This is a genomic window from Pseudomonas putida (assembly GCF_028682395.1).
GTDB lineage: Bacteria > Pseudomonadota > Gammaproteobacteria > Pseudomonadales > Pseudomonadaceae > Aquipseudomonas > Aquipseudomonas putida_AB.
In genome coordinates this window covers 675,551-901,709 of the sequence record NZ_JANHLC010000001.1, presented here as the reverse complement: position 1 = coordinate 901,709, position 226,159 = coordinate 675,551, and the positions used below count along the sequence as shown (strand labels likewise).

Annotated in this window: 216 protein-coding genes, 2 tRNA genes and 1 pseudogene (1 of these 219 only partly in view); 103 read left to right on the top strand and 116 right to left on the bottom strand. The window is 60.9% G+C overall.

Going from position 1 to position 226,159, the window contains the following annotated elements:
* Positions 1-193: 193 nt before the first annotated feature.
* Complete coding sequence (mobC, locus tag NPS46_RS04295; RefSeq protein ID WP_274105165.1) at positions 194-283, top strand: plasmid mobilization relaxosome protein MobC; 90 nt, start codon at positions 194-196, stop codon at positions 281-283.
* Positions 284-521: 238 nt separating this feature from the next.
* On the opposite strand, the pseudogene NPS46_RS04290 reads toward mobC, so the two are convergent.
* Both NPS46_RS04290 and NPS46_RS04280 read right to left on the bottom strand, forming a co-directional pair.
* Positions 522-1,800 (bottom strand): annotated as a pseudogene (locus tag NPS46_RS04290) (tyrosine-type recombinase/integrase).
* 158 nt (positions 1,801-1,958) lie between these two features.
* Positions 1,959-2,043 (bottom strand) — tRNA-Leu (locus tag NPS46_RS04280).
* Between the two features lie 109 nt (positions 2,044-2,152).
* On the opposite strand from NPS46_RS04280, the gene queA reads away from it, so the two are divergent.
* The 6 genes from queA (at position 2,153) to NPS46_RS04250 (ending at position 8,228) form a co-directional block, all read left to right on the top strand.
* Complete coding sequence (gene queA / locus NPS46_RS04275) at positions 2,153-3,217, top strand: tRNA preQ1(34) S-adenosylmethionine ribosyltransferase-isomerase QueA (protein WP_274105160.1); 1,065 nt, start codon at positions 2,153-2,155, stop codon at positions 3,215-3,217.
* Between the two features lie 14 nt (positions 3,218-3,231).
* On the top strand, positions 3,232-4,347 hold the full coding sequence (gene tgt, locus NPS46_RS04270; RefSeq protein WP_274105389.1) for a tRNA guanosine(34) transglycosylase Tgt: 1,116 nt from the start codon (positions 3,232-3,234) through the stop codon (positions 4,345-4,347).
* Positions 4,348-4,391: 44 nt separating this feature from the next.
* Positions 4,392-4,727 (top strand): preprotein translocase subunit YajC, encoded by a 336-nt coding sequence (gene yajC, locus NPS46_RS04265; RefSeq protein ID WP_274105159.1) that lies wholly within the window; start codon positions 4,392-4,394, stop codon positions 4,725-4,727.
* A 60-nt stretch (positions 4,728-4,787) separates the two neighbouring features.
* Complete coding sequence (secD, locus tag NPS46_RS04260; RefSeq protein ID WP_274105157.1) at positions 4,788-6,656, top strand: protein translocase subunit SecD; 1,869 nt, start codon at positions 4,788-4,790, stop codon at positions 6,654-6,656.
* Between the two features lie 9 nt (positions 6,657-6,665).
* A complete protein-coding gene (gene secF / locus NPS46_RS04255; protein ID WP_274105156.1) occupies positions 6,666-7,580 on the top strand; it encodes a protein translocase subunit SecF in 915 nt (304 codons plus the stop codon).
* Positions 7,581-7,700: 120 nt separating this feature from the next.
* On the top strand, positions 7,701-8,228 hold the full coding sequence (locus NPS46_RS04250) for a glycine zipper 2TM domain-containing protein (protein ID WP_274105154.1): 528 nt from the start codon (positions 7,701-7,703) through the stop codon (positions 8,226-8,228).
* Between the two features lie 77 nt (positions 8,229-8,305).
* Here the strand turns inward: NPS46_RS04250 and suhB are convergent, their stop codons facing one another.
* On the bottom strand, positions 8,306-9,121 hold the full coding sequence (gene suhB / locus NPS46_RS04245; protein WP_274105152.1) for an inositol-phosphate phosphatase: 816 nt from the start codon (positions 9,119-9,121) through the stop codon (positions 8,306-8,308).
* Positions 9,122-9,266: 145 nt separating this feature from the next.
* Between suhB and trmJ the strand changes: the two genes are divergently transcribed.
* From trmJ to NPS46_RS04140, 21 genes are all read left to right on the top strand, one after another.
* On the top strand, positions 9,267-10,040 hold the full coding sequence (gene trmJ, locus NPS46_RS04240) for a tRNA (cytosine(32)/uridine(32)-2'-O)-methyltransferase TrmJ (protein WP_274105151.1): 774 nt from the start codon (positions 9,267-9,269) through the stop codon (positions 10,038-10,040).
* Entirely contained in the window at positions 10,040-10,816 is a 777-nt protein-coding gene (gene cysE, locus NPS46_RS04235) for a serine O-acetyltransferase (protein WP_274105149.1), read from the top strand. Before trmJ ends, cysE begins: the two co-directional genes overlap by 1 nt.
* 223 nt (positions 10,817-11,039) lie before the next feature.
* Positions 11,040-11,531, top strand: coding sequence for a Fe-S cluster assembly transcriptional regulator IscR (iscR, locus tag NPS46_RS04230; RefSeq protein ID WP_274105148.1), 492 nt, complete (start codon positions 11,040-11,042; stop codon positions 11,529-11,531).
* A gap of 50 nt (positions 11,532-11,581) precedes the next feature.
* Complete coding sequence (locus NPS46_RS04225; RefSeq protein WP_274105146.1) at positions 11,582-12,796, top strand: IscS subfamily cysteine desulfurase; 1,215 nt, start codon at positions 11,582-11,584, stop codon at positions 12,794-12,796.
* 46 nt (positions 12,797-12,842) lie between these two features.
* Positions 12,843-13,229: a Fe-S cluster assembly scaffold IscU gene (gene iscU, locus NPS46_RS04220; RefSeq protein ID WP_007929523.1), complete on the top strand. Its 387-nt coding sequence runs from the start codon at positions 12,843-12,845 to the stop codon at positions 13,227-13,229.
* A 19-nt stretch (positions 13,230-13,248) separates the two neighbouring features.
* Positions 13,249-13,572, top strand: a complete 324-nt coding sequence (gene iscA, locus NPS46_RS04215) for an iron-sulfur cluster assembly protein IscA (protein WP_274105144.1) — start codon at positions 13,249-13,251, stop codon at positions 13,570-13,572.
* Between the two features lie 8 nt (positions 13,573-13,580).
* The gene (gene hscB, locus NPS46_RS04210; protein WP_274105143.1) at positions 13,581-14,102 is read left to right on the top strand and encodes a co-chaperone HscB; all 522 of its coding nucleotides are present in this window, start codon (positions 13,581-13,583) and stop codon (positions 14,100-14,102) included.
* 51 nt (positions 14,103-14,153) lie between these two features.
* Positions 14,154-16,016 (top strand): Fe-S protein assembly chaperone HscA, encoded by a 1,863-nt coding sequence (gene hscA / locus NPS46_RS04205; RefSeq protein ID WP_274105142.1) that lies wholly within the window; start codon positions 14,154-14,156, stop codon positions 16,014-16,016.
* Positions 16,017-16,019: 3 nt separating this feature from the next.
* Positions 16,020-16,361: an ISC system 2Fe-2S type ferredoxin gene (gene fdx / locus NPS46_RS04200; RefSeq protein ID WP_274105141.1), complete on the top strand. Its 342-nt coding sequence runs from the start codon at positions 16,020-16,022 to the stop codon at positions 16,359-16,361.
* Positions 16,362-16,375: 14 nt separating this feature from the next.
* The gene (gene iscX, locus NPS46_RS04195) at positions 16,376-16,576 is read left to right on the top strand and encodes a Fe-S cluster assembly protein IscX (RefSeq protein ID WP_274105140.1); all 201 of its coding nucleotides are present in this window, start codon (positions 16,376-16,378) and stop codon (positions 16,574-16,576) included.
* A 95-nt stretch (positions 16,577-16,671) separates the two neighbouring features.
* A complete protein-coding gene (ndk, locus tag NPS46_RS04190) occupies positions 16,672-17,097 on the top strand; it encodes a nucleoside-diphosphate kinase (RefSeq protein ID WP_274105139.1) in 426 nt (141 codons plus the stop codon).
* A 28-nt stretch (positions 17,098-17,125) separates the two neighbouring features.
* The gene (gene rlmN, locus NPS46_RS04185; RefSeq protein WP_274105138.1) at positions 17,126-18,274 is read left to right on the top strand and encodes a 23S rRNA (adenine(2503)-C(2))-methyltransferase RlmN; all 1,149 of its coding nucleotides are present in this window, start codon (positions 17,126-17,128) and stop codon (positions 18,272-18,274) included.
* 12 nt (positions 18,275-18,286) lie between these two features.
* The gene (gene pilW, locus NPS46_RS04180; RefSeq protein ID WP_274105137.1) at positions 18,287-19,045 is read left to right on the top strand and encodes a type IV pilus biogenesis/stability protein PilW; all 759 of its coding nucleotides are present in this window, start codon (positions 18,287-18,289) and stop codon (positions 19,043-19,045) included.
* Entirely contained in the window at positions 19,045-20,052 is a 1,008-nt protein-coding gene (locus tag NPS46_RS04175) for a RodZ domain-containing protein (RefSeq protein ID WP_274105136.1), read from the top strand. The genes pilW and NPS46_RS04175 overlap by 1 nt, the downstream gene beginning before the upstream one ends.
* A gap of 2 nt (positions 20,053-20,054) precedes the next feature.
* Positions 20,055-21,164 (top strand): flavodoxin-dependent (E)-4-hydroxy-3-methylbut-2-enyl-diphosphate synthase, encoded by a 1,110-nt coding sequence (gene ispG, locus NPS46_RS04170; RefSeq protein WP_274105134.1) that lies wholly within the window; start codon positions 20,055-20,057, stop codon positions 21,162-21,164.
* Between the two features lie 28 nt (positions 21,165-21,192).
* On the top strand, positions 21,193-22,482 hold the full coding sequence (gene hisS, locus NPS46_RS04165) for a histidine--tRNA ligase (RefSeq protein ID WP_274105133.1): 1,290 nt from the start codon (positions 21,193-21,195) through the stop codon (positions 22,480-22,482).
* 43 nt (positions 22,483-22,525) lie between these two features.
* Positions 22,526-23,167, top strand: coding sequence for a tetratricopeptide repeat protein (locus NPS46_RS04160; RefSeq protein WP_274105131.1), 642 nt, complete (start codon positions 22,526-22,528; stop codon positions 23,165-23,167).
* Complete coding sequence (gene bamB / locus NPS46_RS04155; RefSeq protein WP_274105130.1) at positions 23,160-24,311, top strand: outer membrane protein assembly factor BamB; 1,152 nt, start codon at positions 23,160-23,162, stop codon at positions 24,309-24,311. Before NPS46_RS04160 ends, bamB begins: the two co-directional genes overlap by 8 nt.
* 138 nt (positions 24,312-24,449) lie before the next feature.
* Positions 24,450-25,922, top strand: coding sequence for a ribosome biogenesis GTPase Der (der, locus tag NPS46_RS04150; protein ID WP_274105128.1), 1,473 nt, complete (start codon positions 24,450-24,452; stop codon positions 25,920-25,922).
* A 111-nt stretch (positions 25,923-26,033) separates the two neighbouring features.
* The gene (locus tag NPS46_RS04145) at positions 26,034-27,182 is read left to right on the top strand and encodes a pyridoxal phosphate-dependent aminotransferase (RefSeq protein WP_274105127.1); all 1,149 of its coding nucleotides are present in this window, start codon (positions 26,034-26,036) and stop codon (positions 27,180-27,182) included.
* Positions 27,170-27,961 carry an amidohydrolase gene (locus NPS46_RS04140; RefSeq protein WP_274105126.1) on the top strand — a complete coding sequence of 264 codons (792 nt, stop codon included), beginning with the start codon at positions 27,170-27,172 and terminating at the stop codon, positions 27,959-27,961. Before NPS46_RS04145 ends, NPS46_RS04140 begins: the two co-directional genes overlap by 13 nt.
* A 109-nt stretch (positions 27,962-28,070) precedes the next feature.
* Here the strand turns inward: NPS46_RS04140 and leuA are convergent, their stop codons facing one another.
* The 4 genes from leuA to NPS46_RS04120 form a co-directional block, all read right to left on the bottom strand.
* Positions 28,071-29,753 (bottom strand): 2-isopropylmalate synthase, encoded by a 1,683-nt coding sequence (gene leuA, locus NPS46_RS04135; protein WP_274105125.1) that lies wholly within the window; start codon positions 29,751-29,753, stop codon positions 28,071-28,073.
* 331 nt (positions 29,754-30,084) lie between these two features.
* On the bottom strand, positions 30,085-30,906 hold the full coding sequence (locus NPS46_RS04130) for a peptidoglycan DD-metalloendopeptidase family protein (protein ID WP_274105124.1): 822 nt from the start codon (positions 30,904-30,906) through the stop codon (positions 30,085-30,087).
* 3 nt (positions 30,907-30,909) lie between these two features.
* Positions 30,910-32,289: an exodeoxyribonuclease VII large subunit gene (gene xseA, locus NPS46_RS04125; RefSeq protein WP_274105388.1), complete on the bottom strand. Its 1,380-nt coding sequence runs from the start codon at positions 32,287-32,289 to the stop codon at positions 30,910-30,912.
* A 72-nt stretch (positions 32,290-32,361) separates the two neighbouring features.
* Positions 32,362-33,267, bottom strand: a complete 906-nt coding sequence (locus tag NPS46_RS04120; RefSeq protein WP_274105123.1) for a LysR family transcriptional regulator — start codon at positions 33,265-33,267, stop codon at positions 32,362-32,364.
* 100 nt (positions 33,268-33,367) lie between these two features.
* Between NPS46_RS04120 and NPS46_RS04115 the strand changes: the two genes are divergently transcribed.
* The 4 genes from NPS46_RS04115 to guaA all read left to right on the top strand — a co-directional run bounded on the left by NPS46_RS04115 (position 33,368) and on the right by guaA (position 38,098).
* On the top strand, positions 33,368-34,135 hold the full coding sequence (locus NPS46_RS04115) for a sulfite exporter TauE/SafE family protein (protein WP_274105122.1): 768 nt from the start codon (positions 33,368-33,370) through the stop codon (positions 34,133-34,135).
* Between the two features lie 123 nt (positions 34,136-34,258).
* Complete coding sequence (locus NPS46_RS04110; protein WP_274105121.1) at positions 34,259-34,807, top strand: sugar ABC transporter ATPase; 549 nt, start codon at positions 34,259-34,261, stop codon at positions 34,805-34,807.
* A gap of 138 nt (positions 34,808-34,945) precedes the next feature.
* Entirely contained in the window at positions 34,946-36,415 is a 1,470-nt protein-coding gene (gene guaB, locus NPS46_RS04105; protein WP_274105119.1) for an IMP dehydrogenase, read from the top strand.
* Positions 36,416-36,520: 105 nt separating this feature from the next.
* Positions 36,521-38,098: a glutamine-hydrolyzing GMP synthase gene (gene guaA / locus NPS46_RS04100; protein WP_274105118.1), complete on the top strand. Its 1,578-nt coding sequence runs from the start codon at positions 36,521-36,523 to the stop codon at positions 38,096-38,098.
* Positions 38,099-38,693: 595 nt separating this feature from the next.
* Here the strand turns inward: guaA and NPS46_RS04095 are convergent.
* The gene (locus NPS46_RS04095) at positions 38,694-39,065 is read right to left on the bottom strand and encodes a PH domain-containing protein (protein ID WP_274105117.1); all 372 of its coding nucleotides are present in this window, start codon (positions 39,063-39,065) and stop codon (positions 38,694-38,696) included.
* 494 nt (positions 39,066-39,559) lie between these two features.
* Between NPS46_RS04095 and NPS46_RS04090 the strand changes: the two genes are divergently transcribed.
* From NPS46_RS04090 to tadA, 4 genes are all read left to right on the top strand, one after another.
* Positions 39,560-39,835: a hypothetical protein gene (locus NPS46_RS04090; RefSeq protein ID WP_274105115.1), complete on the top strand. Its 276-nt coding sequence runs from the start codon at positions 39,560-39,562 to the stop codon at positions 39,833-39,835.
* Between the two features lie 4 nt (positions 39,836-39,839).
* Entirely contained in the window at positions 39,840-40,361 is a 522-nt protein-coding gene (locus tag NPS46_RS04085; RefSeq protein ID WP_274105114.1) for a helix-turn-helix transcriptional regulator, read from the top strand.
* A gap of 161 nt (positions 40,362-40,522) precedes the next feature.
* The gene (locus tag NPS46_RS04080) at positions 40,523-41,899 is read left to right on the top strand and encodes a multicopper oxidase family protein (protein ID WP_274105113.1); all 1,377 of its coding nucleotides are present in this window, start codon (positions 40,523-40,525) and stop codon (positions 41,897-41,899) included.
* On the top strand, positions 41,899-42,387 hold the full coding sequence (gene tadA, locus NPS46_RS04075) for a tRNA adenosine(34) deaminase TadA (protein ID WP_274105112.1): 489 nt from the start codon (positions 41,899-41,901) through the stop codon (positions 42,385-42,387). Before NPS46_RS04080 ends, tadA begins: the two co-directional genes overlap by 1 nt.
* Positions 42,388-42,425: 38 nt before the next feature.
* On the opposite strand, the gene cmoB is transcribed toward tadA, so the two are convergent.
* From cmoB to lon, 5 genes are all read right to left on the bottom strand, one after another.
* Positions 42,426-43,382: a tRNA 5-methoxyuridine(34)/uridine 5-oxyacetic acid(34) synthase CmoB gene (gene cmoB / locus NPS46_RS04070; RefSeq protein WP_274105111.1), complete on the bottom strand. Its 957-nt coding sequence runs from the start codon at positions 43,380-43,382 to the stop codon at positions 42,426-42,428.
* A complete protein-coding gene (cmoA, locus tag NPS46_RS04065) occupies positions 43,379-44,158 on the bottom strand; it encodes a carboxy-S-adenosyl-L-methionine synthase CmoA (RefSeq protein ID WP_274105110.1) in 780 nt (259 codons plus the stop codon). The genes cmoB and cmoA overlap by 4 nt, the downstream gene beginning before the upstream one ends.
* Before the next feature lie 55 nt (positions 44,159-44,213).
* The gene (locus NPS46_RS04060; protein ID WP_274105109.1) at positions 44,214-44,867 is read right to left on the bottom strand and encodes a lysoplasmalogenase; all 654 of its coding nucleotides are present in this window, start codon (positions 44,865-44,867) and stop codon (positions 44,214-44,216) included.
* A gap of 1 nt (position 44,868) precedes the next feature.
* Positions 44,869-45,264: a protease inhibitor I42 family protein gene (locus NPS46_RS04055; protein WP_274105107.1), complete on the bottom strand. Its 396-nt coding sequence runs from the start codon at positions 45,262-45,264 to the stop codon at positions 44,869-44,871.
* Positions 45,265-45,367: 103 nt separating this feature from the next.
* Positions 45,368-47,788, bottom strand: coding sequence for an endopeptidase La (lon, locus tag NPS46_RS04050; protein ID WP_274105106.1), 2,421 nt, complete (start codon positions 47,786-47,788; stop codon positions 45,368-45,370).
* A 522-nt stretch (positions 47,789-48,310) separates the two neighbouring features.
* On the opposite strand from lon, the gene NPS46_RS04045 reads away from it, so the two are divergent.
* Positions 48,311-50,671 carry a putative bifunctional diguanylate cyclase/phosphodiesterase gene (locus tag NPS46_RS04045; protein WP_274105104.1) on the top strand — a complete coding sequence of 787 codons (2,361 nt, stop codon included), beginning with the start codon at positions 48,311-48,313 and terminating at the stop codon, positions 50,669-50,671.
* Between the two features lie 179 nt (positions 50,672-50,850).
* Here the strand turns inward: NPS46_RS04045 and NPS46_RS04040 are convergent, their stop codons facing one another.
* Together NPS46_RS04040 and NPS46_RS04035 are read right to left on the bottom strand one after the other, a co-directional pair.
* Positions 50,851-53,262: a glucose/quinate/shikimate family membrane-bound PQQ-dependent dehydrogenase gene (locus NPS46_RS04040; RefSeq protein WP_274105103.1), complete on the bottom strand. Its 2,412-nt coding sequence runs from the start codon at positions 53,260-53,262 to the stop codon at positions 50,851-50,853.
* A gap of 102 nt (positions 53,263-53,364) precedes the next feature.
* Positions 53,365-54,747, bottom strand: coding sequence for a carbohydrate porin (locus tag NPS46_RS04035; protein ID WP_274105102.1), 1,383 nt, complete (start codon positions 54,745-54,747; stop codon positions 53,365-53,367).
* Positions 54,748-54,829: 82 nt separating this feature from the next.
* Here NPS46_RS04035 and NPS46_RS04030 point away from each other — a divergent pair, with 82 nt between their 5' ends.
* On the top strand, positions 54,830-55,033 hold the full coding sequence (locus NPS46_RS04030) for a hypothetical protein (RefSeq protein ID WP_274105101.1): 204 nt from the start codon (positions 54,830-54,832) through the stop codon (positions 55,031-55,033).
* Here NPS46_RS04030 and NPS46_RS04025 read toward each other — a convergent pair.
* Positions 55,030-57,069, bottom strand: coding sequence for a TonB-dependent receptor (locus NPS46_RS04025; RefSeq protein ID WP_274105100.1), 2,040 nt, complete (start codon positions 57,067-57,069; stop codon positions 55,030-55,032). The two genes, NPS46_RS04030 and NPS46_RS04025, sit on opposite strands and share 4 nt — an antisense overlap.
* A 265-nt stretch (positions 57,070-57,334) precedes the next feature.
* On the opposite strand from NPS46_RS04025, the gene NPS46_RS04020 reads away from it, so the two are divergent.
* Both NPS46_RS04020 and NPS46_RS04015 read left to right on the top strand, forming a co-directional pair.
* On the top strand, positions 57,335-57,559 hold the full coding sequence (locus NPS46_RS04020; protein ID WP_274105098.1) for a VF530 family protein: 225 nt from the start codon (positions 57,335-57,337) through the stop codon (positions 57,557-57,559).
* A gap of 14 nt (positions 57,560-57,573) precedes the next feature.
* Entirely contained in the window at positions 57,574-58,212 is a 639-nt protein-coding gene (locus NPS46_RS04015; RefSeq protein ID WP_274105097.1) for a Pr6Pr family membrane protein, read from the top strand.
* Between the two features lie 21 nt (positions 58,213-58,233).
* Here the strand turns inward: NPS46_RS04015 and NPS46_RS04010 are convergent, their stop codons facing one another.
* The 3 genes from NPS46_RS04010 to NPS46_RS04000 form a co-directional block, all read right to left on the bottom strand.
* Complete coding sequence (locus NPS46_RS04010; protein WP_274105096.1) at positions 58,234-59,016, bottom strand: siderophore-interacting protein; 783 nt, start codon at positions 59,014-59,016, stop codon at positions 58,234-58,236.
* Positions 59,013-59,576 carry a PadR family transcriptional regulator gene (locus NPS46_RS04005; protein WP_274105095.1) on the bottom strand — a complete coding sequence of 188 codons (564 nt, stop codon included), beginning with the start codon at positions 59,574-59,576 and terminating at the stop codon, positions 59,013-59,015. The genes NPS46_RS04010 and NPS46_RS04005 overlap by 4 nt, the downstream gene beginning before the upstream one ends.
* A gap of 138 nt (positions 59,577-59,714) precedes the next feature.
* Entirely contained in the window at positions 59,715-62,807 is a 3,093-nt protein-coding gene (locus tag NPS46_RS04000; RefSeq protein ID WP_274105094.1) for a transglycosylase domain-containing protein, read from the bottom strand.
* Between the two features lie 358 nt (positions 62,808-63,165).
* On the opposite strand from NPS46_RS04000, the gene NPS46_RS03995 reads away from it, so the two are divergent.
* A complete protein-coding gene (locus tag NPS46_RS03995; RefSeq protein ID WP_274105093.1) occupies positions 63,166-64,587 on the top strand; it encodes an amino acid permease in 1,422 nt (473 codons plus the stop codon).
* Positions 64,588-64,677: 90 nt separating this feature from the next.
* Here NPS46_RS03995 and NPS46_RS03990 read toward each other — a convergent pair whose 3' ends face one another.
* On the bottom strand, positions 64,678-65,808 hold the full coding sequence (locus NPS46_RS03990) for an OpgC domain-containing protein (protein ID WP_274105092.1): 1,131 nt from the start codon (positions 65,806-65,808) through the stop codon (positions 64,678-64,680).
* A 401-nt stretch (positions 65,809-66,209) separates the two neighbouring features.
* Between NPS46_RS03990 and NPS46_RS03985 the strand changes: the two genes are divergently transcribed.
* Positions 66,210-66,629 (top strand): Lrp/AsnC family transcriptional regulator, encoded by a 420-nt coding sequence (locus NPS46_RS03985; RefSeq protein WP_274105091.1) that lies wholly within the window; start codon positions 66,210-66,212, stop codon positions 66,627-66,629.
* Positions 66,630-66,664: 35 nt separating this feature from the next.
* Here NPS46_RS03985 and NPS46_RS03980 read toward each other — a convergent pair whose 3' ends face one another.
* The 6 genes from NPS46_RS03980 to NPS46_RS03955 form a co-directional block, all read right to left on the bottom strand.
* Entirely contained in the window at positions 66,665-67,357 is a 693-nt protein-coding gene (locus NPS46_RS03980) for a phenylalanine--tRNA ligase beta subunit-related protein (RefSeq protein WP_274105090.1), read from the bottom strand.
* A gap of 8 nt (positions 67,358-67,365) precedes the next feature.
* Positions 67,366-68,589, bottom strand: a complete 1,224-nt coding sequence (locus NPS46_RS03975) for an ATP-grasp domain-containing protein (protein WP_274105089.1) — start codon at positions 68,587-68,589, stop codon at positions 67,366-67,368.
* 10 nt (positions 68,590-68,599) lie between these two features.
* Positions 68,600-69,787 (bottom strand): hypothetical protein, encoded by a 1,188-nt coding sequence (locus tag NPS46_RS03970; protein ID WP_274105088.1) that lies wholly within the window; start codon positions 69,785-69,787, stop codon positions 68,600-68,602.
* Between the two features lie 6 nt (positions 69,788-69,793).
* Complete coding sequence (locus tag NPS46_RS03965; protein WP_274105087.1) at positions 69,794-70,123, bottom strand: Rieske 2Fe-2S domain-containing protein; 330 nt, start codon at positions 70,121-70,123, stop codon at positions 69,794-69,796.
* On the bottom strand, positions 70,120-71,283 hold the full coding sequence (locus tag NPS46_RS03960; RefSeq protein ID WP_274105086.1) for an iron-containing redox enzyme family protein: 1,164 nt from the start codon (positions 71,281-71,283) through the stop codon (positions 70,120-70,122). Before NPS46_RS03960 ends, NPS46_RS03965 begins: the two co-directional genes overlap by 4 nt.
* A 484-nt stretch (positions 71,284-71,767) precedes the next feature.
* Positions 71,768-73,387, bottom strand: coding sequence for an FMN-binding glutamate synthase family protein (locus tag NPS46_RS03955; RefSeq protein WP_274105085.1), 1,620 nt, complete (start codon positions 73,385-73,387; stop codon positions 71,768-71,770).
* 620 nt (positions 73,388-74,007) lie between these two features.
* Between NPS46_RS03955 and NPS46_RS03950 the strand changes: the two genes are divergently transcribed.
* Positions 74,008-74,277 (top strand): type B 50S ribosomal protein L31, encoded by a 270-nt coding sequence (locus NPS46_RS03950; protein WP_274105084.1) that lies wholly within the window; start codon positions 74,008-74,010, stop codon positions 74,275-74,277.
* Here the strand turns inward: NPS46_RS03950 and NPS46_RS03945 are convergent.
* Positions 74,274-76,139, bottom strand: a complete 1,866-nt coding sequence (locus tag NPS46_RS03945; RefSeq protein ID WP_274105083.1) for a GGDEF/EAL domain-containing response regulator — start codon at positions 76,137-76,139, stop codon at positions 74,274-74,276. The two genes, NPS46_RS03950 and NPS46_RS03945, sit on opposite strands and share 4 nt — an antisense overlap.
* Before the next feature lie 316 nt (positions 76,140-76,455).
* Here NPS46_RS03945 and NPS46_RS03940 point away from each other — a divergent pair, with 316 nt between their 5' ends.
* On the top strand, positions 76,456-76,911 hold the full coding sequence (locus NPS46_RS03940) for an NUDIX hydrolase (protein ID WP_274105082.1): 456 nt from the start codon (positions 76,456-76,458) through the stop codon (positions 76,909-76,911).
* Complete coding sequence (locus NPS46_RS03935; RefSeq protein ID WP_274105081.1) at positions 76,908-77,546, top strand: LysE family translocator; 639 nt, start codon at positions 76,908-76,910, stop codon at positions 77,544-77,546. Before NPS46_RS03940 ends, NPS46_RS03935 begins: the two co-directional genes overlap by 4 nt.
* Positions 77,547-77,603: 57 nt before the next feature.
* On the opposite strand, the gene metR is transcribed toward NPS46_RS03935, so the two are convergent.
* Positions 77,604-78,521 carry a transcriptional regulator MetR gene (gene metR / locus NPS46_RS03930; protein WP_274105080.1) on the bottom strand — a complete coding sequence of 306 codons (918 nt, stop codon included), beginning with the start codon at positions 78,519-78,521 and terminating at the stop codon, positions 77,604-77,606.
* A 259-nt stretch (positions 78,522-78,780) separates the two neighbouring features.
* On the opposite strand from metR, the gene NPS46_RS03925 reads away from it, so the two are divergent.
* Positions 78,781-79,773 (top strand): alpha/beta fold hydrolase, encoded by a 993-nt coding sequence (locus NPS46_RS03925; RefSeq protein WP_274105079.1) that lies wholly within the window; start codon positions 78,781-78,783, stop codon positions 79,771-79,773.
* A gap of 207 nt (positions 79,774-79,980) precedes the next feature.
* Here the strand turns inward: NPS46_RS03925 and NPS46_RS03920 are convergent, their stop codons facing one another.
* The 11 genes from NPS46_RS03920 to NPS46_RS03870 form a co-directional block, all read right to left on the bottom strand.
* Positions 79,981-80,319 (bottom strand): GlpM family protein, encoded by a 339-nt coding sequence (locus tag NPS46_RS03920; RefSeq protein WP_274105077.1) that lies wholly within the window; start codon positions 80,317-80,319, stop codon positions 79,981-79,983.
* Positions 80,320-80,333: 14 nt separating this feature from the next.
* A complete protein-coding gene (locus NPS46_RS03915) occupies positions 80,334-81,659 on the bottom strand; it encodes a sigma-54-dependent transcriptional regulator (protein ID WP_274105076.1) in 1,326 nt (441 codons plus the stop codon).
* Entirely contained in the window at positions 81,656-83,557 is a 1,902-nt protein-coding gene (locus NPS46_RS03910) for a sensor histidine kinase (RefSeq protein WP_274105075.1), read from the bottom strand. Before NPS46_RS03910 ends, NPS46_RS03915 begins: the two co-directional genes overlap by 4 nt.
* A 73-nt stretch (positions 83,558-83,630) precedes the next feature.
* Complete coding sequence (locus tag NPS46_RS03905; protein WP_274105074.1) at positions 83,631-84,365, bottom strand: amino acid ABC transporter ATP-binding protein; 735 nt, start codon at positions 84,363-84,365, stop codon at positions 83,631-83,633.
* Entirely contained in the window at positions 84,362-85,033 is a 672-nt protein-coding gene (locus tag NPS46_RS03900) for an amino acid ABC transporter permease (protein ID WP_274105073.1), read from the bottom strand. The genes NPS46_RS03905 and NPS46_RS03900 overlap by 4 nt, the downstream gene beginning before the upstream one ends.
* On the bottom strand, positions 85,033-85,779 hold the full coding sequence (locus NPS46_RS03895; protein ID WP_274105072.1) for an amino acid ABC transporter permease: 747 nt from the start codon (positions 85,777-85,779) through the stop codon (positions 85,033-85,035). The genes NPS46_RS03900 and NPS46_RS03895 overlap by 1 nt, the downstream gene beginning before the upstream one ends.
* Positions 85,780-85,972: 193 nt before the next feature.
* Entirely contained in the window at positions 85,973-86,887 is a 915-nt protein-coding gene (locus tag NPS46_RS03890; RefSeq protein ID WP_274105071.1) for a glutamate/aspartate ABC transporter substrate-binding protein, read from the bottom strand.
* Between the two features lie 346 nt (positions 86,888-87,233).
* Complete coding sequence (gene glpD / locus NPS46_RS03885; RefSeq protein ID WP_274105070.1) at positions 87,234-88,784, bottom strand: glycerol-3-phosphate dehydrogenase; 1,551 nt, start codon at positions 88,782-88,784, stop codon at positions 87,234-87,236.
* Positions 88,785-89,027: 243 nt separating this feature from the next.
* On the bottom strand, positions 89,028-89,783 hold the full coding sequence (locus NPS46_RS03880) for a DeoR/GlpR family transcriptional regulator (RefSeq protein ID WP_274105069.1): 756 nt from the start codon (positions 89,781-89,783) through the stop codon (positions 89,028-89,030).
* 121 nt (positions 89,784-89,904) lie between these two features.
* Positions 89,905-91,407, bottom strand: coding sequence for a glycerol kinase GlpK (gene glpK / locus NPS46_RS03875; protein ID WP_274105068.1), 1,503 nt, complete (start codon positions 91,405-91,407; stop codon positions 89,905-89,907).
* Positions 91,408-91,489: 82 nt separating this feature from the next.
* A complete protein-coding gene (locus tag NPS46_RS03870; protein ID WP_274105067.1) occupies positions 91,490-92,341 on the bottom strand; it encodes an MIP/aquaporin family protein in 852 nt (283 codons plus the stop codon).
* A gap of 350 nt (positions 92,342-92,691) precedes the next feature.
* On the opposite strand from NPS46_RS03870, the gene ybaK reads away from it, so the two are divergent.
* Positions 92,692-93,162 carry a Cys-tRNA(Pro) deacylase gene (gene ybaK, locus NPS46_RS03865; RefSeq protein ID WP_274105066.1) on the top strand — a complete coding sequence of 157 codons (471 nt, stop codon included), beginning with the start codon at positions 92,692-92,694 and terminating at the stop codon, positions 93,160-93,162.
* Positions 93,163-93,258: 96 nt separating this feature from the next.
* Positions 93,259-94,041 carry a PhzF family phenazine biosynthesis protein gene (locus NPS46_RS03860; protein WP_274105065.1) on the top strand — a complete coding sequence of 261 codons (783 nt, stop codon included), beginning with the start codon at positions 93,259-93,261 and terminating at the stop codon, positions 94,039-94,041.
* 59 nt (positions 94,042-94,100) lie between these two features.
* Here NPS46_RS03860 and NPS46_RS03855 read toward each other — a convergent pair whose 3' ends face one another.
* Together NPS46_RS03855 and argF are read right to left on the bottom strand one after the other, a co-directional pair.
* Positions 94,101-95,210 (bottom strand): ABC transporter ATP-binding protein, encoded by a 1,110-nt coding sequence (locus NPS46_RS03855; RefSeq protein ID WP_274105064.1) that lies wholly within the window; start codon positions 95,208-95,210, stop codon positions 94,101-94,103.
* Entirely contained in the window at positions 95,207-96,127 is a 921-nt protein-coding gene (argF, locus tag NPS46_RS03850) for an ornithine carbamoyltransferase (protein WP_274105063.1), read from the bottom strand. Before argF ends, NPS46_RS03855 begins: the two co-directional genes overlap by 4 nt.
* 394 nt (positions 96,128-96,521) lie before the next feature.
* Between argF and NPS46_RS03845 the strand changes: the two genes are divergently transcribed.
* The 3 genes from NPS46_RS03845 (at position 96,522) to grxD (ending at position 99,509) form a co-directional block, all read left to right on the top strand.
* A complete protein-coding gene (locus NPS46_RS03845; RefSeq protein WP_274105062.1) occupies positions 96,522-96,812 on the top strand; it encodes a hypothetical protein in 291 nt (96 codons plus the stop codon).
* Between the two features lie 126 nt (positions 96,813-96,938).
* The gene (locus tag NPS46_RS03840; RefSeq protein ID WP_274105061.1) at positions 96,939-99,047 is read left to right on the top strand and encodes a molybdopterin oxidoreductase family protein; all 2,109 of its coding nucleotides are present in this window, start codon (positions 96,939-96,941) and stop codon (positions 99,045-99,047) included.
* Positions 99,048-99,170: 123 nt separating this feature from the next.
* Positions 99,171-99,509 (top strand): Grx4 family monothiol glutaredoxin, encoded by a 339-nt coding sequence (grxD, locus tag NPS46_RS03835; protein WP_274105060.1) that lies wholly within the window; start codon positions 99,171-99,173, stop codon positions 99,507-99,509.
* 94 nt (positions 99,510-99,603) lie between these two features.
* On the opposite strand, the gene bfr is transcribed toward grxD, so the two are convergent.
* From bfr to pyrC, 4 genes are all read right to left on the bottom strand, one after another.
* Positions 99,604-100,074: a bacterioferritin gene (gene bfr / locus NPS46_RS03830; RefSeq protein WP_274105059.1), complete on the bottom strand. Its 471-nt coding sequence runs from the start codon at positions 100,072-100,074 to the stop codon at positions 99,604-99,606.
* A 200-nt stretch (positions 100,075-100,274) separates the two neighbouring features.
* Positions 100,275-100,493: a bacterioferritin-associated ferredoxin gene (locus NPS46_RS03825; protein WP_274105058.1), complete on the bottom strand. Its 219-nt coding sequence runs from the start codon at positions 100,491-100,493 to the stop codon at positions 100,275-100,277.
* Between the two features lie 178 nt (positions 100,494-100,671).
* The gene (rnt, locus tag NPS46_RS03820) at positions 100,672-101,349 is read right to left on the bottom strand and encodes a ribonuclease T (RefSeq protein WP_274105057.1); all 678 of its coding nucleotides are present in this window, start codon (positions 101,347-101,349) and stop codon (positions 100,672-100,674) included.
* Entirely contained in the window at positions 101,346-102,392 is a 1,047-nt protein-coding gene (pyrC, locus tag NPS46_RS03815; protein ID WP_274105055.1) for a dihydroorotase, read from the bottom strand. Before pyrC ends, rnt begins: the two co-directional genes overlap by 4 nt.
* Positions 102,393-102,535: 143 nt before the next feature.
* On the opposite strand from pyrC, the gene NPS46_RS03810 reads away from it, so the two are divergent.
* From NPS46_RS03810 to NPS46_RS03800, 3 genes are all read left to right on the top strand, one after another.
* The gene (locus NPS46_RS03810; protein ID WP_274105054.1) at positions 102,536-103,468 is read left to right on the top strand and encodes a flagellar protein MotY; all 933 of its coding nucleotides are present in this window, start codon (positions 102,536-102,538) and stop codon (positions 103,466-103,468) included.
* Positions 103,469-103,597: 129 nt separating this feature from the next.
* Complete coding sequence (locus tag NPS46_RS03805; protein WP_274105053.1) at positions 103,598-104,815, top strand: argininosuccinate synthase; 1,218 nt, start codon at positions 103,598-103,600, stop codon at positions 104,813-104,815.
* A 508-nt stretch (positions 104,816-105,323) separates the two neighbouring features.
* Entirely contained in the window at positions 105,324-105,950 is a 627-nt protein-coding gene (locus tag NPS46_RS03800) for a response regulator transcription factor (RefSeq protein WP_274105052.1), read from the top strand.
* Between the two features lie 125 nt (positions 105,951-106,075).
* Here the strand turns inward: NPS46_RS03800 and NPS46_RS03795 are convergent, their stop codons facing one another.
* The 8 genes from NPS46_RS03795 to metG all read right to left on the bottom strand — a co-directional run bounded on the left by NPS46_RS03795 (position 106,076) and on the right by metG (position 113,131).
* Positions 106,076-106,258 (bottom strand): PA3496 family putative envelope integrity protein, encoded by a 183-nt coding sequence (locus NPS46_RS03795; protein ID WP_274105051.1) that lies wholly within the window; start codon positions 106,256-106,258, stop codon positions 106,076-106,078.
* Between the two features lie 107 nt (positions 106,259-106,365).
* Positions 106,366-107,004 (bottom strand): endonuclease III, encoded by a 639-nt coding sequence (nth, locus tag NPS46_RS03790; protein WP_274105050.1) that lies wholly within the window; start codon positions 107,002-107,004, stop codon positions 106,366-106,368.
* 25 nt (positions 107,005-107,029) lie between these two features.
* Complete coding sequence (locus NPS46_RS03785; RefSeq protein WP_274105049.1) at positions 107,030-107,617, bottom strand: Rnf-Nqr domain containing protein; 588 nt, start codon at positions 107,615-107,617, stop codon at positions 107,030-107,032.
* On the bottom strand, positions 107,610-108,221 hold the full coding sequence (locus NPS46_RS03780; RefSeq protein WP_274105048.1) for an RnfABCDGE type electron transport complex subunit G: 612 nt from the start codon (positions 108,219-108,221) through the stop codon (positions 107,610-107,612). The genes NPS46_RS03785 and NPS46_RS03780 overlap by 8 nt, the downstream gene beginning before the upstream one ends.
* Positions 108,218-109,198, bottom strand: coding sequence for an RnfABCDGE type electron transport complex subunit D (locus NPS46_RS03775; RefSeq protein WP_425312677.1), 981 nt, complete (start codon positions 109,196-109,198; stop codon positions 108,218-108,220). The genes NPS46_RS03780 and NPS46_RS03775 overlap by 4 nt, the downstream gene beginning before the upstream one ends.
* Positions 109,185-110,378, bottom strand: coding sequence for an electron transport complex subunit RsxB (gene rsxB, locus NPS46_RS03770; protein WP_274105047.1), 1,194 nt, complete (start codon positions 110,376-110,378; stop codon positions 109,185-109,187). The genes NPS46_RS03775 and rsxB overlap by 14 nt, the downstream gene beginning before the upstream one ends.
* Positions 110,375-110,953, bottom strand: a complete 579-nt coding sequence (locus NPS46_RS03765) for an Rnf-Nqr domain containing protein (protein ID WP_274105046.1) — start codon at positions 110,951-110,953, stop codon at positions 110,375-110,377. Before NPS46_RS03765 ends, rsxB begins: the two co-directional genes overlap by 4 nt.
* Positions 110,954-111,085: 132 nt before the next feature.
* Positions 111,086-113,131, bottom strand: a complete 2,046-nt coding sequence (gene metG / locus NPS46_RS03760; RefSeq protein ID WP_274105045.1) for a methionine--tRNA ligase — start codon at positions 113,129-113,131, stop codon at positions 111,086-111,088.
* Positions 113,132-113,316: 185 nt separating this feature from the next.
* Between metG and apbC the strand changes: the two genes are divergently transcribed.
* A complete protein-coding gene (gene apbC, locus NPS46_RS03755; RefSeq protein ID WP_274105044.1) occupies positions 113,317-114,411 on the top strand; it encodes an iron-sulfur cluster carrier protein ApbC in 1,095 nt (364 codons plus the stop codon).
* Positions 114,412-114,531: 120 nt separating this feature from the next.
* Here apbC and NPS46_RS03750 read toward each other — a convergent pair whose 3' ends face one another.
* A complete protein-coding gene (locus NPS46_RS03750; protein ID WP_002554837.1) occupies positions 114,532-114,741 on the bottom strand; it encodes a cold-shock protein in 210 nt (69 codons plus the stop codon).
* 364 nt (positions 114,742-115,105) lie between these two features.
* On the opposite strand from NPS46_RS03750, the gene dcd reads away from it, so the two are divergent.
* Together dcd and NPS46_RS03740 are read left to right on the top strand one after the other, a co-directional pair.
* Positions 115,106-115,672 carry a dCTP deaminase gene (dcd, locus tag NPS46_RS03745; protein ID WP_274105043.1) on the top strand — a complete coding sequence of 189 codons (567 nt, stop codon included), beginning with the start codon at positions 115,106-115,108 and terminating at the stop codon, positions 115,670-115,672.
* 93 nt (positions 115,673-115,765) lie between these two features.
* A complete protein-coding gene (locus tag NPS46_RS03740; protein WP_274105042.1) occupies positions 115,766-115,978 on the top strand; it encodes a hypothetical protein in 213 nt (70 codons plus the stop codon).
* A gap of 24 nt (positions 115,979-116,002) precedes the next feature.
* Here NPS46_RS03740 and NPS46_RS03735 read toward each other — a convergent pair whose 3' ends face one another.
* From NPS46_RS03735 to NPS46_RS03695, 9 genes are all read right to left on the bottom strand, one after another.
* A complete protein-coding gene (locus NPS46_RS03735) occupies positions 116,003-116,767 on the bottom strand; it encodes an ABC transporter ATP-binding protein (protein WP_274105041.1) in 765 nt (254 codons plus the stop codon).
* Positions 116,768-116,774: 7 nt separating this feature from the next.
* Positions 116,775-117,893: a succinylglutamate desuccinylase/aspartoacylase family protein gene (locus NPS46_RS03730; protein WP_274105040.1), complete on the bottom strand. Its 1,119-nt coding sequence runs from the start codon at positions 117,891-117,893 to the stop codon at positions 116,775-116,777.
* 9 nt (positions 117,894-117,902) lie between these two features.
* Positions 117,903-118,613: an ABC transporter permease gene (locus tag NPS46_RS03725; protein WP_274105039.1), complete on the bottom strand. Its 711-nt coding sequence runs from the start codon at positions 118,611-118,613 to the stop codon at positions 117,903-117,905.
* Positions 118,610-119,338 carry an ABC transporter permease gene (locus NPS46_RS03720; RefSeq protein WP_274105038.1) on the bottom strand — a complete coding sequence of 243 codons (729 nt, stop codon included), beginning with the start codon at positions 119,336-119,338 and terminating at the stop codon, positions 118,610-118,612. Before NPS46_RS03720 ends, NPS46_RS03725 begins: the two co-directional genes overlap by 4 nt.
* Before the next feature lie 53 nt (positions 119,339-119,391).
* The gene (locus NPS46_RS03715) at positions 119,392-120,174 is read right to left on the bottom strand and encodes a transporter substrate-binding domain-containing protein (RefSeq protein ID WP_274105037.1); all 783 of its coding nucleotides are present in this window, start codon (positions 120,172-120,174) and stop codon (positions 119,392-119,394) included.
* A 377-nt stretch (positions 120,175-120,551) separates the two neighbouring features.
* A complete protein-coding gene (locus NPS46_RS03710; protein ID WP_274105036.1) occupies positions 120,552-123,011 on the bottom strand; it encodes a penicillin acylase family protein in 2,460 nt (819 codons plus the stop codon).
* A gap of 129 nt (positions 123,012-123,140) precedes the next feature.
* Entirely contained in the window at positions 123,141-123,785 is a 645-nt protein-coding gene (locus NPS46_RS03705; protein WP_274105035.1) for a glutathione binding-like protein, read from the bottom strand.
* A gap of 152 nt (positions 123,786-123,937) precedes the next feature.
* Positions 123,938-124,144, bottom strand: a complete 207-nt coding sequence (locus tag NPS46_RS03700) for an SEC-C metal-binding domain-containing protein (protein WP_274105034.1) — start codon at positions 124,142-124,144, stop codon at positions 123,938-123,940.
* Between the two features lie 7 nt (positions 124,145-124,151).
* Positions 124,152-124,637 carry an LEA type 2 family protein gene (locus tag NPS46_RS03695; protein ID WP_274105033.1) on the bottom strand — a complete coding sequence of 162 codons (486 nt, stop codon included), beginning with the start codon at positions 124,635-124,637 and terminating at the stop codon, positions 124,152-124,154.
* Positions 124,638-124,746: 109 nt separating this feature from the next.
* On the opposite strand from NPS46_RS03695, the gene NPS46_RS03690 reads away from it, so the two are divergent.
* Positions 124,747-125,268 carry a hypothetical protein gene (locus tag NPS46_RS03690; RefSeq protein WP_274105032.1) on the top strand — a complete coding sequence of 174 codons (522 nt, stop codon included), beginning with the start codon at positions 124,747-124,749 and terminating at the stop codon, positions 125,266-125,268.
* A gap of 7 nt (positions 125,269-125,275) precedes the next feature.
* Here the strand turns inward: NPS46_RS03690 and NPS46_RS03685 are convergent, their stop codons facing one another.
* The 3 genes from NPS46_RS03685 to NPS46_RS03675 all read right to left on the bottom strand — a co-directional run bounded on the left by NPS46_RS03685 (position 125,276) and on the right by NPS46_RS03675 (position 126,908).
* Positions 125,276-125,767, bottom strand: a complete 492-nt coding sequence (locus NPS46_RS03685) for a GNAT family N-acetyltransferase (RefSeq protein ID WP_274105031.1) — start codon at positions 125,765-125,767, stop codon at positions 125,276-125,278.
* Between the two features lie 140 nt (positions 125,768-125,907).
* Entirely contained in the window at positions 125,908-126,405 is a 498-nt protein-coding gene (locus tag NPS46_RS03680) for a YchJ family protein (RefSeq protein WP_274105030.1), read from the bottom strand.
* A 5-nt stretch (positions 126,406-126,410) separates the two neighbouring features.
* Positions 126,411-126,908, bottom strand: a complete 498-nt coding sequence (locus NPS46_RS03675) for a DUF6231 family protein (protein ID WP_274105029.1) — start codon at positions 126,906-126,908, stop codon at positions 126,411-126,413.
* Positions 126,909-127,104: 196 nt separating this feature from the next.
* Here NPS46_RS03675 and NPS46_RS03670 point away from each other — a divergent pair, with 196 nt between their 5' ends.
* The 4 genes from NPS46_RS03670 (at position 127,105) to NPS46_RS03655 (ending at position 129,781) form a co-directional block, all read left to right on the top strand.
* The gene (locus tag NPS46_RS03670; protein ID WP_274105028.1) at positions 127,105-127,800 is read left to right on the top strand and encodes an OmpA family protein; all 696 of its coding nucleotides are present in this window, start codon (positions 127,105-127,107) and stop codon (positions 127,798-127,800) included.
* A 91-nt stretch (positions 127,801-127,891) separates the two neighbouring features.
* Positions 127,892-128,614, top strand: a complete 723-nt coding sequence (locus tag NPS46_RS03665) for an OmpA family protein (protein WP_274105027.1) — start codon at positions 127,892-127,894, stop codon at positions 128,612-128,614.
* A gap of 137 nt (positions 128,615-128,751) precedes the next feature.
* Positions 128,752-129,030, top strand: a complete 279-nt coding sequence (locus NPS46_RS03660) for a DUF1145 domain-containing protein (protein ID WP_274105026.1) — start codon at positions 128,752-128,754, stop codon at positions 129,028-129,030.
* Positions 129,023-129,781 carry a collagen-like protein gene (locus NPS46_RS03655; RefSeq protein WP_274105025.1) on the top strand — a complete coding sequence of 253 codons (759 nt, stop codon included), beginning with the start codon at positions 129,023-129,025 and terminating at the stop codon, positions 129,779-129,781. Before NPS46_RS03660 ends, NPS46_RS03655 begins: the two co-directional genes overlap by 8 nt.
* A gap of 59 nt (positions 129,782-129,840) precedes the next feature.
* Here the strand turns inward: NPS46_RS03655 and NPS46_RS03650 are convergent, their stop codons facing one another.
* Entirely contained in the window at positions 129,841-130,305 is a 465-nt protein-coding gene (locus NPS46_RS03650) for a CopD family protein (RefSeq protein WP_274105024.1), read from the bottom strand.
* A 99-nt stretch (positions 130,306-130,404) separates the two neighbouring features.
* Here NPS46_RS03650 and dinG point away from each other — a divergent pair, with 99 nt between their 5' ends.
* From dinG to pdxH, 5 genes are all read left to right on the top strand, one after another.
* Positions 130,405-132,549: an ATP-dependent DNA helicase DinG gene (gene dinG / locus NPS46_RS03645; RefSeq protein ID WP_274105023.1), complete on the top strand. Its 2,145-nt coding sequence runs from the start codon at positions 130,405-130,407 to the stop codon at positions 132,547-132,549.
* Between the two features lie 97 nt (positions 132,550-132,646).
* Positions 132,647-134,986, top strand: a complete 2,340-nt coding sequence (locus NPS46_RS03640; RefSeq protein WP_274105022.1) for a beta-galactosidase — start codon at positions 132,647-132,649, stop codon at positions 134,984-134,986.
* 149 nt (positions 134,987-135,135) lie between these two features.
* Positions 135,136-136,281 (top strand): serine hydrolase domain-containing protein, encoded by a 1,146-nt coding sequence (locus NPS46_RS03635; protein WP_274105021.1) that lies wholly within the window; start codon positions 135,136-135,138, stop codon positions 136,279-136,281.
* A gap of 177 nt (positions 136,282-136,458) precedes the next feature.
* Positions 136,459-137,430: an OmpA family protein gene (locus tag NPS46_RS03630; RefSeq protein WP_274105020.1), complete on the top strand. Its 972-nt coding sequence runs from the start codon at positions 136,459-136,461 to the stop codon at positions 137,428-137,430.
* A 22-nt stretch (positions 137,431-137,452) separates the two neighbouring features.
* Positions 137,453-138,100: a pyridoxamine 5'-phosphate oxidase gene (gene pdxH / locus NPS46_RS03625; RefSeq protein WP_274105019.1), complete on the top strand. Its 648-nt coding sequence runs from the start codon at positions 137,453-137,455 to the stop codon at positions 138,098-138,100.
* On the opposite strand, the gene NPS46_RS03620 is transcribed toward pdxH, so the two are convergent.
* Positions 138,048-138,329 (bottom strand): hypothetical protein, encoded by a 282-nt coding sequence (locus tag NPS46_RS03620; protein WP_274105018.1) that lies wholly within the window; start codon positions 138,327-138,329, stop codon positions 138,048-138,050. The genes pdxH and NPS46_RS03620 overlap by 53 nt on opposite strands.
* Before the next feature lie 174 nt (positions 138,330-138,503).
* Here NPS46_RS03620 and NPS46_RS03615 point away from each other — a divergent pair, with 174 nt between their 5' ends.
* Positions 138,504-138,968, top strand: a complete 465-nt coding sequence (locus NPS46_RS03615; RefSeq protein ID WP_274105017.1) for a glycine zipper 2TM domain-containing protein — start codon at positions 138,504-138,506, stop codon at positions 138,966-138,968.
* Positions 138,969-139,057: 89 nt separating this feature from the next.
* Here the strand turns inward: NPS46_RS03615 and nhaA are convergent, their stop codons facing one another.
* From nhaA to NPS46_RS03595, 4 genes are all read right to left on the bottom strand, one after another.
* Positions 139,058-140,242: a Na+/H+ antiporter NhaA gene (gene nhaA, locus NPS46_RS03610; protein ID WP_274105016.1), complete on the bottom strand. Its 1,185-nt coding sequence runs from the start codon at positions 140,240-140,242 to the stop codon at positions 139,058-139,060.
* Between the two features lie 249 nt (positions 140,243-140,491).
* Entirely contained in the window at positions 140,492-142,105 is a 1,614-nt protein-coding gene (locus tag NPS46_RS03605; RefSeq protein ID WP_274105015.1) for an NAD(P)/FAD-dependent oxidoreductase, read from the bottom strand.
* A gap of 107 nt (positions 142,106-142,212) precedes the next feature.
* On the bottom strand, positions 142,213-142,884 hold the full coding sequence (locus NPS46_RS03600; RefSeq protein WP_274105014.1) for a COG3650 family protein: 672 nt from the start codon (positions 142,882-142,884) through the stop codon (positions 142,213-142,215).
* Between the two features lie 103 nt (positions 142,885-142,987).
* Positions 142,988-143,587 (bottom strand): short chain dehydrogenase, encoded by a 600-nt coding sequence (locus tag NPS46_RS03595; protein WP_274105013.1) that lies wholly within the window; start codon positions 143,585-143,587, stop codon positions 142,988-142,990.
* Between the two features lie 103 nt (positions 143,588-143,690).
* Between NPS46_RS03595 and NPS46_RS03590 the strand changes: the two genes are divergently transcribed.
* A complete protein-coding gene (locus NPS46_RS03590; RefSeq protein WP_274105012.1) occupies positions 143,691-144,605 on the top strand; it encodes a LysR family transcriptional regulator in 915 nt (304 codons plus the stop codon).
* 3 nt (positions 144,606-144,608) lie between these two features.
* Here the strand turns inward: NPS46_RS03590 and NPS46_RS03585 are convergent, their stop codons facing one another.
* From NPS46_RS03585 to NPS46_RS03545, 9 genes are all read right to left on the bottom strand, one after another.
* Positions 144,609-145,112 (bottom strand): DoxX family protein, encoded by a 504-nt coding sequence (locus tag NPS46_RS03585; protein WP_274105011.1) that lies wholly within the window; start codon positions 145,110-145,112, stop codon positions 144,609-144,611.
* 2 nt (positions 145,113-145,114) lie between these two features.
* A complete protein-coding gene (locus NPS46_RS03580) occupies positions 145,115-145,885 on the bottom strand; it encodes a DNA-binding domain-containing protein (RefSeq protein WP_274105010.1) in 771 nt (256 codons plus the stop codon).
* Entirely contained in the window at positions 145,882-146,751 is an 870-nt protein-coding gene (locus tag NPS46_RS03575; RefSeq protein WP_274105009.1) for a DUF692 domain-containing protein, read from the bottom strand. Before NPS46_RS03575 ends, NPS46_RS03580 begins: the two co-directional genes overlap by 4 nt.
* 51 nt (positions 146,752-146,802) lie before the next feature.
* Positions 146,803-147,108, bottom strand: coding sequence for a DUF2282 domain-containing protein (locus NPS46_RS03570; RefSeq protein WP_274105008.1), 306 nt, complete (start codon positions 147,106-147,108; stop codon positions 146,803-146,805).
* A gap of 206 nt (positions 147,109-147,314) precedes the next feature.
* On the bottom strand, positions 147,315-148,016 hold the full coding sequence (locus NPS46_RS03565; protein ID WP_274105007.1) for an ABC transporter ATP-binding protein: 702 nt from the start codon (positions 148,014-148,016) through the stop codon (positions 147,315-147,317).
* Between the two features lies 1 nt (position 148,017).
* A complete protein-coding gene (livG, locus tag NPS46_RS03560; RefSeq protein WP_274105006.1) occupies positions 148,018-148,785 on the bottom strand; it encodes a high-affinity branched-chain amino acid ABC transporter ATP-binding protein LivG in 768 nt (255 codons plus the stop codon).
* Positions 148,782-150,038 (bottom strand): high-affinity branched-chain amino acid ABC transporter permease LivM, encoded by a 1,257-nt coding sequence (locus NPS46_RS03555; RefSeq protein WP_274105005.1) that lies wholly within the window; start codon positions 150,036-150,038, stop codon positions 148,782-148,784. Before NPS46_RS03555 ends, livG begins: the two co-directional genes overlap by 4 nt.
* Positions 150,035-150,958 carry a high-affinity branched-chain amino acid ABC transporter permease LivH gene (livH, locus tag NPS46_RS03550; protein ID WP_274105004.1) on the bottom strand — a complete coding sequence of 308 codons (924 nt, stop codon included), beginning with the start codon at positions 150,956-150,958 and terminating at the stop codon, positions 150,035-150,037. Before livH ends, NPS46_RS03555 begins: the two co-directional genes overlap by 4 nt.
* Before the next feature lie 233 nt (positions 150,959-151,191).
* Entirely contained in the window at positions 151,192-152,310 is a 1,119-nt protein-coding gene (locus NPS46_RS03545; protein WP_274105003.1) for a branched-chain amino acid ABC transporter substrate-binding protein, read from the bottom strand.
* A 380-nt stretch (positions 152,311-152,690) separates the two neighbouring features.
* On the opposite strand from NPS46_RS03545, the gene NPS46_RS03540 reads away from it, so the two are divergent.
* Positions 152,691-152,996, top strand: a complete 306-nt coding sequence (locus NPS46_RS03540) for a DUF2288 domain-containing protein (protein ID WP_274105002.1) — start codon at positions 152,691-152,693, stop codon at positions 152,994-152,996.
* Positions 152,997-153,382: 386 nt separating this feature from the next.
* Here the strand turns inward: NPS46_RS03540 and NPS46_RS03535 are convergent, their stop codons facing one another.
* A complete protein-coding gene (locus tag NPS46_RS03535; protein ID WP_274105001.1) occupies positions 153,383-155,587 on the bottom strand; it encodes a hypothetical protein in 2,205 nt (734 codons plus the stop codon).
* A 196-nt stretch (positions 155,588-155,783) separates the two neighbouring features.
* On the opposite strand from NPS46_RS03535, the gene NPS46_RS03530 reads away from it, so the two are divergent.
* Positions 155,784-156,680 carry an NAD(P)-dependent oxidoreductase gene (locus NPS46_RS03530; RefSeq protein WP_274105000.1) on the top strand — a complete coding sequence of 299 codons (897 nt, stop codon included), beginning with the start codon at positions 155,784-155,786 and terminating at the stop codon, positions 156,678-156,680.
* On the opposite strand, the gene NPS46_RS03525 is transcribed toward NPS46_RS03530, so the two are convergent.
* Positions 156,571-158,844, bottom strand: a complete 2,274-nt coding sequence (locus tag NPS46_RS03525) for a putative bifunctional diguanylate cyclase/phosphodiesterase (RefSeq protein ID WP_274104999.1) — start codon at positions 158,842-158,844, stop codon at positions 156,571-156,573. The two genes, NPS46_RS03530 and NPS46_RS03525, sit on opposite strands and share 110 nt — an antisense overlap.
* Before the next feature lie 287 nt (positions 158,845-159,131).
* On the opposite strand from NPS46_RS03525, the gene NPS46_RS03520 reads away from it, so the two are divergent.
* Positions 159,132-160,478 carry a spinster family MFS transporter gene (locus tag NPS46_RS03520; RefSeq protein WP_274104998.1) on the top strand — a complete coding sequence of 449 codons (1,347 nt, stop codon included), beginning with the start codon at positions 159,132-159,134 and terminating at the stop codon, positions 160,476-160,478.
* 74 nt (positions 160,479-160,552) lie between these two features.
* Here NPS46_RS03520 and rapA read toward each other — a convergent pair whose 3' ends face one another.
* Positions 160,553-163,402: an RNA polymerase-associated protein RapA gene (gene rapA, locus NPS46_RS03515; RefSeq protein ID WP_274104997.1), complete on the bottom strand. Its 2,850-nt coding sequence runs from the start codon at positions 163,400-163,402 to the stop codon at positions 160,553-160,555.
* 240 nt (positions 163,403-163,642) lie between these two features.
* Here rapA and NPS46_RS03510 point away from each other — a divergent pair, with 240 nt between their 5' ends.
* The 3 genes from NPS46_RS03510 to ccoM all read left to right on the top strand — a co-directional run bounded on the left by NPS46_RS03510 (position 163,643) and on the right by ccoM (position 164,480).
* Positions 163,643-163,984 carry an aspartate-semialdehyde dehydrogenase gene (locus NPS46_RS03510; protein ID WP_274104996.1) on the top strand — a complete coding sequence of 114 codons (342 nt, stop codon included), beginning with the start codon at positions 163,643-163,645 and terminating at the stop codon, positions 163,982-163,984.
* A gap of 80 nt (positions 163,985-164,064) precedes the next feature.
* The gene (locus NPS46_RS03505; RefSeq protein WP_092267318.1) at positions 164,065-164,226 is read left to right on the top strand and encodes a hypothetical protein; all 162 of its coding nucleotides are present in this window, start codon (positions 164,065-164,067) and stop codon (positions 164,224-164,226) included.
* A 143-nt stretch (positions 164,227-164,369) separates the two neighbouring features.
* Positions 164,370-164,480: a cytochrome c oxidase subunit CcoM gene (gene ccoM, locus NPS46_RS25185; protein WP_337994231.1), complete on the top strand. Its 111-nt coding sequence runs from the start codon at positions 164,370-164,372 to the stop codon at positions 164,478-164,480.
* 185 nt (positions 164,481-164,665) lie between these two features.
* Here ccoM and NPS46_RS03500 read toward each other — a convergent pair whose 3' ends face one another.
* Positions 164,666-166,141 carry an inorganic phosphate transporter gene (locus NPS46_RS03500; protein ID WP_274104995.1) on the bottom strand — a complete coding sequence of 492 codons (1,476 nt, stop codon included), beginning with the start codon at positions 166,139-166,141 and terminating at the stop codon, positions 164,666-164,668.
* Positions 166,142-166,472: 331 nt separating this feature from the next.
* A complete protein-coding gene (locus tag NPS46_RS03495) occupies positions 166,473-166,673 on the bottom strand; it encodes a hypothetical protein (protein ID WP_274104994.1) in 201 nt (66 codons plus the stop codon).
* 724 nt (positions 166,674-167,397) lie between these two features.
* Between NPS46_RS03495 and pcaR the strand changes: the two genes are divergently transcribed.
* The 8 genes from pcaR (at position 167,398) to pcaC (ending at position 175,594) form a co-directional block, all read left to right on the top strand.
* Positions 167,398-168,240: a pca regulon transcriptional regulator PcaR gene (gene pcaR / locus NPS46_RS03490; protein WP_274104993.1), complete on the top strand. Its 843-nt coding sequence runs from the start codon at positions 167,398-167,400 to the stop codon at positions 168,238-168,240.
* 459 nt (positions 168,241-168,699) lie between these two features.
* On the top strand, positions 168,700-169,557 hold the full coding sequence (locus NPS46_RS03485) for a CoA transferase subunit A (RefSeq protein WP_274104992.1): 858 nt from the start codon (positions 168,700-168,702) through the stop codon (positions 169,555-169,557).
* Positions 169,554-170,336 carry a CoA-transferase subunit beta gene (locus tag NPS46_RS03480; RefSeq protein ID WP_274105386.1) on the top strand — a complete coding sequence of 261 codons (783 nt, stop codon included), beginning with the start codon at positions 169,554-169,556 and terminating at the stop codon, positions 170,334-170,336. The genes NPS46_RS03485 and NPS46_RS03480 overlap by 4 nt, the downstream gene beginning before the upstream one ends.
* Positions 170,333-171,538 (top strand): 3-oxoadipyl-CoA thiolase, encoded by a 1,206-nt coding sequence (gene pcaF, locus NPS46_RS03475; RefSeq protein ID WP_274105385.1) that lies wholly within the window; start codon positions 170,333-170,335, stop codon positions 171,536-171,538. Before NPS46_RS03480 ends, pcaF begins: the two co-directional genes overlap by 4 nt.
* Before the next feature lie 128 nt (positions 171,539-171,666).
* Positions 171,667-172,968 (top strand): MFS family transporter, encoded by a 1,302-nt coding sequence (locus NPS46_RS03470; protein WP_274104991.1) that lies wholly within the window; start codon positions 171,667-171,669, stop codon positions 172,966-172,968.
* Positions 172,969-173,012: 44 nt separating this feature from the next.
* Positions 173,013-174,374 (top strand): 3-carboxy-cis,cis-muconate cycloisomerase, encoded by a 1,362-nt coding sequence (locus NPS46_RS03465; RefSeq protein WP_274104990.1) that lies wholly within the window; start codon positions 173,013-173,015, stop codon positions 174,372-174,374.
* Between the two features lie 11 nt (positions 174,375-174,385).
* Positions 174,386-175,177 carry a 3-oxoadipate enol-lactonase gene (gene pcaD, locus NPS46_RS03460; RefSeq protein ID WP_274104989.1) on the top strand — a complete coding sequence of 264 codons (792 nt, stop codon included), beginning with the start codon at positions 174,386-174,388 and terminating at the stop codon, positions 175,175-175,177.
* A 21-nt stretch (positions 175,178-175,198) separates the two neighbouring features.
* Positions 175,199-175,594 carry a 4-carboxymuconolactone decarboxylase gene (gene pcaC / locus NPS46_RS03455; protein WP_274104988.1) on the top strand — a complete coding sequence of 132 codons (396 nt, stop codon included), beginning with the start codon at positions 175,199-175,201 and terminating at the stop codon, positions 175,592-175,594.
* A gap of 88 nt (positions 175,595-175,682) precedes the next feature.
* On the opposite strand, the gene NPS46_RS03450 is transcribed toward pcaC, so the two are convergent.
* The 4 genes from NPS46_RS03450 to NPS46_RS03435 all read right to left on the bottom strand — a co-directional run bounded on the left by NPS46_RS03450 (position 175,683) and on the right by NPS46_RS03435 (position 182,992).
* A complete protein-coding gene (locus NPS46_RS03450; RefSeq protein ID WP_274104987.1) occupies positions 175,683-176,957 on the bottom strand; it encodes an OprD family porin in 1,275 nt (424 codons plus the stop codon).
* A gap of 315 nt (positions 176,958-177,272) precedes the next feature.
* Positions 177,273-178,667, bottom strand: coding sequence for an efflux transporter outer membrane subunit (locus tag NPS46_RS03445; protein ID WP_274104986.1), 1,395 nt, complete (start codon positions 178,665-178,667; stop codon positions 177,273-177,275).
* Positions 178,664-181,831, bottom strand: coding sequence for an efflux RND transporter permease subunit EmhB (emhB, locus tag NPS46_RS03440; protein ID WP_274104985.1), 3,168 nt, complete (start codon positions 181,829-181,831; stop codon positions 178,664-178,666). The genes NPS46_RS03445 and emhB overlap by 4 nt, the downstream gene beginning before the upstream one ends.
* 3 nt (positions 181,832-181,834) lie before the next feature.
* Positions 181,835-182,992 (bottom strand): efflux RND transporter periplasmic adaptor subunit, encoded by a 1,158-nt coding sequence (locus tag NPS46_RS03435; protein ID WP_274104984.1) that lies wholly within the window; start codon positions 182,990-182,992, stop codon positions 181,835-181,837.
* 261 nt (positions 182,993-183,253) lie between these two features.
* Here NPS46_RS03435 and NPS46_RS03430 point away from each other — a divergent pair, with 261 nt between their 5' ends.
* Positions 183,254-183,886 carry a TetR family transcriptional regulator gene (locus NPS46_RS03430; RefSeq protein WP_274104983.1) on the top strand — a complete coding sequence of 211 codons (633 nt, stop codon included), beginning with the start codon at positions 183,254-183,256 and terminating at the stop codon, positions 183,884-183,886.
* 315 nt (positions 183,887-184,201) lie between these two features.
* Here NPS46_RS03430 and NPS46_RS03425 read toward each other — a convergent pair whose 3' ends face one another.
* The 3 genes from NPS46_RS03425 to NPS46_RS03415 are packed head-to-tail and all read right to left on the bottom strand — an operon-like array spanning position 184,202 to position 186,771.
* Entirely contained in the window at positions 184,202-185,251 is a 1,050-nt protein-coding gene (locus NPS46_RS03425) for an alkene reductase (protein WP_274104982.1), read from the bottom strand.
* 20 nt (positions 185,252-185,271) lie between these two features.
* Entirely contained in the window at positions 185,272-186,438 is a 1,167-nt protein-coding gene (locus tag NPS46_RS03420; RefSeq protein WP_274104981.1) for an MFS transporter, read from the bottom strand.
* Between the two features lie 30 nt (positions 186,439-186,468).
* Complete coding sequence (locus NPS46_RS03415; RefSeq protein ID WP_274104980.1) at positions 186,469-186,771, bottom strand: ArsR/SmtB family transcription factor; 303 nt, start codon at positions 186,769-186,771, stop codon at positions 186,469-186,471.
* A 164-nt stretch (positions 186,772-186,935) separates the two neighbouring features.
* Between NPS46_RS03415 and NPS46_RS03410 the strand changes: the two genes are divergently transcribed.
* Positions 186,936-187,535, top strand: a complete 600-nt coding sequence (locus NPS46_RS03410; RefSeq protein ID WP_274104979.1) for an ACP phosphodiesterase — start codon at positions 186,936-186,938, stop codon at positions 187,533-187,535.
* 27 nt (positions 187,536-187,562) lie between these two features.
* Here the strand turns inward: NPS46_RS03410 and NPS46_RS03405 are convergent, their stop codons facing one another.
* The gene (locus NPS46_RS03405) at positions 187,563-188,339 is read right to left on the bottom strand and encodes a lysophospholipid acyltransferase family protein (protein ID WP_274104978.1); all 777 of its coding nucleotides are present in this window, start codon (positions 188,337-188,339) and stop codon (positions 187,563-187,565) included.
* The gene (gene olsB / locus NPS46_RS03400; RefSeq protein WP_274104977.1) at positions 188,339-189,094 is read right to left on the bottom strand and encodes an L-ornithine N(alpha)-acyltransferase; all 756 of its coding nucleotides are present in this window, start codon (positions 189,092-189,094) and stop codon (positions 188,339-188,341) included. The genes NPS46_RS03405 and olsB overlap by 1 nt, the downstream gene beginning before the upstream one ends.
* A gap of 142 nt (positions 189,095-189,236) precedes the next feature.
* Here olsB and NPS46_RS03395 point away from each other — a divergent pair, with 142 nt between their 5' ends.
* The 9 genes from NPS46_RS03395 to NPS46_RS03355 all read left to right on the top strand — a co-directional run bounded on the left by NPS46_RS03395 (position 189,237) and on the right by NPS46_RS03355 (position 196,767).
* A complete protein-coding gene (locus tag NPS46_RS03395; RefSeq protein ID WP_274104976.1) occupies positions 189,237-190,115 on the top strand; it encodes an acyl-CoA dehydrogenase family protein in 879 nt (292 codons plus the stop codon).
* Positions 190,116-190,175: 60 nt separating this feature from the next.
* Positions 190,176-191,273, top strand: a complete 1,098-nt coding sequence (locus tag NPS46_RS03390) for a serine hydrolase domain-containing protein (protein ID WP_274104975.1) — start codon at positions 190,176-190,178, stop codon at positions 191,271-191,273.
* Positions 191,270-191,599, top strand: coding sequence for an amidase (locus NPS46_RS03385; protein WP_274104974.1), 330 nt, complete (start codon positions 191,270-191,272; stop codon positions 191,597-191,599). The genes NPS46_RS03390 and NPS46_RS03385 overlap by 4 nt, the downstream gene beginning before the upstream one ends.
* 294 nt (positions 191,600-191,893) lie before the next feature.
* A complete protein-coding gene (locus tag NPS46_RS03380) occupies positions 191,894-192,475 on the top strand; it encodes a YceI family protein (RefSeq protein WP_274104973.1) in 582 nt (193 codons plus the stop codon).
* Positions 192,476-192,477: 2 nt separating this feature from the next.
* On the top strand, positions 192,478-193,635 hold the full coding sequence (locus NPS46_RS03375; protein ID WP_274104972.1) for a phospholipase D-like domain-containing protein: 1,158 nt from the start codon (positions 192,478-192,480) through the stop codon (positions 193,633-193,635).
* 104 nt (positions 193,636-193,739) lie between these two features.
* Positions 193,740-194,321, top strand: coding sequence for a DJ-1/PfpI family protein (locus NPS46_RS03370; protein ID WP_274104971.1), 582 nt, complete (start codon positions 193,740-193,742; stop codon positions 194,319-194,321).
* Positions 194,322-194,333: 12 nt separating this feature from the next.
* Positions 194,334-194,639, top strand: a complete 306-nt coding sequence (locus NPS46_RS03365; RefSeq protein WP_274104970.1) for a ribbon-helix-helix domain-containing protein — start codon at positions 194,334-194,336, stop codon at positions 194,637-194,639.
* 89 nt (positions 194,640-194,728) lie between these two features.
* Positions 194,729-195,373 carry a LysE family translocator gene (locus NPS46_RS03360; RefSeq protein ID WP_274104969.1) on the top strand — a complete coding sequence of 215 codons (645 nt, stop codon included), beginning with the start codon at positions 194,729-194,731 and terminating at the stop codon, positions 195,371-195,373.
* Between the two features lie 77 nt (positions 195,374-195,450).
* Positions 195,451-196,767, top strand: coding sequence for a GGDEF domain-containing protein (locus tag NPS46_RS03355; protein ID WP_274104968.1), 1,317 nt, complete (start codon positions 195,451-195,453; stop codon positions 196,765-196,767).
* A 12-nt stretch (positions 196,768-196,779) separates the two neighbouring features.
* On the opposite strand, the gene NPS46_RS03350 is transcribed toward NPS46_RS03355, so the two are convergent.
* From NPS46_RS03350 to NPS46_RS03305, 10 genes are all read right to left on the bottom strand, one after another.
* Positions 196,780-198,924, bottom strand: coding sequence for a hypothetical protein (locus NPS46_RS03350; RefSeq protein ID WP_274104967.1), 2,145 nt, complete (start codon positions 198,922-198,924; stop codon positions 196,780-196,782).
* Positions 198,925-198,947: 23 nt separating this feature from the next.
* The gene (locus NPS46_RS03345) at positions 198,948-199,694 is read right to left on the bottom strand and encodes a PilW family protein (protein WP_274104966.1); all 747 of its coding nucleotides are present in this window, start codon (positions 199,692-199,694) and stop codon (positions 198,948-198,950) included.
* Positions 199,691-200,125, bottom strand: coding sequence for a hypothetical protein (locus tag NPS46_RS03340; protein WP_274104965.1), 435 nt, complete (start codon positions 200,123-200,125; stop codon positions 199,691-199,693). Before NPS46_RS03340 ends, NPS46_RS03345 begins: the two co-directional genes overlap by 4 nt.
* A complete protein-coding gene (locus NPS46_RS03335; RefSeq protein WP_274104964.1) occupies positions 200,109-200,576 on the bottom strand; it encodes a pilus assembly FimT family protein in 468 nt (155 codons plus the stop codon). The genes NPS46_RS03340 and NPS46_RS03335 overlap by 17 nt, the downstream gene beginning before the upstream one ends.
* Positions 200,573-201,034: a type IV pilin protein gene (locus NPS46_RS03330; RefSeq protein WP_274104963.1), complete on the bottom strand. Its 462-nt coding sequence runs from the start codon at positions 201,032-201,034 to the stop codon at positions 200,573-200,575. Before NPS46_RS03330 ends, NPS46_RS03335 begins: the two co-directional genes overlap by 4 nt.
* Positions 201,035-201,286: 252 nt before the next feature.
* Entirely contained in the window at positions 201,287-202,015 is a 729-nt protein-coding gene (locus NPS46_RS03325) for an amino acid ABC transporter ATP-binding protein (protein ID WP_274104962.1), read from the bottom strand.
* A complete protein-coding gene (locus tag NPS46_RS03320) occupies positions 202,012-202,698 on the bottom strand; it encodes an amino acid ABC transporter permease (RefSeq protein WP_274104961.1) in 687 nt (228 codons plus the stop codon). The genes NPS46_RS03325 and NPS46_RS03320 overlap by 4 nt, the downstream gene beginning before the upstream one ends.
* A gap of 3 nt (positions 202,699-202,701) precedes the next feature.
* Positions 202,702-203,430 (bottom strand): amino acid ABC transporter permease, encoded by a 729-nt coding sequence (locus NPS46_RS03315; protein WP_274104960.1) that lies wholly within the window; start codon positions 203,428-203,430, stop codon positions 202,702-202,704.
* A 66-nt stretch (positions 203,431-203,496) separates the two neighbouring features.
* Entirely contained in the window at positions 203,497-204,396 is a 900-nt protein-coding gene (locus NPS46_RS03310) for a transporter substrate-binding domain-containing protein (RefSeq protein ID WP_274104959.1), read from the bottom strand.
* A 60-nt stretch (positions 204,397-204,456) separates the two neighbouring features.
* Positions 204,457-205,659, bottom strand: coding sequence for a pyridoxal phosphate-dependent aminotransferase (locus NPS46_RS03305; RefSeq protein WP_274104958.1), 1,203 nt, complete (start codon positions 205,657-205,659; stop codon positions 204,457-204,459).
* 383 nt (positions 205,660-206,042) lie between these two features.
* On the opposite strand from NPS46_RS03305, the gene NPS46_RS03300 reads away from it, so the two are divergent.
* The 7 genes from NPS46_RS03300 to NPS46_RS03270 all read left to right on the top strand — a co-directional run bounded on the left by NPS46_RS03300 (position 206,043) and on the right by NPS46_RS03270 (position 213,697).
* The gene (locus tag NPS46_RS03300) at positions 206,043-207,473 is read left to right on the top strand and encodes a UbiA family prenyltransferase (RefSeq protein WP_274104957.1); all 1,431 of its coding nucleotides are present in this window, start codon (positions 206,043-206,045) and stop codon (positions 207,471-207,473) included.
* Positions 207,470-208,783 (top strand): FAD-binding oxidoreductase, encoded by a 1,314-nt coding sequence (locus NPS46_RS03295; protein WP_274104956.1) that lies wholly within the window; start codon positions 207,470-207,472, stop codon positions 208,781-208,783. The genes NPS46_RS03300 and NPS46_RS03295 overlap by 4 nt, the downstream gene beginning before the upstream one ends.
* Positions 208,780-209,520: an SDR family oxidoreductase gene (locus tag NPS46_RS03290; protein ID WP_274104955.1), complete on the top strand. Its 741-nt coding sequence runs from the start codon at positions 208,780-208,782 to the stop codon at positions 209,518-209,520. Before NPS46_RS03295 ends, NPS46_RS03290 begins: the two co-directional genes overlap by 4 nt.
* Before the next feature lie 117 nt (positions 209,521-209,637).
* Positions 209,638-211,065, top strand: coding sequence for a hypothetical protein (locus NPS46_RS03285; protein WP_274104954.1), 1,428 nt, complete (start codon positions 209,638-209,640; stop codon positions 211,063-211,065).
* A gap of 15 nt (positions 211,066-211,080) precedes the next feature.
* Positions 211,081-212,010, top strand: coding sequence for an NAD-dependent epimerase/dehydratase family protein (locus NPS46_RS03280; protein ID WP_274104953.1), 930 nt, complete (start codon positions 211,081-211,083; stop codon positions 212,008-212,010).
* 2 nt (positions 212,011-212,012) lie between these two features.
* Complete coding sequence (locus NPS46_RS03275) at positions 212,013-213,299, top strand: NAD(P)/FAD-dependent oxidoreductase (RefSeq protein ID WP_274104952.1); 1,287 nt, start codon at positions 212,013-212,015, stop codon at positions 213,297-213,299.
* Entirely contained in the window at positions 213,296-213,697 is a 402-nt protein-coding gene (locus NPS46_RS03270; protein ID WP_274104951.1) for a GtrA family protein, read from the top strand. The genes NPS46_RS03275 and NPS46_RS03270 overlap by 4 nt, the downstream gene beginning before the upstream one ends.
* A 177-nt stretch (positions 213,698-213,874) precedes the next feature.
* On the opposite strand, the gene NPS46_RS03265 is transcribed toward NPS46_RS03270, so the two are convergent.
* From NPS46_RS03265 to NPS46_RS03235, 6 genes are all read right to left on the bottom strand, one after another.
* Positions 213,875-213,948 (bottom strand) — tRNA-Gly (locus tag NPS46_RS03265).
* Between the two features lie 160 nt (positions 213,949-214,108).
* On the bottom strand, positions 214,109-214,996 hold the full coding sequence (locus NPS46_RS03260; protein WP_274104950.1) for an alpha/beta fold hydrolase: 888 nt from the start codon (positions 214,994-214,996) through the stop codon (positions 214,109-214,111).
* A gap of 311 nt (positions 214,997-215,307) precedes the next feature.
* Positions 215,308-216,000, bottom strand: coding sequence for a pseudouridine synthase (locus NPS46_RS03255; RefSeq protein WP_274104949.1), 693 nt, complete (start codon positions 215,998-216,000; stop codon positions 215,308-215,310).
* A gap of 9 nt (positions 216,001-216,009) precedes the next feature.
* The gene (locus NPS46_RS03250) at positions 216,010-216,243 is read right to left on the bottom strand and encodes a cysteine-rich CWC family protein (RefSeq protein ID WP_274104948.1); all 234 of its coding nucleotides are present in this window, start codon (positions 216,241-216,243) and stop codon (positions 216,010-216,012) included.
* Complete coding sequence (locus tag NPS46_RS03245) at positions 216,236-217,726, bottom strand: sensor domain-containing diguanylate cyclase (RefSeq protein WP_274104947.1); 1,491 nt, start codon at positions 217,724-217,726, stop codon at positions 216,236-216,238. Before NPS46_RS03245 ends, NPS46_RS03250 begins: the two co-directional genes overlap by 8 nt.
* A gap of 797 nt (positions 217,727-218,523) precedes the next feature.
* Entirely contained in the window at positions 218,524-219,642 is a 1,119-nt protein-coding gene (locus NPS46_RS03235; protein ID WP_274104945.1) for an enoyl-CoA hydratase/isomerase family protein, read from the bottom strand.
* Between the two features lie 130 nt (positions 219,643-219,772).
* Between NPS46_RS03235 and ung the strand changes: the two genes are divergently transcribed.
* Positions 219,773-220,471, top strand: coding sequence for a uracil-DNA glycosylase (gene ung, locus NPS46_RS03230; RefSeq protein ID WP_274105384.1), 699 nt, complete (start codon positions 219,773-219,775; stop codon positions 220,469-220,471).
* A gap of 50 nt (positions 220,472-220,521) precedes the next feature.
* On the opposite strand, the gene NPS46_RS03225 is transcribed toward ung, so the two are convergent.
* The 5 genes from NPS46_RS03225 to NPS46_RS03205 all read right to left on the bottom strand — a co-directional run bounded on the left by NPS46_RS03225 (position 220,522) and on the right by NPS46_RS03205 (position 225,887).
* Positions 220,522-221,544, bottom strand: coding sequence for an AbrB family transcriptional regulator (locus tag NPS46_RS03225; RefSeq protein WP_274104944.1), 1,023 nt, complete (start codon positions 221,542-221,544; stop codon positions 220,522-220,524).
* Positions 221,537-223,051 carry a tripartite tricarboxylate transporter permease gene (locus NPS46_RS03220; RefSeq protein WP_274104943.1) on the bottom strand — a complete coding sequence of 505 codons (1,515 nt, stop codon included), beginning with the start codon at positions 223,049-223,051 and terminating at the stop codon, positions 221,537-221,539. Before NPS46_RS03220 ends, NPS46_RS03225 begins: the two co-directional genes overlap by 8 nt.
* Position 223,052: 1 nt before the next feature.
* Entirely contained in the window at positions 223,053-223,511 is a 459-nt protein-coding gene (locus NPS46_RS03215; protein WP_274104942.1) for a tripartite tricarboxylate transporter TctB family protein, read from the bottom strand.
* Positions 223,512-223,575: 64 nt separating this feature from the next.
* Entirely contained in the window at positions 223,576-224,556 is a 981-nt protein-coding gene (locus tag NPS46_RS03210; RefSeq protein ID WP_274104941.1) for a Bug family tripartite tricarboxylate transporter substrate binding protein, read from the bottom strand.
* A 38-nt stretch (positions 224,557-224,594) separates the two neighbouring features.
* Positions 224,595-225,887 (bottom strand): OprD family porin, encoded by a 1,293-nt coding sequence (locus NPS46_RS03205; RefSeq protein WP_274104940.1) that lies wholly within the window; start codon positions 225,885-225,887, stop codon positions 224,595-224,597.
* Between the two features lie 234 nt (positions 225,888-226,121).
* Between NPS46_RS03205 and NPS46_RS03200 the strand changes: the two genes are divergently transcribed.
* Positions 226,122-226,159, top strand: the start of a protein-coding gene (locus NPS46_RS03200) for a response regulator (protein WP_274104939.1). 634 nt of this gene lie beyond the right edge of the window; the window shows 38 of its 672 coding nt (coding positions 1-38); the start codon lies at positions 226,122-226,124; its stop codon lies beyond the right edge, outside the window.

Sequence of the window (226,159 nt, the reverse complement as noted above, 5' to 3'; positions counted from 1 at the left end):
TGAATGGCAATAAAAACCAAGACAACTAAATGTAAGAATATCCGAAAGTGATTACATCAAAATTGAACATCAACGAGATTTGATAGGTAAGAGCCAGTCCGGGTTTATTTTCCTCATCGTTAACAATGGCATCAGTGAAATTATTGAAGTCACCCATCCTGAGCTTAGATAGGATATTGATAAGATTGAAAAGTTGCTAAGCGGATATGGAAACAACCTCAATCAAATCGCCAAAAGTCTAAACGCAAAAGAAGAACCATCCCTTGATATTTGCATCAAATAAGTGCTCTCGATAGAAACATAACCATACTTACTAAAAAGTTGGACAAGCTAAAAAAGGAGAAGTTAATCATCGTAGGTAAGTCATGATACGTGAAAAGCTAAGCTCTCAAAAATCCAAATCAGCGATTTACAAAACAGCCAAATATTTTAACAAAGAAGAAGGCTGCGTTTTATTCGAGTCAAATATTTACACGCCTTTGAATGCGTCAAAAAAAGACATTGCGAAGGCAATATCACAATCAATTGAATGAATCGCCCCGGGTTTCGTAGGCACCTCTTTGCCTTAAACTGGACTGTCCCCTGATCACCATCTCGCTCGCCAGTGCATCAAGGTGATCTGCATACCACTGCATCATCTTCACCCTGTGCTCAAGGTATTGAGCCTTGTTGTATACCCCGGATATTCCCTCTTCTTTGTGAGCAAGCTGCGCTTCGACATGCTCTTTTGGCCAGCCGTGTTCCCTGAGTAGAGTGCTGGCGGTGTGACGAGTCCCATGATCAACCAGGCGGCCTTTATAACCAACCGTCGCGAAGATTTTGTTGATGGTGTTTTCACTTATCGTCGGATTCTTAGCGCCGACTCCGGGGAAAAGCCAGCGACTACGACCGGTGAGACAATGGAGTTCTTTGAGTGCGATAAGAGCTTGCTTAGGGAGTGGGCACACAAAGTCCCTGCGCATCTTCATCTTTGCGGCAGGCGTCGTCCATGTTGCTCCATCAAGGTCGAACTCTTTCCATTTAGCTAACCGAACCATGCCCGGTCTAGATGCGGTCCAGATACAGAGCCATGCAGCAGTTCGGGCCGTCAGCCTGCTGGGAGTGTTTTTGAGTGCTTGGAGGAATTCTGCCAACTCAGGCTCAAGCAAATGAGGATGCTGCTGAGTCTTCGGGGCTTGAGCGGCAATATCTCGTAGTCGACTGCCCGGATCGTTTTCCGTGAGGCCCAAACCGATGGCTCGCCCGAATATCTGATTGATCCAAGTGCGACATTTTTCCGCCACGTTGTGTGCATTCCGGGCTTCGATGGATGCTTGGAGTTCCGCGCAGTCGGTACGGGTGATTTCGTCTAGAGGCTTATCGCCCAGTGCCGGGAGTATGTCTTTGTCGAGGTAGGTGCGGATTTTGTTGAGAGTGGAGGGTGCGAGACCCTTTTCCTCTTTTGCCTTCAGCCAGGCATCAGCGGCAGCTCGAAAGGTTCGGGTCTTGGCCGCATCGATAGCAGCTTTCGCGGATCGCTTTTGTTCTAGGGGGATTGGCACCGCTACTCACTACCTTGCGTAGACCGGCAGCTTTGTCCCTTGCCAGCGCACCACTTACTTCCGGGTAACCCCCGAGCCCCATCCAAGCCCAATTGCCCGCCGGACGTTTGTAGCGGAGTTGCCAGGATTTACCACCATCAGGTTTAGCCCTGAAGTAGAGGCCGTTTCCGTCCAGCTCCCTGTATTCCTTTGATTCCGGCTCCAATCCCGCAAGTGTCGTGTCAGCGAGAGGGCGGCGCTTGATGTCTGCGCGCTTCATCCTTGTATCCCAGAGTTCGGCATTTTTCTCAGGATACAAGCAGGGATACAGCGGATAAGGGGAGGCAGAGGGTAAATAGCCAGGCACAAAAAAACCGGCTCAAGTGGCCGGTTTCTCTGGTGCTGAGAGTCTGGTAGAGACTTTCAGATACTGCTATGTGGTGCCCCGAGGGAGACTCGAACTCCCACTCCTCTCGAAAACGGATTTTGAATCCGCCGCGTCTACCAATTCCGCCATCAGGGCTCAATGGCGGCGAAGTATAGAGAGGTGATTACCGTTGGTCAATCGGGTTTCATGGTCAATTTTCAGCAAATCCGCTAAACTTTCCGGCCCTGCTTAACGACCTCCCATCATGCGTGTCTCTGACTTTACTTTCGAACTGCCGGATTCCCTGATCGCTCGCCATCCTTTGGCCGAGCGGCGCAGCAGCCGTCTGTTGACCCTCGACGGGCCCAGCGGTGCGCTGGCCCACCGTCAATTCACCGATTTGCTCGAGCATCTGCGCCCGGGCGACTTGATGGTGTTCAACAATACCCGGGTTATCCCGGCGCGGTTGTTCGGCCAGAAGGCGTCGGGTGGCAAGCTGGAAATCCTGGTGGAGCGGGTGCTGGATAGTCACCGCGTGCTGGCCCATGTCCGTTCCAGCAAATCGCCCAAGCCCGGTTCGACGATCCTGATCGAGGGCGGTGGCGAGGCGCAGATGCTGGCCCGCCATGACGCGCTGTTCGAGCTGGGATTTGCCGAGGAGGTCTTGCCGCTGCTGGAGCGCGTCGGCCATATGCCGCTGCCTCCTTATATAGACCGTCCTGATGAAGACGCCGATCGCGAGCGCTATCAGACGGTCTATTCCGAGCGCCTGGGCGCCGTGGCGGCGCCGACCGCGGGGCTGCATTTCGATCAGCCGCTGCTGGACGCTATTGCTGCCAAGGGCGTGGAAACCGCCTTCGTCACGCTGCATGTTGGCGCCGGGACCTTCCAGCCGGTGCGCGTCGAGCGGCTGGAAGACCACCATATGCACAGCGAATGGTTGGAGGTCGGCCAGGATGTGGTCGATGCCGTGGCGGCCTGTCGGGCACGGGGCGGTCGAGTGATCGCCGTGGGCACCACCAGTGTCCGCTCCCTGGAGAGTGCGGCGCGCGATGGCGTGCTCAAGCCATTTAGTGGCGACACCGATATCTTTATTTACCCAGGCCGGCCGTTCCATGTGGTCGATGCCCTGGTCACCAATTTTCATTTGCCCGAATCCACATTGCTGATGCTGGTTTCGGCCTTTGCCGGTTACCCGCAAACCATGGCGGCCTACGCGGCGGCGGTGGAGCAGGGTTATCGCTTCTTTAGTTACGGTGATGCAATGTTCATCACCCGCAACCCGGCGCCAACCGCCCCCCAGGAATCGGCCCCCGAGGATCAAGCATGAGTCGCACCTGTCGTATGTCTTTCGAGCTGCTCGCCACTGATGGCAAGGCGCGTCGCGGTCGCCTGACCTTCCCCCGTGGCACCGTCGAGACCCCGGCCTTTATGCCAGTGGGCACCTACGGCACGGTCAAGGGCATGCTGCCGCGGGATGTCGTCGCCACCGGCGCCGAAATTATCCTGGGCAACACCTTTCACCTGTGGCTGCGCCCGGGGACCGAGGTCATCAAGGCGCACGGCGACCTGCATGACTTTATGCAATGGAAAGGCCCGATCCTGACCGACTCCGGTGGCTTCCAGGTGTTCAGCCTGGGCGCGATGCGCAAGATCAAGGAGGAGGGCGTGACCTTCGCCTCGCCGGTTGACGGCGCCAAGGTGTTCATGGGCCCCGAAGAGTCGATGCAGGTCCAGCGCGACCTGGGTTCGGACATCGTGATGATCTTCGACGAATGTACGCCGTACCCCGCTGATGAGGATGTGGCGCGGGTCTCCATGGAGCTGTCGTTGCGTTGGGCCCAGCGTTCGAAAAATGCCCATGGCGAGAACACCGCGGCCTTGTTCGGTATCGTCCAGGGCGGCATGCACCAGGACCTGCGCATGCGCTCGCTCGAAGGCCTGGACAAGATCGGTTTCGATGGCCTGGCCATCGGCGGTCTGTCGGTGGGCGAGCCCAAGCATGAAATGATCAAGGTGCTGGACTATCTGCCGGGCCAGATGCCCGCTGACAAACCTCGTTACCTTATGGGCGTTGGCAAGCCGGAAGATCTCGTAGAGGGTGTTCGCCGCGGTGTGGACATGTTCGATTGCGTGATGCCAACCCGTAACGCCCGCAATGGGCACCTGTTTATCGATACTGGTGTGCTGAAGATCCGCAACGCGTTCCATCGCCATGATGATTCGCCGCTGGATCCGACCTGCGATTGCTATACCTGCCAGAACTTCTCCCGCGCTTATCTGCACCATCTGGATAAATGCGGCGAAATGCTGGGGAGCATGCTCAATACCATCCACAATTTGCGCCATTACCAGGTGCTTATGGCTGGTTTGCGCGAGGCTATTCAACAGGGTACATTGGCCGCCTTTGTCGATGCCTTCTATGCCAAACGCGGGTTGCCCGTACCGCCTTTGGACTGAGTTTCCTGGACCTTAAGATCCAATTTCTGCAACTGGAGTGCTAAATGAGCTTTTTGATCCCTGCCGCGTTCGCGGACGCCGCTGCACCTGCTGCCGGTCCTGCTGGTACTGGCTTTGAGTGGATTTTCCTGGTTGGCTTTCTGGTCATCTTCTACCTGATGATCTGGCGCCCACAGGCCAAGCGTGCCAAAGAGCAGAAAAACCTGCTGGGCAGCCTGGCCAAGGGTGACGAAGTCGTGACCACTGGTGGTATCGCCGGCAAGATCACCAAGGTTGCCGACGATTTCGTCGTACTGGAAGTCTCTGACTCGGTGGAGCTGAAGTTCCAGAAAGGCGCCATCGCCGCCACGCTGCCAAAAGGCACGCTGAAAGCGATCTGATCCAACATTCAACAATCGACGGGGCGCGCAAGGCGCCCCGCGTCATAAGCGGGCGGCGTGATGCTGAACAAATACCCTCTGTGGAAATACGTACTGATCCTGGCGGTGCTGGCGATCGGTCTGATTTATTCCGCTCCCAATCTTTATCCAGACGATCCGGCGATTCAGATCAGCGGTGCCAGCACGGCGCTGCAGGTCAACCAGGCCGATCTGGACCGCGTGAGCAAGGCGCTCACCGACGCCGGCATTGCCGTCAAGGGCGCAACCCTGGCGGCGAACGGCAAGGGCGGGCTGCTGCGTCTGACCAAGCAGGAAGACCAGCTCCCAGCCAAGGACGTAGTGCGCAAGGCCCTGGGTGACGACTATGTCGTTGCGCTCAACCTGGCCCAGACGACCCCGCAATGGCTGCGCAACCTCGGGGCGCACCCGATGAAGCTGGGTCTGGACTTGTCCGGTGGTGTGCACTTCCTGTTGGAAGTGGACATGGACAAAGCGCTCGATGCCCGCCTTAAAGTCTACGAAGGCGACGTCAAGAGCCTGTTGCGCAAGGAGCGTCTGCGCTATCGCAGCCTGCCGCAACTCAATGGCGCCATCCAACTTGGCTTTAGTGACGCGGACGCCCGCGAACAGGCCCGCGCGCTGATTCGCAAGAACTTCAATGATTTCGAGATCACGCCTGCCGACTTGAACGGTCAGCCTGTGCTGCGTCTGGCGATGACCCCGGCCAAGCTGGCGGAAATCCGCGAATACTCGATCAAGCAGAACTTGACCACGGTACGTAACCGCGTCAATGAGCTGGGCGTTGCCGAGCCACTGGTTCAGCGTCAGGGTGCCAACCGTATCGTGGTTGAGCTGCCGGGCGTGCAGGACACCGCTGAAGCCAAGCGGATCCTGGGTAAGACTGCCAACCTGGAATTCCGTCTGGCGGCTGAGCCGGGGGCTTCCAAGGCCACTTCCGAGACCTTCGAGTTCCGTGAGGGCAATCGCCCTTCCGCGCAGATCGAGCGTGGCTTGATCATCACCGGTGACCAGGTGACCGATGCCCAGGCGGGCTTCGACGAGCACGGTCGTCCGCAGGTGAACATCAAGCTCGACGGCCACGGCGGCGAGCTGATGAGCCGTTCGACCCGCAGCAACGTCGGGCGCAGCATGGCGGTGATTTTCATCGAGCAGAAGCCGACGACCCGCTACGAGAAGAAGATGGTTAACGGCGTCGAGAAGGACGTGCCGGTACAGACCTTCAAGGAAGAGAAGAAAATCATCAGCCTGGCGACCATCCAGTCGCCACTGGGCAGTCAGTTCCGGATTACCGGTCTGAATGGCCAGGGCGAGTCGTCCGAGCTGGCGCTGCTGTTGCGTGCCGGTGGTCTGGCTGCACCGATGTACTTTGCTGAAGAGCGCACCATTGGCCCGAGCCTGGGTGCCGACAACATCACCAAGGGTATCGATGCCTCGCTGTGGGGCATGCTGTTCGTTTCGCTGTTCATCATCGCCATCTACCGCTTCTTTGGCGTGATCGCTACGGTCGCACTGGCGGTGAACATGGTGTTGCTGCTGGCTCTGATGTCTCTGCTCGGCGCAACGCTGACCCTGCCGGGTATCGCCGGTATCGTGTTGACCATGGGCATGGCGGTCGACGCCAACGTACTGATCTTCTCGCGGATTCGTGAAGAGATCGCAGCGGGCATGACAGTCCAGCGGGCAATCAATGAAGGCTTCAGTCGCGCATTCACGGCGATTGTCGACTCCAACCTGACTACCTTGCTGGTTGGCGGGATTCTCTTCGCCATGGGCACCGGCCCGGTCAAGGGGTTTGCGGTGACCATGTCCCTCGGGATCTTTACCTCGATGTTCACGGCCATCATGGTGACCCGCGCGATGGTCAACCTGATCTTCGGCGGTCGTGACTTCAAGAAGTTGTGGATTTAAGGGGCTGCCATGTTACGTACTATCAACTTCATGGGCGTTCGCAACGTTGCGTTCGGCATCACATTGCTCCTTACCGTACTGGCGCTGTTCAGCTGGTTCCATAAAGGGCTCAACTACGGCCTGGATTTCACCGGCGGTACGCTGATCGAGCTGACCTACGAGCGTCCGGCGGACGTGATGAAGGTTCGCGCGCAACTGGCCGAAGCCGGTTATCACGATGCGGTCGTGCAGAGCTTTGGTGCGACTACCGACTTGCTGGTGCGGATGCCGGGTGAGGATCCGCAGTTGGGTCATCAGGTGGCCGAAGCGCTGCAGAAGGTCGGTGGCGACAACCCGGCGCAGGTCAAGCGGGTCGAGTTCGTCGGTCCGCAGGTCGGTGAAGAGCTGCGCGACCAGGGCGGCCTCGGCATGCTGATGGCGCTGGGTGGTATCTTGATCTACCTGGCGTTCCGCTTTCAGTGGAAGTTTGCGGTCGGCGCCATTGTGTCGCTGGTCCACGACGTGGTCGTGACCGTGGGGATCCTCTCGTTCTTCCAGATCACCTTCGACCTGACGGTGCTGGCCGCGGTGCTGGCGATCATCGGTTACTCGCTGAATGACACCATCGTGGTATTTGACCGGGTTCGTGAGAACTTTCGGGTACTGCGCAAAGCGAGCCTGATCGAAAACATCAATATTTCGACCACGCAGACGCTGCTGCGGACCATGGCCACCTCGATCTCGACCTTGCTGGCGATCGTGGCGTTGCTGGTGTTCGGCGGTGACAACCTGTTTGGTTTCTCCATTGCGTTGTTCGTCGGCGTTTTGGCGGGCACCTATTCGTCGATCTACATCGCCAACGTGGTGTTGATCTGGCTGAATCTGAACTCCGAAGATCTGATTGCTCCAGTGGCTACCGACAAGGAAGTCGACGACCGCCCATAACCGGCGAGCGTTCTTCCCGCTGCACCCAAAAGGCGCGAGTTTGAACTCGCGCCTTTTTTTATGCTCCAAGGCTGGGTGTTGTGTGGGAAAAGTCCCACGTGAGAAGGACTGGAGGTTCAAGTGAACAAATCATTGTTGGTGGGTGCGGTATTGGGTGCTGTCGCTGTGACTGCTGGGGGCGCTGTCGCTACCTACAGCCTGGTCAAGGGGCCTGAGGCTGCGCAGGTGCTGGCGGTGCAGCCGGTCAAGCAGCAGATCAAGACTCCGCGCGAAGTCTGCAAGGATGTGGCGGTGACACGGCAGAAGCCGGTCAAGGATCAGCATCAGATCGTAGGTAGTGTGATCGGTGCGGTGGCGGGTGGTTTGCTGGGTAACCAGGTCGGCGGCGGCAACGGCAAGAAGATTGCGACCGTGGCGGGCGCCGTAGGTGGTGGCTATGCCGGTAACAAGGTGCAGGAGAACATGCAGGAAAACGATACTTACACCACGACCCAGACGCGCTGCAATACGGTTAACGATATCAGCGAGAAGGTGGTTGGGTATGACGTGAAGTACCAGCTGGATGGCAAGGTCAGCCAGGTGCGTATGGAGCGTGATCCGGGGAATCAGATCCCGGTCGACAAGGATGGCCGCCTGATCTTGCAGTAAGGCGCGGGCCAGCTCGCTTCTGCAAAATTGAGGTATAAAAAAAGCACCCCGAAGGGTGCTTTTTTGTGGCCGGGCGCTTAGCGTTTCAGCGAAGCCGGCAGGTGCGGCTGGATAGCGGTCAGGACCGCTTTGAAGCACTTGGTGTTACCGGCAACGATATGGCCTTTTTCAAGGAAGTCGTGGCCGCCGGTGAAGTCACTGACCAGGCCGCCTGCTTCCTGGATCAGCAGGGCGCCTGCGGCCATGTCCCACTCGGACAGGCCCGATTCCCAGAACGCATCGAAACGACCGGCGGCCACGTAGGCCAGGTCCAGGCTGGCGGCGCCGGCGCGGCGGATGCCGGCGGTCTGGCCGACCAGGCTGCGGAACATGCCCAGGTAGTTTTCCAGGTTGTCCATTTGGTCGTCGCGGAACGGGAAGCCGGTACCCAGCAGGGCGCCTTCAAGGCTGGTGCGGCCGCTGACGCGCAGGCGACGACCGTTGAGTTGGGCGCCGCGACCGCGGCTGGCGGTGAATTCTTCCTGGCGAACCGGATCCAGTACGACGGCGTGCTCAAGGCGACCGCGGTATTTGCAGGCGATGCTGACCGCGAAGTGGGGAACGCCACGCAGGAAGTTGGTGGTGCCATCCAGTGGGTCGATGATCCAGAGGTACTCTTCGCCTTCACCGCTGCCGGGATGCATGCCGGTTTCTTCGCCGAGGATGGCGTGGGTCGGATAGGCCTTGCGCAGGGCGTTGATGATGCTGGTTTCGGCAGCACGATCAACTTCGGATACGTAATCCTTGGCGTCTTTTTCGTCGACCTTGATGGTATCCAGGCGCTCGATGGAGCGGAAAATCAATTCACTGGCGCTGCGGGCGGCGCGCAGCGCGATATTCAGCATTGGCTGCATGGACGTTTCACCTAGAGTGTTAAAGAAAGCCGAACATTCTAACAGAAAAGTTCTGCAGTTGAAGGACGGTGTTTGCGTTCATAGCGTAACGCACAGTGTTTCTGTAGGATTTACGCCCCCTATGCCTTGTCCGAGAGCGCCTGCCTTGCTGCAAAATATTCGTATCGTGCTGGTCAATACCAGCCATCCGGGCAATATCGGTGGCGCGGCGCGCGCCATGAAAAACATGGGGCTGTCGCGGCTGGTGCTGGTCGATCCCCAGGGTTTCCCGTCCCATGAGGCCGATGCGCGCGCTTCGGGCGCCAACGACATCCTTGAAAATGCACAAATCGTCTCCACTCTTGAGGAGGCGCTGGTCGGCTGCAATCTGGTCTTCGGTACCAGTGCGCGCGAGCGGCGCATTCCCTGGCCGTTGCTGGACCCGCGTGAATCCGGGGCAATGGCGGCGGAGCAGGCCAATCAGGGGGCCGAGGTCGCATTGGTGTTTGGCCGTGAGTACGCCGGCCTGACCAATGAGGAATTGCAGCGATGTCACTATCACGTGCATATCCCGTCCGATCCGGACTTCAGTTCGTTGAACCTGGCAGCTGCGGTGCAGGTGCTCACGTATGAAGTGCGGATGTCCTGGCTGGCGTCCCAGGGGCAGCCCAGCAAGGTCGAGAAGATTGAAGTGGCATCGGCACGTAGCGAAGAGCTGGCGACCATGGACGAGATGGAGCGCTTTTATGGCCATCTCGAGCAGACCCTGGTGGCTATCGATTTCCTCGATCCGGAAAAACCGCGTCATTTGATGGCGCGCCTGCGTCGTCTGTATGGGCGCAGTTCGGTCAGTCGTGCCGAGATGAATATTTTGCGTGGCATCCTCACGGAGACCGAAAAAGCGGCCCGTGGCGAGCCCCATAAGCGTAAGGATCAATGATGTTCGAGCGTCTGCGGGAAGATATCCAGAGTGTGTTTCATCGTGATCCTGCGGCGCGCAACGCCTTTGAAGTGCTGACCTGCTATCCGGGGCTGCATGCCATCTGGTTGCATCGGCTGGGTCATGCCCTGTGGGGTATGGGCTGGAAGTGGCTGGCTCGGGTGGTGTCGAATTTCGGGCGTTGGCTGACCGGTATCGAGATTCATCCGGGAGCGAAGGTTGGGCGGCGGTTCTTTATCGACCACGGCATGGGCATTGTGATCGGTGAAACCGCGGAAATTGGCGACGATGTGACGCTCTATCAGGGCGTGACCCTGGGCGGCACCAGTTGGAACAAGGGCAAGCGCCATCCCACCCTGGAAGATGGTGTGGTGGTCGGTGCCGGGGCCAAGGTGCTGGGGCCGTTTACCGTGGGAGCTGGGGCCAAGGTCGGCTCCAATGCGGTGGTGACCAAGGCGGTCCCGGCCGGTGCGACCGTGGTCGGCATTCCGGGGCGGATCATTGCCAAGCCTGATGACGAGCAGGAAGCCCGGCGCAAGGCGATGGCGGAAAAGCTTGGGTTTGATGCCTACGGCGTCAGCGAGGACATGCCAGACCCGGTGGCTCGAGCCATTGGCCAGCTGCTTGATCATCTGCAGGCCGTGGATGGCAAGCTGGATGGGATGTGTGGCGCCTTGAAAGACCTGGGGAGCACGTATTGCGCCAAGGATCTGCCTGAGTTGCGCAATGAAGACTTCGCCGAAGTAAAGGGTGACACGCAAGACAAGGCGCATTGAGGGCGAAGCGAGCCGGTTTTCTCCTGGAAAAGGCCTCGCAAGGGGATGCCGGAGGGCCGGCTCGCGTTGCTCGTTTCAAGATGTGCCATTACGTCGCAGGGTTTGTTATAGTGCGCGCGCTCTTTTGCGGGTAAACCCGACTAACGTACTAGGTCTAATAGTTGACTTAAATACTCGGGAATAGCATACTCGCCTCCATTCCGAAACTCCGTGGTACTTGTCCATGCGACTGACTACAAAAGGCCGATACGCTGTGACTGCCATGCTTGACTTGGCGTTGCATGCGCAACACGGGCCGGTGTCCCTGGCCGATATCTCCGAGCGCCAAGGCATCTCCCTGTCCTACCTTGAACAATTGTTCGCCAAGCTGCGTCGCAGCAATCTGGTGTCCAGTGTTCGCGGCCCTGGCGGCGGCTATCAGCTGTCGCGCGACATGCAGGGAATCCAGGTTGCCCAGGTGATCGACGCAGTGAACGAATCGGTCGACGCGACCCGTTGCCAGGGGCTTGGCGATTGCCACGCCGGCGACACGTGCCTGACCCATCACTTGTGGTGCGACCTCAGCCTGCAAATCCACGAATTTCTCAGCGGTATCAGCTTGGCTGATCTTGTGACTCGCCGTGAGGTGCAAGAAGTAGCCCTGCGTCAGGACCAGCGCCGCTGTAATGGCAAGGCGTCACGCCTGGATAAGATCGAAGCGTCCGCCGTCGAGTGACAGCCGTAGAGCAAGCGGTGCGCCAGCCAGCCTGATTTAGGAGATAGTCCATGAAATTGCCGATTTACCTTGATTACTCAGCGACCACGCCGGTCGACCCGCGCGTTGCGCAGAAAATGAGTGAATGCCTGCTGGTCGACGGAAACTTCGGTAACCCGGCTTCGCGTTCCCACGTGTTTGGCTGGAAAGCCGAAGAGTCCGTGGAAAATGCTCGCCGTCAGGTCGCCGACCTGGTGAATGCCGACCCGCGTGAAATCGTCTGGACCTCCGGTGCCACCGAGTCCGACAACCTGGCGATTAAGGGTGTTGCGCATTTCTATGCGACCAAGGGCAAGCACCTGATCACCAGCAAGATCGAACACAAGGCAGTTCTCGACACCACGCGCCAACTGGAGCGTGAAGGTTTCGAAGTGACCTACATCGAGCCGGGCGAAGACGGTTTGATCACGCCGGCCATGGTCGAAGCGGCATTGCGCGAGGACACCATCCTCGTGTCGATCATGCATGTGAACAACGAAATCGGCACCATCAACGACATCGCTGCCATCGGTGAACTGACCCGTTCGCGCGGCGTGTTGTTCCATGTCGACGGCGCCCAGTCCACCGGCAAGGTCGAAATCGACCTGTCGACGCTGAAAGTTGACTTGATGTCGTTCTCTGCCCACAAGACCTACGGTCCGAAAGGCATCGGCGCGCTGTATGTAAGCCGCAAGCCGCGCGTGCGTCTGGAAGCGACCATGCACGGTGGCGGTCATGAGCGCGGTATGCGTTCTGGCACCCTGGCGACTCACCAGATCGTTGGCATGGGCGAGGCCTTTGCCATCGCCAAGCAGGAGATGGCTGCGGAAAACCTGCGGATCAAAGCCCTGAGTGATCGCTTCTTCAAACAGGTCGAAGGCCTGGAAGAGCTTTACGTCAATGGCAGCCTGACCGCTCGCGTACCGCACAACCTGAATCTGAGCTTCAACTACGTTGAAGGCGAGTCGCTGATCATGGCGCTCAAGGATCTGGCGGTGTCGTCTGGCTCGGCCTGTACTTCGGCTTCCCTGGAGCCTTCCTACGTGCTGCGTGCCCTGGGCCGCAACGACGAACTGGCACACAGTTCGATCCGTTTCACGTTCGGTCGGTTTACCACTGAAGAAGAAATCGATTACGCCGCGCAGAAAGTCTGCGAGGCCGTGACCAAGCTGCGCGCTCTGTCGCCGCTGTGGGACATGTACAAAGATGGTGTCGACATCTCGAAGATCGAGTGGGCGGCGCACTGATAAGTCGCCGCAAGAGCGACTTTCTGATGAGTGAGGATTAAGCATCATGGCTTACAGTGAAAAGGTCATCGACCACTACGAGAACCCGCGCAACGTCGGCAAGATGAATGCCGAAGACCCGGATGTCGGCACCGGCATGGTCGGCGCGCCGGCCTGCGGCGACGTTATGCGTCTGCAGATCAAGGTCAACGAACAGGGCATCATCGAAGATGCCAAGTTCAAGACCTACGGCTGCGGTTCGGCGATCGCCTCCAGTTCGTTGGCGACCGAGTGGATGAAAGGCAAGACTCTGGACGAAGCAGAGACCATCAAGAACACTCAGCTGGCTGAAGAGCTGGCCCTGCCGCCCGTGAAAATTCACTGCTCGGTACTCGCGGAAGATGCCATCAAGGCAGCGGTTCGCGACTACAAGCAGAAGAAAGGCTTGATCTAACGCGCAGTAAGGAGTCCCGATGGCTATCAGCATGACAGAAGCGGCTGCTCAGCACGTACGACGCTCCCTTGATGGGCGCGGCAAAGGTGATGGGATTCGTCTGGGTGTTCGCACCACAGGTTGTTCCGGCCTTGCCTACGTGCTGGAGTTTGTCGACGAGGCCGGCAGTGAAGACCAGGTGTTCGAGAGTCACGGTGTAAAAGTGATCATCGACCCCAAGAGCCTGGTCTACCTCGACGGCACCGAACTGGATTTCGTCAAGGAAGGGTTGAACGAAGGCTTCAAGTTCAACAACCCCAACGTACGCGGTGAGTGTGGCTGCGGCGAAAGCTTCAATATCTGAGGCGCCTCGTGGGTACTCCTTGTCATTTCGCTTTATTCGAGCTGCAGCCGAGCTTCAATCTGGATCTCGACCAGTTGGCCGTGCGCTATCGTGAGTTGGCGCGCAGCGTTCACCCGGACCGTTTTGCCGATGCCTCGGAACGCGAGCAGCGTCTGGCGCTGGAGCGGTCCGCGAACCTGAACGAGGCCTATCAGACCCTCAAGAGCCCGCCCAAGCGCGCGCGTTACCTGCTGGCCATGGGGGGGCGCGAGTTGCCGCTGGAAGTCACGGTGCACGACCCCGAGTTCCTGCTGCAGCAGATGCAGTGGCGCGAGGAGCTCGAGGACCTGCAGGACAGTGCCGACCTGGCCGGGATCGCGGCGTTCAAGCGTCGCCTCAAGGTGGCTCAGGACGAACTGAACCAAAGCTTCGCGGCTTGTTGGGATGATGCTGCTCAGCGCGAGCAGGCCGAGCGCCTGATGCGACGCATGCAGTTTCTCGACAAGCTCACCTACGAAGTGCGCCAGTTAGAAGAGCGCCTCGACGATTAACCAAGTGCCGCCTCGGTCGCACGCCTGATATACAGATAAGTCCAGATAACGATGGCCCTACTGCAGATCGCCGAACCCGGCCAAAGTCCTCAACCGCACCAGCGTCGTCTGGCGGTCGGGATCGACTTGGGCACTACCAATTCGCTGGTCGCTGCCTTGCGCAGCGGCCTTTCCGAGCCGCTGGCCGATGCGCAGGGGCAGGTCATTCTGCCGTCTGCCGTGCGCTATCACCCCGACCGTGTCGAAGTGGGTGAATCGGCCCGCCTGGCGGCGTCCGCTGATCCGCTCAATACCGTGCTGTCGGTCAAGCGCTTGATGGGTCGTGGGTTGTCCGATGTCAAGCAGTTGGGCGAGCAGTTGCCGTATCGCTTTGTCGGCGGCGAATCCCATATGCCGTTTATCGATACCGTCCAGGGCCCCAAGAGCCCGGTGGAAGTGTCCGCCGAGATCCTCAAGGTCCTGCGCCAGCGCGCCGAGGCGACGCTGGGGGGGGGATTGGTGGGGGCGGTTATCACTGTTCCGGCCTATTTCGACGATGCCCAGCGTCAGGCGACCAAGGATGCGGCCAAGCTGGCCGGTCTCAATGTGTTGCGCCTGCTCAACGAGCCGACGGCCGCTGCCGTGGCCTATGGCCTGGATCAGCACGCCGAAGGCGTTGTGGCGATCTATGACCTGGGTGGCGGTACCTTTGATATTTCGATTCTGCGTCTGACCGGCGGCGTCTTCGAAGTGCTGGCCACGGGTGGCGACAGCGCCCTGGGTGGCGACGACTTCGATCACGCCATTGCCAGCTGGATCATCGAGAGCGCCGGTCTGTCCGCCGATCTCGATCCGGGTGCGCAGCGCAACCTGTTGCAGACCGCCTGCGCCGCCAAAGAGGCGCTGACCCACGCCGCCTCGGTAGATGTGACTTATGGCGACTGGTCGGCCGCTCTAACGCGCGAAGCCTTCGAGGCGTTGATCGAACCGATGGTTGCGCGCAGCCTCAAGGCCTGCCGCCGTGCCGTGCGCGACTCGAATATCGAGCTCGACGAAGTGCAGGCGGTGGTCATGGTCGGTGGTTCGACGCGCGTGCCTCGGGTGCGTGAGGCGGTTGCCGAGATGTTTGGTCGCCAGCCGTTGACCGAGATCGACCCTGATCAAGTGGTCGCCATTGGCGCCGCGATCCAGGCCGATACGTTGGCGGGCAACAAGCGCGACGGTGGCGAATTGCTGTTGTTGGACGTGATTCCGCTGTCCCTGGGGCTGGAAACCATGGGCGGGCTGATGGAGAAGGTGATTCCCCGCAACACCACCATTCCCGTCGCCCGGGCCCAGGATTTCACCACTTATAAAGACGGCCAGACGGCCATGATGATTCACGTGCTGCAGGGTGAGCGCGAGTTGATCAGCGATTGCCGCTCCCTGGCGCGTTTCGAGTTGCGCGGTATCCCGGCCATGGTTGCCGGTGCGGCGAAGATTCGGGTGACCTTCCAGGTCGACGCCGATGGCCTGCTCAGTGTGGCGGCGCGCGAACTGGGTTCGGGCGTCGAGGCGAGCATTCAGGTCAAGCCGTCCTACGGGCTGACCGACGGCGAGATCGCCCGGATGCTCACCGACTCGTTCCAGCACGCCAACGACGACAAGGTCGCCCGTGTGCTGCGTGAACAACAGGTCGACGCCCAGCGCTTGATCGAAGCGGTCCAGGCTGCGCTGGAGGCCGATGGCGAGCGCCTGCTCGACGCCGAAGAGCGGATGGTCATCGAAGCCCAGGTACAGGAACTGACCGAACTGATGAGCGGTACCGATGGCTACGCCATCGAGCAACAGACCAAGCGTCTGTCGCAAGTGACCGATGCTTTTGCTGCCCGACGCCTGGATTCGACGGTGAAAGCCGCGCTGGCGGGGCGCAACCTGAATGAGATCGAGGAATAACTGATGCCGCAGATCATTTTTCTGCCACACGCTGTGCTGTGCCCGGAAGGTCTGGTTGTAGAAGTTGAGCCCGGTACTTCTATTCTGGAAATTGCCCACGAGCACCATATCGAGATCGAAAGCGCCTGTGGTGGCGTCTGTGCATGCACCACCTGTCACTGCATCATTCGCGAAGGTTTTGACTCGCTGAACGAAGCGGACGAGCTGGAAGAAGACATGCTGGACAAGGCTTGGGGGCTGGAGGCGCAATCGCGGCTGTCGTGCCAGGCAATCGTCGGCGACGAAGACCTGACCGTCGAGATCCCTAAATACTCGCTTAACCATGCGGCCGAAGCGCCACATTGATTCAAGGAATCGTCATGAGCCTGATGTGGGTTGATGTGCTGGAAATCGCGATCCAACTGGCCGACAGCAAGCCGGACGTGGATCCGCGTTATGTGAACTTCGTCGATCTGCACAAATGGGTCCTGGCCTTGCCGGAATTCGGTGACGATCCGGCCCGTGGCGGCGAGAAAGTCCTTGAGGCGATCCAGGCGGCCTGGATCGACGAAGCGGACTGATTCGCCGCTGTACGCAGTTAGGCAATCCCCCCAAACCCGCGTATAATTCGCGGGTTTAATTTTTCGTAAAAATCATTCGTTTCTGGAGTTACACCATGGCTGTTCAACGTACTTTCTCCATCATCAAGCCTGACGCCGTTGCAAAGAACGTCATCGGCAAGATCGTTAGCCGTTTCGAAGATAACGGCCTGCGCGTTGTAGCTTCGAAAATGAAGCAACTGTCCAAAGCCGAAGCCGAAGGCTTCTACGCTGAGCACAGCGAGCGCGGCTTCTTCGGCGAACTGGTTGCCTTCATGACTTCCGGTCCGGTTGTTGTTCAGGTTCTGGAAGGCGAAAACGCCATCGCTCGCAACCGTGAACTGATGGGCGCTACCAACCCTAAAGAAGCTGCTGCCGGCACCATCCGTGCTGACTTCGCTGAATCCATCGATGCCAACGCTGTACACGGTTCGGATTCCGAAGCTGCTGCTGCACGTGAAATCGCGTACTTCTTCGCCGCTACCGAAGTAACCACTCGCTAAGATTGCGCCAGTGAGTGAGGGTGAGACCATGACTGCATCGATCGGCAAGACCAACCTGTTGGGTTTGACTCAACCGGAAATGGAGAAATTCTTCGACTCAATCGGGGAGAAGCGTTTCCGTGCCGGTCAGGTAATGAAGTGGATTCACCACTTTGGCGTCGATGATTTCGATGCCATGACGAACGTCAGCAAGGCCCTGCGCGAGAAGCTCAAGGCCTGTGCTGAGGTTCGCGGTCCGGAAGTGGTCAGCGAGGACATCTCCAGCGACGGCACCCGTAAATGGGTGGTGCGCGTGGCGTCCGGCAGCTGCGTCGAGACCGTGTACATTCCCCAGGGCAAACGCGGCACCTTGTGCGTTTCGTCCCAGGCAGGCTGTGCCCTGGACTGCAGTTTCTGCTCCACCGGCAAGCAAGGCTTCAATAGCAACCTCACCGCTGCCGAAGTGATCGGCCAGGTGTGGATTGCCAACAAATCCTTTGGCAGCGTCCCGGCAACCGTCGACCGTGCCATCACCAACGTGGTGATGATGGGCATGGGTGAGCCGCTGCTGAACTTCGACAACGTCATCGCCGCCATGCACCTGATGATGGACGACCTGGGCTACGGCATCTCTAAGCGCCGCGTGACCCTGTCGACCTCCGGCGTGGTGCCGATGATCGATGAGCTGGCCAAGCACATCGACGTCTCCCTGGCGCTGTCCCTGCACGCGCCAAACGATGCGCTGCGTAACCAGTTGGTGCCGATCAACAAGAAGTACCCGCTCAAGATGCTGCTCGAATCCTGCCGCCGCTACATGGCGACCCTGGGCGAGAAGCGTGTCCTGACCGTCGAGTACACCTTGCTCAAGGACATCAACGACCAGGTCGAGCACGCGGTCGAGATGATCGAGCTGCTCAAGGACACGCCGTGCAAGATCAACCTGATCCCGTTCAACCCGTTCCCCCATTCGGGCTACGAGCGTCCGAGCAACAATGCCATTCGGCGTTTCCAGGATCAGTTGCATCAAGCCGGCTATAACGTCACTGTGCGTACCACCCGCGGCGAAGATATCGACGCGGCCTGTGGTCAGTTGGTCGGGCAGGTGATGGACCGCACCCGTCGTAGTGAGCGTTATATCGCCGTGCGTGAGTTGAGTGCGGACGCCGATGCACCGCAAAGCGCTGCGAATCGAACTTAAGAGAGGATCTCCATGCCGTTGCGCGCTGCGCTATGCCTTGTGTTCGTCAGTTTGCTGGCCGGTTGCGTTTCGTCGGGTAATGTCAACCCGATGAAGACTGGCAAGGGGCGTGACGAGGCGCGCCAAGCGTATGTGCAACTGGGCATCGGCTATTTGCAGCAAGGCATGGCCGAACGTGCGAAAGAGCCGTTGCGCAAGGCGCTGGAACTGGACAGTTCGGACGCCGACGCGAATGCCGCGCTGGCTCTGGTGTTCCAGGCCGAGCTGGAAAACGAGCTGGCCGACCAGCATTTTCGCAAGGCCCTGTCATCGCGCCCCGGTGATGCACGGATCCTGAACAACTACGGCAGCTTCCTGTTTGAGCAAAAGCGCTACAAGGAAGCTTACGAGCGCTTCGAACAAGCGGCCGCAGACAGCCTTTATAGCGAGCGCTCGCGGGTGTTCGAGAACCTTGGGCTGACGGCACTGCGCCTGGACAAGCGTGAACTGGCCCAGCAGCAGCTGGAAAAAGCCCTGCGCCTGGACCGCCGACAGCCTCGGGCTTTGCTGGAAATGGCTGAGTTGTCCTTCGAAGACAGGCATTATGTTCCCGCCCGCGATTATTACGACCGTTTTAGCCAGCTCAGCGGGCAAAATGCACGTAGTCTGTTGCTGGGCGTGCGGTTGGCGAAGATTTTCGACGATCGTGACATGGCCGCCAGTTACGGCCTGCAATTAAAACGACTCTATCCCGGTACGCCGGAATATCAGCAATACCTGTCGGAGCAATGATGAAAGCGGCGCATCCCGAAGTTGTAGCAGCGACTCGCGTGAACCCTGGTGAGATCCTGCGTAAGGCCCGTGAGGGGCATGGCTGGTCGGTGGCCGAAGTGGCCGTGAAGCTGAACCTGACCGTGACCTCCCTGGGCCATCTGGAAAACGGTGCGTTCGACAAGCTGCCAGGGCATACCTTTGCCCGCGGCTATATCCGCGCCTATGCCAAGTTGCTCGAAAAAGACCAGGCCCCTCTGGTCCAGATGTTCGACCAGTACACCGGCACCGACTCCCAGGGCAGCAGTGTCCATAGTCTGGGGCGCATCGAGGAGCCGGTCCGGGTTTCCCACACGATTCTGCGGATTGTCAGCCTGCTGTTGCTGGTAGCAGTGATCGGTGGCGGCTTTATCTGGTGGCAGGACCAGACCAGTCTGCGCAGCAAAGACCAGGCAGGCCTGAGCATGGAGCATGTGGAGGTCGAAAGTGCCGACGGCACCACGCAGATCCATCCGATCGACGAGCCGGAAGACCAGGCGGTTTCCGCTGCGCAGAATGGCGAAGAAACCACACTTGAATTGAACACCCCGGCCCCGGCCGCGGCCGAAGTGCCGGTTGATCAGGCTGGCGCTGTAGCCACCGCACCTGCTGCTCCGGCAGTGGTGCCGGTGCCCAATGCGGCCCAGGCCCTGGTTGTCGCCCCGACACCCGCGCCGACGCCAGCCTCACCGGTCGCGCCGACCACTGCGCCAGCCGTTCCTGCTTCGGCAGTGACGCCCGCGGCGGGCGCAGGTGTGGTGGGGCTGCAGTTTAATGCCGATTGCTGGACCCAGGTTACCGATGCCACCGGCAAGGTGCTGGTCAGCGGCCTGAAGCGCAAGGGGGAGAACCTGCAGGTTTCCGGCAAGCCGCCATTGGCAGTTCGCCTGGGCTTTGCCCGTGGCGCCTCGGTGACCTATAACGGCGAGCCGGTCGATATCGCACCTTTCACTTCGGGTGAAACCGCCCGTCTGAAATTGGGGCAGTAAGCATGCACGGCGAATCTCCAATCAAGCGTCGTGTATCCCGCAAAATCTGGGTGGGCTCGGTCCCGGTAGGCGGCGATGCGCCGATTGCTGTCCAGAGCATGACCAACAGCGATACTAACGATGTGGCCGCTACCGTGGCGCAGATCAACCGCCTGGAAGCCGCCGGTGTCGACATTGTCCGGGTTTCCGTACCGGATATGGATGCCGCGGAAGCCTTTGGCCGGATCAAGCAATTGGTCAAGGTGCCCTTGGTTGCCGATATCCACTTCGATTACAAGATTGCCCTGCGCGTGGCGGAACTGGGTGTGGATTGCCTGCGGATCAACCCGGGCAATATCGGTCGTGAAGACCGCGTGCGCGCGGTGGTCGATGCCGCCCGCGATCGCGGGATTCCGATCCGGATCGGTGTCAACGCCGGCTCGCTGGAAAAGGACCTGCAGAAAAAGTACGGCGAGCCCACGCCGGCAGCACTCGTGGAGTCGGCGTTGCGCCATGTCGAGCACTTGCAGCGCCTCAACTTCGAGGACTTCAAGGTCAGCGTAAAGGCTTCCGACGTGTTTATGGCCGTCGAGGCCTACCGCCTGCTGGCCAAGGAGATTGTCCAGCCTCTGCACCTGGGGATCACCGAAGCCGGTGGCCTGCGTTCAGGCACGGTGAAATCCGCCGTCGGCCTAGGTATGCTGCTGGCCGAAGGAATAGGCGATACCATTCGCATCTCCCTGGCGGCCGATCCGGTCGAGGAAGTGAAGGTCGGGTACGACATTCTCAAGTCCCTGCACCTGCGTTCCCGTGGCATCAACTTCATCGCCTGCCCGAGCTGCTCGAGGCAGAACTTCGATGTGGTCAAGACCATGAACGAGCTGGAAGGGCGCCTCGAAGATCTGCTGGTGCCGCTGGATGTCGCGGTGATCGGTTGTGTGGTCAACGGTCCTGGCGAAGCCAAGGAAGCTCATATAGGGCTGACGGGCGGTACGCCGAACCTGATCTATATCGACGGCAAGCCGGCGCAGAAACTGACGAATGACAATCTGGTGGATGAGCTGGAACGGCTGATCCGCCAGAAAGCGGCCGAAAAGGTCGAAGCTGACGCGGCGGTTATTGCCCGTGGCTGATCGAACGAATTCGAATTAAGGATTATTTGTGAGCAAGTCTCTGCAAGCCATTCGTGGCATGAATGACATCCTGCCCGAGCAGACGCCCCTGTGGCGCTATTTCGAAGGCACCGTGGCGCGCCTGCTGGATAACTACGGTTACAAGCAGATCCGCATGCCAATCGTCGAGTTCACCGAGCTGTTCAAGCGCTCCATCGGTGAAGTGACCGATATCGTCGAAAAAGAGATGTACACCTTCGAGGACCGCAACGGCGATTCCCTGACCCTGCGCCCTGAAGGGACTGCCGCGTGCGTGCGTGCGGTGCTCGAACACGGCCTGACCGGTGGCGGCCAGCCGCAGAAACTGTGGTACATCGGCCCAATGTTCCGCCACGAGCGCCCGCAGAAAGGCCGTTATCGGCAGTTCCACCAGATCGGCCTCGAAGTGTTCAACATCGATGGCCCGGATATCGACGCCGAACTGATCGTGCTGACCTGGCGCCTCTGGGGCCTGCTCGGCATTCGCCCGGCGGTCAAGCTCGAGCTCAATAGCCTGGGCACCAGCGAAGCCCGTGGACGTTATCGCGAAGCACTGGTCGAGTACCTGACGGCCCGTCTTGAACAGTTGGACGAAGACAGCCAGCGTCGCCTGAAGAGCAATCCTCTGCGCGTGCTCGACACCAAGAACCCCGACACCCAGGCCGTACTGGTGGATGCGCCGAAACTGGCCGACTACCTGGACGAAGAATCGCGGGTGCATTTCGAAGGCCTCAAGGCCCGTCTCGAAGCCGCCGGCATTCCCTATGTGATCAATCCCAAGCTGGTACGCGGGCTGGATTACTACAGCAAGACCGTCTTCGAGTGGGTCACCGACCAATTGGGCGCCCAGGGCACGGTCTGTGCCGGTGGTCGTTACGATGGCCTGGTGGAGCAGATGGGCGGCAAGCCGACCCCAGGCGTCGGTTTCGCCATGGGCATCGAGCGTCTTATCCTGTTGCTCGAAACCCTGGGGCAAGTGCCTGAAGAAATCAGCCGTCAGGTCGATGTCTATCTGTGCGCCTTCGGCGAAGCGGCTGAACTGGCTGCGTTGGCCTTGAGCGAGAAAGTCCGCGACGAGTTGCCCAATCTGCGCCTGCAGATCAATGCCGGTGGCGGAAGCTTCAAAAGTCAGTTCAAGAAAGCCGACAAAAGCGGTGCGCTGTATGCCCTGATCCTCGGTGACGACGAATTGGCCCAGCAAGTGGTAGGTTTCAAACCCCTGCGTGGCCAGGGCGAACAACAAAGCATTGCCTGGGATGCGCTTGCTGCACACCTGGCCACCTGCGTCGTGCAGGGTTGAAGCTGTAAGAAAACAGCCGAATTAGCGAATAAGGAGTATTGGGGTGTCGAGTACCGAAGATGAACAACTGGCGGACCTGAAGGACTGGTGGCAGCGCAACGGTAAACCCCTGGTCACCGGCGGTCTGCTGGCACTGGTTATCGTGTTCGGCTGGCAGGCCTGGACCAAGTATCAGAGCAATCAGTCGCAAGGCGCCTCAATGCTCTACCAGCAACTGCTGGAAACCACGCTGACGCCTGACGGCAAGCCTGACGCTGCACGCGTGGCGGAACTGGCCGGCAAGCTCGGCAGCGAATTCCCCGGCACGGCCTATGCCCAATATGGCAGCCTGTTCGTGGCCAAGGTTGCGGTCGATACCGGCAAGCTGGACGACGCCGCGAGCGAGCTCAAGGCCGTGGCCGACAAACCGGCCAATGCCGCTCTGGGTGAAATCGCCCGTCAGCGCCTGGCGCAGGTCCTGGCAGCACAGAACAAGGCCGACGAAGCACTGAAACTGCTTGAAGGCGATACGGACAAGGCATTCCTGGCCAGTCGTGAAGAACTCAAGGGGGACCTGCTGGTTCAACTGGGTCGTACCGATGACGCCCATGCTGCGTACCAAAAGGCCAAGGCCGCGCTGTCTGATGAAGCAGCGGTAGGTGGCTTACAAATCAAGCTGGACGACTTGGCCAAAGGGGATGCGTGACGTGATCCGTTGGAAACATGCAGCATTGCTGGCTCTGGCCGTTCTGGCCGCGGGTTGCAGCAGCAATAGCAAGAAAGAACTGCCGCCGGCCGAGCTGGTCGACTTCAAAGAAGAAGTCGTTCTGCACAAGCAGTGGAGTCGTTCCATTGGCGATGGCCAGGGCGATACCTACAACATGCTGGTGCCGGCCGTTGACGGTGACACCCTCTACGCCGCGGATGTGACCGGTGTCGTGGTGTCGATGGACCGCATGAACGGCGACGTGAAGTGGAAAACAGACCTCGAGCTGCCGGTTTCCGGTGCGGTCGGGGTAGGTTACGGCCTGGTGATGATCGGCACGCTCAAGGGCGAAGTCGTCGCGATGGACGCCAGCAGCGGTGAAGAGAAATGGCGCGCTCGCGTGACCAGTGAAGTCCTCGCACCACCGGCCACCAACGGTGACGTGGTGGTTGTGCAGACTCAGGACGACCGTGTGATCGGCCTGGATGCCGCCACCGGCAACCAGCGCTGGGTCTATGACAGCACGCCGGCCGTCTTGACGCTGCGTGGCACTGGCGCCCCGATCGTGACCAATCGCCTGGCCGTTGCCGGCCTGTCCACGGGCAAGGTGGTCGCTCTGGATACCCAGAACGGTGTACCTGTCTGGGAGCAGCGTGTCGCGATTCCCCAGGGGCGTTCGGAACTCGATCGCGTGGTCGATATCGACGGTGGCCTGCTGTTGTCCGGCGGCACCCTGTATGTCGCCAGCTATCAGGGCCGTGTCGCGGCCCTGGATCTGGAAAGCGGTCGCCAGCTGTGGCAGCGCGATGCTTCCAGCTATGCCGGTGTCGCCCAGGGTTTTGGTAGCGTCTATGTGAGCCTGGCTTCGGGCACCGTGGAAGGTATCGATGAGCGCTCCACGACCGCACTGTGGACCAACGACTCGCTGGCTCGCCGCCAGTTGTCGGCGCCGGAAGTGTTCTCCAGCTATGTAGCGGTAGGTGACCTGGAAGGTTATCTGCACCTGTTGAGTCAGGTCGACGGTCGTTTCGTCGGTCGCGAGCGCATCGACAGCGACGGCCTGCGGGCTCGTCCGCTGGTGGTGGGTGACATGATTTACGTGTTTGGCAACAGCGGCAAACTGGAAGCCCTGACCATCAAGTAAGGCTTTGACTATGCTTGGGGGACACCCCAAGCGGCCTCGTATTCCGAGGTTGCGGCGCTATCAAGGCGCTGCCCCGAGCACCAGCCGCTGCCTCGCAGCGGCTTTTGTATTTTCTGAAATAACGCAGTGGAGAGCCGCATGGTTCCCGTAATCGCCCTGGTGGGCCGACCCAACGTCGGTAAATCCACCCTGTTCAACCGCCTGACCAGGACTCGCGACGCTATCGTCGGCGATTTGTCCGGTCTGACCCGTGATCGCCAGTACGGTGAGGCAAAGTGGCAGGGGCGCTCCTATATCCTGATCGACACCGGCGGTATCTCCGGCGACGAACATGGCATGGACGAAAAAATGGCCGAGCAGTCACTGCTGGCCATTGAAGAAGCCGATGTCGTGTTGTTCCTGGTGGATGCCCGCGCCGGCTACACCGCCGCCGACCAAATGATTGGCGAGCATTTGCGCAAGCGCAACAAACGCTCCTATGTGGTCGCCAACAAGGTCGACAATATCGACCCGGAAATGGCCCGCGCCGAATTCAGCCCGATGGGCCTGGGCGATGCCATCCCGATTGCCGGCGCCCACGGTCGCGGTATCACGCAGATGCTGGAAATCGCCCTGAGCGAGTTCCCGCGTGACGATGCTGAAGCCGTAGAAGGTGAAGCCGAGGAAATCGTCGCCGAAGGCGAGGAAGCCAAGCGCATTCCTGGTCCGAGCGAAAAAGACGGTATCAAGATCGCCATTATTGGCCGGCCGAACGTCGGCAAGTCGACCCTGGTCAACCGTATGCTCGGTGAAGACCGGGTTATCGTCTATGACCAGCCCGGCACCACCCGCGACAGTATCTACATTCCCTTCGAGCGCAATGAAGAGAAGTACACGCTGATCGACACCGCCGGCGTGCGCAAGCGCGGCAAGATCCACGAGGAAGTTGAAAAGTTCTCGGTGGTCAAGACCCTGCAGGCGATCAAGGATGCCAACGTGGTCATCTTCGTCATGGATGCCCGCGAAGGCGTGGTCGACCATGACCTCAACCTGCTGGGCTTTGCCCTGGAGGCCGGTCGGGCTCTGGTTATCGCGCTGAACAAGTGGGATGGCATGACGCCAGGTGAACGGGACTACGTGAAGACCGAGCTGGAACGCCGGCTGTTCTTCGTCGACTTCGCCGATATCCACTTTATCTCGGCGCTGCACGGTACGGGCGTGGGTAACCTCTACCAGTCGGTACAGAACTCGTTCAAGTCGGCGGTTACCCGCTGGCCGACCAGCCGCCTGACCCAGATCCTCGAAGACGCCGTGGGCGAGCATGCGCCGCCGATGGTCAACAACCGTCGGATCAAGCTGCGTTACGCTCACCTGGGTGGCGCGAACCCGCCGCTGATCGTGATCCACGGCAATCAGGTCGAGAAGGTTCCCAAGTCCTACATCCGCTACCTGGAAAATACCTATCGCCGTGTACTCAAGCTGGTCGGTACGCCGATCCGTATCGAGTTCAAGGGTGGCGAGAACCCGTATGAAGGCAACAAGAACACGCTGACCGACCGTCAGGTCAACAAGAAGCGTCGCTTGATGTCGCACCACAAGAAAGCCGACAAGAAGCGCCGCGACAAGCGCTGATTCCGGTCTTGAAACAGGGCGCCCATGGCGCCCTTTTTCATGCCTGCCGGATGGGCTATTCTCGAGAGCCCCGTGCCGCCGTAGAGCCGGGTGATGAGCAGGGAATCTCCAATGATCACCAGTAAGTTGCCGAATGTCGGCACCACCATCTTCACGCGTATGTCGCAGCTTGCCGTGGAAACCGGCGCGCTGAACCTGTCCCAGGGTTTTCCCGATTTCGATGGCCCCCAGGCCTTGCGCGACGCTGTTGGCAAACATATCGCCAGTGGCCATAACCAGTATTCGCCCATGACCGGGCTACCTGCCCTGCGCCAGCAGGTGGCGGCCAAGATTGCCCGCAGCTACGGCTGCCAGGTCGACGCCGACAGCGAGGTGACCATCACCCCGGGCGCCACCCAGGCGATTTTTTGCGCCATCCAGGCGGTTATCCACAGTGGCGACGAAGTGATCGTCTTCGATCCCTGCTATGACAGCTATGAGCCGGCGGTGGAACTGGCCGGCGGGCGTTGCGTCCACGTGCAACTGGGCCTCGAGGATTTTGCCATCGACTGGCAGAAGCTCGAAGCGGCGTTGAGCCCACGTACGCGCATGATCATCCTCAACAGCCCGCACAACCCGAGCGGTGCGCTGATCAGTCGGGCAGAGCTGGACCAATTGGCGCGCCTGATCGCGGAGCGCGATATCTACCTGATCAGCGACGAGGTCTATGAACACCTGGTCTTTGACGGTGTGCCCCATGTCAGCGTGCTGGCCCATGAGGCGTTGTACCGGCGTGCCTTTGTCGTGAGCTCGTTCGGCAAGACCTACCATGTCACTGGCTGGAAGACCGGCTACGTGGTTGCGCCGCCGGCCCTGACTGCCGAGTTGCGCAAGGTGCACCAGTACGTCAGTTTCTGCGGTGTGACCCCGCTGCAATACGCCCTGGCCGACTTTATGGCGGCGCACCCTGAGCATGTTGAAGAGCTGCCGGCGTTCTACCAGCAAAAGCGCGACCTGTTTTGCGACTTGCTGCAGCCTTCGCGCTTCAGCTTTACCCGCGTGGCGGGCACCTATTTCCAACTGGTCGACTACTCACGTATTCGTCCGGACCTGAACGATGTCGATATGTCGATCTGGCTGACCCGTGAACACGGTGTGGCGACGATCCCGGTGTCGGTGTTCTACCAGAGCCCACCCGAAGGACAGCGACTGGTTCGCCTGTGCTTCGCCAAACGCGAGGAGACGCTGCGTCAGGCAGCGGAAAAACTATGCGCGATCTGAGTGCCTTGCCCGATCTGCAGATTGCCCTGGTCCAGACCGAGCTGGCCTGGCACGACCGTCAGGCCAACCTGGAGCATTTCGAGCAGTTGCTTGAACAGGTGAACCAGGCGGATCTGATTATCCTGCCGGAGATGTTCACCACCGGTTTTTCCATGGAGTCCCAGACCCTGGCCGAGCCGGAGAACGGGCCGACTACCCAATGGCTCAAGGGCCAGGCTCGCAAGCACAATGCGGTGGTGACCGGCAGTGTGATTATCCAGGCCGCCGATGGCAGCCATCGCAATCGCCTGCTGTGGGCACGTCCGGATGGTGAAGTGTTGCACTACGACAAGCGTCACCTGTTTCGCATGGCCGGAGAGCACAAACATTACACCCCGGGCGAGCGCCAGGTGCAGTTCGAGATCAAGGGCTGGCGAATTCGGCCGTTGATTTGCTACGACCTGCGCTTCCCGGTGTGGAGTCGCGACGCCCAGGATACCGATTTGCTGCTGTACACCGCGAATTGGCCGGGTGCCCGACGTTTGCACTGGAACCGGCTGCTGCCGGCGCGGGCGATTGAAAACCTGTGCTATGTGGTGGCGGTGAATCGGATCGGGACTGATGGCAAGGGCTTCGCCTATACCGGGGACAGCCAGGTGCTGGATTTCCAGGGCGAGTCACTGCTGGGGGCCGGGGAGGCCAATGGCGTGTTCGAGGTCAGCCTCAGCGCGGCTGAACTAGCGGCTTATCGGACGCGTTTTCCGGCCAACCTGGATGCCGATACCTTCGACCTGCATTAAGACGGTCGACCGCGCTGGACGCTCGCCTCTACAGGGTGGGTAATGGCGAAGAAAGCAAAAGGCCCCGAGGCGAAACCTCGGGGCCTTTTCTATGGCCGGGCAGTGCTTGTTAGGCTGCCTTGTTGGCTTCCAGCTGGCTCAGGGAGCGGTTCAGGGCGCTGAACAGTGCCTTGAAGCTGGCTGTGGTGATGTTCTCATCGATGCCCACGCCATGGACCGCACGCTCGCCGTTTACCCGAAGCTCGATATAGGCGGCGGCCTTGGCATGGGTGCCCGAGCCAATCGCGTGCTCGTTGTAGTCCATGATCTCCACGGCCACCGGCAGGCCGGCAACCAGTGCTTCCAAGGCGCCGTTACCCTTGCCGTGCCAGCGCAGGTTGGTTTCGCCCTGGCCCTTGGTCGAGACCTCGACTTCCACCGCGCTGTTGCCGTTCTCTTCCTGCAGGCGATGACTGACCAGTGCGTACGGGCTATTGGCCTGCAAGTATTCACTGTGCAACAGGCTGTGAATCTGCTGGGCAGTCATTTCCAGGCCCAGACGGTCGGTTTCACGCTGGACCACCTGGCTGAATTCGATCTGCATGCGGCGTGGCAGGCTGATGCCGTATTCCTGCTCGAGCAGGTAAGTGATGCCGCCCTTGCCCGACTGGCTGTTGACCCGAATCACCGCCTCGTAGCTGCGGCCGATATCCGCGGGATCGATTGGCAAGTAGGGGACTTCCCACAGGCCGTCCGCTTTCTGCTGGCTGAAGCCCTTGCGGATCGCGTCCTGGTGCGAGCCGGAGAAGGCGGTGTGGACCAGGTCGCCGACATAGGGGTGACGTGGGTGCACCGGAATCTGGTTGCACTCTTCGACGACCTTGCGCACGCCGTCGATATCGGAGAAGTCCAGCTCGGGATCGACACCCTGGGTGTAGAGGTTCAAGGCGACGGTCACCAGGTCGACGTTACCGGTGCGCTCGCCGTTGCCGAACAGGCAGCCTTCGACGCGATCGGCACCGGCCATCAGGCCCAGTTCGGTGGCCGCGACGCCAGTCCCACGGTCATTGTGGGTGTGCAGGCTGATGATCACGCTGTCACGGCGGTTGATATGGCGACCGAACCATTCGATCTGGTCGGCGTAGATATTGGGCGTGGCCACTTCGACGGTCGCCGGCAGGTTGAGGATCACCTTGTGTTCCGGCGTCGGGTTCCAGACGTCGATGACCGCGTCGCAGACTTCCTTGGCAAACTCCAGCTCAGTGGCGCTGAAGGTTTCCGGCGAGTACTCGAAGGTCCACTGGGTTTCCGGCTGCTGGGCGGCATATTTGACGAACAGTTTGGCGGCATTCACGGCGATGGCCTTGACGCCTTCCTTGTCCTGGTTGAACACGATGCGCCGGAACGACGGGCTGGTCGCGTTGTACAGGTGAACGATGGCCTTCTTGGCCCCGCGCAAGGATTCAAAGGTGCGCTCGATCAGGTCCTCGCGCCCCTGGGTCAACACCTGGATGGTGGTGTCGTCAGGGATATGGCCGTCTTCGATCAGGGTGCGGACAAAGTCGAAATCGGTTTGCGAAGCGGCTGGGAAGGACGCTTCGATTTCCTTGACGCCCACTGCGACCAGGGTCTTCCAGAAGCGCAGTTTCTTCACCGCGTCCATGGGCTCGATCAGCGACTGATTGCCATCGCGCAGGTCGGAACTGCACCAGATCGGCGCCGTGGTGATGGTTTTCGACGGCCAGGTGCGATCAGGCAGATTGATGGTCGGGAACGCGCGGTACTTGGAAGACGGGTCTTTGAGCATGGTCATCGAGGGAGTCCTTGTGGTCCGGGCCGAAAAGAGGCGGCCTGCCGGTGAATCGAATAGGGGGTGGCGCTGGGGACGAGGTACCGCGATTCAGCCCGGCAGTCGTGCGCTGACGAGACAGAGGCTGCGGTGTTGCCGGCGCTGGATGAGGGTGTGGGCGGTTTTCATGGACTCAACCCTAACCACTGCCGGGGAGGTTGGCAAGCGGGTCAAAAAAATTGAGATAAATAGTCGAAAAGAGCGTTTATTCGAGATTTTATTCTCATGAATTACGAAATGTGCTTCGTCAATTGCGCGCAGGCTTTTCCCGGCGCAATTTATATGTTGAGTGGGTTCAGGGCTGGAAGGCGCCGATAAAGATCGCCGGGTCAACGCGCGCGTCGTTCAAGCTGATGTTCCAGTGCATATGCGGGCCTGTCGCCCGTCCGGTAGCGCCGACTTTGCCGACCACTGCACCGCGGGCCAGGCTTTGGCCGACGCTGACGTCGATTTTCGACATATGGCAGAACATGCTGATAAAGCCCTGGCCGTGGTCGACGAACACCGTGTTGCCATTGAAAAAGTAATTACCGGTCAGGATCACTTTACCCGCCGCAGGTGTCTTGATCGGGGTGCCGGCGGGCACGGCGAAATCAAGGCCGGAATGGGGGTTGCGCTCCTCGCCGTTGAAGAACCGACGTACGCCGAACTTGCTCGACAGTGGGCCGTTGACCGGCTTGTCCAGCAGCAGGTTGCTCGGCGTAGTGGGGCTGAAGCTGCGATAGGCACGCAGTTGCTCGGCCAGTTCGCGCTCGATGCGCTTGAGATCGGCCGGGTCCGGATTGACCTGGCGCTTGTTGGCCAGCTTGATATGTTGTTCCGGGTAGCGCTTGCTGCCGACGTTGAAGCTCAGGTTGCGTCCCGCGCTGGCGAGCTGCTGCGGGCCCGGTTTGACACTGAGGGGGATGCCGACGATCGCCCGCCAGGTGTCCTGCTCCCTGACGACCAGGACCGGTTTGCCCTGGTAGCTGGCTTTGGGGGGCTGGGCAGCGGGGCCGAGGTCGATCACTGCCACGCCGCCGGGCACCGGCTTGTTCAATTGCCGGGTGATGTAGCTCTCGGCATGGGCATTGAGGGACAGGCACAGCAACAGCAAGGGGGCGAGAAAACGCGGCATGGATCAGTCCAGTAGGGAAAGGGTGACGGGCGTCAGGTGATTGTCCTCGACACGCACTTGCAACTCGCCCTCGCCAAGCCGGGCCTTGAGGCGTTGGCCGGTATGGGTCTGCGTGGCGCTGCGAATGGCCTGGCCGCGTTCGTCGAGTAAAATGCTGTAGCCCCGGCCCAGGGTGGCCAACGGGCTGACGATATGCAGGCTCTGCATCTGGCCTTGCAGCAGCAGGCGTCGGGCTTTGAGGGTGTCGCGCATCGCCCGTGGCAGGCGTTCGGCCAGGCCGTCCAGGCGCTGGCGCAGCAGGGCCAACTGGCGCCCCGGGTGCTGGCCGGCCAGGCGGGTTTGCAGGCGAATCAGCCGCTCGCGGCGGACCGCAAGATGGCGCTCGAAAGCGCGGCTCAGGCGCATATCCAGGTCATCCAGGCGTTGTGCCTGCTGGCGCAGTCGTTCGCCGGGATGGCGCAAGCGACGGCTCAGGCCATCCAGGCGCAGGCGCTCGCGCATCAAGCGGTCACGGATGCGCATGACCAGTCGGCGCTGCAGGCTGTCGACGCGGTGTTGCAGATCGCTGGCATCCGGAGCCAGCAGTTCGGCCGCTGCCGAAGGCGTGGGCGCCCGGACGTCGGCGACAAAGTCGCTGATCGAGACATCGGTTTCATGGCCGATGGCGCTGACGATGGGGGTGACGCAGGCATCGACGGCGCGGGCTACGGCCTCTTCGTTAAAGCACCAGAGGTCTTCCAGGGAGCCGCCGCCACGGGCCAGGATCAGTGCATCGAAACCGCGGCTGTCGGCCAGCTTCAGTGCGCGGACAATCTGCGCTGTCGCTTCGCGGCCCTGGACCGCCGTGGGAATCAGGGTCAGTTCGACCTGGGGGGCGCGGCGTTTGAAGACGCTGATAATGTCGCGAATCACTGCGCCGGTGGGCGAGCTGATAATCCCGATGCGCCGTGGATGGCTGGGCAGCGCGACCTTGCGCTCGGCGCTGAACAGGCCTTCGGCGCTGAGCTTTTCCTTCAAGGCATCGAAGGCCAGGCGCAGGGCGCCGTCGCCCGCGGGTTCGACCGTGTCGAGAATCAGTTGGTAGTCACCACGGCCCTCGAACAGCGAGACCTTGCCGCGCACCTTGACCGCCAGGCCATCCCTCAGGGCCTGGCGGACCCGTGCTGCATTCTGGCGAAACAGTGCACAACGGACCTGGGCACCGCTGTCCTTGAGGGTGAAGTAGATATGCCCGGATGCCGGTCGGGCCAGGTTGGAGATTTCACCCTCGACCCAGATATTGCTGAACACATCCTCGAGCAGCACGCGGGCACGGCCATTGAGTTGGCTGACGGTAAGGACTTCGCGGTCGAGGCCCAGGCGGGCAAAGGGATCTTTAATCATGGGCGGCATGATAGAGGCATTCGCAGGTCATCGCGAGCCAGTGCGCATGCAGGGGCAAACAGCGATCCCGGTTCAGGGTTGTATAACGGCTTGGCAGAACTGTTCGACAAACTGCGCGACCAGTGGCGTCGGTTCCTGTCGATAGGCCAGGGCGACGGTGCTAAGGCAATCGGGCTCGGCCAGCGCTAGAAACTGGACCGTCGAGGGCGCTATCTCGCGCATGGATTCCGGGAGCAGGGCAATGCCGAACCCCGCCTGGATCAACTGCAACTGGGTGGTTTTGCGCGACACCACGCGTGCGGCCCTGGGAAAGAAGCCGCGACGCATGCACAGTTCGGCGGACAGATAGCTCAAGCCGCCGCGCTGCGGATGAGGGATGGAGATAAACGCTTCGTCCTTGAGTGTGGCCAGGTCAATGCCTCGGGTGGGCGGGGCAACGGCCAGAGGGTGGGTGGGCGGCACCGCCAGCAGCAGGGGCTCGCTGTACAGTTCGACGATCCGCACACCTTCGCGCTGGCGCAACACCGGCAGGCGCAGGAGGCCGATATCCACCCGCCCTTCGGCCAGTTCCTCCAACTGCGCCTCGGAAGACAGCTTGACGATATCCATCGAGGCGCCGGGGTTGTCCTCCAGGTAGCGGCTGATACCGCGCAGCAAGCGCCCGCTCATGGGCACGGTGCTGGAGTGGCTGAGCCGTAGGGTGCCGAGCAGGCCATGGCCAACCTGCGTCGCCAGTTCGCCGGCCTTGTGCAGTTCATGGAGCAGGCTTTTTGCCCGGGGATAGAAGGCTTCGCCGGCAGCGGTCAGCCGTGGCTGGCGGGCCGTGCGTTCCAGCAACGGTGTTTGCAGCTGGTTTTCGAGCGCTTTGATCTGCCGACTCAAGGCCGACTGGGCAATAAACAGCCGCTCGGCAGCGCTGCTGAAGCTGCCGGATTCGACGATTTCGACGAAATAGCGCAGTTGGCGGGTCGAGAGCACAAGCTATGCCTTTTTGAGATGGGTGATGGGCCACATTGATATTAGTCGCAAGGCTCGCTGCTGGCTAAAGTCATCGGCAATGGATTCAGGAAGCGTGCCCATGAGTGTTGTCGAGTTGTTGCATCAGTTGCCCTTTAGCGCCAGTGACTGGTTGGTGATCGAGTTGGGGGTGGTCCTGGCCTACATCGTGTTTGGCATTGCCGGGTTCGGCACGGCGTTGGTGGCCGGGCCACTGCTGATTCTATTTATGCCGTTGTCGAAGATCATTCCCTTGCTGGTGCTGCTGGATTTTGTGGCGGCGTTTGGCAATCTGCTGCCGTCGCGGCGTGACGTGGCCAGGCGCGAGCTGACTCGCCTGCTGCCTTTTATGGCGCTGGGTTGCACCCTGGGGGTGGTTTTCCTGCTCAATCTCCACTCCGATGTGCTGCTGTTGCTGATGGGGCTGTTTGTCAGTGCCTATGCCCTCTATAGCCTGGCAATCAAGGTGCGGCCGGCACGTTTGGCGGCGGGCTGGTCGGTCCCCATGGGGACGGTCGGCGGCTTGTTCGGCGCACTGTTTGGCAGTGGTGGCTTTCTGTATGCGATTTATCTGAACAGCCGCCTGTCCAAAGACGCAGCACGGGCGACCCAGAGCGCGTTGATCAGTTGCAGCACACTGGTGCGCCTGACGCTGTTTGTGATCGCCGGGGTCTATGCCGAGTTGCCCTTGCTGGTGCTGGCCGCCTGCTTGTTGCCGGCCATGGCGTTGGGGTTGTGGGTGGGCCGCCGGCTGGCGCTGAAGATGTCGCGCGAGGCGTTTGTGCGCCTGGTGACCTGGTTGGTGTTGGCCAGTGGCATTGCCTTGATCGCGCGCTATCTCAGCACTTGACCTGAGGGTGTGAGGGCTTAAGCTGCCGGGTTTTCGATCATTTGCCAGCAAACGCGTCTGTATGGGGTTCAACTCGACTCTGCAGGCGCGCACTTGCGCGAGCAAGGCAACTGGGCCGTCACCATGAATTCCCAAAGCATCATTGTCCCGAAAATTTCCACACTCCCGGTTCACGAACCGCGCGCTCGGGCTATCGTGCGCTGGTTGGTGCGCAAGAACATCGTCGCCGAAGAGTTGACCACCTGCGGGCGCACCGGCAATCGCATGGGCCATGCCATCGGGGCAGGCGCCCGGGATGTGGTGCTGCGCCCCGAGGCCCTGCCGTTTGGTGAGGCGGTCAATGGCCTGGAAATTATCACCAAGCGCTGCATCTATACGCCGGCCAAGGGCTTTCTCGAGGAGGCCGGTTGCGCCGAATGCCGCAAGGAAGTCGGTGAAGTGCTGTTCGACAGCCTTGAAGACTGGATGCCGGGGCGCACCGATAACTTTATCTGTCCGCTCTGCGGCCATGAAGACGATATCAATGGCTTCCTGTTCCTGCAGCCCTGCGCGTTTTCCAACCTGGGCTTTATCTTCAATAACTGGGCCGAAGCGGGCTTCAAGCAGAGCTTTCTCGACGAGTTCGCCGACTGGCTCGATCAGCCGGTGGCCTGGGTCAGGGTCGAGCTTTAGAGCCAGCCGTCCGGGCCGCGGGTTAGCGCGTTTTGGCGCAAATGGTCGCGGCCGATAATTGGCCAAGGTTTACATTGAGCCGGGCAGGGCATCTGAGTATAATGACGCGCTTCCATTTTCCCGCCCGGGAGCCCCCGCATGCTGCGTATCAGCCAAGAAGCCCTGACCTTCGACGACATTCTTTTAGTCCCCGGTTATTCCGAGGTTCTGCCTAACGAAGTCAGTCTCAAGACCCGTTTGACCCGTGGCATCGAGCTGAATATTCCGCTGGTTTCCGCCGCCATGGACACCGTTACCGAAGCCCGTCTGGCCATCGCCATGGCCCAGGAAGGCGGTATCGGCATCATCCACAAGAACATGACCATCGAGCAGCAGGCCTCTGAAGTGCGCAAGGTCAAGCGCTTCGAAGCCGGCGTGGTCAAGGATCCGATCACTATCGAGGCCGATGCCACGGTTCGTGATCTGTTCGACCTGACCCGCATGCACAACATTTCCGGTGTCCCGGTGCTGCACAATGGCGACCTGGTCGGCATCGTCACGTCCCGCGACGTGCGGTTTGAAAGCCGTCTGGAAGCGACCGTTCGTGAAGTGATGACGCCCAAAGAGCGGCTGGTCACGGTCAACGAAGGCGCCGACAAGAAAGATGTTCGCGAGCTGCTGCACAAACACCGCATTGAGCGTGTGCTGATCGTCGATGCTGCCTTTAATCTCAAAGGCATGATGACGGTCAACGACATCGAAAAAGCCAAGGCCTACCCGCTGGCCAGCAAGGACGACCAAGGTCGCCTGCGGGTCGGCGCTGCCGTCGGTACTGGCAAGGACACCGGCGATCGCGTTGCGGCCCTGGTCGCTGCCGGTGTTGACGTGGTGGTGGTCGACACCGCCCACGGTCACTCCAAGGGCGTGATCGACCGCGTACGCTGGGTCAAAGAGAACTTCCCCGAAGTGCAGGTGATCGGCGGCAACATTGCCACTGGCGCCGCTGCCAAGGCACTGGCTGAGGCTGGCGCGGATGCGGTCAAGGTCGGTATCGGCCCTGGCTCGATCTGCACCACGCGCATTGTTGCCGGTGTCGGCGTTCCACAGATCAGTGCGATCGCCAATGTCGCCGCCGCGCTGGAAGGCACAGGCGTGCCGCTGATCGCCGACGGTGGTATCCGTTTCTCCGGTGACCTGTCCAAGGCCATCGTTGCGGGTGCTTCCTGCGTGATGATGGGCTCGATGTTCGCCGGTACCGAAGAAGCACCGGGTGAAATCGAGTTGTTCCAGGGTCGTTCCTACAAGGCTTATCGCGGCATGGGTTCGCTGGGTGCAATGTCCCAGGCCCAGGGTTCCTCCGACCGTTACTTCCAGGACTCCTCCGCGGGTGCCGAGAAGCTGGTGCCGGAAGGGATCGAAGGCCGTGTGCCTTACAAGGGCACCCTGAGCGCGATCATCCACCAGTTGATGGGTGGCCTGCGTTCCTCGATGGGTTACACCGGCAGTGCCGACATCGAGGAAATGCGTACCAAGCCGGAGTTCGTTCGTATCACCGGTGCCGGTATGGCGGAATCCCACGTCCACGACGTGCAGATCACCAAAGAAGCTCCAAACTATCGCGTAGGTTGATAGTGATCGCCTCCAGGCGTTGGCCTGGCGGCGATTGACGAATTTGAACCGGGGCTGTTGAAGACAGCCCCGAGTTGTTTCTGATTTCACTGACGAGAATGACTCATGGCCCTCGACATTCACGCCCACCGCATCCTGATCCTCGACTTCGGTTCCCAGTACACCCAACTGATCGCCCGCCGCGTGCGTGAGATCGGTGTGTACTGCGAACTGCATCCGTTCGACATGGACGACGAAGCGATTCGCGAATTCGCCCCTAAAGGCGTCATCCTCGCGGGCGGCCCCGAGTCTGTGCACGAAGCCGGCAGCCCGCGTTGCCCGCAAGCGGTCTTCGACCTGGGCGTGCCGGTCTTCGGTATCTGCTACGGCATGCAGACCATGGCTGAACAGCTGGGTGGCAAGGTCGAAGGTTCCGAGCTGCGTGAGTTCGGCTACGCCCGTGTCGATGTGGTCGGCAAGAGCCGCCTGCTCGATGGCATCGAAGACCACATCGACGCCGACGGCCTGTTCGGCCTCGACGTCTGGATGAGCCACGGTGACAAAGTCACCCGCATGCCGGCCGACTTCCACATCCTGGCCAGCACCCCGAGCTGCCCGATCGCCGGTATGTTCAACGACGAGCGCGGCTACTACGGCGTGCAGTTCCACCCGGAAGTGACCCACACCAAGCAGGGCGGTCGGATCCTCTCGCGCTTTATCCTCGACATCTGCGGCTGCGAAGCCCTGTGGACCCCGTCGAAGATCGCCGAAGACGCCATTGCCAACGTGCGTGCCCAGGTCGGTACCGACAACGTGCTGCTCGGCCTGTCCGGTGGTGTCGATTCCTCGGTGGTTGCCGCGCTGTTGCACAAGGCCATTGGCGATCAGCTGACCTGCGTCTTCGTCGACAACGGCTTGCTGCGTCTGCATGAAGGCGAGCAAGTGATGGCCATGTTCGCCGAGAACATGGGCGTTAAGGTGATTCGCGCCAACGCCGAGGATCAGTTCCTCAACAATCTGGCTGGCGAAGCCGACCCGGAGAAAAAGCGCAAGATCATCGGTCGTACCTTTATCGACGTGTTCGATGCCGAATCCTGCAAGCTGGACAACATCAAGTACCTGGCCCAGGGCACCATCTACCCGGACGTGATCGAGTCGGCGGGCGCCAAGAGCGGCAAGGCTCACGTGATCAAGTCGCACCACAACGTGGGTGGCTTGCCGGAAGAAATGAACCTCAAGCTGGTCGAGCCCCTGCGCGAGCTGTTCAAGGACGAAGTCCGCCGTCTGGGTCTGGAACTCGGCCTGCCGTACGACATGGTCTACCGTCACCCGTTCCCGGGCCCAGGCCTGGGTGTGCGGATCCTCGGTGAGGTGAAGAAGGAGTACGCCGACCTGCTGCGTCGCGCTGACCATATCTTTATCGAAGAGCTGCACAAGGCCGATTGGTATCACAAGGTCAGCCAGGCATTCGTGGTGTTCCAGCCAGTGAAATCGGTAGGCGTCGTGGGCGACGGTCGTCGTTACGCCTGGGTTGTGGCCCTGCGAGCTGTGGAAACCATCGACTTCATGACCGCGCGTTGGGCCCACCTGCCTTACGAACTGCTGGAAACCGTCAGCGGTCGGATCATCAACGAAATCGAAGGTATTTCCCGCGTCACTTACGACGTATCGAGCAAGCCGCCGGCAACGATTGAGTGGGAATGATTGGACGTCCGGCACTGACTGGCACCCACTAGCAAGAAACACCCTGAAGCCCGCTTAATTGCGGGCTTTTGGCTTTTTTGGGGCCGGCACATTCTGGCGGCTTTGTGCATCGCCAAGCATCAGGTGTCTGTCGCATGGTACGGGTTATAGACTAAACAAAATGCCATGCTCGGCGTTCTTTACCCTGTCATCTCTGTTGAAGAGAGCATGGTCTCAAGTCCCATTGATCGCTGGGTTTATTGGGTTTGCCTGTGATTTTGGCGGCGTTTCTGAGCTGGGTTATTTTGAGCGGAATCCGCGAGCGCCATGCTGACCGATTCCAAGCGGCGTCATCTCAAACCGAAAGAAACACGCTACAAAGAGCTCAGGTCTAAGCCGTTGTACAGGTCGCCAAGATCGAGCCATTGTTGGTCAATGCACATAAAAAAACCGCTGCCTGGGGCTGGCATCGGCTTTTCTAGAAAGCCCCGCTTGGGCTCAAATGCTTAAGTGAACGCTGTTATGCGTAATTGCCGGATTTTTGATGGGAGTGTTGGACAACGTCCGGCTCTTTTGCGCACTGCCCGTTCGTGCCTTCACGGGTCGCTCGGTGAACTCAGGCGAAAATATGAGCCGATATCAGTTTGGAGATTTCGACAATGGCCGTTTTGCCGGTGAACTCGAACTTCACTTTTCCAAGGGAAGAAAAGTAGATTTCCAACTCGGAATCCAGATCGAACGTACCTGAGGTTTCAACGGAGTAGGCCACAATATTTTTGTAGGGCAGGGAGGTGAAATCCTTTTTGCTGCCGGTGATGCCCTGTACGTTCACGGCGATGATCCGTTTGTTGGTAAACACCACGCCGTCGCGCATGGATTTGTAGGCGTCGATCACGTGCTCGCCATCCAGCAGCAGGCTGGTTACCCGCTCAGCGTATTCGTCGTTTTGTTTGAGCTTGAAAAAGCCTTTGTTGTTGAAGTCGATCATGCGTGGATGTCCCTATGAGATGAAAAACTGTCCGGATACTGGCGTGATTGAAGCCGGCGGAGGATTCTGCGCAACCCGGCTACGGATCTCAAGGCGAATATGTTCCGGTGCGGTTGAGCCTGGACGGGTGACGGCGGATACAGATTCAACGCGGTGTTTGCGGCTTCAAACCAGCCACCTGTCGGTTCGATAGAGGATCGGGTCACTGACACGGCAGATTGGCCACCAGGCCTTTGGACGCTTTTGGTAGCCCAACAATCGCGGCCGCTTCCCGTCAGCGCTCGGCTTTTGCGTTTCCTTGGGCACGACATTTCGCTTTATTGCCAGTTGCAACATGCGGAAAGAACCTTGGGCCTTTTGCTGGGTGCCCACGCTGTACCTTCTCGCGGGTGTTTTATCGACGCGTCCCGCTTTGACGGAATTGCTTTGTCGAAAATAACGCTTGGGTTGTCATTTGACATCCTGGTTATTCACTATGAGACTTGAGGCTATGGATGGCTCGTGCATCTCATCCCAAGAAGGAAATCGAACGTGTTTTGCGCCATGCCGAGAAACGTGGCTGGCGCGTGGAAGTGGGAGGCAGCCATGCCTGGGGAAAGATCTTTTGCCCGTTCAGGACCGACCTCTGTCGTTGCGGTGAGTTTTGCATCACCAGTATCTGGAGTACGCCGCGTAATGCCGTCAGCCACGCCAAAGCCCTGCAAAGGGTCGTTGATGGATGTGCCAACCTGATCGGCAGCAAGCGCCCTCGCGTGTCCTGCAAGGAGTAGAGCTATGGATTATCTGTTCACCCTCAAGTACCAATTGCCCGAGCAGGAGCGTGACCTGGATGCGCTGGTCGAACGACTGGGCGCAGCCGGTTGTGATGACGCGCTGGTCGGCATCGGTCTGCCAGGGCGCCTGGCGCTGGCGTTCAATCGCGAAGCGCAGAGTGGTGAAGCTGCAATGTTGAGCGCGCTCCAGGATGTAAAGCGTGTGCTCCCGACCGCACGACTGGTAGAGGCGGCGCCTGACCTGGTGGGGCTGAGCGATATTGCCGAGTTTGTCGGCGTCTCACGGCAAAATATGCGCAAGCTGATGTTGGCCCACCCCGACAGCTTCCCGCTGGCAATGCACGAAGGCAGTACGTCGCTCTGGCATCTGGTTGCGGTGCTTGAATGGCTGCAGAACCGTGGCGGGTATGCGATTGCCCCTGCACTGCTGGAAGTCGCCCGGGCCACTCGGCAGGTCAACCAGGCCCGGGCGGCAAGCAGCCATGCAGCGCTAAAGCCGGAACTGATGGCGCTGTTCGATTAGTTCGCGGGCAGCGGCCCGCGTGTTGGGCCGCAGGTGCAGGGATCGGGTCGCAGGCTGCGGCCAGTCGCCGCGCCGCCCTTACTGTTTCACAATTGCGGGTGTATCGTATTCGCTTTTTTGCGGGCCTCGGTCCGCAGCCGATCTATGAGGTAGTGAAGCCCATGTCCTTTACCCGTCGACAAATCCTCGGTGGCCTGGCAGGCCTGGTTGTGGTGGGCGTAGGCGCCGGCGGTGCGTCGCGTTACTGGCTGGGGAAAATGGCGGATGCCGAGGCTGGGCATGATTACGAGCTGATCGCCGCCCCCCTGGATGTCGAACTGGTTGCCGGGCACAAGACTCAGGCCTGGGCCTTCGGCCCGTCGGCACCGGGCACCGAGTTGCGGGTACGCCAGGGTGAATGGCTACGCGTGCGGTTTATCAACCACTTGCCGGTCGCCACGACTATCCACTGGCATGGTATCCGCCTGCCATTGGAAATGGACGGTGTGCCTTACGTGTCACAGTTGCCGGTCCTGCCCGGCGAGTATTTCGACTACAAGTTCCGCGTGCCCGATGCGGGCAGCTTCTGGTATCACCCCCATGTGAGCAGCAGCGAGGAATTGGGCCGTGGCCTGGTCGGCCCGCTGATTGTCGAGGAGCGCGAGCCTACGGGATTCCAGCATGAACGCACGCTGAGCCTGAAGAGCTGGCACGTCGATGAAGAGGGGGCCTTCCTGCCGTTCAGCATTCCCCGCGAAGCTGCAAGGGGCGGGACGGCCGGGCGGTTGGCGACGATCAACGGCCAGCCGCAGGCGGTCATCGATCTTCCGGCCGGGCAGATCGTTCGGGTGCGCCTGCTCAATCTCGATAACACCCTGACCTATCGCATCAATATCCCCGGCGTCGAAGCGCAGATCTATGCTCTGGACGGCAATCCGATCGAGCCGCGCCCGTTGGGCAAGGAGTACTGGCTCGGCCCGGGGATGCGGATCTGCCTGGCCATCAAGGCGCCTGCGGCCGGTGAAGAGCTTTCTCTGCGCAATGGTCCTGTACGCCTGGGCACGTTCCGCTCGGTCGCCAGCAGTGAGGCCCCCGGCGAGTGGCCGCCGGCACTCCCGGCGAACCCGATTGCCGAGCCGGACATGGCCAATGCCGAGAAACTGAACTTCAATTTCGAGTGGGTAGGGTCGGTCTCGGTGAATGTCGAGAACGGCAAGCCGCCAAGCCTCTGGCAGATCAATGGTCAGGCCTGGGATATCACCGACAAGACCTGTGCCGACCGCCCCATCGCGAAGCTGGAAAAGGGCAAGAGCTACATCTTCGAGCTGAAGAACATGACCCAGTACCAGCACCCCATCCATTTGCATGGCATGAGTTTCAAGGTGATCGGCTCCAACCGGCGCAAGATCATTCCCTATTTCACCGACACCTTCCTGCTCGGCAAGAACGAGCGCGCACGGGTCGCACTGGTGGCGGATAACCCCGGGGTCTGGATGTTCCATTGTCATGTGATCGACCATATGGAAACCGGCCTGATGGCCGCGATCGAGGTGGCCTGATGCGCCAGATACGGCCCGCGGCGATTATCGACCGTAGCCGCGACCAGGACTTCATGCGCGAGGCATTGCTCCTCGCCGCTCAGGGCGCGGCGTTGGGCGAAGTCCCAGTGGGCGCGGTGTTGGTACAGGACGGTGAAATCATAGGGCGGGGTTTCAATTGCCCGATCAGTGGCAGTGATCCGAGCGCCCATGCCGAAATGGTCGCGATCCGTGCTGCCGCCCAGGCCGTGCACAACTACCGTTTACCTGGCAGCACCCTGTACGTCACGCTGGAGCCGTGCAGCATGTGCGCCGGCCTGATTGTTCATTCGCGCATTGCCCGGGTGGTCTATGGCGCGCTGGAGCCCAAGGCCGGGATCGTGCAGAGCCAGGGCCAGTTCTTCAGCCAGGGGTTTCTCAACCATCGGGTGTTGTTCGAAGGTGGTGTGCTGGCCGAGGAGTGTGGGGCAGTGCTAAGCGATTTCTTCAAGGCCCGTCGGGCGCGTTGAGTGAGTGGCCGCGAGCAAGTGCGCGCGGCGTTCGATGGTTACTTGCGTGCGACGATCACCGCACGCATGGGCGCGGGTAGCCCTTCGATGGTCTTGTTATGGTCGTTCGGGTCAAGGAAGTCGCTGAGGGACTGGTACTTCATCCACTCGGTACCGCGCTGCTCCTCGACACTGGTCACGCTGACATCCACGCAACGCACGTCGCTGAAGCCGGCCCGGCGCAGCCACAGCTCCAGCGCCGGCACCGAAGGCAGGAACCAGACATTGCGCATCTGTGCATAGCGGTCCTCGGGCACCAGCACTTGCTGCTGGTCACCTTCGATCACCAGGGTTTCCAGCACCAACTCGCCGCCCTTGACCAGGCAGTCCTTGAGCGCCAGCAGGTGCTCGATGGGCGAGCGCCGATGGTAGAACACGCCCATGGAAAACACGGTATCGAAACCTTCCAACCCGGGCGGCAGATCCTCCAGGGTAAATGGCAGGTGCCAGGCCGGCTGTTCGGGCAGAAAACGCTGCACGGCCTGGAACTGGCAGAAGAACAGCCAGTTGGGGTCGACCCCGATCACGCTGTCGGCACCGGCACCGAGCATGCGCCACATGTAGTAGCCATTGCCGCAGCCGACATCGAGGATGCGCTTGCCCTTGAGGTCCAGGTGGGGGGCGACCCGCGACCATTTCCAGTCCGAGCGCCATTCGGTATCGACATGCACGCCAAACAGATCGAACGGGCCCTTGCGCCATGGGCACAGGCCCATCAACGCGCTGCGCATCTGCGTGCGGGTGGCGTCATCGCAGTCGGTGTCCAGGGTCAACCCGTCGAGCAGGTCGATCCGGCTGGGCAGAATCGCGGGCAGAGCATTCAAGGCGCTCTGCCAGCGTTCGAGGTCGCCGTGCCCCTTTTCCATCTTGCTATCGAGCTGGGCCTGCAGGCCGTTGGCCCAGGCGGCCAGGGGGGTATGCGCCAGGCGGCGGGCGAGGGGAGACAAATCAATCATGGCAGGGCAATCAACGAGGCAAAGTTAAGACACTGGAACCATGGCACGACCTTCGAGAAGCCGGCTGCCAATAGGCGCTCGCGGTGTTCTTCGAGGCTGTCGGGCTTCATGACATGTTCGATGGCGCTACGTTTCTGAGCGATTTCCAGTTCGCTGTAACCGTTGGCACGCTTGAACGCGACATGCAGGTCGGTTAGCAGTGCGTGCTCTTGGGCATCGTCGAAACGCAGTTTCTCCGAAAGAATCAACGCGCCGCCCGGCAACAGCGCCTGGCGGATGCGCCCAAGCAGCGCCAGGCGTTGTTCGGGGGCGATAAACTGCAGGGTGAAGTTCAGCGCGACCACTGACGTCGGCTGGAACTCCAGGGCGAGGATATCGCCGTCGATCACCTCCACCGGCAGCAGTTCCTGGAACATCGAGTCCTGGCCATTGAGGTACTCGCGGCATCGCTCGACCATGGCCGCGGAGTTATCCACCGCGATCACTCGGCAACCATCGCTGCGTACATGGCGGCGCAGGGCTTGGGTGACCGCGCCCAGGGAGCTGCCCAGGTCGTAGAGCACGCTGTGGGGCTGGGCAAATTGCGCGGCCAGCACGCCGAGGTTTTCGACGATGGTCGGGTAACCGGGCACCGACCGCTTGATCATGTCTGGAAAAACCCGCACGACATCTTCGTTGAAGGCGAAATCCGGCACCTGGGCCAGGGGCTGGGCGAATATGCGGTCGGGTTCTTGGCTCACGGTGGATCCAGCGGCGATGGGGAAAAGGGCCGGCATTTTAGCCAAGTTGGCGCCGGGATGCGCGGTCTGTCTGATAAACCGCGCCGCCGGGTTATGCGTGCTGTTCTGTCTGCGTGGTCCGTTGGTCAAAGACCGAGGCGGTGATGCCCCATTGGCCGATCCAGTAGGCGAGGTTGATCAGGTAGGGCGCGGCGGCAAACTTGACGACAAAGCGATCGATGCCGATCAGGCTGTCCGAGAATACGAACACCAGGGCTCCTCCCGCGGCCAGCCACGCCGAGCGGGGCGCAACGCCACTGCCCAGGCGGGCCAGCGCCCGCCAGAGCATCGCGCTGATCGCCAGTGCATAAACCACCACGGGCACCAGCAAGTCGCCCAGGCCCTTGGATATCAGTACGGCGAGCAACACCGCCCCCGTGGCCAGGGCCAACAGCAAAGGCAGCAGGGCCAGGCGACGGCAATCGCTCAGGTAGGCCTTGAGGTAGGCGAGGTGCGCGACCAGGAAGGCGCCCAGACCAAAGACAAACAGATCCCCCGGCCATGCCAGGAGGATATCGCCGAGCAGGGAAAACAACAGGCCCAGGACGATCCAGCGCCGATAGGCACTGGGTGGGGCGCCATGCAGCCAGCCAAGCATTGCCAGTACGGGGAATGGTTTGGCCAGCAGGCACAGCATGGAGGAGTCGATGCTCACCCCGTAGACAAACGCGCCGGCGCCGATCAGGGCGAGAACGATCCATGGCATATCAGTTGACCTTGAGAGAGCAGTCGAAGGTTTGGGCTGGGGCGGCTTCCGGTTCCCAGGGTTGCTGGTAGGTCAGGCGCAGGCGTCCGGTGCCGGCGGCGAATGCCTGGAAGCGCCAGGTCGAATGCCCGCCGGCGCCGACGACACCGCTGTTTTGCGGGCTGTTGTAGACCTCGGGTCCGAGGCTGCGTAGCACGCCACCGGCGGAGTCCTGGATGGTCCAGCGAAAGCCGGTGGTGGGATTGCTGGGGAGGGTCAGGATCAGGTTCTGTCCGGTGCTCAGTTGCACGGGGCATTCGCTCTGGTTTTCCACCGTCAGGTTTTGCCGGGAGGCATGGGCGCAGGCGGTCAGGAGGGCGAGGCTGGACAGGACGGCAAGCAGGCGAATAGGGGGCATGAAGACTCCGGTCGGATAAGGACAGGACGTCAGCATAACCTCCCTTTGGCCGCAATCGCGAGCAGGCCCGTTGCACCCTGGCAACGGGCCTGCGCGCAGTGCTCTAGAACAGCACTTTGGCCACGTCAGTGAAGCGTTTGGCAAAGTGCACGGTCATCCCTTCCTTGAGGTAGTCCGGCAGTTCTTCGAAGTTACCGCGATTGGACTCCGGCAGAATCAGCTCGTTGATCTTCTGCCGGCGCGCGGCGATGACTTTTTCCCGCACGCCGCCAATCGGCAGCACATGGCCAGTCAGCGTCAGTTCGCCGGTCATGGCGACGCCTTTTTTCGGCGGCTGGTTACGGGCCAGGGACAGCAGGGCGCTGGCCATGGTCACCCCGGCACTTGGGCCATCCTTGGGCGTGGCACCTTCGGGCACATGCAGGTGGACAAAGGCTTCGTCGAAGAACCGCGGGTCGCCACCAAATTGCTTGAGGTGCGAGCTGACATAGCTATAAGCGATTTCCGCGGACTCTTTCATGACATCCCCCAACTGCCCGGTGAGCTTGAAGCCCCGGTTGAGAGAGTGGATACGCGTGGCTTCGATCGGCAGCGTGGCGCCGCCCATGCTGGTCCAGGCGAGGCCGGTAATGACCCCGGTGCCGGACAGCACCTGTTCGTTGCGGAACACGGGCATGCCGAGCGCTGCTTCAAGGTCTTTGGTGCCGATCTTGATCACCGACTTGGGTTGGTCGAGCAGCTTGACCACGGCCTTGCGCACCAATTTGCCCAGCTGTTTTTCCAGCTGGCGAACGCCGGCTTCGCGGGCATAACCGTCGATCACGGCGCGCAGTGCGCTGTCGCTGATCGACAGGCTGCCCTTGGATACGCCGGCCTTTTCCAGTTGTTTGGGCCACAGATGGCGTTTGGCAATGGTCAGCTTTTCTTCTGTGATATAGCCGGACAGGCGAATCACTTCCATCCGGTCGAGCAATGGCCCGGGGATCGAGTCCAGGGTATTGGCGGTGCAGACAAACAGCACTTTGGACAGGTCCAGGCGCAGGTCCAGGTAGTGGTCGAGAAAGTCGACGTTCTGTTCTGGGTCGAGGGTCTCGAGCAGGGCCGAGGCCGGGTCGCCTTGGTAGCTCTGGCCCATTTTGTCGATCTCGTCGAGCATGATCACCGGGTTCATCACCTCGACTTCCTTGAGCGCCTGTACCAGCTTGCCCGGCTGGGCGCCGATATAGGTGCGTCGATGGCCCTTGATCTCGGCCTCATCGCGCATGCCGCCGAGGCTGAAACGATAGAACGGCCGCCCAAGGGATTCGGCGATGGATTTGCCGACGCTGGTCTTGCCCACGCCCGGCGGGCCGACGAGCAGCACAATGGAGCCACTGATCTCGCCCTTGTAGGCCCCGACCGCGAGGAATTCGAGGATGCGCTCCTTGATATCGCCGAGCCCGGCATGGTGCTGGTCCAGCACCTTGCGCGCGTGCTTGAGGTCGAGTTTGTCGGCACCGTAAACGCCCCAGGGGACCGAGGTCGCCCACTCCAGGTAGTTGCGGGTTACCGCATACTCCGGCGAACCGGTTTCGAGGATCGACAGTTTGTTCATTTCCTCGCTGATACGCTTCTGCGCCTGGGGCGGCAGTACCTTGCCCTGTAAGCGCTGCTCGAACTGTTCCAGGTCGGCGCTGCGGTCGTCCTTGGTCAGCCCCAGTTCCTGCTGAATGACCTTGAGCTGCTCCTTGAGGAAAAACTCGCGCTGGTGCTCGCCGATCTTGCGATTCACTTCGGCCGAGATTTCCTTTTGCAGGCGGGCGACTTCGACTTCCTTGCGCAACATCGGCAGGACCTTCTCCATGCGCTTGAGCATGGGCACGCAGTCGAGCACTTCCTGCAGTTCGGTGCCGGCGGCCGAGGTCAGCGCCGCGGCAAAGTCGGTCAGGGGCGAAGGGTCGTTGGGGCTGAAGCGATTGAGGTAGTTTTTCAGCTCTTCGCTGTACAGCGGATTGAGCGGCAACAGTTCCTTGATCGCATTGATCAACGCCATGCCGTAGGCCTTGACCTCGTCGGTCGGCTCGCTGGGCTGGTGCGGATATTCGACCTCTACCAGATAAGGCGGGCGATGGTGTTTGAGCCAGGTGCGGATGCGCACACGGGTCAGGCCCTGGGCAACGAACTGCAGCTTGCCGTTTTCCCGGCTGGCGTGATGGACCTTCACCAGCGTGCCGTACAGCGGCAGCCGGGAGGTATCGAAATGCCGTGGGTCTTCAGGCGGATTTTCCATGAAGAACAGGGCCAGGGAATGATGGTCGGACTTGCTGACCAGATCCAAGGTTTCAGCCCAAGGCTCTTCGTTGACAATTACCGGCAGCACCTGCGCTGGGAAGAACGGGCGATTGTGAATGGGGATGATGTAGACCTTGTCTGGCAAATTTTGTCCCGGCAGTGTCAGGCCTGTGCTGGACGACGCGTGTGATTCGGCGTGTTCCGGGTCAGCATATTCTTCGAGGTGTTCGGGAAATTCTTGCTGGTCGCTCATAGGGCACCTGCGCAATGGGGTATGGCTCTTAGATGGGGCATAGGTCAGGTGGTTTCAATGGCATTGGACTTCCCGTGCCTGGGATAAAGCCGACAGAGTCTTTCTTTAAGGCAGAGCAGCCGGCGCGGGCTAAGGCGCCGCGCTTTACGTCGTCGTTGCGGGGCGAGGCGACGTCCGAGTGCGTAGCGCTCGCAACGGTCATTTGGGGGCCGATCCACTGTAGGTGCGGCTGCCGGGCGGCGATCGATCAATAGGCCAATGCGACGTAAGGTTAGGTCGCCTGTTGTCTTCTGGTCGTCAAAATAATGGCTAGAAAGTGTCCGTTCTTATTGCGTGCTTTTCGCGAACCCGGCAGCTAATCTGAGTTTCTAAAAATAGTTTCAAGATAAGACGGCTATTTGACGCTCTGACCGGTTGCCGAGGGATGCGTATGGGTAAGGGACTTTTCAGCTGGCCTGCTCCGGGGCGTTCGGCCCGGGTTTTGCTCATCGATCGACAGGTGCTGCCTGGCCCGGAGCGGCCATGAACGTGCGTACAAGCTTCCAGGCGCGAATTGCCTTGGTATTGGGGTTGTCGCTGCTGTTGGTGGTTGGGGTCCTGTACTTCGCGGTGAAGATTGCCACCACCCGTACCGTGCAAAAACAGGCCGAAGAACAGCTGCAAGCCGGTGCGCGAGTGTTCGAGCGACTGCTGGATCTGCGGGGAGAGCGCTTGCAGTACGGTGCAGACTGGCTTGCTGGCGATTCGCAGATGCTCGAGTTGGTGCCCCGGGGAGATGCGCAGGCGATTCGCAGGCTGATGGAGCGGCACGGTGCGGGGGTGGGCGCCAGTGAAATGCTGCTGCTCGACAGGGATGGCAAGGTGATCGTCAGCACCTTGCCCCAGGTCGCCGAGGGCCAGCCGTTTCGTGATATCGAGTTGCTACGCGAGGCTTCACGCGACGGGCGCACGATGCTGATCGTGGTATTCGAGGGGCGCGCCTTTCTCTTGGTGCAACGCCTGATGCTGGCTCCGTCGTCGGTGGCCCGGGTGCTGGTGATGCTGCCGATGGACGCAGCCTTTGCCACAGAGTTGCAGCGCATGACCAACCTGCAGGTGTCGTTTCTGGTACGCCAGGGCGAGCAGGTTGGTCCGTTGTTCAGCACCCTGGCGCCGGACCTGCATGGTGTGGCCCGTCGCGACCTGCAAGCTTACGATCCTGGCGGCGCGCCACAACTGGATGAGTACGGCGGCCAGCGTTTCCTTAGTCAGGCGTTGCAACTGACCAATGGCCCCGACGGGCAGGTGCTGGCCCTGTTGCAAAGCCCACTGGATCAGGCCCTGCAAGCCTTTGCCGCGCTTGATCGGCAGATTCTCTGGATTGCCCTGGCGGCGCTGGTGCTGTCCGGTTTTGGCGCGTATCTGATTGCTCGGCGGGTTTCCCGCCCGGTGAGTGTGCTGGCGGCCGCCGCGCAGCGCATAGGCGAGGGCGATTACAGGAGTGAGGTTGTGCTGCGCCGGCGCGATGAACTGGGTTTGCTGGGCGCGGCGATCAATGCCATGCAACTGGGGCTGGCACGCCGCGAGCTGCAACTGGCGCACAACGCCCTGCATGATTCGTTGACCGGGCTGCCCAACCGGGCGCTGGCCATGGAACGACTGGGCAGCGCCATCAGCGCCCGGCGCAGCGTGGCGTTGATCTACCTGGGGATTGAGAACTACCGGGCGATCAACCAAACCTGCGGCCCCGAGGGGGGCGAGCAGATGATGCGCGACGCCAGCCGGATCCTGCGCGAGACATTGCCGGTGAGCGATACGGCGGCGCGCGTTACCGGTAATGAATTCCTGTTGTTGCTAGAAAGCACCGAGGTCGATATGGCGGTTTGCGTGGCTGATCGTCTGCATGGCCTGCTGACCCAGCCTCAGCGTATTGGTCGGCATGACATCACCCGGGAAATCTCTATGGGACTGGCGTTTTACCCCGAGGATGGCCTGGTGGCCGAAGACCTGATCGCTCGTGCCTCGCTGGCCCATCAGGATGCCGCGCAGTCTGCCAGCTATCTGCAGCTGTACCGCGAGGGTCGCGACCTGGCGCACCAGCGCCAGATTCGCCTGATCCACGACCTGCGCGAAGTCGCGGGGAGCGGCCAGTTGTTGCTGCATTACCAGCCCAAGCTCGATATCCGCGATGGCCGTGTACGCCAGGCCGAAGCGTTGCTGCGCTGGCAGCACCCGGAGTTCGGCGCGGTTTCGCCCGCAGAATTCATCCCCCTGGCCGAGCGTACCGGGAGTATCTACGGACTGACCTGCTGGGTGATCGAGGAAGGGATCCGCCAGGTTGCCGAATGGAATACGCGAGGGATACGGGTGCAGTTGTCGTTGAATATCAGCGCGGATGATTTGCAGGCGCCGGGGCTGGTGCCACTGGTTGAGCGACTTTTGGCGCGGCATAGCCTGGGCGCCGAACAGCTGGTTTTCGAAATCACCGAAAGTGCGGTGATGCGCGATCCGCAGCGGGCCCTGGAGGTGCTGGAGCGCTTGCGCGGTTGTGGTATCAGCTTATCGGTGGATGACTTTGGTACGGGCTACTCGTCTCTGGCCCATCTCAAGCGTTTGCCGGTGCAGGAACTGAAGATCGATCAATCCTTTGTGCGTGACCTCGATGCGGCCAGTGAAGATGCGGTGATCGTGCGTTCGACCATCGAAATGAGCCATAACCTGGGGCTCAAGGTGGTGGCTGAAGGTGTGGAGTACCAGCACAGCCTGGATCTGTTGGAGCGTTGGCATTGCGACACGGCGCAGGGCTACCTGATCAGCCGGCCGCTGGATGCCAGGGCCTTCGAAGCCTGGGTAGCGAATCTGGCGGTCACGGCAGCGGACCCCGCTGCGAGCAGTACGCTGTAGTCGCTGTCGTCAGGCGACGTGCGAGCGCGTAGCACGCAAAACCTTGGTCCGAGATCCGTCTGGTGCACTGCAAACACCCAATGACGACGGCTGTGCTGGCGGACGCAGTCTATCGGCAGCGCTAAAAAAAAAGGCGGCTACCCGTGGGTAGCCGCCTTGGTGATGCATGGCGAACTGACTTAATCCGGCAGTTTGAACGCCAGCACGTAGTCACCCTGCTTGGTGCCCAGGGAGCCGTGACCGCCGGCCATGACCAGCACATATTGCTTGCCGTCCTTGCCGGTATAGGTCATTGGCGTGGTCTGGCCGCCGGCTGGCAGGCGGCCTTCCCACAGTTGCTTGCCATTGCGCACGTCATAGGCACGCAGGTACTGGTCCAGGGTGCCGCTCAGAAAGGCAACGCCACTGGCCGTGGTGAAGGTCCCGCCCAGGCTTGGAACACCCATGGTCAATGGAATCGGAACCGGCGAGCTGTCGCGCACGGTGCCGTTCTTGTGTTTCCACAGGGTCTTGTGGTTGGTCAGGTCGACCGCTGCCACATAGCCCCACGCTGGAGCCTGGCATGGCAGGCCGATGGGCGACAGCATGGCTTCGAGGATCACGCCATAGGGTGCACCCTTGTTCGGTTGGACGCCTTCGGTCTCGCTTTTGCGACCCGGACCGCTCGCCACTTCGGCGGCGGGCACCAGCTTGGATTTGAAGGCCATGTAGCTCGGGTTGAGGAAGGCGATCTGACGCACTGGATCGACCGAGATACCACCCCAGTCGAACACCCCGAAGTTACCCGGGTAGACGATCGAGCCTTGCAGCGATGGCGGGGTGTAGATGCCATCGTAGCGCAGGGACTTGAAGTCGATCCGGCACAGCAGTTGATCGAACGGGGTCACGCCCCACATATCCCGCTCATGCAGGGTCGGCGGCATCATGTGCAGCTCGGACATCGGCTGGGTCGGTGAGGTATGGTCGCCTTCGACTGCGCCTTGGGGCACCGGGGTTTCGTGGATCGGTACAATCGCCTCGCCATTGCGGCGGTCCAGGACATAGATGCTGCCTTGCTTGGTCGACGCCAGCAGCGCCGGCTTCACGCCGTCAGCGGTTTTCAGGTCCATCAGGCTGGGCTGACCACCGACGTCCATGTCCCACAGGTCGTGGTGGGTGAACTGGAAGGTCCAGCGTACATGGCCGGTATCGATGTCCAGGGCGGTGACGCCCGCGCTGTATTTTTCCGATGCCGGGGTGCGATTACCGCCCCACTGGTCGGGCATCTGATTGCCCATGGGCAGGTAGAGCATGCCGAGTTTTTCGTCGACGCTGAACATCGACCACATGTTGGGCGAGTTGCGGGTGTAGATCTGGCCTTCGGCAATCGGCGTGGTGTCATCCGGATTGCCGCTGTCCCAGTTCCATACCAGGCGCCCGCTGTGGACGTCGAAGGCACGGATCACGCCACTCGGTTCGTCGGTGGACAGGTTATCGGTGACATGGCCGCCGATCACGACCAGGTTTTTCGTGACCGCCGGTGGCGACGTCGAGTAGTAACCGCCTGGGGTAAAGCCGCCTATATTGGCGCTCAGGTCGATCTGGCCCTTGTCGCCGAAGTCTTCGCACATCTTGCCGGTATCGGCGTTCAGAGCGATCAGGCGGGTGTCGGCGGTCGGCAGGAAGATCCGGCGCGGGCAGGCATTGGTGCTGGTCGCGGCGCTCGGTTCGGTTGGGCTCTGCGCGGTGGCGGCGTAGGCGGCGTCATCGTGGTACGACACGCCACGGCAGGTCATATGTGCCCAGCCTTTGAAGTTGGCCGCTTTCTGTGTGCTCAGCTTGGGATCGAAGCGCCAGATTTCCTTGCCGGTATCCGGGTCGAGGGCGATCACCTGGCTATGGGGTGTGCACACGTAGAGCATGCCGTTGACTTTCAACGGGGTGTTTTCCGCGGTGGTTTCGCCCGGGTCGTTCGGACCGGGGAGATCGCCGGTGCGATAGGTCCAGGCCGGCACCAGCTTGCTCACGTTGTCCGGCGTGATCTGCGCCAGGGGCGAGTAGCGGTCGCCAAAGGCCGTGCGGCCATAGGACTGCCAGTCGCCATCGGGCATGGCCGGAGCGGTGTTGGCCATGCCGGGAACGCTGTCGCGGTCGAGTTGGCCCTTGATTTCACCGGGGTTGGTGAACTGGCTGGCCAGGGCGGCAGCGCCGGCAATCACCACGGCTGCGCCGAGTGCGCCGGTGCCCTTGGCCGCAGGTTGACCGCGCAGCAGTGGGCGACGGAACCAGGGCAGCAACAGGACGATGCCCAGGGCAAACAGCAGGGCCAGGCGCGGCACCAGTTGCCACCAGTCCAGGCCGACTTCCCACAGGGCCCAGACGGTGCTGGCGAACAGTACCAGTGCATAGAGGCCCAGGGCTGCGCGACGCGCGGCCAGCAGCAGGACGCCTGTGACCGCCAGGCCGATACCGGCCAGCAGGTAGTACAGCGAACCGCCGAGCAGGCTCAGCTTGATCCCGCCGGCCAGCAAGGCCAGGCCCATGATTAGCAGCGCGATACCGAGCAGGCTCGGCAGCACGCGGCTGCGGCTGAAAGCACCATCAGTGCTCATAGTGTGGTTCTCCGTGACGTTTAAGTAGTCTCGTGCCTGTTCACTGTAGATGAGGATCAGGCTCGGGCTGGGTTCATCCGCTCGCTGAATTCAGCGAGCCGTTCAGAAAGAGGTCTGTAGCTTGAGGCCGCCGATCAGTGCGTCGTCGACTTGCTGCACGCCACCGGGATGACGGATGTACTGCAGGTTCGGGCGGATGGTCAGCCAGTCGGTGACATGCACGCCGTAATACAACTCGGCGCTGTACTCGGTGTCCTGGGGGGGCAGGAAGCGTGGGTCGTCGAAGTCGTAGACCGCCCGGGCCTGGTTGCTGGCCTCGGCATTCTTGCGATAGGCCGGGTTGACGTGGACGCGGGCCAGGGCAAACCCGATATCGTCCTGGGCCCGTGCGTCGAAGAGGCCTTTGTAGACAATCCCCGCCTGGACATAGTTGTCGATGGCATTGGTCTTCTTGTCATGCATCGTCGCGTTGGCGAATACGCTCAGGCCACGTGAATGATCACTGGCGCGGCTCGTGACCTGCTGTTGCACGCCCAGCCACAGGCCGTGCTTGCTGGAGGCGCTGCGGTAGGCCTCGCCACTGAGTGCCGCCGGCTGGCCGTTGCTGTCCTTGTAGACGTCGCTGGCCTTGGCACTGCTGTAGTAGTAACCGGCGCGGTATTCGCCGGGCAGGCCATTGAATGTGGGGGTCCAGACCAGTTCCACCGGCAGGACGGTGCCTTGGGTGCCACTGCCGCTCAGCTTGAAGCCATTGCCACGGTCGAGGTTGGAAGGGTTCTGTTCGTAGGCGCCAATCTGGGCATACAGCTCGGGGCTGAGGTGGTACTTGACCCGCAGGGCCCATTGGCTGACCGGCCAGTTGTACCAGATGCTGCCGGCCCAGTTACCAACCTGGGAGCCGCAGAACGCCAGGTTCTGGAAGTCGCAGGGGAAGGTGTTGAAGTCTTCGCCCTGGCCGAAGCGGCCGGCCTTGATATCGAGCTTCTGGTCGAGGAATTTTTGCTGGTACCACATCTGGGTCAGCCGCGTGGTCTGGCCACGGCCCCAGACTTCCTGGGCCGAAGTGAAGCCACCGACGCGCGGGTCGTTGATCCGGTCGTTGCTGATGTTGTTGCCGCTGCGCTCGGTGAGGGTCAGCTGGAATTCGGCGTCTTGCCAGCCGAGGATTTTTTCCAGGTCCAGGTGGCTGCCAAAGGCGAACTGGTCGCTATAGCGCGCAGTGCGGTCATGGTCGTAGCCGCCGTGCAGGTTGCTGCCCATCTCACCGGTGTAGTCGATCTTGAAGTCATAGCCCTGGGCCGAGAGCGCGCTGCGCTGGCCATTCCAGTCGCCGAGCATCCACGGTGAATCACTGGCAAAGGCTTCTGCGGCCGGGGCGTTGGCGCTCAGGCCGAGCGCGCACAGGGTGGCGAGCAGGCACAGGGGGGAGCGATGGGCGAACAGGTGCGACAGAGCCGGCGCACGCGGTTTTTCAAGAGAAGGCATAAAAAAGTCTTTAAGTTCTCGGTCACGAACAAGCGTAGACGATTGTTCTGCAGGAGGCAGAGGCGTCGAAAGCGTGGGATTGGTGAGCGATCAAGAGGGGAAGAAACGTTTCAGCAATTTGTGGCGGAAGATTAAAGCGTTCCTGCACGAAGAAAAAGCCTTTTTACAGACAGGCAGCGTTTCGGATTTGGTAACAGTGGGCGGTGCCGGGGTGCACGAAGGTGGGGCGCAGGGGCAGGACGGCGGTGCCTGCAAGGTTCAGGGCACCGCCAGAAACGCGGGTTAGAAGGTGGTGCGCAGGCCGACCTCGACACTGCGGCCCGGGGCCGGGGCGATATCGCGCAGGATCGAACTGGCATAGCGCACGGTCTGGTTGGTCAGGTTTTCGCCATTGACGAAGGCCAGCCATTGGCTGCCGCCGATATGGAACCGGTAGCCGGCGCTGGCGCCCAGTGTGGTGTAGCCGTCGGTACGGGTTTCATTGTCGGGAACCCGGCGCTGGGCGCTGGCGTGTTCGACATCGATCCGTGCCTGCCAGCGGTCGAGTTCCCAGAGCAAGCCGCTGTTGAGGCGCAACGGGGCGATCCGCGGCAGGGCCTGGCCGCTGTCGAGATTCTTGGCCCGGGTGTAGTCGCCGGACAGCTCCAGGGCGAATTTACCGTAGGCGCTTTCCCCGAGTTTCCAGTGATCCTTGGCTTCGATACCGCTGAAACGTGCCCGCACGCCGGAGTAGCGGTATTCGGGAATACCGTCCGGATCTTCTACGCCCTCGTCGTCGAGGGTACGGCCGGTGCCCAGCAGGCCGATGTAGTTGGAGAAGTGACTGTAGAAGAGCCCCACGCTGCCACTGTGAATGCCATTGTCGAAGCGCAGGGCCAGGTCGCTGGAGACGGCCTTTTCCTTCGACAGCCCGGCGTCGCCCACTTCATAGGTGCCCGTGGCGACGTGGGCGCCATTGGCGTACAGCTCGTAGAAGGTGGGTGCGCGTTCGGTGTAGCCCAGCGTGGCCGCGAGGGACCAGATGGGGGTCAGGCGATAGACCGCGCCGCTCGACAGGCTGCCAGCGGTGAAGTTGCTGGAGCGTTCGGCCTGGCTGAAGCGCTCATTGCCCTGGCCGTCCGGGTCGACGCGGGTGTGTTCGAGGCGGGCGCCAAAGCTGAGATTGAGGCGTTCGCTGGCTTGCAGCTCTTCGAGAATAAACAGCGCACTGCTGTCGGTATCGGTCTGCGGAACGAAGGCTTCTTCGCCCAATGCGGAAAATTCACTGCGGGTGATCTGGGCGCCTACGACCCCTTCGAGCGGGCCAAGGGGCTGGTGCCGGGCTTCGATACGCGCCTCGTAACCTTTGTTCTTGAAGGTGGTGCCGGTTTCGCCGCCTTCAATTTCCCGGTGCTCGTAATCGGTGTAGCCAGCGTCGAGTTTCACCGAGCTGAAAGGGCCAGCGAGATTGCGCAGTTCAGAGGCAAAGGCGTAGTGGTCCTGCTTCATGCGGATGCGGACATCGTCTTCGGCAGGAGAACCGTAGTTGGCGTCGTGGTTGCTGTAGGACAGGCCGGCGTAGCCGTCTTCCCAGGTGTAGGAGCCGCCCACCGCGCCACCGTCCTGGCGGCCGTTGCTGTTGCCGAGTCGACCCTTTTTGCCGTCGCTGTCTTCATCGACCGGTGCGCGGCGGCTGCGGGCGTCGCCGGGGATGCGCAGGTCGTTGAACTCGCGGGCATTGGCATCCAAATGCAAGGCAAAGCTGCCATTGCCGGCTTCCAGCTTGCCGGCGCTGCTGCGGGTGGTATCGGCACCGCCGTAGCGCAGTTCGCCGGCACCCTGGATGCCGTCGATGGGCTGGCTCGGGATGCGGTTGTCGAGCGTATTGACCACGCCACCAATGGCACTGCCGCCATAGAGCAGGGCAGCGGGGCCGCGGACGATTTCGATGCGTTCGACATTGACCGGGTCCAGCGGTACCGCGTGGTCGTAGGACAGCGACGAGGCGTCCAGTGCGCCGACGCCATTGCGCAGGATGCGAATGCGGTCGCCATCCAGGCCCCGAATGATCGGTCGGCTGGCGCCGGGACCAAAGTAGGACGAAGAGACGCCCGGCTGTTTATTCAGGGTTTCGCCCAGGCTGCCCTTTTGTTGCAAGGTCAGGTCGTCACCTTCGAGCACGCTGCTGGGGGCGGCCAGTTGCGCGTTACCTAGCGGGTTGGCCGTGATGACCTGTTCGGCGAGCTCGAGGGCTTGGGCCTGGGATGTGATCAGCAGCGCGGCGGCCAGCGGGCTGAGGTGCCAACGACGCTGGCGCGGGGAGCGGAGGGGGATGATGGACATCGGTCGTTCCTTGGATGGCGGTGGCGCTTCAGCGCGCCGTGGGGCAAGAAGAGCGGCTGAGCACGGCAAGTACTGTTGTTTGTGTTGTTACAATATAACATCTCTTTTCTTGCCGGAAAGCAGGAACTTTCTGATGTGCCGTGTTGTGAGCGGCGTGGCTTTGTATTTCTCCTACAGTTAATGCTGCAGATGGCTGCGCTCTTCCACCCAATCGCCCCCTCGGCTAAGGTGCGCGGCTTGTTTCTTTATCGCGTGAAGGCCTGGCATGACTGAACCGAACAACAATCCGCTGCACGGTGTGACGCTGGAGCAGATTCTCAATGCCCTGGTGGCTCACTACGAGTGGCAGGGGTTGGCCGAACGTATTGATATCCGCTGCTTCAAGAGTGATCCGAGCATCAAGTCGAGCCTGACGTTCCTGCGCAAGACGCCCTGGGCCCGGGACAAGGTCGAGGCGCTGTATATCAAGCTTGCGCGCACCAAGCGCTAAGTGGCCAACCGGCGATGAATCGGCGGCGCTTGGCGCTTGGCCTGGTGACACTGATGGCCTGGTCGGGGTTGAGCATCCAGCTGTACCTGGTGCTGATTGCCCGCTGGCAGGCTGACCTCAGCCTGTTGGCCGGGCTGGTGCACTTTTTCAGCTTCTTTACGGTACTCACCAATACGCTGGCGGCGGCGGTGTTGACCTGCGCCTTGACCACGCGGCCCTCGCGGGGGCGCACCTGGCTGCTGCAAGCCTGGGTCAGTGCCGGTATTGGGGTCAGTATCGTGGTGGTGGGACTGGCCTATAACCTGTTGCTGCGCCATCTCTGGCATCCCGAGGGCTGGCAGCGGCTGGCCGATGAGTTGCTGCACGACGTGATGCCGCTGCTGTACCTGGCGTATTGGTGGTTGTGTGTCGAGAAAGGTCAGTTGCGCGTGTGGCACTGCCTGGTGTGGGCGATCTACCCGCTGCTGTACTTCGTCTATGTGATGCTGCGCGGGCATCTGCTGGGCACTTACCCGTACCCGTTTATCGATGTGGGTACGCTGGGGTATGGGCAGGTGCTGCTCAATGCCCTGGGAATTCTGCTGGGGTTTGTGCTGGTGTCGCTAGGACTGATCGCACTGGATCGCTGGCGGGCCGCTCGCGAGCAGCGCTGAGGCTGCTCGCGATGGGAGGTCTCACTCCTCCAGACTGTCGTCCAGGCGCCAGTAGCCGACGGCCTTGAGAAACTCCTCATTCAGGCCATGGGTTTGCAAGAGCACTTTGCGGATTCGGCGCGAGAGTGCTGCTTCGGTCGCGACCCAGGCGTACAGCGTGCCTTCGGGAATGCGCAGTTGCTCGAGGGTGTGCAGCAGGTTCGCGTCGCCGTCCTCGCGGTTTACCCAGGTCACTTCGACCTGCGCCGGGCTGTGCAGCGACTGTTGCTCGGCGGCATTTTCCACTTGCACCACCACCCGTGCGCGGTGATTGGCGGCTAGGCCTTCGAGGCGTCGACCGATGGCCGGCAAGGCTGTCTCGTCGCCAATCAGCAGGTAGTTGTCGAAGATATCCGGCACGATCATCGAGCCGCGCGGCCCGCCGATATTCAAATGCTGGCCGGGGGCGGCCTGAGCGGCCCAGGTCGCGGCAGGGCCGTCGCCATGCAGGACAAAATCGATCTCCAGCTCACCACGCTCAAGGTCATAGCGCCTTGGGGTGTAGTCGCGCATGGCGGGCATCGGGCCGTTGTCCTTGGCCCCGAGCACCAGGGTTTCCAGGGCGCGCTGCTCCTCGGCGGTCTGGGGGAAGAACAGCTTTACATGATCGTCGCTGCCCAGGCTGATAAATCCGGCCAGCTCAGGCCCGCCCAGGGTGATGCGGCGCATGCGCGGGGTCAGGTCGACCACGCGCAGGACCTCCAGGCGCCGGCGTTTGATTTCATGCATGACCCGGTGAATGGTCTGTGGCTGGACAGCACTCATTGCGATTTCTCCTGGACTGGGCCGTCGACGATGGCTTTGGCGGTGTTGTTGAGCAGGTCGCGGACCCGCAGGATTTCTTCTGGGCTCCAGCGGCCATGGTGCATTTGCAGGGCGTGGCGCAGGTTGTGCACCGCTTCGTGGATTTCGGCGGGGCGATCGTGGCCGCGCAGGGAGCGCTTGCTGACATCGATGCGCATGCGTACGCCATCGAGGGCGACGGCTTGCTCGGCCAGGGACTGGCGGCCGAGTTCAGTGACCTGGTAGCGCTTTTTGCCACCCTCGGCGTCGCCCTGGATCATTTCGCTTTCTTCGAGAAAGGTCAGGGTCGGGTAGATGACGCCCGGGCTTGGACTGTAGGCGCCGTCGAACATGCCTTCGATCTGGCGGATCAAGTCGTAGCCGTGGCAGGGCTGTTCGGCGATCAGGGCCAGCAGCAACAGCTTCAGGTCGCCCGGGGCGAATACGCGTGGGCCACGGCCTCCGCGTTCGCGGCCGGTACGTTGTTCGAAGCCGTCGCGGCCGTCACCGTGCGGGCGGTGGTGGGGATGATGTTCTCTCATCGTGCTTTTCCTCTAAGTAAGTTAGACATAACTTAAGATATATCTTTGTCGGAATGCAAGCGCAGAAGATGAACGGTAATGATTATCAGGCGCGAGGTAGGGAAAGGGCGTGAGCGAGCGCCTACAAGAGCAGGTGCGTTATGGCTGGGCGATGGCTCGGCACCGTGAGCTGGCGTCTGGTTGCAGGTAGGGGGTAAGGATCGGTGCCATGCCCTTGAGTACTTGCACCGGCAACGCGGAGGTGAATTTGAAGCCCTGGGCCGAGCTACCGGGAACAAAGGCGGTCAGGGTGCCGAAATGGTGCTCGCCGATGTAGAAGACAAAGGTGGCGGTGCGGTTGATCGATTTTGAACTGAGCACGCGACCGCCGGCGCCGATGCTTTCAATGCGGTTATCACCGGTGCCGGTCTTGCCGCCCATGGCCAGTGGGGTGCCGTCGGCCAGTTTGAAGCTGCCGGAGACACGGCGTGCGGTCCCGGCATCGACCACTTGGGAGAGCGCTTCGCGCAAGGCGCTGGCCACCGCGGAAGGCAGTACGCGCTTGCCTTTGTCCGGGGCGTGGATCAGTCGGGTCTCATAGGGCGTATTGGCAGCGAAATGCAGGCTGTCGATGCGCAGGGTGGGGAGGCGCACACCGTCGTTCTGGATGATGCCGATCAGTTCGGCCAGTGCTGCCGGGCGATCGCCCGAGCTGCCAATGGCGGTCGCCAGCGATGGCACCAGATGGTCGAACGGGTAGCCGACCCGCTGCCAGCGTTGGTGAATATCGAGAAAGGCTTCGATTTCCAGCATGGTGCGGATACGGCTGTCGCGGGCCGTCTTGTGGCGGCTTTTAAATAGCCAGCCGTAGACTTCCTGGCGTTCATGCTCGCTGGCAGCCACGGCCTGGCTGAACTTGGCCGTGGGGTTGTTCAACAGGTAGCCCAGTAACCACAGGTCCAGCGGGTGGACCTTGGCGATATACCCCTGGTCCGGCAGATCGTAAGCGCCGGGCCCGTAGCTTTGGTAAAGCTTGGCCAGGCGTTCATCGCTGACTTTTTCGGTTTTCAGGTGGGCGCGGACAAAGGTGTTGAAGCTGGTCTGGTTCGCGTCCGGCAACAGGTAGCGGTGGACCGCCGCCAGGCGGATCGGCGTCGGATGCAGGCTGTCGAGAAAGGTTTCCAGGCGTGCCTGGCTGTCCTTGTTCTGGTAGCGCTTCCAGAACCTCAACAGAAAGGCCGAGCCTTCGCGGTCGGCGAAACGGGCCAGGTATTCCTGGCGTCTGGGGTCCTGGTCGTCCTTGAGCAGTGCGGCACTGTTATTCGGTGCCTGGTAGGCGCTGTAGCGCACCAGGTCGCGCATCAGACGGATAAACGGCAGGTTGATGGACTCGCGCAGGGCCTCGCGTAGCGTCGGGTTGCGGCCATTGTCTTCATTGCGAAAGTTGTGGAAGCGATGCAGGCCGCCGCCAGTGAAGAACGCCTCGCCAGGGCTTGCCGAATACTGGCGGTTGAGGGCCGCGTCGAGCATTTTGGCCAGGTCATGGTCGGTATTCTGCGCGAGGTAGTCGACCGCCCAGCGACTCAGCCGGTCCTGTTCCTCGACCGGGGCTTTGCGCAGTTCGGCGGGTGTTTGCGCGCCATAGCGCGTGTGCAGCTCGGCAATGATTTCCAGGTAGGTGGTCAGTACCCGCAGCTTGGCCGTGGAGCCCAGTTCGAGCTTGCTGCCTTCGTTGACGTCGAAGGGCTGGTCGGTGTTGTCGGTCTGCACCCGAACCTGGGAGCTGTCCGGTGTGCGTTCAAACAAGGTGAAGCTGTAGCGCACTTGCGCGGTGCTGCTGGGGGTCAGCAGACGTTCGCCGAACAGGCCGATCTGGCTGGCGAAGGCCGGGTCGGCCAGTTTTTTCAGGTAGGCGCTGACCTGGCTTTGCAACTCGCCCTGTAGGGTGCTGGTGGCCGAGAGATCGAGGCGGTCGAGGTCATACAGCGGCCGGTTGAGCATCGTCGACAGTCGGCTGCGGGCGACGCTGATGCCTTTGTTGGTCTCGATGGGTTGAATCGTCGGCTGTAGCTGCCAGTCGCGATAGATTACCCGGCTGGCCAGGGCGGCGCGGCTTAATGCGCTGTCGATCACGGCGCTTTGGGCCAGCAGGCGGATATGGCTGTCGGTCAATTCGGCCAGCTCGTCACGGCCACGCGCCAGATAATGCGAGGGGCGGCGCTGGGCAATCATCAGCGACAACACCTGGCGCAGGGCCAGGCCGCGTTGGGCCAGGCTCTGTGCATCGGTTGCGGTGCTGGCCAGTTGCTGGTTGACCTGGTTGAAATCGGCGCCATACCAGACGCGTAACCCTTCGGCCATGCCATGCACTTCGCCATGTCCGGGCACGGCCGACAGTGGCACGCTGTTGAGATAGTCGCGCACCACACCCTGGCGAGCCGGCAGGGTGTGCGGGCCATCGCGATAGGCCCGCACGCTGGCGGAAAACATCTGCCGCAGTTTCTCGCTGCTCGACAGCGTCAGGCCATCAGGCGAGTGACGGTACTTTTCCAGCTGGGTCGCGAGGGTGCTGCCACCAGCGGACTGGCCGGGCAGGTGCAGGACCTTCGCGACCTGGGACAGGGCTGCCTTGGCGAAGCGCGGCCAGTCCACGGCTGGGTTGGCCAGTGGTTGCCTGGGGTCGAGCAGGTCGCGGTTTTCTATAAATAAAAGGCTGTGGACCACCAGCGGCGGAATAGCCTCGAAAGTGGCGTAGAGCTGCTGCGGGTAGTTGAACTGATAGAGGTTGCTGCCTTGGCAGTCGGTGATCGATAGGCCGGCCTGGATCTTCTCGGCATAGGGGATAAAGAAGCCTTTCTCGCTGTAGTCCAGCAGCGCCGGGGAAAAGCGCACCTGCTTCTGAATCAGATAGTCGCGCTTTAGCAGCCGGGGCAGGAACTCGCCCTGTGCGCTGTAGCCCAGGCGTTTGTCGAAGGGGCCCTCGCCGGGATAGCGCATTGCATCGCTGGGCCCGGTTTGCAGGCTGTAGGTGAGTGTCGCTGCGTATTGGCTGAACTCGCGGGCCTGCAGCTTCGAGGTGCGTATCTCGCGCTGAGTGGCGAGCCCCAGGGCGATCAGGGCCATCAGCAAGACCAGCCAGAACAGGCGCCAAGCATAGCGGCGGCGAGGTTTTTTCGGTGCTGACGGGGCTGCATCCATGGCGTTGGCTGGCACTGGGGTCTTGCTGGAGTCGGAGTGCCACAGAACGCCCATAGTCGACTGATCCATATACGCAGATTGATCGCACTTGTCTGAAGCGTAGACGGCGTCCGATGGGGGAGCGGAATTTATCCATGTCCGTGACTTCGTCGCCAAGGCCTCTGCGGGGTGAATTGCCGTTCGTCTGTAAGTATCGGAATAGAGCCTTATAAGGCCGTAAATACGTCCTATGTAGGGGCATGACGGCGCACCAAGCCTGTGCAATACTCGCCGCCGATCTCAGTAGGGCTTTTCCCTGCTGGCCGGTCGACCCACAAGGTCATGACTGTTCAGCAAGTGGCTCGGCTCACCCGCCTGGCTTTCGAGCGCTCCATTGATGCCACATCCAATAACAAGACGAGGTTGTATCTCTATGCCAGTCGGCAACCCTTCCCCCGAAGACGCAATCGTCCAGGGCGGTCCTCTCAAACGCGAATTGGGCGAACGCCACATCCGATTAATGGCCCTCGGTGCCTGCATCGGTGTCGGCCTGTTCCTCGGTTCGGCCAAGGCCATTGAAATGGCCGGTCCGGCCATCATGCTGTCGTACATCATTGGCGGTCTGGCGATCCTGGTGATCATGCGCGCACTGGGTGAAATGGCCGTGCACAACCCGGTCGCGGGCTCCTTCAGCCGTTACGCCCAGGACTACCTCGGCCCGGTGGCCGGCTTCCTGACCGGCTGGAACTACTGGTTCCTGTGGCTGGTTACCTGCGTTGCGGAAATCACCGCGGTCGCGGTGTACATGGGCATCTGGTTCCCCGATGTGCCGCGCTGGATCTGGGCCCTGGCGGCCCTGGCGAGCATGGGCGCGATCAACCTGATCGCGGTCAAGGCCTTCGGTGAGTTCGAGTTCTGGTTCGCCCTGATCAAGATCGTCACCATCATCGCCATGGTGATCGGTGGTATTGGCGTCATCGCGTTTGGTTTCGGCAACGATGGCGTCGCGCTGGGCATCTCCAACCTTTGGGCCCACGGCGGCTTTATGCCCCACGGTGTACAGGGCGTGCTGATGTCCCTGCAGATGGTGATGTTTGCCTACCTGGGCGTGGAAATGATCGGTTTGACCGCCGGCGAAGCACGCAACCCGCAAAAGACCATTCCCAACGCCATTGGCTCGGTGTTCTGGCGCATCCTGCTGTTCTACGTGGGGGCGTTGTTCGTGATCCTGTCGATCTATCCGTGGAATGAAATCGGCACCCAGGGCAGTCCGTTCGTGATGACCTTCGAGCGTCTGGGCATCAAGACCGCGGCCGGCATCATCAACTTCGTGGTGATTACCGCGGCGTTGTCGTCCTGCAACGGCGGCATCTTCAGTACCGGGCGCATGCTCTATAGCCTGGCGCAAAACGGCCAGGCACCGGCGACCTTTGCCAAGACCTCGGACTGCGGTGTTCCGCGTCGCGCCCTGTTGCTGTCGATTGTTGTGCTGTTGCTCGGTGTCTTGCTCAACTACCTGGTGCCGGAGCAGGTCTTTGTCTGGGTAACGGCCATCGCGACCTTTGGTGCGATCTGGACCTGGGCAATGATTCTGCTGGCCCAGTTGCGCTTCCGGCGTGGCCTGAGTGAAGCCGAGCGGGCACAACTGAAGTTCCGCATGTGGCTGTGGCCGCTCAGCTCCTATCTGGCCCTGGCATTCCTGGCGCTGGTCGTCGGGCTGATGGCCTACTTCGAGGAAACCCGGATCGCGCTGATCGTCGGACCTTCGTTCCTGGTTGTGCTGACGGTGCTGTATTACGTCCTCAAGTTGCAGCCGAAGAACCAGGCACCTGTGGCCTTGAGCCCAGCTAACTAAGCCGGTTCTGCACGCCAAAAGCCCCGCATGTTGCGGGGCTTTTTTATGGTGTGTCAAACGAACAGAAATGCGTGACGGGAGGGCTCGCCCCTACACCGGCTGGGGTGGCGCCGGGACAGGGCGGTTGAGGCGTTTGTTGAGGTCCAGCCAGGCGGCCAGAAGGATCATCAGGCCGACGCCGAGCAGCGCACTGAAGATCTGCATGGGCCAGGCATCGTCGGCCAGGGCGTTGAGCATATCGGCCAGCGGCGCCAGCAGTACCCCAAAGCAGAACACTTCCAGCGAATAACGGCCCATACGGCAGCTTTGGCGGGCCCACCAACGCTGCAGCCAGGCACTGTCCGGGACCACTTTGGCCGTGGCATAAGCCAGGGCCAGGAAGTGCAGAAGCCGCACCGGCGACAGGTTGGTCTTGCTGATGGGGTAGAGCCATTCGCCCAGTTGGCGTGGTATCAGGGCGTCGTGCACCTGGGGCCAGCGCCATGACAGGGCGATCAGCCCGGTCACCAGCAGATAGAGCGCCGCGCCGATAAACAGCGGTTGTTGGCGCAGTGGACGCAGGTCCGGGGCGCGGGGGCGCTGACCCTGGATCGCCGCCGCGCCGCCGAGGATAAACAGCAACTGCCAGGCCATTGGGTTGAAGAACCACACGCCACCTTCCTGGGCGGCCAGGTTCCATTGAAACCAGGGCGCCAGCAGGTACAGTGCCACCGACAGGCCGACCACGTATTCGGCCTTGCGCAGCAGCATCGGCAGGACCAGCGGCAGGCCGAGCAGTAGCAGGATATAGAGCGGCAAAGGGTCCATCAGGTTGGGTTTGAAGCGCAGCAACAGTTCATCGAGCAAGGCTTGCTGTGGGTTGCTGAGGAAATACTGCAGGCCCATTTCCTGGACCAGGTCACGGGTTTCCACATGGCTGTTGGCGAAGAAGACGATGCCCATCAGCACCGCCAGCAGAAAAATATGCACCACATAGAGCACCCAGGCCCGCCGCAGGATGCGCACGCTGGCGATCAGGAAACCTTCGCGCCGGGCAATTCGGCCGTAGGCAAGTACGGCCGCGTAACCGGCCAGGAACACAAAAATTTCCGCCGCATCGCTGAAACCGAAATTGCGTACGGTAAGGTTGGCCAGAGGGTTGTGCGGCACGTGATCCCAGAAAATGAAGACCAGTGCCAGGCCTCGGAAAAAGTCGATGCGAAGATCGCGTCCGTTAGACATGCCTGATGACTCTTGAGCGATTTGAAGTAAAGACCGATTTTGTGCCTGAAAATTGCCTAGGACAGTTCGGCGGCGGGGAGGGTGGCGTTATTCGCGATGAATTGCAAAGGCTGGCTATTGCACAATATCACCGACCCGCTGGTCGGAATCAGACCTGGGTCGCCCGAGCCTCGACCGCTTGCCCGCAGATGACTGATCCATATCAGTGCCCGGGCCTGGCGAAGATCGCAGATTTGGAAAGAGTTGCGCTGACCGGTCGGCAGCCTTCAAGATGGAAAGTCGTCTCGGGACACCCGGACTGCAAAAAACGGGAGAGGAATCATGGGTTTATGGATTCAGCTCGGGCACCAACATGATCGTGCGGTAGTTGGCAATTGACTAACGTCAGTGGGGCAAGGCAAATGGACAAGGTGGACGAAGTCATACTGGCGATCTTGAAAAATGATTCAAGAATCAGTGTTTCGCAGCTGTCACGCCAGGTCCATAAATCCAGAACGGCCGTCGAGTCGAGAATCCAGAAGCTGGTCGACAAGGGCGTGATTCGCGGTTTCACCATCGATATCTGCGACGATCGTTGCGAGAACTATCAGTCAGCGTTTTTGATGCTGCAACTCAAGGGCAACAAGTGCCATCTGGTTTATCCACAGATCAAGGGCTTCGACGAAGTCATCCATGTCTATTCCCTATTCGGCGAACTCGACATGCTGCTCGAAGTCCAGTGCAAGGACTTCGAAGCAATCATGGCGCTCAAGGAACGGCTGCTCAAGATCGAGCAGATCAGCGAGGTCAAGGTCAATCCGATTCTCAAGGCCTGGCGATAGGGTGCGCGCCTGGGTTGGCGCGCCCCTGAGTCGTTCTAGCCGGTTTTCTCCGAGGCCGCGGGGAAGCGCCGTTCCATAAACTCGTAATGCAGCTCGGGCATCGCTTGCACCAGCGACCCGATCAACTCGTCGATCACGCCCTTATTGAAGTCATAGCTCGTATCTTCATGCCCCAGCACCACCACCACCAGGTTGTGGGTGTTGTCGGTCAAGCGGAAGTCATGGGCGTCGGCATCGATCTTGCCGATGGTTGCCAGGGTATGGTCGCCGGCCGAGTAGACCAGGTCCCCCGGCGGAATCGCCACGTCCTTCTTGGAGAACAGCGGACGGATACGTATCGGCGACTGGGCGCGGTAGACGTGGATATCCTGCTGTTTGTCGAAGGTATGTACGCCGACGCTGACCGAGTGCTTGATCGCTACCGCATTGTAGGCATCGACCACGTTGTTGATCGAGCGCACGCCGTTGGAGACGAAGTGCTTGAGGATCTTTTCGCAGGCGCTGGTGGTTTCCGGGTAGCCGAGCCGTTCCAGTTGCCGGGCAAAGCCGTTGTAGATCGGGTTCGAGCACAGGTCGGCCAGGCGCGAGGCAATCTCGTTGAGATTGCGCGTCAGGGCCGGGACAAAGGTCTTGTCGGCGTTGACCGAGATGCCGCTGATAATCGCCGCACAGGCATTGCCCACGCCCAGGTTGGCCGCGGACTCGTGAATGATCAAACGAGCTGTCATGGGATTCCTCACTCGCGCCAGAGCAACTGGCGTAGGGTTTCTGCACTGTGGGACAACTGTGCGGGCTCCGGGTGGTAGACCCAGAACAGGCCCGGGCAGGTGGCGAAATCCACCGTGACCTTGGTCACATCGCCAGGGGCCAGGAAGTAGCGATGCCCGCCATAGGCGATATTGTTCGTGGCGTCGGCCAGATCAGCTTCCGACGGGCCGTTGAAGCGGGTCGCGGTGTCGGCATAGAAGAACCCGATCCGACCGTGGTTGATCTGCTTGACCGCGGTCATGTTGTGCGGCGCCGGTGTCCCCAGGTAGCAATCGACGGCCAGTGACAGCAGGTCGGGCTTGTAGACATTCGTGAACAGCAGCGGGGCAATGCCGCCGTGCAGACGGGCACCGGCTTCGATCATCAAGGGGCCCTGGTCGGACCAGATGATTTCCATATGGATCGGACCGACCCGGATACCCAGCGCGGCAGCCGCCTGGCGGGCATAGTCGAGCAGCGGCTTGAGGGTAATATCGGCTGGATCGAGGGTGTCGAGGCCTTCATAGACGAACTTGCTGCCGTTGCGCTCGACCTTCGAATAGCGGCAGACCGAGGCGATAACCATCGTGCCGTCGTAGGCCACCATATCGACCACATACTCCGGCCCTTCGATAAACGGCTGGACGATGAACCCCAGGTTCTCCTCGCCCAGGTCGTTCTTTTGATGCCACGCAGCATTGATCAGCGCGGCGTGAACCTGCGCGGTGCCTTTGGCGAAGACCACGCCGTCGGTGGACGCCGAGTTGATCGGCTTGATCACGTAGTCGCGCTCCGGGTCGACGGTTTCCATAAAGCTTGGAATCTGCGAGCGGGAACTGAGGATCTTCGACGTAATGCCGGGCAAGCCCTTGCTCTTGAGCGCGTTCTGCATGGAAAACTTGTTGCGCCGAAAATCGCTGGTGTTGCGGCTGTTACCTTTCAGGCCCAGGGTTTCGGTGAGGTAGTCGGTCAGGTAAATCGCGGTTTCACAGCCTGCCACCACTCCCAGCGCCGAGAGCTCGTCGAGGGTCGACAGCAGGGCCTCTTCCCAGTGATAGATCGCCGAGAAGTCTTCGGGAATCAGTGTGTTCAGAAAGCGCGGGGACATGTTGGGGTCGGAAATCACCGCCACACAGTTGATGCCCAGCTTCTTGAAGTACGGCGCGTAGAACCGGCCCGAGGACAGTGGGTCGACGATGATGATGGTTTTCATACTGACTACCTTATTTCGCAGTAGGAAGAGGCAATGCCTGCCGACTGGCCATCCAGCCCAGTACGGCAAGCCCGAGAAGGAGGGCGGCGACGATCATCAGGCCACGCGCGCCGGCGATTCCGAGAAAGGCGCTGGTGGTGAAGAACGTCAGGATCATGGGCGCGCTGGCGCTGACCAGCAGGTAATACAGCGCGCTTTTCGAGGCAATGGTGTCGGCCATCCGGGCATCGCTGGTGGCGTCGATCAGTGCCCGGCGGACCTGGATACGCAGGCTGTTGATACTGAAACCGAGTGCAAAGGCGGCCAGCATCATCAGGTAGAGGTTGTGCATGTACACCAGCAGGATGTCGGCCAGCAGGATCAGGGCAATGGCCATGTAGTTTTTCAACTGGATCCGGGGCAGTACCGCTGCGCTGAACGCGCCCAGGCCGGCCAGGCCGCTGGCGATGCCGAAGCGGGTGGCGTTCCACTCGTTGAGCTTCTGGAAGACGATGGGAATCAGGCTGTTGAAGGCCCCGATATGGAAGCCGATCAGGCTCAACACCACGATCAGGATGATCAGGTGGCGCGGCAGTTCGTTGGCGAACTGGGAGCGACTGCTGGCGGTATTCCCCTTGGCCACCGTAGGGGCTTCAGGGGTCGCGCCGACCAGCACAATGGCCAGCAGCGCTACCAGTGCGGTGGCGCTGATGATCTGCAGGGCCTGGTCGAGGGCGAACCGGTCGACGATCAGCCCGCCCAGCAGGGCGCCGGAAAATGCGCCGATCTGGATGGCGGTCTGCATGAAGCGCGAGGAGGTGTCGCTGTTGGTATAACCGGCCAGCACCAGCTTGGTGTTCTTCGCCTCCAGCGTGCTGTTGGTGAAGTAGCTGCTGACCCCGACCGCGAAGGCGATCAGCAGAAAACCGGCGGGTGCCACGGTCGCGTCGGTAAACGACAGGCCAAGGATCGCGCAGAACGCCACCAGGCGAATGTAGAACAGGCGCGCCAGGTTGAGCTCGACCCGTCGATAGCGAGTCAGCAACTGCTGGCACAGATACGGGACCACGGTGGCGACACACAGGGTTACGCCGATCAGGAAGGTCGAGCCGGTGGTTTTCAGGCCGAACCAGACCATGCAGATCACAATCGCCATATCCAGCCCGGTAAACAGGCTGACGATGGAGTAGAACGCGGGCAACGTCGATTTCTGGGTCATGGTGGCTTATCCGTGCCGGGAGATTTTGTGCAGCGGTTCGGCCCGTTCGGCATCGCGGATCACGGTGCTGATCAGGTCACCTACGCGCACGCTGGGCAGGGCGCGTTTTTCCAGGTTGCAGGTCTTGTAGTGGTTCTCGTGCCACGGGCAGATCAAGGCCTGGCCGTCGCAACTGGTGTCACCCATGTGCAGCGGGCCGCCTCGGTGGGGGCAGGCGGTGGGCAGCAATTGGGTCTGCTTGGCACGTTGGTTGAGGAAGTAGGTCTTGGCGCCCACGGCAATAAAGTTGAACTCGTTCATGCGCAGCGTGATGGACTTCATGGCTGAGGTACTCATACGGCGGTCACGCTGTATTCGCAGCGTTCGCTAGTGACAAGGGTGCCGTGAATCATGCCGCGCGGGATCACCACGCCTTCACCGGCCTTGAGTTGGAAGCTCTGGAACGGACTGACGCGAAACTCCAGCTCGCCGGACTCGACCATGAACAGCTCGTCGAGCGAGTGACTGTGGATAACCGACAACTCGCCGCGGTTCTCGACAAAGTACGCATCCGGGGTTTTCTGCCCGCGCAGTTCGGCGGCTTTGGCGCGGTATTCGTCCATGGCATCGTGCCAGTGGATATGGGCAAACATTTCTTCGTCGGCCAGGTCCTGCAGCAGGCGGAATTCTTCGAAACCGCGAATCAGGTCCGGGATAATTTTCGGCCCGTATTGTTTGATCAACGGCAGAATCAAACGGTTTAACGCCATTTGCCCGTGATAAACATCGATATGATGATGTTCGTCAAAGTACAGCGCGGAAACATCTTTACCAAAAATATCCTTGATCGCCCGTGATTGATGTTTGGTGGTCATGGCCAAACTGGCTTCGGTGTAATACATGGCGCCGATATAACGGAAGAATGCGCCGTGATTAGCCGAGACATAATGGAAATAGTTAGTGAGCGATAGCGACGAGGCGGTATAAAACTGCCAATAGTGATGCACGTGATGAGACAGGCCGGCTTGTTTGAGCATGTGCTCAAAGATGGTGCTGTGTTTTTTGTCATTGACCCCGTAACCGTATTCATCGATCAAGATCTTAAACAATTCGCTGGTGTGCTCACCGCAATTACCCAATACGTTGCGCGCCATGGCCGAGGCTTCACTCAGGAAGTCGCCGGCGCACTGGACCAGGAAAAACTTTGCTGCGCGCTGCGGATCACGACTGCCGGTCAACTCCCGGTGCAGCGACGATTCGGCACCGGCGATACCGTCCAGAACCGCCTGGGTGTGGGCCACGAAGGAGTTCAGGCACCAGGGGCCGTTGACGTGGATTTCCTTCTCCAGCCAGTCATACAGGTAATGCTCCAGGGCCGGGCGGACCTGCTTGCCACAGGCCATCAGCTCGGGGTCGTAGAAACTTTTGAATTCCTGCAGGTCGAGGGTCTGGGGCGCGGTAGGGAGGAACACCATGTCCTGTTCGTAGATATTCAATAACAGACGCTGGGCGAGCAAATGGTTATTGCTCCACAGTTCGCTGCGTTCCAGAGAACTATTGATTAACGTCTCGGAAACATCCTGTGCCCGCGACGGTCGTTGATAAGGAGTCGAAGTAAAGAAACTTTTGGGCTGAGCAAAGTGCGATGCATTGGCAAAAGCGCTCAGTGCATGATGCATATGTGCAGGCTCTACTTTAACTGAGCGGTCTGAAACTATAACTGTCCCTAACATTTCGCGCGCCTTAGTTGGTTTATATAAGTGGCCAGATGCTAAGGCTTTGAATAACGCTTAAAAAGATCAAAAATGCGGAGTCCAATAGTGAAATTCACTAAACGACTAGAGAAATTGGCAGGGGGGCGGTAATGGGCAAATGGGTTGCAGCAGAAGACTGGCGTGAAGCGGCGCGGGGGGCTCTTGGCAATGGACTGTTATCGGGGCAAAAGGTGCAATGTCCTGCAGGACGTACCACGCCGTCGGGGAACGGCGTGGCAATCGCTACTCAGGCGGCTTGGTGGTGGGCTTCGAAACTGTCCGCCCGGGCCATCTGCCACATGCGCGAATAAAACTCGCCACTGACCTCGCCGGTCAGCAATTCACCGGGCTTGAGGAAGACATGCAATTGGGAGAACAGCTTGATCTCGGTGGCGGACATGCGTCGCACCAGATGCCGGGCGCTGAGTTGCGCCGGATGTTCGAGACCGGCCGAGGCGAGCATCTCGGCGAGAGCCTTGAGGGTATTGCGATGGAAGTTGAAGACCCGCTCGGCTTTGTCCGGCACAACCAGGGCCCGTTGGCGTAGGTTGTCCTGGGTAGCGACTCCGGTAGGGCACTTGTTGGTGTGGCAGCTTTGCGACTGGATGCAGCCGATGGCAAACATAAACCCGCGCGCGGAGTTGGCCCAGTCTGCGCCGATGGCCAGGACACTGGCGATATCGAAGGCGCTGACAATCTTGCCACTGGCCCCGAGCTTGATCTTGTCGCGCAGGTTGAGGCCGACCAGGGTGTTGTGCACGAACAGCAGGCCTTCGCGCAGCGGGACGCCAATATGGTCGGTGAACTCGACCGGCGCTGCGCCGGTGCCGCCTTCCTTGCCGTCGACCACGATAAAGTCCGGCAGGATGCCGGTTTCCAGCATCGCCTTGGCGATACCCATGAATTCCCAGGGATGACCCAGACAGAACTTGAAGCCCACCGGCTTGCCACCCGACAGCTCACGTAGTTGCTGGATGAACTGCATCAATTCAATCGGTGTGGAAAACGCGCTGTGGCGCGATGGCGAGATGCAGTCCTCGCCCATGGGCACGCCGCGGGTCTCGGCGATTTCACGGGTGACCTTGTGCTTGGGCAGGATACCGCCATGGCCGGGCTTGGCCCCCTGGCTCATCTTGATTTCGATCATGCGCACCTGCGGATCGCGGGCCTGGGCGGCAAAGCGCTCCGGGTCGAAACGGCCGTCGCTCGTCCGGCAACCGAAATAGCCGCTGCCCAGCTCCCAGGTCAGGTCGCCGCCATGTTCGCGGTGGTAGGCACTGATGCTGCCTTCGCCGGTGTCGTGGGCGAAGTTGCCGAGCTTGGCGCCCTGGTTGAGTGCACGAATCGCGTTGGCACTCAGGGAGCCGAAGCTCATGGCCGAGATGTTGAACACCGAGGCCGAGTAGGGCTGGGTGCATTGCGGGCCGCCGACGATAACCCGAAAACCGCTCGGGTCGCTTAGCGGGGCAGGGCGCATGGAATGGCCGATAAATTCGAAACCGGTCTGGTAGACATCGATCAGGGTGCCGAACGGTTTGTCGGCACTCTCGTTTTTGGCGCGCGAGTAGACCAGCGAGCGCTGGGCGCGAGAAAACGGTAGGGCATCGCTGTCGGATTCGAGCAGGTATTGGCGGATTTCCGGGCGGATGCCTTCGACCAGGTAGCGAATGTTGCCCAGGATCGGGTAGTTGCGACGAACCGCGTGAGGGCTCTGCAACAGATCGAACAGGCCCAGCAGGCTGAGAAGCCCGGTGACCAGGGTAAAGACCCACAACCAGTCGTTATTGGCCAGGAAGGGCAGGCTGGCCAGGGTAAACAGTACGCAACCGGCAAAGAAGGCGTAGCGGCTTAGAAGTGACAGGCTCATGCGGTTTCCTTTGGTTCGGGTTCATCAGGTCGGTCAGGCATTCTCGGCCTGGGGGAACAGCTCGGGTTGGGGCTGATGCCCAGCTTACTGGTGAGCTGTTTCTTATGGGATTTCACGGTTTCGATGGAAATTTCCAGCTTGTGAACGGTCAATTGTGCGGCCTTGAGCGGTTGTAGCGTGGCTTGCGGCTGAATGTGCCAGTTACCTTGAAGCGTGGCCGTCAGGCCCGCAAATTCGCTCGCTCTAGGAGGCTGATCAGTTGCCCGACACTGTGGTGCCTGGCGATATCATCCAGCGAAAGCGTTACATCGTGTCTCGGGTTACCTCGGCCATGTGACCTCTCACTGCCCTTAACTGGTGCGCATACTGACCCCAGAAGCGCTGGCCGGGCAAACATTCTGCCAGCTCGGCGGCTGTCATTGAGCCCCAATATCAAGGAAAGCCCATGCAGGTCGAGCTGGGCCAACTCGCGGGATGCAACAATCCTGGCGGTTTTCGCCAGCAGTTCCGAGCACCGTATAGACGATAACGGTTCGGGCTTATTGCAAGTCGTTATCGTTTAGCTGGATCAATATGTTATTGTATAACGTATTGATCCCTGTCATTGCCCGGAGGCAAGCATGAAACCCGGTATCCATCCCGCTTATCGCACGGTGCTGTTCCACGACACGGCCGCCGATGTGTATTTCCTGATCGGTTCCACCGTTGACACCGACCGCACACAGCGCCACAGCGATGGGCAGACCTATCCCTACGTGGCCCTGGATATTTCCAGCGCCTCCCATCCGATTTATACCGGGCAGCAGCGCAAAACCCAGTCCGAGGGCCGCATCGCCGGGTTCAACAAGCGGTTTGCCGGGTTTGGCTCGGCCACGCCCAAGGCGGACTAGCGATAGGGCGGCAGTTGCAGGCGCCCGCTGCTCAGCAGCGAGGCGAACGCTTCGGCCGCGAGGGCCTTGCTGAAGAAGTAGCCCTGAACTTCCTCGCACTCCTGGACCCTGAGAAAGTCCAGTTGCTCGCGGGTCTCGACGCCTTCGGCGATGATGTTGAGGTTCAGGCTCTTGCCCAGGCTGATGATGGCGCTGACCAGTGCGGCGTCGTTGCTGTCGGTGCTCAGGTTGCGCACGAAGGACTGATCGATCTTGAGCACGTCGATGGGGAATTTCTGCAGGTAGCTCAGGCTCGAATAGCCGGTGCCGAAGTCGTCGATCGCCAGGCGCACGCCCATCTTCTTGATGCACTGCAGAATCGCGATGGTCGATTCGACGCTGTGCATCAGCACGCTCTCGGTGATCTCCAGTTCCAGCAGATTGGGCGCCAGCCGGGTTTCTTCGAGGACCTGATGGATATCATCAAGGAAACTGCGCTGGCGGAACTCGATGGCGGAAATGTTCACCGACATGCACATCTCTCCTAGCCCCTCCTGCTGCCAGGCCACGGCTTGCAGGCAGGCCTCGCGCATCACCCACTTGCTCAGCGGCACAATCAGCCCGCTGTCTTCGGCGATGGGAATGAATTCCGACGGAAACACCCAGCCGCGCTGGGGGTGGCGCCAGCGCACCAGGGCCTCGGCGCCGACCACCCGGCCGGTGCGCACATCCAGCTTGGGTTGGTAGTGCAGGACGAACTCCTTGCGCTCCAGGCCCAGGCGAATGCCCGATTCGATGGACTGTTGCTCGCGAGCGCGCTGGTTCATGTCCTCGATAAAGAAGCTGAAGTCGTTGGGGCCGTATTCCTTGACGTTGCGCATCGCCGTTTCGGCTTTCTTGATCAGCGCCAGGGCCTCCTCGCCATCGTTGGGGTAGATGCTGATGCCCATGCTGGCGGTGACGCTCAGGTCGTGGCCAGCAATGTTGTGGGGCTTGCTCAGGGCGACCAGGATCTTCTCGGCGATGCTCTTGGTCTGCTGCGGATGATGGATATCGGCCAGGACCAGCACGAATTCATCGGAGCCGTAGCGAAACACCGAATCGGATTTGCGCAGGGCCGTGGCCAGCGAGCGCGAGACATGCTTGAGCATTTCGTCGCCGACGGGATGGCCCAAGGCATTGTTGATGCGCTTGAAGCGGTCCAGGCCGATAAACATCACCGCCAGTTGTTTGTGGTGCCGGCGCGAGAGGGCAATCGACTGAGTCAGCCGGTCGCCCAGCAAGGTGCTGTTGGGCAGTTCGGTCAGGACATCGAATTGCAGCAGGTGGGAGACTTTCAACAGCTCGTGGACACGTTCCTCGATGGTCCGCTCCAGGCTGAGCATTTTGGCTGCGGCATCCTGGGCCATCTGCCATTTCCAGGTCAGGGCACTGGCCATCTGGCGGACTTCCAGGGTGTCGAACGGACGCTTGAGGATCAGTAGCTGGTCGTCGAATGCCAGGCGCTCGGACAGCTCTTCCCAGGACAGGTCGGGTGCATGGGTGCACAAGGCAATTTGCAACTGGGGGTCGACCTTCCAGAGCCGGGTAATCGTCTCCAGGCCATCCCAGCCCGGCGCCAGGTGCGTGTCGATAAACGCCAGGGCATAGGGCCGGGCGCTGGCCAGGGCTCGGCCGACCTGTTCGAGGGCGTCATGGCCGCTTTCGACGCAGTCGAGTTCGAAGCCTTGCAGCAGATTGTCGTAGGGCGCGCCATCGGTCGGCGGTGCAAGGGGTGGGATGCGCGGCTGCGGGCAGAGGATCGCGCGAAAGTCCCGATGGGCCGACGCATTGGCGTCGACGATCAGGATCCGCCGGTTAGCCCCAAGGCGCCGACTGTTCACGGGGTTGTACCAGGGCGCGAGGCGGGCACTTGCGCGGATAACGAGGGCATACGTGTATCCCTTCCATGAGACCAGGCCGCTGTTGAGTGGCATTGGGAGCAGGCTCAGATCAGCATAGATGGGGTCTGCGCCTTTCGCCGTAAAGATGCCGATTCCCCAGGGACAGATGGCTCGGTGTGGCGATTGGATGGACCTGCCCAACTGGCATCGCGGTCCCTGTGGCTTTTTCGCAGGCCTTTTGCGGATGCTGGCCTCCCATCTAGCCCGGCAGATATGTAATCCTTGGCCGTCCTTTTCCATAGAAGCGTTGTGTGCCATGACTGTCGTACCGTCCGTCGCCCAATCCGCCTCGCGGGTTATTCGTATCGCTGCTGCCCTGCTGCTGGACCCGGCTGGGCGCACCCTGCTGGTGCGCAAACGCGGGACCCAAGCCTTTATGCAGGCCGGCGGCAAGATTGAACCCGGCGAGCAGCCGCTGGCCGCGCTGGCCCGCGAACTCGACGAAGAACTGGGCCTGCGTTTCGAGGCGGCAGCGGCCACCTACCTGGGGCACTTCAGCGCCCCCGCAGCCAATGAGCCGGGCTATGAAGTGCAGGCCGAGGTGTTCAGCCTGCGGATCGCCGAGGCGGTTACAGCGGCGGCCGAGATCGAGGAAATCCTGTGGGTCGATCCGCTGCTGGAGCATGACCTGCCCATGGCGGCGCTGACCCGTGAGCGGATCCTGCCGTTCTATCGGCAGAGCCTGCTGCGCCAGGGCGCAGACCCCGCATGATTCCCGCCCAGGATGTGCTGTTGTTCGCCGCCGCGTGCCTGTTGATGGTGCTGACGCCTGGTCCGAACATGATCTATCTGATCTCCCGTTCGATCTGCCAGGGGCCCAAGGCCGGGGTGGTGTCGTTGCTGGGCGTGGTGGCCGGCTTTTTTGTCCACCTGTTTGCAGCGGCTGTGGGCCTGACGGCGGTGTTTCTGGCCGTACCCATGGCCTATGAAGTCCTCAAGTGGGCCGGTGCGCTGTACCTGCTGTGGCTGGCCTGGCAGGCGGTCAGGCCAGGGGCTCGCTCGCCGTTCCAGGCTCAGCAATTGCCAGCGGATTCACCGGCGCGGCTGGTGTTGATGGGCTTTCTCACCAGTGCGTTGAACCCCAAGATCGCGGTGTTCTATCTGTCGGTCTTTCCGCAGTTTATTCATCCGGGGCAGGGCTCGGTCTTTACCCAGAGCTTGATTCTGGGCCTGACCCAGATTGGCGTGAGCTTTACGGTCAATCTGCTGATCGCGCTGTTTGCCGGGGGGCTGGCCCTGTGGTTTGTGCGCAACCCGCTATGGCTGGCGGTGCAACGCTACGTGATGGGCGGTGTGCTGGCCGGGCTGGCGGTGCGCCTGATGCTGGACCAGCGCCGGCTGGGCTGAGGGACCGCGAGCCGGCTCACGCCAAGCGGCGTGGGCTTGCTCGCGAGCAACCCGGCCTCAGCGCACCGCGCTGACGCCATCCAGGGTCGAGAACGAGGTGTCCTTGGCTGTCAGCAGGAAATCGCGCATATAGGGCGCATCCAGCATATCCGCGCGAATGCCCGCATACAGGGTCGCGAACAGCCCTTTCTCGCCCAGGCGCTTGGCCTTTACATAGCCGCGCGAACTGTACTCGTGCAAGGCCCAGTGCGGCATACCGCAGACGCCGCGACCGCTGGCGACCAACTGCATCATCATCACCGTCAGTTCCGAGGTCCGCACCTGGGCCGGCTCGATATCGGCTGGCTCGAGGAAGCGCGTGAAGATATCCAGGCGATCACGATCCACCGGGTAGGTGATCAGGGTTTCCTTGAGCAGGTCCTCGGGGACGATATAGGGCTTGTGTGCCAGTGGATGCTGGTTGGCGACCGCGAGCATGGCTTCGTAGGTAAACAACGGTACGTAGGTGATCCCGGCCAGCTCCAGCGGGTCGGAGGTCACCACCAGGTCCAGGTCGCCACGGGCCAGGGCCGGTAGCGGGGCGAAGGAGAAACCTGACGCCAGGTCCAACTCGACTTCTGGCCAGGCATCACGGAACTGGTCGATGGTTGGCATCAGCCACTGAAAACAGCTGTGGCACTCGATGGCCATGTGCAGGCGCCCCGCGGTCCCGCCGGCCAGGCGCGCAATATCTCGCTCGGCTGCGCGCAACAGCGGCAGGCTGGCGTCGGCCAGTTGCAGCAGGCGCAGGCCGGCACTGGTAAACCGTACCGGTTTGGTCTTGCGCACGAACAACTGCAAACCCAAGCGCTCTTCAAGTTCCTTGAACTGGTGGGACAGGGCCGATTGAGTCAGGTGCAGGCGCTCGGCGGCCTCTACCAGGCTGTCGGCTTCACGCAAGGCATGCAGGGTTTTCAAGTGACGGATTTCCAGCACCAGGGGCTCTCCATGAAAAAAATTCGTGATCGATTTGAAAAAAATTGAGTTTGCCTCACGTTACAAGTTGTGTCGACAAATCCGCTCGTCTTTACCCTTCACGGTGCGACTCCGTGCCAATACTGAGAGCCTGACGATCACAGACAGCGATCATACCGCTCGGCAGTGTTCATCAAACTGTCACGGGAGTGTGGCAGCGCGCTCGCACGAACTTCATCACAATCGCGCTCTACTGGGGTTCTGCGTTTCGGTGTTTTTCATGCGGGTACTGTTTTTTCTGGCTGCGCTGCTGTGCGGCCTGCCGTCTTTTGCGGCTTCGCGCTGTGATGTCAATGTTGCGACCGAGCGGGTCGAGCTGGCTCAAGTAAGCCTGGCCTACCAGAGTATCGGTCGTGTCTCCGATCCGGCGCTGCTGCTGGTGATGGGGCTGGGCGGGCAACTGATCCATTGGCCTGATGAAGTGGTCATGGCGCTCTGTCAGCAGGGCTTTCGGGTGATCCGCTACGACAATCGTGATGTCGGCCTGTCTACCTGGCGCCAGGCGCCGGCCAGTGCCAACCTGACCTTCGAGGTGTTGCGTTACAAGCTCGGCCTGCCCGTTGCGGCGCCCTACACCTTGAGCGATATGGCCGAGGACGGCCTGGGCCTGATGGACGCGTTGCAGATCCAGCAGTTTCACGTGCTGGGCGCGAGCATGGGCGGGATGATCGCCCAGCACCTCGCGGCCATGGCCCCGCAACGGGTGGAAAGCCTGACGCTGATCATGACCAGTTCCAGTGCTGCTGGCCTGCCGGCGCCCAGTGCGGCGCTGGTGCAGCTGTTGGCGCGACGCAGCGCGCCAAATCGGCAGGTGGCCATCGAGCAGCAGGCGGACCTGTTGGCGGCCCTGGGCAGTCCGCAGGTGGTGGATGATCGTCAGGCCCTGCTACAGCAGGCGGCGGTGTCCTACGACCGGGCCTTCAACCCCGAAGGGGTGAAACGCCAGATCATGGCCATCCTGGCCGAGCCGAGCCGGGTGCCGCTGCTCAACCAGCTACGTGTACCGGCCCTGGTGGTCCACGGTACGGCCGATCCGCTGTTGCCGGTGATGCATGGCGTGCACCTGGCGGCTCATATCCAGGGCAGTCAGTTGAAACTGATTCCAGGGCTGGCCCATCGTTTTCAGGAGGCCTTCAAGGCGCCCCTGCTGGCTGCGGTATTGCCCTACCTCAAGGCCCATCAGCAGGATGTCAGCCACTGGGCGCAGTTGTAGCCGGCCGCTGGTTAGCGAGCGATTCTGTCGACCTGGATCCCGAGCTGTTACAGGCGATACCCAAAGCTGCGTTCGCAGATGCCGACCCGTTGCGCGGGGGCGGCCTGGACCCCCTTGAAGAGCGCATGCTGTACCTCGTATCGGGCCCGATGGGTGGGCGTTTCAGGGCAAACGCAAGGGCCTGGCCAGGTGCCCGGCAGGGGCCACTCAGGCGTGCAGGCGTACCCAGACGCTGACCAGTACTGTCGCCGCCATCAGCCAGGCCACGGCCGCCACGGCGAGGGAGGCTTCCAGGCGCAGGCGGTCGACCATCACATAGAGGGTCGCCAGGTAGACGAAATACGGAATGATCGACCACATGCCAAACACAATGGTGGTCTTCAGGTCGTCCACCGAGCGGCCCTTGCCGACGATGTAGTGGGCAATCAGGGCGAAGGTCGGAAACAGCGGCACCAGGCCGGCGATGTAGTAGTTGCGTGTCTTGGCCAGCACGGCGAGCAGTATCACCACCGCTGCGCCGAGGGCTGCCTTGAGTAGTAAGTCCACGGGAATCCTCGTTGTCAGTGGTTCAGGCCGTACTTCTTGACCTTGTCGAACAAGGTGGTCTTGGCCATGCCCAACTCCTGGCTGGCCTGGGTCAGGTTGCCGCTGCTGCGGTGCAGGGCATCGTTGAGCAGATTGCGCTCGAAGGCTTCCACCGCTTCGGCAAAGCCCAGGCCCTGGCCGGTACTGCCGGCGGATTTCTTGAAGGCCGGCAGGCCCAGGGCAAAGCGTTCGGCGACATTGCGCAGTTCGCGCACATTGCCCGGCCAGTCATGGCTCATCAGGGTGGACAGGGTCTGGTTGTCCAGGGCCGGCGCAAGGCGGTCGAAACGCAGGGAGGACTGCTGCAGGAAGTGCTCGAACAGTTGCAGGATATCTTCGCGGCGCTCACGCAACGGGGGCAGTTCGAGGGTCACCACGTTGAGGCGATAGTAGAGGTCGCTGCGAAACTCGCCGCGCTTGCCCAGTTGGTCCAGGTCGGATTTGGTCGCGGCAATGACCCGGCAGTCCACGGCAATGCTCTGGTTTGAACCGAGACGTTCCAGGGTGCGCTCCTGCAGGACCCGCAGCAGCTTGATCTGCAGGGGCAGGGGCATGCTTTCGACTTCGTCGAGGAACAGTGTGCCGTCGTGGGCGTGTTCGATCTTGCCGATCCGGCGCTTGCCGGCGCCGGTGAAGGCATTGGCTTCGTGGCCGAAGATTTCGCTTTCAAAGAGATTCTCTGGCAGGCCACCGCAGTTGAGCGCGACAAACTGCGCCGAGCGCCGTCGGCTGAAGTCATGTAGACAGCGGGCAACGAGTTCCTTGCCGGTGCCGGTCTCGCCTTCGATCAGTACGTTGGCTGAGGTGTCGGCGACATTGGCGATCAGTTCGCGCAGGTTCTGCATGGCCGGCGAGCGACCGATGATCCGTCCCTCCAGCGAGTCGCGTTCGGCCAATTGCCGGCGCAGCGCCGACACTTCCCGGGCCAGACCTCGCTGTTCCAGAGCCCGGCGCACCACTTCGACCAGACGCTCGGGGGAGAAGGGTTTCTCCATAAAGTCATAGGCGCCATCGCGCATGGCGCCCACAGCCATGGAAATATCGCCGTGGCCGGTAATCAGCACCACCGGCAGGCTGCGGTCGAGCGCCTTGAGGCGCGTCAGCAGTTGCAGCCCATCGATGCCCGGCAGACGGATATCGCTGATAACGATACCGGCGAAGTTGGCATCGACCCGCGCCAGGGCCTCTTCGGCACTGGCGACGCCTTCGCTGGGAATGTCTTCCAGGGCCAGGGCTTGCTGGCAGCCCAATAGCACATGGGGATCGTCTTCGACGATCAGGACGGTCAGGTCGGTATTCATTGCGGCTTGGCCTTAGCGGGAGTGACCAGCGGTAGGGTGAGGACAAAGGCGGTGCCGCCACTGTCGGGATGTTCGACGCTCAGGCTGCCGCCCGTGGCGGCCGCGAGGCTGGCCGAGAGGGTCAGGCCCAACCCCAGGCCCTGTTCGCCGGGCTTGGTGGTGAAGAACGGCTCGAACAAGTGCTTGCGGGCGAGGGGATCGATGCCGTGGCCGTTGTCGCGAACGCGCAGGCGGTATTTGTGATCGTTCGCTTCGCCTTCCAGCCATAGCTCGGGCAGGGGCTGGGCGTGCATGGCATCCAGGGCGTTGCCGATCAGGTTGACCAGGATCTGTTCGAGGCGGGTCTGGTCGATGCCCAGTTGCACGTCCGCGAAGTCGCGGTGCAGTTGCAGCTCGAAGTTCTCCAGGCGGCTACCGAGTAGTTGCAGGGCCGCGTCGACCGCCTTGCCCAGGCTGGCCTCGCCCTTGTCGTCGCCACGCCGGGCGAAGGCTCGCAGGCTGGCGGTAATGCGGCCCATGCGGTCGATCAGTTCATTGATGGTCTTGAGGTTGGTGCTGGCCGTGTCCAGGGCGCCGCGTTCGAGAAACCGTACGGTATTGCCCGAGAGGGTACGCAGGGCGGCCAGGGGCTGGTTCAGTTCGTGGGCGATGCTGGTGGACATTTGGCCGATGGCGGCGAGCTTGCCGGCCTGGATCAGTTCGTCCTGGGCGCGGCGCAGGGTTTCCTCGGCCTGGCGTCGTTCGCGAATCTGACTTTTCAACCGTTCATTGCTGGCCCGCAGGTCGGTGGTGCGCTCGGCGATCTTGCGTTCCAGCTGGCTATTGGCTTCTTCCAGCGCCTCGCGTGCGGCAAGGCGGGTGGCGAGGACCTTGCGCCGCTCGTTCCAGGCGATCAGCAAAAAAGCCACCAGGGCAAACGCCACCGCGACCAGGATGCCCTGGTTGGCGGCTTCGCGGCGCAGGTCCTGGAGCGGGGTCAGGAGAGTGAAGTTCCAGGGAGTATCGCTGAGTGGCCGGGTCTGGGCCAGGTAGCTGATTTCCTGCTGTTCGGGGTCCAGTTCGACGTTGCCGGGGAAGGTCAGTTTTTCCACGCCGACGGCCAGGGTCTCACGGGCCAGGGGTTGCAGTTCGTTCAGCGGAAACCAGTAGTACTGCAGGCTACGGGCCAGACGCTCCTTGGTCTCTTCGCTCAGTGGAATCACCGATTTCAGGCGTCGGGCCGGGTCGCTGGACAGGATGATGATGCCGTTCTCATCGCTGACAAAGGCTTCCAGGCGAGCCCGCTGCCAGCGTTCCTCCAGGGCTTCGAGGCGGACCTTGACCACGGCCACGCCGATGATCTTGCCGCGCTCTTCCAGGCCATGGGCCAAGTAATAGCCCGGCTCGCCATTGGTGCTGCCGATGCCATAGAACCGCCCGGGCTGGCCACGGATGGCGTTCTGAAAATAGGCGCGAAAGGCCAGGTCTTCACCCAGGTAGCTGTCGAAGTCGCGCCAGTTGCTGGTGGCCAGCACCCGGCCGGTGGTGTCCATCACATAGATCGCCCGGCTGCGGGCGCGGCGATTGAGGCCTTCGAGGTAATCGTTGACCGTGCTTCGGTGTTCCGGCGTCGGGTCGGCGAGCAGGCTGGAGACGCTCGTTTCCAGCTCCAGCAGGCTCGGTAGGTAGGTGTACTTGCTGATCTCGCTCTCGACGGCGCGGGCGTGCAGTTCGAGCTGGCGCTCGCCGTTTTCGCTAAGGGTGCGGATGCCGTAGTGCTCGCTGATGCGATAGCCGGCATAGCCCAGGCCGATCATTAGCAGGATGATCAGGGGCGGTAGAAACAGATGGCGGATCAGACGGGGTTTCACGGCGAGTGATGGCGGTGCGGCGCGAAAGAGAGTGGGGTCGCATTTCATCACAGTTGCCTTGGCTCAACCAGAAACCGTTGCCAGCGCTGCCACAAGGCAGGCAGCGCTGGCAGGTCGGTACTTAGTGCTGCAGGATTTTTTCGAGGAAGTGTTGCGCGCGCTCGGAACGGGCGCTGATATCGCCGAAGAACTCTTCCTTGTTGCAGTCTTCGATGATCTTGCCCTGGTCCATGAAGATCACACGGTTGGCGACCTTGCGCGCAAAGCCCATTTCATGGGTCACGCACATCATGGTCATGCCTTCCTGGGCCAACTGCACCATGACGTCGAGCACTTCGTTGACCATCTCCGGGTCCAGGGCCGAGGTCGGTTCGTCGAATAGCATTACCACCGGGTCCATGGCCAGCGCACGGGCAATGGCCACGCGCTGTTGCTGGCCGCCGGAGAGTTGTCCCGGATGCTTGTGGGCGTGTGCCGAAAGGCCTACGCGGTCGAGCAGTTGCAGGCCTTTCTTGGTGGCTTCTTCCTTGCTGCGGCCGAGTACCTTGATCTGTGCGATGGTCAGGTTTTCGGTGATGGTCAGGTGCGGGAACAGCTCGAAATGCTGGAACACCATGCCGACGCGCGAGCGCAGTTTCGGCAGGTTGGTCTTTGGATCGGCGATGGACGTGCCGTCGACCACGATATCGCCTTTCTGGAACGGCTCCAGGGCGTTGACGCACTTGATCAGGGTCGACTTGCCCGAACCCGACGGACCACAGACCACCACCACTTCACCCTTGCTGACCTCGGTGCTGCAATCGGTCAGTACCTGGAAGTCCCCGTACCACTTGTTGATGTTCTTGATCGAGATCATACGGCAAACCTTTTTTGCAGACGCTTGACCAGCAGCGAGGCGGCAAAGCTGATGATGAAATACACGACACCGGCGACGATCAGGAACTCATTGGCGCGGCCGACGATATCGCCACTGGAGCGCGAGGCGTTGAGGAAATCCACCAGGCCCACGGTATAGACCAGCGAGGTGTCCTGAAACAGGATGATGCTCTGTTGCAGCAGCAGCGGGGTCATCTTGCGAAACGCCTGGGGCAGGATGATCAGGCGCATGGTCTGGCCGTAGCTCATGCCCAGTGCCTGGGCGGCGCCCATCTGGCCCTTGGGAATCGACTGCACACCGGCCCGGACGATTTCGCAGAAGTATGCCGCTTCGAACATCATGAAGGCCACGATGCACGAGGTGAAGGCGCCAATCGGGGTGTCTTCGCCGGTGATCCAGCGCAGCACGAATGGCACCGCCAGGTAGAACCAGGTAATGACCAGCAGCAGCGGGATGGAGCGGAAGTAGTTGACGTAGGCACCGGCCAGGTTGGCCAGCAACCGGTTGGACGACAGGCGCATCAGGGCCAGGATCGTCCCGATGATGATCCCGCCGACGACGCCCAGCGCCATCAGTTGCAGGGTCATCAGCATGCCGTTCCACAGCCCGGGAATGGCCGGGATGATGTCGCTGAAATCTAATTCCATTATTTACCCCCCACGGAGATCAGGCCGGGTACCGCGACTTTCTTCTCGACCAGGCGCATCAACAGCATGAGGCTCATGTTCAGGGTGAAGTAGATCAGGGTCGCCAGGGTGAAGGCTTCGAACAGGTTGGCGGAGAACTCGGCGGTCTGTTTGGTCTGGGCGAGCAGTTCCATCAGGCCGATCAGCGAGGCCACGGAGGAGTTCTTGAAGACGTTGAGAAATTCGGACGTCAGGGGCGGAATGATGATCCGATAAGCCTGGGGCAGCAGCACGTTCCAGTAGATCTGCGGCAGGCTGAAACCCATGGCACGGGCAGCGGCTTCCTGGCCACGTGGCAGCGCCTGGATACCGGTGCGCACTTGCTCGCAGACCCGGGCGGCGGTGAACAGGCCCAGGCACACGACGACGCTCAGAAAGGCCGAGGTGGTCGGGTTCAGGTCCTGCTTGTACCACTCTTGCAGGTTGGCGGGCAGCAGATCGGGGACCAGGAAGTACCAGATAAACAGTTGCACCAGCAGCGGCACGTTACGAAACAGTTCCACATAGGCGGTGGCGATGCCTGACACCAAGCGGTTCGGTACGGTACGCATGACCCCGAGCACCGAGCCGAGGGCCAGGGCAATGATCCAGGCAATGACGGCGATGGCGATGGTCCAGCCCAGGCCGGAGATGTACCAGTCGAGATACGTCTCGCTGCCAACTCCGGTGGACTTGAAGAACACGCTCCAGTCCCAGTTGTAATTCATTCAGGGTCTCCCCTCAGATCGATCGATGTTCAAGCACCCGCCAGGGGAGGTTCCGTTCCCGCCCGACGCGACGGTCGGGCACACACGCACGGCTCGACAGCCACCGGTGCGAGTGTTTCCAGAAAAAGCCAGCAGGTAGTGACAGCCTCCTGAAAGGGCGCGGGGCCCTTCAGGAGATAAGGTTAGTCAGGAATCAGGACTTTTGATCGTCAGCCGCTTTGTCGGTTGGCGTGGCGATCAGGGCCTTGAGCTCGTCGCTCATGGGGAACATCAGGTTCAGGCCTTTAGGCGGGATCGGCGATTGGAACCACTTGTCGTAGATCTTGTTGATCTCGCCCGACTTGTAGGTCGCCACGATGGCGTCGTCGACAGCTTTCTTGAACGGCGCGTCGCCTTTTCGGACCATGCAGCCGTAAATTTCATAGGACTGTGGTGTGCCTGTGACGGCCCAGTCGGCAGGCTTCTTGGCCTTAGCCATTTCACCGGCGAGCAGGGCGTCGTCCATCATGAAGGCAACGGCCCGGCCGGACTCCAGCATGTTGAAGGATTCGCCGTGGTCCTTGGCGGAAATCACATTCATGCCCATCTGCTTGTCGGCGTTCATCGACTTGAGGATGCGCTCGGACGTGGTGCCTGCGGTGGTCACGACGTTCTTGCCCTTCAGGTCCGGGAAGTCCTTGTAGGCCGAATCTTTCTTGGACAGCAGACGGGTGCCGATCTCGAAGATGCCGACCGAGAAGTCGACTTGCTGCTGACGCTCGACGTTGTTGGTAGTGGAGCCACACTCGACGTCCACGGTGCCGTTCTGCACCAGCGGGATACGGGTTTGCGAGGTCACCAGGTTGTACTTGACCTTGAGATCTGGCATGTCGAGGTCTTTTTTCAGCGCTTCGACGATTTTCAGCTGGATATCGTGGGAATAGCCCACTGGAACGCCGGAAGCGTCGGCGATATAGGAAAACGGAATGGAGGCGTCGCGGTGTCCGAGGGTGATGGTGCCGGACTCTTTGATTTTCTTCAGTGTGCCGGTCAATTCGGCTGCGAAAACTGGAGTGCTAATCAGAGCGGCAGCAATGGCTGCGCCCAAAAGATGGGGAACGATGCGCATCAAATGTTTCCTCGACTTTGTTTTTTTTATCGGGCCAGTACTTCGGCCCCTGTTGTGTTGCAAACGGCTCAACAGCGCTTGATGGCTGTTTGAACATTCGTCGAAGAGTGTAGAGCATGAGTCGTGCCAGGGTCGGCGAATACGGTTATTTGCTTGATATATATGGAGATTTATATTTTTTAAGGGGGTTTTTAGTACGCCGCTGTCCGGTTTGCCGAATGTGCGTAAGGGCTGTATTCGGAAAACCGAACGTCTCTGGCGTAAGATCGGACTGGTCGGCGGGGCCGCTGGTTAAACGGGCTGTTGTAAGAGCGAAGGTGTCCGCTCTTACAGGCTTGGGGTGGGGCTATAGGGCAGGTGCGACGGCTTCGATTTTGCTGCAATGGCTGGCCAGCCGGTCCAGATAGGCCTGAAGCCCTTCCTGCTCCGCTGCAGTGGTGAACAGGCCGAGCTTGCTGCGCCGCCAGAGGATATCCGCGGCAGTGCGCGCCCATTCGTCGCTGCACAAGTAATCGACTTCGCGGGTGTAGAGACCACCCCCCAGGTGTTGGCCCAGGTCTTCCAGGCTCTGCACTCCTTCGAGCAGACGCCAGGTCCGGCTGCCATAGGTGCTGGCCCAGCGTCGGGCGATGTCGATGGGGATCCAGTCGAAACGCTGGCGTAGCTCCAGGCTCAGGGCCTGGCGCGTGCTCATCCCTTCGCCACCGGGCAGTGGCGCCTGGGCAGTCCAGCTCGGCTTGAGGTCCTTGAAGAACGGGGCCAACTGAGCCATGGCCGATTCGGCCAGCTTGCGATAGGTCGTCAGCTTGCCGCCGAACACCGACAGCAACGGCGCCTCTTCGGCATTGCCGGACAGCGCCAGGGTGTAGTCGCGGGTGACGGCCGACGGATTGTCGGACTCGTCATTGCACAGCGGACGTACACCGGAGTAACTGTGCACGATCGAATTGCGGCTCACTTGCTGCTTGAAGTGGGCGTTGACCACCTGCAGCAGGTAGTCGGTCTCCGTCTCGGTGATCGTGACCTTGGCCGGATCGCCGGTGTACTCGCGGTCGGTGGTGCCGATCAGGGTGAAGCGGTCGAGATAAGGGATGGTGAAAACGATGCGCTGGTCTTCGTTCTGCAGGATATGCGCGTGGTCGCCTTCATAGAGCTTGGGCACGATCAAGTGGCTGCCCTGGATCAGGCGGATGCCGTAGGGCGATTCGAGCTTGAGGTCGTCCTTGATGAACTGCGCGACCCAGGGGCCAGCCGCATTGACCAAGGCCTTGGCACGGATCGAGAACCGGCTGCCATCGGCGCGCTCCAGTTGCAGGTGCCACAAGCCCTTGCTGCGCCGGGCGCTGGTGCAACGGGTGCGGGTGTGGACATGGGCACCGTTCTCCCGGGCCGACATGGCATTGAGCACAACCAGGCGAGCATCGTCGACCCAGCAGTCGGAGTACTCGAAGCCCTTGGTGATGGCGCTGTTGAGCGGGCTGTCGCTGCCGAACCTGAGGCTTTTGGAACCGGCGAGTTTTTCCCGCTTGCCCAAGTGATCGTAGAGAAACAGGCCGGCGCGGATCATCCAGGCCGGCCGCAAGTGAGGGCGGTGCGGCAGGACGAAACGCATTGGCTTGACGATATGCGGGGCCTTGGCCAGCAGGACTTCGCGCTCGGCCAGGGCTTCGCGTACCAGGCGGAACTCGTAGTGCTCCAGATAGCGCAGGCCGCCGTGGATCAGCTTGCTGCTGGCGGATGAGGTGTGGCTGGCGAGATCATCTTTTTCGCAAAGGAACACGCCAAGGCCGCGGCCCGCAGCATCCGCCGCAATCCCTACACCATTGATGCCGCCGCCGATAACGGCAAGGTCATAGACTTCGGCAAGGGGCGCAGCAGGCAAGGTGGACAGGGACATGAGGCCTCACAGGTGTTCGAAATATTTGAAATCGAACATTAATGTTCATTTTCGAAAATGGTAGCTGATATCGACGGGCACGACCAGTCGACTTCGATTGAAAAAATCCATCGAAGGAGAGTCTAGGAAAGGAATGCGAAGATTTTTCGCTGGGAAGTAGCAGGTAAGACGGTAGGAATACGCTTGCTCGCAGCCTGATGGCGGGCCGGCGCAATCCCTGTCTTACGCTGCAAGCGAAGGCGCTTAGACGACTTCCAGGCGAATCTTGTGCTGGCTCAGCAACTGCGCCAGGGCCGGGGTCGGCTCCCGATCGGTGACCAGGCAGTCGATAAGGCTGATTGAACCCAGGCGTACCATGGCGTTGCGCCCGAACTTGCTCGAGTCGGCGGCCAGCAATACTTGGCGGGCATTGGCGATGATCGCCTGGGAGACGCGGACTTCCTGGTAGTCGAAGTCCAGTAGGCTGCCATCTTCGTCGATGCCGCTGATTCCGACCAGCGCGAAGTCCACCTTGAACTGATTGATGAAATCGACACTCGCCTGGCCGACCACGCCGCCGTCACGGCGGACATTACCGCCGGCCAACAGGACTTCGAAATCGTCCTTGGCGCTGAGAATCGAGGCCACGTGCAGGTTGTTGGTGATGACTTTCAGGTGGTTGTGGTTGAGCAGGGCGCGGGCAATGGATTCGGTGGTGGTACCGATATTGATGAATAGCGAGGCGTGATCGGGAATCTGCGCTGCAATGGCTTCGGCGATCCGCTGCTTTTCGTCGCGCATCTGATCGGCGCGCATAGCGTAGGCGGTGTTCTCGATGCTGGAGTCATAGGCCGCGCCACCGTGGTAGCGGCGTAGCAGGTTGTCTTCGGCCAGTTGGTTGATATCGCGACGGATGGTCTGCGGTGTCACGACGAACAGCTGGGCCATTTCCTCGATGCTGACGTAGCCGCGTTCGCGCACCAGTTCGAGGATTTGCTGCTGACGGGGAGGCAGGTTCATGGGCATTCCTTGGGGCTGCCGGGCAAATTGCCCCATGATGCCGCAGGAACGCACCAGCGGCCAGCCCGGGAGGCTCGGGCTGGCGGGGTAGGAAGGCGGAGCGCCTACACGTTTGGGGTGATCAGTTGCTGTCGTGGGGTTCCCAGTCGCGGGTACGGTCCACGGCTTTTTTCCAGCCGGCGTAGAGTTTTTCCTTTTCTGCTTCGGCCAACTGCGGTTCGAATTCGCGCTCGATCACCGCCTTGCCGCGCAGTTCTTCCAGGCTGCCCCAGAAACCGCAGGCCAGGCCGGCCAGATAGGCGGCGCCAAGGGCTGTGGTTTCGCGCATTTGCGGGCGTTCGACCTGGGTGCCGAGAATGTCGGCCTGGAACTGCATCAGGAAGTTGTTGGCGACGGCACCGCCATCCACGCGCAGCGCCTTGAGGCGTTCACCGGAGTCCTGCTGCATGGCGTCCAATACGTCGCGGGTCTGGTAGGCAATCGACTCCAGGGCGGCGCGAATAATGTGATCCACGCGTACGCCGCGAGTCAGGCCGAACAATGCGCCACGGGCATAGGGGTCCCAGTAGGGCGCGCCCAGGCCGGTAAAGGCCGGCACCAGGTACACGCCGTTGCTGTCCTTGACCTTGCTGGCGAAGTATTCGGTGTCGTGGGCGTCATTGATGATTTTCAGCTCGTCCCGCAGCCACTGCACGGTGGAGCCACCGTTGAACACTGCGCCTTCCAGGGCGTAGGCCACTTCGCCACGCGGACCGCAGGCAATCGTGGTGAGCATGCCATGGGTGGATTTCACGGCATTGGCACCGGTGTTCATCAGCAGGAAACAGCCCGTGCCGTAGGTATTCTTTGCCTGGCCGGGCTCGACGCACATCTGCCCGAACAAGGCGGCCTGCTGGTCGCCGGCGATACCGCCAATGGCAATGCCGCTTTTGGTCCGGCCATAGATTTCGGAGGAGGACTTCACCTCGGGCAACATCTCCCGGGGAATATCCAGCAGTTCGAGCATCTTCGCGTCCCACTCCAGGGTGTGGATGTTGAAGAGCATGGTGCGCGAGGCATTGGTGTAGTCGGTGACATGGGTCTTGCCGCCGGTGAACTTCCAGATCAGCCAGCTATCAACGGTGCCGAACAGCAGTTCGCCTTTGCGCGCCCGTTCGCGGCTGCCTTCAACCTGGTCGAGGATCCATTTCAGCTTGGTACCGGAGAAGTACGGATCGGTGACCAGGCCGGTGGTCTCGCGGATGTAGTCTTCGTGACCGCCGCGCTTGAGCTGTTCGCAGATCTCGGTGCTGCGCCGGCACTGCCAGACGATTGCGTTGTAGATGGGGCGGCCGCTTTCCTTGTCCCAGACCACGGTGGTTTCACGCTGGTTGGTGATGCCAATGGCGGCGACCTGATCGTGGTGCAGGCCGGCCTGGGCCAGGGCTTCGACCATGACGGCGCTCTGGGTGGCAAAGATTTCCATGGGGTCATGTTCGACCCAGCCCGCTTGCGGGTAGTGCTGCTGGAATTCACGTTGGGCGGTGCAGACCACGTTGGCATCGCGGTCGAAAATAATGGCCCGGGAACTGGTCGTGCCCTGGTCCAGGGCAATGATGTAGTTCTTGTTTTGTGTTTCGGTCATGTCGATTGCCTTGAAATAGAGTGATTGAGCACCGCGCGTGCTACAGGGGCAGAGCATACGCGCAGGCTTTGCAAAATGCGGTTCAGGACGCCTGGATCTTGCTGGCCAGCCCTGTCTTGGCAGGCTCGTCTGTCACTGCCGGGGCCGGCAGATGACGGGCGATCAGGCCGCGATAGAGTGCCGCGCCAAGACAGGCTCCGACGATCGGAGCAAAGATCGGAATCAGGAAATACGGGATCTCTCGCCCGCCAGTAAAGGCTATTTCACCCCAGCCGGCGAAGAAGGTCATGAGTTTCGGGCCGAAGTCCCGGGCCGGGTTCATCGCAAAGCCGGTCAGCGGGCCCATCGCACTGCCGATCACTGCGATCAGCAAGCCGATCAGCAGGGGGGCCAGGGGGCCGCGGGGCAGGCCGTTGTTGTCGTCGGTCAGGGACATGATGACGCCCATCAAAATGGCCGTGATGATGACTTCGACCAGGAAAGCCTGGCCGGTGGAGAGCAGCGGGTGGGGGTAGGTGGAAAATACCGAGGCCAGTTCGAGGCTGGCCTGGGTACCACGCATCAGGTGATGGCTTTGTTCGAAATCGAAGAAAAGGTTGCTGTAGAGCGTATAGACCAGGGCGGCCGCACAAAAGGCGCCGGCGACCTGGGCGAAAATATAGAAGGGCAATTTGCGCTTCTCGAAATCGGTAAACAGGCACAAGGCGATACTGACGGCCGGGTTCAGGTGGGCCCCTGACACGCCAGCGGTAAAGTAGATGGCCATGCTCACACCCACGCCCCAGATGATGCTGATTTCCCAGAGCCCGAAGCTGGCGCCCGCGACCTTGAGCGCGGCGACGCAACCGGTGCCGAAGAAAATCAGCAGCGCGGTACCGAGGAATTCGGCGATGCATTGGCCGTAAATCGACGGTTGGCGTAACGCAGCACTCATGAGGAACCTCGTTTTTTGTTGTTGTGTGACGCCCTTTTGGGCGCTGACAGGCAATGGGGAAGCGGGTTCGGCGCACAGTGGCGAAACCTGCTGGAACGATTCGGCAATATTCAAAATCGAAAATATATAGACAAGAAACGCTGCTGTCAAAGGTCGAAAGTGAACGGTGGTTCAGATTCTGACCGCTGGTCGCCGTGGCGGTCTCATGTGTCTGCGCCGAATGCGTGTGCGCAAAGCGCCGCCGGAGGCCCTGTGGCTTGGCGCAATGTCACGGGAATAGAGCCTTTTGAGCGTTGATGGCCTAGTATTCTGCGGTTGTTTTTCCTGCACTTGTCGAGCCTGGAGTTGCCATGACCCCCGCATTGGATTTGCTGAAAAAAGCGCGTGCCGAACATCGCGTTCACAGCTATGAACATGACCCCAAGGTGGCCTCGTATGGCCTCGAAGCGGCAGAGAAGCTCGGCCTGGAGCCGGCCCAGGTGTTCAAGACGCTGTTGGCCAGCAGTGAAAAGGGTGAGTTGTTGGTGGCGGTGGTCCCCGTGATCGGCTCGCTGGATCTGAAGGCGCTGGCTCAGGCGGCTGGCGTGAAGAAAACCGAGATGGCTGATCCGGCAGCGGCGCAACGGGCAACGGGTTACCTACTGGGAGGCATCAGCCCGTTGGGGCAGAAGAAACGTCTGCGGACCTTTATCGATAATTCCGCGCGCTCTTTTGCGACCATCCACGTCAGTGCCGGGCGACGGGGCCTGGAAGTCGAATTGTCCGCCGATGTGCTGGCCGAACATACCCAGGCCAAGTTCGCCGACGTCGGGCGGCCTTGAGACGGCTGTATGGTGCAAATGAGTGGCGTCTGTCACTGGCGAACCTGACAACGCTGACGGCATTCTCCCTGGCCTAAATGCACAGGAGACGATGCGATGCAGCTTGAATTCCACCAGGTCGATGCGTTCAGTAACCGGCCCTTTGGCGGCAACCCGGCCATGGTCTATCGGTTGGACAGTTGGCTGGCCGATGAGCTGATGCAGAAGATTGCGGCCGAGCATAATCTGGCCGAAACCGCTTTTCTGGTCCGCGAAGGGGCTGCCTGGCATATCCGCTGGTTTACGCCGACCGTCGAGGTGCCGCTGTGTGGCCACGCCACGTTGGCCAGTGCCTTTGTGCTGTTCGAGGTCTACCAGGAGACGGCCGAGCGGATTGATTTTGTCAGCCGCAGCGGGCCCTTGAGTGTCAGCCGGGCAGACGGGCGCTTGTGGCTGGATTTCCCGCGGATCGTGCCGGGGCCGCTGGATGTGACCCCGCAGGTTGAGCAGGCCCTGGGCTGCAAGGTGGTGGAGGTGCTGGGTTCCCATGAACTGTTCGTGGTGCTGGAGTCCGAGCAGGCCGTGCGCGATTGCCAGCCGGATAAGGTGGCACTGGCGAGGCTGCCATGGCCGGGAGCGATTGTGACGGCGCCGGGGCAGCAGCACGATTTCGTTTCGCGCTACTTTGCGCCAGCCATCGGCATCGATGAGGACCCGGTCACCGGCTCGACCCATTGCAGCCTGATTCCGTATTGGGCGCAGCGCCTGGACAAGGCGAGCCTCACCGCCTACCAGTGCTCGGCGCGTGGGGGCGAGTTGTTCTGTCGGCTGGAAGGGGAGCGGGTGAAGATTGGCGGGGATGCAACGCTGGTCAGTAGCGGGCGGCTGTTTCTGGCTTGATACCTGGCGTGAGCTCGCTCACGCCTACCGATCAGGTGCGAGCGAGCTGGCGAACAGCGCTATTGGCCGTGGCTAAAACGCCGGACACCCGCTTCGACCAGTGGGATCTGCGCCGCTTGACTACCACTGGCCTGGAACAGTACCAGGTGCTCGGCGGCGACACGGATGCCGACTTCGCTTCCCGGCAGGTGATCGGCGTGGCTGGGGAACACCGATTCCAGCTGGCTGCCGGTCGGCAGTTGCAGGCGATACAAGGTCGAAGCACCGAGGAAGGTCTTGCCGACGATACGGGCCTTCAGCTCGCTGTCGGGGGCATAGACGATATCGTCCGGGCGCAGCAGCACATCCACCGCACCACCCACCGGCCAGTTATAGGCCCGGTTGCCGCGCAGCACGCCGAGTTCGGTCTGGACCGATTCCGGGCTGTGCAACTGGCCACGAATAAAATAGCCCTGGCCAATAAAGCTGGCGACGAAGGGGGTCAAGGGTTCGTGGTAGAGGTTGTAGGGCGTATCCCACTGTTCCAGACGACCTTCCTTGAAGACCCCGACATGGTCGCTGACCGCGAAGGCTTCTTCTTGGTCGTGAGTCACCAGAATCGCGCTGGTACCGCGTAGCTTGAGGATATCGCGCACTTCATGGCTGAGTTTGCGGCGCAGCTCACCATCGAGGTTGGAGAACGGCTCGTCGAGCAGCAGCAGTTGTGGTTCGGGTGCCAGGGCGCGGGCGAGGGCCACTCGTTGTTGCTGGCCGCCGGACAGTTCGTGGGGATAGCGCTTGCCGAGGCCTTTGAGATTGACCAGTTCGAGCAACTCGTCGGTTACTCGATCTTTCTGCGGGTGCTGGCGAATGCCAAAGGCGATGTTTTGCGCCACGCTCAGATGGGGAAACAGCGCGTAGTCCTGGAACACCATGCCGATGCGACGCTTCTCTGGTGCCAGGGTGAAACCGGCGCTGGAGATCACTTCGCCGGCCAGTTGGATTTCACCCTCGTGCACCGGTTCGAACCCGGCAATGGCCCGCAGGGTGGTGGTCTTTCCGCACCCCGACGAGCCGAGCAGGCAGCCGATATCGCCGGCATTGAGGTGCAGGTTGAGGTTCTGCACCACACGTTGGTCCTGGTAGCCGCAGGCAAGGTTACGCAGGTTGAGGAGTAATGGCTGGCTCATGCGTGGTGGTACGCCGGTTCAACGAGAAATTCGAGCAGGGCCTTCTGGGCATGCAGGCGGTTCTCGGCTTGGTCCCACGCCACCGAGCGCGGGTCGTCAAGCAGGTCGAGGCTGATTTCCTCGCCCCGGTGGGCGGGTAGGCAATGCATGAACAGCACCTCTGGTGCGGCCAGGTCGAGCAGGGCGCGGTTGACCTGGAAGGGCGCGAAAAGGGCCAGGCGCTTGGCGGTTTCTTCTTCCTGGCCCATGGAGGTCCAGACGTCGGTGCTGACCAGGTGGGCGCCACGTACGGCCTCGCGCGGGTCGCGCAGGATCTGTACGCGGTCACCGGCCTGGGCGACGAAGGTTGGATTGGGCTCGTAACCTTCGGGGCAGGCGATACGCAGGTTGAAGTCGAACTGGATGGCCGCTTCTATATAGCTGTTGCACATATTATTGCCGTCGCCGATCCAGGCCACGGTTTTGCCCTGGATGGCGCCGCGGTGTTCGAGGAAGGTCTGCATGTCGGCGAGCAGTTGGCACGGGTGCAGGTCGTCCGATAGCCCGTTGATCACCGGAACGCGGGAGTTGGCCGCGAACTCGGTCAGGGTGCTGTGGGCAAAGGTCCGGATCATCACCGCATCGAGCATGCGCGACATGACAATGGCGCAGTCGCCGATCGGCTCGCCGCGACCCAGTTGGGTGTCGCGTGGCGAGAGGAAAATGGCCTGGCCGCCGAGCTGGATCATGCCGGCCTCGAACGACAGACGGGTACGCGTCGAGGATTTCTCGAAAATCATCCCCAGGACCCGGTTCTTCAACGGCTCGAAGAGTACGCCGCGGTTACGCAGGTCTTTGAGCTCGATCCCTCGACGGATCACGCTGAGCAGCTCTTCGGGCGTGTAATCCATCAGGGAGAGAAAGTGCCTTGCGCTCATTATTGACTACCTTTTGCAACAGACCGCAGATACTCAAAGCCGGGTTTTTCGGAAAAACGGGCTAGACCTGCGGCGAAAGCCGCACGGGGCGACGAAATAGGGGAAGGCGCGATCGTATAAGAAAATGTCGCGTCTTACCAACAGGGTTAAGTTTCCAGGGGAATCCAGCGCTGGCCATGGGCGGCTCTTTAAGCCTGTTCGTTCTATGGCCAGGGGCCATTTGTACACTGTCGCCGCGCGGCTTGGCAATTCGCGAAGGTGCTCAAGTCACCCACCGGCGGGTTTTCCTGACTGATCGGTCGATGGGGCGAGACAACTTTGGCTTTTGCAACATTTGCTAAAGGCGGGCGCTGGGTTATAAATGTGTCTCGTGCGACACATACGAGTCTCGGGAATGGAATCGAAAGAACAGCAATTGGTAGAACTTCTCGGGCTGACAGCGCGCACGCTGACTCATATGACGGCGTCGATGACGTCCATGTCATTTGAGCTGCTGCGCAGCGAGGATGAGACAACTCGCGGTGCCGCGCGCCGGATGATCGACCGGATGGCGACCATCAGTTCGGGCCTTGATGAGCACTGGCGGCTGATCAGCGAGCTGACCGGCGTGCCGGTCACCCACGAGCAGATCGAAGCGGTGCAGGAAATCCAGTTGCAGCCGCCGCCACGACTGCCGCGAGTCTAATCCGTATCGGCGTGGTTGATGCCTGCCGATTCATGGAGTTGACTGGCCTGGCAGTGTGGTCGCTCAGGCGCCATAGTTTTGTTCGTGTATGCCAGCCGGCAGCCGCCAACAAAACAGAGACTGGCCATGACCAAGACTCTTCATCACCGTGCCTGCCATCTATGTGAAGCCATCTGTGGCTTGACCATTGAAACCACCCGCACCGACGACCAGCAGGTGCAGATCACTTCGATCAAGGGCGATGCCCTGGATCCCTTCAGCCGTGGGCATATCTGTCCCAAGGCGGTGGCCCTGCAGGATATCCAGAATGATCCGGACCGCCTGCGCCGGCCCATGCAGCGGGTGGGGGACGAATGGCGGCCTATCGAGTGGGAGGCGGCCTTTGCACTGGTCGCCGAGCGGCTGGGGGATATTCAGGCGCGCCATGGGCAGAACGCGGTGGCGGTCTACCAGGGCAATCCCAGCGTGCACAACTATGGGTTGATGACCCATAGCAACTACTTCCTCGGGCTGCTCAAGACCCGTAATCGCTTTTCCGCGACCTCGGTCGACCAACTGCCCCACCACCTGACCAGCCACCTGATGTACGGCCACGGGTTGCTGTTGCCGATCCCGGATGTTGACCACACCGACTTCATGCTGATCCTGGGGGCCAATCCGCTGGCCTCCAATGGCAGCATCATGACGGTGCCGGATGTCGAGAAACGCTTGAAGGCTATCCAGGCCAGAGGCGGGCGGATCGTGGTGGTCGATCCTCGGCGCAGTGAAACCGCGGCGCTGGCCGATCAGCATCTGTTTGTGCGCCCAGGTGGGGATGCGGCGCTATTGTTCGGGTTGCTCCATACCCTGTTCAGTGAAGGCTTGACCCGCACCAGCCATTTGCCTGTGCAGGGGCTGGAGTCGGTTCGCGCGGCGATTCAAGCGTTTGATGCCGAGGCCATGAGCCCCCTGTGCGCAGTGCCTGCCGAGCAGATCAGGCAACTGGCACGCGACTTTGCCGGTGCGGACAAAGCCGTCTGTTACGGACGCATGGGCGTCTCGGTGCAGGCTTTTGGCACGCTCTGTCACTGGCTGGTTCAGTTGATCAATCTGGTGACCGGTAATCTGGATCGGGTTGGTGGGGCTGTGTGCACTGAGCCGGCAGTGGACCTGGTCGCTTCCACAGGCGGCGGACATTTCAATCGCTGGCAAAGCCGGGTCAGCGGATTGCCGGAGTATGGGGGCGAACTGCCGGTCTCGGCGCTGGCCGAGGAGATGCTCTGTGACGGCGTAGGCCAGGTGCGGGCGTTGGTGACGGTGGCAGGCAATCCCGTGCTGTCCACGCCCAATGGGCGTCAACTGGAGCGGGCGCTGGGTGGTTTGGAGTTTATGGTCAGTATCGACCTGTATATCAACGAAACCACGCGTTATGCCGACCTGATCCTGCCCTCGACTTCGGCGCTGGAAAATGATCATTACGACACCACGTTCAATATGTTCGCAGTACGCAATGTCACGCGCTTCAATCAGGCCATTCTCGCCAAGCCGACGGGCGCACTGCATGACTGGGAAATCTTTGTTGGCCTGGCGCAGGCCTTTGCCGCACGAAGCGGACACGCGCTCAAGCCCACTGTCGCGCCCGCCCAGATGATTGACGCTGGCCTGCGTAGTGGCCGGTACGGCGATGCATCGGCGCACAAGTTGTCGGTGGCCGGCCTGGCGGCCTACCCCCATGGCCTTGACCTGGGGGCGCTCAAGCCCAATCTCGCAGGGCGGCTGAAAAGTGCGGATGGGCAGATCCAGGCGGCTCCGGCCGAGCTTATGGCGGATCTCGCGCGTTTTGCCGCTCAGCAGGCGCCAGCGGTGGGGGAGTTGCTGATGATTGGCCGGCGGCATGTGCGCAGCAACAACTCCTGGATGCACAACTATCACCGGCTGGTGAAGGGCAAACCGCGCCATCAACTGCTGATGCATCCCGATGATCTGGCGTGTCGTGGGCTGTGCGATGGACAGCGGGTTCGCGTTCGCTCGCGGGTTGGCGAGGTGGAGGTGCAGGTATTGGCCTCGCTGGAGATGATGCCAGGCGTTGTGAGCCTGCCTCACGGGTGGGGACATGCTCGGCCGGGAGTGCAGATGGCGATTGCCTGCGCCCAGTCGGGGGCGAGCGCCAATGACCTGACTGACGAACGGCAGCTGGATGCGTTGTCGGGGAATGCGGTGCTCAATGGTGTTCCCGTGCAGGTCGGTGCGGCCTAAGCCCCGGGCGACGATAGTCGGGCAGGGGAGACCGAGCGTAGCGCTCGGCTTTCCGTTACAATGCGCAACCGTGCCGACTACTGAGTCGGAAAGTTTGAGTCGGACAGTTAGCCGAGGTGCTTCATGGATATCATCGAAACTATTAAAGAGCAGATTGCCAACAACACCATTCTGCTTTACATGAAAGGCTCGCCGAATGCCCCGCAGTGTGGCTTTTCCGCGAAAGCCGCGCAGGCCGTCATGGGCTGTGGCGAGAAGTTCGCCTACGTGGATATCCTGCAGAACCCGGAAATCCGTGCCAACCTGCCGAAATACGCCAACTGGCCGACCTTCCCGCAGTTGTGGGTTGCCGGTGAGCTGGTCGGCGGTAGCGATATCATGACCGAGATGGCTGCCAATGGTGAGCTGCAGGCCCTGATCAAGGCTGCTGCCGAGAAGGCTGCAAGCAAGACCGAAGCCTGATCTCAGCGCGTGGCGCATTAGCTTGCGCCACGTCTTGCAGGCAATAAAAAGCCCCGCCTCTGAACAAGAGCGCGGGGCTTTTTATTGGGGGCGATTACTCGCCCATTTGTGATTGCAGGTAATTCTCGATACCGACTTTATCGATCAGGCCCAGTTGGGTTTCCAGCCAATCGATATGTTCTTCTTCGGATTCGAGAATATCCTCCAGAAGTTCACGGCTACCAAAGTCGCCGGTGACTTCGCAGTGGGCAATGGCGGCCTTGAGGTCGGCGTGGCCGGTCTTCTCGATGCGCAGGTCGCACTCGAGCATTTCCTTGGTGTGTTCGCCGATATGCAGCTTGCCCAGGTCTTGGACGTTCGGCAGGCCTTCGAGGAAAAGGATGCGCTTGATGAGCTTGTCCGCGTGTTTCATCTCGTCGATGGACTCGTGGTACTCGTGCTTGCCCAGCTTGTTCAGGCCCCAATCTTCATACATGCGTGCATGCAGAAAATACTGATTGATCGCGACCAGCTCATTGGCAAGGATCTTGTTGAGATGCTGGATGACTGTTACGTCGCCTTTCATGATGGGGTCCTGCCCTGTATTAGCCGTATATAAGCCCGAGTTTGAGCCGGGTAATTACAAGTGTCAAACCTAAGTTATTGAATAATAAATGAAAATTAATCGGAATAAGAATGTTTGTGTTCCGCGTTATGGTGCTAAGCGATTGAATTCTGGGCATAAAAAAACCGGACGTTAAGTCCGGTTCTTTAAATAAGGCTGAATCAGGCGGCGGAAAATTCTACGGCGTAGGGAATCGCGGCCTGGCAACTTTGCAATTCTGTCAGGGTTTCACGCACCACTTGCTTGGCGAGGCAGGCGCATTTTCCGCACTGGCTGGCGACACCGGTGGCCTGGCGCACGTCACGGTAGCTGCAGCAGCCGTCATAGATGGCTTCGCGGATTTGCCCGTCGGTAACGCCTTGGCAGAGGCAGACATACATAGGTGAGAACCGTCGCTGTGGGTTGTGGCTCAATGAGACGGATCTTAATGTTAACGAGAATGATTGTCAAAGTAACTTCGCAAAGCATCTGTCTAGAGCGGCTGCGGCCTGACGAGTGGCTATTCGGACAAGAAAAAACCGGCGCTTGGCCGGTTTTTTCTTGCTCAAAGCGGGGGAATCAGTCGTTGAAATCTTCCCAGCCACCCATCTGTTTCCACCGATTGACGATGCCGCAGAACAGCTCGGCGGTCTTCTCGGTGTCGTAGCGGGCCGAATGCGCTTCACGACCATCGAAGTCGATGTCGGCGGTCTGGCAGGCCTTGGCCAGCACGGTCTGGCCGTAAGCCAGGCCGGCGAGCGTCGCGGTGTCGAAGCTGGAGAAGGGGTGAAACGGATTGCGCTTCATATCCAGGCGCGCGACGGCGGCATTGAGAAAGCCCAGGTCGAAGCTGCTGTTGTGGCCGACCAGGATGGCCCGCTTGCAGCCGTTGGCCTTGAGCGCCTTGCGCACGCCACGGAAGATATCGGTCAGGGCGGTTTCTTCGCTGACGGCCATACGCAGCGGGTGATCGAGCTTGATCCCGGTGAATTCCAGGGCCGCCGGTTCGATGTTCGCCCCTTCGAAGGGCTCGACCCGGAAGAAGTAGGTGTGTTCCGGGAACACGAAGCCTTTTTCGTCCATGCCGATGGTTACGGCGGCGATTTCCAGCAGGGCGTCTGTCGCAGCATTGAAACCACCGGTTTCTACATCGATGACGACGGGCAGGTAACCGCGAAAGCGGGAAGCCATCGGATGGCGTGAGCCTCCGGAGTTGCCATGGCTTTCCAGCTCGTCATCGAAATGGTCGTCACTCACAGGTGTTCCTCCAGCAGGCGCCAGCGCAGTTTTTCACCGGCGCGCAGCGGGATTACGGTCAGCTCGCCAAACGGCAGGCTGGCAGGGGCGGTCCACTCCTCGCGGACCAGTGTAATGCGCTCGCTGTTCGGTGCCAGCCCATAGAAGCGGGGGCCGTGCAGGCTGGCGAAACCTTCGAGTTTGTCCAGCGCATTGCGCTGCTCGAAGGCTTCGGCGTACAGCTCGATTGCGGCATAGGCGGTGTAGCAGCCCGCGCAACCGCAGGCGGCTTCCTTGGCATGCTGGGCATGGGGCGCCGAGTCGGTGCCCAGGAAGAACTTCTCGCTGCCGCTCGTCGCTGCGTCCAGCAAGGCTTCCTGGTGTACGTTGCGCTTGAGGATCGGCAGGCAATAGAAGTGCGGGCGGATACCGCCAACCAGCATATGATTACGGTTATAGAGCAGGTGATGAGCGGTGATGGTCGCTGCCACGTTGGCCGGAGCCTGGCGGACAAACTCCACGGCGTCACGGGTGGTGATGTGCTCGAACACGACTTTCAGGTTTGGGAAACGCTCTACGACGCCGCGCATGTGCTCGTCGATAAAAATCTTTTCGCGGTCGAAGATATCGACATCGGCGCGGGTCACTTCACCGTGAATCAACAACGGCAGGCCCACTTCGGCCATGGCCTCGATTGCGGGCAGGATATTGTCGATGCTGGTGACACCCGAGTCCGAATTGGTCGTGGCGCCGGCCGGGTATAGCTTGGCGGCATACACGAAGCCGCTGGCCTTGGCCTCGCGGATTTCCTCGGGCTGCGTACGATCGGTGAGGTAAAGCACCATCAGCGGTTCGAAACGGCTGCCGGCAGGACGAGCGGCAAGAATGCGCTGGCGATAGGCGTCGGCTTGGGCCGCGTTGCGGACGGGTGGCACCAGGTTGGGCATGATGATGGCGCGGCCAAAGGTGCGCGCAACATCCGCGACAGTGTGGGGCAACGCAGCGCCATCGCGAAGATGGATATGCCAGTCGTCGGGACGCAGCAGGGTCAGGCGGTCGGACATTGGGGGGTTCCAGGCGGGTCGAACTAGGGGGGGATGCTACCGGAAAAGACAGTATCAGGCACTCGCTATCAAGTTTTACGCGGCTTAACCGATACCTCGAGGGTACGCCGTATTTTTTGTTGCAAAATCCAATGGAGCCTCCCGTGCGCCAGCGTTATCTAGCCTTGCTCAGTATGTTCGCCAGTCTGCCCGCCATGGCCCTGACGTTCCAGACCCGTCTGGAGAATATCGAGTGGACGGTCGAGGGCGATAAATTCGAGTGCCGTCTGGCTCAGCCCATCACCGATTTTGGTTCGGGTGAGTTCGTTCGACGGGCCGGGGAGCAGGCAATCTTTCGCCTCAAGGCTTACAACCATCCGCTGGGTGGGGGTTCGGCTACCTTATTGGCCGCCGCGGCGCCTTGGCAGCCGGGGCGCGGCGATATCAACCTGGGTGCGGTACGGATCGGCAGCGGCGACGTCCTGTTCAACAGCTCGCAGGCCCAGGCCGGGCGTCTGTTTACCGGCTTGCTGGACGGGCGCAGTCCGGTGGTGCGCCATTATTCACGTGATGGCGGGACATCGGAAATCCGTTTGCTGCCGGTCAAGTTCAGCAAGGCCTACAGTGACTACCAAGTCTGTACCGCCAAATTACTACCGATGAATTTCGAGCAAGTGAAGAAGACCGAGGTCGGCTTCCCTGGCGGTGGCATCGAGCTCGATGGGCCGGCCAAGGCTCGTCTGCAGGTGGTGCTTGAGTTCCTCAAGGCCGATCCGAGCGTCAACCATATCGAGCTCAACGGCCATTCGGACAACAGCGGCAATCGCCTGACCAACCGGGATCTGTCGCGGCGCAGAGCCCTGGCGGTCATGGAGTTCTTCAAGGCCAATGGCTTTGCCGAGGAGCAGATCACGGTACGTTTCCATGGTGAACGTTATCCGCTGGCTCCCAACACCAACAAGGCCAATCGGGCCAAGAATCGGCGGGTCAGTATCGTGCTCGATCGCGTGCCTCCCGTGGAGGCCCCCGCGCCCAAGGCTGAGCTCAAGGTAGAGCCCAAGGCTGGCGTTGCTCCGAGTGCCGCAGCGACCTCCTGAAACGGCTGTGCTCGTCGCCCGGTCGACATAATCTGTCGCTTTGTCGTCCTAAGCTGTCGCGCCCCTGTAAATTCACCGGTTTGAGCGGTAGAATCCGCGCTTTTCCGTACAACCCGGTGGAGTGATGGCATGGCGGACGTAAACAAGGTCGTTCTGGCGTATTCCGGCGGCCTGGACACTTCGGTGATCCTCAAGTGGCTGCAGGATACTTATAACTGTGAAGTGGTGACCTTCACTGCGGACCTCGGTCAGGGCGAAGAGGTCGAGCCAGCACGTGCCAAGGCGCAAGCCATGGGCGTGAAAGAGATCTATATCGACGATCTGCGTGAAGAGTTCGTACGCGATTTCGTTTTCCCGATGTTCCGCGCCAACACCGTCTACGAAGGCGAGTACCTGCTGGGTACTTCCATCGCACGTCCGCTGATTGCCAAGCGTCTGATTGAAATCGCCAACGAAACCGGCGCCGACGCCATTTCCCATGGCGCGACTGGCAAGGGTAACGACCAGGTTCGCTTCGAACTGGGCGCCTACGCACTCAAGCCCGGCGTCAAGGTCATCGCACCATGGCGTGAGTGGGACCTGCTGTCGCGTGAGAAACTGATGGATTATGCCGAGAAGCATGCCATCCCGATCGAGCGTCATGGCAAGAAGAAATCCCCGTACTCGATGGATGCCAACCTGCTGCACATCTCCTATGAAGGTGGCGTGCTGGAAGATACCTGGACCGAGCACGAAGAAGACATGTGGCGTTGGACCAAGTCCCCGGAAGACGCGCCGAACACGCCGACTTACCTGGAACTGACCTATCGCAATGGCGATATCGTGGCTCTGGATGGCGTCGAAATGACTCCGGCTACCGTACTGGCCACTTTGAACCGCATTGGCGGGGAAAATGGTATTGGCCGCCTGGACATCGTCGAGAACCGTTATGTCGGCATGAAGTCCCGTGGCTGCTACGAGACGCCAGGCGGCACCATCATGCTGCGCGCTCACCGGGCGATCGAATCGATCACCTTGGACCGTGAAGTCGCTCACCTCAAAGATGAGTTGATGCCCAAGTACGCCAGCCTGATCTACACCGGGTACTGGTGGAGCCCTGAGCGTCTGATGCTGCAACAAATGATCGACGCGTCCCAGGCCCACGTTAATGGTGTTGTGCGCCTCAAGCTGTACAAGGGCAACGTTATTGTCACCGGCCGTAAGTCCGATGACTCGTTGTTCGATGCCAATATCGCGACCTTCGAAGAAGATGGTGGCGCTTACAACCAGGCCGACGCGGCAGGCTTTATCAAGCTCAATGCACTGCGTATGCGTATTGCCGCGAACAAGAACCGCAAGATGTTCTAAGTTTGTTGCAATATAGAAAAGCCCCGGTCATTTGATCGGGGTTTTTTTATGGCTGATCGTTGGGTAATGCGAAGGATCTAACATGATTGGTGTGAGTTTAAAATTAAAAAACTAGTTCTAGTTGTGTTCTTGAATAGTTGTTCAACGCCCTTGTTTCGGCGCCGAGTCGCTATTGATGAGGTTGGATAGCGCCGGGTTACTGTTATTTCGACACGATTAAATTTTCGCGCCAGGGCAGTTGGGCGCAATGATGAGGTGCAGTCGCGATTTAAACGTTCTGCGGGAGGTGGCAAGCGTCGGGCGAATCGTGCGTCGTCTGTGTGCCGAAGCGCGTGTCGAGCGTCCGGTAGTGTTGTTACTTGAGGATGTATTTTGTAGGTTTTTTCTCTTTATGCTGTGCTCATTGTCTTTATATATTGTCCTGCATAGGGAGATGCTATGCCCAGTAGGAAGGGACTAGGCTATTGTGCGAGCTCGAAAATTCGAATAGCGAAAATTGGACTTGCCCATGAATAAAGTGCTGATCGTGGATGATCATCCCGCCATTCGCCTGGCTGTGCGTATGCTGATGGAACGGCATGGTTATGAAGTGACCGGGGAAACGGGGAATGGCGTGGATGCTTTGCAACTTGCTAGGGAGCAGATGCCGGATATCGTCATTCTCGATATTGGTATTCCTAAATTGGACGGCCTGGAAGTTATTGCTCGACTGATTGCAAGTTCCCAGCCTCTTAAGGTGCTGGTCTTTACTTCCCAGGCGCCAGGGCATTTCTCAATGCGTTGCATGCAGGCCGGTGCGGCGGGTTATGTCTGCAAACAGCAGGATTTGACAGAGCTACTCAGCGCCATCAAGGCGGTGCTTTCCGGCTACAGCTACTTCCCTAACCAGGCGCTGCATTCGGTACGTTCCAATCTGGGGAATGTCAGTGAGGCGGAGATGGTCGAGCGCCTGTCGGGCCGCGAAATGATGGTGTTGCAGCAACTGGCCCGCGGCAAGACCAACAAGGAAATCGCTGATGGGATGTTCCTGAGCAACAAAACCGTCAGCACCTACAAAACCCGCTTGCTGCTAAAACTCAATGCTCGCTCTCTGGTTGACCTGATTGAACTCGCTCAGCGTAACGGCCTGGTCTGATCGTTTGCCGGGAGTACGCTATGTACTCCCGGAACATAAGCGTGTGCTTCTGCCCGGTGGGAATGGCAGGCATGGGCAGCTTGTAGCCGGATACTCGCAAGGCACTCGATCAGAGGTGAAATACGTCAGAGATCGAAGTCGTAATCAGCCAGTTGTTTCTTCAGGCGTCGTTCTTCCAGCATGTTGTCGATAGTGCGGCGCTTGCTTAGGTTGGTTTTGGCAACTTCCACCTGCGGCTCTTCCGGTTCGACAGCCTCGGGCGAGGCGAAGTCGTCGTCCACATCCAGTTGTTCTTTGCCAGTGCTCATAAGGTCAACTCCAGGCTAAGACGGCCATTGGCGCTCCTTATAGCGATAATCGCGGTGCGGGTAAAAAAGATTTTTTCAATCGACTAATCAATATTTCTAATAAAGCCTCAATCGTCCGAGGTTTTCTGTTTGTACTCACATAGATCTTCGATCCTGCAGCTGCCGCAGCGCGGCTTGCGGGCCTGGCATACATAACGGCCGTGGAGGATCAGCCAGTGGTGGGAGTCGAGCAAATAGTCCTTCGGTACATACTTCATCAGCTTCTTTTCGACTTCGACGACATTCTTTCCCGGCGCCAGCCCCGTGCGGTTGCTGACGCGGAAGATATGGGTATCGACGGCCATGGTCAGTTGTCGGAAGGCCGTGTTGAGCACCACATTCGCCGTTTTTCGCCCCACGCCCGGCAAGGCTTCCAGCTCTTCGCGAGTTTGTGGTACTTCACCGCCGTGGCGCTCGACGAGCAGGCGGCAGGTCTCGATCACGTTCTTGGCCTTGCTGTTGTAGAGGCCGATGGTCTTGATGTACTGGGAGAGCCCTTCCACCCCCAGTGCATGCATGGCCTGCGGAGTATTGGCGACCGGAAACAGTTTGGCAGTGGCCTTGTTGACGCCGACATCCGTGGACTGGGCCGAAAGGATGACTGCAATCAGCAACTCGAAGGGCGATGAATAGTCCAGTTCGGTCTTGGGGTGCGGATTGTCTTCATGCCATCTGCGAAAGATTTCCAGGCGTTTAGCGGCATTCATGGATCGGGGGATTCCTCGGCGTCATTCAGTCGTTTCTGGTGGTTGGCCACCAGGCTTGTCGGGCAGCGAGTAGCAAGCCCAGCAGGATAAACCCTCCCGGCACCAGGGTAAGCAGGCGAATACCTTCGCCCGGGGTAAACAGGACCCATCCTCGGCTGGATTGGGCAGCGCCTGTCAGCCATTGCCAGTGAGCCAGCAGCGTACCGTTGCCCAGGGCTTCACGCAGCAGCGATAGTGTCAGCAGCAGGGCGCAGAAGCCGGCCAGGGTGCCAAGGCATTGTCGGGCCGAGCGCGCAAAAAAATAGCTGTACTCCATTAATACTATTTGCAGGCTGACCAGCGGCAGGTACACCGTCAGCGCCTGATGCAACTCCAATGACCAGGCCTGCAGGAGCAACTCGCTGCAACTGACCAGGCTGGCACCGAGCAGGATGCTCGCCAGTAGCCGCTGGGACGGGTGGATCCATCGGCGCAGTGGCCACATCAACAGGGCGTAGCCCGCTATCAGCAGGCAGAAGATCAAGGCGAAGCCGATGGCGGTGACCAGCCAGCCGCTCGTGCCGATCAGCGGTACCAGTAACAGGCTACCGATCACTGCTGTTTCCTTATTCATCACCGGACTCCCTCAACAGTTCCCGGCGCTGCTCGTCGAAATAGCGCAAGGCATCGTGCGTGGCCTGCAGCACGGCACGTGACGTTACCGTGGCCCCGGCCAACTGATCGAATTCTCCCCGATCCTTTTTCAGGGCCCAGCCCGGATCTGTTGGCTCGTTGCGCGATTTGCCCCTGAAGGCCCTCATCCAGGGATGATCTTCCTCGGCGATCGGGCTGCCCAATCCGGGTGTTTCACGCTGGGCCAGGGTTTTGACACCCAGCAGGCGAGCATCGCTGCCAATCGCAATCAGCAAGTCGATGGGGCCTTCGTAACCCTGTGTCCGGCTTTGGAAAAGCACCGCGCTTGGTCGGCCACCAAGGGTGGCCAGCCAGCCTTTACTCAGGCGGCTATTGGCCAGTTGGATATCGTGCAGGGGCAGGGGATGCTCCAGTGGGTGATTGTCGTAGCTGCCGAGGGGCAGCACGGACAAGCGGGCGCGGCTGTCCAGTGCCTGGCGTTGGGTGGCGCTGTAGGGAGCTGTCGCTTGCTGCACGTGCAAGGTGCCTGCAATGCCGAGGCCGGCGAGCATCGCCACGCCGGTCAGGGAAATAATGCGTTTCATGGGCAGGTTGCTCCCTTGCGGGTACTCAGGCGTTCCAGGCTGGGGACGGCGAGGTTCATCAGCAATACGGCGAACGCGAGGCCGTCCGGGTAGCTGCCCCAGGTCCTGATCAGATAAGTCAGCAGGCCGACACCAATGCCAAACAGTAAGCGCGCCAGGGGTGTTTTCGCCCCTGAGAAAGGCTCGGTCACGATAAAAAACGCGCCGAGCAGGCTGGCCCCGTTCAGTAGATGAAACAGTGGCGAGCCGTGGGAGTCCGATCCCGTGCCGTTCCAGCACAGTAGGCTGATCACAAACAGGCTTGCGAGCATGCCGACCGGCGCGTGCCAACTGAACAGGCGTTGCTGCAACAGCAGCAGGCCGCCGGCCAGGAAGGCCAGGTTGGCCCAGACAATACCGCGGCCAAACGCAGGATGGCTGGCGAACAGTTCATCGATGGTCAGGCTCCGGTTGACTCTCAACGCATCCAGCGCAGTGGCCTGGGCCCAAGCATCCGGGCGCAAGGGAGAAAAGTCGAAACCGGCGACCTGCTGCAGGGCGTCGAGAAAACCCAGGCTGTGGCCTGGCCACTGGCTCATGGGTTGCGCAAAGCACACCAGCATCAGGGCATAGCCCAGCATGGCCGGGTTGAAGGGATTTCGACCGACCCCGCCGTACAGATGCTTGCCGAAGAGGAGCGCGGCTGCGCTGGCGCTCAGGGGCAGCCACCAGGGGCAGTAGGGCGGCAGTGCCAGGGCCAGTAAGGTGGCCGTGACCAGTGCACTGCCATCGAGCAGGGTCGTGCGCACGGGCTGTTTGCGCAGGGCCAGAATGCCGGCCTCTACCGCCAGTGCGGCGCTCGCACTCAGCAGCCAATTAAAGACCAGTCCCCAACCATGCAGCCAGAGCAGCACCAGTGCGCCGGGCAGCAATGCCAGCAGCACGAGGCGCATGGCATGGTTGAGGCGTTCATCAGCGGCTGGACTAGGAGGCAGCATGGGCGGTCACCTGTTGTTCCAGTTCCAGCAGACGGTGTTGCGCCTGTTCCAACTGTTGTGGAGAAGTGTGTGTGCTGCGTTGCAGCTTGCTCAAGTCCGCCCGGGCATAGGCCAGTTCGGTCTTCAGTTGGCGCAGTCGGGGATCAATCGGGCGTTTTTCGATGCGGATCAACTCGGGCGCTGGCTTGGCGCTGGCCTGTTCGGCGGCATGCAGGTCCTGCTCGGCCTGGGCGAGGGCGAGGCTCAAGCGGGTCAGTTGTTCCTCGGGCGCACCATGGCTGCGGGCTTTGCTCAGTTCTGCCCGGTGCAGGGCCAGTTGAATCTTGGCACGCTTGAGTCCGCTGTCCTTGGGGGCAGGGGCGGGAGCGCTCTGTTCCAGCTTGGCCAGGGCCCGTTCTGCCGCCTCGAATTGCTGCTGCATGTGCGCCAGTTGTGCGGCCTGTTCGGCAATGGGCGGGTGACCAAAGGCTTTGAGGGATTTGTGCAATTGGGCGCGGCTCATGGCCAGGTCGACCTTGGCTTTCTTCAGGGCCGCATCGGCGGTGGCCTTCTGAGTGTGAATCGGCTCAATCGCGCCCTGGACCGCAGTGCCCGTCGCTTCTCGTGGCTGGGAGGCACGATGGGCGCGGGCCTGGCGCTCGGCAAGCTTGTGCTCTTCTTCGCGGCGCAGGCGTGCCGTGCGCTGCTCATAACGCAGGCGCGCCTGGTTGCGCTTGACGCTGCGTGCACGCAGTTGGGCGGCATCGGCGGCCTGCCCGCCGACGATCGCCACCACCTTGGCGCTTGCCAGCGGATGCATTTCAATACAGTCGACCGGGCACGGCGCGATGCAGAGGTCGCAGCCAGTGCATTCGTCGATCAGTACCGTATGCATCAGTTTCGCTGCACCGACGATTGCATCGACCGGGCAGGCCTGGATGCATTTGGTACAGCCGATGCACTCGGCTTCGCGGATATAGGCGATCTGTGCCGGTGCCGTACCGCGTTCGGTGTCCAGTTCCAGTTCGGGAAGGTGCAGTAGCTCGGCCAACTGGGCGATGGTTTCGCGCCCGCCGGGTGGGCATTTGTTGATGGCTTCGCCCTGGGCGATACCCTCGGCGTAGGGGCGACAGCCCGGGTGGCCGCATTTGCCGCACTGGGTTTGCGGCAGCAGGGCATCGATACGTTGAATCAGGCTCATGGGGCGATCAATCCGTTGAGACCGAGAAACGCCACGCCCAGCAGGCCAATGCTGATCAGTTCTATCGGCAGGCCGCGAAAAGGCAGGGGAACGTCTTCTTGGTTGATACGTTGGCGCAGGTCCTGGTACACGCTTGCCAGCAGCCAGAACCCAAGCCCGGCCCCCAGGCCCAGCGCGCCCGCCCGGGCCAGGCTTGTCTCGGCCTGGGTGTCGAGCAGGGCGAGCCCGAGAATTCCTGCGTTGCTCGCCAGCAGCGGCCAAAGCCCGCTGAAGTCCAGCCTGGGAAACAGGCGCGACAGCAGGGCTTTGCTTGGCTTGATCAAGAGTACGCTGCACGGCAGGAAGACGAACAAGCGCAACGTCGTCAGCTCCAGCGGTAGCAACAGGTAATGGTAGAGCGCGTGATTGAGCACGGTGATCGTCAGCATCAGCCAGGTGGTGGCAAGGCCCAGGGCATGCAGCCGTGCGCGTGAGCCGGTCGCGGCGTGGAGCACCGGGGCTATGCCTAGGGGGAGTTGTACGATCAGATGGTTGATCAGTACGGCGCTGATAAGTGTCAGGAACAGGTCGGTCATGGCGTTGCCGATTGGGACGAGCGGGCGGTTGACTTGGGATGGGGGACATTATCCGGCAAGGATGCGGGGTGTGCCAGGCAGTAAAAAAAACGGCCACCGAACAGGGTGGCCGCTGGGACGCTGGGCAGTGGTCTACTTGATCCGCTGGCCTGGCTTGGCGCCGCTGTCCGGGCTGAGCAGGTAGATTTCTTCACCGCCAGGACCGGCTGCCATCACCATGCCTTCGGACATACCGAAGCGCATTTTACGTGGCTTGAGGTTGGCAATCATCATGGTCAGACGGCCTTCGAGCGCTGCCGGATCCGGGTAGGCGCTCTTGATGCCGGAGAACACATTACGTTGCTCATCACCGATATCCAGGGTCAGACGCAGGAGCTTGTCAGCGCCTTCAACAGCTTCGGCCTTGACGATCAGGGCTACGCGCAGGTCGACGGCGGCAAAAGCGTCAAAGTCGATTTGCGCTGCCAGCGGCTCCTTGGTCAGCTCACCGTTGCCTTTTGGGCCACCGGTATCGGTCTGGCTGGCGACTAGGTCCTCTTTCGAGGCGTCGGTCATGGCCTGGACAGCGGCCGGGTCGATGCGGGTCAGCAGCGGCTTGAACGCGTTCAGCGAGTGATTGCTCAGCAGGCTGGCGTGGTCGTCCCAGGTCAGCGGTGCGACGTTGAGGAACGCCTCGGCATCGGCGGCCAGTTGCGGCAATACCGGCTTGAGGAAGATCACCAGTTGGCGGAACAGGTTGATCCCCAGGGCGCAGACGGCCTGGACTTCATCCTGCTTGCCTTCCTGCTTGGCCAGGGACCAGGGTGCCTTGTCGGCAATCCAGGCGTTGGCACGGTCGGCCAGGCCCATGATTTCGCGCATTGCACGGGCAAAGTCGCGGCCTTCGTAGGCTTCGGCGATGCTTGGTGCGGCGGCGAGGAAGGCGTCGGTCAGTTCCGGTGCGGCATTGCCGGCCACCAGCACGCCGGCGTTGCCTTTGTGGATAAAGCCGGCACAGCGGCTGGCGATATTGACCACTTTGCCGACCAGGTCGGAGTTGACCTTCTGCACGAAGTCTTCGAGGTTCAGGTCGAGGTCGTCGACGCCACGGCCAAGCTTGGACGCGTAGTAGTAGCGCAGGTACTGCGGCGCCAGATGTTGCAGGTAGGTGCGGGCCTTGATAAAGGTGCCGCGCGACTTCGACATCTTTTGACCATTGACGGTCAGATAACCGTGGACATTGATCCCGCTCGGCTTGCGATAGCCGGCCCCCTCCAGCATCGCCGGCCAGAACAGGGCGTGGAAGTTGACGATGTCCTTGCCGATGAAGTGGTACAGCTCGGCCGTGGAGTCCTTGCCCCAGAACGCGTCGAAGTCCAGTTCCGGACGGCGGGCGCAGAGGTTCTTGAAGCTGGCCATGTAGCCGATGGGGGCGTCTAGCCAGACATAGAAGTACTTGCCGGGCTCGCCGGGGATTTCAAAGCCGAAATAGGGCGCGTCGCGGGAGATATCCCACTCTTGCAGGCCTGAATCCAGCCATTCGGCGAGCTTGTTCGCTACGGCGTCCTGCAGGGTGCCGCTGCGCGTCCAGGTTTGCAGCATCTGCTGGAAATCCGGCAACTTGAAGAAGAAGTGCTGGGAGTCGCGGAGCACGGGCGTGGCCCCGGAAATGGCCGACTTAGGATCCTTCAGGTCGGTGGGTGCGTAGGTGGCGCCGCATTTTTCGCAGTTGTCGCCGTACTGGTCCTCGGTCCCGCATTTCGGGCAGGTGCCCTTGATGAAGCGGTCGGCGAGGAACATCTGCTTTTGCGGGTCGAAATACTGGGTGATCGAGCGTGTGGCGATATGCCCGGCATCGCGCAGACGCAGGTAGATCTGGTTCGACAGCTCGCGGTTTTCTTCGGCGTGGGTCGAGTGGAAATTGTCGAAGTCGACCAGGAAGTCGGCAAAGTCGGCGCTGTGTTCGGCCTGGACGTTGGCGATCAGTTGTTCCGGGGTGATGCCTTCCTTTTCCGCGCGCAGCATGATGGCCGAGCCGTGGGCGTCGTCAGCACAGACATAGATGCACTGGTTGCCGCGGTGCTTCTGGAAGCGCACCCACATGTCGGTCTGGATGTACTCGAGCATGTGGCCAAGGTGAATGGAACCATTGGCATAGGGCAGGGCGCTGGTGACGAGGATCTTGCGTGGCTCGGACATGGGGCTCGGCTACTTGAAGTGAAACGGAGGTCGGCCACTATAAAGCGCTGGGAAATATATTTCACCCCGTGAGAGCCAAACCCGGGAAGTCACTTCCAGGGCGTGGTTTTGCAAAACCCTGCTCTGCCAGGGGCAGAAGGGTTAGGATAGTCGGCTGTTTTACTCAGTCTTTTCGGGAGTTGCCCATGAGCGCAGTCAATCGCGCAGCGGTGGAGGCCGTCCTTCGCCAATACACCGACCCTTATTTGAACCAGGACCCGGTCAGCGCCGGGTGCGTGCGTGCCATCGATATCCAGGGCACGCAGGTGAGCGTTCAACTCCAGTTGGGTTATGCCGCCGGTCTGTTCAAGAGCGGCTGGGCGCAGATGCTGCAAATGGCCATTGAAGGCCTGGACGGTGTGAGCGCGGCCAAGGTCGATATTCAGTGTGTGATCACGCCGCACAAGGCCCAGGCCCAGATTCCAGGTTTGGCCAATGTTAAAAATGTCATTGCGGTAGCGTCCGGCAAGGGCGGTGTGGGCAAGTCCACGACGGCCGCGAACCTGGCCCTGGCCCTGGCACGCGAAGGTGCGCGCGTGGGCATTCTCGATGCGGATATCTACGGCCCGAGCCAGGGGGTGATGTTCGGTATTGCCGAAGGTACGCGGCCCAAGATCAAGGACCAGAAATGGTTCGTGCCGATCGAGTCCCATGGCGTCGAAGTCATGTCGATGGCGTTTCTGACCGACGACAACACGCCGATGGTCTGGCGCGGGCCGATGGTGTCCGGCGCGCTGCTGCAACTGGTGACGCAGACCGATTGGGGCAACCTCGATTACCTGGTGATCGATATGCCGCCTGGCACGGGCGATATCCAGTTGACCCTGGCGCAGAAGGTGCCGGTGGCCGGTTCGGTCATTGTCACCACCCCGCAGGACCTGGCGCTGCTGGATGCCAAGAAGGGTGTCGAGATGTTCCGCAAGGTCAATATCCCGGTGCTGGGCGTGGTCGAGAATATGGCCGTGCATATCTGTTCCAACTGCGGACACGCCGAGCATCTGTTCGGTGAAGGGGGAGGCGAGAAATTGGCGACGCAGTATGGTGTCGAGTTGCTGGCGTCGCTGCCGCTGTCGATGGTGATCCGCGAGCAGGCCGATAGCGGCAAGCCAACGGTCATTGCCGAGCCCGATAGCCAGATCGCCATGGTTTATCAGGAGCTGGCGCGCCAGGTGGGCGCCCGTATTGTCCTGCAGGAAGCGGCGGCCCAAGCAATGCCGAGCATTACCATCAGCGACGATTAAGCTGAGCGGGGCAGGCGAGGCATGGCTTCGCTTGTCCGGCCTGGTGGCTGGAGCTAAAAGCCAGGCATAAAAAAAGCCCCGCTTGTTGAGAGCGGGGCTTTCTTACTAAATCAGGACAAGTTAGATAACTTGAACTTCTTCAGCTTGCATGCCTTTCTGACCGCGGGTAGCGATGAAAGAAACCTGTTGGCCTTCTTTCAGGCTTTTGAAGCCGTCGGATTGGATAGCTTTGAAGTGTACGAACAGGTCGTCACCGGATTGTGGAGTGATGAAGCCGAAGCCTTTTTCATCGTTGAACCACTTAACGGTACCGGTTTGGCGATTAGACATGGTGTATCTCCTTGGACAAAGTTAACTGCGACTCAGGAAAAGCCCTGGCCGAGACTGAGTGCAAAGAGCAGGAAAAATTCTTGGAGATGGTTGGATCGAAATTCAACATCGTGTAGAGATTCTCAGTGACACAAGCAGCACAGTGGCGCCACCTTACCCCTTTTTCCGGGACGTGCCAATGGTATCGTTCAGGTTTCTCGGTTTTCATGACTGACGGTTTACTCTGGGGGCCAGCCCCTGTCCCCCGGCGGTCGCAGGGATGGGGCGTTGATGCAGATAAACCGCGCGAGCCTTTGAACCCGGCCGCCGGCCCCGGTAAGATGCCGGACAGAATTTTTCCACCTCGTTATTCAGGACACCCGCCATGAGCATCAAATCGGACAAGTGGATTCGCCGCATGGCGCAAGAGCACGGCATGATCGAACCCTTTGTCGAGCGGCAGATGCGTGGCGAAGGCGCCGAACGGCTGATTTCCTTCGGTGTGTCGAGCTACGGCTACGACGTGCGTTGCGCCGACGAATTCAAGGTGTTCACCAATATCAACTCGGCGACCGTCGATCCGAAGAACTTCGACGAGAAGAGCTTTGTCGACGTCAAAAGTGATGTCTGCATCATCCCGCCGAACTCCTTTGCGCTGGCGCGTACCGTCGAGTACTTCCGTATTCCGCGCAACGTACTGACCATCTGCCTGGGCAAGAGCACCTATGCCCGCTGCGGGATCATCGTCAACGTCACGCCGCTGGAACCTGAGTGGGAAGGCCATGTGACCCTGGAGTTCTCCAACACCACGACCTTGCCGGCGAAGATCTACGCCAACGAAGGCGTGGCGCAAATGCTGTTCCTCGAGTCCGATGAAGAGTGTGAAGTGTCCTATAAGGACCGTGGCGGCAAGTACCAGGGCCAGCGCGGCGTCACCTTGCCACGCACCTGACGAAACGACGGAATTCCTGAGCCGCCAGACACTCTATCGGGTGTATTGGGCGGCCCGCGCAACGTGGCCCCCGCCAACGCTCAGGAGTTCACCATGAAGCTCGATCCCTCCATCAGTGCCTTGCTGGCGCGACTCGAACCCAACCAGGTCGGGCATCTGGCCTGGTCACTGCTGGCGCATCCGCACTCGCACCGCATGACCGGTGGTATTCCCGGCCAACCCGATCCCGACACCCCCAACGAACAGCCCCTGGAGCCCGGCGAGCCGACCTTGCCCGATGAGCCGCCTCCCGTGCCGGTGGCCTGATGCCCGGCGCGTGTAGCTGTCGAGTTACTTCAGGTTGCCGCTGAGGAACTGGCGCAGCCGCTCGCTCTGTGGGTTGCCCAGGACCTCTTCAGGCGGCCCCTGTTCTTCGATCAGCCCCTGGTGAAGAAACAGCACCTGGCTCGACACCTTGCGCGCAAAGCTCATTTCATGGGTGACCATGATCATGGTCCGTCCCTCTTCGGCCAGCCCTTGGATGACCTTGAGCACTTCGCCCACCAGTTCCGGGTCGAGTGCCGAGGTGGGCTCGTCGAACAGCAGCACCTCTGGCTCCATGGCCAGGGCGCGAGCGATGGCCACCCGCTGTTGCTGGCCGCCGGACAGAAAAGCCGGGTATTGCTCGGCGACCCTCGAGGCGAGTCCGACCTTGTCCAGATACCGGCGGGCCCGCTCCTCGGCCGCCTTTTTGCTCAACCCCAGTACCCGGCGCGGAGCCATGGTGACGTTTTCCAGTACGGTCATGTGGCTCCACAGGTTGAAGTGCTGGAAGACCATGGCCAGGCGCGTGCGAATCCGTTGCAGCTCAGCAGCGTCGGCGACTCGCATGCCGTCGCGGTCATTGACCATCCGGATACTCTGTCCGTCCAGGCTCATGGCGCCTTCGTTGGGGGTTTCCAGAAAGTTGATGCAGCGCAGAAAGGTGCTTTTACCCGAGCCGCTGGCACCGATCAGGCTGATCACGTCCCCGGTATTGGCCTTGAGCGATACGCCCTTGAGGACTTCGTGGTCGCCATAGCATTTGTGCAGGCCGTCGATGCTCAATTTGTACATGGATACCTCAAGGTGAAAGTAGATAACCGCGGCGATAGGCCTCGCGCCCCGCGACGTGGGCGACGATCATCCCGGCCGTGGCCATGCGCCGTAGCGACCGGGCGTACAGCAGGCCCGGCTGGCTGCAATGGATCTCGGTGACACGGTCCTCGATCGGGTCGATGACCTGGGCGATCAGTTGACCCGCTTCGAGGTACTCGCCAGGCAGCGCGCAGAACACCAGCAGGCCGCCGACCGGGGTGGCCACCGGTTCGACCCCGGCCAGGGGCGTGGCGGGATAGGCCAGGGGCGGTAGCGCGAGCGGCTCGCCGGCGATGGCGCCAAAGCGGATCAGGTAGTCGACGATAGCCTGGCAGTCGATGCTCGCCAGCCCGTGGTTGACGTCACCCTGGCCTCGCAACTCGACAGTGACCGAAAAGCAGCCCTGGGGAATCGGGAAGCGGTCACCGAAACGCTGTTGCAGGTCCCACCACAGCAGCGTGAAACATTCATCGAACGATTGACCGCCCGAATCGGTGGCCAGCAGGCAGGCCTCGGCCCCGATATAGCGGGCTAGCGGTTCGACCTGAGGCCAGGCCTGGGGCGTGGTGTAAAGGTGGGCGACGGCTTCGAAGTCGCAGTGCAGGTCCAGCACCATATCGGCATCGCAGGCCAGGCGTTGCAGGGTCAGGCGCTGGGATTGCAGTTGGGTATGGCTGGTTTCCGCCGCCAGGGCCTGGCGCAGCGCGGCGCGAATCAGCTGTCGATTGTGCGCCGGGTCGTCAGTGAGGTGGTGTTCGAGTCGATTACCGATCTCGTCGCTCAGGTCGACAAACCAGCGGTTGAAGTTCTGCCCGCTTTCCAAGTCATAGCGCCCCAGCGGAATGTCCAACAGCACTTGTTCCAGGCCGATGGGGTTGGCCACGGGGACCAGGACGATTTCGCTGCGCAGGCGCCCGGCGCTTTCCAGTTCGCCCAGGCGCTGCTTGAGGTGCCAGGCCACGAGCATGCCGGGTAATTCGTCGGCGTGCAGTGATGACTGGATATAGATTTTTCCTTCGCCTTGTTCTGGGCCGAAGTGGAAGCTGTGGATCTGGCGGGCGGTGCCGGGCAGAGGGGCAAGCAGATCGTGTCGCTGATGGCGCATGGAAGAGTCCTAGTGAGCCGGGCCGAGAAACGCCAGCCAGCGGCGCTCGGCCAGGCGGAACAGGCCCACCAGTGCAAAGGTCACGCACAGGTAGATCAGCGCCGCGATGCCGAACGACTGGAAGGTCAGGAAGGTCGCCGAGTTGGCGTCCCGGGCGACTTTGAGGATATCCGGGACGGTCGCCGTAAATGCCACCGTGGTGGAGTGCAGCATAAGAATCACTTCGTTGCTGTAATACGGCAACGATCGGCGTAGGGCCGAGGGCATGATTACGTAGGCGTACAGCTTCCAGCCTGTCAGGCCATAGGCCTTGGCCGCCTCGACTTCACCGTGATTCATGCTGCGGATGGCTCCGGCGAAAATCTCGGTGGTGTAGGCGCAGGTGTTGAGGGCGAATGCGAGCAGGGTGCAGTTCATGGCATCGCGAAAGAACGCATTGAGCACCGGTTGTTCACGGATGGCGGCAATGCTGTAGATCCCGGTGTAGCAAATCAGCAGTTGGATATACAGCGGGGTGCCGCGAAACAGGTAGGTGTAGAACTGCACGGGCCAGCGAATCCGCCGCTTAGGGGAAACCCGGGCGATGGACAGCGGAATCGAGACGATAAAGCCGATGCAGATCGAGGCGCTCAGCAGCCACAAGGTCATGGCCAGCCCGGTGATATGGGTGCCGTCGCTATAGAGGAAGGGGCGCCAGTATTCTTCGAGAAGTTCGATCATCGTACGGCCTCCCGGGCACCGGCGGCATAGCGGCGCTCCAGCCAACGCAGCACCAAGTTCGAGGCGCTGGTGATCAGCAGGTAGATCAAGGCGGCCAGCACCAGGAAGTAGAACAGTTGATAGGTGCTTTTGCCGGCGTCCTGCGCGGCCTTGACCAGGTCCGCCAGGCCGATGATCGAGACCAGTGCGGTGGCCTTGAGCATGACCATCCAGTTATTGCCGATGCCAGGCAGAGCGAAGCGCATCATCTGCGGGAAGACCACCAGGCGAAAGCGCTGGCCGCGCTTGAGGCCGTAGGCGGTGGCGGCTTCCACCTGGCCGCGCGGCACGGCGAGAATCGCGCCACGAAAGGTTTCGGTGAAGTACGCACCGTAGATAAAGCCCAGGGTGATGACGCCGGCGCTGAAAGGATCGATCTCGATATAGTCCCAGCCCAGGGCATCGGTCAGGCTGCTGAGCCAGGTTTGCAGGCTGTAGAAGATCAGCAGCATCAGCACCAGGTCCGGTACGCCGCGAATCAGCGTGGTGTAGATCTGCGCCGGGATGCGCAGGAGGGCGAGGCGCGAGAGTTTGGCACTGGCGCCCAGCAGGCCGAGTAAAACACTGAGCGCGAGCGACAGGACGGAAAGCTTGATGGTCATCCAGGTGCCTTCCAGCAGGATCGGGCCAAAGCCCTGCAAACTGAAGGCGGAGAGCCCGAGGGCATGCAGAAGGTTTTCAAACATGGCTGCGCCTTGGCAATGGAAAAGGCGCCTGCCCAGGGGCAGGCGCCGTGGGCTTACTGACCGCTGTAGAGGTTCAGGTCGCCAAAGTGTTTTTTCTGGATCGCGGCGTAGGTGCCGTCGTCATGCAGTGCCTTGATGCCCTTATCCAGCAACGTCTTCAGGTCCTTGTTGCCCTTGGCGATGCCGATGGCGATTTTGGCCGGCAGCATGTCGCTGTCTACCTGCTTGCTGACCTCGAAATCCGCGCCCTGGGGCGACTTGAGAAAGCCCAGCTCGGCCTGCAGCATGTCCTGGATCGAGGCATCGAGTCGGCCAGACACCAGGTCGGCATAAACCTGATCCTGATTCTGGTAGGCCTGGGTCTTGACGCCGGCCTTGTCCAGCACCGCCTTGGCATAGGCTTCCTGGATGGTGCCCTGTTCATAACCGACGGTCTTGCCCTTGAGCGATTCGGTGGCCTCGCTCAGGCCGGAGCCTTTCTTGAAGACAAATGACGTCGGGCCGGAGAACAGCTCGTTGGAGAAATCGATGACTTTCTCCCGTGCCGGGGTCACGGTCATGGACGAAATCACCCCGTCGAACTTGTTGGCCTTCAGGCCCGGGATCATGCCGTCGAAATCGCTTTCGACCCACTTGCACTTGACCTTGAGTTCGGCGCAGATCGCATTGCCCAGGTCGATATCGAACCCGATCAGGCTGCCATCGGGGGCTTTGGATTCAAAGGGGGCATAGGACGGATCGACGCCGAAACGCAGCTCCTTGTATTCCTTGGCCAAGGCCGAGCCGGCAGCCATGCACAACGCGAGTGCGGAAAGGGTCAGCAATGCTTTTTTCATTCTTTAATCCCTAAGGCCAATGTAAGCGCTGAGGCGCGTAGATACGCGTAGGAAAACGCGTATGACTTTAGGAGGTTAGCAATTTGCGAACCACAGTCCCGAACAGGCGTTTTAATGGGCTGTGCGGGACGAATGAGCGGCATGGCAGTGCAGGGCGGCAGGTTGGGCGCACCAGGTCGGGGCAGGCACTTTGCTCGTCTTGGTGCCATTACGCGTAGGCGCTCAGGCCTGTGTGGGTGCGGGCTTCACATCCCGGCGTAGCGTTATGTAGCAGTGGGCGCGAGGGCCGGCGGGGAAAGCGCAAGGCCTCGGTGCTGCGCTCATGTCGTGCGCAGCCTGGTGGCAGCGGCTACAGGATGGGCCTGTAGCCGCTGTGTTCACTTGCCGGGGACCAGGGTCAGACGGGCCTTGCCATAGACGCGCTCGAAGTTCTGCGGCTGCATCGGGAAGCTGATGTACTGCGCCTTCAGCCAGGCGTCGAGGCCATTGGCGTAGTACGGGCTCGCCGGGTTGCCGGACTGGCCGGCGGCACCCAGCCCCATCAAGGGTTCGCTCTGGCCAAAGTCGACGATCAGGCGCATGACCGGCAGCTGGGTCGTGGCAAAGTCCTGGCCCCAGGCATAGGCGGCGGTATTGAGGGTGTTGTGATCGCCACCGCTGGCCAGGGCTGTGCGCAGGTTTTGGCCGGTATTTCCACGCCACTGGGTACTGTGCAATTTGCCCCATTGCCAAGCCTTGCGGTCGGCGCCCAGTTGGCTGTCGCCTGCGCTGATCGCGGCGGCCAGGCTGCGGGCCAGGACGGCTGGCTTGTCTTCCTTGGCGGCTGTGCGCGGGTTATCCCAGAATGGGCTGTCGTCACGGCCGAGCAGATGGTCGGCCTGGGCCGAGTAGGACACCCCGGCATTGGCCACCAGCGCTTGCCAGGCCGGGCTGGTGGCCGGACCGAGCGTGTCGAGGAAGATCTGCTTGGCACTTTCCTGTAGGAACAGTTCATACAGTGCCGCATCGGCAGACACCGGGCTTAGGCGACCGTCGAACGCCATCAACCGGGTAAAGGCTTCACGAGCCTTGGCGCGCTCGATGTCCGGCAGGGCATCGATGGCGGCCTTGAGTGGCTGGGCCATGCCCGGGGCTTCGAACATGGCCTTGAGCTTGGCGGCGAACAGCGTGGTCTGGTCGTACTGCATCGCGATCAGGCTGCGACTGTCGTGCTTGCCGGCACCCGCCAACTGGGCCAGACGCTCGCCGCGCTCGGGGGCGGACCAGGAATTGGACAGTTGCATGCCGTAACCGGGGGGCACGATGCGCTGGTTGGCAGTGCCCAGCCAGCCCTGGGCCGGGTCCTGGTCGTAGGGGTGGAGCATGGGGTCGGCATAGCCGTCCCAGTCATAGCGACTGTCCCAGCCCGGTGATGGCAGCAGGCCCTGGCCTTCACGGCGGTTGGGGAAGCGGCCGGTGACCTGCCAGCCGATATTGCTGGTGTCGGCAAAGACCATGTTCAGGGCAATGGCGCGGATTTCCCGGGTTGCGTCCGAGGCCTTCTCGATATTCTGCGCGCGACTCAGGTCGAAGAAAGCATCGAGGCTGCGGTCGTCCTTGAAGTCCGGCGTCTGCAGGGCCAGGCCGAATGTGTTGCCCAGGGCCTGCGTCGGGTTGACCGCGGCGCTGTTGAGCAGCGGTCCGTGGCGGGTTTCATAGAGGGCTTCACGAATCGGCCGCTGGCCCTTGATGAAGTAGGTCTCGTTACGCACGGCGGCCGGCTGCCATCGGCCATCGGCCTGGACCATCAGGCGGCTGCCTTCGCGCTTGAGTTTTTCCAGGAACAGGTCCTGGTTATCGCCCATGACTGCTGCGAGGCTCCAGGCAACCTTGCCATTGAAGCCGGACAGCACCATGGGCAGGCCGGCGACGGAAACACCTGCGGCCTGGTATTTCGGCGCGTGGATCTGCACGTAGTTCCAGGCCGAGGGCTGCAGAGGCGCTTGTTGCAGATCGTTGGCCAGGAGGCTCTTGCCGCTTCGGCTACGGGCCGGGGCAATGGCCCAGTTGGTCGAGGCTGGAGCGGCCAGCAGGTTCAGTCGGTTGATCTGGCCGATCACTTGGTCCAGGGCTTCGATGGAGGCGGCTTGCGGCCCCAGACTGAGGCCTTTGAGCTTGTCCGTTTCGGCAAAGGGCAGGGGGTCGTTCGGGTAGCCCGGCAGCAGCCAGGCCAGCTTGTCGGTCCCGACTTTCTGCGCTAGCACCAATCCGGCCAGTTCCTGTTGCAGGTTGGCCGACTGGCTGAAGCTGAGCAGGCAGAAGATCAACGCCGAGTCTTCGGGTTTCCAGTACTCGGGTTTGTAGCCAGTACGGGCCAGGTCGGCCGGCAGTTTGTCGCGGTAGCGGAACAGGTAGGCGTTAACCCCGCGCGCATACACTTCGAAGAAGCGCTTGAGCCTTGGTGACGACGCGTTATACAGCTCGCCGGCGCTCTTTTTCAGGTTGACCGCGCGCATGAAACGGTCGGTATCCAGCGCCTCGGCACCGTTCATTTCTGCCAGGCGGCCCTGGGCCAGCAGGCGCATACCGACCATTTGCCCGATCCGGTCGCTGGCATGCACGTAGCCCAGGGTGAACAGGGCGTCGTGGAAGCTGTTGCTTTCAATCAGCGGCATGCCGAGTGCGTTACGTCGCACGGACACATTCTGGGCCAGGCCCTTGAGTGGCTGCACGCCGGTGGTGGGCACCAGGGTGCTTTGTGCATTCCAGGACTGGCAACCGGCCAGGCCCAGAAAGCCGACCACTGCCGCGGCAACGCCGAACCGGGGGATGTAATGAAAGAGGGCTGGCGAGGCCATGGCAAAGCTCCTGCGGGGGGGTAGCGTCAGTAAAGGCGCTACGTTAGTCAGGGCGCTGCCGACACGCAAGCGGGCGACGTGTTATTTCGCGCGGTGGCCCGCGTGTCGCCGGCTTGCCATGTAAAGGCGTCAGGATTTGGGCGGGTTGATCTTCGCGACCCAGGCGTAGGCGCGCTCGGTGGCCGGGCGCTGCTTGATGCTGTTGAACCAGCGCTCTACGTGGGGGAAGTCCGCCAGGTTCTGGCTTTGCCATTGATGTGAAACGATCCAGGGATAGATCGCCATATCGGCAATGCTGTACTCGCTGCCGGCGACAAAATTGCGGTCGGCCAGGCGCCGGTCGAGCACACCATAGAGCCGTGCGGTTTCGTCGACATAGCGTTTGATCGCGTAGGGAATCTTCTCGGGGGCGAATTGGCTGAAATGATGGTTCTGCCCGGCCATCGGCCCGAGCCCGCCCATCTGCCAGAACAGCCATTGCAGGGCTTCCTGGCGACCGCGCAGGTCCTTGGGCAGGAACTGCCCGGTTTTCTCGGCGAGGTACAGCAAGATTGCGCCGGATTCGAACAGCGACAGCGGTGCGCCACCATCGGCGGGCTGTTGGTCGACAATGGCCGGGATGCGGTTGTTCGGGGCGATTTTCAGAAAGTCAGGCTTGAACTGCTCGCCCTGGCCGATATTCACCGGGTGCATCGTGTAAGGCAGGCCGGCTTCTTCGAGAAACAGGGAGATCTTGTGGCCGTTGGGGGTGGTCCAGTAATACAGATCGATCATGGAGCGCTCCAGGTAGGGGGGCTTTGAGCGGCTGGCTAGGGCTTGTCCCAGCTCATCGGGCTTCGCCAGTTTTACCCCTAATTGCCGCCTGGGTGGAAGCCTGAAAGCAAAACGGCCTGCACAAGGCAGGCCGTTTTCCTACGAGCGTTGCATCACGCGCCGTGGCATTTCTTGAATTTCTTGCTGCTGCCGCACGGGCAGGGGTCGTTGCGGCCGACGTCTTTCAAGGCGTTGCGCACCGGCTCCTGGTGAGCGTGACCGCAATGGGGACCGTGGACATGGCCATGGTCGTGATCATGCGCGTGGTGGTCATGATCGTGGTTGCAGTCGGGGCCATGGACATGGGGTTGCTGGGTCATGCTGGAATCACTCCGGAATAAGATCGCCGGGAATTATCTCGCCATTACGCATCACGTGCACGTCATAGCCGATGAATAATCCGGTTTCGAGCGTGCCTTCGAGCCGGTAGTGCATCGGTTGGTCGAATTTTTCCAGGCGTTTGACGACGCTGCTCGCGTGTCGCCACAGGTTGGTGCGCACCGGCACGGTGAAATAGCCCTGGCTATGGGCGGGTACGGTCAGCCATTGAGTCGAGCGGTCCTCGCTCAGGAGCATGTCTTCGAGCAGAAGGCGAAAGCGCAGGCCGCGCACGGTCAGGTCCGTGTCGTTGGGGTTGTCGATCCGAAAGCTCAGGTTGAAGCGTTGCTCAAGCAGTCTGGCCTTGACCACCTCGACCTTGACCAGGTGCACGCCAGGATCCTGCGGGCCGGCCGTGAGCCAGGCACTGCAGCCTGACAGCAGGAGCGCCGAGAGCAGGCCCAGGGTGGGCAATATCCGTATCCGTGGGTGCATGGTGTTCCTCCGGCCAAGCCGCGAGTCTAGCAAGCAGGCGTAAGGGCTGTGAGGGAAAGTCAGGCTGGGCCATACTCTTCGGGTCGCTGCGCCAGCCAGGAGCCGGTCTATGGAACTGTACGAAATTGTCTTTAACGGAGAGGTCCTGCCCGGGGCGCAGGTCGAGCTGGTCCGGGACAACCTGGCGCGCCTGTTCCAGGCCGACGAGCAGCGCCTGGCCCTGTTGTTCTCCGGCCGGCGCTGGGTATTGAAGAGTAATCTTGAGCGTGCCGAGGCGCATAAGTATCGCGCCACGCTTGAGCGGGCGGGTGCTCAGGTCAGCGTGGTGCCCATGGTGCTGGACGTCGAAGAAATCGAAATGACCGCCCTGCCGGGCGATGGCGGCACGGAGCAAAGCCGGCTTGAGGTGGAGCCCCGGGACGTTTACATGGCGGCGTTCAGTGCCGTGGATGCGCCCAATTATGACCTTGCCGAGCCGGGCAGCGATTTGCAGGACCCGCCTGAGCCGCCGCAGGCACCCGCACTGGATCTATCCGCGCTCAGCCTGGCGCCGCCGGGCAGCGACCTGGGGCAGCAGGTTGCGCCCCCCGCGCCACCGGCTCCCGATACCGCACACATCAAGCTGGTCTGAGCGCCACCTAGATCGCCATGACCATCTCGTGCCAGGCCATGCTGCCGTGGTCGGATGAGGACGGCTGGACATAGCGATAGCCCATCCGGCGGTACAACTCGACGTGCTGCTCCTTGCACATCAAGTGGATCGTCTGCTTGCCCGATGCCGTCATGAGCGCGACAAAGGCTTCCATCAGGCGTGTCGAGTAGCCTCGGCCCTGGTAGGCCGGGTCGATCACCACGGACATGATCACCACATTCGGTGCATCCGCCGTATGCCCCACCAGTTCTTTGAAGGCCTCATCCGCCATCTGCACCTGATGGGCGCAGCCGCTGTTGATAAAGCCCGCAGTCTTGCCATCGACCTCCAGGATCAGGAAACCCTGCGGGTACTGGGCAATGCGCGTGGCGATTTTTTCCTGGGTGGCCGCTTCATCGCCCTCATAGGCGCCAATTTCTATCTGATAGCAGGGGCTGGCGTCGGAGGGGGTGGGGTGGCGAAAGCTGAGCGTGGGCATTTCGGTTTCTGATCTCTGGAGGAGCGCTAGTGCGGAGGCAGATGAAGCGTGTGGTAGTGCATCGCCGAATGCGTGAGCACGTACTGGCGGGGTAAACGGAGCCCCGTTACCGGCTGGAGCAACGTCCGGGCGCTGGCCGACTAGGCTGTCGCCGTGCTGCTCTCGGCCTGGAAATAGCCGGAGCAGCATTTTTTGAATTTCTGTCCGCTGGCGCAGGGGCAGGCATCGTTGCGCCCGACCTTGAGGGGCACGGTCGGGTCGATAAAGTACCAGCGCCCGGCGTTCTGCACGAAGGACGAGCGCTCGCGATGGCTGTGCTCGCCCTGGCTGTCGTGCCAGCGTGCGGTAAAGGTCACAAAGGCGTGCTCGGGTTGGCCGCCGAGCACCTGTGAACTCTCCACCTCAAGCCCGAGCCAGGTGCTGCGCGCACTCCAGTCGGCGATGGACTGGCGATCGAGCCCGGCCTGCTGGGCCGGCAGGGTGGTGGCCACGAGATAGTCGATCAGGCCCAGCACATAGGCGCTGTAGCGCGAGCGCATCAAGGCTTGGGCACAGGGGGCGGGATGGCCGGTGTGATAGCGGCCGCAGCAGGCGTCGAGCAGGTTGCCGCTGCCGCAGGGGCAGATGGATGCACTCATGGGGGTCACCACCAGTATTTGCCAAAGTTCTGCGGGTTGGCCCAGAACTTGGCGTTGAGCCAGTCCGGCACCTGCTTGTACTCGCGCAGATCGTAGGTAAAGAGGGTCAGCACCTGCGCGTCTCGCTGGAAGCGTTCGTTGCTTTGCAGGGCCAGCGAGAAGAAATCGGTGTCCTGCCAGCCGCAGGCCGAGAGATCGGCCAGCACGGCGATCCGGCTGGCATTTAGGTTACGAATGCCGCCCAGCAGTTGCAGGCCATCGCGCTTGGGCAGGTGTTCGAGGCAATCGACCACCAGGGCGAGGTCGAAGCGTCGTGCCGCCAGGTCGGCGGGCAGGGGGCCTGGCAAGGCCTTGGCAATCTGGGTGCCGGGGTGCGCCGCCGCAAAGGCGTCCAGGGCCGGAAAGCTGTCGGCGCCGACCAGCAGCAGCGTCTGCGGGGCGTAGCGATCGAGCAGCGCCGCGAGGGCTTGCTGGGGGGTACGCGAAGAAAGGCCAGGGGTCATCGATAGTCCTCAATCAGAACCACCAAGACTAGCGCGCCCACGCGCCTTGGCCTAGAGCATCGCGCGGGAAAATGCCGGGATCGCTGGCGATCTTTCTTCCAGCGCATAGATGGCCTATTGCTGGCGGAGATTAGCAGGCGGGTCTTTACTCCCAGGGCGTCGGGTGCATACCGATACCCTTCAGGAGAAAACCACGATGAGCATAGTTCGCACGGCATTACCCTTGGTGCTGCTGACCAGTGTGTTGACTGGTTGCGCAGGTTTGCAGAAAACCGACTGGCCGACCTGTGCCGCTGTCGGGGGTGTGGGTGGCGCGGCACTGGGCGCTATCGAAAGCTCGGCCTGGGCGGGCGGTGGCGCCTTGATCGGCGCCGGCTTCGCGGCGGCCTATTGCTGGGTGCACGGTGATGGCGATGAAGACGGCGATGGCGTGCCGGACAGCCGTGACAAGTGCCCGGGCACGCCGAAGGGCACCCCGGTTGATGCCAATGGTTGCCCGCCACCGGTGCCGGTCGCTGTGATCGAAGAAGTGGTGGTGGTCAAGGAAGAAACCATTGTGGTGCGCGATGTGCACTTCGAATTCGACTCGGCCAAGCTGACAGCCGCCGACAAAACCAAGCTGGATATGATCGCCACGCGCCTGAAGCAGGAAAATGCCAGCGCGCAACTGCGGGTGACCGGCCATACCGATAGCGTCGGCAGTGATGCCTACAACCTCAAACTCTCGGAAAAACGCGCCCATTCGGTGGTCGAGTACCTGATCCAGAGCGGTGTACCGCGCAGTAGCTTTGTTTCGGTCAGCGGTGCCGGCGAGAGCCATCCGGTCGCAGACAACAAAACCGCCGACGGACGTGCGCTCAACCGCCGTACCGAAATCAATATAAAACGCTGAAGCCCTTGCGGGCCGCGACTTGTGCAGTCGCGGCCGGGGGTCTTTACTCCTGTGTGACCGGTATGGTCCGGTTTCACAGGAGCCTCCTCTTATGCGTGTTCTCTCGCGGGCCGCCGTGCCGGTCCTGTTACTTGCCAGCCTGTTGGGCGGTTGCGCCACAACCAGTGATGGCACTGCCCCTCTCAATCAACGTACGTGGCCTGTCTGCAGCCTGCTGGGTGGCCTGGTAGGGGGTGGGCTGGGCGCTATCGAAAGCGGTAGTTGGGCGGCAGGCGGTGCGGCGCTGGGGATCCTTGCCGGTGGCCTGATCTGCTATGCCCAGGATGGCGATGAAGACGGCGACGGGGTGTTCGACCGCCGCGATCGTTGCCCCGATACCCCGGCCAATACGCCAGTCAGCCATACGGGTTGCCCGTTGCCGCAGTACCCGGCCACGGTCAAGGCCGAGCCGGTAGAGCCCAGCACGGAAGTCATTACCCTGAGTGACCAGGGCAAAGTGTTGTTTGCCTTCGATTCGGCCGAACTCACCGCTCAGGCGCGCAGCGAGCTGTCTGCCCTGATGGGCAAGCTGAGCAGCGCCGACGTGCTGAGCGTCAAGGTGATTGGCTACACCGACAGCGAGGGTTCGGATGCCTATAACCAGAAACTGTCGGAACGCCGTGCCAGTAGCGTGGCCGCCTATCTATTGAGCCAGGGCTTGGCCCCGGAAAAACTCACCAGCCAGGGCCTGGGGGAAAGCCAGCCCGTCGCCGACAACGCTACTGAAGAAGGGCGGGCGCAGAACCGTCGAGTGGAACTGCATATCGGTCGTTGACGTCACCGTGGGATCGATGGATGTCGTCGATCCCACGGCGTACCGACGCCCAGGGTGAGGAATTTTCAGTGGGCTATGGCAAATCGCTTGCCCGAGACGTTACTGTGCGCCCAAAGAAAAAATACATTGGGGGGCGTATGAAGGTGTTCTGGGGGCTGGGTAAGGTCCTGACGCTGTTGTTCTGGTCGGTGGTGCTGGTCAATCTGGTCCAGCCGTTGATCAATCCATTCCATTTGCTGGTCAATTTGGCGGGTAGCCTGTTGCTGCTGACCCACCTGCTCGAACTGCTGCTGTTCAATGGCAGCCTCAAGGATCGCCCCCATCCCTGGCGTGACCGCCTGCACATTCTGCTGTTGGGCATGTTCCACCTTTATTCCCTGCCTGTTGCCGTGTCCGAGGAGGCTCGCCATGCGTAGTTTGTGTTTGCTGGCAGCCTTGTGCAGCCCGATGGCCTTTGCCGAAGTGGTGAGTGTCCAAGCCAACTCCCTGATGCGCCTGCCGGGTAACACCAGCGTGCTGCAACTCGAGCGCCTGGAGATTGCCGACTACGGCACCTTGCTGATTCCGGCCGGGGTCAGTCAGGTCAGTATCGGCGAACTGTCGCTGGGGCATGAGGCGCGCATCACCATTGTGCCCAGTGAGCAGGCGCTGCAATTGAAGGTCCGCCATGCTGAACTGGGCAGCGGCAGCCAGATCAATACGCGCGGTGCACCGGGCAATTACCTGAAGCCGGCCTTGCCGGGCCGTAACCTGGAGTTACGCATTGAGTCCCTGCAAGCCGCCCAGTTGTCGGTGGACGGTCGGGGTGGCGCCGGTGCGCCGGGCTACAGCGGGCTCGATGGCGCCGATGGCCAGGCGCCGGGCTGTACCTGGGGTCAGGCCGGGCGCGGTGCCGACGGTGACAACGGGGGGAATGGCCATCCGGGTGCGGCGGGTGCGCAAGTGCGCGTAGAGGTGCCCTACGACTATCCGGTCGAACAGATCAAGGTGCTGGCCGATGGCGGTGTGGGCGGCGTGGCCGGGGTGGCAGGACGTCCGGGCGAGGGCGGCAAATCCAAAGGTTGCCTGGTCTATCGTGCCGATGGCGGTAAGGCCGGGCGTGCCGGGTTGGCGGGCCAGCCGGGTGAGCAAGGTCCGGCCGGTTCGGTGACGGTGCAACGCTTGTAAAACCGTGTCGGCCTGCGAGGAGAATGGATGCTCGCGGGCCGACCGGCTGCAAAATTGTCTCAGAACATCGGGCGCGCCGACGCAACGGCCACCAGCACCAGGCCCACCAGCAGATTGATGCCGACCAGGCGGCGAATCCCGGCCAGTGTCGCTGCACCATTGGCCCAGTCCTGGGCCTCCACCGTTTTGCGCAACTCCGGCAGTTTCAAGGCCTGGATGCGGATAAACAGGGCCGTCATCACGATGTACAGCCCCATCATGACCTGCACATAGCGCGGCGCGGTCTCGAAGCCGCTGAAGCGCAATTGCATCAGGCCAATGCCGCTGACCGGCAGGACCACCACCGCGACCCAGACCCAGACAAAGAACCGCTGGAACACCGCGACCCACAGTTGCAGCCGGGCCGGGCCTTCCAGGGCGGCCATCGCGGCCGGGCGCAGGATCATCCAGGCGAAAAACATGCCGCCGACCCAGACCAGGGCAGCAAGCACATGGAAGGTGTAGGCGAGGGCAAAAGCGGTCATTCGGGTACTCCGTGCGGCGCAGGATGAATTGGCGGGTTATGATAGCCGCCCATTCGAACCACTGAAAATTTATCCAGCGTTTCTTGCGCCCGAAGACTCATGATCAGCACCGAACTCAAAACCACGATCCAGGGCGCCTACTCGCGTTTTCTCGAAGCCAAGAGCCTCAAGCCACGCTATGGCCAGCGGTTGATGATTGCCGAAGTGGCCAAGGTCCTGGGCGATATCGATACCGACGACGAAGGTCGGCGCAGTGGCGATCCTGCGGTGGTGGCGGTCGAGGCGGGCACCGGTACGGGCAAGACCGTGGCCTACAGCCTGGCGGCGATCCCGACAGCCAAGGCCGCCGGCAAGCGCCTGGTGATCGCGACTGCGACCGTGGCGCTGCAGGAACAGATCGTCTACAAGGACCTGCCGGACCTGATGCGCAACAGCGGGCTGAACTTCAGCTTCGCCCTGGCCAAGGGCCGGGGGCGCTACATGTGCCTGTCCAAGCTCGACATGCTGTTGCAGGAAGGCCACGCGCAAACCGCCACCGCCCAGCTGTTCGAGGAGGAAGGCTTCAAGATCGAGGTCGATGAAGCCAGTCAGAAGCTGTTTACCAGCATGATCGAAAAGCTCGCCGGCAATAAATGGGACGGCGACCGCGACAGCTGGCCCCAGGCCCTGGAGGACCAGGACTGGGCCCGCCTGACCACCGACCATAGCCAGTGCACCAACCGCCATTGCCCGAACTTCGGCCAATGCGCCTTCTACAAGGCCCGTGAAGGCATGGGCAAGGTCGACGTGATCGTCACCAACCACGATATGGTACTGGCCGACCTGGCCCTGGGCGGCGGTGCGGTATTGCCCGACCCGCGCGATACTCTCTATGTGTTCGACGAAGGCCATCACCTGCCAGACAAGGCCATCGGCCATTTCGCCCATTACACCCGCCTGCGTTCCACCGCCGACTGGTTGGAACAGACCGCCAAGAACCTGACCAAGTTGCTGGCCCAGCACCCGTTGCCGGGCGACCTGGGGAAATTGATCGAGCAGGTGCCCGAGCTGGCGCGCGAGATCAAGACACAGCAGCAGTTCATGTTTACCGCGTGCGAGCAATTGGCCGACTTCAAGACCGGTGAAGACACCGAAGGCCGCGAGCGGCCGCGCCATCGTTTTGTGGGTGGCGTGGTCCCTGAGCATATGCGCGAAATGGGCATCGAGCTGAAAAAGGGTTTTTCGCGCCTGACCGATGTCTTTACCCGCCTGACTGAACTGCTCAAGGAAGGCATGGATGGCGAGGTCAATATCGGCATCGCCAGCAACCAGGCCGAGGAATGGTATCCGCTGTTCGGCAGCCTGCTGTCCCGGGCCCAGGGCAACTGGGAGCTGTGGACCGCGTTCACCGTCGAGGACCCTGAGGACAATCCCCCCATGGCACGCTGGCTGAGCCTGGCGGAAAGCGGGGCGTTGTTCGATATCGAGGTCAATGCCAGCCCGATCCTCGCGGCCGAGATGCTGCGGCGCAATCTGTGGAATGTCGCCTATGGTGCCCTGGTGACCTCGGCGACCCTGACGGCCCTGGGGACGTTCGACCGCTTCCGCATGCGCGCCGGTCTGCCGAGAAAGGCCATTACCGCCGTGGTCCCGAGCCCCTTCCACCATGCCGATGCCGGCGTGTTGCGGGTGCCGGACCTCAAGGCCGACCCGCGTGACGCCGCGGCGCATACGGCGGCAATTATTCGCGAGCTGCCGGAGCTGGTCGAAGGCTCGAAGGGTACGCTCGTGCTGTTTTCCTCGCGCAAGCAGATGCAGGACGTGTTCGACGGTCTGGACCGCGACTGGCGCCGCCAGGTGTTTATCCAGGGCAACCTGTCGAAACAGGAAACCCTGAACAAGCACAAGGCCCGGGTCGACGGCGGTGACTCCAGCGTGCTGTTTGGGCTGGCCAGTTTTGCTGAAGGCGTCGATTTGCCCGGGGCTTATTGCGAGCACGTAGTGATCGCCAAGATCCCCTTCTCGGTGCCCGACGATCCGGTCGAGGCGGCGCTGGCCGAGTGGATCGAGGCGCGCGGTGGCAATCCCTTTATGGAAATCTCCGTACCGGATGCCTCGCTCAAGCTGGTCCAGGCCTGTGGCCGGCTGCTGCGTACCGAAGCCGACCGCGGCACCATCACGTTGCTGGACCGTCGACTGGTCACCCAGCGCTACGGAAAAGCTATCCTCAATGCCTTGCCGCCCTTCCGGCGGGAAATTTCTTGATTTGATGCAGGCGGATTCGCCTGATTCGTTGTCTATGCGTGGGCGCCGTTGGCGCCGCACAGGCCATTTACTGGTCGTTAGGGAGAACCTGGTCCATATGATTCGCCGTACATTGCCCGCCACCCTTGCCCTGTTGTTTTGTGCGCCTTTGCTGGCAGCGCCTGCAGCACCGCAGACGCTGTTCAACTTCGTGCGGCCCGCCGACGTGGTCCAGGTGGCAACCGAAGATGCCAGCCTGCCGCAATACAATGCGGAGCAGACGGCCGAGGGTGAAGTGCTGCGTCGGATCGTCTTCAACCCGGCCGTCCGGCCAACGTTGCGCCTGACGCCGCAAACCGGTGCCTGGGACTGGTCCCAGAACGGCGCCATGAGCCTGCGGATCCAGAGTGCGATGAACTGGGCCTTGACGCTCAACGTCACGATCCAGAGTAACGATGGCAAGACCCTGACCAGCCGGGTCGATCTGCCGGCGGGTCCGGCCCAGACATTACTGGTACCGCTGCTGGCCAGCTCGCCATTGAGCCAGGGCATGCGTGCCGGGCCGCCCATGCCCATGCAGTTCGAGGGCCAACGCGTGCTGCTGGCCAGCAGCACCGGCGAAATCGACCGTAGCCAGGTGGTGTCGGTCACGCTGTCGATGGACAGCCCCAAGGCCGCCCAAAGCATCCTGCTCGAGCGCTTTGGCGTGCAGGATGTCGAGGCCGTGACCCAGGCGGCCTACGCCGGCCTGGTCGATGGTTATGGCCAGTCGACCCGGGCCCGCTGGCCGGAGAAAGTGGCCAGTGACGACCAGCTCAAGGCCGCTGATGTTCGCGAGCAGCAACAGCTCAAGGGCTGGCTGGGCGAGTACCGCAAGGCGCCGCGCGACCCCTATGGTGGCTGGACCCAGGGCCCGGCATTCGAGGCCACGGGGTTTTTCCATACGCAAAAACGCGATGGCCGTTGGTACCTGGTCACGCCCGCCGGCCACCCGTTTTACTCCTTGGGTGTGAATACCGTCGCGGCCGACAACAGCCAGACCTACGTCCAGGGGCGTGAGTGGATGTTCACCGACCTGCCCGCTGACAACGGCCCGCTGGCCGGCTACTACGGCAAGGGCGACCACCACAGCGGCAATGCCGCGACCCAGGGCCGTGACTACGATAGCGGCCGCTGGTTCGATTTCTATGGCGCCAACCTGCAACGTACCTACGCCCAACCGTGTGCCGAGGCCAAGGCCGGTGACCCTGTTGCGTCGTGCCTCAGTGGTTTTGATGCCAAGCGCTGGCAGGGCCACACCCTCGACCGCCTGCAGGCCTGGGGCTTCAATACCCTGGGTAACTGGAGCGATCAGGCCCTGGGCCAGGCCGACCGTATGCCCTACACCTTGCCGCTGTCGATTGTCGGTGACTACGCGAGCATCAGCACCGGAGCCGACTGGTGGGGCGGCATGCCCGATCCGTTCGACCCACGCTTTGCCATGGCCACCGAGCGTGCCGTGGCCATCGCGGCCCGGGATCACCGTGACGATCCCTGGCTGATTGGCTACTTCGCCGATAACGAGCTGGCCTGGGCCGGTCCCGGTGATGACCCGAAAGCCCGCTATGCCCTGGCCTACGGCACGCTGCGCCTGACCACCGATGTACCGGCCAAGCGGGCGTTCCTCAAGCAGTTGCGCGACAAGTACCGCAACCAGCAGGGCCTGTCGAAGGCCTGGGGTGTCGAGATCCCGACCTGGGAACAGATGGAAGACCCGGGTTTCGAGCCGCCATTGCCCAATGCCGAGCACCCGGAGATCGAGGCCGACTTTAAGTATTTCCAGAAGGTCTATGCCGATACCTACTTCAAGACCATTTCCGACTCGCTGAAATGGCATGCGCCCCACCATCTGTTGCTGGGCGGTCGCTTTGCCGTCAGCTCGCCGCAGGCCGTGGCGTCCTGCGCGCAGTTCTGTGATGTGCTGAGTTTCAACTTCTATACCCTGCGCCCGCAGGACGGTTATGACTTTGCCCAGTTGCAGGCACTGGACAAGCCGGTGCTGATTACCGAGTTCAACTTCGGCACTCGTGACCGTGGGCCATTCTGGGGTGGCGTTACCGAGCTGGCGCGGGAAGAGGACCGTGGTCCGGCCTATGCCAACTTCCTCAAGGCGGCATTGGCCGAGCCGTCGATTGTCGGCGTGCACTGGTTCCAGTACCTCGATCAGCCGGTCAGCGGGCGTTTGCTCGATGGCGAGAACGGTCATTTCGGCCTGGTGGGTATCACTGATCTGCCGTTCCAGGGCTTTGTCGAAAGCGTACGCAAAAGCAATCTGCAAGCCCTGGAGCAATTGAGCGTGGCCGCCGAGAAAGCCCGCGCGGCCGGGGAGAAGGCGGTTGCACCGAAGACTCCCGAAGGCGCTGGCGGGCAAAAAGCCGCTGGTGGCCATGCCGGTGGCCACTCCGGCAACGGCCACTGAGTTTCGTTGAGCGATAACGGCGCACGGTTGCGCCGTGGTGTTCTGTGCAGAGTGGCGAAGGGTTTCGGACCTGCGTATGTTTCCAAAAGCCTCTGTGACTGGAACAATGCCCGGCACAGTAGGTAAAGCGAGTGCGGGGAGTGTCGCGGGTGCAGATTCAGGGTCATTACGAACTTCAATTCGAGGCAGTGCGCGAAGCCTTCGCCGCACTCTTCGATAACCCCCAGGAGCGCGGCGCCGCGCTGTGTATCCAGATTGGCGGCAATACCGTTGTCGACCTCTGGGCTGGCACGGCCGACAAGGACGGCAACGAGGCCTGGCACAGCGACACGATCGCCAACCTGTTTTCTTGCACCAAGACCTTTACCGCCGTGACGGCCCTGCAACTGGTGGCTGAAGGCAAGTTGCAGCTCGATGTTCCAGTGGCGCGGTACTGGCCCGAGTTCGCGGCGGCCGGCAAGGAAGGCGTCACCCTGCGCCAGTTGCTGTGCCATCAGGCGGGCCTGCCCGCGCTGCGCGAACTACTGCCGCCCGAGGCGCTTTACCAGTGGCAGACCATGGTCGATGCGCTGGCGGCCGAGGCGCCCTGGTGGACACCGGGGCAGGGCCATGGCTATGCCGCGATCACCTATGGCTGGCTGGTTGGCGAGTTGATACGGCGGGCTGATGGCCGTGGCCCTGGCGAATCCATTGTGGCCCGGGTCGCCCGGCCCCTGGGGCTGGATTTCCATGTCGGGCTGGCGGACGAGGAGTTCTATCGCGTGGCGCACATCGCCCGGGGCAAGGGTAATACTGGCGATGCAGCGGCCCAGCGCCTGCTGCAGGTGACGTTGCGCGAACCCACAGCGATGAGCACCCGAGCGTTCACCAATCCGCCTTCGATCATGACCAGCACCAACAAGCCCGAGTGGCGGCGGATGCAGCAGCCCGCCGCGAATGGGCATGGCAATGCCCGTAGCCTGGCCGGTTTTTATAGCGGCCTGCTGGATGGCAGCCTGCTGGAAGCCGAGATGCTGGCCGAGCTGACCCGTGAGCACAGCCTCGGGCCGGACAAGACCCTGCTGACCGACACCCGTTTTGGCCTGGGTTGCATGCTCGATCAACCGACGCTCGCCAATGCGACCTTTGGTCTGGGGCCCAAGGCGTTCGGTCATCCGGGCGCGGGCGGTTCCATCGGTTTCGCTGATCCAGAACAGGATGTCGCCTTTGGTTTCGTGACAAATACCCTGGGGCCTTATGTATTGATGGATCCACGGGCACAGCAACTGGCGCGGGTACTGGCCGGCTGTCTGTAAACACTGTTTGTCGGATCACAGACTTGAACCCTGTGACCCTTGTGCTTTCAAAGCGACTGTTTATGCCGGCGGATTGTTTTTTATAGGCGCGAGCTCGCTCGTGATCTTTTGAGGGCAAACGGATCGCGACGATGCTCGCGCCTACCGCCATTTTCACTTCAATTTTGTGGATGTCCCATGTCATCGAATAAGTCCCTGGTTTTGGCTCTCTGTCTGGCCGTTGGCGGTTGCGCCCAGACTCCACACAATAATGAAGCCCAGGCCTCCCACTGGTGGTGGCCGTTTAGTTCGCAGCCATCGGCAGAGCCGGCGCCGATCGCGGCCAAGCCGCCCGCGGTGGCCAAGGCCGGTACCGTGACCCATTGGTGGTGGCCGTTTGGCGGTGGCCAGGCCGGCGATGTCAACGTCGTGCCGATGCCCGACCCGAAAATCACCCAGGCCTGGCTCGATGACTACGAGCCGCGCCTTCGCGTAGCGATCCAGGACAGCCGTCTGCAATTGGAGCGTCGCGATAATCTGCTGGCGATTACCGCGCCGGTGGATGGTTCGTTCAACCCGGACCGTCCGGCCATGTTGCTGCCGGTCACCCTGGGGCCCTTCAGCCGGATCGCCAAGCTGGTCGAGAGCGACCCGAAGACGGCGGTGCTGGTGCTCGGCCACGCCGACAGCAGCGGCACCCAACCGGCCAACCAGAAACTCAGCCAGGACCGGGCCCAGTCGGTGGCCGCGATTTTCCGTTTGAGCGGTCTGCAACGTGACCGCCTGATGCTGCGCGGCATGGGTTCGGTGATGCCACGGGCGGCCAATGACAGTGTCGAAGGTCGTGCGTTGAACCGTCGGGTAGAGATCCTGCTGACCCCGCAGAGCACCATGGTTGCGCTGCTAAGCCAGTACAGCATTCCGGCCCCGGCGCCCGTCACCCTGGTGGCGGTACAGGATGCCAAGCCGGTCGCCAAGCCGGTCGCCCCTGCGGCTAATGGCAAGAAAGCGCCAGTGGTGAAAAAGCCGGCAGCGACCAAGAAGGCCCCTGCCGCCAAGACTCCGGTGAAAAAGCCGCCGGTCAAGGCCGCGCCCGCCAAGAAGGCGGCACCGGCGAAGGTGGCGGCCCCGGTGAAAAAACCGGTGGCGAGCGCTCAAGCCAAGAATTGATCTTTGAGAGAAGGAAATCGCCATGACCCAAGCGCTGGCTGATATGCGTCGTGACTACATTCGTGATGGCCTCACCGAAGCCCAGGCCCCGGCAGAGCCCTTTGCGTTGTTCCATCAATGGTTCGCCGATGCGGTGAAGACCGAGCAGCCACCGGTCGAAGCCAACGCCATGACCCTGGCCACCGTCGACGGCCAAGGCCGGCCGCACTGCCGGATCCTGCTGCTCAAGGGCCTGGATGCCCAGGGGTTCACCTTCTTTACCAACTACCAAAGTGCCAAGGGCGAACAATTGGCGGCGCAGCCCTTTGCCGCCATGACGTTTTTCTGGCCGACCCTGGAGCGCCAGGTGCGTATCGAAGGGCGGGTGGTCAAGGTGACGGCGCAGGAGTCGGATGCTTATTACCAGGTCCGACCGCTGGGCAGCCGTCTGGGGGCTTGGGCCTCGCCGCAAAGCCGGGTGATTGCTGACCGGGCCGAGCTGGAGCAACTGCTCAAGGCGACCGAGCAGCGTTTCAGCGACAGCCAGCCCGATTGCCCCGAGCACTGGGGTGGCTACCGCCTGCTACCGGAACGGATCGAGTTCTGGCAGGGCCGCACCAGCCGTCTGCACGATCGACTCAACTATCGGTTGCAGGGCGGTGACTGGTCTCGGGAGCGCCTGGCGCCTTGACGGTGTACTGCGCAGCGGCTGCCTCAAGCCATTGAGGCAGGTCGCGGCGCTTGATCTTCTGTGCCTGGGCAGTGGCCAGGCACTGGAGCATGAACGTTTTCTTTTCGCTATCGTTTCCTGCGAAGGACAAGGCCAGATCCCGATCCGTCCAGCGTTTGATCCGTGCGTACAGCCACCAGTGGAAGTACAGGCCGGCGGCCGTCGTGATGAAAATGATGAAGTAATCCATGGAGCGATCCTGTTGCGAGGCGGCAGGCGGGTAAAATACCCGCTACTTTGTGAAGAGCCGTGAGACGAACCTGGGCTGTACCCAGGCTGAATGAAACCACTTTATCCGGACGGCGCCGTGACAGGGGTCAAGGCGCAGAGTCTAATGAATATCTGTCTTTTTGGAGTGCTTCCCATGCGTAAATCTGTTTTGTTGGCTGCAACCTTCACCACGATGGCGATGCTACTCGGCGGCTGTGCCTCGAACCTGACCGGCGACTCCTACTCGCGTGATGAAGCCCGTCGCGTGCAGACCGTGCGTATGGGCACCATCGAAGCCCTGCGCCCAGTGAAGATCGAAGGGACCAAGACCCCTATCGGCGGTGCTGCCGGCGCGGTGATCGGCGGCGTGGGCGGCAGTGCCATCGGTGGTGGTCGCGGCAGTATCGTGACCGCGGTAATCGGTGCAGTCGCGGGCGGCCTGCTGGGTTCGGCTACCGAGGAAGGCCTGACCCGGACCCAGGGCGTGGAAATCACCGTGCGTGAAGACGATGGCAGCATGCGTGCCTATGTCCAGCAGGTGCAGGAGAACGAAGTTTTCCGCGTCGGCGACCGTGTCCGGATCATGACCGTCGACGGTACCAGCCGCGTCACTCGCTGATTCAATTCGCGTTAAAACAACAAACCCCGGTCAGTTGCCTGACCGGGGTTTTGTTTTTGTAGCGCCAGTTACTGCTTGCCGGTTTAAGGCTACGAGAGCGTGGCAGGCTTGCGGCTGGCCATGGCTGTTATCGCGTAGCCGAGGACGGCGGCGAGGATCGAGCCGGTCAGGATGCCCATGCGGTCCATGCCGGCGTATTCGCTGCTACCCGGGACAAAGGCCAGGGAGCCGACGAACAAACTCATGGTGAAACCGATCCCGCACAGAATCGCCACGCCAAAGACCTGGCCCCAGTTGGCGCCGCTGGGCAGTGCCGCGATGCCGAGCTTGACCGCCAGCCAGGTCAGGCCGAACACCCCAACGGTCTTGCCCAGCAACAGGCCGGCAGCAATCCCCATCGGGACGTGGTGGGTGAAGCTCTCCAGGTTGACGCCTGCCAGGGACACGCCAGCATTGGCGAAGGCGAACAACGGCAGGATGCCATAGGCCACCCACGGATGCAGCGCGTGCTCCAGGCCCCTGGCCGGAGACGGCTCGGCATTGCGTGTGCGCAAGGGAATGCAGAAGGCCAGGGTCACACCGGCCAGCGTCGCATGGACACCGCTCTTGAGCACGCAAACCCAGAGGATCAGGCCGATGATCATGTACGGCCCGAGCTTGACCACGCCGAGTCGGTTCATCGCGATCAAGGCCACTAGGCAGGCCCCCGCCAGCATCAGCGAGAGGGTCGACAATTCATGGGAATAGAACAGCGCGATCACGATGATCGCCCCCAGGTCGTCGATGATGGCCAGGGTCATCAGAAACAGCTTCAGGGACACCGGTACGCGTTTGCCGAGCAGGGCCAGGACACCCAGGGCAAAGGCAATATCGGTGGCCATGGGAATGGCCCAGCCGCTCAGGGCCAGTGGATTGTCTTTATTGAGAAACCAGTAGATCAGGGCCGGGACCACCATGCCGCCGACGGCGGCGGCCCCCGGCAGCACGATCTGCGAAGGCTTGGCCAGGTGCCCTTCAAGCACCTCGCGCTTGACCTCCAGGCCGATCAGCAGGAAGAACAGCGCCATCAAGCCATCGTTGATCCACAGCAGCAGCGGCTTGGCGATCTTCAGTGCGCCGATCTGGGCCACCACGGGCACGTCCAGCAGGCCGTTATAGAGGTAGGACAAAGGGGAGTTGTTGATGATCAGCGCCAGGGCGGCAGCGGCGATCAAGAGCAGGCCGCTGGCAGCCTCCAACTGAAAGAAACGGGTAAATGTGCTACGCAGAGGCAAGTTCGCTCTCCTAGTGGGGCAAAAGATGGCACACCCTAACCCGTGTGGTTAGTTGTTAAAACAAAAATTATATTCTTTTTTGTTATAAGAAAGCGCAAAAAACCGACTAGGCAAAAGCCTAGCAGTTATGTATCTGGATGCGTCTTTATCGGCGTGGAAGCGGGTGGGCACGTCGGGTTTGCAGGAGCGAGTTGCCTTGCGATCGTATTTCAGATCGCGAGGCAACTCGCGCCTGCATCACCGGCGGGATCAGGCCTCGAGGCCGAGGATATCGCGGGCCACGGCTTCGGCGATGCGGATACCGTCGACGCCTGCCGACAGGATGCCACCGGCGTAGCCTGCGCCTTCACCGGCCGGGAACAGGCCTTTGACGTTCAGGCTCTGCATGGACTCATTACGGGTGATACGCAGCGGCGAGGACGTGCGGGTCTCGATCCCCGTCAGGACCGCGTCGTGCAGTGAGTAACCCTTGATCTGGCGCTCGAAGGCCGGCAGCGCTTCACGAATCGCCTCGATGGCAAAGTCCGGCAGGGCCAGGGCCAGGTCGCCCAGGGCGACACCGGGTTTGTACGACGGCTCGACGCTGCCCAGGGCGGTCGAAGGCCGTCCGGCGATAAAGTCGCCGACCAGTTGCGCCGGGGCTTCATAGTTGCCACCGCCGAGCACGAACGCGTGGGACTCCAGGCGCTCCTGCAATTCGATACCGGCTAGCGGGCCGCCCGGATAGTCGACTTCCGGGGTGATGCCGACGACGATCCCGGAGTTGGCGTTGCGCTCGTTGCGCGAATACTGGCTCATGCCATTGGTCACGACCCGGTTCGGTTCCGAGGTGGCCGCGACCACCGTGCCGCCCGGGCACATGCAGAAACTGTAGACCGAGCGGCCATTCTTGGCGTGGTGCACCAGCTTGTAGTCGGCGGCGCCCAGTTTCGGGTGGCCGGCGTATTTGCCCAGGCGTGCGCTGTCGATCAGCGATTGCGGGTGCTCGATCCGGAAACCCACCGAAAACGGCTTGGCTTCCATAAACACGCCACGGCTGTGGAGCATGCGGAAGGTGTCGCGGGCGCTGTGGCCCAGTGCCAGGACCACGTGGCGTGAGTGCAGTTGTTCGCCGCTGGCCAACTCGACGCCGGTCAACTGGCCGTCTTCGATCAGCACATCGGTCACGCGCTGCTCGAAACGCACTTCGCCGCCCAGGGCCTGGATCTGCTGGCGCATATTTTCGACCACGCCGGTCAGGCGGAAGGTGCCGATATGGGGTTTGCTGACATAGAGGATTTCGTCCGGCGCACCGGCCTTGACGAACTCATGCAGGACTTTGCGGCCCTGGTGCTTGGGGTCCTTGATCTGGCTGTACAGCTTGCCGTCGGAGAAGGTCCCGGCCCCGCCTTCGCCGAACTGCACGTTGGACTCGGGGTTGAGCACGCTTTTGCGCCACAGGCCCCAGGTGTCCTTGGTGCGCTGGCGTACTTCGCGGCCGCGCTCGAGGATGATCGGCTTGAAGCCCATCTGGGCCAGCAGCAGGCCGGCAAAGATGCCGCACGGGCCGAAGCCGACGACGATCGGGCGCTCGGCCAGGTCCTTGGGCGCCTGGCCGACCACCTTGTAGCTGACATCCGGCGCCTGGTTGACGTTGCGATCGTCGGCGAACTTCTTCAGCAGCGCCGCTTCGTCTTTCGCACTCAGGTCGATGGTGTAGATAAAGCACAGCTCGGAGGATTTCTTGCGCGCGTCGTAGCTGCGCTTGAACAGCGTGAAGTCGAGCAGGTCATCGCTGGCGATGCCCAGGCGCTGGACGATGGCCGGGCGCAGGTCTTCTTCGGGGTGGTCGATCGGCAGCTTGAGTTCGGTGATTCGTAACATGACAGGGTCCAGTATGCGGGCCACAAGAGCGCGCCGGCGTTGCACAAACCGGCGATTATAAGCCCCAATGACCCTTTCCCGTCAGGCTAAAACAGCAGCTCGTCGAATCAGTCGTTGCGCGAGCCGCCGAAATACGCGCAACCGCGCTGGACCTGGCCATTGATTCGCAATTCGGCGCTCAGGTGGTTGATGCTGCCATCGCTCCCATCCTGGCAGTGTTGCGGGGCGACCCAGAGTTCGATGTGCTGGTTGTTGGCTTCGCTGGAGAGGTTGAAGCGGCCTTCACCCATCTGCTCTTCCAGGTACGGCAGGGCCAGCGGTGCCTGGCCAATGCGTTCCAGGACCATGCCGTGGGTGCTGACGTTGACGTTCCATTCCGGCTCATGGCCTCTGGCGCGCAGCACCAGGCGCTTGAAGTTCGGGTCCTGGCAGCCGGGGCCTTCGTGTTGCAGGCGGTAGAGGCGTTGCAGATTGACCTGGCCATCGGCGCCCGCCGTCGGATTGGCGGCAAATCGGCCGCCCAGGTCGACAAACAGCTTGCCCGGTTTACTGGCCAGGGCCGCGGCTTCCTGCAGGACGCTGGTATTGCCACTGTCGTGAATGATGAAACGGCGTGATTCCTGGCAGGGCTGAAACAGCAGTTGTCCGCCAGCAGCGGTCAACTCGCCCTGCATCCGGGTCAAGCCGGCATTGGGGTTTTCCGGGGGCTGGGTGAATACCTGGCATCCGGCGAAAATGGGCAGCAGGGCAACGATCAGCAACGAACGGGCGGCACGCATCTTGGGGTCTCCTGGAAAGTGCCGCCACGTTACGCAGGCTGTCTGCTCACCACAAGCCCGGCCCGTCGATCTGCTGGGCAAAAAACTACGCCCTGTGTGCTGCTTAGCCGACGTGGAAGGTCTGGCCGGTCTGCAGGCCTTCAACGCTCTTCGCGTAGGCCAATGCCACATCGGCTGCCGGTACGGGTTTGAAACCACGGAAGTACGGGGCATAGCTGTCCATGGCTTCGACCAGCACATTCGGGCTGATGCTGTTCACGCGCAGGCCACGCGGCAACTCGATGGCGGCGGCTTTGACAAAACTGTCGAGGGCGCCGTTGACCAGGCTGGCCGAGGTACCACTGCGAATCGGATCATGGCTCAGGACACCCGTGGTGAACGTGAAGGAGCCACCGTCATTGGCGTACTCGCGGCCGATCAACAGCAGATTGACCTGGCCCATCAGCTTGTCTTGCAGGCCCAGGGCAAAGTCGTGTTCGGTGATTTCGGCCAGGGGTACGAAGTTCACATTGCCGGCCGCGCAGACCAACGCATCGAACTTGCCGGTTTTTTCAAACAGGGCGCGGATCGAAGCGCTGTCGCTGATATCCACCTGCAGGTCGCCGCTGGAGCGGCCAGCGCGAATGATCTCGTGGCGGGGCGACAGCTCACGGTCGACGGCCGAGCCAATGGTGCCGTGAGCACCGATCAGGATGATTTTCATCAGAGTGTTCCAGGTTGGGGGTAGGAAGCTTGAGTCTAGAGTGGTTTTTTCCATGGATAAGCGTGCTAATAGGCAACCTTTGGTTTTCTATTGGAAACAATCCATGAGCGAGCTGGATGATCTGGCAGCGTTTGCGGTACTGATCGAGGCGGGCAGTTTTACCCTGGCGGCGCAGCAACTGGGGTGTAGCAAGGGGCAGTTGTCCAAGCGCATCAGCCTGCTCGAAGCGCGCTTTGCCGTGACTCTGCTGCACCGCACGACGCGGCGCCTGAGCCTGACAGCCGCCGGCTCGGCGTTGCTGCCCCAGGCCCAGGCCTTGCTGGTGCAGGTGGAGCGCGCCCGCCAGGCCCTGGCGCGGCTGAAGGACGACATGGCAGGACCGGTACGGATGACGGTGCCGGTTTCCCTGGGCGAAACGTTCTTCGATGGCCTGCTGCTGGAATTTTCCCGGGACTATCCCCAGGTGCAGATTGAACTGGAACTGAGCAACAGTTTCCGTGACCTGGCCCGTGAGGGCTTCGACCTGGCCATCCGAACCGAGGTCGCCAGCGACCAGCGCCTGGTGGCCAAGCCGTTGCTGCTGATGCAGGAGCTGACCTGCGCCAGCCCGGCGTACCTGGAGCGGTATGGCGAACCACAGACCCCGGCCGAACTGGCGGCTCATCGTTGCCTGCTCAACAGCCATTACCGCGGGCGCGAAGAGTGGCTGTACCACCGTCAGCATGAGCTATTGCGGGTGCGCGTCGCCGGCCCCTTCGCCAGCAATCACTACAGCCTGTTGAAAAAGGCCGCGCTGATGGGCGCGGGCATTGCCCGGCTGCCGTCCTACGCATTGCCCCAGGAGCTGGCCGACGGCCGCTTGCGCTGGTTGCTGCGTGATTACCAGACGCGCCAGACCCAGGTGTATCTGGTCCATCCCTACCAAGGCGGTCTGCCGCGTAGAACCCAGGTACTGGCCGACTATCTGGTGGACTGGTTCGCACGCAGCAGCGAGGCACTGGCCCAATTGCGGGCCTGAGTCTCAGCGAAAGCGGCGGGCCAGCAGATGGTCGATGGATAGCGCACCGGGTCCCCGGGCCATCAGGTACAGCAGGATGGCCGCCCAGGTCCCGTGGGTCGGGTAGGCGTCCGGGTAGACGAAGGTCTGGATGATCAGGGTCATGCCCAGCAACGCCAGGGCCGAGAAGCGCGTGGCCAGGCCGAGCAGAATCAGGAGCGCAAAGCCGTGCTCGGCGAAGGCGGCCAGATGCGCGGCCACTTCGGGGGACAGCAACGGCACTTTGTACTCCGTGGCGAACAGCGGGATTGTCGAGTCCGCCAGGCGAGGAATGCCCAGTTCGAAGGTGCCCGACAGCAGGTCGATGGCCAAGCCTTCCACCTTGGTCTGGCCGGATTTCCAGAACACGGCGGCGATTGAGAAACGGGCGATAAAGGCAATCAGGCTGTGGGGGATCAGCCCAAGCCATTGCACCAGTCGCTCGACCAGGCGAACCGGCAGGGAGGAATGTGTGCTTGGCGTATTCATGTTCAGGTTCGCTCTGGGTGGGTGAGGTGGGTGATGGCGCCGTAGCGGATCAACAAGCCCAGGCAGGCACTGAGATCGAACCCTGGGAAATCCTCGCAGGTCTGCGCAGCGGCCGTTCCAAAGTCCAGGTCCTGGCGCAGGGCCTGGATAAAGCGATGGCTGGCGCGGTCGATGGGCACCAGCAGCACGCGCAGCGAGCGGCGCAGTATCAGTAGGGTCTCGCTGCGCATGGGATCGACCCGTTCCGGCTGACCACCGTCCTGATGAGCCAACCACAGCGAGCCCACGGCAAAGGCCGAGTCGAGGGTGGCGAGGCTGGCGTCGAGACCGATATGCAAGTGGCCGAGGGCATCGGGGGCGCTCAGGGTGAGGGCGATGGTGTCTGCGCTGAGCGCCGTCTGGTCGGCGGCATGGCAGGCGGCTACTCGCAGGCGTTCCAGGCGGGCCATATCGGCGAGATAGGGCACGCTCGCGGCCGGTGCGAAGCCCTGAATAAAATCGGCGAAGTCCTGTCCATAGTCGATCATCAACGGGCTGCAGGGTGGATAATCGCGGGCGAAGATCGCGGCCATGGCCCGAAAGAATTCGGTGCCGACCAATTGCTCGACCACGGGATAGCCATCGGCCAGGGCGTTGACCAGGCCGCTGCGCAGGTTGTTGCGATAGACCGCGAAACGGCTGTCGGGCGCGCGCCCGTCGCTGCGGCCCAGGCCAGCAGGGCAAGCGCGCTCGGGGTCGAGCAGGCTATGGGCGAAATCGGCATGGGGGTTCATGGCGCCACCGCGCAATCGCGCAGATAGTGCTGCGCACGCAGGGCTTCGGCGAGGAGCACCGCGAACGCAGGCACCTGATTATCGCGTTCGATCAATGTCGCCACCGCTCCGGTGCGGTTCAGTACCTGGCGATACAAGGCCCAGACCGCTTCATCGATGGCGGCGCCGTGATCGTCGATCAACAGGCGTGCGGCGAACTCATCCGTTTGTTCGGCGAATCCGCCCAGATGGATTTCGCCCACGGCGTCCAGTGGTAGGGCGGCGAGGTAAGCGAGCGGATCGCGTTGATGATTGATGCAGGTGACATACAGGTTGTTCACATCCAGCAACAGCCCACAACCGGTGCGCTGGATGACCTCGGCGATGAATTCGGCCTCGTCGAGGCTGGAGTGCTGCCACTGCAGATAAGTCGCCGGGTTCTCCAGCAGCATGGGCCGTTGCAGGGTGTTCTGGACCTGGTCGATATGGGCGCAGACCCGTTGCAGGGTCGGTACGTCATAGGCCAGGGGCAGCAGGTCATTGAAAAACAGCGGGCCGTGGCTGGACCAGGCCAGGTGTTCGGAAAACAGCGCCGGTTGATAGCGTTCTATCAGCCGATGCAGGCGTTGCAGGTGTTCATGGTCCAGCGGGGCCAGGCCACCGATGGACAGACCGACGCCATGCAGTGACAGCGCATAGTGTTCGCGGATCTGTTCCAGGTGATGGTGCAGCGGACCGCCGGCGACCATGTAGTTTTCCGCGTGAACCTCGAAGAACCCCAGGTCCGGCACCGTGCCCAGGATCTGGGCAAAGTGCTCGGGCTTGAGGCCCAGGCCCGCGTGCCTTGCCAATGCCGGAGTGTGAGGGCGCTGCAGGTGGCGGGTCATGGGCGGCTCGGGCGGTGGGTTGGGCAGTGTGGTCGGGTTGACAGTGTTCGGTTACTTGGCCTTGTAGGCGGCCAGTTGGCCAAAGCCGGTGGGCGAAGTGGTGCTGGCGGTTTTCTCGCAGGTGCCTTTGGGCACCAGCTTCCAGGCGTTGGTTTGATGGTCGAGCTTGGAGGTGCCTGCACAGGTGGTACCGGCCCCGGCGGCGCAATCGTTCTTGCCTTTGAGGGCGACGCCAAAGCATTTCTCCATATCGTCGGCGGCATGGGCGTTCATCGGCAGGGCGGCGATACTCAGGGCCGAGCCCAGGGCCAGGGCGAGCGTGGCGGCGGACAGGGTGCGGGTGGTGAGTGTGTTCATGGTCGTGCTCCGTTCAGGTTGGGCAGGCATTAATGGCCTTGCTGCCTTACTTGAGAGCCGAGGGGCGGGATTGTTACAGCGCGGGATAAAGAAATCCCCGAGAGAACCTCTGCAGCCGGGTGGCAGCAGCTGCGCTAAGGGCGAGAGGACAGCAGGTATAAAAAAGCCCCGAACCAGTCGGGGCTTTTGGACAGCGGCGTTAGCGATCAACCACCGAGGTAGGCTTCTCGCACTTTTGGATCGGTCAGCAACGCTTCGCCAGTGCCTTGCATCACCACCCGGCCGTTTTCCAGGACATAGGCACGGTCGGCGATCTTCAGCGCCTGGTTGGCGTTCTGCTCCACCAGGAACACCGTGACACCGTCCCGGCGCAGTTGCTCGATGATGTCGAAGATCTGCTGGATGATGATCGGTGCCAGGCCCAGCGACGGTTCATCGAGCAGCAGCAGCTTGGGCTGGCTCATCAGCGCCCGGCCGATGGCGAGCATTTGCTGTTCGCCGCCGGACATGGTGCCGCCGCGCTGGTTGAAGCGCTCCTTCAGGCGCGGAAAGAGGTGCAGGACCTTGTCCATCTGCTCCTGATAGTCGGCCTTGTCGGTAAAGAAGCCGCCCATGGCGAGGTTCTCTTCCACGGTCAGGCGGGCAAACACCCGACGGCCTTCCGGGACCACGGCAATACTCTTGCGCATGATCCGCGCCGACTCCTGGCCGACCAGTTCTTCGCCCATATAGCGGATGCTACCGCTATGGGCCTGGGGAGCACCGCACAGGGTCATCAACAGGGTCGATTTGCCAGCGCCGTTGGCGCCGATCAGCGTGACGATCTCACCCTGGCGGACTTCCACGTTGACGCTGTGCAGGGCCTGGATCTTGCCGTAGAAGGTGGAAACGTTTTCGAACTGCAGCATTTTACGCTTCCCCCAAATAGGCTTTGATCACGTCAGCATTGTCGCGGATCTCCTCCGGCGTGCCGTCGGCCAGGGGCGTGCCCTGGTTGATCACGACGATATGGTCGGAAATGCTCATGACCAGTTTCATATCGTGTTCGATCAGCAACACCGTCACATTGTGCTCCTCGCGCAGCACGCTGATCAGCGCCTTGAGGTCTTCGGTTTCCTTGGGGTTCAGGCCGGCCGCCGGTTCGTCGAGCATGAGGATCCGCGGACGGGTCATCATGCAGCGGGCGATTTCCAGGCGTCGTTGCTGGCCGTAGGCCAGAGTCCCGGCGGTACGGTTGGCGAACTCACGCAGGTTGACCTTGTCCAGCCAGTACGCGGCGAATTCCTTCGCATCATGCTCGCTCTTGCGAAAGGCCGGGGTCTTGAACAGGCCCGCCAGGAAGTTGGTGTTGAGGTGGCGGTGCTGGGCGATCAGCAGGTTTTCCAGGGCGGTCATGTCCTTGAACAGGCGCACGTTCTGGAACGTGCGGACCACGCCCTTGCGGGCAATCTCATGGCCAGCCAGGCCCTGGATCGGTTGACCATCGAGCAGGATGCTGCCAGCGCTCGGCTTGTAGAAGCCGGTCAGGCAGTTGAACACCGTGGTCTTGCCCGCGCCGTTCGGCCCGATCAATGCCACCACCTGTTTTTCCTTCACGGTCAGGGCGACGCCATTGACCGCGAGCAAGCCGCCGAAGCGCATGCTCAAACCTTCTACTTTCAGAATCTCGCGGCTCATTTGCGCAGCTCCATATGAGGGCGTTGCATGGGCAGCAGACCTTGTGGACGCCAGATCATCATCAGCACCATCAAGGCGCCGAACATCAACATGCGGTACTCGCTGAAGTCACGCATCAGCTCGGGCAACAGGATCATCACCACGGCAGCGAGGATGACCCCCAGCTGCGAGCCCATGCCTCCCAGTACGACGATGGCGAGAATGATCGCCGACTCGATAAAGGTGAACGACTCCGGTGTCACCAGCCCCTGACGCGCGGCGAAGAAGCTGCCGGCAAAACCAGCGAAGCAGGCGCCGAGGGTGAAGGCCGAAAGCTTGATGACGGTCGGGTTCAGGCCCAGGGCCCGGCAGGCGATTTCATCTTCGCGCAGGGCTTCCCACGCGCGCCCGATTGGCATGCGCAGCAACCGGTTGATCACGAACAACGCCAGCAGCGCCAGCATCAACGCCACCAGGTAGAGGAAAATCACCTTGTTGATCGAGTTGTACGGCAGACCGAAGAACTCGTGGAAGGTCTGCATGCCTTCGGCGGCCTTGCGCTCGAAGCTCAGGCCGAAGAAGGTCGGTTTCTCGATATTACTGATGCCATTCGGGCCGCCCGTCAGGTCGGTCATGTTGCGCAGCAGCAGACGGATGATCTCACCGAAGCCCAGGGTCACGATGGCCAGGTAGTCACCGCGCAGGCGCAGCACCGGGAATCCCAGCAGGAAGCCGAACGTGGCCGCCATCATCCCGGCAATCGGCAGGCAGATCCAGAAGCTCAGCCCGAAGTAGTGCGACAGCAGCGCATAGCTGTAGGCGCCGACGGCATAGAAGCCGACATACCCCAGGTCCAGCAGCCCTGCCAGCCCGACCACAATGTTCAGGCCCAGGCCGAGCATCACGTAGATCAGGATCAGCGTGGCGATATCCACCGCACCGCGCGAGCCGAAAAACGGCCAGACCAGTGCCCCGGCAATCAAGGCCAGGATGATGTAGCGCTGGGTCTTGGGCAGGGTCAGGAAGTTACTGGCCTTGGCCGGGATCAGCGGCATGCTGGGCGAGGCTTTCCAGGCCGCGCTCAATTGCTGGTTGAACAGCACGCGCAGGAACATCAGCACCGAGCACAGGGCGATGACGATCAGGGTGCTGTTGCTGGTGCCGTGGACTTCGAGGTTGATCCCGACAATGGTCAGTTTCAGGCCGAGGACCGGGTAGGCGACTGCCCAGACGAGCAGGGCGCTGAACAGCGCCGATTTAAGATTCCTAGTCATACTTTCTCAACCTCCGGACGGCCCAGAATGCCGGTCGGACGGAACAACAGCACCAGGACCAGCAGGCCGAAGGCCACCACATCCTTGTACTGATCGCCGAAGATATCCGCGCCGAAGGCTTCGGCGACGCCCAGCACCAACCCGCCGAGCATGGCGCCGGGGATGCTGCCAATACCGCCCAGTACGGCTGCGGTGAAGGCTTTAAGGCCAACCAGGAAGCCGGCGTTGGGGTTGATCACGCCGTACTGCATGCTGAGCAGCACGGCAGCGATGGCGGCCAGCGCGGCACCGATGACGAAGGTCAGGGCAATGATGTTGTTGGTGTTGATACCCAGCAGGTTGGCCATCTTGATGTCTTCGGCGCAGGCGCGGCAGGCGCGACCCAGGCGTGAACGGGAGATGAACAAGGTGAGGCCAAGCATGGCGACAAGGGTGACTACGAAGACCACGATCTGCATGTAGGAGATCAGGACTTCCTGGGCGCCGCCTGGCCCAAAGGAGAAATTCCCCGGGATCAGGTTGGGGATCGATTTGTCCTTGGAGTCCTGCGCCAGAAGCACAGTGTTCTGCAGGAAGATCGACATGCCGATGGCGGAAATCAGCGGGATCAGGCGGTTGCTGCCGCGCAGCGGGCGGTAGGCGACCCGTTCGATGCTGTAGCCGTAGGCACTGGTCACGACGATGCTCGCGATAAACGCAGCGGTCATCAGTAGGGGAACGCTGTCGAGTCCCATCATGGTCAGCCCGGCGATGGCGATGAACGCCACGTAGGAGCCGATCATGTACACCTCGCCGTGGGCGAAGTTGATCATTCCAATGATGCCGTAAACCATCGTATAGCCGATGGCGATCAGGGCATACGTGCTGCCAACGGTCAGGCCGTTAACCAGCTGTTGGAAGAAGTGATAGAGGTCAGGCATTACAAAGCTCCTAAAAACCTGAAACGCATTTCACTGGTGGAGTCATTCCCGGCCCGGGCCCCACGGGTTTTCACCCATTTCGGATTCGGGTCACATGCCAGCGAACCGCTGGTGACGGTTTTGAAGATTTTCAGGTGGGTCGGCTGCCGGATCACGGTAGCGCGGCCCATATTCCGTAAAACAAAGCCCACGGTTTGCGCCGTGGGCTTCGTTATCAGCGATGCAACCGCCCCTTACTGAGGGGAGGCTTCGGTTTTAGGCTTGCCGAAGTGCCATTCGTAGACCACGAACTTGAAGTTCTTCAGGTCGCCCTTCTCGTCGAAGCTCAGCTCGCCGGTTGGGGTCTTGAAGGTACCGGCGTGGATGGCTTCAGCCACCTTGGCCGGGTCTTCGCTCTTGGCTTGCTTGATGCCTTCGGCGATCACTTCAACGGCCGAGAAGGACGGGAACACGAACGGGCCGCTCGGGTCTTCCTTCTTGGCGGCAAAGGCTTCTACCAGGGCTTTGTTGGCCGGGTCCTGGTCGAAGGATTTAGGCAGGGTGACCAGCAGGCCTTCGGAGGCATCCTTGGCGATCTGCGAGATGGAGTCGTTACCCACGCCTTCCGGACCCATGAACTTGGCTTTCAGGCCCTTTTCCTGGGCTTGGCGCAGGATCAGGCCCAGCTCCGGGTGGTAGCCGCCGTAGTAGACGAAGTCGACGTTGGCTTGCTTGAGCTTGGCGATCATCGAGGAGAAGTCCTTGTCGCCGGCGTTGATGCCTTCGAACACGGCAACCTTGGTGCCTTTGGACTCCAGGGTTTTCTTCACGGCGGTGGCGATGCCTTCACCGTATTGCTGCTTGTCGTGCAGCACGGCCACGACTTTAGGCTTCACGTGGTCGGCGATGTAGTTGCCGGCTGCCGGGCCCTGGGCGCTGTCCAGGCCGATGGTGCGGAAGACCATCTTGTAGCCCCGCGCGGTGATGTCCGGGCTGGTGGCGGCTGGGGTGATCATGATCACGCCTTCGTCTTCGTAGATGTCCGAAGCCGGTTGAGTGGAGCTGGAACAGAGGTGGCCGACCACGAACTTGACGCCATCGTTGACCACTTTGTTGGCCACGGCTACGGCTTGCTTGGGATCGCAAGCGTCATCGTATTCAACAGCGACCAGTTGCTTGCCGTCGACGCCGCCCTTGGCGTTGATTTGCTCGATGGCCATTCTTGCGCCACTGAACTGCATGTCGCCGTACTGAGCGACCGGGCCGGTTTTTGGACCCGCGATACCAATCTTGATGGTGTCAGCAGCGAAAGAATGGCTGGCAACCCCGGCCAGAACCATAGCGGCGAACAGTTTGGAAATCTGCTTAGTCATTAGTGCTCCACTCTTGCTGTTGTAATTTTTAGAGTCCTGGCGGCCAAGGCAGCAGGACCGGGTCTGATAGATGCTGTGCGGCCTTGCCGCAACGCGCCAACCCCGGTCATCCCCCCGGCAACTGTACCGGTACAGTGTAGAGCGCCCATTTATCGCTTGAAAAGCGGGCGGCTGGGGACAACACCGAAGCATGTCGCGTAATTGACACAAAGAGACAGAAAAGCGCCGGTTTGATGGCTGAGATACATCCAGATAGTGCGATTTTCAGCGCCAATCCCTGTTTTTTCTGATCACTTGGATCAATTCCTCAATTGCATCTGGGTTTTTCTACCGAAGGAGCGACGCTATCATTGCCGTGTTTACTTCTTCGGTGGAAACCCATGACTCAAGAACCTAGCACCCTCTATGCCAAGCTGCTTGGTGAAACCGCATCGATTCGCTGGGAGGAGTTGCAGCCCTTCTTTGCCCGGGGTGCCCTATTGTGGGTCGAGCCCTCCCTGGATCTGATCACGGCGGCGCAGGCCATGGCCGAAAATCAGGCGGACAAGGTCAGTGCCTGGCTGGCGAGCGGCGAATTGGCCAAGGTGTCTGAAACGCGGGCGCATGATCTTTTCGAGCGTGATCCGAGCCTGTGGGCCGTGGTGGTCTCGCCCTGGGTGATGATCCAGGAAAGGGCGCCAAGCTGAGTTCGTGCATCATTATTGTGCGCAAGGCTTATGCGTTTTTGCGCCAGGGGTGGGTAGGTCCGTAACTGCGCCATTGCAATAGTGGCCCATTGCCGTGGTGAAACACCCCAGCCGTCAAACGCCGTTGCGCGCGGTTGTTGTGGGGGATTGTCTGGGGGCGTGGTTGAGCGTTGCTGATTGTGCCGCGCCTGGCGGGCGTCGGCTACGCCGCCCTGTAGCCGTTGCCCAAGGCGACGTGCGGACGTGCGGCGTGCATCAAACACCCGGCACGATCTTCCAGGCATATTTCAGCGTCGGGTTTTGCGCGTAACCCTGCGCTCGCACGCCGCGCCACGGCAGCGACGACAAAGGGCCAGGCCCCTTGCAACCGCTGCCAGCAAGTCGCTTTAGAACACCCGCTCTGGAACCACGGCAGTCTTGCCGGTGTGGTTGTTGAGCGAAATGACCTTGGTCTTGCCAATGCGGTGACGATAGATCTCGCGCAGGTACTTGATGGCCTTCTTCACGCAATCACGGGACAGGCGAATATCGTTGATCGAAACGAATTTATCTTTGTCGGTGATCAGCTCGCGGTACTTTTTCTCGTACATCGGTTTGATCGCATACCAGTTGGTATCGAGGATCTTCGCCGGGTTCTCGAACTCGTTGAGCAACTCGTCCAGATGGTTTTCGTCGAACTCGTCACGGGTGATGTATTCGAGCATCGCGTTGTCGAGGGTGTCGTCGAAGCGATATGGATTGCGTGCAAAGCAGCGCTTGATAAAGGCCACGATCAGCGTCAGGAAATCATCGCTCAGGCACGGGCTCTTGGCGATCAGGGTGGTCAGCGAGAGGTTGGCCGACGCGCCGATTACCAGGGCATAACGCTTGAGGGTGGTGTTGGGGAACAGGCTGTTGAGGTGGGTCTTGAGCCGGTTCAGGTCCATATAGGACAGCTTGTAGTCTTTTGGCAGCGAGACGATGGACACCACCGACGAGCAGTTCTTGAAAAAGTGCAGGTCATGCAGGGCCGCCGCGTCGTAGCCCGAGGCTTTGTACTGCTCCAGCGCCGAGCGATAGCGCTTGGACTCGATCGGCAGCAGGCTGATGCCTTCGATCGACTGGGTCACCTTGTTGAAGTGCGGCAGGTCGATGGAGCGGAAGAACAGGTCGTCGATATTCAGGCGCTGCGGCTCTTTCTCGAAGACCTTGAACTTGTCGCCCGATGGCACCGGCTGTTCCGGGACCACGGATTCTGCGTAGGCAATGGCCACGGGGCCGGCCAGGCTCATAAATAGATCGTTGGCGTCCAGGCGGATGGTTTCGCCGATATCGATGCCGGCACGACGGAAGTAGTTCTGGTCGTAGTCGGTGGTCACGGCCTGGGCCGTCAGAATGTTGAAGATCTGCTGCGAGATGTACTGGTTAGCATGTTTCTCCATGGCATTGACATCAATGTTCTGGATATTGCCGTCATCGTTTTCTTCGGCGTAACGCATGATGTCGTTGGAGATCAGCATCATGGCGTTCCATGGGCGGATACGGCCCATGACGCTGGCTTCGCTGCTGTCTTCATTGTCGAAGTTGTACGAGAAGTCCCACTCTTCGGACAGGTACTTGCAAAGCAGGCGACCGGCGTTGATATGCAGCGCTTCCGACATTTCACTACGGTGATCGGAAATGTTCGGCAGGACACAGATGCCGCTGGTGAAGATCGGCTCGAACACAAAGGAATGGCCGCTTTTGCTGTCGTGCTCGTCGGCCGGCTTGGTGTCGAACGTCTTGTTCATGTACGAATACTGCTGGGCCAGGCCGAATTCCGAGGCCATGCCCGAACCCGTACCGCCACCGGCGCTGAAGATCGAGAAGTACAGGCGCGATTGGTTGGCCTTGATCCCGCAGGAATCGATCAGGTAGGAGTGGATCATTTTCCAGTCGGGGCTGGAGAAGCGCTGGGTGTCCTTGTTCAGGATGATCTTGGCCAGGTACTGACCCAGGATCGGCGCGTTACCGGCGCCACCGGCATGGACTTCCGACAGGTCCATGATCTTCATCTTGCTGTAGTCGCGGATAAAGCCGCTTTTTTCGCCCTTGCGCGAGAAGCGGATACGTCCGGCGATATCCTTGTCCAGGTCGCCGAGCATCACCAGCGGTTCCACCAGGAACACCGGCTTGGTGGCCTTGTTCTGTACCAGGCGCAGGTTGTTGCGGATCCATTGGCCGGGGCTGTAGCCCTGGTCGACCGGGGAGCGATCGTCGTTGTTGAATTCGTTGAGGTAGAACTTGCGGGCGTTGTAGACCAGTTCCGCGACATCCAGCGCGATATTCGAGCCGCAACGGCCCAGGCCGATCAGGCAGACCGAGGGAAACTGCTGCTCGCGGCGATTCTCGCTGTCATCCTCAAGGTGCGGTGCGCGAGGAAATACCATGTCGCGCAGGCCGTCGAGATTGTCGAGAATACGATCCGTGTTGGTCTCGGTGAAGTACAGGTACTGCTGGGCTGCCAGGGAGCGTGAATTGGACAGCGTCCGTTTCGGGCTGGAAGGCTTCTCCGCAGGCGTTGCCACAGGCAGTTCGGATACGGTAGTGGCCGGGATGTTTTTAGTGGTCATTGTGCGCCATGTGCCTGGACTGGTGGGCCCGTCAGTAGATGTCATCGAGCCATCACGGAGTAGGAAGTCACGACTTTACCGTGGGATATTGGCGTGAGCGATAGGGTTTAACCTTAGGATCTCTAGGGGGAATCCTTGTAGGGCTTCTGTTGGATCGGCCAAAGCGCGGCGTTCTTTAATCGAACAAGGAATATTGATGAATACTTTATTACCGACCCTGGGTTTTGCGGGTATTGGTTTGATGGGTTTGCCGATGTGCCGGCGCCTGCTGGCGGCAGGCTATCCGCTGGTGGTCTGGAACCGCGGGGCGGATAAATGTGCGCCCTTGGTGGCCGCCGGGGCGCGACAAGCGGTCACACCGGCCGAGCTCTGCGAGCAGGTCGATATCGTCCTGCTGTGCCTGGCCGACACGGCTGCGGTGCGCGAGGTGGTGTTTGGCGCCGACGGAGTGGCGCAGACGGGGCGACCCGAGCAGGTGCTGGTGGACTTCTCCAGTCTGGAGCCAACGGCAACCCGGGAAATGGCCGCCGAGCTGCGTGCGGGCTGCGGAGTGGCCTGGCTGGATGCACCGGTGTCCGGTGGGACGCCGGGCGCCGAGGCCGGGAGCCTGGCGATCATGGTCGGCGGTGAGGCTGTGGATCTGGCACGGGTACGCCCGGTTCTCGAGCATCTTGGCCAGCGGGTCACGCATATGGGCGCCGTCGGCGCCGGGCAGGTGACCAAGGCGTGCAACCAGATGATCGTCGCCTGCAATGCGCTGGTGATCGCCGAAGTTATTGCCCTGGCCGAGAAGGCGGGCGTCGAGGCCGGCTTGATCGCCGAGGCGTTGGCCGGCGGCTTTGCCGATTCCAGGCCGTTGCAGATTCTGGCCCCGCAAATGGCCGAAAGTCGCTTCGAACCGGTGAAATGGCATGTGCGTACGTTATTGAAGGACCTGGATAGTGCCGTGAAATTCTCCCGCGAGCAGGGCTCGGCAACGCCCCTTAGCGGCCTGGCCGCCCAACTGATGCGCCTGCATGCAAGTCAGGGCTACCTGCAAAAGGATCCGTCGACCCTGGTGCAGATGTATCGCGAGCCCGAATCTGCGACGTGAGCGTCTGAGGACGATTGAGTGGGTCGAGGATTGGCTGTATTTCGTGCAGAGGTACCGGGCGGCTTAGCAGGTAACCCTGTACGAAGTCGCAGCCGTAGCGTTGCAGAAACTCATACTGCTCGACGGTTTCCACGCCTTCGGTCACCACTTGCAGGTGCAGGGTGTGGGCCATGATCAAGATGGCCTGGACGATTTCCTGGTCCTGGGTGGCGCCGGGAATGTCCTGGATAAACGAGCGATCGATCTTCAGGGTGTTGAGCGGCAGGCGCCGCAGATAGGCGAGGGATGAATAGCCGGTGCCGAAGTCATCGATCGACAGCGAAACGCCGAGACGGCGGATCTGCTGAAGCAACAGCAGGGTTTCATCGATATTGCCCAGCAGGGCGTTCTCCGTGACTTCCAGCTCCAGGCGCTGCGGTTCCAGGCCGGCAGCGCCGAGGGCCGCCTGGATTTCATCGACCAGTTCCTCGCGCATCAGGTTCAGGGCCGAGCAGTTGACCGCGACCTTCAGGTCCGCGCCGCCATGGCGCGATAACAGGCTCAGGTCCTGGCAGGCTCGGCGCAGGACCCAGTTGTCCAGTTCGGCGATCAGCCCGTTGGCTTCGGCGATGGCGATAAAGCGGTCGGGGCTGAGCAGACCGTGTAAGGGATGCTGCCAGCGGACCAAGGCTTCGAGCTTGGTCACCCGGCCACTGGCGAGCTCGAAGATCGGTTGGTAGTACAGCAACAATTCGGTCTCGGTGCGCAGGGCGTGGCGCAGTTCCTCTTCCAGTTGCAGTTCCAGGGTGGCCTTGGCCTTGAGGTTGCTGCTGAAAAAATGCAGGCAGTTGCGGCCGTTGCCCTTGGATTGATAGAGCGCCAGGTCAGCATTTTTCAGCAGTTCCTCACAGGTACGGCCATCGTCCGGGAAAATGCTGATGCCGATACTGGTGGTCATGACCATGCGGCGTCCGCCCAGCTCAATCGGCTCCTTCATCTTTTGCATCATGCGTTGGGCCATGCCCCGGGCCTCTTCGCGATTGCGCAGGCTGATCAGGATGCAGAATTCGTCGCCACCAAAGCGTGCGACCACGTCATCGTGGCTGCGGATGGCGTTCTTGATCTGCTGGGCGATGACTTTGAGCAGCTCGTCGCCGGCATCGTGGCCGAGGCTGTCATTGATGCGCTTGAAATGGTCGATATCGAGGAACATCACCGCCAGCATGCCGCCGTTTGCCTCTCGCTCACTGAGTTTTTCGGCGAAGATCTGGTTGAAGCCGCGGCGATTGATCAGGTTGGTCAGGGCGTCGTAGTGCGCCACCTGCTGCAGTGAAACCCGTGCCTGGTCCAACTGGCTGAGTAGGGTGTTAACCCGGCGCAGGTCGTGTTCCGTGTGTTGCAGTTTCTTGTCGGCCACCGCGGCGCTGATGCTGCTGCCGATAATCAACAGGGCAATCAGGGCGATGGTCAGGCTCAGTTGCACATGGTTGTTGCCGGCGGCCAGTTGCAGGTCGCTGCCCGGTGGTACCACCAGGCTCAGTGACCACATGCCGGTGAAGTGCATACTGACGATCCCGCCGCCCATCACCAGGGTGGCGAAGAACTTGAGGAGTTGGTGCATGACCCCGCTGCCATTGCTGAAGTAACGCGCCAGGAGCAGCGCGGCCAGGCTGGCACCGACGGCGATCAGCACCGACAGGACAAATAGCCGGGGGTCGTAGTACTGCACGGCGGTCGAGCGCATGGCTGCCATACCGATGTAGTGCATGGCGGCGATGCCCAGGCCCATCCAGAGGGCGGCCAGCAGGTAATGGCGCGTGCGCGGTTGGGGATGGCCCAGGGTGCGCAAGGCCAGCAACGAGGCAAGCAGGGCGACGAGCAGGGAAACGAGGGTGGTGGTCAGGTCGTAGCTGATCTCGATGGGGGTCTGGAAGGCCAGCATGCTGATGAAGTGCATGGTCCAGATCCCGCCGGCCAGGCAGCCGCCACCGACCCAGATCCACAGGCGCCGGGCGCCGGTGCTTTCGGCGTGGCCGACCCGCTCGCTCATGTCCAGCATGGCGAAGCTGGCCGCGCAGGCGACGAGATACGCCAACAGCACCAGAAAGGGGTTGTGGCTGCAATTGAGCAGCAATTGACCATTCCCTGGAAGCTCGGAGAGGAAATTCAGACCAAGTCCTTCCATAACTCGCCCCTGTTCATTTGGGCTGCGTTGCCATGACGCGCGCGCACGAATGATCGCAGTATAGAAGCTGGCCGTGAGCCGCAAGCCTTAATGGCAAAGTGCTTGCGATGATTTGGTTATGAGGGCTATCGCGGGTGGATCTAGACGTCCGGCAAACGAGAGTGATTGCCATCGGACCCTATCAGCTTCGCGAATGGTGGCAGACAGCTGGCTAAGGCCTGACTAGATTGAGGATTACTCGCTCGCTAGCGACGGGCCCGATAACAATAAATAAAAAGAGACGAACCATGCAGAACTCGACCCAAGCGGCGAATGCCTGGCGCATTCTGTTCCTGTTGTTTCTGGCTAATCTGTTCAATTTCTTCGACCGCACCATTCCCGCCATCATTATCGAGCCGATTCGCCTGGAGTGGCACCTCAGCGACTTTCAGATTGGCCTGATCGGCACCGCCTTTACCATTGTCTATGCCATTGCCGGTCTGCCGCTTGGGCGCATGGCCGACACCGGTTCGCGCAGCAAGCTGATGGGCTGGGGGCTGGCCGCCTGGAGCGGGCTGACTGCGGTCAATGGCCTGGTCGGCAGCTTCTGGGCTTTTCTATTGGTACGCATGGGTGTGGGGATTGGCGAGGCCAGTTATGCACCGGCGGCCAATTCGCTGATTGGCGATCTGTTCCCGGCCCATCGTCGGGCCAGGGCCATGGGGATTTTCATGCTGGGCCTGCCCTTGGGGCTGCTGCTGGCATTCTTCACCATCGGGGCGATGGTCCAGGCATTTGACAGCTGGCGCGCGCCGTTCTTTATTGCCGCTGTGCCGGGGTTGCTGCTGGCCGTCTTTATGTTCTTTATCAAGGAGCCGCAGCGCGGGGCCGCCGAAGCCGTGCGGGTCTCCCAGGCACCGGTCAGCCGGCCGCTGCGCCGGGTGCTGGCAATTCCGACCTTTCGCTGGCTGGTGCTGGCGGGGCTGGCCTTCAACTTTGCCACCTATGCCTGTAACTCGTTTATGGTGCCGATGCTGCAGCGCTATTTTCAGATGTCGCTGCAGGAGGCGGCAGTCGCCACCGGGGTGATCGTAGGGTTGACCGGGCTGCTCGGGCTGACCCTGGGTGGCTGGGTCGCCGATAAGATCCATCAGCGAGTGGCCAATGGGCGGCTGTTGTTCGCGGGGTTTAGCCTGACGATCTCGACGCTGGCCACCGCTTGGGCCCTGCACGCTGGACGTATCGAGATTGGCGTGTTCGTCGCGGTGTTCAGTGTCGGCTGGCTGTTTGCCTATAACTTCTATACCTGTGTCTACACCGCGATTCAGGACGTGGTCGAGCCGCGTCTGCGGGCCTCGGCCATGGCGTTGTTCTTTGCCGGGTTGTATTTGCTGGGAGGTGGCCTGGGGCCGATGGTGGTGGGCTTGTTGTCCGATCACTTTGCCCATGGCGCAATGCAGGCGGCGGGCGCGCAGCACATGACTGAGGCATTCAAGGCCGTGGGCTTGCACGATGCGATGTACCTGATTCCGGTTGCGCTGTTTTTTACCCTGCTGTTTCTGTTCCAGGCGGCGCGCAGCTTCAGTCAGGATGCCGAACGCATGCGCACGGGCATGAGTCTGGAGGAGCCGGCAGCAGTCGCGGCGGCTGTCTGACACGGCCCGATAAAACCGACCCATAAAAAAGGCCCGCATTGCGCGGGCCTTTTTATGGGTGCTGCGGTGCTGAATCAGCCAGCCACCAGGACGCGGATCGCTTCCAGGCGCAGGGCCGCTTTATCGAGCATGGCCAGGCCCTGTTCACGCTGCTTGCGCAGGGCGTCCAGTTCGCTGTCGCGCACGGTCGGGTTGACGGCCTGCAGGGCGGTCAATCGCGCCAGCTCTTCATCGGTGTCGGCAGCCAGGCGGCGCTTGGCTTCGGCCACGCGCTCGAGATGGCGCGGGGCGATCTTGGCTTCGCCGTCGTTGATCCGTGGCGTCAGGCTGTCGCGCTGGGCCTGGATAAACTTGTTGGCGCTGGCCCGGGGCACGCTTTCGAGTTGGTCGTTTAGGGTTTCGAACGCGACCCGTGGCGACAGGTCGTTGCCGTTGCTGTCCAGCAAGCAGCGCAGGGCGGCCGGTGGCAGGTAGCGTCCCAGTTGCAGCGAGCGTGGGGCAACCACTTCGCTGACATAGAGCAACTCCAGCAGCACGGTGCCTGGCTTGAGGGCCTTGTTCTTGATCAGCGCGACGGCGGTGTTGCCCATGGAGCCGGACAGCACCAGGTCCATGCCGCCCTGCACCATCGGGTGTTCCCAGGTGATGAACTGCATGTCTTCGCGTGACAGCGCCTGGTTGCGGTCGTAGGTGATGGTGACCCCTTCGTCGTCGCCCAGGGGGAAGCTGGCGTCGAGCATCTTTTCGCTGGGCTTGAGGATCAGGGCGTTTTCCGAATGGTCTTCACTGTCGATGCCGAAGGCATCGAACAGGGTTTCCATATAGATCGGCAGGGCGAACTGGTCGTCCTGCTCGTGGATCGCCTCGACCAGTGCCTCGCCTTCGCCGGCGCCGCCGGAGTTGAGTTCCAGCAGACGGTCGCGACCGGTGTGCAACTCGGTTTCCAGACGCTCGCGCTCGGTACGGGCTTCATTGATCAGCGCCTGCCATTCGCTGTCGTCATCGCCGGGTTCCAGCAGCGGCAGCAGGCGTGGGCCGTACTGGTGCTGCAGGGCGTTGCCGGTTGGGCAGGTGTTGAGGAACGCGTTCAGCGCCTCGTGGTACCACTGGAACAGGCGCTCCTGAGGGCTGGCCTCCAGGTACGGCACGTGCAGCTCGATGGTGTGCTTCTGGCCGATCCGGTCGAGACGGCCGATCCGCTGTTCCAGCAGGTCGGGGTGGGCCGGCAGATCGAACAGCACCAGGTGGTGGGCAAACTGGAAGTTGCGGCCTTCACTGCCGATTTCCGAGCAGATCAGGACCTGGGCGCCAAACTCCTCATCGGCAAAATAGGCCGCGGCGCGGTCGCGCTCGAGGATATTCATGCCTTCGTGGAACACTGTCGCCGGGATGCCGGAGCGCACGCGCAGGGCGTCTTCCAGGTCCATGGCGGTTTCGGCGTGGGCGCAGATGACCAGGACCTTGGTGCGCTTGAGCATTTTCAGGGTGTCGATCAGCCATTCGACGCGCGGGTCGAAGCGCCACCAGCGTTCTTCGTCGCTGCTGTCCGGCTGGGACTGGAAGCTGACTTCCGGGTACAGCTCGGCATGTTCGCCCAGCGGCAGTTCGAGGTATTCGTCCGGGCAGGGCAGCGGGTAGGCGTGCAGCTTGCGCTCCGGAAAGCCCTGGACCGCGGCGCGGGTGTTGCGAAACAGCACACGGCCGGTGCCGTGGCGGTCCAGCAATTCGCGGACCAGGCGAGCGCTGGCCTCGGTGTCGCCATCGTTGACGGCGGCGAGCAGGGCTTCGCCTTCGTTGCCGAGGAAACCCTGGATGGTCTGGTGCGCGGCTGGAGACAGGCGGCCCTTGTCCAGCAACTCCTGCACGGCTTCGGCCACCGGGCGATAGTTCTCGCTCTCGGCGCGAAAGGCCACCAGGTCGTGGAAGCGGTTCGGGTCGAGCAGGCGCAGACGGGCGAAATGGCTGTCCTGGCCCAGTTGCTCGGGGGTGGCGGTCAGCAGCAGAACGCCGGGAATGGTTTCGGCCAGTTGCTCGACCAGCGCGTATTCAGGGCTGACCTGATCTTCGTGCCAGACCAGGTGGTGAGCTTCGTCGACCACCAGCAGGTCCCAGCCGGCCGCGAACAGCGCGTCCTGGGCCTTCTCGTCGTCGACCAGCCATTCCAGGGCAACCAGTGCCAGTTGGGTGTCTTCGAAGGGGTTGCTGGCATCGCTCTCGATAAAGCGTTCGGCATCGAACAGGGCCACCTGCAGGTTGAAGCGGCGGCGCATTTCCACCAGCCACTGGTGTTGCAGGTTCTCTGGCACGAGGATCAGCACACGGCTGGCCCGGCCCGAGAGCAGTTGGCGATGGATGACCAGGCCGGCTTCGATAGTCTTGCCCAGGCCGACTTCGTCGGCCAGCAGGACGCGTGGCGCAATGCGGTCGGCGACTTCACGGGCGATGTGCAACTGGTGAGCGATGGGTTGGGCGCGTACGCCACCCAGGCCCCACAACGGCGATTGCAGTTGGCGGCTGGTGTGCTCGAGGGTGTGGTAACGCAGGGAGAACCAGCTCAGCGGGTCGATCTGCCCGGCGAACAGACGGTCGCTGGCCAGGCGGAACTGAATAAAGTTCGACAGCTGGGTTTCCGGCAGGGTGACGACTTCGTTCTGCGCATTGAGGCCGTGGTAGACCAGCAGCCCGTCGACATCGTCGACCTCGCGCACGGTCATTTTCCAGCCTTCGAAATGGGTGATGGTGTCGCCCGGCGAGAAGCGCACCCGCGTGAGCGGGGCATTTCGTAGCGCGTACTGGCGGGTGTCGCCAGTGGCCGGGTAGAGCACGGTCAGCAAGCGACCGTCCTGTGCCAGAACGGTGCCTAGACCTAGCTCGGCTTCGCTGTCACTGATCCAGCGTTGCCCCGGTTGATACTGCTGCGCCATGCTGCCTGACTCCCGCCTTGAAAAAGCCGGCTATGTTAACGGAATCGATGCCCCGCGACCAAAAGACTCGTAGAAAAAACTTGGATTGAGCATAGGTGCCAGACGCGGCTTGCGCCCGGTTGACGGGCTATTTGTCGGAAGCAGGGCACGGATGTGTGTTAACTAGGTCACAAGTTTTCGACCAATGGCTCAAGTGCTTGTGCCCGCAGCCGACATCCTGCTGACAGGAGAACTAAAACAATGCTGCCACCGATACTTCCGCTCAGCGTCGTGCCGATCACCTCACAGCAGGATCCGATCAAGCCGCGCCCGGATATTCCCCCCGTGGTGTCGGTTCAGCCTGGCTCCAATGAAAGTACGATCGACCTGAAGAATCGCGACAGCGAGCAGGCCTCCCTGTTGTTGCGGGAAGAACAGCAACGCCAGCAGCGCAAGCGGCGACGCGAGCAGGAGGCCAACGAGGACCCCGAAGAGCACCTGGCGGTGCCGGGTGATGAACTCAATGCCGACAACACCGTGCCGGTGGTGCCGTTGATCGACGATGCACCGCGCCAGGGCCTGTGGGTGGATGTCGAGGTCTAGGTGGGCCAAGGCTGGTCAGCAGCCAGCGCGCGCTCCATTATGGGCACCTACTCGAGCCTGACAGCGACCTTGCGACGATCATGAGCCAAGACGACAAACTGATAGACCTCAATGCCGAGCGCGCCAAGCGCGTGCATGACCTCAATGACAAGCGCCTGAATGAAGTGCGCCAGGCATTCGAGCAGGCCATGCCCCTGGGCAAACCCAAGAAAAAGCCGAAGAACAAACCCAAAAAGCGCTGAATGGCCGGCGATTCCTTGACGCAAGTCAGTGATTGCCGCACCCGCCCGCCCTGCCAGGGGCGGCATTGACCCCGGTCAATTTCCTCTCCCGCCTCTTTCGTTAACTTAGCCCCATCGCAACAGGGCAAACGCAGGAGGCCGTCATGTTTTTAGATAATGTGGTTATCGCCGGGGTAGTTACCGTTGGCCTCATGGTTCTGTTCTTCGTTGGATTTGGAATTTTCATCTGGAAAGACGCCAACAAACGCAAATAGTCGTAAGGCTTTCCGGATTCACGAGCACGCAAGGCATTTTGGGCAACTTCGGTTGCCCTTTTTTTTGCCTGGAAAAAAGTGCGGGCGTGCGCATCCGCCGTTGGGCGGTGGTGCAGGGAGTAGGGGGGTAGGGAGAGGCAAACAAGGTACGGCCGGGCGGCCGTACCTTGCAGATCAGCGGCTGATCAGTTGCCCAGGGCCGTAGAGGCTGCCCAGAACAGTGCCGCAGACAGGCCGACGGTAGCCGGCAGGGTCAGTACCCAGGCCATCAGGATGGTCTTCACGGTGCCACCTTGCAGGCCGCTCTTGTTGGCGACCATGGTCCCGGCCACACCCGAGGACAGTACGTGGGTGGTCGAGACGGGCAGGCTGAAGATGTTCGCCATGCCAATCGCGCAGGCGGCGGTGATTTGGGCCGACATGCCCTGGGCATACGTCATGCCCTGCTTGCCGATCTTCTCACCGATGGTCAGGACCACACGCTTCCAGCCGATCATGGTCCCCAGGCCCAAGGCCAGGGCTACCGCGAGGATCACCCAGAACGGTGCGTACTCGGTGGTGGCGGTCAGGTCCTTGCGCAGTTTTTCCAGGTCGGCCTTTTCACGGGCGGGGAGGTTCGGCAGCTTGCCTACTTTCTTCGCGGTATCGTCCAGGCAAAGCAGGTAGCGACGTACTTCGATCCGGCTGTCAGCCGGCAGCGAATGGTAGTCGGAGACGCCTTTGAGCGTGTCGAGCAGGGAGTTGATGGTCGGCTCGGTCTGCTGCGGGTTGCAGCGGAACTTGCCGGGCAGGTCGTCCTTCACGCTTTTACCCAGGGCGAGAAACTCGCTGAGGGTATCGCTGTTGCGCTGGTAGAACTGGTTCAAGTGCAGCGTCGCGTCACGGGTCCGCTCGATCTGGTAGGTGGTGCTGTTCAGGTCGAGAACGAACTGGGCCGGCACGATACCGATCAGCACCAGCATGATCAGGCCGATACCTTTCTGGCCATCGTTGGAGCCATGGACAAAGCTCACGGCCATGGCGGAGATCACCAGGACCAGGCGGTTCCAGAAGGGCGGATGCTTCTTGTCGTCGACCTTGCGGCGTTGGTCCGGCGTCTTGTGCATCTTGGACAGCGGGCGCCACCATTTAAGGCCGATCAGCACCAGCGCCGCCACGAGGAACCCGGCCATCGGCGAGAGCACCAGCGAGGCGCCGATATCAACTGCTTTCTGCCAGTTGACGCCATCGCCCAGGGGGATGTCGTTGATCAGGGCATTGGCCAGGCCGACGCCGAGGATCGAGCCGATCAGGGTGTGCGAGCTGGATGCCGGGATACCGAAGTACCAGGTGCCCAGGTTCCAGGTGATCGCGGCAGCGAGCAACGAGAACACCATGGCCAGGCCATGTCCGGTATTAACATTGATCAACAACTCCACCGGCAGCAGATGGACGATGGCATACGCCACGCCCACGCCGCCCAGCAGTACACCCAGGAAATTGAACACGCCGGAGAAGAACACCGCGAGGTGGGGTGGCATGGCCTTGGTGTAGATAACAGTGGCTACCGCGTTAGCGGTGTCATGAAAGCCGTTGATGAACTCGAAGGTGAGGACAAAGGCCAGGGCGAGCAAGAGGCTCACAAGAACCCAAGCATCCAGTCCGCTGAATAAATCGATCATGAAGGTTTTCTGACCCGGTCATAAGGGGGCGCGATTATGCCAGAAAACCCTGGTAATCGATGCACTAGGTGCTGGTCGGTAACATTCTTCAACGAAATAAAAGCCTTGAAAAACGTTAGAGAATGTTTTTGGCGCTGTGGGTCAAGTTCTTGATTTTGCGAGCGCTATCATCAGCTCTGGATGCCCAGAGGGGCGGCAGGGGATTGAAACGAGCGTATGAAATTTCCCCGCAGGCGCGTCTTACCTGGGCGGGAGCGCAGGGCAATACATAGACTGCCCGCCTGCTGAGGCAGGCGGGGGATGGCAATGGCTAAACCTTAACGTCAGGCGCTCAGGGCTCCTGCGTTTTGAGGTCTTTTTCCATTTTTTGCAGTTCGAGTACAAATGCCTGGTCCAGAAGGCTGGCTTTTTTGCGCCAGGGTTTGCGTTCCGGGTCGGGCTGGGCGGCGTAGGTGGTGATTTCCCCGCCGTAAACGTCCTTGTAACGTTGCTCCTGGCGCTCAAGTTCCGCGCGCAGTTCGTCTTTCGTCACAGTGTTACCTATATAAGAGTTGAAATGAGTTCTGGTGAAATCATGGAGACGCCTTTTTCAATCAAGTCCTTGTTCATTCACAGTGACAAGAACTCTGCGCTCGGCTACGTCACCAGAGAAACTCGCTGTCGTAGCAACAGCGTTTGCATTGAGCGGTGTTGCTGTTGATCAGTATAGAACCCTGTTGGGCCGTCTGATCGGTTGTCGCAGCGTGTTGTTCTGTCGGGACTGACTGGATCCCAAGGGCTCGGCAGCCACGGCTTATTACCCGCGCATTATAGCGGCTGGTTCGTGCAAGACTATCGTTAAGTCGATGCATTAAACACAACTTTGTGTAGCCGTTTCGTTACTTGAAAGTCGCGGCCCTATTCAAGTTAGCCTGTGAGTGTGACACCCGCTGTTTGGGTGGCAGTCTTTTAATCAGTGCTAGTTATAGGGACTTTATTGCAAGCTTCAAGCTTGAGGAGGGGCGTGAGGGCCGGCTCGATATGAAAACGGCCTCGCTTCGTGGGCGAGGCCGTGCCGGGCATCTTTGGTGGGTACCTGACCAGTCTCTCCAAGACGCCACTAAGGCGTGGCAAAAGTATAGGCAATCGGTAGGTGGGGTCAATTGCGGTTATCGGCCAGTCGTTCGATAATCGCCCGGATTGAGGGCTTGGTGCTTGTCCCGGTGGGGGCGGCAAGCTTGTAATACACCACGACACTGTCATTTATAGGGCCCGTCATGAACGATCAACTGCGCAACTCATTTGCTTCCGCGGCACCACCGATCGTGGCTTCGCCGGCCAAGCGAATCCAGGCGTTCACCGGTGATCCGGACTTCATGACATCCCTGGCCCGCGGCCTGGCGGTGGTGCAGGCCTTTCAGGAGCGCAAGCGCCACCTGACCATTGCCCAGATCAGCCACCGCACCGAGATTCCCCGCGCGGCTGTACGACGTTGCCTGCATACCCTGATCAAGCTCGGCTACGCCACGACGGACGGACGAACCTATTCGCTGTTGCCCAAGGTGCTGACGCTCGGCCATGCCTATCTCTCCTCCACGCCCCTGGCCGTTTCTGCCCAGCCCTATCTGGACCGCATGAGCGAGCAGCTTCACGAAGCGTGCAACATGGCCACGCTGGAAGGTGACGACATTCTGTATATCGCCCGCTCGGCAACCACCCAGCGGCTGATCTCGGTAGACCTGTCCGTGGGGGGACGCTTGCCCGCCTATTGCACCTCCATGGGCCGCATTCTCCTGGCGGCACTGGACGATGCGTCGCTGCGCGAGTACCTCGATCACGCCGACTTGCAGGCCAAGACCAGCCGGACCTTGCACACGCCAGAAGCCTTGCTCGAATGCCTGCAGCAAGTGCGCCAGCAAGGCTGGTGTATCGTCGATCAGGAACTTGAGCAAGGCTTACGCTCCATTGCCGTGCCGGTCTATGACGCGTCGGGCCAGGTACTGGCTGCGCTCAATGTCAGTACCCATGCCGGCCGCGTGAGCCGCAGTGAACTGGAACAACGTTTTCTACCGAGCATGCTGGGCGCCAGCCGCGAGTTGAGTGCCCAACTGTTCGCTTAAGTTGTTCGGTCAGTGCACATCCTTTAAAGGGCGTCATTGCGTTGCTTTCCCGGGCTTACTATTGCCAGGCAGTGTCATGCGCCGGTCATGACCTCTCCGATACTACAGAGGCTTTTTCCATGGGCACTCTTCCCGATACGCCTTTCCTGTTCCGGCCCTAGGCCTTCTCGTTTCCCCGTCCATTAAGTATTGAAGCGGCTGGTCAATGGTCGGTGCCTTTCGCTCGCATGTTGTCGCCTGGCATAAAAATGGCTCACCCGCCGCCAGCGGCGGGTGAGTCATACCGATGCCACTTGAGGTCTTGAGATAGCAAGCTAACAATTGTTCGATTATCGAACGCTTAGTCGATTATCGGATTGTTTGGCTGTTGGCTGCGGCTTAATCTGCATCCACTTCGACGCTGCCTCTCGCGTCCTTTTTATACCTCAAGTCGGCTTACAACCTGGGAGTCCACTGACCATGGCTGCAATCCTTTCGCTGCACGATGCCGTGAAGCAATTCGTCAACGATGGCGACACCATCGCCCTCGAAGGTTTCACTCACCTGATTCCGACGGCTGCGGGCCATGAAATCATCCGCCAGGGCAAGAAAGACCTGACCCTGGTGCGCATGACCCCCGACCTGATCTACGATCAGTTGATCGGCTCCGGTTGTGCACGCAAATTGATTTTCTCCTGGGGCGGTAACCCAGGTGTGGGCTCCCTGCACCGGCTGCGCGATGCCGTCGAGAAGCAATGGCCCCATACGCTGGAAATCGAAGAACACAGCCATGCCGACCTGGCCAATGCCTACGTTGCGGGTGCCTCTGGCCTGCCTTTCGCGGTACTGCGTGCCTACGCTGGTTCCGACCTGCCCAAGGTCAACCCACTGATCAAAACCGTGACCTGCCCGTTTACCGGTGAAGTGCTGGCCGCCGTGCCGTCGGTACGTCCGGACGTGACCGTGATTCATGCGCAAAAGGCCGACCGCAAGGGCAACGTCCTGCTCTGGGGCATCCTGGGGGTGCAGAAGGAAGCCGCTCTGGCTGCCAAGCGTTGCATCGTCACCGTAGAAGAAATTGTCGACGACCTGCAGGCGCCGATGAATGCCTGCGTTCTGCCTACCTGGGCCCTGAGTGCTGTGTGCCTTGTGCCTGGCGGCGCGCATCCGTCCTACGCCCACGGTTACACCGAGCGTGACAACCGTTTCTACCAGGCATGGGACCCGATTGCTCGCGATCGCGAAACCTTCAGCGCCTGGATCGCTGAATACATTCTCGGTACCGCTGATTTCAGTGAGTTCCAGGCCAAGCTGGCCCGCGCTTCGGAGGCTAAATAATGACGTACACCACCAATGAAATGATGACCGTCGCTGCCGCGCGTCGCCTGAAAAACGGCTCGGTCTGCTTTGTCGGCATCGGCCTGCCTTCCAAGGCGGCCAACCTGGCGCGCCTGACTTCCTCGCCAGACGTGGTATTGATCTACGAATCGGGCCCGATTGGCGCCAAGCCAACGGTCTTGCCACTGTCCATCGGTGATGGCGAACTGGCGGAAACCGCCGATACCGTGGTCCCGACCGGTGAAATCTTCCGTTACTGGCTACAGGGCGGGCGTATTGACGTCGGTTTCCTTGGCGCTGCCCAGGTCGACCGCTTCGGCAATATCAATACCACCGTGGTGGGCGACTACTTCTCGCCGAAAGTCCGCCTGCCGGGTGCCGGTGGCGCGCCAGAAATCGCCGGCTCGGCGAAGAGCGTACTGATTATCCTCAAGCAGTCGGCACGCTCGTTTGTCGACAAGCTCGACTTCATCACCTCGGTGGGCCATGGCGAAGGCGGCGACTCGCGCAAGCGTCTAGGCCTGCCAGGCGCCGGGCCGGTGGGGATCATCACCGACCTGTGCATCATGGAGCCGGAAGCCGGGACCCATGAGTTTGTCGTCACTGCGCTGCACCCGGGCGTCACCCGTGAGCAAGTCGTGGCTGCCACCGGTTGGGCCGTGCGCTTTGCCGACCAGGTTGAAACCACTGCCGTGCCGAGCGATGTCGAGCTGACCGCGCTGCGTGACCTCGAAGCCCGCACCGCCGCCGCCCACGGCCAAGCGCCAGGAGAAGCCTGATGCGTGATGTTTACATCTGTGATGCGATCCGTACCCCGATCGGTCGCTTTGGCGGCGGTCTGTCTGCCGTGCGTGCCGACGATCTGGCCGCGGTACCGATCAAGGCGCTGATGGAGCGCAATCCGTCGGTGGACTGGAGCCAGGTCGACGAAGTGTTCCTGGGCTGCGCCAACCAGGCCGGCGAAGACAACCGCAACGTGGCTCGTATGGCGTTGCTGCTGGCCGGTCTGCCGGAGAGCGTGCCGGGCGTGACGCTCAACCGCCTGTGCGCCTCGGGTATGGATGCCATTGGCACGGCGTTTCGCGCCATTGCCAGTGGCGAGATGGAGCTGGCCATCGCCGGCGGCGTCGAGTCGATGTCCCGCGCACCGTTCGTGATGGGCAAGGCCGATGCCGCGTTCTCGCGCAACATGAAGCTGGAAGACACCACCATTGGCTGGCGCTTTATCAACCCGTTGATGAAGGCCCAGTATGGCGTCGATGCCATGCCGCAGACGGCGGATAACGTGGCTGACGATCACCGGGTGTCGCGCGCTGATCAGGACGCCTTTGCCCTGCGCAGCCAGCAGCGCACCGCTGCGGCCCAAGCGGCCGGTTTCTTCGCTGAAGAAATCGTGCCGGTACGGATTGCCCATAAAAAGGGCGAGACGGTGGTCGAGCAGGACGAACATCCGCGCGCCGATACCTCGTTGGAAACCCTGGCCAAGCTCAAGCCGGTCAATGGCCCGGACAAGACGGTCACCGCCGGCAATGCGTCCGGCGTCAACGACGGTGCGGCTGCGCTGATCCTGGCCTCCGCCGAAGCGGTGAAGAAACACGGCCTGACCGCCCGCGCCCGGGTTCTGGGTATGGCCAGCGCCGGCGTTGCGCCACGGGTCATGGGCATTGGCCCGGTCCCGGCGGTACAAAAGCTGACCGAGCGCCTGGGCGTAGCGGTCGCCGATTTTGATGTGATCGAACTCAATGAAGCCTTTGCCAGCCAGGGTTTGGCGGTGCTGCGCGGACTCGGCCTGGCCGACGATGCGCCGCAGGTCAACCCGAACGGCGGGGCCATCGCCCTGGGTCACCCACTGGGCATGAGCGGTGCGCGTCTGGTTCTGACCGCGCTGCACCAGTTGGAAAAAACCGGCGGCAAGAAAGGTCTGGCGACCATGTGCGTCGGGGTCGGCCAGGGCCTGGCACTGGCGATCGAGCGCGTTTGATCTTCGCGAAGTAACACGCCAATCGCCGGGGCGACTTCCACGCAAAGTGGTCCCGGTGGTTGTTTTCGTGGAACGGGGATGTTGCAAAGTGTGTCTAGACTCCAACTGTCCCCCAGGAGTGAACCATCATGACCACACCCACCCAAGCGATCCATTACACCGGAGAAGAGCGCAGCAAACGGATCTTTGCGATTGTCGGGGCTTCATCCGGCAACCTGGTCGAGTGGTTCGACTTCTACGTCTACGCCTTCTGCGCGATTTATTTTGCGCCTGCTTTTTTCCCTTCCGACGATCCCACGGTGCAGTTGCTCAATACCGCCGGGGTGTTCGCCGCCGGCTTTTTGATGCGCCCCATTGGTGGCTGGTTGTTCGGCCGGGTGGCCGACAAACATGGCCGCAAGAATTCGATGATGATCTCGGTGCTGATGATGTGCGCCGGCTCGCTGGTGATCGCCTGCCTGCCGACCTACGCCAGCATCGGTGCCTGGGCCCCGGCCTTATTGCTGGTGGCGCGGCTGTTCCAGGGGTTGTCGGTGGGGGGCGAGTACGGCACCACGGCGACCTATATGAGCGAAGTGGCGTTGCGTGGCCAGCGTGGCTTCTTTGCATCCTTCCAGTACGTCACGCTGATCGGCGGCCAGTTACTGGCGGTGCTGGTGGTGGTGATCCTGCAGCAGTTCCTCTCCGAGGATGAACTGCGTGCCTACGGCTGGAGGATTCCGTTTGTGATCGGCGCCATTGCGGCGGTGATTTCCTTGCTGCTGCGCCGTTCCCTGGAGGAAACCACCAGCAAGGAAACCCGTGAAGACAAGGATGCTGGCAGCATCAGGGCGCTGTTTCGCGACCACAAGGTGGCCTTTATCACCGTGCTCGGTTACACCGCCGGTGGTTCGCTGATCTTCTACACCTTCACTACCTATATGCAGAAGTATCTGGTGAACACTGCCGGGATGCACGCCAAGACCGCCAGTTACATCATGACCGGCGCGCTGTTCCTGTATATGTGCATGCAGCCGCTGTTCGGCATGCTCTCGGACAAGATTGGCCGACGCAATTCCATGCTCTGGTTCGGTGCCTTGGGTACGCTGTGCACGGTACCCATCCTGCTGACCCTGAAAACCGTGACCAGCCCGTTTCTGGCCTTTGTGCTGATTACCCTGGCGCTGGCCATCGTCAGTTTCTACACCTCCATCAGCGGGCTGGTGAAGGCCGAGATGTTCCCGGCCCAGGTCCGTGCGCTGGGCGTGGGCCTGGCTTATGCGGTGGCTAACGCGGTATTTGGTGGTTCGGCAGAGTACGTGGCACTGAGCCTGAAGTCCGTGGGCATGGAAAACTCGTTCTACTGGTATGTGACCGTCATGATGGCGCTTGCCTTTTTGTTCAGCCTGCGTCTGCCGCGACAGGCAGCGTACCTGCACCACGATCATTGATAAGTGAGCGCGCCCCTGGGGGCGCGCGATTCTAAGGGTTAGCGATGCAACGACCGAGCAAGCAACTGTTCGATGCCTATTTCACCTCCGAGGAGATGGATGGGGTGTTCTGTGATCATGGCCGGGTCCAGGCCATGCTCGATTTCGAAGCCGCCCTGGCCCGCGCGCAGGCCCGTGTCGGGGTGATCCCCGAGGCGGCGGTTGCGCCGATCGAGGCGGCGTGCCAGGCGTCGTTGTATGACTTTTTCGAGCTGGGCGAGGCCATTGCCACGGCGGGCAACTCGGCCATTCCCTTGGTCAAGGCGCTGGGCAAGCAGATCGCGAGCCGCGATGCCGGGGCCGAGCGCTACGTGCATCTGGGCGCGACCAGCCAGGATGTGATGGATACCGGCCTGGTGTTGCAACTGCGCCAGGCCCTGGGCTTGATCGATACCGATCTGCAACGCCTCGGCCGAGTGCTGGCCGAGCAGGCCGAGCGGTATGCCGATACGCCGCTGGCCGGGCGGACCTGGTTACAGCACGCCACGCCGGTCACGCTGGGGATGAAAATCGCCGGTTGGCTGGGCGCTGTCACGCGCAGTCGACAACGCCTGCAAGAACTCGCGCCGCGTTTGCTGGTGCTGCAGTTTGGCGGCGCGTCCGGCACCCTTGCGGCGCTTGGCGAACACGCCATGCCGGTGGCCCAGGCCCTGGCCGAAGAGCTGCAGTTGAGCCTGCCCGAGCAACCCTGGCACACCCAGCGTGATCGCCTGGTGGAATTTGGCTCGGTACTGGGCTTGATCGCCGGTGGCCTGGGCAAGCTGGGGCGTGATCTCAGTCTGTTGATGCAGACCGAGGCCGGCGAAGCCTTCGAGCCTTCGGCGCCGGGCAAGGGCGGTTCCTCGACCATGCCGCATAAGCGCAATCCGGTCGGGTGCGCGGTGCTGATCGGCGCGGCGACCCGGGTGCCGGGGTTGCTGGCGACCCTGTTCAGTGCCATGCCCCAGGAGCATGAGCGCAGCCTGGGGCTGTGGCATGCGGAGTGGGAAACCCTGCCGCAGATAGGCTGCCTGGTCTCGGGTGCGCTCAAGCAGGCGCTGATTGTCAGCGAAGGCCTGGAGGTCGATGCGGTGCGCATGCGGCGCAATCTCGACCTGACCCAGGGCCTGGTGCTGGCCGAAGCGGTCAGTATTGTCCTGGCCCAGCGCCTGGGGCGCGAGACCGCGCACCATCTATTGGAACAATGCTGCAAGCGCGCGGTGGCCGAACAACGGCATCTGCGCGCGGTACTGGGCGATGAGCCGCAAGTAACGGCCCAACTGTCCGCCGCCGAGCTGGATCGTTTGCTGGATCCGGCGCATTACCTGGGCCAGGCCCGAACCTGGGTCACGCGTGCCGTGGCCGAACATAACGCTTTGACTGTCTGAAGGAGATGACTGTGGGATTCGTACAACTGGCCGAAGGTGAACTGCACTACCAACTCGACGGCCCGCAAGAGGCGCCGGTACTCGTGCTGTCCAACTCCCTGGGAACCGACCTGGGCATGTGGGACACGCAGATTCCGGCCTTTGCCGAGCACTTTCGCGTGCTGCGCTATGACACCCGCGGCCACGGGCGCTCGCTGGTCAGCGAGGGGCCGTACAGCATCGAACAACTGGGCGGTGACGTCCTGGCTTTGCTGGATGCGTTGAATATCGAGCGGGCGCATTTCTGCGGCCTGTCCATGGGCGGGCTGATCGGCCAGTGGCTGGGCATCAATGCCGGCGAGCGTCTGCACAAGCTGGTGGTGTGCAACACTTCGGCAAAGATCGGCGAGCCGGCCATTTGGGATCCGCGCATTGAAATGGTGCTGCGCGACGGTTCGGCGGCTATGGTCGCCTTGCGTGATGCGTCGATTGCGCGCTGGTTCACGCCGGACTATGCCGAGGCCCATCCGGACCAGGCCAAGCGCATTACCGATATGCTTGCCGCCACATCGCCCCAGGGGTATGCAGCCAACTGTGCCGCCGTGCGCGATGCCGATTTCCGTGATCAGTTGGGCGCTATCGAGGTGCCATTGCTGGTGATCAGCGGCACCGAAGATGCGGTGACACCGCCGTCCGGTGGGCTGTTTATCCAGGAGCGAGTCAAGGGGGCCGAGTACGCGGAGTTCCGTGCGGCCCATTTGTCCAACGTGCAGGCCGGTGCGCTGTTCAGCGACCGCGTACTGAGCTTCCTGCAGGCCAAGTAACGCATTCGAGGAACACTGTTCGTGGACGAAAAACAACGTTATGCCGAAGGCATGCAAGTGCGCCGCGCGGTACTGGGCGATGCCCATGTCGACCGTAGCCTCAATGCGCTGACCGAGTTCAACTCGCAGTTTCAGGAAATGATCACCCGCCATGCCTGGGGTGATATCTGGACGCGCCCGGGATTGCCTCGTCATACCCGTAGCCTGATCACCATCGCCATGTTGATCGGCATGAATCGCAATGAAGAGCTCAAGCTGCACCTGCGGGCCGCCGCCAACAATGGCGTGACACGGGCCGAGATCAAGGAGGTGCTGATGCAGAGCGCAATCTATTGCGGTATTCCGGCGGCCAACGCGACCTTCCACCTGGCTGAATCGGTGTGGGACGAATTGGGCGTGGAATCGCGCGAAGGGTAGTCGGTGCTTGATCGCCGGCCAGCTCGCCCTTGTAGGTTCTGGTTTTATCCTGCAAGAACGAACTGGCTGGCGAGCCTTCGGCGAGCCTCTACAGCAGATTCAACGGGTAGCTGACGATCACGCGGTTCTCATCGAACTCGTTGTTGTTGTAGCTGCGCCGCATGCTCGAGTTACGCCATTTCAGATTGAGGTTCTTCAGCGCACCGCTCTGCACGGTGTACGCCAGCTCGGTTTCGCGACCCCACTCCTTGCCGTCGCTGACGGTTGAGGTGTGTACGTTGTCACCGCTGATATAGCGGTTCATCAGCGTCAGGCCCGGTACACCCAGGCCTGCGAAGTTGTAGTCGTGGCGCAGTTGCCAGGACTTTTCCTTGGCATTGTCGTAGCTGGAGTTGTAGCTGTCGTTGGCCAGGGTCCCGCCGCTGGTGCCATTGACCCGCATCCAGGCGGTGTCGCCCGTCAGTTTCTGCAGGCCCAGGTAGAGGGTGTGGCTGCCGTATTTGGCGGAGAACAGCCCGGACCAGGTCTTGTTGTCCATATTGCCCGCCCGTGCACTGCCGTCCTCCTTGCCATAGAAGAAGCCCAGGTTGGCCCCCAGGGTCCAGTCACCCAGCGGCTGGCTGTGGGTCAGATTGAGAAACTGCTGACTGTAGATGTCCTTGAGCTGGGCGTTCCACAGGCCGACCTGGGTGCGCTTGTCATTGAAGGCGTACTCGCCACCCTGGAAATTGAAGCGGTCGGAGGTGAAGGCGGCTTTTCCGTTCATCGACATGTCGTTCATGCTCGAATCGTCACGCGGGCTGTTGGCGCGGAACTGGCCGCCGTACAAGGTCAGGCCGGTGATTTCCTTCGAGGTGATTTGCCCGCCACGAAAGGTCTGCGGCAGCGAGCGGCCGTCGTCCGAGCGCAGGATGGGCAGCACTGGCATCCATTCGCCGACCTTCAGCTCGGTCTGCGATAGCCGGGCTTTGAATGCCACCCCCAGGCGCCCGAAGTTATCGGCCGGACGCCCGTCGGCGGATACTGGGAGCAACTGGGTGCCGGACGTACCACGGCCGCCGTCGAGCTTCACCGAGTACATCCCGAGTACGTCCAGACCCACGCCGATCGTGCCCTGGGTAAAGCCGGACTTGGCGTCGAGGATAAAACTCTGGGTCCATTCCTCGGCCTTGCCCTGGGCCTTGGTCGGGTTGGTGAAGTTGCGGTTGAAGTAGAAGTTGCGCAGGTTGAGGTTGACCTGGGCATCTTCGACAAAACCCTGTTCCTCGGCCATGGCTGGCAAGGCCGCGCCGGCAATACTGACGGCCAGCAAGCTCGGCAGCAGGGCGCGGGAAGGAACGAAGTGGCGGTTAAATGGCTTCATGGACAAGGTCTCTCTAATTGTTAGGGACGAAACAGGACGCTCCCGCAAACGTGCGTTGCAGGCGGTCGGTTAAACACAGTGAGGTGAACGGCGAGGCTAGCCGGAGAGGGTAGGGCGCTGAATCATGGAGGGAGCCTGTTGTTATTGATCTGGGTGCATGGGGGAATGGTGCGGGGCATCGTCAAGGGCCTTCAATCGCGAAAAACGGGTTTTGGGCGATTAACGAACGAAACAGGGAGGAATCTCGGGGTGGGGTTTCCAGGGGCGCCAGGCATAAAAAAACCCACCGTCAGGTGGGTTTTTTCAACGCTTGGCTCAGAACAGCTTGAGCTTCGGCGGCTCTTCGGAGATCGGCGTGTTTTGCGCGCTCTGCTCGTACCAACCGCCACCCAGGGCCTTGTACAGGTTGACCTCGCTGGTCAGCTGCGACAGACGATCGCTGATTAGCGATTGCTGGGCACTGAACAGCGAACGCTGGGCGTCGAGGAACGTCAGGTTGCTGTCGACACCGATCCGGTAGCGACGCTCGGCCAGGCGGTAGTAATCCTGGTTCGCGGCGACCAGGTCACGCTGTGCCTGCAACTGCTGGTTGAAGGTTTGGCGTGCCGCCAGGCCGTCGGAGACTTCCTGGAAGGCGGTCTGAATCGCTTTCTCGTAGTTGGCGACGCTGATGTCCTTCTGGATTTTCGAGTAGTCCAGGCTGGACCGCAGTGCGCCCGCGTTGAAGATCGGCAGATTGATTTTCGGTGCAAACAACCAGGTGCCCGAGCCGCCGTCGAACAGACCGGATAAGTCTGGGCTAAGCGAACCGGCGTTGGCGGTCAGGCTGATGCTCGGGAAGAACGCAGCCCGGGCCGCGCCGATATTGGCATTGGCTGCCTTGAGTTGATGCTCGGCGCCGAGAATGTCCGGGCGGCGTTGCAACAGGTCGGACGGCAGCCCGGTGCCGAGCAGCACGGTCAGGTTGTTCTGATCCTGGGCAACCAGGCGCTGGTACTGCGCCAGCTTGACCCGCGCGCCTTCGACCGCCGTGCGCGACTGGCTGAGGTCGAGGGCCGAGGCCACGCCGACTTCGCTGCTGCGCAAGGTGAGCTTGTAGCTCTCCTCGTAGGTTTTCAGGGTTTCCTGGGTCAGCTTCAGCAGTTCCTTGTCGGCCTGCCAGGTCAGATAGGCGTTGGCAACACTGGCCACCAGGCTGATCTGGGTCGTGCGGCGGGCTTCCTCGCTGGCGAAGTAGGTCTGCAGCGCCTGCTCGCTAAGGCTGCGCACACGGCCGAACAGGTCCAGCTCATACGAGCTGACCCCGAGTGTTGCCGAGTACTGGCTGGTGATGCTCGACTCGCCGGTCTGCGAGGCGCGCGCCGGAACCCGTTGACGGCTGCCGCTGCCATCGGCGGAGACCGCCGGGAACAGATCTGCACGCTGGATGCGGTACTGCGCACTGTACGCGTCGATGTTCAGCGCCGCGACCCGCAGGTCGCGGTTGTTTTCCAGGGCGATCTGGATCAGTTGCTGCAGGGCCGGGTCCTTGAAGAACTGGCGCCAGCCCTGCTCGGCAGCTGCGACATTCGCCGAGTCGGCCGGCGAGTACGCCGGGCCTTGCGGGTACTGCGCCGCGACCGGAGCGTCGGGACGCTGGTAATCCGGTATCAGCGAGCAACCACTTAGCGCGAAGGCGGCGATTGCGAGGGACAAAAGGGACTTGCTCATTGGCCAGCCTCGTTGCTTGGAGTTTCGGTGGAGTCTGATTTTTTCTTGCTATTGCCCGCGCCAATCGAAGAAACGGTCACGAAGAACAACGGTACCCAGAAAATCGCCAGTACGGTGGCGGTGATCATCCCGCCGATAACGCCTGTACCGATTGCATGCTGGCTACCCGAGCCGGCGCCGGTGGAGATCGCCAGCGGCACAACACCGAGGACGAAGGCCAGCGACGTCATGATAATCGGTCGCAGACGCATACGGCAGGCTTCGATTGCCGCATCGACCAGGCTGCGACCCTGCTCGTGGAGTTCCTTGGCGAACTCCACGATCAAGATGGCGTTCTTCGCCGCCAGGCCGATGGTCGTCAATAGGCCGACCTGGAAGTACACGTCGTTGGACAGGCCGCGCAGGCTGGTCGCCAGCAGGGCACCAATGATCCCCAACGGTACCACCAGCATGACCGCGATCGGAATCGACCAGCTTTCGTACAGTGCTGCCAGGCAGAGGAACACCATCAGCAGCGACAAGGCGTACAACGCAGGTGCCTGGGAACCGGAGAGGCGTTCCTCGTAGGACAGACCGGTCCAGGAAATACCGACACCGGCCGGCAGTTTCGCGGCCAGGGCCTCGACTTCCGCCATGGCTTCACCGGTACTGTAGCCGGGCGCCGGTGCACCGAGCACTTCCATGGCTTCCACGCCGTTGTAACGCGCCAGTTTCGGCGAACCGTAGATCCATTCGCCCTTGGCGAAGGAGGAGAACGGCACCATGGTCCCGGCGCTGTTGCGTACGTTCCATTTCTTCAGGTCTTCGGGGCTCATGCGTGAGCCGGCTTGACCCTGGATATAGACCTTCTTCACACGACCGCGGTCGATAAAGTCGTTGACGTAGCTACTGCCCAGGGCAATCGACAGCGTGCTGTTGATGTCCGAGATCGTGACGCCCAGGGCACTGGCGCGCTCGTCGTCGATGGTCAACTGATACTGCGGTTCGTCGTTCAACCCGTTCGGACGGACCTGGGTCAGCACCTTGCTCTGTGCGGCCATGCCGAGGAACTGGTTACGAGCGGCCATCAGCTTTTCGTGGCCGATACCGGCGCGGTCCTGCAGGAACACGTCGAAACCGGTGGCGTTACCCAACTCCAGTACTGCCGGTGGCGCGAAGGCAAACACCATGGCGTCGCGGAAACTGAAGAAGTGCATTTGGGCGCGCTGGGCAAGCTTGAACACGCTGTTATCGGCGTTTCGTTCACCCCATGGCTTGAGCATGATGAAGGCCATGCCCGAACTCTGGCCACGGCCGGCGAAGTTGAAGCCGGTCACGGTGAACACCGAGGCCACGGCATCGCCTTCGCCACCCTCGGCGCTCGGCTTGAGCAGGAACTCGCGCATTTCATCGACGACGACCTGTGTACGCTCGGCACTGGACCCGGCGGGTGTCTGCACCTGGGCAAACAGTACGCCCTGGTCTTCTTCCGGCAGGAACGCCGTTGGAATCCGGGTGAACAGCCAGATCATGCCGACGATGATAATCAGGTAGGCCAGCAGGTACGGCGCCTTGTGGGCCAGCATGTTGCCGACACCCCGCTCGTAGCTTTTGACGCCACGGTCGAAGCTGCGGTTGAACCAGCCGAAGAAGCCGCGTTTCGGCGTGCCGTGCTCACCCTTGGGAATGGCTTTGAGCATGGTTGCGCACAGGGCCGGGGTGAAAATCAGGGCGACCAGAACCGACAGGGCCATGGCCGAGACGATGGTGATCGAGAACTGCTTGTAGATCACCCCGGTAGAGCCGCTGAAGAAGGCCATCGGCAGCAAGACCGCCGACAGTACCAGGGCAATACCGACCAAGGCGCCCTGGATTTGCTCCATGGATTTCTTGGTGGCTTCCTTGGGCGAGAGACCTTCCTCGCTCATGACCCGTTCGACGTTTTCCACCACGACAATGGCGTCGTCCACCAGCAAGCCGATGGCCAGCACCATACCGAACATGGTCAGGGTGTTGATGCTGAAGCCGAAGGCCGCGAGGATCCCGAACGTCCCGAGCAATACGACCGGCACGGTCATGGTGGTAATCACCGTAGCGCGGAAGTTCTGCAGGAACAGGAACATCACGAGGAACACCAGCACGATCGCTTCGATCAGGGTGTGGACTACCCCGGAGATCGACTCGGTCACCACTGGGGTGGTGTCGTACGGGAACACCACTTTCATCCCTTGGGGGAAGAAGGGTTCCAGGTCGGCAATGGTCTTGCGCAGGGCTTTGGCAGTGTCCAGGGCGTTGGCGCCGTTGGCCAGTTTCACCGCGAGACCGGAGGCCGGCTTGCCGTTGAACTGGGCGCTGACGCTGTAGTTTTCACCGCCCAGGGCGACGTCGGCGACATCACCGACGCGTACCTGGGAGCCATCTTTGTTCACTTTCAGCAGGATCGCCTTGAACTGCTCGGCAGTTTGCAGGCGGGTCTTGCCGATAATGGTGGCGTTCAACTGCTGGCCGGCGACGGCTGGCAGGCCACCCAGTTGGCCGGAGGACACCTGAACGTTCTGCGCCGCGATGGCGGCTTTCACGTCTACGGGGGTCAGGGCGTAGTTGTTCAGCTTGGCCGGATCGAGCCAGATACGCATGGCGTACTGGGCACCGAACACCTGGAAGTCACCTACACCGGCGGTCCGCGAGACCGGGTCCTGCATGTTGGACACGATGTAGTTGGACAGGTCGTCCTTGGACATGCTGCCGTCTTCGGACACCACACCGATCACCAGCAGGAAGTTCTTCACGGCCTTGGTGACACGGATACCTTGTTGCTGCACTTCCTGCGGCAATAGCGGCGTGGCCAGGTTCAGCTTGTTCTGGACCTGAACCTGGGCGGTGTCGGAGTTGGTGCCCTGCTCGAAGGTAGCGGTAATGGTCATGCTGCCGTCGGAGTTACTTTCCGAGGAGACATAACGCAGGTTGTCGATACCGTTGAGTTGCTGCTCGATCACCTGAACCACGGTGTCCTGCACGGTTTGTGCAGAAGCACCCGGATAGGTCACGGAGATCGCGATGGCGGGTGGCGCGATGCTCGGGTATTGGTTGATGGGGAGCTTGAGGATCGATAGAGCCCCGACCAGCATGATCACCAGGGCGATAACCCAGGCGAAGATCGGACGGTCGATAAAAAATTTCGACATGGTTTACTCCCCTTTGCTACCCGCGGCTTTATCTGTTGCCGGAGCAGTGGCCGGGTTGGCTGGCTTGACGTTGGTGGCCTCGGTGGCCTTGACTTCAACGCCTGGCTTGACGAATTGCAGACCTTCGGTAATTACGCGGTCGCCGGCGTTAAGGCCTTTCTCCACCAGCCATTGGCTGCCGACGGTGCGGCTGGCTTGCAGTTGGCGCAGTTCCACCTTGTTATCCTGGTTGACGACCAGCGCGGTTGGCTGGCCTTTGAGGTCGCGGGTCACCCCCTGTTGCGGGGCCAGAATCGCCGCGTTGTTCACACCGGCCTGCAATTGGGCGTGGACGAACATGCCAGGCAGCAGCAGGTGTTCAGGGTTGGGGAAGATCGCGCGCAGCGTCACCGAACCGGTGGTCTCGTCGACGCTGACTTCAGAGAACTCCAGCTTGCCGTCCAGGCCATATTGGCTACCATCGGCCAGGGTCAGCTTGACCGAGGCGGCATTGTCGCCCGCGCGTTGCAGGCGGCCGCTCTGCAGTTCGCGGCGCAGCTCCAGCAGCTCTACCGAGGACTGCGTGACATCGACGTAGATCGGGTCGAGCTGTTGGATGACCGCCATGGCGTTGGCTTGGCCGTTGCTGACCAGCGCGCCTTCGGTCACATTGGAGCGACCGATGCGTCCGGACAGCGGCGCCAGCACCTTGGTGTAGCGCAGATTGATCTGTGCGGTTTGCAGGGCGGATTCCGATTGCAGGCGGTTGGCCATGGCCGTGTCGTATTCCTGACGGCTTACGGCTTGCTCGCTGACCAGTTGCTTGTAGCGATCAGCGATCGACTTGGTCGACTGTAGGTTGGCTTCGGCGCTTTTCAGTGTCGCTTCATAGATCGACGGATCGATCTGATACAACTGTTGGCCGGCCTTGACGTCGCCGCCTTCCTTGAACAAGCGCTTGAGAATAATGCCATTGACCTGTGGTCGAACTTCCGCGATGCGGTACGCAGTGGTCCGGCCAGGGAGTTCGGAAGTCAGGGTGAAGGCTTGTGGGTGCAGGGTGACCACACCGACCTGAGGGATTTGTGCGGGAGGGGCCGCCTCTTCCTTCTTGCATCCGCTGAGCAGCGATGCCAGGGCGAGGGCAGTAACCAGGGCGGTAACAGCTGGCTTGAGTTGCATGGAGATCCTCGGGTCAGGCGTCCGAATAGCACACCGGAAAAGTGGAAGGATAAAAGGGTGCAGCTGGATAAGTAGCTTGCTAAGGAATATACTTACGTTCATGGTTGTTTGTAAATAGCCGGGCACTGTATCGATTCAGGCACGCTACAGGTACAAACAACGAAGTGTAGGCCCGGAGCAAGGCATTACAAACGCCGCCCGGATAACGGTTCAGGTCATTGACAGTCATGGCCTGGGCTCCCTGATTGAGGTTGTATTGCCATGGTCCGTCGTACTAAAGAGGAAGCGCAGGAAACGCGCCACCAGATCCTTGAAGCCGCCGAGAAAGCGTTCTATGAGCGCGGCGTGGCTCGTACGACCCTGGCGGATATCGCGGCCATGGCGGGCGTGACTCGCGGGGCGATCTATTGGCACTTCAGTAATAAGGCTGATCTGGTCCAGGCCATGCTGGATACGCTGCACGAACCGCTCGACGAACTGGCGAAAGCCGGCGAGAGCGAGGAGGAGATGGACCCGCTGGGCTGTATGCGCAAGCTGCTGATTCGGTTGTTTCATCAAGTTGCCCTGGACCCAAAGACCCGGCGAATTAATGAGATTTTGTTTCATAAGTGCGAGTTCACCGATGAAATGTGTGACTTGCGGCGTCAGCGTCAAACCGCCAGCCTGGACTGTAATGTCCGCATCGGCTTGACCTTGCGCAATGCCGTGAATCGCGGACAGTTGCCTGACGATCTCGATGTTGTCCGGGCGGCGATCAGTGTGCATGCGTACATCAACGGCATCCTTGGTCAATGGTTGCTGGTACCGGACAGCTTTCAGCTACACAAGGACGCGGAACGCTGGGTCGACATGGGGCTGGATATGCTGCGTTTCAGCCCTAGCCTACGCAATTGATTCAAAATGCGTAACCGTGTCGGCTGATGTCAATACAAAAGTAGGTCTGCAGTAGAACTATAGGTTGAATGGCGGGGCGTCTTTATATACCGCGCCCTGCACAGACGGTAGTTGTCAGGCCGAGTATTTTGTAGGGGAATTGTTGTGAGCCTGTAAATAAGTGCAATTTCCAAGTGAAGCGCGCAGGTATTCGGACTTGACCCTACGACAGAGCAGCACTTATTGAGCCGGCGCTGGCAGGCTGCGATAACTCTCCTTGTAAACCAAAGCCCCGGCGTTATCGGCCGGGGCTTTTGTGTCTCTGCGCCAGTGCTTTTACAGCGTTGGATAGTCGATGTATCCCACCGGTCCTTTGCCATAGAAGGTTTCTGGATGCGGTGCGTTGAGCGGTGCATCAGCCTTCAGGCGAGCGACCAGGTCCGGGTTGGCGATAAAGGGCACACCAAAGGCCACTGCATCAGCCTTGCCGCTGGCGATCCAGGCGTTGGCGCTGTCTTTGGTGAAGCGCTCATTGGCGATGTACGGGCCGCCAAAGGCTTCCTTCAATTGCGGGCCGATGCTGTCGGGACCTTCTTTCTCACGCGAGCAGATAAAGGCGATACCGCGCTTGCCCAGCTCACGCGCGACATAGCTGAAGGTTTCCAGTGGGTTGTCGTCGCCCATGCTGTGGGAGTCACCCCGTGGCGCCAGGTGCACGCCAACCCGGCCGGCGCCCCAGACTTCGATGGCCGCGTCGGTGACTTCCAGCAGCAGGCGTGCGCGGTTTTCCAGGGAGCCGCCGTATTGGTCGGTGCGCTGGTTGGTGCTGCTTTGCAGGAACTGGTCGAGCAGATAGCCGTTGGCGCCGTGGATTTCCACGCCATCGAAGCCCGCCGCTTTGGCATTTTCTGCTCCGGTGCGGTATGCGTCGACGATATCGGCGATTTCAGCGGTTTCCAGGGCGCGCGGTGTCGGGTAGTCGACCATCGGGCGCACCAGGCTGACATGGCCCTGGGCGGCGATGGCGCTAGGCGCTACTGGCGCCTCACCGTTTAGGTAAGTGGAGTGGGAAATCCGTCCTACGTGCCACAGCTGTAGGAAGATTCGACCGCCCGCGCCGTGAATCGCCTTGGTCACATTGCTCCAACCGCGCACCTGGTCGTTGGACCAGATCCCCGGGGTGTCGGGGTAGCCAACGCCCATCGGCGTGACGGCGGTGGCCTCACTCAGGATCAGGCCGGCCGACGCGCGTTGCACGTAATACTCGGCCATCAGGGCATTGGGGACGCGGCCTTCATCGGCGCGGCAGCGGGTCAGCGGCGCCATGATGATGCGGTTCGGCAATTCGAGGTCGCCCAGTTTGATCGGATCGAAAATAGTCGTCATGTGTACAACCCTCTAGATGATCAGTTGGTAGCAGGGGCCAGTTCGGCATTGCCGCCCTGGCGAAAGGTAATCAGGGTGACGAGGAGCGCCAGGACCGCCAGGGCTGCTGCGGCCAGGGGCACGCTGGTCAGGCCGAAGCCATGGGCGATCACGCTGCCGCCGACCCAGGCGCCCAGGGCGTTGCCGAGGTTGAAGGCGCCGATGTTCAAGGTCGAGACCAGGTTCGGTGCGGCCTTGCCAAAGGTCACCACGTTGACCTGCAAGGCCGGTACGGCAGCGAACGAAGCCATGGCCCAGAGGAACAGGGTGATTTCGGTCGGGATCAGTGCGACGCTGGTCCAGCTCAGTACCGTGGAAATCACCGCCATGGCGATAAAGACGCCGATCAGCGTGGCGGCCAGGCGCTTGTCCGCCAGCTTGCCGCCAATAATGTTGCCGAGGGTCAGGCCCAGGCCGATTAGCAGCAGGGTCCAGGTCACGCCACGCGGGGAGACGCCGGTCACATCGCCCAGCAGCGGGGCAACGTAGGTGAACAGGGCGAACATCGAGGCTGAGAACAGCACGGTCATGCTCAGCGACAACCAGATCCCGGCGCCCTTGAGGGCAGCCAGTTCGGCACGCATATCGAGTTTTTCCTCGTCACGCTTGTTGGGCAGGAAGCGGATCAGGCCGATCAGCGCGACGATACCGATCACGGTCACCGCCCAGAAGGTCGAGCGCCAGCCATGCACCTGGCCCAGGGCGGTACCCAGGGGGACGCCGAGCACATTGGCCAGGGTCAGGCCGGTGAACATCAGGGCCACGGCCGAGGCCCGCTTGTTGGCCGGGACCAGATTGGCCGCCACCACCGAGCCAATGCCGAAGAAGGCGCCATGGCAAAGGGCTGTTACTACGCGAGCGAACATCAGCACGTCGTAGTCACTGGCCAGGGCGCAGAGCAGATTGCCGATGATAAAAATGCCCATCAAGGCCACCAGTGCGGCCTTGCGGGGAAGTTTGGCGGTAGCCAGCGCCATGAACGGCGCGCCGATGGCGACCCCGAGGGCGTAGCCGGTCACCAGCCAGCCAGCGCCGGGGATCGACACGCCCAGGTCCGTTGCCACGTCGGGCAACAGGCCCATGATGACGAACTCGGTGGTGCCGATGGCGAAGGCGCTCAAGGCCAGTATGAGGAGCGAGAGGGGCATGGGGATCCTATTGAGCGTTCGAGCCTGGGCTCAGAGCTCTTGACTGATAGTGCGGAGGAAGGCCTGGATGGTTTCCTCGTTACGTTTGAAGAAATGCCATTGGCCGATCTTCTGGCTGCTGATCAGTCCAGCCCGTTGCAGCGTCGCCAGGTGAGCCGAAACGGTCGACTGCGACAGGCCGCAGCGTTGATCGATCTGCCCGGCGCACACACCGTTGTCGGTGTTGTGCTCCTGGTCGGGAAACTGCACGGCCGGGTCTTTCAGCCAGTTGAGGATGTCTCGCCGTACTGGGTGTGCCAGGGCTTTTATTATTTCGTCGAGGTCAAGGGGCATGGCGGTTGCTCGGGTTGGATAAAACGTTATATCGCGATGGGGCGAAATATAAATCGGTATTTCGCGATATACCAATATGTATTTGATCTGAGCTCAGCGTAAATCGCTATATCGGGTTATAACGATATAGTGAGGGCTAAGCAGTGCGGTGCTAAGCTGCCTCAATGAACTACCTCGCACATCTCCACCTGGGCGGTCAGTGCCCGGAACAACTGCTCGGCAGCCTTTACGGCGATTTCGTCAAGGGGCGCCTGCAGGGGCAATTCAGCCCGCCGCTTGAGGCGGCTATCCAGTTGCATCGCCGTATCGACCGCTTTACGGACAGCCATGCGCTGGTCGATCAGGCGCTGTCGCGGTTTGTCAGTACGCGGCGGCGTTATGCCGGCATCGTTCTGGATGTGTTTTTCGATCATTGCCTGGCCCGTGACTGGGCGCAGTATGCCGATCGTTCGCTGGACAGCTTTACCGGCGACGTCTATCGCCTACTGGTCGAGGAGCCGTGCCTGCCCGGGCGCCTGGCGGCCATTGCGCCGCAGATGGTGGCCCATGACTGGCTGGGCTCCTACCGCGAGTTTGCAGTGCTGGAGCCGGTGCTCAAGGGCATTGCCCGACGCCTGTCGCGACCGGAGGAGTTGGCCGGGGCGATGAGCGAGCTGCGCCAGCTCTACGAGCCCTTGAGCGAGGATTTCCGGCAGTTCTATCCGCAGTTGCAAGTCTTCTCGCAGATTGAGCTGGGCACTGCTGGCGCCCAGCCTGGCGTTTAGTGCTGCGCCCTGGTACCTGAGTGCTGGTTATGCCGCGCGACGCTGGACAGCGTCCGGCTGCTCGCCAAACAAGGCGGTTGCGATGGCCCGCTGGGCTTCGAAGGCTAGCGCTGCGCGTTCGCGGCCCTGGCAGGGAATGGGTTGGAGCAGGTGGATGTGCACATCGCCCTGATCATTGGCGAACAGGCGCATCAGGTGTGAAAGCAGATCATCGTCACCGATAAACGGGGCCAGCGTATCGGGTTGACCGTTGCGCAGGTAGCGAATCGCTACCGGTTGCAAGGCGACGCCCGCATCGATGGCACTGGCCAGTAACCGGCCATGGAAGGTGCGCAGGGATTGGCCATCGGTGGTGGTGCCTTCCGGAAACATCAGCAGCGCATGCTGTTGTTGCAGGTGCCGGGTCATCTGCTTGCGAATCAATTGGCTGTCACCCGCGCCGCGGCGGATAAACAGGCTGCCGGCCTTGGCGGCGAGCCAGCCGGCCACGGGCCAGGTGCGGACCTCGGCCTTGGATAAAAAGGACAGCGGCGCCAGCCTGCCGAGCAGGGGGATATCGGTCCAGGACACATGGTTGCTGACCCAGAGCATCGCGTCCCCTGGCATCTGGCCATGAACCGTGACACGAAAGGGCAGGGCGGCGCTCAATCGTGCCATGAAAAATCGCGACCAGCGCTGGCGCCGGACCATGGAGTTCACGGCTCCCAGGCGTTCGAGCAGACCGAACAGACTGGCCATGCCCAGACCCAGGCCCACCACCGCCAGCACTCGCGCTACCCGTGCATAGACGCGCAGGCGACTCATCAGACCGCCGCCTTGAAGTGCCGGGCATAGCGTGGGCACAGTTCATCGCGCTTGAGCAGGATAAAGACGTCGGCGACCTGGAAGTCTTCGTCCCAGCAGGGCTCGCCACAGATCTTCGCTCCCAGGCGCATATAGGCCTTGAGCAGGGGGGGCATTTCGGCGATGACGTTGGCGGGGATATCGAGTGCTGGCAGGGGCTTTTTCGGCTCGGCCCGCAGGTGCTCGGTGCACAGGTAGCGCTCGCGCAGCCGCTGCATGATGGCGTGCGCCTGAATGCCGCCATCCTGCATCGGGATACTGGCGCAGCCCATCAGGTAGCGATAGTGGCCCTGGTTCAGGACTTCCGCCAGTTCGCCCCAGAGCACTGCAATGGTGCCGCCGTTGCGATAGGCCGGGTCGACACAGGTCCGGCCGATTTCCAGAATCGGCCCCTGCAGGGCAGGCAGGCCGTGCAGGCTGAATTCTTCTTCACTGTAAAAGCGCCCCAGGCTGCTGGCGGCCTGGTGGTCGAGCAGGCGCGTGGTCGCCACCAAGCGGCCGCTATTAAGGTCGCGCACGCCGATATGGCTGCAGTGCACATCGTAGTCGTCCATATCCAGGCCCAGCTCGGCGCCTTTGAGCTTGGCGTTGAACTCGCCGCTAAAGACACTGAAGCGCAAGGCCTGAGCTTGCTGGAGGGCCTCGGCACCGACCAGGCGTTCGGCTTGCAGGCGGCGTTCACTGCCGGTGTCGCTGATGCGGGCGATCTGGGTCATGTTGACTCTCCGTGCGGGCCGCGCTGCCAGTCTTGGGTTGCGGCCTATCGACTTTGTTGTGCAAAGTCAGGCTATGTAGCCCCGGTGTCACCGCCATGAAGCTTTGGTGATGCTTAGATGACAGCCCGCGAGGAACCGCCCCATGCCATGGCAAGCCCTGCTCGATAGCCGTACCCGCCAACCTGTCCATGCCGACCTGGGTGAAGGCTATGCCGAACTCCTGCGGGACCTGGGCCCAGTGACGCCCTTTGAACTGGCGGTGCGCGGCGCGCGCCTGATGGCGACGCCGGGCCTGGCGTTTCTGATCGGTTACCAGGCGGCTCTGCGCGCGCTATGGCCCAGCGCACCCGCCAGCCTGGGCGCCTTGTGCGCGACCGAGCGTGGCGGCCTGCGGGTCGCGGATATGCAGACCCGGGTCGACGAACTGCGCTTGAACGGGCGCAAGGACTTCGTGACCGCCGGTTACGCGGCCGACTGGCTGTTGGTCGCCGCCCGAAGCGAGGCACCGGGGGACGCGCCCGCCCTGAGTCTGGTGATCGTCTATCCCGGTGAGCCGGGCGTCAGCTTGCAGGCGCTGCCCGCCATCGCCTTGATGCCGGATATCGGTCATGCCCGCGTGTCCTTCGACAATGCCCTGTGCGAGCGCCTGGCCGGGGACGGCTGGGATGCCTATGTCAAACCATTCCGCACGCTTGAAGACACGTATGTGTTGAGCGCCATGCTGGCCTGGCTGTATGGCGTGGGCCAGGACTGCAACTGGCCGCAGTCCCTGCAGTTACGCCTGCTCGGGGTACTGGCCGGTTGTGCCGAGGTCAGTCGGCACAGCCCGGTGGCGCGCACCGGGCATGTGCTGCTGGGCGCGCTGTTTGCGCAGTTCGAGGCGCTGGCGCCGGACCTGGATGAAGCGCTCGCGCATGGGCCGGCACCGTGGGCCATGCTGTGGGCGCGGGACAAGGGCGTGCTGGATATTGGTGCGAGCGCACGGGCCAAGCGCCTGGCCATGGCGTTGGCCGAGCCGTAGTTTCAAAACTGTCATTTAGCCTGGTTAGGCTGACGGATCGTTTGTCGTCGAGCCTGCGCCATGCCCAAGCGTCTGCTGCTGTTGCTGTGTTGTTTGTTGTCGAGCCGGGCACTGGCTGCCGAAGTCTGGCCGGGCGCAGATTGGCTGCCCGGCCGCGTGGCCAGCGGCTCGGCGCTTGAGGCACTGGAGGCCTACGCCTTCTCTGCACGGGACGATGCAACGCGCCAGGGCGTGCGCACCGATGCTTTGCTGGTGATCAAGGATGGTCGCCTGGTTTATGAGCGTTATGCTGCGCCTACACGAGCCGACACGCCTCACCTGACCTGGTCGATCAGCAAGAGCCTGATGGCAACGGTCCTGGGGGTTGCCTATGGCGAAGGCCGTTTTCAATTGCAGGATCGCGCCGCGCGCTTCTATGCGCCGATGGCCGCCCACCCGCAGGTGAGCATGGCCGACCTGCTGCACTGGGCCTCGGGCTTGGACTGGCAGGAAGATTATGAGTACGCGCCGCTCAACTCCTCGGTGGTGGCGATGCTCTATACCCTGGGGGCCACGGATATGGCTGGATACGCCGCCGCAAAGCCGCGTGCCAGTACGCCGGGCCGGGTATTTCGTTACTCCAGCGGCGACAGCAACCTGCTTGCCGCCACCCTGCGGGGTATGGTCGGTGCCCCCGCCTATGGCCGTTACCCATGGACGGCACTGTTCGAGCCGCTGGGCATCGACAGTGCGGTCTGGGAAACCGATGGCCAAGGCATCTTCGTGGCGTCTTCCTATGCTTACATGACGGCCCGCGACCTGGCTCGTATCGGCCTGCTGATGCAGCGGGACGGGCGCTGGCGCGAACAGCAAGTGTTGCCGGCGGCCTGGGTTCGCTTCAATCGCCAGCCATTCGAAGGCTATCGGGCGGGTCAGGACGAGGCGGTCGCGGGTGGCCATTGGTGGCTTAACCAGGCCCTTGAAGGCCGTGCCCGGCCCTGGCCGGCAGCGCCCGCCGATACGTTCGCCGCACTCGGCCACTGGGGGCAGGCGCTGTATGTGTTACCGAGCGATGGGCTGGTGGTGGTGCGTTATGGCGATGACCGCGATGGCAGCTATCGTCATAACGAACTGCTCGCTCGTGTGCTGGCGGCCTTCGCAACGCCGGTGCAGCCATGAGGGCCCTGCGCTGTGGCGGGCTGCTGATGCTACTGCTACTGGCGCTGGGTTGGCTCTGGCAGGAGCGGCAAGCCCTGTTGGCCTTCCCGCGGATCATCAGTGCCTACAGCGCCAAAGAGTATTGTTCGTGTCGCTATGTGATGGGGCATGACGGGCAATACTGCCGTGCTTACGTCAAACAGTACATTCCCCTCAGTGCGTTACATGAGGATCTGCCGCTACGGCAGATAACGGCGACCGGCCTGGGGCAACGCAGTACCGCTGCCTGGCTTGGACCGCAACAGGGCTGCCGCCTGCTCGCCCGGGACTTATCGCCAGGCACCTGAAGCCTGGCGGCAATACGGTTTGGCCCGTGTACAGAGGGGCTTTGGGCGTATGCGGCGCGGTGGCCGTTACTGATCCGTGCGCTGGCGTTGCCGATTCGACTCGACGGCGCTGCAGTGGGCAGCGTGGCCTTGCATTGGCCCAGGGACCTGACCTCGGCGGCGGGGGGGGCACACCTGCATCTGAGCCGTGTTGGCGCGACGATCGGCCAGATCCTGCAGGATCTGGATTGATCGTTGTTTGCCAGCCAAACCCGCTCCGGTTAAGGTGGCGCCAACGTTCAATCAGGAGCTTGCATGCACATTTCCCGTTGCCTTTTTCTACTGTTGCTTGGGGTGTTGGCATGGCCGGCCCAGGCCAGTTGGTACCTGGATAACGAGTCATCGAGACTGTCGTTTGTCACCACCAAAAATGCCGATATCGCCGAGGTGCAGCGCTTCCTGGTCCTGCATGGCAAGGTCGATCGCAAGGGCGTGGCCAAGCTGCAGGTCGAACTGGAGTCGGTCAGCACCGGCATCCCGTTGCGTGACGAGCGCTTGCGTAATGATCTGTTCGAGATCAAGCAATTTCCCGAAGCTTTGATTCATGCACAAATCGACCTGGGGCCCATCAATGACCTGGCGCCGGGGGCGCAATTGGAGTTGCGTCTGCCGCTGGTGGTGGCCCTGCATGGCAAGGAGCACAGTTATAACGCCCAATTGCTGGCAACACGTCTGGATGACCGGCGTTTTCAGGTTGTGACCCTTGAGCCGCTGGTTCTGCAGGCCGCCGACTTTGACCTGGTGCCGGGCCTGCAGGCCTTGCGCAAAATGGCCGGGCTTTCGTCCATTGGTCTGTCGGTGCCGGTCGGTGCGGTGCTGATTTTCACGGCGCGCTGAACATGAGCGGCGCGGTGTTTCCCTGGCGCAGCGCCAATCGCTTTGAACTGCTGATCGATGGTCCCGAATTCTTCCCGCGCATGCTGGTGGCCATTGCCCGCGCCGAGCGCCAGGTCGAGCTGGAACTGTACCTGGTAGAAGCCGGTGCCTGCGCCGAGGCGATGGTCCAGGCATTGGTTGGCGCCAGTGAGCGTGGGGTCCAGGTGCGCTGCCTGTTCGATGATTATGGCAGCCTGGCCTTTACGCTGGGCTTGCGGCGACGGCTGACCAAGTCCGGTGTCCAATTGCGCTTCTACAATCGCCTGCGTTGGCGGCGTGGGCTGCGCAATCTCTACCGTGATCACCGCAAGTTGCTGTTGGTCGACCAAGGCCTGGCGGTGGTGGGTGGAACCGGTGTGACCGATGAATTCTGGTCGCCGCCGACCAATACCTGCGATTGGCATGAGGTCATGGTCGAAATCAGTGGGCCGCTGGTACTCGATTGGCAGTTGCTGTTCGACCGTCAGTGGTTGGCCAACGAACACCCCACTGCTTGGAAGCCTGTCGCGCATTTCGGCTTGCCGCGCCTGCCCAGGGTGCCACCGGCCGGCGTCGGGCTGGGGCGCGTGGCCTACGCCGATGCGCGTCAGCACCGCGATATCCTGCAATCGCTGGTGCGCGCCTTGAACAGCGGCAAGCAACGTATCTGGCTGGCTACCCCGTACTTCCTGCCCACCTGGAAAGTCCGGCGTTCGTTGCGCCGGGCCGCCAGTCGTGGTGTCGATGTGCGGCTGCTGTTGACCGGGCCGCGAACCGATCATCCCTCGGTCCGGTATGCCGGCCATCGCTATTACCCACGTCTGCTGCGGGCCGGGGTGCAGATCTACGAGTACCAGCCCTGTTTCCTGCATCTGAAGATGGTCCTGATCGATGATTGGGTCAGTATCGGTTCCTGTAACTTTGACCACTGGAACCTGCGCTTCAACCTTGAGGCGAATCTGGAGGCGATCGATCCAACACTGATTGCCGCCGTCGAGACCAGCTTTATCAGTGATTTCAGCCAGAGCCAATCGGTCAGCCTGGCGGCCTGGCAATCACGACCGCTCTGGCGGCGGGTCAAACAACGCGTCTGGGGCTGGGTCGACCGTGTGGTGGTCAACCTGCTCAACCGCCGCAGTTAAATCACCGAGCCTGTAGTAGCAGGTTATTACCCGCCGCTGGCCCGCCGGTTTACCTTGGCTACTCTTACCTGCCCGATGGCTGTTCTTTCAGAGGAGTACGCACCATGGCCGCGAAAAAGATCCTGATGCTGGTTGGCGATTACGTCGAAGACTACGAGGTGATGGTGCCGTTCCAGGCGCTGTCGATGGTCGGTCATGTGGTGCATGCGGTCTGTCCCGGCAAGACGGCCGGGCAGAGCGTACGCACGGCAATCCATGATTTCGAGGGCGACCAGACCTACAGCGAAAAACCGGGGCACAACTTTGCCTTGAACTTTGACTTCGCCCAGGTCGAGGCCCATGACTACGATGCGCTGCTGGTGCCTGGCGGTCGTGCGCCGGAGTACTTGCGCCTGAACGACAAGGTGCTGGCCCTGGTGAAGGCGTTCGACCAGGCGGGCAAGCCCATCGCCGCAGTCTGCCATGGCGCCCAGTTGCTGGCGGCGGCGGGTATCCTCGAAGGCCGCGAGTGCAGTGCCTACCCGGCCTGCGCTCCGGAAGTGCGCCTGGCGGGCGGGACCTTTATCGACCTGCCCGTGACAGAGGCTCACGTGCAGGGCAACCTGGCGACCGCGCCGGCATGGCCTGCGCATCCCGCCTGGTTGGCCGGTTTTCTCGGGCTGCTGGGTACCCGGATCACGTTGTAAGAGGGCGGTCCCATGTGCGAACTCTATGTCAAAGCCGATCCGATCCTGTACGAATCGCGTTCACGCTCGTTGCGTATCTGTGGGGTGGTCACGACGTTGCGACTGGAGAACCAGTTCTGGGACATCCTCAGTGAGATCGCGGCGGTCGATGGCATGACCACCAACCAGTTGATCGCCAAGCTGTATGAGGAAGTGATGGATTATCGGGGAGAGGTGGTCAACTTTGCCTCGTTCCTGCGGGTGTCCTGTACGCGCTATCTCAGCCAGCGACGTTCCAGCGGTGCGCCGTTGAGCTTGGTGCACGCCGTGCTGAAGTAGCACCGCTGAAAGTCGGCGTGGGCGATTGCGCTGCACGCCGGCTGGGATAGACTGCGCAGCCAGATCCCGGTGTTTTTCAGGAACCTGCGATGACTCCCGCGCTGCTCATGGCCGTTCTGGCTTCCGGTTTTATCTATGGTATTACCCCGGGACCGGGTGTTTTGGCGGTTTTCGGGATCGGTGCTGCCCGCGGGCGCCGTGCGGGGGCCGGCTTTCTGTGCGGTCACCTGCTGGGCGATGTGATCTGGTGCAGCACCGCGCTGATCGCGATTGTCGGGGCCCGCGAAATCGGCAGTACCGCCTTCAACGTGCTGGGGGTACTCAGCGGCCTTTACCTGTTCTGGCTCGGGCTGCGGGCGATTCGTGTCAAGCGCGGCTCCGGCGCCGCAGCTCCCGGGCCGGCACGCCAGCCTTTCTGGCACGGTATCCTGTTTGGCCTGACCAACCCCAAAGCTTATCCGGTGGCTGTCGCGACCTTTACGGCGTTGCTGTCCAGCCGTGCCGAGTTGCTGACCTGGTCGATGCTGCCCTGGTTGATCATGCTGAGTTTCCTTGGCGGCCTGGTGGCTTACGCTATTCTCATCGGCATTGTCGGCGCGCGTCAGGTGCGTGCGGTCTATCAGCGCCATGAGGTGTTGATTACCCGCTTGTGCGGGGTAATGTTCATCGGCTTTGCGGTCAACGCCCTGCTGCATGCGTTGCCCGGATTGATGCCAGGCAGGACAGGTCGCTGAGCGCAGGACGAAGCGCAGGGTTGAGCATTCCAGGGATAGAGATCCGCAGTTCCACTGACGAGTGATGTCTCCTCCAGATGCCAACGACAAATCACGTAGTGCCGGCCGGTTTTATCGACCTTCTCCTCGACGCCGTTTGTGTGGTCGATGTGCAGGGGCGGTTTGTTTTTGTCAGCGCCGCCTGCGAACGGATCTTCGGGTACAGCCCTCAGGAGCTGATTGGCCGACCGATGATCGAACTGGTTCTGCCGGCGGATCGCGAACGTACGCTCAAGGCGGCCAATGAAATCATGGCGGGCGAGCCCAAGCCGAATTTCGAGAACCGCTATGTGCGCAAGGATGGCCAGGTGGTGCATATCATGTGGTCGGCGCGCTGGTCCGAGGCCGATCAACTGCGGATTGCCGTGGCCCGCGATATCACCGAGCACAAGCGGGCGGCGTCCAAGCAGTCGGCGCTTTACGCCATCTCCGAAGCGGCCCATACCAGCGAGGATTTGCTGACGTTGTTCCAGCGAGTCCAGCAGATCATCGGGGAGTGGCTGCCGGCGCTGAATTTTGCCGTGGCGTTGTATGACCAGGCGGCTGACACCCTGAGTTTCCCCTACCACGTCGATGATCGGTCGGCGGCGCGCAGCCTGTCCCTCGGTGATTTCTGTGTCCGGATCATCCAGGGGGGCCAGCCATTGCTGCTGACCGGGATTGAGGGTGTTTGCTGCCTTGGCGCGCCGCTGACCTCGCAAAAGGGCACGATTGGCGCGCTGGCCCTGAAAAGTTCGACTGGCGAGCGCTACACCGAGCAGGACAAGGAACTGCTGCAGTATGTGTGCGTCCAGGTGGCGGCGGCCATCGAGCGCAAGCAGTTGCTGGAGCGCCTGCAATTCATGGCGCAGTACGACCCGTTGACCGGCTTGCCCAATCGCGAATTTCTACGGGATCGGGTCAAGACGGCATTGGCGCGGGTGCGGCGCGAACAAGGGCGCCTATCGGTGCTGTATGTCGACCTGGACCGGTTCAAACATATCAACGACACCTGCGGTCACGCGGTGGGCGACCTGCTTCTGCAGGAGGTCGCACGGCGGCTGGTGCAGTGCGTACGTGAAACCGATACGGTCGCGCGCATTGGTGGCGATGAATTTGTGGTGCTGCTCGAAAGCGTGCAGCTGTGCGAACAGGCCGAAGGGGTTGCCGAAAAGATTTATCGGTCGCTGGGCCAGCCAATGCAGCTTGAAGGCCATGGCCTGCATATCGTGCCCAGTATTGGCATCGCCTTGTATCCGGAGCACGGTGAGGATGAGCAGCACCTGTTCAGGCATGCCGATGCGGCGATGTACCAGGTCAAGCGCGCAGGTCAGATCGCCCGGGCCGCCCAGCGGGCGACGGTGATCGATAGCTAAGGTAACCCGGACTCAGATCGGTCTTACCCAGACCAGGCTGGCCGTTGCGCCGGTCGTGGTGGTTTCCCCGCCCGTGCTTGGTTTTCCGTCGGTAACGGCTTGATCGTTGGTGACTCCCGACACATCGATCACGATTCCGCCGGCGCTGATGCTGGTGTTGCTGCTGTTGTTACCACCCATGGATACACCGCCCCTGATCGTACTGGTGGCGCCGCTCGTGCCGATGGTCCCGCCAAGAATCACATTGCCATTAATCTCCCAGCCGCTGGTACTCAGGCTGGAGTTGGCCTCGATGGCGATATTGCCGATAGGCAGCCCGCTGCGCACGGTGCCGGCGTTATCGGTCCAATCGACCAGCTTGGGTGGGCTAACCGTCTTGTTGCACAGGTTGGTGGGATAGAACGCACCGCCGCACAGATTGGCCGCCCCCGAAAAATTGGGTGCATAGAGTGGAACATGGCCGCTGCTGGTCAGATTAACCGAGCCCATCGACAGGATCGTGTTGGTCAGACGGGTTATGGATTGCACCCCGTCGAAGGCTACATTGCCATCGAACCAGAGCACTCCCGGCGGCATGGCGGTGACGCCATTGAGGTTCCAGCCGGTAGAAGGTGTCAAGCCTTTGCCGCAGGTGTTGTTGCCATAGCTGCAGGTGAGAAAGGTCGAGCCGAGCAGGGTGCGCATATCTTGGGTCTGCAGGTTGTAGGGGCCGGCCGGGACCAGGGTGCCATCGGCTTTCTTGACGTTCTGGATTGTCAGCATTGGCACGTTGTTTACAAACGAGAAAACGTAATTGGCCTGATCTTTCAGGGTACTGACATCCACGGTTTTGAGAGTGATGGCGCAGTAGGGAACCCCCGGCAGGCCGGGCGCGGCGGTGGTGACGCCGGTACTGAGATTGTTTATCGCGCTGCCCAGCGCCGAACCGTCGGACTTGAACACCGCGCCGGCTAGTTGGCTGGCGCTCTGGAAAGTTGGCAGGTTGTATTGCTGCACAGTCAGCTTTCCGCCGCCCTGGAACTGGCCAATGGTGGCGGTCATCAGTGAGACGTCGCTATTGGCCTTCATATTGGTATAGGTGCCGCTCCAGCCGCTAAGCGCGAGGGTCTGCCCCCAGAGGGTGCCAACGGTGGCGGTTTTGAACTGCACATCGCCTCCGTAGATGGCGTTGTAGGTCAGCGCAATATTGGCGGGGAGGGTGCCCGTGCCGGAGACCCGGGTCGCGGTGCTGGTATTGATCGTGTTGCCACTGCGCGTCGCTTTACTGAGGTCCAGGATAAACACGGAGTTATCGTTCAACGTCACTTTGAGGGTGCCGTCGGTCAGTGGAGTGATGCTGTTGTCTGCATTACGTTTGCCGCCGACCAAGGCACTGCCAACTACGTTGGCGCCGGAAAGCACATTGGCCTTGTATGCGCCCGCCTTGATGGTCAGATAGGAGCCGCCGTCCTGGGAGATGACGATGCTTTTTGCGCCCACGGTCAGGTTGTTTGGCGGGCTGCTGGAACTGAGAGTGAAGGTGCCCTCGGTCAACAGGGTCGCGTTGTCGGCGACGCCACCGCCACTGAGGTTGATACCGTCCTTGGCGCAGCCGGAGATCAAGGCCTTGGCGCCATTGGAGATGGTCAGCGTGCCGTTGATCGAAACATTGGCCAGGGCGGTGCCATTGGTCACGGCAAGCGAGCCGCCCGAGTAGTTGAAGTTGCCGTTGTACTGCAGGGCCGGGTCAGTGTTGCCGGTACTGCCGTCCCCCGTCGTAGTCTTGGCCGGAGTGCGCAGGTACACCGCTTGCAATGTGGTTTTGGCCAGGTTGCCGGTGGCAGTGATATTGACTGTCACCTGCTTGTCGAGCACGCCAACGATAGTTGCTTCAAGGCCGCTAATCCCGCTGAAGCTCAGGGTGGTCGACGCTACGGGAGTGGTCGTGCTGCCTTCCAGATACAGGCGCACCAGTTCCACGCCGCTCCAGGCCAGGGATTCGGCGGGGACGCTGGCATGGCTGGCCATCTGTTGTTCCTGGGCGCCGCGAATGCCGTACATCATGCCCATGGAGGTGACGGTAATTGCCAGCCCGGCGAGGACGATGATCAGGATGGTCGCCATGCCGCGCTGTGCTGCACGGGTCGCCAGGGAGAACGGTGTGGAAGTGGCCGGCATAGGACATTTACCCAGTGGGAGGGTTACTTGGAAAAGTTGGGCAGGCAGACGGTGGTGTTGGTGATCAGTGGTTCACCGCTGCTGTCGATAGTGCTGGCGCGGGTCCTGACGCTGATTTGCGGGTAATCGGCCGTGTTGCTGTCGCTGCGTTTGCCAAAAGGCCAGCACGTGGTAAGGCGCGCCGCGAAGGGCCAGAGCTTCGCTTCGCCCACGTTAGGCACGGTCTGGCCTTCGGCGATCAGCATGGTTTTACTCCAGGTAATACTGGTGAAACTGAGTTTTTCCGTGCAGTTGCCCGTGCTTTGCAGTCGGTAGAGGCGAAAGGGGTCCCCAGGGCTATCTTGCTGGACCAGCAGTCCCGCACACTTCAGCACTCCACCCGTTGTCTCATAATAGGACCAGATCAGAGCATTGCCTTCGCGGTCGCCAGTAAGGGTGGTCATCGGGATTACTTGGACAGTTTCCAGCGATCCGCCTAGGGTGTTGCCGTTACCCAGAGATGCACCGGAGAGCAACAGAATACTTCGGTCAGCGGTATCATCGCCGCTGGCCTTGGCGTCGACCACTCCAAACCCGGCTGTCTGTAACTCCTTGAGTATGGTTAGCTGCGCACTGGCAATCTGTCCATCTTGTTTGGCGTTGCCTAATGCTGCCACCGATGTCTGGACCATGTCCTTGTAGAGAAACATCAGGGCCAGGATGCCAACCATGGAGATAACGGTGCCGACCATCAGGCTGATCAGTGTAAAACCGCGTTGACGGTCGGTCATGTCTGGTCCCCGACCTTGATGATGCCGCCGAATAGGGTGCGATTGGTTTCCTGGGTACTCAGTACAACGTTCTTGAGGGCGAGTGTCTTGGTCGGGTCGACCGTCACGCCCTGGACGACGACGGTCGGGGCAGCCGAACACGTGACGTCCAGGTTGAGGGGGGAATCGGCAAGCGCCGTGGGCAGGTTCAGGACAGCCTTGGCGCTGTTCGCCTGGCCGCTGCACAGTGAGGTGCCGTACTGCTGCAACAAGTTGCGCATCTGTGTCACGGTCAGGTTCTGCACATTCATATCGCGCTGGCTGACCAGCACACGGGATGTGGTGTAGGTCACCCCCAGGCCGATAACGGACATCAGTACCACACCGATCAACGATTCCATCAGGATATCGCCACGCTGGCGACGTGGGCCTGCACTATATGAGCGGGACATCGAATGCACTCTCATCACCTGCCAGTACTTGCAGGGTTGTGGTCGAGCAGGCCGTGCCTTCGGCAACCAGCCCGCGATTGTCAAAGGCGACGCAGGTAAAATTGTTGCCCTGTGCCTTGATCGCGGCGGCACTCGGTACAACGGCGGACCACAGGATGTTGCTTGTGACGCTACAGTCGATGCTTTGGCCTTTGTCCAGCTTGAGCAGCTTGAGGTTTTGCTGGGATAAGCACAAAACCGCGGCCGGTGCAGCATTCTGCACGCCGCCTTCATTACGCAGTGCCGTGGCTTTCGCCCGGCTGATCCCTTGCTGGAGCAATCCTGCCGCTTCACGCTGGTAGGCACTGTCGCTCCAGGCTCGGGTCAGCGGTACGCCAACCGCGAGCAGGATACCGAGCACTGCAAGGGTGATCATCAGTTCGATCAGGCTGAAGCCACGGCTGCGTTTCACTGCCAGCCGCCATTGAATCCCGGGCAGTTGGAGATGCTGCGGGTGTTGTCCGAGGTCAGGACAATCGTGCAGCCATTGACCTTGCCCGTAGTGCCCGCAGCCTGGAGTTGGTAGCTCTTGGCCTGGGCGTTGGTGATGCTGTAGTTGAAGTCTGCCGACTGGCTGGGTTTCCAACTGCTGGTGCTGCAGGACTTGGTACCGTTGTAGGCGACGCACTGGGTGTCGGCCGTGTTACTGGTCGTCACGCTCGGGTAGCTCAATTGCTTTTGATAGAGGTTTTCCAGGCTCAGGCTCAAGCCCACCAGATCGGCTTGGGCCGCCTTGAGCTTGCTCTTGGTGATGTAGCTGTCGTAGGCCGGCATCGCAATGGCAGCGAGAATGCCAATAATGGCCACGCTGATCATCAGCTCCAACAAGGTGAAGCCCCGCTGTTTGCGTTCGCACTGTAGGTGTGTCACGAAGAACCTATAACGAAAGAATTAATCAGAAATGATTGATCTTATTATGCCAGCAATTATCGGTTTTTAGAGACAGATCTCACCTGCGGTTGAAGTGGTTCTGTAGGTGCTTGATTTGGATCATAAATTGACCCTGGATCAATGTTGGTCGGCCGTTTTGGCGCCGGTTTGGCAATTTCAGGCGGGGTATTTTAGCGCTATTCGGCCTGTTTCCAGACCGAATAGGCTGCTGATCAGACGATCGGCTTAGGGTCAGTGCTGAAGGATCTTGGACAGGAAGCTGCGGGCGCGGTCCGAGCGTGGGGCGTTGAAGAATTCTTCGGATGTCACGTCCTCGATAATCTCTCCGCCGTCCATAAAGACGATGCGATCCGACACTTTGCGAGCAAAGCCCATTTCATGGGTAACGCACATCATGGTCATGCCCTCGCTGGCCAGCTGCACCATGACATCGAGCACCTCGTTGACCATCTCCGGGTCGAGGGCCGAGGTCGGTTCGTCGAACAGCATGGCAATCGGGTCCATGGCCAGTGCGCGGGCAATGGCGACCCGCTGTTGTTGACCACCGGACAACTGGATCGGGAACTTGTGCGCATGGGCCTTCATGCCGACACGGTCGAGCAGGGCGAGGGCCTTGGTCGTCGCGGTATCACGGTCGCGGCCCAGTACCTTGATCTGCGCCAGGGTCAGGTTGTCGGTGATGGTCAGGTGCGGGAACAGTTCGAAGTGCTGAAACACCATGCCGACCCTGGCCCGTAGTTTCGGCAGGTCGACGCCCTTGCCGGTGACCGGTTGGCCGTCGATGGTGATCCGGCCTTCCTGCACCGGCTCCAGGCCGTTGACGCATTTGATCAGGGTACTTTTGCCGGAGCCGGAAGGGCCGCACACCACCATGACTTCGCCCCGGTTGAGCTCAGTGGTGCAGTTCTTCAGGACCTGGAACTCACCGTACCATTTGCTCAGGTTGTTCATCTGGATCATGCGGTTTTCCCCGTGGTTCTTTTCAAGCGTTTGGCCAGTTGCGAGAGCAAGTAGCAGATCACCAGGTAGACGACGGCGACGAACAGATAGAGTTCGACCAGGCGGCCGTCACGTTGGGCAAATTTGCTGGCTGCCCCGGTGAAGTCGGAAATGGCCAGGACGTATACCAGCGAGGTGTCCTGGAAGAGGATGATGGTCTGGGTCAGCAGCAGCGGGACCATGCGCCGCAGCGCCTGGGGCAGGACCACGTACCACATGGCCTGGGCCGGGCGCAGACCAAGGGCCTCGGCGGCCTGGCGCTGACCGCCACCGATGCTCTGGATGCCACCGCGAATGATCTCGCTGTAGTACGCCGCTTCGAACATGCAGAACGTGACGAATGCGGTGATCACGGGACCGATCTGCACGGGACGTTCTGTTGCGAACGCCATCTGCAGGAGCAGGGGCATCAGGAAGTAGAACCAGAAAATGACCAGCACCAGAGGGATGCTGCGCATCACCGTGACATAGGTCAGGGCGATGCTCCTGAGCAGCTTGCTTGACGACAGGCGCATCAGGGCCAGCCCGGTGCCTGCGACGATGCCCACCGACATGGCGACCAAGGTCAGCAGCAGGGTGAACTTGAGGCCCGCCCAGAGCGCCGGAAAGGCGCGGACGATGACACTTGGATCTAAATCGAACATGACTTACCTCGTTGCGCCGCGAATGACCAGGGAGCGCTCGATGCGGCCCATGACAAAGGTCACCAACAGGGAAATGACCACGTAAATCAGCGTGGCGGCGGTAAAGGCCTCGAAGGTATTGAAGGAGTACTCGCTGACGTTGCGTGCCTGGGCCGTCAGTTCCATCAGGCCGATGGTCAGGGCCACGGAGGAGTTCTTCAGGGTGTTCAGCGCTTCGGAGGTCAATGGCGGGAAGACCACGCGAATCGCCTGGGGCAGCAGGACATGGAAGTAGGTCTGGGCCGGGCGCATGCCCAGGGCCTGGGCTGCGCCTTTCTGGCCGCCGGCGACCGACTCGATGCCAGCCTTGAACAGTTCGGACAACTTGGCTGAGGTGAACAGAGTCAGGGCTACCACGGCGCTGAAGAACGACGGGTAAGGCAGGTCCTGTTTCAGGTAGTCGCCCAGGGCCACGGGCAGTAATTCCGGTATGACGAAGAAGCAGATAAACATTTGCACCAGCAGCGGGATATTGCGAAACACCTCGGTATAGAGGTTGCACAGCCACACCAGGGGCTTGATATCGGTGGTACGCAGGGTGCCGACCAGACCGCCAATCAGGAAGGCCAGCAGGAAGGCGACCAGGGTCGTCGCCAGGGTCCAGCTGGTGCCGCTGATCAGCCAGTAGAGGTATGAGGAGGATTCCCCTGGAGCGGACTCCCAGAACACTCCCCAATTCCAGTTGTAATCCATCAAAACACCCACTTTTTTAAGGCTACAGAGCGGGCCGGGCCCGCTCCGGGATGGTTCGGGAGGCGATCAGACGCCGGTGTCGTTCGGGTGGGCGATGGCTTCTTTGAGCGCTTCGCTCATCGGCAGGTTGATCACGGTATTTTTCGGCGGGATCGGTTGCTCGAACCATTGTTGGTACTGGGGTGTGATTTCGCCGCTGCTGTACAGCGTGCGCAGTACGTCGTCGGCAAAGGTCTTGAACTGCGGGTCGTTCTTGCGCACGCCGATGGCGTAGGGCTCGGCCGACATCGGTTCGGACAGCAGGGTGTAGTCATCCGGGCGCCGGCTCTGGGCGATGGTCGCCATCAGTTGCACGTCATCGTTGATATAGGCCACGGCGCGCCCGGTTTCGAGCATCAGAAAGGCTTCGCCACCGTCCTTGGCATTGAGGATCTTCAGGCCAAGGTTCTTGTCGCGATTGAGGTTCTTGGTGATCCACTCACCGCTGCCGCCGGTGATCACGACCACGGCCTTGCCCTTGAGGTCGTCGGTGCTGGCGATGCCTGCGGTCTTTTTCACCGCGTACTTGGCGCTGGCCACATAGCTGGTGAGCAGGAAGTTAATCTGCTTTTGCCGTTCGACGGTGTTGGTGGTGACGCCGCACTCCAGGTCGATGGTGCCGTTGATCAGCAGCGGCGTACGGGTTGCGGCGACGACCGAGACGAACTCGGTCTTGAGTGTGGGCTCGTCGAGTTTGACTTTGATGCGCTCGACGATCTTCTTGCACAGGTCGATGCTGTAGCCGATGGGCTGCTGGGCATCGCTCAGGTAGGAAAAGGGCAGGGACGCATCGCGATAGCCGATGGCGACGGTGCCGGTTTCCTTGATTTTTTTCAGGGTGCCGGTGAGTTCTTCAGCGTGTACGGCGCCAGTGCTCAGGCAGCCGGCGACGAGGAGGGCAAGCAGCTTTTTTGTGTGATCGAGCATCATTATCTCCGATATTTTTTATGGCAGCTTTTGCACAACTTAAGAAAGGCGGCGCGGTGATCAGCGCAATGCGCTGATCGCCTCGCCAATACGAGCCACGGCTTTTGTTATTTGGGCTCGGGACGTCGCGAACGACAGCCGGAAATATCCCGGCAAGCCGAATGCCACGCCGGGTACCACGGCAACGCCTGCGTTATTGAGCAGATAGGCGGACAGTTGCACATCATCGGCCAGGACCTGGCCATCGGGTGTGCGGCGTCCCAGTAGTTCGGCACAGTGGGGGAAGGCATAGAACGCCCCGGCCGGTGCGGCCAGGCGCAGCCCGGGCACTTGGCTCAGGCCATCGACGAGCAGCCGTCCGCGTTCGCTGTATTCGGCGGCGCAATGGCTGACGAAATCCTGTGGGCCATCCAGTGCTTCGCATGAAGCGGCCTGGGAAATGGCGCTGGCACCGGAGGTGTTCTGCGACTGGATCTTGCTGATTGCGGCAATCAATTGCTTGGGGCCTGCGGCGTAGCCGATCCGCCAGCCGGTCATGGCATAGGCCTTGGCGACACCATTGATCAGCAGGGTGCGCTCACGCAGGTGCGGGCAGGCCGTGGCGAAGGAGACGAACGGCTGATCTGCGAGCAAGACGTGCTCATAGATCTCGTCGGACATCACCAGGATGTTCGGATGTTTATCCAGTACCTGACCCAGGGCCTGCAGCTCGCTGGCGCTGTAGATGGCCCCGCTGGGATTGGAGGGCGAGTTGAGCACCAGCCAGCGGGTCTTGTCGGTGATGGCCGCTTCGAACGCTTCGGCGCTCAGTTTGAAACCGGCTTCCAGGCCACAGGGAATGACCCGCGCGGTGCCGCCGTTGAGCGTGACAATATCCGAGTAGGAGACCCAGTACGGGGCGGGAATGATGACTTCATCGCCTTCTTCCAGGGTGGCCATGAAGGTATTGAAGATGACTTGCTTGGCCCCGTTGCCGACGGTGATTTCATCGACGCTGTAATGCAGGTCATTCTCGCGCTGGAATTTGCGCACGATGGCCTGGCGCAGGGCCAGAGTGCCCTGTGGCGGTGTATAACGGGTGTGACCTTCGCGCATGGCTTTGTAGGCGGCTTCGATGATGTGCGCGGGGGTATCGAAATCCGGCTCGCCCAGGCTCATGTCGACGATATCGCGGCCCTGGCTGGCCAGGTCCTTGGCCAGCATGGAGATGACCATGCTCGGAGAGGAAGAGATTCGTTGTACGCGTTTGCTCTCAAAACTCATGGAAAAGGCCCGTCTTCTGTGGACTGTCCCGCGGCAAGGGCGAGATGTCTATGTTGTTGTACGATGTACTATGACATGAGAAAAAGCGCTTCTGCAATCTGTAGATTAGGCATCGGGTAAAAAAATCTTCATAGGTATCTTGATTGATTTCACTGGTTGGTGGCGGTTTTAAAGGGGGGTAGGTCGAAGTGGGTGATTTTTTTAGTTGTCTGATGTCTTCCTGATTGGTCGCTGGTTGTTCGGGTGATTTTTGGTCGACAACGGCTCGTGGTAACCTCTGCGCTGTTTTTTACTTGTGTAGGTCAGTCAACGGTTCGCTTTGATGTCGCGAAACCTGCGTCCAGCACCCTTTATGCTGGGTCCGGCCTTATGGATGAGCTCTTGTGACTACTTCTATTCCACCTCTTGTCGTCGACCTTGATGGCACTCTGTTGCGATCCGATTTGCTGCTGGAAACGGGAGTTGCTTTTGTGCGCAGCCATCCCCTGCGTTTGTTCAAGACGCTCGCGTGGCTAAAAAATGGCAAAGCCGCTTTAAAGGAAGGGCTGGCCCATGAGACAAATATCGATGTCAGTGTCCTGCCCTACGACTCAGATGTTATTGAGTTGATCGAGGCCCAGCGGCTTACCGGGCGTACGGTGGTATTGGCAACTGCGAGCCATCACTTACTGGCGCAACGTGTCGCCGAACACCTCAGGCTCTTTGATCTGGTGCTGGCCACCGAAGGGCAGAACAACCTTTCAGCCCAACGTAAAAGGGATCTGCTGGTCGAGCGTTATGGCGAGGGAGGCTATGACTATGCTGGCAACTCAAAGGACGACATCTGCGTCTGGCAGTCGTCGCGCAAGGCCTATGTCGTCAATCCCGAAGCCGGCGTCGAGCGACGTGCCAGAGCCCAGGGCAATGTCGAGCAGGTGATGGACTCCAATCGACCTGGTCTCAAGGATTGGTTGAAAGCCCTGCGCCTGCATCAGTGGATGAAAAACCTGTTGATTTTCGTGCCACTGCTCGCGGCTCATCAACTGACTAACTTCGGGCTGCTTTGGCAGGGTATTTTGGCTTTTCTGCTGTTCGGGCTTTGTGCTTCCAGTGTCTACCTGCTGAATGATCTACTGGACTTGGACGATGACCGACATCATGCGAGCAAGCGTTTTCGTCCTTTCGCTTCGGGGCGGCTCTCGATCAGGTCGGGCTTGATCGCCTTTCCGTTGCTCTTGATGGTTGCGTTTGTCGGAGCGGCAACACTGTTGCCCTGGCAGTTTGCTGTAGTACTGGTGGGCTACTATCTGTTGACGCTGGCTTATTCGCTATCGTTGAAAAGACAAATGGCGGTCGACGTTATCGCATTGTCGATGCTGTATACCGTGAGGATCATCGCTGGGGCGGCGGCATTCGGTCTGGAACTGACCTTCTGGATGCTGGCTTTCTCCATGTTCATCTTTCTCAGTCTTGCACTGGTCAAACGTTATGCCGAGCTCAATGAGGCCAGGAACAAAGGCAAGGAAGAGAAAACCCGGGGGCGCGGTTACTACCCATCCGATCTTGAAATGATTTCGTCGCTAGGGGCGTCGTCCGGCTATCTGGCGGTCATGGTCCTGGCCCTGTATATCCACGACCAGGGCACTACGAGTCTGTACGCACACCCGCAACTGATTTGGTTGGCTTGCCCTTTGTTACTCTTCTGGATTACGCGTGTCTGGATGCTGACCCATCGTGGTCAGATGCACGATGACCCTGTGGTGTTTGCCATCCGGGATCGGGTGAGCCAAGTGGTTGGTATTCTGTTTGGCTTGGTTTTCTGGGCGGCGCTATGAGTTCGCCCCTCTATTCGTGGGGACGTTATCCCAATACGCCGCAAACCGGGCATTCCTGTCACTGGCGTAGCGAAGTGCCCAAGCTTATGGACTCCATAGTGGGAGGCCACGGCAGTACCCTGCCTTTCGGCAACGGGCGCAGCTACGGTGATAGTTGCATGGCGCAAAGTGACCACGTGCTGGATATGCACACACTGGATCGATTTATCCGTGTCGACTGGCAGCAGGGGGTATTGGTGGCCGAGGCGGGTGTCACGCTGGCCGAAATATTGGCGATATCCATACCGCAAGGCTGGTTTCTGGCGGTCACTCCAGGGACTCAGTTCGCGACTTTGGGCGGCGCGATTGCCAATGATGTCCATGGCAAGAATCATCATCGGCGGGGGACCTTCGGTAACCATGTTCGCCAATTTGGTTTGCAACGTGCCGGTCAGCAAGCGCTGATTTGCTCGCCTGTCGAGAACTCCGAACTCTATGCCGCGACTATCGGTGGCTTGGGGCTTACAGGCGTCATTTGCTGGGCCGAGATTCAGTTGATTCCGATCAGCACCAGCCAAATCGATGGCACCAGTGTGCGATTTGATTGCCTGAGCGAGTTCTTCGAACTGTCGGCGCAATTGGATCAACTCCACGAATACAGTGTGGCCTGGATTGATTGTCTGGCCAAAGGCAGTCAGACGGGGCGTGGGGTATTTTTTGTAGGGGATCACGCGCGCTACGGATCCTTGGCGCAGGAGCCGCGTATGAAGCTCCGTGTGCCGTTGACCCCGCCCATTTCATTGATCAACAACTTATCGCTACGCGTTTTCAATGAAGTGTATTGGCGAAAGCAGCCTGTTCAGCCCCGGGTCAACCGTATAAGTTACGAGCCCTTCTTTTATCCCTTGGATCGCATTCTTCATTGGAATCGTATCTATGGGCGCAAGGGGTTCCAGCAGTATCAATGCGTTATTCCTGAAGGTGTGGCGCAGGAGGCGATAGATGAGCTGCTTCGCACTATTGCCACGTCCGGGCAAGGCTCTTTTCTGGCTGTGCTCAAGCGCTGTGGGGATATTGCCTCTCCAGGCCTACTGTCGTTCCCGCTGGCAGGTACTTCTTTAGCGCTGGATTTCCCTCAGGCGTCCGATTTGGCATCCCTGTTTCTTAAGTTGAATGAAATTGTGCGAGCAGCAGGCGGCCGACTTTACCCTGCCAAGGATGCTCATATGAGCGCTAGCGATTTTCGTCAGGGCTACCCTGCATGGGAGCGATTAGAAGCTTTGCGCGACCCGACCCTAATGTCCCGCTTTTGGAAACGAGTTACAGCATGAAAAAAGTCTTGATTATCGGTGCAACCTCTTCGATTGCAACGGAGTGTGCTCGTCTTTGGGCGGCTGAGGGCGCGGAGTATTTTCTTGTCGCGCGAAGTCATGAAAAGCTGGAACTGTCCGCCGCCGATCTGCGTGCACGGGGTGCAAAAAACGTGACGTTGTACGCAATGGATGCGACGCAGTTTGTTGCTCATCCATTGATGCTCACTGCTTGCCTGGAAGCATTGGGGCAAATTGATGTTGCCCTTGTGGCTCATGGCACTTTGCCGGATCAGAAAGCCTGCGAGCAAGATGTCAGCAATATGTTGGAAGAGTTCACCACCAATGGGCTTAGCGTCATTGCGCTGCTGACCCTATTGGCTAATCAGTTTGAAACCCAGCGTTGCGGCAAGTTGGCGGTCATTTCGTCGGTAGCTGGAGATCGTGGTCGGCCCTCAAACTATGTGTACGGTGCGGCAAAAGCTACCGTCTCGACTTTTTGCGAGGGCCTGCGAGCTCGATTGTTCAAGGTGGGTGTTCAGGTGCTGACGATCAAGCCGGGCTTCGTCGATACGCCTATGACTCAAGGCCTTTCACTGCCTGCGGCACTGTTAGCACAGCCTGAAGATGTTGCGAAGAAAATTGTTCGAGCGGTTGAGCGTAATGTCGATACTTTGTACGTGCCGGGTTTTTGGAAGTTGATAATGATGGTGATAAAAAGCATTCCAAGTGCTGTGTTTAAAAGGCTAAACCTGTAACGAGTCGTTTTTGCTTCTGTATAGACCATTTTCTATTTTTATTGGTGAGTTTGATTTATGTATTCTTCTTTGGGACAGGGTGTGCAGTCTCTAGGATGTCTGCGGCGTGATAAGTATGTGATCATTCTGGTTTCATTGGTGTTTGTTGTGGTTCAGGCCGCCCTGGCATTGTCTCCACCGGTCAACCTGGAGTTTGCATTTGTCGGTGCGGCCGAATATTTTGGGCGCCCTAATGAATTGTTGATTGATCAGTATTTTTCCTATCAGGCCAATACGCTCGGAATGTCCTACTTGGCGCATTGTGTATCGATATTGCTTCCAAGCGTCGACATGTTGTTTTTGATGCGGATGATCAGTGTTTTAGGTATTCCGCTTTTGCTTGTTGGGGTGTATAGGGTCAACCGCTATATAGGCATACATTCTTTCTTGGCTATTGTTGCATTGATTGTGTTAAATCCTCTGGTTTGGGCCTTTTCTGGGCGAGCCACAGCAGATTTTATGCCCGCAGCACTAGGGTTTTTTGCTATTTCCATGGCGCTGGGAAAGGAGCGAGTAATTTCAAGGTCTCTACTGGCTGGTGCGTTCCTCGGTCTTGCTGCTGTTCTTAAGTATCACGTTTTATGTTTGTTGCCTTTGCTGGCGGGGTTGTTGGTTTATAAGGAAAGTTTTAGTCTCGCTTTTAAGAAGTTATTGATTGCTACGCTTGTGTCGTTGCTGATTTTATCGTTCTATTTGTTCAAGGTTCATGAGGTATTTGGGTTTTGGTTGGCTCCAGAAAAATATAAAGCAGTTCACAATATAAAATTATCCAATGTGCTTAATAATTTTGTCTTGTATTTTGGGTTTTTGGTGATGTTGGCGGCACCGGCATTACTGCTTTCTCGTGCTTTATGGCGTGAAATGATGGGGCAATGGAAACTGCTAGTGGTGCTGCTATCGGGAATGGCGGTTTTGGGTTGGCTGTTTTTTCATGAGACCGGTGAGTTGAATCTGGGGCCTCTGGATACTTATGTGAGTGAAAAATTCAGAGTGGTAGGGTTCTCCCTATTGTTCGTGCTTGGCTGGGTGCTTGTTTTCTTTAAAGGTCGTGAGAGTGAGCGGGTCGCCCGGGTGCGTGTGATTGTCGGTTTGAGCATGCTGTTTGTTATTTTAGCGCTTTCCATCTCTCGTCCTGCACAACGCTATTTGCTCTTTGTCCTGCCTTTCTTCGTGATGATCCTGCCTCGCGATATCTTGAAAGAGAGATGGGTGCTGAGTTCGACGTTGATCTTGTTCGTCTTGGCCAATGCATTTATTGAAATTAATAAATGGTCGGCTGGTACGGCGTCAGTGGAGATGCTTGAAGTGATCGAAGCGAAAGGGCTTGTCCAGGAAACCAATCCGGGGGCTATTGGGCCCAGTGTCGGTAATGCATTCTTCGAGTATTCGTCACACGATAAGTCCTACTTGGTCGTTCCAGGGGCTGCCGTTAATGCTATTGCAGTTACCCATGCTGGGCCGCGCTTTTTGGGTAGAACGTTCTCGCTCATCAAAATTAAAAATTAATAGAAGTGGTTAGGTATGAAAATTATTTTGGCGGGTGGCGCAGGATTAGTAGGGCAGAATCTTGTAGTCCGCCTGAGAGAAAAAGGCTTTACTGACCTGATCGTTCTAGACAAGCATCGCGAAAATATTGAAGTGCTCAAGCGCACGCAGCCAACGATCTGCGTTGAGTATGCCGACCTGGCGGAGCCCGGTGATTGGCAACAGCGCTTTGTGGGCGCAGATGCCGTCGTCATGCTTCAGGCTCAGATTGGCGGAAATGATTACCAGGAATTTGTCCGTAATAACCTCGATTCAACACGCCATATTCTGGACTCGATAAAGGCGAATAACATACCGCGCCTCGTCCATATCAGTTCCTCTGTCGTAGAATCGGTTGCCGAAGATTTTTATACGACGACGAAAAAAGATCAGGAAAAAATGGTATTGGAAAGCGGCATCGCCTGCCCGATTTTGCGACCAACCCTGATGTTCGGCTGGTTCGACAGAAAACACCTCGGTTGGCTGTCACGGTTTATGAAAAAAGTTCCGGTTTTTCCCATTCCAGGTGATGGGCGATATATGCGGCAGCCGTTGTATGTCGGGGATTTCTGCAATGTCATCATTCGCTGTATCGAAGGGCGAGTCGATACAGGGATTTTTAATATCTCGGGCCATGAAAAAGTAGATTACATCGATATTATTCGTGATATCAAACGTGTGACGGGTGCCCGTGCACTGGTGTTGTGCATACCCTATAAGCTGTTTTACGGGCTGATCTGGCTCTGGGCTTTGTTCGACAAGAATCCACCTTTTACGACTCAGCAGCTTGCGGCCTTGAGTGCCAAGGATGAATTTGAAGTCATTGATTGGCCCGGGATTTTTGATGTGCCTTACACCCCTTTTTCGCAGGCGATTGAAGAAACTTTCACTCACCCGACGTACAGCAAAGTCATTCTGGAGTTTTGAACATGGGGCAGCGGATTGCAGTGCTGGGAGCCGGTCCCATGGGCTTGGCGGTGGCCTATCAATTGACACGCGACGGGCACTTTCCGGTGCTCTTCGAAGCCGATGATCGTGTGGGTGGCATGACGGCATCGTTCGATTTTTCCGGGCTGAGTATCGAGCGTTACTATCATTTTCACTGTATTTCCGATCATGCGTTTCTTGGTGTCCTGGGCGAGCTGGGGTTAGCCGATCAGATGCGTTGGGTAGAAACCAAGATGGGTTACTGGTACCAGGGGCAATTGCAGCCCTGGGGCAATCCTGTGGCGCTTTTGAAGTTTCGGGGCCTTAGCCTGCTTAGCAAGATCCGTTATGGCCTGCATGCTTTTCTGTGCACCAAGCGAAATGACTGGAAGCCCCTGGATAATGTTGATGCGGCTACCTGGATCCGTCGTTGGGTAGGGCCGCAGGCGTGGGAAGTGCTTTGGCGACGCTTGTTCGACTATAAGTTTTATGAATACAGCAATAACCTGTCCGCGGCCTGGATCTGGAGCCGAATCCGGCGGATTGGTCGTTCTCGCTACAGTCTCTTCAAAGAGAAACTCGGCTACCTGGAAGGGGGCTCTGACACGCTGCTGAAGGCGATGAAGGCCGATATCGAGGCCCATGGTGGCGAGGTTCGCCTGGGTACCCCGGTCAGCCGCGTCGTTATCGCTGGTGGGCAGGTCAAGGGGATAGAGGTCGCGGGGCAGCTTGAAACCTTCGACAAGGTGATCAGCACCATTCCGCTGCCCTATGTCCCGCGTTTGATGCCGGATCTTCCAGCACCCGTACTGGCTCGTTTCGAATCCGTCAAAAATATTGCCGTCGTTTGCGTCATCGCCAAGCTGCGCAAGCGGGTGACCGAGAATTTCTGGCTCAATACCAATGATCCCGAGATGGATATCCCGGGATTGGTTGAATACAGCAATCTACGCCCGCTGGATCAGCACATTGTCTACGTGCCGTTTTATGTTCCTGGTGAACACCCGCTGTTTGCAGAGCCTGATCAGGCGTTTCTGGACAAGGTCAGAACTTATCTGAAGAAGATCAACCCTGACCTGGGCGATGAGGATTTCATCGAGCTGCGTGCCAGTCGCTATCGCTATGCTCAGCCAATTTGCGAGCCCGGATACCTGGATCGCCTTCCGCCTGTAGCGTTGCCTGTTCAAGGTCTTTGGGTTGCGGACACGTCCTACTATTACCCCGAAGATCGAGGCATTTCCGAGAGTATAGGTTTTGGTCGGGAAATGGCTAAGGCGGCAGTCCGTTGATCAAGCAATTCATGTCCAGACAATTTCTGGTGTTCTTGTTGACGGGCGGAACGGCAGCAGCGGTTAACTTTGGTTCGAGGATTATCTATAGCAACTGGATGGATTTTTCCACGGCCGTCATCCTGGCTTACCTGACGGGTATGTTCACCGCATTTGTCCTGGCGCGAATCTTCGTATTTAAAGACAGCCAGCAATCGCTTCATCATTCGATGATGTTCTTTGTTCTGGTCAATGCCGTGGCGGTCTTGCAAACCTGGGCTATCAGCATGGGCTTGCTCTACTACGTTTTGCCCATGTTGGGTGTGACCTTGTTTGCGCCGGAAATCGCCCATGCCGTGGGCGTGGCCGTGCCGGTTTTTACCAGCTATATCGGGCACAAGCGTTGGTCGTTTCGCTGACGCCGAGTGGATCAAGGAAGATCCCTTCAGTCGTGGCGCGAAATCATGCGTATCTGCTTCTAGGCTATTGAGATTGGGTCGCTGCGTAGTGTTCCACGAGCGCAGTCATCCGAGGCGAAAATAGCCTGATAGCGAATGCTTGGAAGGGATTCAAAGTTTTTGGGAAGAGTCGCGAAGTGGAGCGGGTGGCGGGAATCGAACCCGCGTAATCAGCTTGGGAAGCTGGAGTAATACCATTATACGACACCCGCTCAGAGCGGTTGACTTTGTACCAGAAGCGCCGCCGAATTTGAAGTTTTTCTTTGTTTTATCTGCGTTTTTTCACTCTTTCTCAAACGTCTTCGTCGCCATTCTCATCCGCACTGGGGTGTTGAGCCTCTGCGTGAACGCGGCTGGCGACGAAGAATCGATTTACAGGGCCATTGCATGATGGTCCTGGAGGTGGCGGTAGTAGCGGGTCCGGCCCTCGTTCTGAGCAGCCTGCAGAAAGCCCAGGAGGCTGTTGCGGCTGTCGCGGCAGGCGGACTTGTGCTCCATGTCGAGGAAGTGCCCGGTGCTTTGCAGCGTGCTGAACTGGCTGTTTTTCACGTGCTCGGCAAAACGCCGGGCATCGTTGGCCGAGGTGTACTCGTCCCACTCGCCATTCAGGAAGAGCACGGGCACGGCGACTTCCTTCGCGGCTTTGAGATAGCACAGGCGGTCGCTATTGAGGACCTGGCTGATATGAAAGTGCATCTGCGCATACTCATGGACTTCCAGGGTGCTGACGTGACGGTAGTTGAAGCGCTTGAACAGGGAGGGCAGATGTTTGCCGATGGTGTTGTTGACCAAATGCCCGACCCGGTCCCGGTCACAGTTGCCCAGGTAGTCGACACCTCGTTCCAGATAGTCACGCATCGGTTCATTGATGACTGGCGAAAACGAGCTGATCACCGCTTTTTCGATCCGCCGCGGGCGCTGAGCCAGGGCCAGTAGCGTGGCGGCACCGCCCCAGGAAAACGACAGCACGTGCTCGGCGGCAAAGTGCTCGATCAACTCGAGCAGGATCTGCCCTTCGGTTTCCTTGGTCAGCATCCGGCGATGTTGATTGTGGGGCTTGGACTTGCCCGCATAGGGCTGGTCGTAGCACACCACGTTGAAGGTCGGGTGCAGGTTCTTGACGGTCTGGGCAAACGACGCGGTGGTGGCCATTGAGCCGTTGACCAGAATGATGGTCTTTTCTGCGGCGTCTGCGCGATAGAACTCCGTGTAAACCCGATACTGACCTTGTATATCCAGCACAGCGATTTCTGGCCTCATAGTCGTAGGACTCCTGGCAAGCGGGTATGCGCGCAACTGAGTGTGCACGGGCTTTGTGACAGGTAGGCATACGCCTGGAAGTAGAGGGGCCCATGTCGATCCAATGGCAACCGGTCGACGGGTGTTGTTATAGGCGGGCAGTCTGTCGGTGGGGTGGCTTCTGGGAAGCTCTGCCGACAAAAAGTTGCTTGGAGTGCTGTTGTGACTTGCCAGTCATATTTCGGCTGGCGATTTGATTCAAGCAGGCCGATTACGAATCCGCAAGCATCGATTTGTCATAAGCCGCTCACTTTTCCGTGTCGGTCGCGTACCTAGATACAGGCGATTTCCTGCGCGCTGAGTGGCCGGTACTCGCCAGGGGCAAGGTTGCTGTCCAGTTGCAGTGGGCCGATGCTTTCGCGGTGCAAGTGCAGGACCTTGTTGTTGAAGTGCCCGAACATGCGTTTTACCTGGTGATAGCGGCCTTCGACGATGCTCAGTCGCGCACTGTGGGAACCGAGCAGTTGCAGTTCGGCTGGACGCGTGGTCAGGTCTTCGAAAGCAAAGTACAGGCCAGCAGCGAACGTGAGGGCGTACTCGGGGCCGATGGGCTGCTCGGTTTCGACATAGTAGACCTTGGGCAGCTTGGTCTCGGGTTGTGTAAGGCGCCTGGACCACTGACCGTCGTTGGTCAGGAGCATAAGGCCGGTGGTGTTGAAATCCAGCCGCCCGGCGATGTGCAACGCCTCGGGCTGAGGCTCGTCGAGCAGGTCCAGGACGGTTGGATGCTGGGGATCGCGGGTGGCACTGACGCAACCCTGGGGCTTGTGCAGCATAAAGTAGCGTGCCGCCTTGCCGGCCTGGAGCAGTTGGCCGTCGGCCTCGACTCGGCTGAATTCGCGAATGGCATGGTGCGGGTCGCGGATCGGTAGGTCGTCTACCCGGACACGGCCTTCGGCCAGTAGTCGGCGGACTTGCTGGCGATTGAAGCAGGCCAGGTTGCTCAGGAAACGGTCAAGGCGCATAGGGACGGATCAAAGGACCTGGGTCGGCGTACTGGGTTTCTGGGCAGCGGCGAGCTGGTCGAGCACCTGGGCGCAGCGCGGGCACAGGCAAGACCGATCGCGCTCATGTACAGGCAGTGCCTGGAGCACGGCGGGGTCAATACTGACGTCGTAGCACCAGCACGGCTGCGTGGCCCGGCGCGGATCGGCCAGGCTGCAATCGTTGGACGCGCCACAGGCCGGGCAAAGTTTGGCGTCACTCATAATCGGATTTTGGCATTTCGCTACAGACGCGGTTGCGTCCGCTTTGTTTGGCGCGGTACAGCGCATGGTCGGCACGGGCCAGCAGGCTGTGCAGGGTGTCGTCAGCCAGCAGGGCGGTCAGACCGATGCTGACGGTGACCTGCAGGGGCTTGCCATTGTACGCGTAACGCTGCGCCTCGACGTGCAGGCGGGTCTTTTCCGCGATCATCTGCGCCCGCGCACTATCCGTGTCCTTGAGCAGCACGATGAATTCCTCTCCGCCCCAGCGGCAGATAATGTCGGCCTGGCGCAGGCTGGCCTGCAGATCCCGGGCGAAACCGGCCAGCACCACGTCACCGGCCAGATGGCCGTGTTCGTCATTGAGCTGCTTGAAGTGGTCCAGGTCCAGCAACAGCGCCGCCAGGGGCTTGGTCTCACGCTGGGCCTCGTTCAGCGCCTGGGCGGCCAGCAGGTCGAAACCGCGACGGTTGGGCAAGCCGGTCAGGCTGTCGAGGGTCGCGAGGGTTTCGATCCGGCTGCGGAAACGGCGCACCACACCGTTGAGCAGGACCAGCACGATTGCGGTCACGACCAGGCAGATCAGCAGGTTGAGGTACAGCGAGCGGCGGATTTCATTCAATGCACCGTCTTCGCGCTTGTCGACGAACAGGTACCAGTTCAATTCAGGGATAAATCGCACGTTGAGAAAGTGGCCCTGACCCTCCTGGCCGTAGTACTCGTAGCTACCGCTATGGGGTTTTGGCAGCTTGGCCAGCAGGTCTTTCATACTGCTCAGTTCGCTGAGCGACTGGCCGGGGCGGGCGCCTTGCGGTCCACCTTCAGCGCCCGTCAGGACAATACGACCGAAGGTGTCGACGAAGTACACACTGCGCTGGTAGCGCTGCTGGTACCGGTCGATCAGTTTGATCACGGCATCCACGGTCAGGCCAACACCCGCCGCGCCGATAAAGTTGTCCTGGTAGTCGAAGACCTTGTAGTTGATGAAAAAGGTCAGGCTGTCCTGGTTGGCCATGTCCAGGTCGACATTGATCTCGTAGGTATCCTTCATATCGCGTACACGGAAGTACCAGGTATCACGCGGCTCGTCGACCTTGATTTTCTTGAGCACGCCCTTGGCTTGGTAATAGGTCAGGCTGCTGTTGGAGACAAAAAATGCGGTATAGGCGCCGTAATGGGTCATGACCTCGTTGAGGTAGCGGGTCATTTGCACGGGGTCGCGCTCCCCGGCAACCACCCAGTCGCGCATAAAGGTGTCACGGGCCATCATCGAGGAAATCAGGATGGGCCTGACCAGGTCTTTCTGGATTTCCGAGTAGACCGTATCCGAGGTCAGCGGCAATTCGGTGTTGACGATATTGTCGCGAATCGACGCTCTGGAGGCGTAGTAACTGAGAAGGGATGTGGCGAGAAAGCCGCCGCCGAGCAATAAAACCAACGTCACGATCAGCGAACGTTGCGAGGAAAGCTTAGAGCTAAGCGGCATGGCGGTTCCGTCGACGGGATTTTGATGCAAGCATTCTAGTGGCCCGGCCGGAAAATAACCGCTCATTTGCAATGGCTACTGAAGAAATAGCCACGCGTTGCAAGCTGTCGGAAAGCTGAACGAGCCGGGCACTTGTAGGACATTTCCTGGTCGTATCTGTGTCAGTCGGCATCAGTCGATTGCCGCCGACCAGCGTCGCTGGTTGTGCTCTCTCGCGGTCGAGGAGGCCGCCATGTATCGTCGAATCCTGCTTGCTGCTCTGCTTGGCCTGACGCTTAACGGTTGCGTGCCTTACTCGGGAGGCTCCGGATACTACGGCTCTGAGGTGTATTCGACGCCGACACCGATCTACTACGGAGAGGGCTATGGGCCTTCGCCGCGGTATCGGCCGAACTACTACGTAGCGCCGCCGCCTCGTTACTACTCGCCACCGCGCTACTACCAGGCGCCGCGTTACTCGGCACCCCCACCGCATTCGGCCTATCGGCCTTATCCGGATCGTGGCCATCAGCAAGGGCGTCCGGGATACTCCGGCCAGGGTTACCGGCCTGGGCAGGGGAGCGCTCCCGGGCCGCGACCTGATCGCGGTTGGGGCCATGGCAATAGCAATAGCAGCGCCAACAACGGCCAGGGGCACCGACCGGGCCAGGGGGCCGGCCCAGAACGTGGATGGAATCGCGGCAATGGTGGCGGCAACAATCAGGGCCAAGGCCGTGATCCGCGAGGGGGATGGAACCGATAAGAGCCAGGAAAGTCGCTGCCCATGGCAGCGGCTTTTTTGTCGGCCGGCCGGCTCCCTACTGCGGATAGTCACTCAGGTCAGCCAGAGGATGGCGTCCCTCCCAGGCCTTGTGAAAGTGCGCCTCGATCACGGCCTGGGGAATGCTGGCGATATCCTGCCAATGCCAGTGCGGATGCTGGTCCTTGTCGATCAACCGGGCTCGAACGCCTTCACTGAACTCTGGGTGACGGCAGCAATTGAGGCTTATGGTGTATTCCATCTGGAGCACCTGGGCCAGGGATAGGTGTCGCGCCCGTACGATCTGTTCCCAGACCAGCCGTGCCGTCAGCGGGCAACCCTCGCGCAGGTTCTTTGCCGCACGTTCCAGCAGCGGGTCATCTGGTGCCTGCAACTGACTGATGGCCCGCCAGGCAGAGGTCGCATCGCTGACATCCAGCAGGCGGTCGATGTATTCGCGGCGTGGCAGCCACTGGGCTTCGGGCAACGAGTCGGCCGCTTCCTGCTGCAGGGCACTGAGCAGGCTGTTGAGTTGCAGGGCGGTCTGTTCCTGCCAATTGAGTTGCAGCAGGCCATCGATCAATGCCGGCTGTTGATCGTCGCGCAGAAACCGGTCGGCCAGATCCAGGTCCAGCGCATCGCGGCCGTTGAGCTGAGCGCCGGTCAGGCCGAGAAACAGGCCCAGCTTGCCGGGCAGGCGGGAAAGAAACCAACTGGCACCGACATCCGGGTAGAGCCCGATACTGATTTCCGGCATGGCCAGGCGGCTGCTCGGCGTCACGACGCGAATCCCGGCGCCCTGCAGCAGCCCCATGCCGCCGCCCAATACATAACCATGGCCCCAGGCGATCAGCGGCTTTGGGTAGGTATGCAGACGGTAGTCGAGACGGTACTCGGCCGCGAAGAACCGGGCCGCCAGAGGTGGTACCACGCCCGGTTGCGCCAGGCAGGCCTGTGCCAGGCTGCGGACTTCGCCACCGGCGCAGAAGGCTTTGGGCCCCTTGCCGCACAACAGGACGCACACCACCTGCGGGTTCTGTGCCCAGGCCTCGAGGCGTTCGGCCAGTGCCTCGATCATGGGCAGGGACAGGGCGTTGAGCGATGGCTCGGCCGTCAGGCTGGCGATACCGATAAGAGCGCCATCAACGCCACTGAGCTCTTCGAAATGCACGTTCATCCTGACCTCGGTTCGGGAGTTTAGAAGGTGAGTATGATCGCCCTGTGGGAAAATGCCGGATATGCGGCGGATCAATTGACAAGTTCGGCAGGCTTTCCTAGTGTCCGCCCCATTGTGAATTTCGGACTGGATCATGACTGCCGACGACCGTATCAAACTTGAAGAAAGTTGGAAGCTCGCCCTGCGCGAAGAGTTCGAACAACCCTATATGGCCGAGCTGCGCGAGTTCCTGCGCCAGGAATACGCGGCCGGCAAGGAGATCTATCCGCCGGGGCCGCTGATCTTCAATGCCTTGAACTCGACTCCGCTGGACAAGGTCAAGGTGGTGATCCTCGGCCAGGACCCTTATCACGGTCCAGGCCAGGCCCACGGCCTGTGCTTCTCGGTGCAGCCGGGCGTACCGGCGCCGCCGTCACTGGTCAATATCTATAAAGAGCTCAAGCGTGATCTCAACATCGATATCCCCAATCATGGCTATCTGCAAAGCTGGGCCGACCAGGGGGTCCTGCTGCTTAACACCACCATGACCGTAGAACGTGCCAATGCCGCTTCCCACGCGGGCAAGGGCTGGCAGTTCTTTACCGATCGGATTATCGAAATCGTCAGTGAGCAGCAGTCGAACCTGGTGTTCCTGCTGTGGGGCGCCCATGCCCAGAGCAAGCAGAAACTGATCGATGCCACCAAGCACCTGGTGCTGACCTCGGTGCATCCATCGCCTTTGTCGGCCTATCGGGGCTTTCTCGGTTGCGGACACTTCAGCCGGGCCAATAAGTTTCTCGAGCAAAATGGCCAGGCGCCAATCCAGTGGGCGCTGCCACCGCTTGCCTGATGATCCGGTTGCCCGCGGCTTTTCAGGTCGCGAGCAACCGGGGGCGGGGGCTACTTTGCCCAGTGACGGAACAACGGCTCGGCCAGAAACAGCACGAACAACAAGCGCATCACCTGCATGGCGGTGACCAGTGGCACCGAAAGTTGCAGGGTTTCAGCGGTCAGGCTCATTTCCGCGATACCGCCTGGCATCATGCCCAGGGTCAGCGAGCGCAGGTCCAGGCCCGTGGCGGCACTCAACGCCACCGCGCAAAGCCCGGCAATCAGCATCGTCAGCCCGCTACCGAGCAGCGTGCGCCCCATGAATGAAGGCGCGCGACGGAAGAACTCGCGATTGAAGTGACACCCCAGGCCGCTGCCGATCAGCCATTGACCGATCTGGCTGCCGCCGTCCGGCAGGCCGATATGCAGGTCCCCGACGATACTGATCGTGGCACTGATCAGGAGCGGGCCGAATAGCCAGGGATTGGGCTGGCGCAAGCGCTGCCAGAGCCAGGCCAGCAGGGCCCCGGCGGGAAATAGCAAGGCCAGCCAGCGCCAATCGACAGCCGTCGGATGCAGGGGCGCAACCCCTTCGCCGAGCAGGTATTTGAAGGCCGCCGGTACACACAGCACAACGACCAATACCCGCAGGCTTTGCCCCGCCGCGACCCGGCTGAGCACCGCGCCATTGCGCGCGCCAAGATTGACCATCTCCCCCGAGCCGCCCGGCATGCTGGAGAAAAAGGCCGTGGCGCGATCCTCGCCAGTGCGCCGCAGGAGCCAGACGCCCATCACGCTCGACACGCTGGTAATCAACGCGCCGAAAAAAATCAGGCCGAAGTGGGTCATCACCTGTTCCATCACCACCGGGCTGAAATGCAGCCCGATACCGATACCAATGACCCACTGTCCGCACTTGCGCCCACCGGGGATTTCCATCAGTTGCCAGGGCGTCAGGCAGCGCACCAGGATGATCGCCAACAACGAGCCGACCATCCAGGGCAACGGCCAGCCGACCTGGCTGGCGAGGTAGCCGCCGGCCAGGCCGACCAATGGCGTGGCCCACCACTGTTTCAGAGCGGGCTCATGCATTGGCCGGAATACGGCGCTGGGCACTGCGTTTGCGCCAGATGCGCAGCAACGGCACCAGCAGCATGATTGCCGTCAGCACCCAGACGCCAAACGTGATCGGGCTGGACCAGAGAATCTCCAGAGCGCCATTGGAGATCGACAGCGCGCGGCGCAGGTTCTGCTCCATCAGGCCGCCGAGGATAAAACCCAGCAGCACCGGTGACAGTGGGAAGTCGAGTTTGCGCAGGATATAGCCGAAGATGCCGATGCCGACCATCAGGAACAGGTCGAAGGTGGTCGCGTGCACGGCATAGACGCCGATGGCGGTGATGATGGCAATCACCGGCACCAGTGCCCAGTTCGGCACGGCCAGGATGCGCGTGAAGAGGCGGATCATCGGGATATTGAGGATCACCAGCATGATGTTGGCGATAAACAGCGAGGCGATCAGGCCCCAGACAATATCCGGCTGTTGCTGGAATAGCAGGGGACCGGGGGTGATGTTGTACAGCGACAATGCGCCGATCATGACCGCCGTGGTGCCCGAGCCGGGCACGCCCAGGGTCAGCATCGGCACCAAGGCGCCACAGGCCGAGGCGCCGATTGCGGTTTCCGGTGCAGCCAGGCCGCGCTTGTCGCCCTGGCCGAAAGTGCCGCTGGTGCCAGCCAGGCGTTTCTCGGTCATGTACGCCACGGCACTCGCCAGTGTCGCGCCGGCGCCTGGCAGTACCCCCATGATGAATCCGAGCAGGCCGCAGCGGATATTGACCACAAAGACCGACGCCGCTTCCTTGAAGTTGAACATCATCCGTCCGGTGGCCTTTACCGCCTCCTGGCCACGGTGGGTTTTCTCCAGCAGTAGCAGGATTTCGCTGATGGAGAACAGCCCGAGTACCAGGACGACAAACTGAATGCCGTCGGTCAGGTGGATATTGTCCCCGGTAAAACGGTACACGCCGCTGTTGGCATCGATCCCGACACAGGACAGAAACAGCCCGATCAGGGCGGCGATAAAGGTCTTCAGCGGCCGCTCGCCAGCCATGCCGCCGAGGCAGACAATGGCAAAGACCATCAGCACGAAGTATTCCGCCGGGCCGAAGGCAATCGCCCATTTGGCCAGCAGCGGGGCGAACAGCACCATGCCGCACGTGGCAATAAAGGCGCCGATAAACGAGCTCCAGGCGGACAGCGACAGGGCCACGCCCGCCATGCCCTGGCGGGCCATAGGGTAGCCGTCGAGCGTGGTCATCACCGTCGAGGCTTCGCCGGGGATATTGAGCAGGATCGAGCTGATCCGTCCGCCGTACTCGCAGCCCAGGTAGACCGCCGCGAGCAGAATCAACGCTGATTCCGGCGGCAGGCCGAGGGCAAAGGCGATGGGAATCAGCAGGGCCACGCCATTGATCGGGCCCAGGCCCGGCAGCAGGCCCACGACGGTGCCGATCAGGGTGCCGCACAGCGCGGTCACCAGGTTGTACGGGCTCAGCGCAACGCCGAAGCCCTGGCCCAAATAGCCAAGCGTATCCATATCAGTTCTCCAGGATGTCGAGCAGACCGAGGGGCAGGGGGACGTCCATCAATTTGTCGAACAGCAGGTACAGGCTGATGCTCATCAGCGTGATGATCAGCGCGCCGGGTAGCCAGCGACCGCCATACAGACGCGCCATTGGAATGCCGACCAGCATGCTGGCGAGAATGAAGCCCAGGGATTCAAAGGTGCCGGCGAAGACCAGCAGCAGCGCCACGCAAAGGCCGATCTTGATCAGCGTCGCACGATCCAGGGGGGGCTCTTCGTCGCTGTGCTGGATGGGCGTCGGGCGCAGTATCAGGTACATCAGCCCCAGGCCCATCAGCCCCAGCATCAGCAGTGGATAAGCCCGTGGCCCGACCGGTTCGTAGGAAAAAGCCGCTTGATAAGGCCAGGCCATCAGCGCCAGGCTCAGGCTGACGAGCAGCAGCGCCGCCGCGAAAATGCGTTGTAAAAGCATGCAGAACTCCCGGGCCGAGCGCGCCTTGTGCAGGCGCGCGACCCTTAGTCATCGAGCGGGACTGTTACTGGATCAGGCCGAATTCCTTGGCCAGGGTCTTGTAGTTGGCGACCTGCTTCTTCACGTAGGTGTCCAGCTCGGGGCCGGTCAGGGCGAAGGGAAACAGCTCGCGTTGGTCGCGCAGGGTGGCGAACTCGGACGAGACCAGCAGCTTGTCGAAGGCGTCTTTCCACCAGGCGTAGTCTGCTTCGCTGACCTTTGGCCCCAGGTAGAAGCCACGCACCACGGGCCAGACAATGTCGTAGCCCTGTTCCTTGGCGGTGGGGATGTCTTTCATTTCCGGCTCGTCCAGGCGCTGTTCGGAAAACACCGCCAGCAGGCGCATGTCGCCACTCTGGATATGGGGCATGGAGTCGGAGATATCGGTACTGCCGATCTGGATATGGCCGCCGAGCAGCGCGGTGGCGATTTCGCCACCGCCTTCGAGGGCGACGTAGCGCAGGTCGCGCGGGTTGATCCCGGCAGCCTTGGCGATGAGGGCGGTCTGCATCCAGTCCTGGCTGCCGACGGTGCCGCCGGAACCGATCACCACTTTGCTCGGGTCTTTCTTCAGGGCCTGCACCAGGTCATCCAGGGTCTTGTAGGGCGAGTCGCTTTTCACTGCGATGGCCCCGTAGCTGGTGCCGACCGCAGCCAGCCAGCGCACGGCATTTTCATCGAATCGGCCAAACTTGCCCTGGGCCAGATTGAGCAGCGAGCCACTGGACCAGGCCACCAGTGTGCCGGCGTCTGCCGGACGTTGGGCGACCACGGCGTTGTAGGCTACCGCGCCAACGCCGCCGGGCATGTACGTGACGCGCATCGGCTTGCTGAGCAGCTTTTCATTGACCAGTGCGCTTTGCACCAGCTTGCAGGTCAGGTCGAAACCGCCGCCGGGTGAGGCCGGGGCAATGCACTCCGGGCGCTTGGGCTCGGCGGCCAGGGTGTGTCCGGCCAGCAACAGACAGCCGGCGGCCAGGGCGAAGCGACGCAGATTCAGATTCATAGTGGTCTCCACAGATGTTGTTGTTATTGAGTGGTCGGTTACCAGAGCGCCACGCTGTAGCTCACCAGCAAGCGCATTTCATCGGCATCGCGTGCCGAGTAATTGGAGCGGTAGGTGGCGTTGCGCAGGCGTACGGCCACGTCCTTGAAGGTGCCACTCTGAACCACGTACTTGATCTCGCTGTTGCGTTCCCATTCCTTGCCGCTGTCGCCGTTTTTCAGGCGGATATGATCGCCGCTGATATAGCGACTCATAAAGCTCAGGCCGGGAATCCCCAGTTTGCCGAAGTCATAGTCATAGCGTGCTTGCCAGGACCGCTCCTGAGCTTCGGCAAAGTCGTTGATCTGAACAAAGTTGACCAGGTACGGATCGCTACCCTCTACGTAGGGAAAGGCGTTGTCGCCAGTCATCTGTTGGTAGCCGGCGCTGAGTTTATGGCCACTAAGGGCATAGCTGAACAGGCCATTGAGGGCGGTGTTGTCAATCTTGCCGGCGTGTGCCGCACCCTGTTCATCGCTGATGGACAGGCGCAGGTCGCTGACCAGCGTGCCGGGGCCAAGCGGGCGGGTGGCGAGCAGGCCGATAAAGTGTTGCTTGTAGACATTGTCCAGTTGGGCATAGTGATAGCTGGCGCTGATCTTGTCGCTGAACTGGTAGTCCAGCCCGGCGAAGTCGAAGTGCTTGCCGGTGGCCTTGTCGACAAACCGTTTGTTCTTGTTGTTGAGGGCGATGTCTTCGTAGTTGCTATCGTCGCGGTCCTTGGCCTTGTTCAGCCGCCCGCCGGTAAAGGTCAGGTTCTGGATTTCCCGCGAGGTCAACAGGCCGCCTTCGAACGTTTGCGGCAGGATTCGTCCATCATTGGGCTTGAGGATTGGCAGTTCGGGCATCAGGCTGCCGATCTTGAGTTCGGTGGCGGAGAGCTTCACCTTGCCGGTCAGGCCAAGCTTGGCGTATTCATCGGCCGCGCGGCCATTGTCGTGGGTGGGTAGCAGGCCGGTTCCGGTGCGGTCGGGGCTGGAGTCAAGCTTGACCCCGAGCATTCCCAGGGCGTCGATGCCAAAGCCGACGGTCCCGTCGGTGTAGCCCGATTCCAGGTTGAGCATAAAGCCCTGGGCCCATTCGTCGCGCTTGGATTGCTGGTCGCTGGTGCCTGAACGAAAGTCGCGGTTGAAGTACATGTTGCGGGTTTCAACGGTCGCGCTGCTGTCCTCGACAAACGCGGCCTGGCTCAGTGGCGAGAGGCCGGCAAGCGCAGTGGCACTGATGATCAGGGACGGGGAAAGGCGGGTGGCGCGGGCAGGCGGGCAGGCCTGGGGCTGCATGGACAGCATCGTGGAGTCACTCCGTTATTGTTCTTATTGGCGAAAACGCTTCGAGGCGTTTTTCGGGGTAATCGGCGGCAGTCGAAACTGTCCGTGGCGGGACTTTAAAGGGCCAACCTTTCGCTAACCTTTCAGCGCGCCTTGCGTCTTTTTTCACGTGTTTCAGGCTTCACAAGCGCAATGGCAGCGGTACACTCCGCGGCCAAACCGGGTGCCGGTCACCCCCGAGCGAGGTACAAAACCATGCGCGTACTGCTGGTCGAAGATCACCTGCAGCTGGC

Bases quoted from the DNA above. Each gene is read 5' to 3' on its own strand.
- queA (WP_274105160.1), top strand. From the start codon at position 2,153: ATGCGTGTCTCTGACTTTACTTTCGAACTGCCGGATTCCCTGATCGCT.
- tgt (WP_274105389.1), top strand. From the start codon at position 3,232: ATGTCTTTCGAGCTGCTCGCCACTGATGGCAAGGCGCGTCGCGGTCGC.
- yajC (WP_274105159.1), top strand. From the start codon at position 4,392: ATGAGCTTTTTGATCCCTGCCGCGTTCGCGGACGCCGCTGCACCTGCT.
- secD (WP_274105157.1), top strand. From the start codon at position 4,788: ATGCTGAACAAATACCCTCTGTGGAAATACGTACTGATCCTGGCGGTG.
- secF (WP_274105156.1), top strand. From the start codon at position 6,666: ATGTTACGTACTATCAACTTCATGGGCGTTCGCAACGTTGCGTTCGGC.
- suhB (WP_274105152.1), bottom strand. From the start codon at position 9,121: ATGCAGCCAATGCTGAATATCGCGCTGCGCGCCGCCCGCAGCGCCAGT.
- cysE (WP_274105149.1), top strand. From the start codon at position 10,040: ATGTTCGAGCGTCTGCGGGAAGATATCCAGAGTGTGTTTCATCGTGAT.
- iscR (WP_274105148.1), top strand. From the start codon at position 11,040: ATGCGACTGACTACAAAAGGCCGATACGCTGTGACTGCCATGCTTGAC.
- NPS46_RS04225 (WP_274105146.1), top strand. From the start codon at position 11,582: ATGAAATTGCCGATTTACCTTGATTACTCAGCGACCACGCCGGTCGAC.
- iscU (WP_007929523.1), top strand. From the start codon at position 12,843: ATGGCTTACAGTGAAAAGGTCATCGACCACTACGAGAACCCGCGCAAC.
- iscA (WP_274105144.1), top strand. From the start codon at position 13,249: ATGGCTATCAGCATGACAGAAGCGGCTGCTCAGCACGTACGACGCTCC.
- hscA (WP_274105142.1), top strand. From the start codon at position 14,154: ATGGCCCTACTGCAGATCGCCGAACCCGGCCAAAGTCCTCAACCGCAC.
- fdx (WP_274105141.1), top strand. From the start codon at position 16,020: ATGCCGCAGATCATTTTTCTGCCACACGCTGTGCTGTGCCCGGAAGGT.
- iscX (WP_274105140.1), top strand. From the start codon at position 16,376: ATGAGCCTGATGTGGGTTGATGTGCTGGAAATCGCGATCCAACTGGCC.
- ndk (WP_274105139.1), top strand. From the start codon at position 16,672: ATGGCTGTTCAACGTACTTTCTCCATCATCAAGCCTGACGCCGTTGCA.
- rlmN (WP_274105138.1), top strand. From the start codon at position 17,126: ATGACTGCATCGATCGGCAAGACCAACCTGTTGGGTTTGACTCAACCG.
- pilW (WP_274105137.1), top strand. From the start codon at position 18,287: ATGCCGTTGCGCGCTGCGCTATGCCTTGTGTTCGTCAGTTTGCTGGCC.
- NPS46_RS04175 (WP_274105136.1), top strand. From the start codon at position 19,045: ATGAAAGCGGCGCATCCCGAAGTTGTAGCAGCGACTCGCGTGAACCCT.
- ispG (WP_274105134.1), top strand. From the start codon at position 20,055: ATGCACGGCGAATCTCCAATCAAGCGTCGTGTATCCCGCAAAATCTGG.
- bamB (WP_274105130.1), top strand. From the start codon at position 23,160: ATGCGTGACGTGATCCGTTGGAAACATGCAGCATTGCTGGCTCTGGCC.
- der (WP_274105128.1), top strand. From the start codon at position 24,450: ATGGTTCCCGTAATCGCCCTGGTGGGCCGACCCAACGTCGGTAAATCC.
- NPS46_RS04145 (WP_274105127.1), top strand. From the start codon at position 26,034: ATGATCACCAGTAAGTTGCCGAATGTCGGCACCACCATCTTCACGCGT.
- NPS46_RS04140 (WP_274105126.1), top strand. From the start codon at position 27,170: ATGCGCGATCTGAGTGCCTTGCCCGATCTGCAGATTGCCCTGGTCCAG.
- leuA (WP_274105125.1), bottom strand. From the start codon at position 29,753: ATGACCATGCTCAAAGACCCGTCTTCCAAGTACCGCGCGTTCCCGACC.
- NPS46_RS04130 (WP_274105124.1), bottom strand. From the start codon at position 30,906: ATGCCGCGTTTTCTCGCCCCCTTGCTGTTGCTGTGCCTGTCCCTCAAT.
- xseA (WP_274105388.1), bottom strand. From the start codon at position 32,289: ATGATTAAAGATCCCTTTGCCCGCCTGGGCCTCGACCGCGAAGTCCTT.
- NPS46_RS04115 (WP_274105122.1), top strand. From the start codon at position 33,368: ATGAGTGTTGTCGAGTTGTTGCATCAGTTGCCCTTTAGCGCCAGTGAC.
- NPS46_RS04110 (WP_274105121.1), top strand. From the start codon at position 34,259: ATGAATTCCCAAAGCATCATTGTCCCGAAAATTTCCACACTCCCGGTT.
- guaB (WP_274105119.1), top strand. From the start codon at position 34,946: ATGCTGCGTATCAGCCAAGAAGCCCTGACCTTCGACGACATTCTTTTA.
- guaA (WP_274105118.1), top strand. From the start codon at position 36,521: ATGGCCCTCGACATTCACGCCCACCGCATCCTGATCCTCGACTTCGGT.
- NPS46_RS04095 (WP_274105117.1), bottom strand. From the start codon at position 39,065: ATGATCGACTTCAACAACAAAGGCTTTTTCAAGCTCAAACAAAACGAC.
- NPS46_RS04090 (WP_274105115.1), top strand. From the start codon at position 39,560: ATGGCTCGTGCATCTCATCCCAAGAAGGAAATCGAACGTGTTTTGCGC.
- NPS46_RS04085 (WP_274105114.1), top strand. From the start codon at position 39,840: ATGGATTATCTGTTCACCCTCAAGTACCAATTGCCCGAGCAGGAGCGT.
- NPS46_RS04080 (WP_274105113.1), top strand. From the start codon at position 40,523: ATGTCCTTTACCCGTCGACAAATCCTCGGTGGCCTGGCAGGCCTGGTT.
- tadA (WP_274105112.1), top strand. From the start codon at position 41,899: ATGCGCCAGATACGGCCCGCGGCGATTATCGACCGTAGCCGCGACCAG.
- cmoB (WP_274105111.1), bottom strand. From the start codon at position 43,382: ATGATTGATTTGTCTCCCCTCGCCCGCCGCCTGGCGCATACCCCCCTG.
- cmoA (WP_274105110.1), bottom strand. From the start codon at position 44,158: ATGCCGGCCCTTTTCCCCATCGCCGCTGGATCCACCGTGAGCCAAGAA.
- NPS46_RS04060 (WP_274105109.1), bottom strand. From the start codon at position 44,867: ATGCCATGGATCGTTCTCGCCCTGATCGGCGCCGGCGCGTTTGTCTAC.
- NPS46_RS04055 (WP_274105107.1), bottom strand. From the start codon at position 45,264: ATGCCCCCTATTCGCCTGCTTGCCGTCCTGTCCAGCCTCGCCCTCCTG.
- lon (WP_274105106.1), bottom strand. From the start codon at position 47,788: ATGAGCGACCAGCAAGAATTTCCCGAACACCTCGAAGAATATGCTGAC.
- NPS46_RS04045 (WP_274105104.1), top strand. From the start codon at position 48,311: ATGAACGTGCGTACAAGCTTCCAGGCGCGAATTGCCTTGGTATTGGGG.
- NPS46_RS04040 (WP_274105103.1), bottom strand. From the start codon at position 53,262: ATGAGCACTGATGGTGCTTTCAGCCGCAGCCGCGTGCTGCCGAGCCTG.
- NPS46_RS04035 (WP_274105102.1), bottom strand. From the start codon at position 54,747: ATGCCTTCTCTTGAAAAACCGCGTGCGCCGGCTCTGTCGCACCTGTTC.
- NPS46_RS04025 (WP_274105100.1), bottom strand. From the start codon at position 57,069: ATGTCCATCATCCCCCTCCGCTCCCCGCGCCAGCGTCGTTGGCACCTC.
- NPS46_RS04020 (WP_274105098.1), top strand. From the start codon at position 57,335: ATGACTGAACCGAACAACAATCCGCTGCACGGTGTGACGCTGGAGCAG.
- NPS46_RS04015 (WP_274105097.1), top strand. From the start codon at position 57,574: ATGAATCGGCGGCGCTTGGCGCTTGGCCTGGTGACACTGATGGCCTGG.
- NPS46_RS04010 (WP_274105096.1), bottom strand. From the start codon at position 59,016: ATGAGTGCTGTCCAGCCACAGACCATTCACCGGGTCATGCATGAAATC.
- NPS46_RS04005 (WP_274105095.1), bottom strand. From the start codon at position 59,576: ATGAGAGAACATCATCCCCACCACCGCCCGCACGGTGACGGCCGCGAC.
- NPS46_RS04000 (WP_274105094.1), bottom strand. From the start codon at position 62,807: ATGGGCGTTCTGTGGCACTCCGACTCCAGCAAGACCCCAGTGCCAGCC.
- NPS46_RS03995 (WP_274105093.1), top strand. From the start codon at position 63,166: ATGCCAGTCGGCAACCCTTCCCCCGAAGACGCAATCGTCCAGGGCGGT.
- NPS46_RS03990 (WP_274105092.1), bottom strand. From the start codon at position 65,808: ATGTCTAACGGACGCGATCTTCGCATCGACTTTTTCCGAGGCCTGGCA.
- NPS46_RS03985 (WP_274105091.1), top strand. From the start codon at position 66,210: ATGGACAAGGTGGACGAAGTCATACTGGCGATCTTGAAAAATGATTCA.
- NPS46_RS03980 (WP_274105090.1), bottom strand. From the start codon at position 67,357: ATGACAGCTCGTTTGATCATTCACGAGTCCGCGGCCAACCTGGGCGTG.
- NPS46_RS03975 (WP_274105089.1), bottom strand. From the start codon at position 68,589: ATGAAAACCATCATCATCGTCGACCCACTGTCCTCGGGCCGGTTCTAC.
- NPS46_RS03970 (WP_274105088.1), bottom strand. From the start codon at position 69,787: ATGACCCAGAAATCGACGTTGCCCGCGTTCTACTCCATCGTCAGCCTG.
- NPS46_RS03965 (WP_274105087.1), bottom strand. From the start codon at position 70,123: ATGAGTACCTCAGCCATGAAGTCCATCACGCTGCGCATGAACGAGTTC.
- NPS46_RS03955 (WP_274105085.1), bottom strand. From the start codon at position 73,387: ATGAGCCTGTCACTTCTAAGCCGCTACGCCTTCTTTGCCGGTTGCGTA.
- NPS46_RS03950 (WP_274105084.1), top strand. From the start codon at position 74,008: ATGAAACCCGGTATCCATCCCGCTTATCGCACGGTGCTGTTCCACGAC.
- NPS46_RS03940 (WP_274105082.1), top strand. From the start codon at position 76,456: ATGACTGTCGTACCGTCCGTCGCCCAATCCGCCTCGCGGGTTATTCGT.
- NPS46_RS03935 (WP_274105081.1), top strand. From the start codon at position 76,908: ATGATTCCCGCCCAGGATGTGCTGTTGTTCGCCGCCGCGTGCCTGTTG.
- NPS46_RS03925 (WP_274105079.1), top strand. From the start codon at position 78,781: ATGCGGGTACTGTTTTTTCTGGCTGCGCTGCTGTGCGGCCTGCCGTCT.
- NPS46_RS03915 (WP_274105076.1), bottom strand. From the start codon at position 81,659: ATGAATACCGACCTGACCGTCCTGATCGTCGAAGACGATCCCCATGTG.
- NPS46_RS03910 (WP_274105075.1), bottom strand. From the start codon at position 83,557: ATGAAATGCGACCCCACTCTCTTTCGCGCCGCACCGCCATCACTCGCC.
- NPS46_RS03905 (WP_274105074.1), bottom strand. From the start codon at position 84,365: ATGATCTCGATCAAGAACATCAACAAGTGGTACGGGGACTTCCAGGTA.
- NPS46_RS03900 (WP_274105073.1), bottom strand. From the start codon at position 85,033: ATGGAATTAGATTTCAGCGACATCATCCCGGCCATTCCCGGGCTGTGG.
- NPS46_RS03895 (WP_274105072.1), bottom strand. From the start codon at position 85,779: ATGAATTACAACTGGGACTGGAGCGTGTTCTTCAAGTCCACCGGAGTT.
- NPS46_RS03890 (WP_274105071.1), bottom strand. From the start codon at position 86,887: ATGCGCATCGTTCCCCATCTTTTGGGCGCAGCCATTGCTGCCGCTCTG.
- glpD (WP_274105070.1), bottom strand. From the start codon at position 88,784: ATGTCCCTGTCCACCTTGCCTGCTGCGCCCCTTGCCGAAGTCTATGAC.
- NPS46_RS03880 (WP_274105069.1), bottom strand. From the start codon at position 89,783: ATGAACCTGCCTCCCCGTCAGCAGCAAATCCTCGAACTGGTGCGCGAA.
- glpK (WP_274105068.1), bottom strand. From the start codon at position 91,407: ATGACCGAAACACAAAACAAGAACTACATCATTGCCCTGGACCAGGGC.
- NPS46_RS03870 (WP_274105067.1), bottom strand. From the start codon at position 92,341: ATGAGTGCTGCGTTACGCCAACCGTCGATTTACGGCCAATGCATCGCC.
- ybaK (WP_274105066.1), top strand. From the start codon at position 92,692: ATGACCCCCGCATTGGATTTGCTGAAAAAAGCGCGTGCCGAACATCGC.
- NPS46_RS03860 (WP_274105065.1), top strand. From the start codon at position 93,259: ATGCAGCTTGAATTCCACCAGGTCGATGCGTTCAGTAACCGGCCCTTT.
- NPS46_RS03855 (WP_274105064.1), bottom strand. From the start codon at position 95,210: ATGAGCCAGCCATTACTCCTCAACCTGCGTAACCTTGCCTGCGGCTAC.
- argF (WP_274105063.1), bottom strand. From the start codon at position 96,127: ATGAGCGCAAGGCACTTTCTCTCCCTGATGGATTACACGCCCGAAGAG.
- NPS46_RS03845 (WP_274105062.1), top strand. From the start codon at position 96,522: ATGGAATCGAAAGAACAGCAATTGGTAGAACTTCTCGGGCTGACAGCG.
- NPS46_RS03840 (WP_274105061.1), top strand. From the start codon at position 96,939: ATGACCAAGACTCTTCATCACCGTGCCTGCCATCTATGTGAAGCCATC.
- grxD (WP_274105060.1), top strand. From the start codon at position 99,171: ATGGATATCATCGAAACTATTAAAGAGCAGATTGCCAACAACACCATT.
- bfr (WP_274105059.1), bottom strand. From the start codon at position 100,074: ATGAAAGGCGACGTAACAGTCATCCAGCATCTCAACAAGATCCTTGCC.
- NPS46_RS03825 (WP_274105058.1), bottom strand. From the start codon at position 100,493: ATGTATGTCTGCCTCTGCCAAGGCGTTACCGACGGGCAAATCCGCGAA.
- pyrC (WP_274105055.1), bottom strand. From the start codon at position 102,392: ATGTCCGACCGCCTGACCCTGCTGCGTCCCGACGACTGGCATATCCAT.
- NPS46_RS03805 (WP_274105053.1), top strand. From the start codon at position 103,598: ATGGCGGACGTAAACAAGGTCGTTCTGGCGTATTCCGGCGGCCTGGAC.
- NPS46_RS03800 (WP_274105052.1), top strand. From the start codon at position 105,324: ATGAATAAAGTGCTGATCGTGGATGATCATCCCGCCATTCGCCTGGCT.
- NPS46_RS03795 (WP_274105051.1), bottom strand. From the start codon at position 106,258: ATGAGCACTGGCAAAGAACAACTGGATGTGGACGACGACTTCGCCTCG.
- nth (WP_274105050.1), bottom strand. From the start codon at position 107,004: ATGAATGCCGCTAAACGCCTGGAAATCTTTCGCAGATGGCATGAAGAC.
- NPS46_RS03785 (WP_274105049.1), bottom strand. From the start codon at position 107,617: ATGAATAAGGAAACAGCAGTGATCGGTAGCCTGTTACTGGTACCGCTG.
- NPS46_RS03780 (WP_274105048.1), bottom strand. From the start codon at position 108,221: ATGAAACGCATTATTTCCCTGACCGGCGTGGCGATGCTCGCCGGCCTC.
- NPS46_RS03775 (WP_425312677.1), bottom strand. From the start codon at position 109,198: ATGCTGCCTCCTAGTCCAGCCGCTGATGAACGCCTCAACCATGCCATG.
- rsxB (WP_274105047.1), bottom strand. From the start codon at position 110,378: ATGAGCCTGATTCAACGTATCGATGCCCTGCTGCCGCAAACCCAGTGC.
- NPS46_RS03765 (WP_274105046.1), bottom strand. From the start codon at position 110,953: ATGACCGACCTGTTCCTGACACTTATCAGCGCCGTACTGATCAACCAT.
- metG (WP_274105045.1), bottom strand. From the start codon at position 113,131: ATGTCCGAGCCACGCAAGATCCTCGTCACCAGCGCCCTGCCCTATGCC.
- apbC (WP_274105044.1), top strand. From the start codon at position 113,317: ATGAGCGCAGTCAATCGCGCAGCGGTGGAGGCCGTCCTTCGCCAATAC.
- NPS46_RS03750 (WP_002554837.1), bottom strand. From the start codon at position 114,741: ATGTCTAATCGCCAAACCGGTACCGTTAAGTGGTTCAACGATGAAAAA.
- dcd (WP_274105043.1), top strand. From the start codon at position 115,106: ATGAGCATCAAATCGGACAAGTGGATTCGCCGCATGGCGCAAGAGCAC.
- NPS46_RS03740 (WP_274105042.1), top strand. From the start codon at position 115,766: ATGAAGCTCGATCCCTCCATCAGTGCCTTGCTGGCGCGACTCGAACCC.
- NPS46_RS03735 (WP_274105041.1), bottom strand. From the start codon at position 116,767: ATGTACAAATTGAGCATCGACGGCCTGCACAAATGCTATGGCGACCAC.
- NPS46_RS03730 (WP_274105040.1), bottom strand. From the start codon at position 117,893: ATGCGCCATCAGCGACACGATCTGCTTGCCCCTCTGCCCGGCACCGCC.
- NPS46_RS03725 (WP_274105039.1), bottom strand. From the start codon at position 118,613: ATGATCGAACTTCTCGAAGAATACTGGCGCCCCTTCCTCTATAGCGAC.
- NPS46_RS03720 (WP_274105038.1), bottom strand. From the start codon at position 119,338: ATGTTTGAAAACCTTCTGCATGCCCTCGGGCTCTCCGCCTTCAGTTTG.
- NPS46_RS03715 (WP_274105037.1), bottom strand. From the start codon at position 120,174: ATGAAAAAAGCATTGCTGACCCTTTCCGCACTCGCGTTGTGCATGGCT.
- NPS46_RS03710 (WP_274105036.1), bottom strand. From the start codon at position 123,011: ATGGCCTCGCCAGCCCTCTTTCATTACATCCCCCGGTTCGGCGTTGCC.
- NPS46_RS03705 (WP_274105035.1), bottom strand. From the start codon at position 123,785: ATGATCGATCTGTATTACTGGACCACCCCCAACGGCCACAAGATCTCC.
- NPS46_RS03700 (WP_274105034.1), bottom strand. From the start codon at position 124,144: ATGACCCAGCAACCCCATGTCCATGGCCCCGACTGCAACCACGATCAT.
- NPS46_RS03695 (WP_274105033.1), bottom strand. From the start codon at position 124,637: ATGCACCCACGGATACGGATATTGCCCACCCTGGGCCTGCTCTCGGCG.
- NPS46_RS03690 (WP_274105032.1), top strand. From the start codon at position 124,747: ATGGAACTGTACGAAATTGTCTTTAACGGAGAGGTCCTGCCCGGGGCG.
- NPS46_RS03685 (WP_274105031.1), bottom strand. From the start codon at position 125,767: ATGCCCACGCTCAGCTTTCGCCACCCCACCCCCTCCGACGCCAGCCCC.
- NPS46_RS03680 (WP_274105030.1), bottom strand. From the start codon at position 126,405: ATGAGTGCATCCATCTGCCCCTGCGGCAGCGGCAACCTGCTCGACGCC.
- NPS46_RS03675 (WP_274105029.1), bottom strand. From the start codon at position 126,908: ATGACCCCTGGCCTTTCTTCGCGTACCCCCCAGCAAGCCCTCGCGGCG.
- NPS46_RS03670 (WP_274105028.1), top strand. From the start codon at position 127,105: ATGAGCATAGTTCGCACGGCATTACCCTTGGTGCTGCTGACCAGTGTG.
- NPS46_RS03665 (WP_274105027.1), top strand. From the start codon at position 127,892: ATGCGTGTTCTCTCGCGGGCCGCCGTGCCGGTCCTGTTACTTGCCAGC.
- NPS46_RS03660 (WP_274105026.1), top strand. From the start codon at position 128,752: ATGAAGGTGTTCTGGGGGCTGGGTAAGGTCCTGACGCTGTTGTTCTGG.
- NPS46_RS03655 (WP_274105025.1), top strand. From the start codon at position 129,023: ATGCGTAGTTTGTGTTTGCTGGCAGCCTTGTGCAGCCCGATGGCCTTT.
- NPS46_RS03650 (WP_274105024.1), bottom strand. From the start codon at position 130,305: ATGACCGCTTTTGCCCTCGCCTACACCTTCCATGTGCTTGCTGCCCTG.
- dinG (WP_274105023.1), top strand. From the start codon at position 130,405: ATGATCAGCACCGAACTCAAAACCACGATCCAGGGCGCCTACTCGCGT.
- NPS46_RS03640 (WP_274105022.1), top strand. From the start codon at position 132,647: ATGATTCGCCGTACATTGCCCGCCACCCTTGCCCTGTTGTTTTGTGCG.
- NPS46_RS03630 (WP_274105020.1), top strand. From the start codon at position 136,459: ATGTCATCGAATAAGTCCCTGGTTTTGGCTCTCTGTCTGGCCGTTGGC.
- pdxH (WP_274105019.1), top strand. From the start codon at position 137,453: ATGACCCAAGCGCTGGCTGATATGCGTCGTGACTACATTCGTGATGGC.
- NPS46_RS03620 (WP_274105018.1), bottom strand. From the start codon at position 138,329: ATGGATTACTTCATCATTTTCATCACGACGGCCGCCGGCCTGTACTTC.
- NPS46_RS03615 (WP_274105017.1), top strand. From the start codon at position 138,504: ATGCGTAAATCTGTTTTGTTGGCTGCAACCTTCACCACGATGGCGATG.
- NPS46_RS03605 (WP_274105015.1), bottom strand. From the start codon at position 142,105: ATGTTACGAATCACCGAACTCAAGCTGCCGATCGACCACCCCGAAGAA.
- NPS46_RS03600 (WP_274105014.1), bottom strand. From the start codon at position 142,884: ATGCGTGCCGCCCGTTCGTTGCTGATCGTTGCCCTGCTGCCCATTTTC.
- NPS46_RS03595 (WP_274105013.1), bottom strand. From the start codon at position 143,587: ATGAAAATCATCCTGATCGGTGCTCACGGCACCATTGGCTCGGCCGTC.
- NPS46_RS03590 (WP_274105012.1), top strand. From the start codon at position 143,691: ATGAGCGAGCTGGATGATCTGGCAGCGTTTGCGGTACTGATCGAGGCG.
- NPS46_RS03585 (WP_274105011.1), bottom strand. From the start codon at position 145,112: ATGAATACGCCAAGCACACATTCCTCCCTGCCGGTTCGCCTGGTCGAG.
- NPS46_RS03580 (WP_274105010.1), bottom strand. From the start codon at position 145,885: ATGAACCCCCATGCCGATTTCGCCCATAGCCTGCTCGACCCCGAGCGC.
- NPS46_RS03575 (WP_274105009.1), bottom strand. From the start codon at position 146,751: ATGACCCGCCACCTGCAGCGCCCTCACACTCCGGCATTGGCAAGGCAC.
- NPS46_RS03570 (WP_274105008.1), bottom strand. From the start codon at position 147,108: ATGAACACACTCACCACCCGCACCCTGTCCGCCGCCACGCTCGCCCTG.
- NPS46_RS03565 (WP_274105007.1), bottom strand. From the start codon at position 148,016: ATGCTGCAGTTCGAAAACGTTTCCACCTTCTACGGCAAGATCCAGGCC.
- livG (WP_274105006.1), bottom strand. From the start codon at position 148,785: ATGAGCCGCGAGATTCTGAAAGTAGAAGGTTTGAGCATGCGCTTCGGC.
- NPS46_RS03555 (WP_274105005.1), bottom strand. From the start codon at position 150,038: ATGACTAGGAATCTTAAATCGGCGCTGTTCAGCGCCCTGCTCGTCTGG.
- livH (WP_274105004.1), bottom strand. From the start codon at position 150,958: ATGCCTGACCTCTATCACTTCTTCCAACAGCTGGTTAACGGCCTGACC.
- NPS46_RS03545 (WP_274105003.1), bottom strand. From the start codon at position 152,310: ATGACTAAGCAGATTTCCAAACTGTTCGCCGCTATGGTTCTGGCCGGG.
- NPS46_RS03540 (WP_274105002.1), top strand. From the start codon at position 152,691: ATGACTCAAGAACCTAGCACCCTCTATGCCAAGCTGCTTGGTGAAACC.
- NPS46_RS03535 (WP_274105001.1), bottom strand. From the start codon at position 155,587: ATGACCACTAAAAACATCCCGGCCACTACCGTATCCGAACTGCCTGTG.
- NPS46_RS03530 (WP_274105000.1), top strand. From the start codon at position 155,784: ATGAATACTTTATTACCGACCCTGGGTTTTGCGGGTATTGGTTTGATG.
- NPS46_RS03525 (WP_274104999.1), bottom strand. From the start codon at position 158,844: ATGGAAGGACTTGGTCTGAATTTCCTCTCCGAGCTTCCAGGGAATGGT.
- NPS46_RS03520 (WP_274104998.1), top strand. From the start codon at position 159,132: ATGCAGAACTCGACCCAAGCGGCGAATGCCTGGCGCATTCTGTTCCTG.
- rapA (WP_274104997.1), bottom strand. From the start codon at position 163,402: ATGGCGCAGCAGTATCAACCGGGGCAACGCTGGATCAGTGACAGCGAA.
- NPS46_RS03510 (WP_274104996.1), top strand. From the start codon at position 163,643: ATGCTGCCACCGATACTTCCGCTCAGCGTCGTGCCGATCACCTCACAG.
- NPS46_RS03505 (WP_092267318.1), top strand. From the start codon at position 164,065: ATGAGCCAAGACGACAAACTGATAGACCTCAATGCCGAGCGCGCCAAG.
- ccoM (WP_337994231.1), top strand. From the start codon at position 164,370: ATGTTTTTAGATAATGTGGTTATCGCCGGGGTAGTTACCGTTGGCCTC.
- NPS46_RS03500 (WP_274104995.1), bottom strand. From the start codon at position 166,141: ATGATCGATTTATTCAGCGGACTGGATGCTTGGGTTCTTGTGAGCCTC.
- pcaR (WP_274104993.1), top strand. From the start codon at position 167,398: ATGAACGATCAACTGCGCAACTCATTTGCTTCCGCGGCACCACCGATC.
- NPS46_RS03485 (WP_274104992.1), top strand. From the start codon at position 168,700: ATGGCTGCAATCCTTTCGCTGCACGATGCCGTGAAGCAATTCGTCAAC.
- NPS46_RS03470 (WP_274104991.1), top strand. From the start codon at position 171,667: ATGACCACACCCACCCAAGCGATCCATTACACCGGAGAAGAGCGCAGC.
- NPS46_RS03465 (WP_274104990.1), top strand. From the start codon at position 173,013: ATGCAACGACCGAGCAAGCAACTGTTCGATGCCTATTTCACCTCCGAG.
- NPS46_RS03450 (WP_274104987.1), bottom strand. From the start codon at position 176,957: ATGAAGCCATTTAACCGCCACTTCGTTCCTTCCCGCGCCCTGCTGCCG.
- NPS46_RS03445 (WP_274104986.1), bottom strand. From the start codon at position 178,667: ATGAGCAAGTCCCTTTTGTCCCTCGCAATCGCCGCCTTCGCGCTAAGT.
- emhB (WP_274104985.1), bottom strand. From the start codon at position 181,831: ATGTCGAAATTTTTTATCGACCGTCCGATCTTCGCCTGGGTTATCGCC.
- NPS46_RS03435 (WP_274104984.1), bottom strand. From the start codon at position 182,992: ATGCAACTCAAGCCAGCTGTTACCGCCCTGGTTACTGCCCTCGCCCTG.
- NPS46_RS03430 (WP_274104983.1), top strand. From the start codon at position 183,254: ATGGTCCGTCGTACTAAAGAGGAAGCGCAGGAAACGCGCCACCAGATC.
- NPS46_RS03425 (WP_274104982.1), bottom strand. From the start codon at position 185,251: ATGACGACTATTTTCGATCCGATCAAACTGGGCGACCTCGAATTGCCG.
- NPS46_RS03420 (WP_274104981.1), bottom strand. From the start codon at position 186,438: ATGCCCCTCTCGCTCCTCATACTGGCCTTGAGCGCCTTCGCCATCGGC.
- NPS46_RS03415 (WP_274104980.1), bottom strand. From the start codon at position 186,771: ATGCCCCTTGACCTCGACGAAATAATAAAAGCCCTGGCACACCCAGTA.
- NPS46_RS03410 (WP_274104979.1), top strand. From the start codon at position 186,936: ATGAACTACCTCGCACATCTCCACCTGGGCGGTCAGTGCCCGGAACAA.
- NPS46_RS03405 (WP_274104978.1), bottom strand. From the start codon at position 188,339: ATGAGTCGCCTGCGCGTCTATGCACGGGTAGCGCGAGTGCTGGCGGTG.
- olsB (WP_274104977.1), bottom strand. From the start codon at position 189,094: ATGACCCAGATCGCCCGCATCAGCGACACCGGCAGTGAACGCCGCCTG.
- NPS46_RS03395 (WP_274104976.1), top strand. From the start codon at position 189,237: ATGCCATGGCAAGCCCTGCTCGATAGCCGTACCCGCCAACCTGTCCAT.
- NPS46_RS03390 (WP_274104975.1), top strand. From the start codon at position 190,176: ATGCCCAAGCGTCTGCTGCTGTTGCTGTGTTGTTTGTTGTCGAGCCGG.
- NPS46_RS03385 (WP_274104974.1), top strand. From the start codon at position 191,270: ATGAGGGCCCTGCGCTGTGGCGGGCTGCTGATGCTACTGCTACTGGCG.
- NPS46_RS03380 (WP_274104973.1), top strand. From the start codon at position 191,894: ATGCACATTTCCCGTTGCCTTTTTCTACTGTTGCTTGGGGTGTTGGCA.
- NPS46_RS03375 (WP_274104972.1), top strand. From the start codon at position 192,478: ATGAGCGGCGCGGTGTTTCCCTGGCGCAGCGCCAATCGCTTTGAACTG.
- NPS46_RS03370 (WP_274104971.1), top strand. From the start codon at position 193,740: ATGGCCGCGAAAAAGATCCTGATGCTGGTTGGCGATTACGTCGAAGAC.
- NPS46_RS03365 (WP_274104970.1), top strand. From the start codon at position 194,334: ATGTGCGAACTCTATGTCAAAGCCGATCCGATCCTGTACGAATCGCGT.
- NPS46_RS03360 (WP_274104969.1), top strand. From the start codon at position 194,729: ATGACTCCCGCGCTGCTCATGGCCGTTCTGGCTTCCGGTTTTATCTAT.
- NPS46_RS03355 (WP_274104968.1), top strand. From the start codon at position 195,451: ATGCCAACGACAAATCACGTAGTGCCGGCCGGTTTTATCGACCTTCTC.
- NPS46_RS03350 (WP_274104967.1), bottom strand. From the start codon at position 198,924: ATGCCGGCCACTTCCACACCGTTCTCCCTGGCGACCCGTGCAGCACAG.
- NPS46_RS03345 (WP_274104966.1), bottom strand. From the start codon at position 199,694: ATGACCGACCGTCAACGCGGTTTTACACTGATCAGCCTGATGGTCGGC.
- NPS46_RS03340 (WP_274104965.1), bottom strand. From the start codon at position 200,125: ATGTCCCGCTCATATAGTGCAGGCCCACGTCGCCAGCGTGGCGATATC.
- NPS46_RS03325 (WP_274104962.1), bottom strand. From the start codon at position 202,015: ATGATCCAGATGAACAACCTGAGCAAATGGTACGGTGAGTTCCAGGTC.
- NPS46_RS03320 (WP_274104961.1), bottom strand. From the start codon at position 202,698: ATGTTCGATTTAGATCCAAGTGTCATCGTCCGCGCCTTTCCGGCGCTC.
- NPS46_RS03315 (WP_274104960.1), bottom strand. From the start codon at position 203,430: ATGGATTACAACTGGAATTGGGGAGTGTTCTGGGAGTCCGCTCCAGGG.
- NPS46_RS03310 (WP_274104959.1), bottom strand. From the start codon at position 204,396: ATGCTCGATCACACAAAAAAGCTGCTTGCCCTCCTCGTCGCCGGCTGC.
- NPS46_RS03305 (WP_274104958.1), bottom strand. From the start codon at position 205,659: ATGAGTTTTGAGAGCAAACGCGTACAACGAATCTCTTCCTCTCCGAGC.
- NPS46_RS03295 (WP_274104956.1), top strand. From the start codon at position 207,470: ATGAGTTCGCCCCTCTATTCGTGGGGACGTTATCCCAATACGCCGCAA.
- NPS46_RS03290 (WP_274104955.1), top strand. From the start codon at position 208,780: ATGAAAAAAGTCTTGATTATCGGTGCAACCTCTTCGATTGCAACGGAG.
- NPS46_RS03280 (WP_274104953.1), top strand. From the start codon at position 211,081: ATGAAAATTATTTTGGCGGGTGGCGCAGGATTAGTAGGGCAGAATCTT.
- NPS46_RS03275 (WP_274104952.1), top strand. From the start codon at position 212,013: ATGGGGCAGCGGATTGCAGTGCTGGGAGCCGGTCCCATGGGCTTGGCG.
- NPS46_RS03260 (WP_274104950.1), bottom strand. From the start codon at position 214,996: ATGAGGCCAGAAATCGCTGTGCTGGATATACAAGGTCAGTATCGGGTT.
- NPS46_RS03255 (WP_274104949.1), bottom strand. From the start codon at position 216,000: ATGCGCCTTGACCGTTTCCTGAGCAACCTGGCCTGCTTCAATCGCCAG.
- NPS46_RS03250 (WP_274104948.1), bottom strand. From the start codon at position 216,243: ATGAGTGACGCCAAACTTTGCCCGGCCTGTGGCGCGTCCAACGATTGC.
- NPS46_RS03245 (WP_274104947.1), bottom strand. From the start codon at position 217,726: ATGCCGCTTAGCTCTAAGCTTTCCTCGCAACGTTCGCTGATCGTGACG.
- NPS46_RS03235 (WP_274104945.1), bottom strand. From the start codon at position 219,642: ATGAACGTGCATTTCGAAGAGCTCAGTGGCGTTGATGGCGCTCTTATC.
- NPS46_RS03225 (WP_274104944.1), bottom strand. From the start codon at position 221,544: ATGCATGAGCCCGCTCTGAAACAGTGGTGGGCCACGCCATTGGTCGGC.
- NPS46_RS03220 (WP_274104943.1), bottom strand. From the start codon at position 223,051: ATGGATACGCTTGGCTATTTGGGCCAGGGCTTCGGCGTTGCGCTGAGC.
- NPS46_RS03215 (WP_274104942.1), bottom strand. From the start codon at position 223,511: ATGCTTTTACAACGCATTTTCGCGGCGGCGCTGCTGCTCGTCAGCCTG.
- NPS46_RS03210 (WP_274104941.1), bottom strand. From the start codon at position 224,556: ATGAATCTGAATCTGCGTCGCTTCGCCCTGGCCGCCGGCTGTCTGTTG.
- NPS46_RS03205 (WP_274104940.1), bottom strand. From the start codon at position 225,887: ATGCTGTCCATGCAGCCCCAGGCCTGCCCGCCTGCCCGCGCCACCCGC.